A 228,175-nucleotide genomic window follows, 5' to 3' on the forward strand; every position below is an offset into this window, starting at 1 on the left:
GCCGGCATGCAGCTCAGCCGGTTCTGGCTGCTGGCCGCGATTGCGCGCGGCTATACCGTGATCTTCCGCGGCACGCCGCTGATCCTGCAGATGGTGTTCGCCTACGACGCGCTGCCGCATATCGGCATCAAGCTGCCGGCGGTGCTGGCGGCGGGCCTCGCGCTCGCCTGCAACGAGGCGCCGTTCATCGCCGAGATGCTGCGCTCCGGCGTGCTCGGCGTCGATCGCGGCCAGCTCCTGGCCGGCCAGGCACTCGGCATGACGCCATCAGTGCTGATGCGCCGGATCATCGCGCCGCAGGCGATCCGCACGATGATCCCGGCCTTCGGCAACGAGGCGGTGAGCGCGCTGAAGAACTCCTCGCTCGCCTCCGTCATCGCCGTCCAGGAATTGACCTTGCGCTCGACGCAGCTCGCCTCCTCCACCTTCGACTTCTTCTCGATCTTCTTCGCCTCGGGTCTCATCTATCTCCTGCTGACCGGCGCGATCAGCGTCATCCAGCTCGCGCTCGAATGGCTGCTCGATCTCGACCGCACGGCCAAACAACGCAAGCTGGTGGACTACCTGCCATGGCGCCGCGTCGATCCGGCGGCAAAGCTGGACCTTGCGAAGACCGCACCTACCGTCGAGGCCGCGCCGCCGGAGCCCGCCGAACTGAAGGAAACGCCACCGCTCGCCCTGTCGATCGAGGATCGCGCCAGGCGCGCCGCGACCATCGCCCGCAACAACGTCGCGGTCGAGGTCAAGGAGTTGCGCAAGGCCTATGACGGCAACAGAGTGCTGGACGGGCTCGATCTCACGGTGCGCATCGGCGAGGTGATCGCGCTGCTCGGCCCCTCCGGCTCCGGCAAGAGCACCTTGCTCCGCTGCATCAATCATCTGGAGAACTGGGATGCAGGCGAGATTCGCGTCGGCGGCCGCAAGCTTGGCTTCGACGAGCAGGGGCGCAGGCTGACGCCGCGCGCGGTCGCCAATGAGCGCGCCAATGTCGGCGTCGGCATGGTGTTCCAGCAGTTCAACCTGTTTGGGCATCTCACGGCGAAGGAGAACGTCGCAGGTCCCCTGCGCTGGGTGCACGGCCTGGGCCGGTTCGAGGCCGACCGCCGCGCGGCCGAGTTGCTCGACCGCGTCGGCCTGTCGCATCGCGCCGATGCGCTGCCGCGGCATCTCTCCGGCGGCCAGCAGCAGCGCGTGGCGATTGCCCGCGCGCTGGCCCCGAACCCGAGCGTGCTGCTGTTGGACGAGCCGACCTCCGCGCTCGATCCCGAGTTGGTCAACGAGGTGCTGGAGGTGATCCGCCGCCTCGCCGTCGACGACGGTCTGACCATGATCATCTCGACGCATCAGGTCCGCTTCGCCGACGAGGTCGCCGACCGGGTCGCCTTCCTCAATGGCGGCGTCATCCTCGAAGAGGGACCGGCCCATGAGGTGCTGACCAACCCGCGCCACCCGCTGACCGCACGCTTCCTCTCGGTGATGGAGGCAGAGCGGCCGAAGGGTGCGGTCGCATGAGTTCATCCTTCACATCAACATCAACGATCTCGCGTCCGATCTTTCATGAGGCCCTTGCATGAAGCACCATCTGCTGCCGGTATCCCCGAAGACCATCCATTGGGGGTATTTTTCCAAGGTGGTGACACCGGCACTCACTCTGCGCTCCGGCGACCGCGCCACGATCGAGACGCTGACGCATCACGCCAATGACGATTATGAGCGCATGATCAAGGACGATCCGGGCGCCGAGAGCGTGTTCAGATGGACCAGGGAGCACAAGGCGGTGGCGCGGCGCGGCGCAGGTCCGACTGAAGGGCCGTTCATCCGCGGCTCCGGCGAAGGCATTGGCGTGCATCTGCTGACCGGACCGGTCGCGATCGAGGGCGCCGAGCCCGGCGACGTGCTGGAGGTGCGCATCCTCGACATCAAGCCGCGGCCGAGCCGGTGCGGCTGCCATGCCGGCAAGTGCTTCGGCTCCAACGTCGCCGCCAATTGGGGCTTCCACTATCACGACCTGATCGAGGAACCGAAGCCGCGCGAGGTCATCACCATCTTCGAGCTGGACACCTCGGGCGAGCCGTTCGCCAAGGCGGTCTACAACTACGTCTGGACGCCGCAGACCGATCCCGACGGCATCGTGCATCCGACCATCGACTATCCCGGCGTGCCGGTCGACCACAGCACGATCAGGAAGCGCGAGAACATTTTGCCGAACATCAAGGTGCCGGCGCGGCTGCATTTCGGCACCATGGGGCTGGCGCCGTCGGAGGCCGACTACGTCTCCTCGATTCCGCCGAGCTACACCGGCGGCAACATCGACGACTGGCGCATCGGCAAGGGCGCGCGGATGTATTATCCGGTCGCCGTGCCCGGCGCGTATTTCTCGGTCGGCGATCCCCATGCCGCGCAAGGCGATAGCGAGCTCGGCGGCACCGCGATCGAGACCTCGCTGACCGGCGACTTCGAGTTCATCCTCCACAAGAAGAGCGACCTTGGCGGCACCCAGCTCGAAGGCCTCACGCATCCGCTGCTGGAGACCGACCAGGCGTGGTCGGTGTACGGCTTCACCTATCCGAACTATCTCGCCGAGCTCGGCGCCAACGCGCAGACCGAGATCGCCAGCCATTCCAGCCTCGACCGCGCGATGCGCGACGCCTTCCGCAAGCTCCGCCGCTTCTTGATGACGGTGCATCATCTCAGCGAGGACGAGGCGATCTCGCTGATGTCGGTCGGTGCCGACTTTGGCGTCACCCAGGTGGTGGATGCCAATTGGGGCGTCCACGGCACGATCCGGAAGAACGTGTTCCGGTGTGATTGATTCGACGTTGGTCATAAAAGCCGTCGCGCAGTGCGCACCCTCCCCCCTTGCGGGGGAGGGTTGGGGTGGGGGGTGCCCCGGGCGACACTGCCGATGTGGACCCCCACCCCCAACCCCTCCCCGCAAGGGGGAGGGGAGCGCACTCAGCGCGCGGCGACAGCGTTGGCTTCAATGAAACCGGGACGAAAGCACTGGCCAGCGCCGACATGCCGCTACAGAGACGACAGACCATGAAACTCATCTGGCACGGGGGTTGCTTCGAATTCCCGGACCCGGGTCGTGCCATGAGTTTTCGTCCGTTCACCAGTGAATCCTACGCGCGGGACGAGCGTCCTGAGGCGTGGCGTGATGTCCTGAACGCGGTCGGGTTGCAGCCGGCTGCCAAGGCGCCGTTCTATGACGGCCATGCGACCGCCTCGCATCGCAGCGCGCCGGGCATCGCGCTGTCGCGGCTGGCGGCGGGCTCGCAGGTCATCACCGCGGTTCCGCAAACCCATGAGGACCTGCCGATTGCGTTGCTCGCGATCGACGACGGCGCCGTGCTCCGCAGCGGCGACAGCCATCGCATCGTCCCCGCGGGACATCTGATGCTATTGCCGCGCATCGGCGACTGGAACATCGCGTTCCAGCGCGATCTGCGCGCCATCGGGCTATCGGTGACATCAGACGCCCTGCATGGCCGCATCAGCGGCAAGCTGAAATTGGCCGCCCCACAGGTGATCGCGCCAAGCGGCCTTGCCGACGTAATCTGCCGCACCATCGAGGCCACCGCGCGGGCGCTCGAAACGCTCAGCGACGCCGAATGGAGCACGGTCGCGCAGAGCCTGGTCGATCTGCTGCTGACGCTCGCGCATCAGCAGGCGGTGCCAGCAACGGAGGCCGGCAGCAGCGCGACGCAGGCCGCGATCTTGCACCGGATCTGCCAGACCATCGAGCGGCGGCTCGACGATGCCGAGCTGACGCCGGCGCGGGTGGCGCAGGCCGAAGGCATCTCAGAGCGCTATCTGCAAAGACTATTCGAAGGTGCCGGCGACAATTTCAGTCACTACGTGAGGGAACGGCGGCTGCAGAGGGCCTGGACCGACCTGTCCAATCCAGCCGAAGCCAACCATTCGATCTCCGAGATCGCCTATCGCTACGGCTTCGCCGATTCGGCGCATTTCAGCCGCAGCTTCCGCACCCGCTTCGGCCTGTCGCCGCGCGAGTTCCGGCAGCAGAAGGCCGAGCAGGCGATCACGTCGGCGACCCCGCGCGGTCAGCGCGGCTGGCCGCAGGATGCGCTGGCGCAGCAGCGCGTCTGCGAGAGGCCGGCGGCGGCCAGGAGCGATATCGCCCTGCCCGCGCCGGCCAACGACCAGGACGCGCGGCGGCATCACCATCATCTCGCGGTGTCGGCCGAGCGCGTGCATTGGGGCTATTTCAGCCGCTCGCTGCCGCCGCAGATCGAGATCGCATCCGGCGACACGATCACGGTGGAGACGCTGACCCAACATGCCTCCGATGATCCGGAGCTGATGATCTCAGGCGATGCCGCTGCGCTCAGCGTGTTCGGCTGGACCAAGGCGAAGAAGAACGTCGACCGCCGTGGCGCCGGCCCGATGGACGCCAGCGTGTTCGGCCGCGGCGCCGGCGAAGGCTTTGGCGTCCACATCTGCACCGGCCCGGTCGCCATCAAGGACGCGCAGCCCGGCGATGTACTCGAAGTACGGATCCTCGACATCGTGCCGCGGCGAAGCCGCAGCCGCGGGTATGAAGGCCGCGTGTTCGGCTCCAGCGTGGCGGCATGGTGGGGCTATCACTACAATGAGCTGATCGCTCCGCCCGCGCCGCGTGAAGCCGTCACGATCTACGAGATCTTTGCCGACGATTCCGAGCCGCATGCGCGCGCGCTCTATTCCTATCGCTGGGAGCCGCAGACCGATCCGGCCGGCGTGGTGCATGCGACCTACGACTATCCCGGCGTGCCGGTGGCGCCCGGCAGCATCAAGCGTCGCCACGGCGTGCTCGACAACATCCGCATTCCGCTGCGGCCGCATTTCGGCGTGATCGCCGTGGCGCCACGCGAGGCCGACTTCGTCGATTCGATTCCGCCGTCCTATTTCGGCGGCAATCTCGACAATTGGCGGCTCGGCAAGGGCGCGACCGTGTATCTCCCCGTCTCCGTTCCCGGCGCGCTGCTGTCGGTCGGCGATCCCCACGCCACGCAGGGCGACGGCGAGCTCGGCGGCACCGCGATCGAATGCTCGATGACCGGCACCTTCCAGGTCATCCTCCACAAGAAGTCGCAGCTCGCCGGACAACCTTTCGCCGATCTCACCTATCCCCTGATCGAAACCGAGACCGACTGGGTGCTGACCGGCTTCAGCCACCCGAACTATCTCGCCGAGTTCGGCGCGCAGGGCCAGAGCGAGGTCTACGCGACCTCCTCGCTCGACCTCGCGATGAAGGATGCCTTCCGCAAGATGCGCCGCTTCCTGATGCACATCAAAGGCCTGAGCGAGGACGAGGCGGTCGCGCTGATGTCGGCGGCGGTGGATTTCGGCATCACCCAGGTCGTCGACGGCAATTGGGGCGTGCACGCGATCCTCAGCAAGCGGCTGTTCGAGGATGCGGGCTGAGTTCATGCTAAGTCGTAGGGTGGGCAAAGGCGCGCCCGCGAACCTGCGACATCGATCATGATGTACGTCGCGCCGTGCCCACCGCGGCGCATCCGCTGAGGATGGTGGGCACGCGTCGCCTGCGGCGCCGTTTTGCCCACCCTACACATTCACTCGCAGAGGAATCCGACCATGCAGTTCCACATGATCTCCGGCGCGACGAAACCCGTGGCGCCGTTCAGTCACGCGGTCGAGACCGACGGCTTCGTGTTCGTCACCGGTCAGATGCCGGATTCACCGGAGGCACCGGGCGTGCTGCCCGACGGCATCGTGGATCAGACGAAGGCGGTGATGCAGAACTTGAAGTACATCCTCCAAGGTCTCAACCTTGGTCTCGAACATATTGTGATGTCTCGGATTTACCTGACCGAATTCAAGCGCGATTACACGGCAATGAATGAAACTTACCGTTCATTCTTCCCACCGGGCCGGCTGCCGGCCCGCACCTGCGTCGGCGTCACCGGTCTCGCCTATGACGCGCTGATCGAGATCGATCTGGTCTGCCGAAGACCATAGTACCCATTGGTAAACATCTCCTCAACGCAGGCAACCGTCATTCGATCCGGGCTGGGGAGCGTCCCGCTGTTGCCGATTGTGTGCCGAGGCTTGGCGGTGTCAATTCGCCGGACAATCAGGCGGGATCGGGGAGTGCCATGCCGTACCAGTTTTCCAATCGTCAGCAGATCCGCAAGCCGGCGGTGACCAGCAAGGGCGGCATCGTCGCGGCACAGTCACGGCGCGCCGCCGAGGTCGGGGCCGAGGTGCTCGCCGCGGGCGGCGACTGCGTCGACGCCGTGGTGGCGACCGGCTTTGCGCTCGGCGTGCTCGAGCCGTGGATGAGCGGCCTCGGCGGCGGCGGCGCCATGCTGCTGTACCGCGCCAGGGACAACCACATCGAGGTGATCGACTACGGCATGCGCGCCCCCGACAGCCTTGACGTCGCGGACTATCCGCTGGCCAACGACGGCAGCGTCGCAGCCGACATCTTCCCCTGGCCCCGCGTCAAGGACGACCGCAATCTGCACGGCCCCGGCGCGATCGCAGTGCCCGGCGTCGTCGCGGGCATGGAGGCGGCGCATCGCCGCTACGCGCGGCTGCCGTGGCAGGATCTCGTCACACCGAGCGTGAAGCTCGCCGCCGAGGGCCTGCTGGTGGACTGGTGGACCACCGTGATGATCTCGAGCTGCGCCGCAGACCTGCGCCGCTATCCCGGCAGCGCCGCGGCCTATCTGAAGGATGGTTTGCCGCCGAATCCGCAATGGGGCGCCAAGGCGGTGACGCGGCTGCCGCAGGAGCAGTTGAAGGCGACGCTGGCACATCTTGCCAGCGCCGGCGCGCGCGACTTCTACCGGGGCGACATTGCGCGCTCGCTCAGCCGCGACATCCAGGCCGCTAGTGGCGCGCTTTCAGTGGATGACCTCGCCGCGTTCGAGGCACATCACCGCGAGCCGCTACGCATTCCCTATCGCGGCGGCACGGTGTTCGCGACACCGGAGCTGACGGCCGGCCCGACGCTCGCACACGCCTTGCGGCTGATGCAGGCGCGCGTGACGGCCTCGGGCAAGACGCCTGATGCAAGCGCCTTCATCGCCTATGCCGAAGCGATGCAGTCGGCCTATCGCGAACGGCTCAACGACATGGGCGATGCGCCCGGCAAGCGCGCGCTCGGCGCCGAATATCTGGCACCGGCCTGCACCACGCACTACTCGGTGGTGGACCACGACGGCAACATGGCCGCGGTGACGCAGACCCTGCTGTCCGGCTTCGGCTCGAAATTCCAAGCGCCGCAGAGCGGCATCATGATGAACAACGGCATCATGTGGTTCGACCCGACGCCCGGCACGACGAACTCGCTGGCGCCGGGCAAGCGCTGCCTCACCAACTACACGCCGGTGGTGGCGCAGGCCGCCGACGGCCGCCGCCTCGCGCTGGGCGCCTCCGGCGGCCGGCGCATCCTGCCCGCCGTGGCGCAGATGCTCTCCTTCGTAATGGACTTCGGCATGGATCTCGACACGGCGATCCACCAGCCTCGCATCGACGCCAGCGAGGGTGACGTGGTCGGCGCAGATACGCGCCTGCCGGAGGAGGTGATGGACGCGCTCACGGCGAAGTTCGAGACCGCGCCAGCCCCCGTGCAGACCATGCCGATGAAATTCGCCTGCCCCAGCGTCGTGATGCGCGAGGGCGACGTGAACAGCGGCGCGACCGAGATCTTCCATGCGTGGGGAGATGCGGTGGCGGAGAGCTGACGCAACGATCCGTTAGATTCGAGAAATCACCGCGCTGACGGTGCGCTCCCCTCCCCCTTGCGGGGAGGGGAGATGAGATCGTGGCGCTGTCACCGCAGAACTTATGAACGGAGTTCGGGGCAAGCGCTGCTGGAGATCACCCCACCAGCGCCTGCACCAACCCACTCTCCGGATCCGCCAGCTCGTCGATCACGTCGAAATGGTGTCGGTCCGGCGCCTCGACATAGGCAGTGGAGGCCCCGAGCCCGGTCCAGATGTTGGCGAGCAGCTGGGCCTGGCGGCGGAATTCGTTGCGCTCCGCGCCGCCGACCCAGGCGGTGACACGGGCGCCAAGGACCGGCACCAGCAGTGCCGGGCTTTCCTTGGCAGCCACGGCATCGTCGATGTGCAAGGTCTCGTTCATCGCGGTCCGCTGCAGCGGGCGCAGATCGTGCAGGCCGGAGAGCGAAACAACGTTGCTGATCCGCGCCTGCCGCTCCGGCGGCAGCGGCGCGCCGCGGCAAATCATGCGGCTGACGAGATGGCCGCCGGCGGAATGCCCGGTCAGCGCCACCGGCCCCGCGACCTCGTCCATCGCCCGCGCGATCGCCTGCGCCACGTCGGCCGAAATATCGGCGATGCCGACCTCGGGACAGAGCCGGTAGGACGGCATCGCCACGGCATGGCCGCGCGCGATGGAGCCTTGCGCGAGATGCGACCAGAAGCTCTTGTCGAGCCGCATCCAATAGCCGCCATGCACGAACACGACGAGGCCCTTCGGCGTCCCCTCGGGAAGAAACAGGTCGAGGCGCTGACGGTCGTGCGCGCCATAGGCGATGTCGAGCCTGGCGCGGCCTTGCCCCGCCATTTCGGTACGATACGCCTCCGCCGGCGCGACCCACAGCCCGGGCCAGCGCTCGCCGCCGGCGATGTTGGGGCCATTGGCATAGGCGTTGTCCCAGTCCTTGACGGCATAGAGCATGAGGATCTCCTGATCGAATGATGAGCGCGAGGCTCACAGCCCGGTGCGCAGCTTCCAGAGCTCGGGGAACAGCACGATCTCCAGCATCTTGCGCAGATAATTGACGCCGCTGGTGCCGCCGGTGCCGGTCTTGAAGCCGATGATGCGCTCCACCGTGGTGACGTGGTTGAAGCGCCAGCGGCGGAAATAATCCTCGAAATCGACCAGCTTCTCGGCGAGCTCATACAATTCCCAATGCCGCTGCGGATCGCGATAGACGCTGGTCCAGGCGGCCGTCACCTCCGCGCTCTCGCTGCGCGTGCCGCGCCAGTCGGTGCGCTGCCCGTCGGCGCCGATGAAGAAACCGCGCCGCGCCAACAGGCGCAGCGCTTCGTCATACAGACTGGGCCTCGCGAGGATCGCTTCCAGCTCGGCGATCAGCTCCGGGTGATGCGCATGCGGACGCAGCATCGCCAGATTGCGGTTGCCGAGCAGGAATTCGATCGAGCGATACTGGAACGACTGGAAGCCCGAGGATTCGCCGAGCTTGTCGCGGAACAGCGTGTATTCGCTCGGGGTCATCGTGCGCAGCACGTCCCACGCACCGTTGAGCTGCTCGAAGATGCGCGACACCCGCGTCAGCATCTTGAACGCCGGCTGCACGTCGTCTTTGGCGATCGCGGCCATTGCCGCCTTGATCTCGTGGATGGCGAGCTTCATCCATAGCTCGGAGGTCTGGTGCTGGATGATGAACAAGAGCTCGTCATGGGCCGAGGACAGCGGCGCCTGGGCGTCGAGCAGGCGATCCAGCATCAGATAGTCGCCATAGGACATCCGTCCCTTGAAATTCATCCGCGCACCTTCGGTGGCGGGATCGTAGGGACCGTTGCTCACGTCACGAGCTCCTTCTGGCGATATTCGGGTCTGTCCCACAGTTTATTGTCGAGGACCTCCGCGAGGAGGTCGACCGCGCCGCGCACCTCGGCCTCGCCGAGATAGAGCGGCGTGAAGCCGAAGCGCAGGGCATCCGGCGCGCGGAAGTCGCCGATCACGCCGCGCGCGATCAGCGCCCGCATGATCGCATAGCCGTCGGGATGGCGGAACGACACCTGGCTGCCGCGCCGCGACGGATCGCGCGGCGACGCCAAGGTCAGCGACGGACAGCGTTTCTCGACCTCGGCGATGAACAATTCCGACAGCGCGATCGAGGCCGCGCGCACGTCCTGCATCGACACGCCGTCCCAGGCGTCGAGCGCGGCATCGAGCGCGGCGAGCGCAATGATCGGCGGCGTGCCGATGCGCATGCGTTCGATGCCGCCGCCGGGGCGGTAGTCGAGATCGAAGGCGAACGGCGCCTCGTGCCCCATCCAGCCGGACAACGCCGGCGGCGCGATGTCTGCGTAACGCGGCGCGACATAGATGAAGGCCGGCGCACCGGGCCCGCCATTGAGATATTTGTAGGTGCAGCCGACCGCGAAGTCGGCCTCGGCGCCGGCGAGGTCGACCGGCACGGCGCCGGCGGAATGCGCGAGGTCCCACACCGTGAGCGCGCCAGCCGCGTGCGCCTTCTTCGTCAGCGCGGCCATGTCGTGCATGCGGCCGGTGCGGTAATCCACCTCGGTCAGCATCAGCACGGCGACGCTGTCGTCGATCGCCGCCTCCACCTGCTCGGGCTCGACCACCTTCAAGGTGGCGCGGTCGCCGAGCATGCGGACCAGGCCCTGCGCCATATAGAGATCGGACGGGAAATTGCCGCTGTCGGACAGGACGACCCGGCGTCCCGGATTGAGCGACAGCGCCGCGGCGAGCGCCTGATACACCTTGATCGAGAGCGTATCGCCCATCACGACCGTGCTGGGCGCGGCCCCGATCAGCCGCGCGATGCGATCGCCGACCCGGCGCGGCTGCACCATCCATCCGGCGGTGTTCCAGCCGCGGATCAGCTCCTGCCCCCACTCCGCTTCGATCATGCGGCCAACGCGGGCGGGCACGGCCGACGGCAGCGCGCCGAGCGAGTTGCCATCGAGATAGATGACCCCTTCAGGGATCGCGAAGAGCGCTCGAGTCCTGGAAAAATCGGTCATGCTGCCCCTGTGTGGTTCGCCGCCCTGCATGCATGATTCGCGCCGGGTCGGACCAGATCAAGCCGGTCCCATCGCGACCGGCACCGCGCGCGCTGCATGGCTCGCGAAGACGTGAGGATGTCGACACAATCCAGCCGGTCGATCGCCGCCGGTCCGCGACATTGACGCGCCACGGCAGGCTTGTCACGGGCGGCGCGTGGCGCATGATAGATCGATCCGAACCGCCGATGGAGGACACGACATGCGCATTCTGGTGCCGCTCGTCCTGCTGCTGGCGCTGCTGGTCCGCCCCGCCGCCGCGGCCGACGCCAGCGCGGCGCAGAGCGTGATTCGCGCCCAAGAGCAGGCGCTGGCGCGCGACGACGGCGCGACCGCCTATGCCCAGGCCGCGCCGGAGATCCAGGCGCTGTTTCCGAGCGTCGAGATCTTCATGAGCATGGTCAAGAGCGGCTATCCGCCGGTCTATCGCCATCGCAGCTTCGAATTCGGCGCCGCGCAGGTCGAGGACGGCAGCATCGCGCAGCGCGTCCACATCGTCGATGCCGAAGGCGAGGCGTGGGAGGCGCTCTACACGCTGCAGACCCAGCCCGACGGCAGCCTCAAGATCACCGGCTGCTCACTGTTGAAGACGGGCCAGTCGGTCTAGCGCGGTGCGGCTACGTCACGCCGAAGCGCTTCTTGAACTGCTCGACATTGATGAGGCCGCGGCCGTGGCGGCCGTCGCCGATCTTCACCTCGCCATGATAGGCCGCGACCGAGAAGCGGATGACGCGGCGCTCGACCTCGATCACCTCGGCGACGGTGCGAATGGTGGCGCCGACCGGCGACGCCGCGAGATGGCGGACATTGACCTCGGTGCCGACCGTGACCCAGCCCGGCGGCAGCGCCGGGTTGATGGCGTCGCCCGAGGTCATCTCCATCTCCAGGATCATCATCGGCGTCGCATAGACCATGGGCATATGGGGGACGAAATGCCCGACGGTGCGCTCCGGCGGCACCACCAGCAGGCGCTCGGCGCGCATGCCGGGCTTGATGATCTCACGTGCGTCCATGGCTGCTCCGAACTGTGCTGTCGTCCCGGACAAGCGCGCGGCACGCGCGCGCCGATCCGGGATCCATACGTCGTGGCGGTCGTGATGGACAAAAGGCCAATGACCAGCGCGCCTCGAACCGCTCCCTGGGGGTAGGCGTCCCGGCGTTCGCCGGGACGACGGCGGTGATCGTCGAGACAGATGTCATGGCCTCGCTTTCGCCAGGACGACGGCCAACTACTTCTTCTGCTCGGCCAGGCGCTCGACGAAGGTCTTGCCGCCCTTCATCTTGTGCGTCAGCGGCGCCTCGTTGATCTGGATCACCACCGCTTCCGGATCGACGCCGAGATGCGTCACCAGCGCCTGGGTGATGTCGCGCATCATGTTGGCCTTCTGCTCGTCGGTGCGGCCGGCGGCCATGCTCACGGTGATCTCGGGCATTCGCTCTCTCCCTCGTCATGGCCGGGCTTGTCCCGGCCATCCACGTTTCTCCAATCAAACAAGACGTGGATGCCCGGCACAAGGCCGGGCATGACGACCGCAAGGAATGCCTACCCCCAGCTCACGTCATGGCGCGCGAGCACGTCGCGGACGCCGGCTATGAGCTCGTCCTCCTTGCAGGAGAACTGCGCCGGGCGGCTCTCCCGCCATTCCTGGTTGGAGGCGATCGCGGCGGCAGCTTTCGCACCCTCGATCAGATCCTTGATCTGCACCTCGCCGCGCGCCTTCTCGTCACTGCCCTGGATGATGACGCAGGGCGCGTTGCGGCGATCGGCATATTTGAGCTGGTTGCCCATGTTCTTCGGGTTGCCAAGATAGAGCTCGGCGCGGATGCCGTGATTGCGCAGGGTCGACACCATCTTCTGATAGTCCGCGACGCGCTCGCGATCGAACACGGTGACGACCACCGGCCCGAACGCCGGCCGCGTATCGAGCTTGCCGAGCAAGGTCAGCGCCGCCTGCAGACGCGAGACGCCGATCGAAAATCCGGTCGCCGGCACCGGCTCGCCACGGAAGCGCGAGACGAGACCGTCATAACGGCCACCGCCGCCGACCGAGCCGAAGCGCACGGGACGGCCCTTCTCGTCCTTGGTCTCGAGCAGGAGCTCAACTTCGTAAACGGGGCCAGTGTAGTATTCGAGCCCACGGACGACGGAGGGTTCGACGCGGACGCGGCTGTAACCGTAACCGGACGCGCTGCACAGTCTGGCGATCTCGGTCAGCTCGTTGACGCCTTCCACATAGGCCGGCGAGGACATGAACAATTTCCGCTGAGCAACGCTCGCCAAGACCTGGGCGTTGAACTGCAGATCCTGCTCCTCACCTTGGATTTGCGGCTCCGCGACCTTCATCTCGAAGAAGGTCAGCAGGGAGTCGATCTGACTTTCAGTCAGGCCCGCGCCCTTGGTGAAATCACCCTTGCCGACCTCGCCGCCGTCCCAGCGGCCCTCGCCGAGCAGCTTCTTGATCTCTGAAATCGGAAACTTGTCGGCCTTGTCGATTGCCCTAAGCACCGTCAGCCGACGGCCCGCGTGCTCATCACCGCCGATGCCGATCGCCTCCATCACGCCATCGAGCACCTTGCGGTTGTTCACCTTCACGACATACGAGCCGCGCGGAATCCCCAGCGCCTCCATCGCATCCGCCGCCATCATGCACATCTCGGCGTCCGCTGCCGGCGAGCCGGAGCCGACGGTGTCGGCGTCGAACTGCATGAACTGGCGGAAGCGGCCAGGGCCGGGCTTCTCGTTGCGGAAAACGTAGCCGGCGCGATAGCTGCGATATGGCTTCGGCAGCGCGTCGAAATTCTCGGCGACGTAGCGTGCGAGCGGCGCGGTCAGGTCGTATCGCAGCGAGATCCACTGCTCGTCATCGTCCTGGAACGAGAACACGCCCTCGTTCGGACGGTCCTGGTCGGGCAGGAATTTGCCGAGCGCGTCGGTGTATTCGAACGCCGGCGTCTCCACCGGCTCGAAGCCGTAGCGCTCATAGACGGCGCGGATCTTCTCGACCATCTCGCGCGTGGCGGCTATCGCCGCGGGGCCGCGATCCTCGAGCCCGCGCGGCAGCCGCGCCTTCAGCTTCTGGGGTTTCTTCGGTTTGTCGGACATGGGGACCGGAACGTAGGGTGGGCCAAGCGCAGCGGGCCCACCATGGCTGATAAACGCCGAAGTGGTGGGCACGGTCCGCTACGCGGCCCTTTGCCCACCCTACGGGATGGAATGCGTTGCTTGGTTGGTAGCAGCCGGGGCGCGGTGCGGCAACCCGAAGGCCGGGTCAGGCGCTGGCGCATGGCACTGGCTCAGCATTCTCAGTGAGAGCCACGCTTCCGCCACGCATGCGGTGCGCCCCCTCCCCGCGTGCGGGGGAGGGTTAGGGTGGGGGCGCCCCAACGGTGGTCTTTACGGGGCTTCCCCCTCCCCAGCCCTCCCCCGCAAGCGGGGGAGGGAGCAAACCGTCATCGCGGCTAGACTGTTCCCAGAACCTGCAAGCGCTAGGGAGGCATGCCCCTACTTCACGTCCCGAATCCACTGATGCGGATCGGGGCTGCGGCCGTACTGGATGTCGACCAGCTGCTTGCGCAGGCCCATGGCGACCGGGCCGGCCTCGCCGCCGTTGATCAGGACGTCGCCGCTCGCCGAGCACACCTTGCCGATCGGCGAGATCACCGCGGCGGTGCCGCAGGCGAACGCTTCCTTCAGCTTGCCGCTCTTGGCGTCCGTCCGCCACTGGTCGATCGAATACGCCTCCTCGCGCACCTCGCGGCCGGCATCGCGCGCCAGCTTGATGATGGAATCGCGGGTGATGCCGGGGAGGATGGTGCCGAGCGGCGGCGTCGACAGCGAGCCGTCGTCGAACACGAAGAACACGTTCATGCCGCCGAGCTCCTCGACATAGCGGCGCTCGATCGCATCAAGGAACACGACCTGGTCGCAGCCATGCTGGATCGCCTCGGCCTGCGCCTTGAGGCTCGCGGCATAGTTGCCGCCGCATTTGACGCCGCCGGTGCCGCCGACCGCGGCCCGGGTGTAGTTCTCCGAGACCCAGATCGAGACCGGCGCCGGCCCGCCCTTGAAATAGGAGCCGACCGGCGAGGCGATGACCGCGAAGATGTACTCGGCCGACGGCTTCACCCCGAGGAACACCTCGTTGGCGATCATGAACGGGCGCAGATAGAGGCTGCCCTCGCCGCCCGGGATCCAGGCGCGATCGATGCGGACGAGCTGCTCGACCGCCTCGATGAAAACCTCCGGCGGCAGTTGCGCCATCGCCATGCGCTCGGCCGAGTTCCAGAACCGCTTCGCGTTGGCATCGGGGCGGAACAGGTTCACGCCGCCATCGTCGCGCTTGTAGGCCTTCAGGCCCTCGAAGATCTCCTGCGCGTAATGCAGGACGGCCGCGGCCGGATCGAGCGGGAAGTTGGCGCGGGATTCGACCCGTGCGCTGTGCCAGCCCTTGTCCTGGCTGTACTGGACCACGGCCATGTGATCGGTGAACACCCGGCCGAAGCCCGGATTGGCGAGCTTGGCAGCACGCTCCTGGTCGGAGGTCGGGTTCGTCGTCGGCTTGATGTCGAATGTCAAAGTCATGTCCTTGCTTCCCCCGCTTGATCGCCATTCGCGAGTTCTGGCGCCGACCCGTCCGATCGGGCCAGTCGGCTTTTTGAATTTCGGACCTGCCGCGACCGGCTTTTGAGCCGGTCACCGGGCAAGCATGCCACCACAGGACATGCTTTTGCGCCCGGCGGAAGTCCAGTATGGTTTGCCGAAATGCCGCTCGACATCACACGGTTGTTCGATACGTCGCCCAGGGATGCCCGTCGGGGTTGCCTACGGCCCGTTCAGACACGCCTGGAGACCCATCGCCCGCCGATGAAACGATCTAAAATTTCGTAGCGGACGATTGTTTTGTAACATTGAACCGCAGAAACGTCAATATGGCTGACATAAATTTCTCGTCTCCGACGTTGAGCCCCGAGCTGCGCGCGGCTGAGCCCTCCGCGGCCGCCGGCGGCGAGCCGCTGCGCTGGGACATCATCGAGCTCTTGTTCTTCGCCTATCGCGACTTCGTCGGCGACGCCGATCATGAGCTGGAGGCGTTCGGCTTCGGCCGCGCGCATCATCGCGTGATGCATTTCGTCACACGCTATCCGGGCCTGAAGGTCGCCGATCTGCTCGACGTGCTGCGCATCACCAAGCAGTCGCTCGGACGCGTGCTCAAGCAGCTGCTCGACGAAGGCTACATCGTGCAGAAGACCGGCAACAATGATCGCCGGCAGCGCCTTCTTTTCGCCACGCCGAAGGGCGAGGCGCTGGTCGCCAAGCTGGCCGGGCTGCAGACGCGGCGCATCGATCGCGCGCTGGAGCAGATCGGACCGGCCGGCGCCGAGAAGGTCCGGCAGTTCCTGCGCGCGATGATCGATCGCGACGATCCGGACAAGGTGCTGGAAGCCATCTTCAAGACGCCTGTCGCCGCTGCCAAGGAGTGACCGTGACGATCGCCGCCATCGCCCCGCATCATCAGCAGACGCCGGCCGACGACGCGCCGCATCTCCTGCTCGTCGACGACGACCGCCGCATCCGCGACCTGCTGTCGCGCTTCCTGCGCGGCGAAGGCTATCGCGTCACCACCGCGGCGAGCGCGAGCGATGCCCGCGCCAAGCTGACGGGACTGCATTTCGATCTCCTGATCCTCGACGTGATGATGCCCGGCGAAAGCGGCTTCGACCTCGCCCGCTTCATCCGCACGCAATCCTCGGTGCCGATCGTGATGCTGACCGCACGGGCCGAGCCGGAGAGCCGCATCGAGGGCCTGCAGCTCGGCGCCGACGACTACGTCGCAAAACCTTTTGAACCGCGAGAGCTCGCGCTGCGCATCGGCAACATCCTCAAGCGCGCCGCGCCGCCGCCGGCCGAGGAGGTCGTCGAGCAGATCGCGTTCGGGCCGTTCGTCTATCATCTGGCGCGCGGCGAGCTGAAGCAGGGCGAGGAGATCGTCCACCTCACCGACCGCGAGCGCGAGATGCTGCGCATCCTCGCCAATGCCCGCGGCGAGACCGTGCCGCGCGGCGCGCTGACCGGCAACGGCACCGTCAACGAGCGCGCCGTCGACGTCCAGATCAACCGCCTGCGCCGCAAGCTCGAGAGCGATCCGGCCAATCCGCTGTTCCTGCAGGCCGTGCGCGGCATCGGCTACCGGCTGATGACGTCGGGTTGAGATGAGCGGTTGATATGCCGGGCCATTCCGACCACGTTGCCTTGAAAGCATCTGAGCTAGCTTCCTCACCGCAAGACCTGAAACGACCTGGCATCTCCGCGTCATTGCGAGCGAAGCGAAGCAATCCAGAGTCCCGCGACGATTTTGGATTGCTTCGTCGCGGAGCCTGCCCTCGGGCTCGCCGCGGGCGAGGCCCGGGGGCTCCTCGCAATGACGGAAACGGCGCGCGTTAGGATTATCATGAGCACGCTCGACACCGGCCTCACCCTGATCCGCACCGCGTCGCGGCGGGTGTCGCGCGCCAACAGCCTGGTCGGCAACGCGTTCAAGGGCTGGATGCCGACCGGCCTCTATGCCCGCGCGCTCTTGATCATGATCGTGCCGATGGTGATCCTGCAGACGGTGGTCGCGGGCGTGTTCATGGAGCGGCACTGGAACACGGTGACACGACGCCTCTCCGCCGCCGTTGTGCAGGACGTCGCCGCGCTGATCGACATCTACAAGGGCTATCCGCAGGACAAGGACCGCACCATGCTGCGCCGGATCGCGCAGCAGCGGCTCAACCTGGTGGTCGACTTCCTGCCCGCCGGCGACATGCCGCCGCCGGGGCCAAAGCCGTTCTTCAACCTGCTCGACCAGTCGCTGTCGAGCCAGATCGGCCGCCAGATCAGCCGCCCGTTCTGGATCGACACCGTCGGCCGCTCCAATCTGGTCGAGATCCGCATCGCGCTCGATGACGCCGTGATGCGCGTGTTCGCGCAGCGTGGCGCGGCCTACGCGTCGAACACCGATATCTTCCTGTTCTGGATGGTCGGCACCTCCTCGATCCTGCTGATCGTCTCGGTGCTGTTCCTGCGCAACCAGATCAAGCCGATCCTGCGCCTCGCAGATGCCGCCGAGAGTTTCGGCAAGGGCCGCGAGGTGCCGAACTTCCGGCCGCGCGGCGCGCGCGAGGTGCGGCGTGCGGCACACGCCTTCCTGGAGATGAAGGCGCGCATCGAGCGCACCCTGGAGCAGCGCACGGCGATGCTGGCCGGTGTCAGCCACGACCTGCGCACCATCCTGACGCGCTTCAAGCTGGAGCTGGCGCTGCTCGGCGACAGTCCCGAGATCGACGCCATGCGCAAGGACGTCGACGAGATGTCGCACATGCTGGAGGATTATCTGGCGTTCGCACGCGGCGACAATGGCGAGATCGCGCAGCCGACCGACATCTCCAACGCGCTCGAGGAGCTGCGCGGCGACGCCGAGCGCAACGGCCATTCCGCCACGGTCTCGTTCCACGGCCTGCCTGTGGTCACCGTGAAGCCGCAGGCGCTGAAGCGCTGCCTCGGCAATCTCGTCTCCAACGCCGCCCGCCATGCCGATGCGATCGCCATCACCGGCCATCGCGACCACCGCTACCTCACCATCACCGTCGACGATGACGGCCCGGGCATCCCGGCCGACATGCGCGAGGAGGTGTTCAAGCCGTTCCTGCGCCTCGACGACGCGCGCAACCAGGACGAGGGCGGCACGGGCCTGGGCCTCGCCATCGCCCGCGACATCGCGCGGTCCCATGGCGGCGACATCACCCTCGGCGACAGCCCGATGGGCGGGTTGCGGGCGAGCGTGCGGATTCCGGTTTAGCGCGCTGCTTAGCTCACTCCTGCGCGACCACGGCGTCGAGCCACGCGCAGTTCAGTGCCGAAACGCGAGGATCCGGCACGCGAACGCCGCGTGCAGCCGCGGACAGCCGCATATCGCGCAGGCGCTTGCGCTGCTCATCCGGCAGGTACAATCGCTCGTGCCCCCACAATGACGGACCGTCAAAGGTCTCATGCGGCTGCCAGGTCGCGGGATCGATCACCCGGCCGCCCCAGCCATATTCGATGAAGAAGCCGGAGGGCGTGTTGACGTAGAACGAGGTCATGTGGTCGTTGGTGTGACGGCCGAGCGTGTAGGCCACGCGCCCGTCGTCGAGCTGTGCCAGGTCGTAGCCCTGACCGACGTCGTCGAGACTACCTAGTTCCACCATGAAGTGATGCAGTGTGCGGCGACCGGAGCCGACCATCGCGAAGCTGTGGTGGCGGCCGTTGACGTGGAAGAAATAGAGCTTGTACGGCGTCAGTCCGAAGTCGGACACCTTGAAGCCGAGCAGGTCGCGATAGAACCGCAGCAGCGGCTCGACGTCCTCGACGTTGAGGACGACGTGCCCCATGCCGAGCGGCCCGGTGCGAAAGCCGGAGATCGGACGTCCCGGCCTGAAGGGATCCGAGGCGACAGCTGCACCCCAGAACACCTCGATCGTGTTGCCGGCGGGATCCTGAAAGCAGATCAGCTCGGTGACATGACGCTCGTCGACCAGTGCCTGCGAACCGCGGGCCACCTTCACGCCGTTGTCGTCGAGACGGCTCGCGAGGCGCGCGAGCGCCGCGGCGTCGCCGACCTCCCAACCCATGACAGCGAGCCCGCCATCGCCGCTGCCATCGACGATCAGCCGCTGCTTGCGATCATCCATCCGATAGGCCTGCACGCTGGCCGCGCGATCCACGCGCTGCATCCCGAGGAGCTCGGTCGCCATGCGTCCCCACTGCTCCGCTTGGGACGACTTGATGCCGATGTAACCGAGCGCCGTTATTTCCATCTTGTTTTCTCCCGAAAGGTGCGGGCGGAATTTCGTATCAGCTCCGCGCGGTCCTGCAGTAGACTGCCGCCCCTGCATCCGGCTCGCGTTCTCAAGACGGTATCGGCGGACGGAAACGAAGAACAGGGAGGATTTTCCAAGTGTCCAAGCAACGGACGCGATCTCCGCAAGCCCGTCCTGCGGAGGGTGTCCGCGCCTTCAAGCGGGGGCTCGACGTGCTGCGCGCGGTCAATCGGTCCGGGGGCATTCGCGCCGGCGACGTGGCGCGCCAGCTCGATCTGCCGCGGCCCACGGTCTATCGGTTGCTCGAAACACTCGAGGAACTCGGCTATGTCGCGCGCAGCGCCAGCGACGACCGCTTCCGGGTGACGCGCCACGCATTGAGCCTCGGCGACGGCTATGATCCCGGCATCTTCATCTGCCAGGTCGCCGCGCCCTATCTCGCCGAGCTCAGCCGCAGCCTGATCTGGCCGGTCGATCTGTCGACTTATGAGAACGGCGCGATGGTCATCCAGGAGACTACGCATGCGCGCAGCCCGCTCTCGATCGATCGCAGCATGATCGGCAAGCGCCTGCCGATGCTGCAGACCTCGGCCGGCCGGGCCTATCTGGCCGCTTGCCCGCCCGCAGAGCGGGACATCATCATCAACCACCTGCGACGCATCGAGAAGGCGGAGGACGTTTCCTTCCTGGCGCCCGAGCGGCTGCAGCGCATGATGACGGAAACGTCTCAGCGCGGCTATGCGATCCGCAACGAGGGCGAATTCAATCCGAAGACGTCGTCGATCGCGGTGCCGATCGTGCGGGGCGACGTCGTGTTCGGCTGCATTTCGATCATCTGGATCCGCTCCGCCATGACCCTCGAGGAGGCTGTCGCTCAGTACGCGGGTCCATTGCGCGACGCCGCGGCCGCGATCCCCGTCCAGGCCTGAGCGTCCGCTGCGCGGACAGTTTGCGACCGCGCCTTGAAGGTGCGAGGCGGTTGCGGAACAGATGCAGCCATGAGCAACATGGCTGCACATTCCGGAAGCTTCGACGTCGTCATCGTCGGTCGCGGGCCCGTCGGCTCGACGCTCGCCAACCTGCTCGGCCTGTGCGGCATCCGCACCCTGATCCTGGAGCGCGAAGCCAAGGCTTATCATTTGCCGCGCGCGGTGCATTTCGACGACGAATGCATGCGCGTGTTCCAGACCATCGGCCTTGCCGACGCCATCCTGCCCCACCTTACATTGAGTCCCGGCATGCGCTTCGTCGATGCCGAGGGACGGCTGCTGCTCGACTGGCCGCGCACCCGCGAGCCGACCTCGATGGGCTGGAATCTGAGCTACCGATTCCACCAGCCCGATCTCGAAAACGTGCTCAACAAGGGACTCGCGCGCTGGCCTCATGTCGAGCTGCGCACGCGCTGTGACGTCTTCGCGCTCGAGCAGGACCACAACGGTGCGCGCGTTCGCTATGAAGACCTCGGTACCGGCCGGCTCGTCGACATCTCCTGCGCCTATGTCATCGGCTGCGACGGTGCACGTTCGCTGGTGCGCCGCTTCATCGGCTCGGCGCTGGACGATCTCGGCTTTCACGAGCGCTGGCTCGTCTGCGACGTGCTGCTGAGGAAAGAGCGGCCCGATCTCGGCGACATCAGCGTCCAGCACTGCAACCCGCAGCGTCCCGCAACCTATATTCGCGGCACCGGCAACCGGCGCCGGTGGGAGATCACGGTTCGTCCTGCCGAGGACGCGGTCGAGATCACCCAACCGGCGCGCGTGTGGGAGCTGCTCTCGCCCTGGCTCCAGCCCGCAGAGGCCGAGATCGAACGCGCCGCCGTCTACACATTCCACTCCGCGGTCGCCCTGCAATGGCGTGCCGGACGGCTCTTGCTCGCAGGTGATTCCGCGCACCAGACCCCGCCTTTCCTCGGTCAGGGCATGTGTGCCGGCATTCGCGACGCGGCCAACCTCGCATGGAAGCTGGCCCATGTGACTGCCCGGAAGGCAACGCCTGATCTTCTCGACACCTATCAGAGCGAGCGCGCGCCGCATGTGCGCGAATTCATCGAGCTCGCGATCCGGCTGGGTGGGCTCATCAACACCAAGGCGGTCGAGGCGGCGCTTGCGACCGGCACGGCACAGGGCGACGGCCAGCTCAAGCTCGACGTGCAGAAGCCAGTGCTCGGCCCGGGCCTCGCCGGCGGCGATCGAAGCATGACGGGAAAGCTGGCGCCGCAATTCCGCACCCGCGATCTCGGCCGCAGCGACGACCGCGTCGGCTATCGCTTCGCGCTGCTGTGCCGGTCTGGACTCGGTGCCGCGGTGATCGAGCAGCATCATGCCGGCTTGGCGGCGGCTGACGTCGCCATCATTTCCGGCGAGGAGGCTAGCGGCCTCGACGGTTGGCTCGATGAGCACGGCTTCGCCGCCGTGCTGATGCGCCCGGACCGCTACATCCTGGGTGCCGTGCAGAAGAGTGAAGATCTCGCCGCGCTGTTGTCCGGCCTCGCCGTCCTCGCGCCGCGGCCGAGCACCGCCTGATCGTTTCCGTTTTGCTGAGAGGGTTCACGTATGAAGCTGGTTTCCTTTGTGATCGATGGGCGTCCCGGATACGGCGCGGTGAAGGGAGACGGTGTGGTCGACCTCGGCCGGCGCCTGCCGTCGAAGAGCCTGCGCGCGCTGATCGAGGCGGATGCGCTCGGTCACGCCGCCGAACTGCTCGCCCGCGAACAGGCCGACTATCCGCTCGATGCAATCACCTTCGCGCCCGTCATCCCTGATCCCGGCAAGATCATCTGCGTTGGCCTGAACTATCGCGACCACGTCGCCGAGACCGGGCGGACCGTCACCGAGAAACCTGCGCTGTTTGCGCGCTTTCCCACCAGCCAAGTCGGCCATCTGCAGCCGGTCATTCGCCCTGGTGTCTCCGAACATTTCGACTACGAGGGCGAGCTTGCGCTCGTGATCGGGAAAGCCGGCCGGCACATCCGGCGCCAGGACGCGCTCGCGCACATCGCCGGCTATTCCTGCTACAATGAAGGCAGCATCCGCGACTGGCAGCGCCATACATCGCAATTCCTGTCGGGCAAGACCTTCGACCGGTCTGGCGCGTTCGGCCCCTGGCTGGTCACGGCTGATGAAATTCCCGACCCGTCGAAACTGACGCTGCAGACCCGCCTCAATGGCGAGACCGTGCAGCGGACGACCACGGATCTCCTCATCACCGATGTCCCCGATCTGATCGTCTATTGCTCGACGATCATGACCTTGCTGCCGGGGGACGTGATCGTCACCGGCACGCCGGGAGGCGTCGGCTTCAAGCGCACCCCGCCTCTGTTCATGAAGCCCGGCGATACGGTCGAGGTCGACATCTCGGGCATCGGCGTGCTGCGCAATCCCGTGGCTGCCGAACCGGCAGCCTGACGTCTCCGCCTCGCGGAGAACCGCGAGGCGCGCCAATCAAACACGACAAAAAACCAAATCTTCAAGTCCGGGGAGGATCATCATGTCGCGCTGTCTCAGATCCAGCATCGCTGGCCTGCTGCTGCTTGCAGGCTCATCCGCGCAGGCCGAAATCAAGGGGAGCGCCATCCGTATCGGTGTGCTCACCGACATGACCGGCATCTTCGCGACCGCGATGGGGCCCGGCTCCGTGGAAGCGGCCCGGATGGCCGCTGAGGAATTTGGCGGCAAGATCAACGGCAGGCCGATCGAAATCATTCAGGCCGACCATCAGAACAAGCCGGATATCGCGGTCGCGATCGCCCGGCGCTGGTTCGAGCAGGACGGTGTGCAGGCGATCGCCGACGGCGGCAGCTCCGGCGCGGCCCTTGGCGTCCAGGAGCTGGTGCGTAGCAACGGCAAGATCTTCCTCATCTCGGGGGCCGGCGCCAACCAGCTGACCGACGAAGCTTGCGCCCCGACCTCGGTGCAATGGACGCACGACGCCTATTCGACCGCGACCGCAGTCGTCTCGGGCATCATGCAGACCAGCAAGGAGCCATGGTTCTTCATCACCGGTGACTACGCGTTCGGTCATTCGGTCGAGGCGACCGCGCGCGCCCGCATCGCCGAGCTCGGCGGCAAGGTCGCCGGCAGCGTCAAGGCGCAGCTCGGCACGCCGGACTACGGATCCTTCCTGCTGCAGGCCCAGGCCTCCGGCGCCAAGATCCTGGCGCTCAACGTCGCCGGCGACAACGCCACAGCCATCAAGCAGGCCGAGGAGTTCGGGCTTGCGGCCCAGGGCATGAAGATCGTGCCGATGTCGTTCCAGAACGTGGACATTGAAGCCATCGGCCTCAAGGCGACGCAGGGCGATCTCATCGTCACCAGCTTCTTCGAGGATGCCTCTCCCACCGCGCGCCGCTTCTCCGACGCGTTCTACGCGCGCCGGAGGGCGATGCCGTCACAGATACAGGCCGGGGTCTATTCGGCCGTGCGGCACTATCTGCAGGCGGTGAAGGATGCCGACAGCGACGACGGCGCAAGCGTGATGGCGAGGATGAAGGCGACGCCGGTCTCGGACGCCTATGCGGACCACGGCCAGATCCGCGACGACCAGCGCATGGTGCACGACCTGTATCTGGTCCAGGTCAAGACCCCCGCCGAATCGAAGGGCCCCTGGGACTTCGTCAAGCTGGTGACGAGGATCGCCCCCGATCAGGCGTTTCGCCCGCTCGACCGCAGCAAGTGCAGCCTGGTCGGCAAGTGAGCACATGAGCGACCAAGCATGATTCCGGACGATCAGCGCGCCGTCATCATCACCGCCGCGGGCGGCCCGGAGGTCCTGTCGGAGCGACAGGACTGGCCGGTCCCGCGCCTCGGACCAGACGATGTGCTGATCGAGGTCGCAGCCGCCGGCATCAACCGTCATGACTGCAACCAGCGCGCTGCCGGGCCGTCGCGGGAGCCCAATCCCGTGCCGGGGTTGGAAGCCTCGGGGCGCATCGTGGCCTGCGGCACCAACGTTCCCCGGGAACGGCTGGGTAAAGCGGTGATCGCACTGACCGACGGCGGCTCATACGCGCAATACGTCGCCACCGATCAGCATCTTGCCCTGGACTTGCCGAGCGGCCTCGACTGGATCCAAGGCGCCGCCCTGCCCGAGGCGCTGTTCACGACCTGGTTCAATTTCTTCGAGCTGATGCGCATGGCACCCGGCGAGACCGCCTTGATTCATGGCGGAAGCAGCGGCGTCGGCACGATCGCGATCCAGCTCCTGCGCGCGCTGGGTCATCCCGTCATTGCCACCGCCGGCACCGCAGAGAAGCGCGCCGCGGCGCTCAGGCTCGGCTGCAGCGCCGTGTTCGACTATGCCGATCCCGATCTCGCCGAGCAGATCCGCGCGGCGACGGGGATGCGCGGTGTCGACTGCATCCTCGACACCTCCGCAGGCGCTCACATCGCGCAGGACCTTGCGGCGCTCGCAATGGGCGGACGGATCGCCCTGCTCTCAGCCGGACATGGGAACGAGTTGGCGGTGCCGCTGCGCGGCCTGATGGCGCGCCGGGCCAGCATCACCGGCACGTTCCTGCGTTCGACGGCACTGGACCTCAAACGACGCATCGCGGCCGACCTGCGGCAACGCGTCGGGCCCCTTCTCGGGACGGCCATTCGGCCGCACATCGACAGCACCTATCGCTTGTCCGAGGCGGCCGATGCGCACACCCGCATGGAGACGAGCCGACATATCGGGAAGATCGTGCTTTGCGTCCGCGAATGAGCGACGATCCATGTCTCTGCGCTCGTGCCGCCAAACGCAACGGCCGCCCGCCTACTGCTTGGCACCCGGAATGAGGTTCTTCAGCTTGTTCATGTCCTTGATGTTCATCTTCATGCCACCGGGCATGACGATGTCGCCGGGCTTCTGGTCGGGCTTGCAGGCGCCGAGCCACTTCGCCTCGATGGTCATCGCGGTCTCCTTGGCGGCGCCGGCGGCACCGCCCTGGATGCGCGAGGTGGTCTTCACCGTGTAGGCCGAGTTGAAGTCACCGGTGATGTCGGCATGCGAGGTCGTGTTCATGCCGCCGAAGCTGCAGACGGCATCACTGACATAGCCGGTTGCGGTCTTCTGGATGTCCTGCTTGGAGCAGACCTGCTGCGCCATCGGCGAGGCCATGTTGTTCATGTCCCTGTCGGTGGTCTCGTCGGTGCAGTGCTGCATGGTCATTTCCGGCAGCTGGCCGCCGGACCTGACCATCTTCAATTCCCACAGGCCCGCCTTGCGCACCGGCAGGTCCACGGCACGGGCCTCGTGGCTCGCGGTCACGCTGAGGAGACAGCAGGCCAGAAGGCCGATGGCAGTGCGTGTGCAGGTCATGTGTTCCGTTCCGGCTCGTTGCGCGATGTCGGAGCGAATGCCGCCAAAAGATGGCAATTAGGAGAACGTTAGTACAGCGTCCGCAGCGGCCGTTGCGCCGAGCCATAGGGCACCCAGCGGCAGGCGAACGAGACGTAGCCGCCATAGCGCGCATCGACGGCGCGGAACTTCGCGACCTTGCCGTAGGAGGCGCAATGATCGACCGCGAGCTGGCGCGCATCCGTGCTCTGGGCCAGCTGATAGGAGATGATGCCGCCGGTGTCGTTGCCCTTGAAGGGCGGCACCACGTCGGCCAGAGCCGGCGCGGCGGCCAGCAGCATCCCGACGGCCGCGAGGCCTGCAGTCTTCACGAGTCCGGCCTTCAGCGTCCGCATTGCATTCTCCTTGAGCTGGCCTGCCATCCTAAAGGTCCTGTGCGGTCAAGAAAAGAACACCAGCCTCGCGTTAACAGGACTAATCGTGGAGTGTTGCCGCGTTGCACTTGACCTCCTGTGGCCGCCGCGGCACGGTCCACGCTTCCGGATCAGCCTTGCGGACGGCCCATGCGCGACTTCAGCTCACCTTTCAAGATGTTCGGCGCCGCCTGTGGCGCGCTGCTTGCCGCCATCGTCGCCACCGCCCCGGCTCAGGCCGCCAATCCGCTCGAGATGAACTTCTGGCTGTCCGGCCCGAAGTACGAAGGCCGGGTTGCCCCCTGCGAGGCGGCCATTCCGACCATCGTCTCGCGATTCCAGGACAAGGAGAGCACCTTCTGGAATTCCTCGCTGACGATCACCGGCGTCGCCAATGTCCATGAGATCGCCTTCCGGCCCTGGCAGTCCGACAACATTCCGCGCCGCTTCTGCACCGGCAGCGTGATGATCAGCGACGGCAAGGCGCGCACCGTCAACTTCTCGATCATCGAGGATGGCGGCTTCGCCGGCTATGACCAGGGCGTCGAGTTCTGCGTCGTCGGCCTCGATCGCAACTGGGCCTTCAATCCGGCCTGCCGCGCCGCCAAGCCCTGATTCGACTTTGTCGGACCATCGGCCGCTCGCGCGGGCGGCCGGCTGACGAATGGCTGCCTCGGGGCAGCCACTTTTGTTCTTGAAATGTTCCCGCGTACTGGTAGGCTCCTGGCATTGTCCTGGGAGTTCGCCATGTTCGATTGCCTGCGCCGACCTGCCGTTCTGTTGTCCATAACGATCGCCTGCTTTGCCCTCTTGGTGGGTGTGCTCGCGGCTGGCTCCGCCGAGGCGCAGGACCGCCGCCAGAACGCGCCGGGCGCGTTCGACTTCTACGTCCTCTCGCTATCCTGGTCGCCCTCGTTCTGTGCCGAGGCCGACGAGCGCGGCGGCCGCGGCAACCGGTCCCAGCAGTGCGGCGGCCGGCCCTACTCGTTCGTCGTGCACGGGCTGTGGCCGCAATACGAGAACGGCTACCCCGAATATTGCGAGCAGCCGGCGCCGCGCCTGCCGCGCAACATCATGACCTCGATGCTCGACCTGATGCCGGCGCCGGGCCTGATCTACAACGAGTGGGACAAGCACGGCACCTGCGCCGGCCTGTCCGCGAAGGCCTACTTCGAAATCATCCGCAAGGCCCGCGCCGCCATCAAGATCCCGCCGGAATTCCTCGATCTCGCGGAGGCCAAGACGGTGGCGCCGGGGGCGGTCGAGGAGGCCTTCATCAAGGCCAACCCCAAGCTCACGACATCGGGCATTGCCGTCACCTGCAACCGCACCAGGCTGAGCGAGGTCCGGATCTGCCTGTCGAAGGATCTGGAGTTTCGCAACTGCGACGAGATCGACCGCCAGGCCTGCCGGCGCGACGAGGTCAACATGCCGCCGGTCCGCGGCGGCTAGCGACGGCCGAATCGGGCGACCCAGTGCGTCGGCCTGCGGCGCCTCTCGCCGCGGCACTGATCCGATGCTCTCCTGGATCCATCCGACGCATCGACGGGGTACCCTTTTGACGCGGAACGGCGTAACTCGTGCCGCATGAACTACCGACACGCCTTTCACGCCGGCGGCTTTGCCGACGTCATCAAGCACATCGTGCTGACGCGCATCCTGGTCTACCTCCAGGAGAAGCCCGCTGCGTTCCGGGTGATCGACACTCATGCCGGCGCTGGCCTGTACGATCTCACCGGCGACGAGGCCATCCGCAGTGGCGAGTTCCTCACCGGCATCGCTCGCGTGCTGCAGGCGCGCTTCTCCGAGCAGGCCTATGCACTCTTGTCGCCCTATCTCGACATCATCAGATCGTTCAATCCGAAGGCCGAGCTGGTCGCCTATCCCGGCTCGCCGCTGATCGCCCGGGCGCTGCTGCGGCCGCAGGACCGCATGACCCTGTGCGAGCTCGCGCCGATCCCCCGCAAGCAGCTGATCGATCAGTTGCGCCGCGACACCCAGGCCCGCGTCGTCGATCTCGACGGCTGGGTCGCCCTGCCCGCCTTCGTGCCGCCGAACGAGCGCCGGGGCGTGGTGCTGATCGATCCGGCGTTCGAGGCGAAGGATGAGTTCGCGCGGCTCGCGGACCGCTTTGCTGCGGCCTTCGCGAAGTGGACCACCGGTATCTACGTGCTCTGGTATCCCGCCAAGAGCCGGCGCGCGACGGAAGAGCTCACCGATCGCGTCGCGGCGCTCGCGGCCGCGGCCAAGCCGCCGGGCAAGGTGCTGCGGATCGAGTTCAGTGTTGCGCCGCAGATCGAAGGCGAGGCGCTGACCTCGACCGGGCTGCTGATCGTCAACCCGCCCTGGACATTGCATGACGAGTTGAAGCTCATCCTGCAGGAACTGCAGAAGCCGCTCGGCCAGGGCGGCGCGGCGCGCTTCCGGATCGAATTCCCCAAAGCTTGAAACGGCGACTGGTCGAAAAGCCGTAGTCAATCGGCGCGGAACCGTATTATTGTGTCTAATTGTAAGACTGGCTTTACGTTCCGCTTCCGCGAATGGTTGCGGCGGGGTGATCAAGGCCTAACAAGATCCAGACGATCCGGCGCGGCGAGCGCTGGGCGTTAAGGTGGCCAACGCTTTCCGATCAAAGTGATGTCCGGTCGGACGCTGCGCAGAGCGCGCAGTGGAGGAAGCATTGCGGGGGAGGAGTTTCCCGATGGCCATGACTGGGACGGTCAAGTTCTTCAACGGTGAGCGCGGCTACGGCTTCATCAAGCCGGACGACGGTGGACGCGACGTGTTCGTGCACATCACGGCGGTGGAGCGCGCGGGCCTGAAGGATCTGACCGAGGGACAACGGATCAGCTTCGAGGTCGAGCCGGACAAGAAGGGCAAGGGCCCGAAGGCGGTGAACCTGGTCCTGTCGTCTTAGGGCGAGCCCACCAGGCGACGGTTCACGCACCAGCGTGAGACTGCAGCCGCGGGCGCCTCGACGGCATCTCATTCGTTCGTTTGGAAGCTGCCGGCAGCGCCACCGGCTCGCGTGCACAGCATTGCCGGCTCGTACGTGCAGGCCGCGCGCGATACTGCATGCCTCCAGATTGCACGGAGCACTACGACAAAAGGGACTCCGACAAAAAAATCCCGGCCGCGCGAGCGGCCGGGAGGTTGTCGTTGGACGTTTCTTCTTCCTATTCCCTCGTTGCCATCAGAAGTGGAAGTTGATGCCTGCGCGCACAATTCCAAACCGATAGTCGTTCTTTGCCCCCGTGATCACGAAATTGCTGCTGTCGAGATCGACGTAGAGATACTCGATCTTGGCGGTCCAGTTCTGCGCCAGGCCGAACTCGGTGCCGGCACCGAGCGTCCAGCCCACCGTGGTGTGCGATTCCGAAAGGCCGAAGGTCTCGGCTCGCAGGCCGCCAAAGGCGAGGCCGCCGGTGCCGTAGAACAGGATGTTGTTGAAGGCGTAGCCGGCCCGGCCGCGCAATGTGCCGAACCACGGGTTCGAGAACTTCCACGGCGCGAAGGTGTCGTTGGCGCCGGTCAGGTTGATGTCGCCCTCGGCGCCGAACACCCACGGGCCGTTCTGCCAATTGTACCCCGCGGTCAGGCCGCCGGTCAGACCGGACGGCTTGGTCGGGTTGTTGCCGACGGTGCCCCATTCGTAGCCCAGCGTGCCGCCGAGATAGGGGCCGGCCCAGCTATAGGCGTTGAGGGGCTGGTTCACGGTATAGGGCGCGCCGCGCCCATAGCCGAGATCGGCCGCCTGCGCCGAGACCGATCCGAGAGCCGCCGCGCCAAAGCCCGCCGCGGCGGCAGCACCGACCAAGAACCTGTTCATCGCTCACTCCACGCAACTCGCCGTCACCACCCGGAGCATGCGCCGCGCGACTGTGCTGCGCGGGCCGACGTGGTTACGGAACTCTCGCTTCTTTCGTGAGCTTTTATCGAGAGTTTTAGGTTAAGCCGTTGTTAAGCCGGGTTACCCGGCCATTAACGTGCTTAACGAAGCGTTACCGCCCTGCCCTGTGCATGGCGCCATCGCAAGCTGGCGAGGCGGCGCGGCAGCGCTTAATTTGTTGGACATGACCACCCACAGCTCCGCCCCATCCAAGGCGCCGACGCCCCCGAGCCGGCGTGGCGCCTCTGCCGACCTGCCCCCCGAGGCCATCGACACGCCCGACCTCGATCGCGCCGCCCCAGCTGCGGACGAGGACGATGACGGCCGGCTGCCGGAGCTGGCCGAGGAGAGCCTGGAGGCGGTCGGCGAGGGCCCGCTGGCGATCGGCCATGCCGCGATCGAGAACGCGGTGCGGCTGGCGCCGACCTCGCCCGGCGTCTACCGCATGCTCAACGCAGCCCATGACGTGCTCTATGTCGGCAAGGCCAAGAACGTCAAAAAGCGGCTGTCGTCCTACGCCCGCGCCAACGCGCCGCTGCCGGCGCGCATCCTGCGCATGATCGCCGCCACCGTGACTGTCGAGATCGTCTCCACCACCACGGAGACCGAGGCGCTGCTGCTCGAAGCCAACCTGATTAAGCAGCTCAAGCCGCGCTTCAACGTGCAGCTGCGCGACGACAAGTCGTTCCCCTACATTCTGATCACCGGCGACCATTGGGCGCCGCAGATCCTCAAGCACCGCGGCGCGCAGTCGCGACCCGGGCGTTATTTCGGACCGTTCGCCTCGGCCGGCGCCGTCAACCGCACCATCACAGCGCTGCAGCGCGCCTTCCTGATCCGCTCCTGCACCGATTCGTTCTTCGAGAGCCGCACCCGCCCCTGCCTGTTGCATCAGATCCGCCGCTGCGCGGGTCCCTGCACCCAGGAGATCGACTTCCCCGGCTACACCGAGCTCGTGCGCGAGGCGACCGACTTCCTGTCCGGACGCAGTCAGGCCGTGAAGGCGCTCCTGGCGACCGAAATGGAGAAGGCGTCGGGCGAGCTCGAATTCGAGACTGCCGCTGTCTATCGCGACCGTCTCGCGGCGCTGTCGGCGATCTCCTCGCAGCAGGGCATCAACCCGCGCACCGTCGAGGAAGCCGACGTGTTCGCCATCCACCAGGAGGGCGGCTATTCCTGCGTCGAGGTGTTCTTCTTCCGCACCGGCCAGAACTGGGGCAACCGCGCCTACTTCCCGCGCGCGGAGAAGAGCTATCTGCCGGAGGAGGTGCTGTCGGCGTTCATCACGCAGTTCTACGACGACAAGCCGCCGCCGAAGCTGATCCTGCTGTCGCACGAGATCGAGGAAGCCGAGCTGCTCGCCGAGGCGCTGTGCGTCAAGGCCGGCCACAAGGTCGAGGTGTCCTGCCCGAAGCGCGGCGAGAAGAAGGACCTGGTCACCCATGCGCTGACCAATGCGCGCGAGGCGCTGGGCCGCAAGCTCGCCGACACCGCAACGCAAAGCCGGCTGCTGGAGGCGATGACCACAACGCTCGGCCTGCCGCAGGTCCCGAAGCGCATCGAGGTCTACGACAACAGCCACATCCAGGGCACCAACGCGGTCGGCGCGATGATCGTCGCCGGCCCCGACGGCTTCATGAAGAACCAGTACCGCAAGTTCAACATCAAGTCGGAAGGTCTGACGCCCGGCGACGACTACGCGATGATGAAGGAGGTGCTGCAGCGCCGCTTCAAGCGGCTGGTGTCACCGTCGGAGAAGGATGTCGCACGCGCGGCCAAGGAGGACGACGTGCCGCAATGGCCCGACCTCGTCATCATCGACGGCGGCCGCGGCCAGCTCAATGCCGTCCGCGAGATCTTCACCGAGCTTGGCGTCACCAACGTCGCGCTGATGTCGGTCGCCAAGGGCCCCGATCGCGACGCCGGCCGCGAGACGCTGTTCATCCCGGAGCGGGAGGCGATCAAGCTCGAGCCGCGCGATCCCGTGCTGTATTTCATCCAGCGCCTGCGCGACGAGGCGCATCGCTTCGTCATCGGCTCGCACCGCAAGCTGCGCAAGAAGGACATCCGCGAGGCCGGTCTGCAGGAGATCCCCGGCATCGGTCCGTCGCGCAAGCGCGCGCTGCTGCACCATTTCGGCACGCTGAAGGAGATCGAGCGCGCCTCGATCGCCGACCTCGGCAAGGTGCCCGGCGTGAGCGCCGAGAGCGCGCGGAAGATTTTCGAATATTTTCACAGCAACGCGGGTTGAGGCTGCGACCTCCCGATCCGGCGCAAGCCCGGCTCTCTCCGCCCGTTCATTTCGTAGGAGCCCGCAGCGAGCCCGGAATCCATACTCACAGGCGGCGTGGGGACGGGACCCGTTGTGGCGCTCATCCCCGCATCATCCGGACAATCGTGGTTATGGATTCCGGGCTCGCGCTACGCCCGCCCCGGAATGACGGAGCGGCCGGGCCCGCCGCCTCCCGACGGCGCTGCCAGCACGCAGAAAGTATTTTACCCGGATAAAAATATCCGATATAAGCCCGGGTGATAATCAGGAGCCCGTCATGACCCCCGACCAGCGCAAGGTGGCCGTCGCCGCCTACAAGGAACGCAAGAGCCCTGCCGGCATCTTTGCCGTCACCTGCGCCGCCACCGGCGAGCGCTGGATCGGCTGCGCGCCGGATCTCGACAAGATCCAGAACCGGCTGTGGTTCACCCTGCGCCAGGGCGGCCACCGCCGCGGCGGGCTGCAGGCGGCGTGGACCGCCCACGGCCCTGACGCGTTCAGTCTTGAGGTGATCGAGACGTTCGATGAGGAGACGCTGGCCTATGTCCGCGACCGCGTGTTCGCGGAACGCCAGGCGCATTGGTGCGCGGTGCATGGCGCGGAGGCCATCTGAGGCTTCCGCTCAAGCATTCGCCCGGCTGTCACCGCACTGCAATAAGGTCGCGGCCACGCGTCGCGGCCGCCGATCTGGGCACTGGCGCGACCGCGTCCGGTTGCTTAATGAAACGTTGCGGCTCGCGTTGCCTCGCGCGCGAGAGTTCCTATCTCCGCAAGGCTTTGTTGCGATTTGCGTCATATCTGCGTCATCCTGTCCGGGCGGCTCGGCTCGAAGGTTGACGTTCGCACGGCATCAGTATTGGTACACGGGATGAATATTGCGACCACACGCGTGCCCAGCAAGACGTCGACGTCCCTGCCGAACATCCTGACCTATACGCGCATCGCCGCGATACCGGTCGTGGTCGGCTGCATCTACGCGCAGTCGGTCTGGATGTATCCTTTGTGGCTCCGCTGGGTCGCCGTCGCGGTGTTTATTGCGGCTGGGATCACCGACTATCTCGACGGTCATTTCGCGCGGATCTGGAACCAGCAATCGGCATTCGGCCGTATGCTCGACCCGATCGCCGACAAGCTTCTGGTCGCCTCCTGCCTGCTGATGCTGGCCGCCGACAGCACCATCCAGAACTGGTCGCTGTGGGCGGCCATTGTGATCCTGTGCCGCGAGATCCTGGTGTCGGGCCTGCGCGAATATCTCGCCGCACTGCGCGTCTCAGTGCCGGTGACCAAGGTCGCCAAATGGAAGACCACGATGCAATTGGTGGCAATCGGCTTCCTGCTCGCGGGCGAGGCGGGCGATGCCGCGGTCGCCCAGATCTCGACGGCCGTTGGCCCGATCGTGAGCGGGATCGGAATTTGGCTGCTCGGCTTGTCGGCGGTCTTCACCATCTACACCGGCTACGACTATTTCCGCGCCGGCATCCACCACCTCATCGAGGCAGACTAGCGATGAAGGTGAAGTATTTCGCCTGGGTGCGCGAGCGCATCGGCAAGGCCGAGGAGACCATCGAGCCGCCGGCGGATGTCCGCACGGTCAGCGAGCTGATCGCCTGGCTCAGCGCGCAGGGCGAGGACTACGCCTATGCGTTCGAAAAGCCCAAGGTGATCCGCACCGCCATCGACCAGACCCATGTGCAGCCGGATGCGGCCATCGCCGGCGCCCGCGAGATCGCGTTCTTCCCGCCGATGACCGGCGGCTGAGGCCGAGCGCCGGACCGGCAGACCAGGACACGGCATCATGACCGCGATCGTCACCGTCCGCGTGCAGCACGAGGATTTCGACACCGCCGCCGAGATCGCGGCGCTCAGCCATGGCCGCACCGACATCGGCGCCGTCGTCAGCTTCTCCGGCCTGTGCCGCGGCAACGACCATGACACGCCGATCAGCGCGCTGACGCTCGAGCACTATCCTGGGATGGCGGAAGCGGAGATCATGCGCCATGCCGAACAGGCGATGACGCGCTGGCCGCTGCAGGGTCTGACCGTGATTCACCGCTTCGGCCGGATCCGGCCGGGCGAGAACATCGTGCTGGTGGTGACCGCATCGAGCCACCGCCAGGCGGCGTTCGAGGCCGCGGAGTTCCTGATGGATTATCTCAAGACCAACGCGCCATTCTGGAAGCGCGAGGAAACCGAGGACGGCGGCAGCTGGGTCGAGGCCAGGAGCCACGATGACGCCGCCGCAGCGCGCTGGACAAGGTGATGGCGAAGACGGTCAAGACGGCAGCGCCGCGCAAGGCGGCGGCACTGAGGCTGCCGAAGGTCAATGCGGGCGAGCTGGTGAGCCTGCTCGACTACCTGCGCTACGCCGTGAGCTGCTTCCAGAACGCCGATCTGGTGTTCGCGCACGGCACCACCGATCCGGTGTCCGAGGCCGCCTTCCTGATCGGCGAGGCGCTGCATCTGCGCCCCGATCAGTTCGAGACCTTCGTCACGGCCCGGGTCACCGCCGCCGAAGGCAAGACGATCCTCGACCTGATCTCGGCCCGAATCACCACGCGCAAGCCGGCGGCGTATCTGGTCAACAAGGTCTATATGCGCGGCCTGCCGTTCTATGTCGACGAGCGCGTCATCGTGCCGCGCTCGTTCATCGGCGAGCTGCTGGAGACGCATTTCGGTGGCGCCGAGGGCGACGGCACCTCGCTGATCGACGATCCCCTGGCGGTCGACAGCGTGCTCGACCTCTGCACCGGCTCCGGCTGCCTCGCCATCCTCGCGAGCCGCCACTTCCCGAATGCAGTCATCGACGCGGTCGACATCTCCAAGGATGCGCTCGCCGTCGCGGCGAAGAACGTCGCCGCCTACGATCTCTCCGGGCGCGTCTCGCTGCACCGCGGCGACCTGTTCGCCCCCCTCAGCCAGCGCCGCTACGATCTGATCATCACCAACCCGCCCTATGTTGATGCCGAGGGCATGGCCGGCTTGCCGCGGGAATGCCGCGCCGAGCCGGCGCTGGCCTTCGATGGCGGCGCTGATGGCCTCGACATCATCCATCGCATCCTCGGCCAGGCGCGCGACCACCTGACCGCCGAAGGCGGGCTGTTGTGCGAGGTCGGCCGCGACCGTCCGCAGATCGAGGCGGCGTATCCCGACCTGCCGCTGCTCTGGCTCGACACTGAGGACTCCGAGGGCGAGGTGTTCTGGATCACCGCGCGCGATCTCGTCTGAGACGCGGCTGCCTGAGGCACACCCGCGCGGTTGGCGCGAAATGACGCGGCGACTTCCAATATGCGGCACAATCTGCTGCTGCTGTGCAGAATCCGCTCACCAGGGCAGCAGGAACGCCGGACCTTTGACATTTCCGTCTGCGCGCGAAGCTGATAACTTGCAGCCGGCCCGGATCAGCGGCTGACAACGTCGGCGCACCCATTCAGGCCCATCAAGCACGATCCGTTTCGGCAAGCTTTTCTGGCACCGGTTCGCCACCTTTCCGGATCATGCTGCCGCCGTCGCACAACCGTCCGAGAGGTCCCCATGCTGGACAAGAGCCCCCGCCCCGCCGTCACCGTTCCGAATGATCTTGCCGCGCATTGGATGCCGTTCACCGCGAACCGCGCCTTCAAGAAGAACCCGCGCCTGCTCGCCGGTGCCAAGGACATGCACTACATCACCGTCGATGGTCGCAAGATCATCGACGCTGCCGCCGGCATGTGGTGCTGCAATGCCGGCCACGGCCGCAGCCAGATCGCCGAGGCGATCGGCAAGCAGGCCGCGGCGCTCGACTACGCGCCGCCGTTCCAGTTCGGCATTCCCCAGGCCTTCGAGCTGGCGAACCGCATCGCCGACCTCGCGCCCGCCGGCCTCGATCACGTGTTCTTCTGCAACTCCGGCTCGGAGGCGGCCGACACCGCGCTGAAGATGGCGCTGGCCTACCACCAGATCAACGGCCAGGGCAGCCGCACCCGCCTGATCGGCCGCGTCCGCGGCTATCACGGCGTCGGCTTCGGCGGCACCTCGGTCGGCGGCATCGTCAACAACCGCAAGCTGTTCGGCACCTTGCTGACCGGCGTCGACCACATCCCCGCCACCTATGACCGCGAGAAGCAGGCCTTCACCAAGGGCGAGCCGGAATACGGCGCGCACTTCGCCGATGAGCTGGAAAACCTCGTCAACCTGCACGGCGCCAACACCATCGCCGCCGTGATCGTCGAGCCGATGGCCGGCTCGACCGGCGTGATCCCGGCGCCGAAGGGCTATCTCAAGCGGCTGCGCGAGATCACCCAGAAGCACGGCATCCTCTTGATCTTCGACGAGGTCATCACCGGCTTCGGCCGCCTCGGCTACGCCTTCGCCGCCGAGCGCTATGGCGTGACGCCTGACCTTCTCACCTTCGCCAAGGGCGTCACCAATGGCGCGGCACCGATGGGCGGCGTGCTGGTGCGCGACACCATCCACGACGCCTTCATGAGCGGCCCGGAGCACATGGTAGAGTTCACCCACGGCTACACCTACTCGGCGCATCCGATCGCCTGCGCGGCCGGCCTCGCCACGCTCGACATCTATCGCGACGACAAGCTGTTCGAGCACGCCCGCGCGATCGAGCCGAAATTCGCCGACGCGGTGATGTCGCTGAAGGGCCTGCCCAACGTGCTCGACATCCGCACCGTGGGTCTCACCGCGGGCATCGATCTCGCCTCGCTGCCGGACGCGGCCGGCAAGCGCGGCTACTCGGCGATGGAGACCGCCTTCCACGACAACGACCTGATGCTGCGCATCGCCGGCGACACGCTGGCGCTGACCCCGCCGCTGGTCGTCAGCGAGGATCAGGTCGGCGAGATCATCGAGAAGGTCGGCAAGGTCATCAAGGCCGTGGCATAAGCCGCGCGCGGACACATCGTCAGCCAACAAGAATGGCGGCCCCGGTGGCCGCCATTTCCTTATCTGGACTGCTTCCCAGCAGCGGTCATTCCAGGGCAATCGTCAACGCGGCCGCGCGTTGGCGATCGAACCCGGAATCTCGCTTGCCCTGCAAGGATTGCCGCAGAACGGCATGCCTGATTGCCGGGAACCTTCGCAAATCCTCCACGTTCATGTCGCGAGCCGGCGGTTTGCGCGGCGAACGGATTGTCGGAGGTCGCGCATGCTTGCACCGCCAGGAGAGCTGTTGCGCTTGGGACTCGAGCAGAGGCTCAACCGCGTCAAGCGCGCGACCCAGTCCTACATACGTGATCGCGCGCGACAGGCCACCGGCACCGTGACGTCCTACGCCGTCGCGGCCGGGATGCTCGCCACTGCGGGCGTCTTCCTGATCGCCGCCTGCATTGTCGGGCTGACGGCGCTGTTCCGCTGGGTGGAAATGACCTACGGCCTGTTCACCGCGTTCGCGGTGGTCGGCGGCATCTTGGTCGCGCTGTCGGTGATCTGCGCGATCATCGCCGCGGTGAAGCTCCGCAGCCCGTCGCCGCATTATCCTTCACTCTCCAGCCGGCTGCGCGTGGCGATCGCCGCGCCGGTGGCCCAGGAACCCGATGCGGACGAGATCGATCCCGACACCATCCCCTTGGCGCCGTCATCGACGTCGCCGAATCACGCGAGCGGAGTTGCGGGCGCACTCGGACGGGTCAACGTGCCCGTCGGTGTCGCCGTTGCGGCACTGCTGCTCGGCGTGGCCGCCCTGCGCAGGCGTCACCGCAGCAAGTGAGCCTGCCCGGACAGCGACAGGCGCGGTTCGACGGACATCGAAGCACAACCGGCTCAGTTGAGCTGATCCGCGTCGGGATCGCTGCCGCTCCTGGAGCGCCTACATGCGCCGATTAGGCGAAGGGCGTCGCGAGCATGTCTGAAGATGTCTGGAATCCGCACGGCGCGTACTCCGGCGTTCTACGGACCCGCGACACTACGATGACACTCCGCTTGCCGAGCTGAACTTGCGTAAATGACACGCAGACGAGAAATCATCGGCGTCTCCCGGTATTTGAATCCCGCCCACTATCCTCGCGAATCAACAGAAGTGCTAAGGTTGCGTTCGGTTGGGAGCGCCGCGCAGCATGATCCGTATCTCCACGATTTTCATTGCCGTTTGTATGGTTCTGGTCGCGGCCTCGCTCGGCCTGATCCTGTATTCGGTGGCCGGTATCAGTGGCTCGGAATCGGCGATCGTCGCGCTCACCGCACTGACCTTCCTGATTCTCTACAACGCCGTGTCGATGCGACTGCGCGACCGCACCGATGTCGGCAGCCAGATCGCCGATCTGTCACGCGGCACCGCCGACCTCGCGCGCCAGGTCGCCGAGTTCGGCCGGCGGCTGTCGGCGGTCGAGGGACGCATCGTGTCGTCGAGTTCGGTCAGCGCCGATCGCCTGCAGGGTGTGATCGGCGAGATCAATGAGCTCGGCGGACTGATGAAGCAGCTCGCCGTCACCGTGGCCCAGCACGAGGACCTGATCGCGGCCATCCCGCCGGCAACACCACCGGGAGCTGGGGCCAGCACGGTTCGCGACGCCGATCGTCCGCTCCCGGCGACCGCTTCCTCCAGCGGCGCGCTCGAGATGAACGCGCTGCCGTCGAGCGGCTTCGAGCAGAAGGTGGCCGAGACCTCCAAACCGCAGGCCCCGGCGGTCGCTGCCGTGCCAGCAGCCTCCAAGATCACGACGCCAGCTCCGTCGGCGCCGGTTGCCCCCGCCGTGCCGCGCAGCCAGCCGCAGATCCTCGCTGCCGTCAAAGGCGCGATCGAGGACAACCGTCTCGACATCTATCTGCAGCCACTGGTAACGCTGCCGCAGCGCAAGGTGCGCTTCTACGAGGCCGTAACCAGGCTACGCGACGAGCGCGATCAGGTGGTCGCGGCCGAGGACTTCATCGGCATCGCGGAGGCCGCCGGCCTGGTCGGGCGCATCGACCACATGGTCCTGCTTCGCTGCGTCCAGGTGCTTCGCCGCCTGATGGTTCGCAACAAGGACGTCGGCATCTTCTGCAACATCTCCTCGGCCACCCTGAGCAGCCCTGCAAACTTTTCACAATGCCTCGATTTCCTCGAAGCCAATCGCGCTCTGGCGCCGTCCTTCGTGCTCGAATTCAAGCAGTCGACCTTTCGCAGCCTGGGCCCGACCGAGACCGAGCACCTCGCGGCCCTGGCGCAGCGCGGCTACCGCTTCTCGATCGACCACGTCACCGACCTCCGGTTCGAGCCGCGCGAGCTCGCTGATCGCGGTGTCCGCTTCATCAAGGTTCCGGCCGTGCTGCTGCTCGACCCCAAGCAGAGCTCGGCCTCGGACATTCATCCAACCGATCTCTCCGATCTGCTGGGCCGCTTCGGCATCGACCTGATCGCCGAGCGGATCGAAGGCGAGAACAGCGTCGTCGATCTGCTCGACTACGACGTCCGCTTCGGCCAGGGCTTCCTGTTCGCGCCGCCCCGCCCATTGCGACCGGAGGGCGCATCTGCTACCGGCGATGCCGCCGCCGGCCCATCGGGCGGGCAGGACATCAAGATTCAGGACCCCAATGCCGCCGGCACCACCTCTCTCGACGTGTCACACACCAACGCTCCGACGCGCAGCGGCAATGCCGCCCTCGCCCGCCGTGTCGCCGGCACCATCTGAGATCAGCCGCCTGCCATGACCGTTCTCCGCTTCGAAGAGCGGCTGCGCGATCTTGTCGGCCGCAAGCAGGTTTTGCTGAGCGACATCTGGGGCGTGGTCCATAACGGGCTGGAGTCCTTCCCCGACGCCTGCGACGCGCTGCACCACTTTCGCCGCCAGGGCGGTACGGTGATCCTGATCACCAACGCACCGCGGCCGGCCGATTCGGTCCAGCGCCAGTTGCGCAAGCTCGGCGTCGCCGACGAGGTCTACAGCGCCATCGTCTCCTCCGGCGATTTGACCCGCCACTACGTGGCCGATCATCCCGGCGGCAAGGTGTTCTGGCTCGGCCCCGAGCGCGACAATTCCATCCATCGCGGTCTCGACCTGGCGCTGTCGCCTCTCGAGGAAGCCTCCTACATCATCTGCACCGGCCTCTACGACGACGAGACCGAGACCGCCGAGGACTACCGGCCGATGCTGCTGCGCGCCCGCGAGCGCAGGCTGCCGCTGATCTGCGCCAATCCGGACATCGTGGTCGAGCGCGGCGACCGGCTGATCTATTGCGCCGGCGCCATCGCCGAGCTCTACCGCGAGCTCGGCGGCGAGGTGATCTTCTACGGCAAGCCGCATCGACCGATCTACGAGCGCGCCATGATGCTGGCCGAGCAGCACGCCGGCCGGCCGGTGGCGCGCGAGGAGGTGCTCGCGATCGGCGATTCCGTGCGCACCGATCTCGCCGGCGCGCACGGCTTCGGCATCGACTGCCTGTTCGTGACCCGCGGCATCCATTCCGAGGAGTTCGCCGGCGTCGAGCAGCTCGACCCGGCCTCGGTCAAGGAGCTGTTCGGCCACCCGCCCCGCGCGCTGATGCGCGAATTGAAGTGGTGAACAGATCCTGAAACGAAAAACGCCCGGCCGAGTGCCGGGCGTCTGTCCTGTGGGAGTGGATCAGGCGGGCTTCAGGCCGTCGCCATGTCCGGGAACACCGCCTCGATCTTGGTCTTCAGCGTCGCGGCATTGAACGGCTTGACGATATAGTTGTTCACGCCGGCCTTCTTGGCCGCGATCACGTTCTCGGTCTTGGATTCCGCCGTGATCATGATGAACGGCGTGGTCGCCAGGTTCGGATCGGCACGGACCTCGCGGAGCAGGTCGTAGCCGGTCATCGGCTCCATGTTCCAGTCCGAGATCACGAGGCCGTATTTCTTGGCGCGCATCTTGTTCAGCGCCATCGAGCCATCGCTGGCATCGTCGATGTCCTCGAACCCGATCTGCTTGAGAAGATTCCTGATGATACGGATCATGGTGCTGTAATCGTCGACGACGAGCACCGGCATCGTCAAATCAACCGCCATCTTGACTCCCCCAGACGCGAACACAACGCGCAGACTGTTACAAAAACGCTGTTGCGGCACGGGTCGTAACCGACCCCGCCATCCGCTCCGAGCAGTAGCATCAGCCGTTAAACAGCGCGTTAACTGCGCTGCGTCTGCATGTCGCTATTGCTGCGCTGCATGAGCGGAGGAACCCCTTCGGCTTGACTTCGCGGGGCCGGCCGCCCACGGTCGAGGGCAACGCCGCCAGACGGCGGCCCACCGAAATCCGCGAGATATTTCCGTCACATGCCCGATTTCAAGATCATCCGCGATTCCACCCCGCCGTCGGACATCCTCAGGGGCGCGGTGGTGGCGATGGGCAATTTCGACGGCGTCCATCTCGGTCACCGGGCCGTGATCGAGGCGGCGATCGACATGGGCAAGGCCAAGGGGCGGCCGGCGCTGGCGCTGACCTTCGAGCCGCATCCGCGGCGCTTCTTCAGCCCCAATACCCCGCAGTTCCGCCTGACCGACGAGACCGCCAAGCTGCGGCTCCTGGCCGGAACCGGCCTTGCCGGCGCCGTGGTGATGGCCTTCGACAAGGGCCGCGCCCAGACCTCGGCGCAGGATTTCATTCACCATGACCTGATCGGGCGGCTGGGGATCGCCGGAATCGCGGTCGGCTACGACTTTCATTTCGGCAAGGGCCGCGTCGGCTCGCCCAGCCTGCTCGCCAACGAGGCCCCCAAGCTCGGCATCGAGGTCGACATCCAGGCCCATGTCGACATCGACGAGCGGCCGGTGTCCTCGACCGCGATCCGCGAGGCGCTGGCGGAGGGCCAGGTCAGCGAGGCGACCGCGATGCTCGGCGGCCCCTGGTTCGTGAGCTCCGAGGTGATCCACGGCGAGAAGCGCGGCCGCGACCTCGGCTACCCCACCGCCAACATGCGGCTCGACCGTGATTGCGGGCTTCGCCACGGCATCTATGCCGTCCGGGTCGGCCGCGGCCGCGGCGCGAACCGGGTGCTGATCGACGGCGTCGCCAATTTCGGCCGCCGGCCGACCTTCGACAATGGTGCGCCGCTGCTCGAGACCTTCCTGTTCGACTTCCATGGCAGCCTCTATGGCGAGGTCCTGGACGTCGCCTTCATCGGCTTCATCCGCGAGGAGGCCAAATTCGGCTCCATCGAGGCCCTGATCCGGCAGATGGACGCCGACAGCGCCAAGGCCCGCGCCCTGCTGGCGGCCCGTGCCGGCCTCTTCCCCCGGCTCGGCGAGATCGGCTAGCCCGCTCCAGGGACAGTGCGCGCACGATCGCTTTGCGATTTCGCAGGCCCCCTGCTAAGAGGAAGCCCCATGTTGATACGGCGCATCATCGGCATTAGCGGCCCGGCTTCCGCCTGAGCTTTGAGCTCGGCGCAAGACCGGGATGTCTCTGCTCGTTCCGCCGCCCGCGATCGAAATCGCGTCTCAGCGCCTCATCTCTCAGCCAGCCAGATCACGATGTCCGAAAAGCCGCAAAAGTCCGACGCTCCTGACTATTCAAAGACCCTTTACCTGCCGCAGACGGAATTTCCGATGCGCGCCGGCCTGCCGCAGCGCGAGCCGGAGATCCTGAAATACTGGAACGAGATCGACCTCTACGGCAAGCTGCGCGAGACCGCCAAGGGCCGGCCGAAATTCGTGCTGCATGACGGCCCGCCCTATGCCAATGGCAACATCCATATCGGGCATTCGCTGAACAAGATCCTCAAGGACGTCGTGACCAAGAGCCAGCAGATGCTCGGCCACGATTCCAACTATGTCCCCGGCTGGGACTGCCACGGCCTGCCGATCGAGTGGAAGATCGAGGAGGAGAACTACCGCAAGAAGGGCAAGACCAAGCCCGACTTCCGCGACTCCGCCGCCATGGTCGCGTTCCGCAAGGAGTGCCGCGCCTATGCCGATCATTGGCTGAACGTGCAGCGCGAGGAGTTCAAGCGCCTGGGCGTGATCGGCGACTGGGATCATCCCTACGCCACCATGACCTATCCGGCGGAAGCCCAGATCGCGCGCGAGCTGATGAAGTTCGCCGCCAACGGCACCCTGTATCGCGGCTCCAAGCCGGTGATGTGGAGCGTAGTCGAGAAGACCGCGCTGGCCGAGGCCGAGGTCGAGTACGAGGACTATCAGTCCGACACGGTGTGGGTGAAGTTTCCGGTTGAATACATTGCTGTCCACAACAAGGAACGGAATCTGCCCGAATTCCTGCACGGCACCGAAGCGCTGCAGAAATTCGGTCTAGACAATGTATCCATCGTGATTTGGACAACTACTCCTTGGACCTTGCCAGGAAACCGGGCAATTGCGTTCTCGCATAAGGTGTCTTACGGGCTGTACCGCGTTACGGCCGCACCGGACGGCAATTGGGCAAAAGCGGGCGACAAATTGGTTTTGGCGGACAAACTAGCCGCGGAAGTTTTCAAAGCAGCAAAAGTCGAATCCTACGAGCGCGTCGACGACTTTATCCCAACTGCAGAAGTGATCTGTTCACATCCGCTAAAGTCTAAGGGCGGCTACGACTTCCTCGTGCCTCTGCTCCCTGGCGACCACGTCACCGACGACACCGGCACCGGCTTCGTGCACACCGCGCCCGGCCATGGCCGCGAGGATTTTGACGTCTGGATGGCGCATGCGCGCGAGCTCGATAGCCGCGGCATCGCGACCACCATCCCCTACACCGTCGACGAGAACGGTGCGCTGACCGATCACGCGCCCGGCTTCACCGGCAAGCGCGTCATCAACGACAAGGGCGAGAAGGGCGACGCCAACGAGGCCGTCATCAAGGCGCTGACCGACGCAAGCCAGTTGCTCGCGCGCGGCCGCCTGAAGCATCAGTATCCGCACTCCTGGCGCTCCAAGAAGCCGGTGATCTTCCGCAACACGCCGCAATGGTTCATCGCGATGGACAAGGACATTGCGAATGACGGCAAGACAAAATCCGGCGACACGCTGCGCGCCCGCGCGCTCCGCGCCATCTCCGTGACGCAATGGGTGCCGGCCGCCGGCCAGAACCGCATCAACGGCATGATCGCCAACCGCCCGGACTGGGTGATCTCGCGCCAGCGCGCCTGGGGCGTGCCGATCGCGGTGTTCGTGCGCGAGAAAAGCGACGGCTCGGCCGAGATCCTGCAGGACGAGACCGTCAACACCCGCATCAATGATGCCTTCGCCAAGGAAGGCGCCGACGCCTGGTATGCCGACGGCGCGCGCGAGCGCTTCCTCGGGTCACGCGCCAACGAGGACTGGAAGAAGGTCGACGACATCTGCGACGTCTGGTTCGACTCCGGCTCGACCCATGCCTTCGTGCTCGAAGACCCCGTGCACTTCCCCGGCCTCGCCGGCATCAGGCGCAAGGTCGATGGCGGCCGTGACACCGTGATGTACCTGGAAGGCTCGGACCAGCATCGCGGCTGGTTCCACTCGTCGCTGCTGGAGAGCTGCGGCACCCGCGGCCGCGCGCCTTACGACGTGGTGCTGACGCACGGCTTCACGCTCGACGAGAACGGCCGCAAGATGTCGAAGTCGCTCGGCAACACCGTCGAGCCGCAGAAGGTGATCAAGGATTCCGGCGCCGACATCCTGCGCCTGTGGGTCTGCGCCACCGACTACGCCGACGACCAGCGCATCGGCCCGGAGATTCTGAAGAACACCATCGAGACCTACCGCAAGCTGCGCAACAGCATCCGCTGGATGCTCGGCACGCTGCATCATTACAAGCGCAGCGATGCCGTCGCCTTCGCCGACATGCCGGAGCTGGAGCGGCTGATGCTGCATCAGCTGTCGCAGCAGGCCGAGGTCATCAGCCGCGCCTATGCCGCGTTCGACTACAAGACCGTGATCGCGTCGCTTGCGGCGTTCATGAACACCGAGCTGTCGGCGTTCTATTTCGACATCCGCAAGGACACGCTGTATTGCGATCCGCCGTCGTCGGTGGCGCGCAAGGCGGCGCTCACCGCGATCGACCTGATCTGCGACACCGTCCTGAAATGGCTGGCGCCGGTGCTGTCCTTCACCACAGACGAGGCGTGGCGGATGTACCGCCCCGACGCCGAGCCGTCGGTGCATCTGACGCTGTTCCCGGATGCGATGGACCAGTACCGCGACGATCATCTGGCGACGAAGTGGGAGACCATCCGCAACATCCGCCGCGTCGTCACCGGGGCGCTGGAGCTCGCGCGTGCCGCCAAGACCATCGGCTCCTCGCTCGAAGCGTCGCCGATCATCTATGTGGCCGATCGCGCGCTGCTCGGCACCTTGTTCGATACCGACCTCGCCGAGGTCTGCATCACCTCGAACTACGAGGTCCGCGAAGGCGACGCACCGGCCGATGCGTTCCGGCTCGATGCCGTGCCAGGGGTCGCGGTCGTCGTCGAGAAGGCCGTGGGCAAGAAGTGCGCCCGCTCCTGGAAGATCCTGGAGAGCGTCGGCGACGACAAGGAGTACCCCGACGTCTCCCCGCGCGACGCGCAGGCGCTGCGCGAGTGGAAGGCGCGCGGGGTCAGCGTGTGAGGCTCGCTGGTACGACACCCACAACTGTGGTCCCCGCGAACGCGGGGATAACCACCGGCGCCCTTTGTAGACAAAGACAGATGACCCAGAGCCTTTTCCAACAATTGGCCATCCGCGGTATGGGTCCCGGCTTTCGCCGGGACGACAGCGGTGTTTGCCGCGAGTGGCCCGGCATGATCGCCATCACGCAATGACCTCCCGCCTCCGCCTCGGCCTCATCGCCGGTTTCGCCACCCTGGTCATCGACCAGGCCTCCAAGCTGTGGCTGCTGTACGTGTTCGACCTGCCCAACCGCGGCACGGTCAGGATCACCCCGTTCTTCGACCTCTACCTCGCCTGGAACATCGGCATCAGCTTCGGCTGGCTGCAGAGCGAGAGCGCGCTGGCGCAATATGGACTGATGGCGGTGAAGGCCGTCGCGGTGGTCGCCCTCGCCATCTGGATGGCGCGCGCGGAAAGCAAGCTGGCGACGGCCGCGCTCGGCCTGATCATCGGCGGCGCCATCGGCAACGGCATCGACCGGCTGGCCTATGGCGCGGTGGTCGATTTCGCGTTGTTCCACATCCAGATCGGCGGCACGGTTTACAACTGGTACATCTTCAACATGGCCGACGTGGCCATCGTTGCCGGGGTGGCGGGCCTGCTGTATGACTCCTTCTTCGGGGCTCCCGCCGCAAAAGCGCCCTGATCCGGGTCGATACCGGCCGGTGCCGATCCAGGGTCAAGAGCCTGATGATCTTCACGTTTTCGAGATCGGCGCGATGCCTGGACGGCCCCCGTCGAATCGAGGATCGCAATCGGTGGGTTCGCGGCCGGTTCGTCGGAGCACGAGCACTGGACAAGCGAGGACAGGGAAAGCCATGCGCAAGACCGAAGTCAGCGGCCGGATCATGACCCACGCGGCCTTTCGCGCTCTGCGCCTGTCGGCGGCTGCGCTTTGCATCGGCGTCATCATGGCCGCGGGCGTCGCCCGTGCCCAGGAGGACGAGGAAGACGACAAGACCTTCGAAGAGAAGATCGTCGACAACCTGATGCGCGGCCTCGGCGGCACCAACATGGAGACGCCGACCATCAATTATCGCGAGCGCTCGCCGCTCGTCGTGCCGCCCAAGCTCGATCTGCCGCCGCCGGCTGCCGCGACCCAGGCCAATGCCCCGAACTGGCCGAAGGACCCCGACGAGCAGCAGCGCCGTGCCGCGGCCGCCGCGCGCAAGAAGGACAACAAGGATCCGGTCAATGCGGCCCGCCCGCTGACCCCGGCCGAGATGAAGATGGGGCGGACGGCCGCCGCCAAGCCGACCGAGCCGATCCAGCCCGGCGTCAGCAACAACCCGATGATGAGCCCGTCTCAGCTCGGCTTCAAAGGCGGCCTGTTCGGCATGTTCAAGGGCAGCGACAGCGAAACCAAGCCGTTCACCAGCGAGCCGCAGCGCGAGAGCCTGACCCAGCCGCCGCCCGGCTATCAGACGCCGTCGTCGAGCTATGCCTATGGCACCGGCAAGCAGGAGCCGATCGCCGGCAAGCAGATGGACATCATGACCGGCAAGGAACGGTGAGGGCGGCTGCTCGCCGGAGCCCCCCGGACTTGCCGCGTTTGCCGGCATTAGTGAAATTTAATGTCTCGCGGCGGCACCATGCCATCGCCGCTTTGTGACGTCGGGCTCCGTCCGGCGCGATGTAGCATGCTGCGCTCAAACCCGATCGCCCCTCCCCGCGGGCCTTCAGAAGGATCATGATGTCCTCGCACCGGTTCATTCCCGTCGCCGCCGCGCTCGTCTCCATCATTGCGTTCACGGCCGGCGCTTCGGCGCAAACGACGTTCGCCTCCGAGCCCCCTGCCAGCTTCACCCTCCCCAACGGCCTGCAGGTCGTCGTGATCCAGGATCACCGCACCCCCGTGGTGACGCAGATGATCTGGTACAAGGTCGGCTCCGCCGACGAGACGCCCGGTAAATCAGGCCTCGCCCATTTCCTCGAGCATCTGATGTTCAAGGGCACCGAGAAGCATCCGGCCGGCGAGTTCTCCAAGACCGTGCTCAAGATCGGCGGCAACGAGAACGCCTTCACCTCGGTCGACTACACCGGCTACTTCCAGCGCGTGCCGCGCGACCAACTGCCCAAGATGATGGAGTTCGAGGCCGACCGCATGACCGGCCTCGTGCTGAAGGACGAGAACGTGCTGCCCGAGCGCGACGTCGTGCTCGAAGAATACAACATGCGCGTCGCCAACTCTCCGGAAGCCCGGCTCAACGAGCAGGTCATGGCGGCGCTCTACGTCAATCATCCCTATGGCCGCCCGGTGATCGGCTGGAAGCCGGAGATCGAAAAGCTCAGCCGCGAGGATGCGCTGGCATTCTATCGCCGCTTCTACGCGCCCAACAATGCGATCCTCATCATCGCCGGCGACACCGACGCCAAGGAAGTGCGTCCGCTGGTCGAGCAGACCTTCGCCAAGATCCCCGCGCAGGGCGACATTCCCGCGCACCGGCTCCGGCCGCAGGAGCCGCAGCCGGTGGCGCCGCGCACGGTCACGCTGGCCGACCCGCATGTCGAGCAGCCCTCGATGCGCCGCTTCTACCTGGTGCCGTCGGCGACGACGGCCGCGCCCGGTGAATCCGCTGCGCTCGACGTGCTGGCCCAGCTGATGGGCAACGGCAGCAACTCCTATCTCTACCGCGCGCTCGTCATCGACAAGTCGCTCGCGATCAGCGCCAGCGCGTCCTATCAGGGCACCTCGCTGGATCCGAGCCAGTTCTCGGTCGCGGCCGCGCCGAGACCCGGCGTGGAGTTCGCCCAGGTCGAGGCGGTGGTCGACAGCGTGATCGCCGAGCTGGCGCAGAACCCGGTTCGCGCCGAGGATCTCGAACGGGTCAAGACGCAGCTGATCGCGGAGGCGATCTACGCCCAGGACAACCAGGCCACGATGGCACGCTGGTATGGCGGCGGCCTCACCACGGGACTGAGCATCGAGGACATCCGGAGCTGGCCCGATCGCATTCGCGCCGTGACCGCCGAGCAGGTGCGCACAGCGGCGCAGAAGTGGCTCGACAAGAAGCGCTCCGTGACCGGCTATCTGATCAAGGACAATGCGGCCAAGCGCGAGGAGAAGCGGTCGTGATGAACACAATGACCTTCGCGCGCCGCTTCGCCTGCACGCTCGCCGTCGCTGCCGCAGCGCTCGCCGTCACGTCGGCTGCACAGGCCGCAACCAAGATCCAGCGCCTGGTCTCGCCCGGCGGCATCGAGGCCTGGTTCGTGCAGGACGCGACCGTGCCACTGATCGCGATGGAATACGCCTTCCAGGGCGGCGCCTCACAGGATCCGATTGGCAAGCCCGGCGTCGGCAATCTCGTCGCCGACCTGCTCGACGAAGGCTCCGGCGATCTCGACTCCAAGACCTTCCACGAGCGGCTCGACCGCCGCGCCATCGAGCTCAGCTTCCAGGTATCGCGCGATCAATTCCGCGGCTCGCTGCGCATGCTCCGCGACAACAAGGACGAGGCGTTCGAGCTGCTGCGCACCGCGCTGACCTCGCCGCATTTCGACAGCGCCGATGTCGAGCGCATCCGCTCGCAGGTGATCTCCGGCCTGCGCCGCGAGACCACCAACCCGAGCTCGCTGGCAGGCCGCAAGTTCCTCGAGCTCGCCTTCCCCAACCACCCCTACGGCCGTCCGTCCAACGGCACGCTGGACAGCGTGCCGACGATCACCGTCGACGATCTCAAGGACTACACCGGCCGCGTTCTCGCCAAGGACACGCTGAAGGTTGCCGTCGTCGGCGACGTCGATCCGGCGACGCTCGGCAAGCTGCTGGACCAGACCTTCGGCGCGCTGCCGGCGAAAGCGACCCTGACGCCGGTGCCTGACGTCATCGCCACCAAGCCGCCGCAGCGCGTCCTCGTCTCGCTCGACGTGCCGCAGACCGTCATCACCTTCGGCGGACCCGGCATCCGCCGCCACGACCCGAACTTCATGGCGGCCTATGTCGTCAACCACATCCTCGGCGGCGGCGGCCTGTCGTCGCGGCTCTACAAGGAGGTGCGCGAGAAGCGCGGCCTCGCCTACTCGGTCTATGACGCGCTGCTGTGGATGGATCACTCCGCGCTGTTCATCGGCAACACCGCCACCCGCTTCGACCGCGCCGGCGAGACCATCGCCGCGGTCGAGGGCGAGATCCGCCGCATGGCCGAGGAAGGCCCGACCCAGCAGGAGCTCGACGAGGCCAAGTCCTACATCAACGGCTCGCAGATGCTGGCGCTCGACACCTCCTCCAAGCTCGCCCAGGCGATGCTGCAATATCAACTCGACAAGATGCCGATCGACTACATCGAGAAGCGCAGCGAGATCGTCAAGGCCGTGACCCTGGACGACGCCAAGAAGGCGGCGAAGCAGCTCTGGAGCCAGGGCCTGCTGACGGCGGTCGTCGGCCGCACCCCGCAGGCCGCGGCCGAGCCAGTGCAGGCACCGGCGACGGCGCCGGTGACCAAGACGAACTGAGCGGGGCGCGGCGCTCGCGTCGCCCTGTTTTCAGCAATGCACAATGGCGATTAGTGACGTCGTCATGCCCGGGCTTGTCCCGGCCATCCACGTCTTTCCGGACCCTCGATGGACGTGGATGGCCGGGACAAGCCCGGCCATGACGAATGTTCGCGGCTGACGACCGCCGGAGCCACATCATCGGTGTCGTCCCGGCCTCGAGCCGGGACCCATACCCCCAGGGCGATGTTTGAGGCAGCTTGGTCATTGACACCTCCCGCCTCACGTCGGCTGCGGCGTATGGGTCCCGGGTCGGCGCCGTCAGCCACGCTTCGCGTCGCTGACGGCTTGCCCGGGACGACAGCGGAGGACCGCGCGTCGACTTCCGATAACAATAATTATCTTGCTATTTTTCGGAAATCATGTTCTTCTCCGCCATCCCGCCTCACTGCGGAGGGGCGTTGCGCGCGATCGTCACGACACGCGAGGCGGGGATGCGGTGGCCGCGAGAGGTCGCAGCGTCTTCTTGCGAGGACGCGGACGAACGATCGCTTGCGGACGTGAAGTCGCAGGGTCCTGACACCCCGACGCTGGTGTCACGTTCGCGACGGCGCTAACGCGCCGCGTGGATCATGGTGGCCAACAAGCCCGGCGCACCAGGGAGACTGCGTATAAGCGTGAAGACCACCGCGCGGGGAATGCCGGGATGTCTCGGCTGAACCTGTGGTACCTGCCGCCTGCATTTTTTTCGCAGGCGGGCCATGGGTGCGGCCAGCGCCCGGCATTCCCCGCACCCTCTGCACTTTCAAGAGGGACGAACTGATCGCAGACCTCGGGCATGAGATGCCGCGAGAACGCAGCGTCATGGCTGAGCTGATCGACACCTGCTGTTTGAGCCGTGAATCCGCCACCCCCACCGCTGTCGTCCCGGACAAGCGGCGACGCGCGCCAGCGCGGCGCTGCGCCGATCCGGGACCCACACTCCGCGGCCGACGTGATGCGGGAGGTGTCAACGACCAGCCTGCCTCAAACTTCTCCCTGGGGTTATGGATCCCGGCGTTCGCCGGGATGACAGTGGAGGGTTTCGCACCGGCCCCTGGCCAACCCGCGACGCAATGGTGCGAACCCGCGCACACCGGCCCTAAACCCGCTATGGTGCGCGAAAGCCTCGATTCCACCTGGTGCCCCATGCTGCGGATCTCCCGCGACCTTGCCATCGACGAGAACGACATCGAGATCTCGTTCGTCCGCGCCTCCGGACCCGGCGGCCAGAACGTCAACAAGCTGTCGACCTCGGCGCAGCTGCGCTTCGACACGACCCGGATCACGCTGCCCGAGGATGCCGCGGCACGGCTGGCGCGGCTGGCCGGCCAGCGGATGACCAAGAACGGCGTCATCGTGATCCAGGCCGAGCGCTTCCGCACCCAGGAGCGCAACAAGGCCGATGCGATCGACCGCCTGGTGGCGCTGTTGAAGGAGGCGATGATCAGGCCGAAGGTGCGGCGCCCGACCAAGCCGACCTTCGGCTCGAAGCAGCGCCGGCTCGAAGGCAAGAAGATCCGCAGCGACGTCAAAGCGGGACGCGGCGGGCGTCGCTTCGACGATTAGTTGGGCTGCATCACACCCACCGTCATTCCGGGGCAATCGTCGATGCGCCGCCGCGCATCGACGATTGAGCCCGGAATCCCGAGATGGGTGGGAATGAGCGCCAGCCAAACGCGCGATTCCGGGTTCAAGGCCTGCGGCCTTGCCCCGGAATGACGCTGGTGCTGAGGCAGAAGATAAGATCGCACCACGCCCGTCCCCACCACACCGCACGACGCCCCATGACGATGAGTCTGCATTGCTGACGCACCTTGCGCACCGCAAACACCTGCGCATGCTTTGTTCTCACTGAAACAGCCGGCTACTACCACGACGCTCCGACCGCGACCTACGCTCAGAAAAAATTGAGAGCGAGGACCAATGTCGGGACGGCGTGCGGCGCGATATGCGCCTCTTCTGTGCGGGTCATTCGTTGGCGCGGTGCTGAGCACCACGATCGCCTCGGCGCAGATGGCGCTGCCCGCACCCAAGCCGGCCGACGGCGCCACCCTGTTCAAGCAGCAATGCGGCGTCTGCCACACGCTGAGCAGCGGCGAACCGATGCGACAGGGACCGCCGCTATCGAAGATCGTCGGCCGCCGCGCCGGATCGATCGACGGCTTCCGCTATTCGGCCGGCTTCGCCAGGGCCGACTTCAGTTGGGACGAAGCCAAGCTCGACGCCTGGCTGACCAATCCGCAAGAGCTGATCCCCGGCGCCGTGATGGCCTATCGCCAGGCCAAGCCCGAATTGCGCGCCGCGATCATCACCTATTTGAAGGACAATTGAGATGGCAAAGCCCGTTCATTCCATGATCCGCGTGCTCGACGAGGCCAAGGCGCTCGACTTCTACACGCGCGCCTTTGGCTTGGAGATCGCCGACAACCTGCGCTTCGACGGCTTCGCGCTGATCTATCTGCGCCACCCGTCGTCGCCGTTCGAGGTCGAGCTGACCGTCAACTTCGACCGCAAGGAGCCCTACACGCTCGGCGACGGCTACGGCCATCTCGCTGTCGTGGTCGACGATCTCGATGCCGAGCATGCCCGCTTCGAGCGCGAGAACCTGGCACCAGGCCCGTTGCGCGATTTCAAGCACAATGGTGCGACACTCGCGCGCTTCTTCTTCGTCACCGATCCCGACGGCTACAAGATCGAGGTCATCCAGCGCGGCGGCCGCTTCGGATGAGCCGCTGACCACGAAAATACACCAAACAAAAAACCAACGGAGGATACCCATGAGAGAAGTCGATCGCCGCAACAAATACGACCGCCGCGTCTTTCTCAAGGGCGCGGCCTCGACCGTGCCGGCCGCAGCGGTGGCCTCCGCAACCGGCCTCGGCGTCACCGATGCCTGGGCCGAGGACGCCAAGGCGCTGACGCCGGCGACGCTGAAGACGCTGGTGAAGGTCGCACGCGACATCTACCCGCACGACTTCCTCGCCGACCGCTACTACATCACAGCGGTCAAGCCGTGGGACGGCAAGGCCGCGGAAGATACCGCCGTCAAGGCGATGATCAATGACGGCATCGCCCGGCTCGACCAGGACGCGAAGGACCGCCACAAGGTGCCGTATGCGCAGGTGCCGTGGGAGGTCGACCGCGTCGCGCTGCTCCAGGGCATCGAGCAGACCACCTTCTTCAAGACCATCCGCGGCGACCTCGTGGTCTCGCTCTACAATCAGAAGGAGCTCTGGCCGAAGTTCGGCTACGAGGGCTCCTCCGCCGAGCATGGCGGCTACATCAACCGTGGCTTCTCCGACATCGACTGGCTGCCAAAAGCCTGACGCCGGCGAACAACAGAAAACACGGAGGACACCACCATGGCAAAATTCGACCAGAACGATTCGAGCGTCGTCGTCATCATCGGCTCGGGGGCCGGCGGCGGCACCTTGGGCAACGAGCTTGCGCAGAAGGGCATCAAGGTCGTCATTCTCGAAGCCGGCAATCGCTACGAGATTCCCGACTTCATCAACGACGAATGGGAGAGCTTCACCCAGCTCGCCTGGACCGACATGCGCACCACGTCCGGCACCTGGCGGGTGGCAAAGGACTTTGCCAACCTGCCGGCCTGGATCGTGAAGGCGGTCGGCGGCTCCACCGTGCACTGGGCCGGCGCCTCGCTGCGCTTCGACGAGCACGAGTTCAAGGCGCGCACCACCTATGGCGGCGTGCCCGGCACGAGCCTGCTGGACTGGCCAGTGACCTTGGCCGAGATGGAGCCGTGGTACGCCAAGGCCGAGTTCAAGATGGGCGTGACCCGCACCAACGACATTCCCGGCCTGCCCGGCAACAACAATTTCAAGGTGCTCGAGGCCGGCGCCCGGAAGCTCGGCTACAAGACCGTGCACACCGGCAACATGGCGATCAACTCGCAGCCGCGCGACGGCCGCGGCGCCTGCCAGCAGATCGGCTTCTGCTTCCAGGGCTGCAAGTCCGGTGCGAAATGGTCGACCTTGTACACCGAGATCCCGAAGGGCGAGGCCACCGGCAATCTCGAGGTGCGGCCGGGCAGCATGGCGATCAAGATCGAGCATGACGCCTCGGGCAAGGTAACCGGCGTGGTCTATGCCGACAGCCAGGGCAAGATGCAGCTGCAGCAGGCCCGTATCGTCGCCGTCGCCGGCAACTCGATCGAGAGCCCGCGGCTGCTGCTCAACAGCGCCTCGAACATGTTCCCGGACGGCCTTGCCAACTCCTCCGGCCAGGTCGGGCGCAACTACATGCGGCACATGACCGGCAGCGTCTATGCGACGTTCGAGAACCCGGTGCACATGTATCGCGGCACCACGATGGCCGGCATCGTCCGCGACGAGGCGGCATTCAATCCGAAGCGCGGCTTCGTCGGCGGCTACGAGATGGAGACCTTGTCGCTCGGCCTGCCGTTCATGGCGGCGTTCCTCAATCCCGGCGCCTGGGGCCGCAGCTTCACCGCCGCGATGGAGACCTATTCGCGCATGGCCGGCATGTGGCTGGTCGGCGAGGACATGCCGCAGGAGACCAACCGCATCACGCTCGATCCGGCCGCCAAGGACAAGTTCGGCATGCCGGTGGCGTCAGTGCATTTCGACGATCATCCCAACGACGTCGCGATGCGCGCCCACGCCTACAAGCAGGGCTCGGCGATCTACGAGGCGGTCGGCGCCACCGTGACCTATCCGACCACGCCCTACCCCTCGACGCACAATCTCGGCACCAACCGGATGAGCGAGAAGGCCAAGGACGGCGTCGTCAACAAATTCGGCCAGACCCACGACATCAAGAACCTGTTCGTCTCCGACGGCAGCCAGTTCACCACGGGCGCGGCGTGCAATCCCACGCTGACGATCGTCGCGCTGGCGATCCGCCAGGCCGACTACATTGCGGGAGCGATGCAGAAGAAGGAGATCTGAGGGACAAGGTCGTGCGATGGGGCACACTTGGCGCTCCACACTCGGTCAGCGCCTCCCCCGCCTGCGGGGGAGGTCGCATCGCATCAAAGATGCGATGCGGGTGGGGGAACGCTCCGGCGGGACTACTGATGTGGCGCCCCCACCCCGCCCTCCCCCGCAGGCGGGGGAGGGAGACGAGAGAGCCGGCGTGCGGCTACTCCGCCGCGTCCATGATCGCGGCCGCGGGAAAATCCGGCAGCGTGGCGGTCGCCTTGGCCCGGTAGATCAGACAGGAGCACCTCAACAGCGACGCAAAATTCTTCACCTCGCCGTGATGATCGAGCACCTCGGCGTAGAGCGTGGTCACGAACTTGGCGAGGCTCATGCCCTCCTTGGCGGCGATCTCCTCGAGCGTGTCCCAGAACGCCATTTCGAGCCGGATCGAGGTGCTATGGCCGCCGATCCGCAACGAGCGGGTCTGCGATGCATAGTCGCGCTGAGGCTGGTGTGCGAACAGATGGCACATGGGCTTCCTCCGGCTGATCGTTATTTTTGCGAAACGATATACTGGCCCCGCCCGCCTCACAATCCCGTTGGAGAACGCCGCATTCGTCTGCCGCACTGCGTGAAAAACGCTATTCTCCCGGCAACACAAGTGGCGCCGCGACAGCGGCGTCGCATCAACGCTCCGAGCCGCACCATGCCCGTCCGCCAGCTTCCCGAACAGATCGTCAACCGCATCGCCGCCGGCGAGGTGGTCGAGCGGCCGGCGAGCGTGGTCAAGGAGCTGGTCGAGAATGCGATCGATGCCGGCGCGAGCCGCATCGACATCTTCACCGATGGCGGCGGCCGGCGAAAGATCGCGATCACCGACGACGGTGGCGGTATGACTGCGGCCGATCTTGCGCTCGCGGTCGAGCGCCACGCGACCTCGAAGCTCGACGACGAGGACCTGCTGCAGATCCGCACCCTCGGGTTCCGCGGCGAGGCGCTGCCCTCGATCGGCTCGGTGGCACGGCTGTCGATCACGACGCGGCACAAGAGCGAGCCGCATGCCTGGGCGCTCGCGGTCGATTGCGGCGACAAGTCTCCGATCGTGCCGGCCGCGCTCAACCAGGGCACCCGCGTCGAGGTCGCCGATCTGTTCCACGCCACGCCGGCCCGGCTGAAGTTCCTCAAGACCGACCGCACCGAGGCCGAGGCGATCCGCGAGGTGGTGCGGCGGCTGGCGATGGCGCGGCCCGATATTGCGTTTACGCTGGCCGGCGAGGAGCGCGCGCCGGTGACCTGGGCGGCCGCGCTGCCCGGCGCGCCGGGCCAGCTGACGCGGCTTGGCGACATTCTCGGCGCCGACTTCCGTAGCCATGCGATCGCCGTGCGCAGTGAGCGCGATCATGTGATGATCGAAGGCTTCGCCGCGGCGCCGGCGCTGACGCGGGCCAATGCGCTCGGACAGTATCTGTTCGTCAACGGCCGGCCGGTACGCGACAAGCTGATCCTCGGCGCGGTGCGCGCAGCCTATGCCGACTATCTGCCGCGCGACCGCCATCCCGTGGTGGCGCTGTTCGTGACGCTCGACCCGCGCGAGGTTGACGCCAACGTCCATCCGGCCAAGACCGAGGTGCGCTTCCGCAATGCCGGCCTCGTGCGCGCGCTGATCATTCACGCGCTGAAGGAAGGCCTCGCCCGCGAGGGCCGCCGCACCGCAGCCAATGACGGTGGCGCGACCATCGCCGCGTTCCGCCCGGCCTTCGCGCCGCCGCGGCCTGCCAATTGGGATTGGCAACGCTCGCCGTCGGCGCCCGTGATGCCGCACTTCGGCGGCTCGTTCCCATCAGCCGCGCCCTCGCCCGCTGCCACATCATTTGGTCTCGCCGAGTCGACGCAGTCCGCATTCGACGTCGGCACGCCGCGCGCCGATCTGCGGCTGCACGAGCAGCCGGCCGCGCCCGACCTGCTCGACCGCCCGCTCGGCGCCGCGCGTACGCAGATCCACGACACCTACATCGTGGCGCAGACCCGCGACGGCCTTGTCATCGTCGACCAGCACGCCGCGCATGAGCGCATCGTCTATGAGCGATTGAAGGCCTCGCTCGCCGCGCATGGCGTGCAGCGGCAGATCCTGTTGATCCCCGACATCGTGGAGCTCGATGAAGCCATAGTCGAGGCGCTGCTCGCGCGCTCCGATGAGCTCGCCTCATTCGGGCTCGCGATTGAATCCTTCGGCCCCGGCGCAGTCGCCGTGCGCGAGACACCGTCGCTGCTCGGCAAGATCAATGCATCCGCGCTGCTGCGCGATCTCGCCGAGCACATGGAGGAATGGGGCGAGGCGCTGCCGCTCGAGCGCCGCCTGATGCACGTCGCCGCCACCATGGCCTGCCACGGCTCCGTCCGCGCCGGCCGCCGCCTCAAGCCGGAGGAAATGAACGCGCTGCTCCGCGAGATGGAGGACACGCCCAACTCCGGCCAATGCAACCACGGCCGCCCGACCTATGTCGAGCTCAAGCTCGCCGACGTCGAGAAGCTGTTCGGGAGGAGATAGCGGCCACGAATTGGAGCACGACGAGAGCGACAAACTGGCTGTCGTCCCGGGCAAGCCACCGGCAACGCGCAGCGTTGTCCGGCGGCACCGACCCGGGACCCATACGCCGCAGCAGAAGTGATGTGCGAGTACGCCGTCGCGAGCGTCGCGCGTCCCAACCCGATCCCGTGGTTATGAGCCCCTGCGTTCGCAGGGGCGACAGTGAGCAAGGATCACGCGCTGCGCAAAAATACGAACTCGGTGTCGTCATAGGCGCGGCGTTCGAGTTCGCTGAAGCCTTCAGGCACCTTGAACGCGGCCTTGGCTTCCTCGACGACCAGCAGCGCCGATGGCGTCAGCCAGCCGCCGTCGCGCAACGAGGCCAGCGCCTTCTCGGCCAGACCCTTGCCATAGGGCGGGTCGAGGAACACCAGCGAGAACGGCTCGACCGGATGCGCAGGACCGAGATCGGTGGCATCGCGGCGGTAGACCTTGGTGACACCGCCGAGGCCGAGCGCCTCGACATTGTTGCGCAGCAGCGCCCGCGCCTCGGCGCCGTTGTCGACGAACAGCGTGAACGCCGCGCCGCGCGACACAGCCTCGATGCCGAGCGCGCCGGTGCCGGCGAACAGGTCGAGCACCCGCGCGCCCTCGATCGGATCGTCATAGGCGTGGACGAGGATGTTGAACAGCGCCTCGCGCAGCCGATCCTGCGTCGGCCGAATCTCGCGCGACGCAGGCGAAGCGATGTTGCGGCCTCTCAGCCGTCCACCGACGACACGCATCGCAACGCCCTACTCGTCCTGCGGCGTGATATCGCGCTTGCCGTGATAGCCGCGCTTCGGCCGCCGTGGCGGGCCAGAAAAGCGCGCCTCGGCCTCGTGGCGCTCGCGCGCCTCGTCGCTGCCGGTACGCTGGACCAGCACGCGGCGGCCCTTGCGATCGGCGACCACCTCGCGCTTCGGCTTGGGCTTCGGATCCGGCAACGGCTCGCGATTGCCCTTGCCGGCTGGACCGAGATCGGCGCCCGATTGCGCGATGACCTTCTCGCCGAGCTGCTCGCGCAGAACTCGCGTCTTGACCTCCTGCACCTCGCCCTCGGGCAGCTCCAAAAGCTGGAACGGACCGTAGGAGACGCGGATCAGGCGGTTCACCTCGAGGCCGAGATGGGCGAGCACGTTGCGCACCTCGCGGTTCTTGCCCTCGCGGATCGCAACCACGAGCCAGACGTTCGCACCCTGGTCGCGTTCGAGCGTGGCTTCGATCGGTCCGTATTTGACGCCGTCGACCTCGACGCCTGCGGCGAGCTGATCGAGCTGCGCCTGCGTGATCTCGCCATGGGCGCGAACGCGATAGCGCCGCGTCCAGCCGGTGTCCGGCAATTCGAGCACGCGCGCCAGGCCGCCGTCGTTGGTGAGCAGCAGCAGGCCCTCGGTGTTGAAGTCGAGCCGGCCGATCGAGATCAGCCGCGGCAGGCCCTCGGGCAGATTGTCGAATACCGTCGGTCGCCCCTCCGGGTCGCTGTGCGTCGTCATCAGCCCGCGCGGCTTGTGATAGAGGAACAGCCGGGTGCGCTCGCGCTCCGGCAGCGGCGCGCCGTCGACCTGGATGACGTCGTTCTCGGTGACGTCGAGCGCCGGCGAGTTGATGATGCGGCCATTCACCGTCACGCGGCCCTGCGTGACCATCTCCTCGGCGTCGCGCCGCGAGGCCAGCCCTGCGCGCGCCAGCACCTTGGCGATGCGCTCGCCCGCCTTCTTCGGCGCGGCCGGCTCGGCCGCGACGCGGGGGCTGCGCTTGTCCGTCTCCGGCTTGCGCTCGCGATAGGCGCCGCGGCCGCCGAACGCCGGGCGCTTGGCGAAGACCTTGCTGTCGTCCTCGTTGTCGCGGCGCGGCCGCTCGGAGAAGCCTTCGCCGCCGCGGCGCTCGCTGCGCGGATGCTCCTGCCAATCGGTGCGGCCCTCAGGACGGCGACGCGGCTTGTCGAAGCCGCGGTCGTCGCCGCGATCACGCGGACGATCGAATTTCGGCCTGTCGAACTTCGGCTTGTCGAACTTGGGACGATCCTCACGGCTGCGCTCGGTGCGCGGCCGGTCAAAGCTGCGCCCGCCTTCTCGCGACGGACGCGCACTGCGCTCCGGACGATCTCCCTCCGCGCCGCGCTTCTGCCACGGCTTGCTCTCGCCACGGGCCGGACGATCGCCAAATTCCTTGCGCGGACCACGCGGTCCGGCCCCGAACTTGCGTTCGCCACGATCGCCATCAGCACCGCGGGAAAACTTCCTTTCGCCGCCGAACTTGCGCTCCGGCCGATCGCCGCTGCGCGACGGACGGTCGCCAAAGCTGCGCTCCGCCCGCGGCCGGTCGCTGCGATCGCGGGCGCCTTCGCCGCGCGGCGTATAGGGCCGCTTGTCACCGTCACGCTCGCGCGCGGCGTAGGGCTTGCGCTCGCCGAACTTGCGCTCGGACGATCGCCCGGCAGGACGAGCCTCGTCGCGACCAGTGCGCGGCGTATAGGGACGCTTCTCGCCGCCCCGCTCGTCCCGATCGAATTTGGGCCGGTCACCCCGCGGCTTGAAGGCGCGCTTCTCGCCATCGCCGTCCCGCGCCGGGCGAGCGGCATAGGGCCGATCGCCACGCGGCCGCTCATCGCGGTTGAACCGTGGCTTGTCGCCAAAGGATTTGCGCGGCGCATCGCCCTCGTCGCGGCGGCGCGGCGCGCGGCCCTCGTCGAAGGCGCGCTTGCCCCGGCCACCCGCTTCCTTGTCGCCGAAACCGCGCTTGGCGAACTTCTTCTCCGGCCCGCGTGCGGCGCCCGAGCGTCCCTTGCCGCCCTCGGACCGCCCCCGCGGGGCGCCGCCGCGGCGGCCGCGGGAATCGTTGTCTTTGTCGGTGGTGCGGGGCATGAAGGTCTCACTTCGAGGTGCAGGACGAGGAGTGAACCGCGCGCTTCTGAAGCAGCGCATGTCACGCAGGAAATCGGGGTCCGGTTGTGCTGAAGGGCGATCCAGTAGCAGACTTGGGCGGGCGTGACGAGCCATGAACAGCCCTTCTTTCATGGATTTGGCGCTGAAAGCGGCCGAATCGGCCGCACTTTCCGGCGAGGTGCCGATCGGCTGCGTCGTGGTGCGGAACAACGCGGTGATCGCCACCGCCGCCAACCGCACTTTGACCGACCGCGACCCGACCGCGCATGCCGAGATCCTGGCACTGCGGCAGGCGGCCCAGGTCGTCGGCAGCGAGCGGCTGGTCGAGTGCGACCTCTACGTCACGCTCGAGCCGTGCACGATGTGCGCCGGCGCGATCTCCTTCGCGCGCATCCGACGGCTGTATTACGGGGCCGCCGATCCGAAGGGCGGCGCGGTCGAGTCGGGCGTGCGCTTCTTCACTGCGCCGACCTGCCATCACGCGCCGGAGGTCTATTCGGCCGTGGGCGAGCAACAGGCGGCGCGGATGCTCAAGGAGTTCTTCAAGGCGCGGCGATGAGGCTCGGTCAGCCTATGCAGCCGTCTCGTTGCGCAGCGCGCGAAAGCTCATGCGAACAGGGAGGCTGGAGACGCCGCTCATGAAGGGCGACCGCACCCGGCGCACCCGCCCGGCCAGTTCGATCCGCTCGGTCCGGCGCAGCAGCTCCGCAAATAGCGCCCGCATCTGCATCCGCGCCAACTGCAATCCCATGCAGATGTGCGGGCCACGGCCGAAGGCGATGTGCGGGTTCGGACTGCGATCGATCCGGAACGCGCCGGCATCCTCGAACACGGCCTCGTCGCGGTTCGCCGAATGGAAGAACAAGGCCAGCGCATCGCCTTCGCGAATGCGCTGCCCCGCGACCTCGGTGTCGCGGACCGCGGTGCGCATGAAGTGCCGCACCGGCGAGGTCCAGCGCAGCATTTCCTCGATCGCCGGATCGAGCAGCTCCGGCTCGGCCCGCAGCCGCACCATCTGCTCGGGCACTGCAAGCAGCGCCGCCAGGCCGCCGGCCAATGCGAGCGCCGTCGTATCGTGGCCCGCCGTGACCAGCAGGATGAAGTAGGAGATCAGCTCGTAATGCGGCATCGCTGCGCCATGCGGCGCGGCATGCGCAATCAGGCTGGCGAGATCGTCGCGCGGCTGGGCGCGCCGATCGGCCACGACGGCTTCGAAATAATCGCGCAGCGCCAGCATGGCCATCCGCATCGTATCGCCCGGCGACTCGGCCAGACGGCGCTTCGGATCCTCGGCGCCCACGAAGGCCTGGGCCAGCCACGCAAGCCGGGCATCGTCGGCCTCCGGCGTGCCCAGCATGCGGCCGATCACCCGGAAGGTGAAGGGCAGCGCCACGTCAACAGCGAAATCGCATGCGTCCCCGTGCGCAGCAACCCGGTCGACGATCTCGGCTGCCCATTGTGCCAGCCAGGTTTCCATCGCGCGCAAGGCCGGCGGCGCGAAGGCGCCCTGGATGATGCCGCGATAAACGCCATGATCCGGCGGATCCATCTCGGTCAGGCCGCGCACGAGTTGCGGCTTGCCGGTGACACGCTGCAGCACGGCCTCGGCGGTCTCGCTGGCAAGATAAGTGCGCGGGCCCGCGGCAAACTCATTGCTCCGTGTCTCGATCGAAACGATGTCGGCGTAGCGCGTGACAGCCCAGAACGGACGCACGCCGGGGCGTTCGACCCAATGCAGCGGCGCGCGCTGGCGCAGCAGCGCGCAGGCGCGTTCCAGCCGCGTTGGATCAGCGTGACCTCGCGAGGAGATCAGCACGTCCACAGCGCGCTCGATGGCGGCGCTGCGGCGATCTGTCCGCGAGGATAGCGACGGAACAGCCGACATCAGTGCGAGGGCCCCGCTTGCGACGGCGCGGCATGAGGCAAGCGGCGCACCAGGAGCGTGAACTCCTTCATGCCGTAGTTGCCGATGACCTCGACGGCCGCCGCAAACTCCTGCTCGCAGTGGGTGGCCCAAACGTCCGGCGTCGTGCGATACAGGCGCGCCTTGGCAGGATCGCCTTCCTGCTCCTCGTCCGCGGCAGCTCGCATGAAATTGACGGCAAAGCCGCGCCGGCTGGTCGCGAACATGCGCTGCAACATGGCCTTGATGTAGCCTTCCCAGGCGTCGCGCGAATAGCCGACATTGACATTCATGATGCCGGAGGCGACCGAATAGTCGGCGATGCGCGGGCTCTCCGAAGCGACGACGAAGCGCCGCAAGGGGGCGGCGAAGCGGCGCCGCGCCCGGCTGATCATGGCGCGGGACAGGTCGATGCCGAGATAGTCAATCTCACAGGACGCAAATCGCGATTCAAGAAACGGCACCAGCGCGCCATAACCGCAGCCGATGTCATTGAGGCTGAACGGCGCCGACACATCGCACAGCTTCATCAATTGCACGAAGCGCAGGCCCTGCGTCGCCTCGCAGGACCAGTCCACTCCGCGCGGCGTCGCGCCATGACGCGCGACGCATGCGGTGTAGTAGGCGTCGACGTCGGAGGAGATGTCATCGAGCGACAGATGATCGGCCCCGACGACGCTGCCCGCCCTCACGGTCATTTCTTGCGTTTCTCGACCCGCCTTGTGCGGGCGGTCTCAGCCGCCTGCTTGCGTGCTTCACGACCGGGCGTCGTCGGAATCGAGATGATGACGTGCGTGTCGAGAGAAAAAACGATCGGACGACCTTCGGACACAGTTACCCGCGGATCGTCAGCCGCGGAATGACAGACGATCGAGACGGGGAGCGGCTTTTCGGATTCGAGGTCATCCTTGAACGCCTGGATCACTCGATCATGCCCGTTAACATTGGCGAGGTCCGACGGATAAGTCTTGAGAAACTCGAGAAACTTGTACCAGCGCCGCCGCTCGGACCAATCGGCAGGCACGATTCCGAGCAAAGCAAAGGACTGCTGTAGACCATGCTTCAGCGAGAAGACCCCGAACTCCCGTTGTAGCTCAACCATTTCGGGCAAAGCATCAGCATCGAACCGTTTGTTGAGCTGCACGATAATATCAAGGGTCGTACTATCTTTAATCATTACCCCCATCGTAACCCCCAAATCTGAAAAAGCTGGAATTCAACGAATCGACAATGCATGCATCATTGCATTGCTTCAAGATGCAATTGCAGTTTCTGAACTAATGAACGCAGACAGAACGCACCGGAGACATTCATCAAATGTCGTATCTGCTCGAGAAGTCCCGCAGCCTGCTCGTTCCTGCCGGCTCCGGCAAGAGCAAGGCCCAGGATGATCGTCGCGTAACACTCCGCGACTCGATCCGTCTTTCGTTTGGCTACAAGGATCGCCTGTTTGCTGGCCTCGATAGCGGCATCGAAGTCCTCACTCCGGTAAAGCAGATCGGCATTTATGGCAGCCATGCGCGCCTCAAGCTCGAGCCCGGTTCTTGCGGCCCGTGCGGCTTCGATCGCGCCAACCATCTCATTCGTCGCATCGGCGAATCGACCAGTCAAAGCCTGTTCGAGGCTTGCACAGAGCAAGGTGAGCACGCGGATGTAGGGAATGCCGGATGTTTCAGCGAGATCGGAAACTCGCCTTGCGTGCTCGCGCGCAAGACCCTGGTCTCCGACGATCCATGCTAGCTCCACCAGGTTGAAGTGCGGAACGAACTGAAGCACCGGTGCGACCTCGGATGAAGGCTGCTGCACCAGTTCGAGAAGCTCGCTGCGAGCATCCTCGATTTGGCCGAGATGAGCCATTGCGCGCGCCCTGATGCATCTCACCCAATAGCTGACGTCGAAGCCGAGAATCTGGTTCGGGTTCAAACCAAGCGTGACGTGACTGTCGAAGCCGGCTTGGCTTGCCATCGCAGCGATAGCCGTATTGGCCGCCGAGAGCGCCTCGTTCATCCGTCCCGAATGTGTGTATGCCTGCGCCAGCATGGCGTTGACGGTCGCGTAGCGGCCGACATCCCCCTCGCCCGAGGTCAGCTTGATGGCGTTCTGCGCCAGGTCGACGTAGTCATCGGCCGCTCCCGTCGAAGCGAGCACGCGTCCATAAGCGCCGATCAACAACGGCTCATGCGCCTTGTCGGAGGAGCGTGCAAATCTCAACGCTTCCTCAGCAAAAGGCTTGACTTCTTCGGCCGAGATGCCTTCGCGCCAGCCGAAGTTCAGGATCTGGCCGCTGGCCAGCGCTCGCAGGCGGTCGACGCGCTCCGATTGCGGCAGCGCCTGCAGCAGGGAGCGGATCTTCTTCCACAGCCGCAGCGCCTCCGCCGTGTTGGTGCGGCCGATCCAGCGCGCCGCGCGCTGCAGATGCTCGACGGCCTGCATGGTCTGGCCGGCGAATTCGTAATGCGAGGCGATCAGGGCGGCGAACTCGTCCTGCGTGCCCCAATCCAGCGCCTCGATCGCCTTGGCCACGGCCACGTGCACGCCGCTCAGGCGCGAGCGCAGCTGCATGGCATAGGCCACCTCCTGGATCAGCGGATGGCGGAAGGCGAGCACGCCCATGTCGAACGGCGGCAGATCATAGAGAAGATCGGCATGTCTCAGTTGTGCGAGCGCGTCGAACAGGTCCGCCTCGCTGAGCCCGACGACCGGCTTGAGCACGGCGAGCGCGACCGAGCGGCCGATCACAGCCGCTGTTTCCAGGACGCTCTTGGCGGTCTCGCTCAGACGGTCGATGCGGGCCGCTACCACGGCATGCACCGTCGGCGGCAGCGGAATCGGGCCGATCCCGCCCTTCAGCCGATAGGCGCCGCGCTCACCCTCGAAGCCACCGCTTTCAGATACAGCGCTGGCGAGCTCCTCGAGGAAGAACGGATTGCCCTGAGCGCGCTCGACGATATCGCGCGCCAGCACCTCCAGCGAAGGATCGTCACCAAACACCCCGCGCAGCAGCTCGCTTGCCTCCTCGGAGGCCAGCGGAACGATGTGCAGTTCGTGAAATGGGACCTGCTGCATGAAGGAGGCGGCGAAACCCGGCCTGTAGTTCACGACCAGCAGCGTCTTGGTGCCGATCGTGGCCTCCGCGAGCGCCTCGACGAACTCCTCGCTGGCCTCGTCGATCCAATGCAGATCCTCGATCATGATCACCATGGCGCCATCAGCCGGCGCGGCGCGGAACAGCGTCTTGAACACGTTCAGGAGACGGGTCTTGAACACGCCGGGATCGAGCCGGAGCGCCGGACGTGACGGATCGGCGAGGTTCATGAAGTCCAAGAGCAGGACCAGCGCCGTGTCGGGCATGGCAATGGCTTCGAGCCGGTCGACCACGCGCTGGCGCGACACCTCCACCGGCTCCTTCGGCCGGATGCCGAAGAAGTCGCGCAGCAATTCGAGCACCGGCTGGAACGGGGTGGCGCGGCCATGCGCCAGCACGCGCGCCTCGTAGACGCGAATGCCCTGGCGGCGACAGTGCTCGGCGAACTCGAAGCACAGCCGGCTCTTGCCGATGCCGGCCTCACCCACAATGCCGACGACAGCGCCGCGCGCCGCCAGGACGTCGTCGAGCTCGCGTTCGAGCACGGCGAGCTGAGCGTTGCGCCCGATCAGCGGCAACAGGCGCTGGCCGCTACGGAAGACGTCGCTCGCCGGCGCACTGAGGCGGCCGATCAGCTTGTAGATCGACACCGGCGAGGCAATGCCGCGCAGCGTGTGGGTGCCGAGCGGCTCGGCTTCGACGAACTGCCTGGCGCCGGTGTAGGTTTCCTTGCTGATCAGGATGGTCCCGGGCTCGGCCATGTGCTCCAGACGATTGGCCAGATGGACGTTGGCGCCGGCCGCGTCGTAGGTCTGGTACATGCTGTTCTCGACGACCTGGACGATCACCTCGCCGGTGTGCAGTCCGACCCGGACCTGCAAATGCGGGTCGGCGAGGCGCGCGATGGAGTCCTGCATCGCCAGCGCGCCGAGGCAGCCGCGAACCGCATGATCCTCATGCGGCACCGGCGCCCCGAACAGGGCCATGACGCCGTCGCCCTGCGTCTTGTTGACGACGCCGTCGTAGCGGTGAACCGCCTCCTTCATGAGGTTGAGCACCGGGTCGAGCCGCTGCATCGCGAGCTCGGGATCGCCGAGGCTATCGATCAGCTGAGTGGAATCGCGGATGTCGGCGAACAGGATGGTGAGACGCTTGCGTTCTCCGCCCTTGCTGCTCAGCGTCCTCAGGACGCGCTGCGCCGCCTGGTCGGGCGGAGCCGGCCGGCCGGGCAACGGCGCACCGCATTGGCCGCAGAAGCGATTCGACGGGCTGTTGGTCTGGTTGCAAGCCTCACATCTGAGGCCGAGCGGCTCGCCGCACCGGTCGCACGAGGCTCTCCCTGGCTGATTCTGCCTGCCGCACCGCGCGCATTCCATGGCCCCTCCGTTCCACGGCGGAACTGATTCATCCCATCACGGCATGAGTCTATGGAACTGCCACAATTCTCGCGGGAAAAATAGCCTTGTGGGGCCGAAGGCGGCGATCACGATGCTCAGCCCTGAGCGCTTTCCTGCGCCACCGCCTGCCAGGCAATGTCGCGCCGGCAGAAGCCGTCGGTCCATTTGATGCGGTCGACGGCCTGATAGGCCCGCGCCTGAGCCTCGGTGACGCTCTTTCCCGACGCGCAGACGTTGAGGACGCGTCCGCCATTGGCGAGAATGGCGCCGTCCTTCGCCACCGTGCCGGCGTGGAAGATCTCCACGCCCTCGATCCGCGCGGCGTCGTCGAGCCCCTCGATGACACCGCCTTTGGCGTAGTCGCCGGGATAGCCACTCGCGGCCATGACCACGGTGACGGCGGCGTCGGGAAACCAGCGTAGGTCGAAATTCTTCAACTGTCCGTCGCAGGCGGCCAGCATGGCGGGCACGAGATCCGACATCATCCGCAGCATCAGCACCTGACATTCCGGATCGCCGAAGCGCACGTTGTATTCGAACAGCTTCGGCCCCTGGGCGGTCAGCATCAGGCCGGCATAGAGAATGCCCTTGAACGGAGTGCCACGCGCATTCATTCCGGCGATGGTCGGCTGAATGATCTGATTCATGATCCTGTCATGAATCTCCTGCGTGACGAACGGCGTCGGCGAATACGCCCCCATGCCGCCGGTGTTCGGTCCCTGGTCGTGATCGAACACCCGCTTGTGATCCTGGGCGGAGGCCAGCGGAATCGCGGTCTCACCGTCGCACAACGCGAAGAACGACACCTCCCGACCTTCGAGAAACTCCTCGATGACGACCTCGGCGCCCGCGACGCCGAAGCCGCCCTCGAACATCATCTTGATGGCGTCCTCGGCCTCGGCAACCGTCTTGGCCACGACGACCCCCTTGCCGGCCGCGAGCCCGTCTGCCTTGACGACGATCGGAGCGCCGTGCTCGCGGACATAAGCGAGCGCCTCGGGGGCATTGTCGAAGCGGCAGTAGGCGCCGGTCGGGATGTCGTATTCGGCGCAGAGATCCTTGGTGTAGCCCTTGGAGCCCTCGAGCTTGGCGGCGAGCCTGGACGGGCCGAACGCCTTGATGCCGGCAGCCTCGAGATCGTCGACGATGCCGGCGGCGAGCGGCGTCTCGGGGCCGACCACCACCAGATCCACCTTGTTCGCCCGGCAGAAGGCGATTACCGCCACATGATCGGCGACGTCGAGCGCGACACATTCGGCCTCCTTGGCGATCCCGGCATTGCCGGGCGCGCACCACAGCTTGGTGAGCAGCGGCGAGCCGGCAATCTTCCAGGCGAGCGCGTGCTCGCGACCGCCGGAACCAAGGAGCAGAATGTTCATCGTCGATGCCGTCGCAGGGGTGGGCCAATTTGGACGCCCCAATTGCCCGGCCATCGCTACAGAGTCAAATCATGGCTCGGACGGCTTGACGGCGGCGCCGGCGATGATCTCCTGCAGGCTGGCGACGTGGCGGGCGAACGCCGCCCGGCCGGCCGCGGTCGCCGTCACCGTGGTCTGCGGCTTCTTGCCGACGAAGGCCTTGTCCACGGCGGCGTAGCCGGCGCGCGCCAGCGTGTCGATATGGGCGCCGAGATTACCGTCGGTGGCGCCGGTCAGCTTCTTCAGCCGGACGAATTCCAGCCCGGCCCCGGCAGGCAGGGCATTCAGCGCCGCCATGATCTTCAGCCGCAGCGGCTGGTGGATGATCTCGTCGAGCTCCGCCAAACCGTCAGCCCCGCCGCATCCACAAGCCGCCGAGAACCAGGCCTCCGCCATTGACGAACGCCATCCACAACGGGAAAGCCGCGCCGATGAAGAGGTAGCCGACCAGGGTCAACGCGGTGACGCACAGGCCGAACACCGTGAAGGCCGCGCCGAACCATAATCCGGCGAGGCCGTAGAACAGCATGAAATAGACCGGCCAGAATGCGCCCATCTCGCGCGGTCCGAAATGGCCGATCGCTTCGACGAAGAAGCCGAACGCAAAGAACATGACGAAGGCGAGCAGCGCCCGGAGATCGAAGCTGCGGACGCCGGAACGCGCCTTCTCCGTCGCGCCCAACACCACCGATCCGGCCAGACCGAGGACATAGAGCGACAGCCAGGCCTTGTCGGCGTAGTAAGGCGCCAGATAGGTCACGAGATTGCCGGCAAAGACGAGGACGCCCCAGAGGATCATCATCAGGCTCGACAGCCGATAGATCTGCGACTGCCGCACGCGCTTCGTGACATCCTCGATGTCGCTGAGCGCCCGCGCGGCTTCCAGGCTGTCGATCATGCGGCTTGAACCCCTAGCGCGTCGCCACGTCATCGGCGATCGCGCTCACCGCCTGCGGCGCCGACACGATCTCCATGTGATTGACGCCGGCGATCAGCTTCACGTCAACGCCGGGCGCGACGGCGTGCACCGCATCTGCATATTTGTCGGCGAGCATCAGCTCGTCATCGGCGCCGGCGATGAGGGTCACCGGGTGCTTCGCCGCAGCGAGATCGGCCTTGTAGCCACGGGTCGCGAAATTGCGGAACAGCCGGTAGCTGTAGGTCGAGGCCACGAACTTCTCCGAGTTCGGCCTGACAGCAAAGGCCAGCGCGGGCAGCGCCTCGCAGCATCTCAGGCCGACGCGATCGAGCACGCCGAGCGCGAGGATGCGCGGAACGTCGGGACCGGCCCAACCGCCCGAGTTCTCCCGGTTGGTGGGCGCGTCATATCCGAGATAGGGCGACAGCAGCACGGTGCGCGCGAACAGGTCCTGGGTCGGCGCGCTAGCCGCGCGCAGCGCGAAGCCGCCGCCGGCCGAATGGCCGAGCAGCACGATCGGCTGGGACGGCGCGGTCCTCCTGACCTCTGCGACGAGATCGGCCAAATCGTCCTCGAGCTGGCCGAGATAGCCGATGTCGCCGCGGGTGCCTGAGCCGCCATGGCCGCGAATGTCGGGCGCGAACGTGTCGATGCCCCGGGCGGCGAGCCCATCCGCCAGCGCATGCACGGCAACGCTCGAGCCGGAGGAGCCGTGCACGAGGATGGCAACCTTGCCGATCGGCGTCGCCCGCGCCGGATAGTGGCGGTAGGCGAGCTCCGTGCCGTCCCGGGCGCTGAAGCGCTGTAGGGCCGGCATGGTGCTCCGATCGACACGACCGACGGTCTCCGAGATCGATTTCAGCTCGGGCGGGCGCACCAACGGCGTCGCGATCATCCCAACCAGAAGAAGGGCAAGGGCCCCGGCGAGGCCGAAGCCCCAACCGATGAGCCGACGCACGATCTTGATGCTTACCCGCATACCCCTCTCCATTTTCTATAGAGAACTCTGTAATACAGAGTTATCGAAAAGGCAACGGCTTGATTGGCGGCGGACGCGGAAAGCCCCTACCTTGGCAACTGCTCCCCGAACCGAATCAAACAGCGATGCCGCCTGCGGAAGCCTTGCCCAACGCGCCCGAATTCACCGTCACCGAGCTGTCCTCGGCGCTGAAGCGCACGGTCGAGGACCAGTTCGGCCATGTCCGGGTGCGCGGCGAGATCACCGGCTTTCGCGGGCCGCATTCCTCGGGGCATTGCTATTTCGCGCTCAAGGACGAGAGCGCCAAGATCGAGGCGGTGATCTGGAAGGGCGTGCATGGCCGCATGCGCTTCAAGCCCCAGGAAGGGCTCGAGGTGATCGCCACCGGCAAGCTCACCACCTACCCGAATTCGTCGAAGTACCAGATCGTCATCGAGGCGCTGGAGCCGGCCGGGATCGGCGCGCTGATGGCGCTGATGGAGGAGCGCAAGCGGAAGCTCGGCGCCGAAGGACTGTTCGATCCCGCACGCAAGCAACTGCTGCCGTGGCTGCCCGAGGTGATCGGCGTCGTCACCTCGCCGACCGGGGCCGTCATCCGCGACATCCTGCACCGGCTCGAGGACCGCTTTCCTCGCCGCGTGCTGGTCTGGCCCGTGAAGGTGCAGGGCGAAGGATCGGCCGAGCAGGTTGCCGCCGCGATCCGCGGCTTCAACGATTTGCCGCAGGATGGCCCGATCCCGCGGCCCGACGTGCTGATCGTCGCGCGCGGCGGCGGCTCGCTGGAGGACCTGTGGTCGTTCAACGAGGAGATCGTGGTCCGCGCCGCGGCCGAGAGCATGATCCCCCTGATCTCGGCGGTCGGCCACGAGACCGACGTGACCTTGATCGATTTCGCCGCCGACAAACGTGCGCCGACGCCGACAGCAGCCGCGGAAATGGCGGTGCCGGTGCGCAGCGAGCTGATGCAGGAGGTCGCAAGCCTCGCGCGCCGTGTCAGCGTCTGCTGGCAGCGCGGCCAGGAGAGCCGCCGCAACGAGCTGCGCGCCGCCGCGCGCGCTCTGCCCGGCGCCGGCGATCTGCTCGCCATTCCCAGGCAGCGGCTGGATTCGGCGGCCGCCAGCCTGCCGCGCGCGCTCAAGACCAACACGCATGTGCACTTTCGCCAGTTCGCAGCGGCGAGCGCCAAGCTCACTCTGCGCGTGCTGCACGCGCAGATCGCGCAATCGCGCCATCGCCTCATCGCTTCGTCCGAGCGGCTGTCGCTGTCGTCGCGCGGCCAGCTGCACCGGCGGCGCGAGCGATTCGAGGCGCTCGACGCCCGCTTCAAGGCCTCGCGCCAAGCCTATGCGCAGGCCAAGCGCCAGGCCATCGGTCGCGAGCGCGACCGAACCGAACGTCTTGCCGAGCGGGCCCGGCGCGCGTTGCAGACTCAGCTCCAGCGCCTGACGGCCCGCGTGGGACAGAACGAAAAGCTCCTCACCGCGCTGTCCTATCGCAGCGTGCTGGCGCGTGGATTTGCACTGGTGCGCGACGAGGCCGGCCATCCGTTGCACCATGCCGCGAGCATCGGTCCGGGCGCCGCACTCTCGATCGAATTTGCGGACGGCAAGGTCGCGGCCACGGCGGGCGCGGACCGCCCGCTTCCAGCCGCGGCGCCAGCATCGCCAAAAGCCCCGCGTGAGGGCAAGCCTTCGGCGCCGAAGCGCACGCCCGATCCCGCCGATCAGGGCAGCCTGTTCTGATTGGTCCTCAGCGCGCGAGCCAATCGGCCACGAGCTTCTGCGCATCGGCACGCGCCTCGGGATCCGAGCCGACATGGCCGCGCTCGGGCGCCCCGGCGTCCGACCCTGCGACTTGATGCAGCGGCAGGTTCACACGATCGAAATCGTGATAGGCGCCGGGATAGATGACGATGCGGGTCAGCGCGCTGCGGCCGCGCGCGCCATCGATCATCTGTCGGCACGCGGGCGGCGAATAGACGTCGTCCAGGCCGCCGATCAGCACCAATGTCGGGACGCGCGTGCTCCAGCCGAGGCCGGACGAGGCGCGGCAATCCGGATAGAACGCCACCGCGGAGCGGAAATCCGGCGAGACATGCTCGGGCAATTGCGGGCGCACCGCCCACAACAGCGCGCTCGCGCCGCTGGCCCAGCCGACGAGGCTGACCCGGTCGGGCATCGCCCAGGCTTGCTCCGCCAGCCATTTCTGCGCGATCACGATGTCAGCGACACGCTCGCGCCGGCCGCTGATACGACGCTCCTTGACGCGGCATTGCGGCCCCAATCCGCGCGAGCCGTAGCTGTCCGGCAGCAGGACGGCCTTGCCGTCCTTGACCAGTTCCTCGGCCCAGTCGCGATAGCGCGGCAGCACCGGCTCGGAGCGGCCGGAAAGCCCGCCGCAGCCGTGCAGCGCGACGACGACCGGAAATGGGCCGGCCCCCTTCGGCCGGTAGAGCTGGGCGCGCAGCACATAGCTTCCCGAGGGGATCTCGACCGCGACGGGCGCCGGCAATGGCTCAGCCAAGGCTGAAAACGCCGTGGCGCAGAGCATTGAGACGACGATGGCGACGAGGGAGCGCATCAAACCAGCCGGGCGGGACAAGCGGCGGATATTGAAACCTAGCTAGCACGGAGTTTCGAGCAGAAGCATCACAAATCAGTGGGTTTGCGCGGGGGGACAGGGCCCCCCATCTATGCTAGGAAATCATCGAAATTCGGCCTGTCGTGTGCGCGCTGCGCCTGCGTAGGGGGACTTCACGTCAAGGAATTGGAGATCGCGGACGTGCTCAACAAGTTTGGTCCCTCGGGCCAGGGCGAGGCGCAGGTGCAGTATCTGGACGGCGATTTCCGCGTGATCTCGCCGGGAAGCTATGTGCGCTGCGCGGTCACCGATGTGCGGATCCCGCTGGACGAGCTGAAATATTGGAGCGTCGATCTGCAGGAAGCCTACGCCCTGCCGAGCGCCGTGCTGCAGCGGCATTATCCGGGCGCATTGAAAGCCAGCGGCTGACCGTTCCGCTTCGCTGACAGCCGCTGCACAACCAGCGCGCGCAACGCGGCGAGATCGCCGAACTGCAGTGTCACCGGGAATGCCACGACATCGGGCGCGGCCTCGTGGCCGCGGAACCGCACGAGATCTTTTTCCGTGGTCACCAGGGCAAATCCATCACGCCTGGCTTCGTTGGCAAGGGCTACGACGTCGGCCGTCGTGAATGGGTGGTGATCCGGAAAGGCACGCTCGCGCCTGACGTCGAGACCAGCGCCGCGAAGGGTGCGGAAGAATCGGGCGGGATCGCCGATCCCGGCAAACGCCAGCAGCGGCCTGCCCTGCAGCGCCGCGACGATCTGCGCATCGGGCTGCAACGCGGCTGAAAACACCGGCTTGCCGGCCGCCAACACATGTGAGGCGACAGCCTCGCTGGCTCGGCCGCTACCGATCACGACCAACGCGTCGGTGCGCGCCAGCTGCGGTGGCAGCGGCGCGCGCAACGGGCCGGCGGGAAACACCTCGGAATTGCCGAGGCCGCGCGCGCCGTCGATCACGATCAACGCGAGATCCTTGGTGATCGACGGGTTCTGGAAGCCATCGTCCATCAGGATGACGGAGGCGCCCTGCGCCTTGACAAGACCGATGCCGTCGGCGCGGTTGCGCGCCACGACGACCGGCACTCGCGCCGCCATCATCAGCGGCTCGTCACCGACATCGGCAGCCTCATGGACAGCGGGATCGACGACGACGGGCCCGTGCAGCCGGCCGCCATAGCCACGGCTCAGCACCACCGGCTGCTCGCCGAGGTCACGCAGCATATCGGTCAGCGCCAGCACGGTCGGCGTCTTGCCCGCCCCGCCGACATGGAAATTGCCGACGCAGATCACCGGCAGGCCGGCATCGATGCCGGCTTGCGCCATGCGGCGTGCGGCAACGGCGCCGTAGAGTTTCGAGAGCGGGAACAGCAGACGCGATTGCCAGGACGGCGGCCGATGCCAGAAGGCCGGCTCACGCATCGCCGGCTGCCCCCATTTCGAGCCTGACCTGCAATAGATACGGCTCCAGCGCCGACAGCGTCCGCTCCAGCGCGCCACCGAGCTGATCGACCACGCGCGTTCCTGCCGCAACCAGGCTGTTGCCGGCTGCGGGATCAGCGAGCAGCTGCCGGAGTTGGCGGATCAGCGCCTCCTGATCGTGGGCGAGCCTGGCTCCCCCGGCTTTGTCCAGCGACTCATAGACGTCGGTGAAGTTGAACACGTGGGGTCCGTGCACGATGGCCGCGCCGAGCTTGACGGCCTCGATCGGATTCTGGCCGCCATGCTCGACCAGCGACCCGCCCATGAACACGACCGGCGCCAGCCGGTAGAACAGGCCGAGCTCACCCATCGTGTCGGCGACGTAGATGTCGGTGCCTGCGAGCGGCTGTTCCTCGCGCGAACGCAAGGCGCCCTGCAGGCCCGCGCTTGCGACGAGTTCGGCGACGGCCGGGCCACGATGCGGATGGCGCGGCACGATCACGGTGAGCAGCGACGGATAGGTAGCCGACAAGGCCTTGTGGGCCGCGATCAGGATCTCGTCCTCGCCGGGATGCGTGGAGGCGGCGACGACGACCGGACGGCCGCGCGTCATCGCCGTGAGCCGATCGAGCTTCGCCGGATCGGCGGGCGGCGCCGGCACGTCGAGCTTGAGATTGCCGGTGGTGATGACGGTGCGCGCGCCGAGCGCGGAGAACCGGTCGGCGTCCGCCTGCGACTGCGTCAGGAAGAGATCAAAGCGTCCCAGCAAAGCGGAGATGGTGCCGGACATGCGGCGCCAGCGCGGGAACGAGCGCGGCGACATGCGGCCGTTGATCACCACCATCGGCACCCGCCGCGAGGCGCCGGCGAGGATGAGATTCGGCCAGAGGTCCGACTCGATGAACAGCCCGAGCGAGGGACGCCAATGATCGAGAAAGCGCTCCACGAAGCGCGGCGTGTCATAGGGCACGTATTGGTGGATCACGTCGGGCGGGAAGCGCTTGGCCACGATGGCGGCCGACGTCACGGTGCCGGACGTGATGAGGATGCGGATGTTGAGCTCACGCAGCCGCTCGATCAGCGCCGCCGCCGCCAGCACCTCGCCGACGCTGGCACCGTGAATCCAGACCAGCGGACCCAGCGGGCGCGTGTCGTGGCTCAGGCCGCGCCGCTCGTCGGTCCGCTCGGGATCCTCCTTGCCATGCTTGAGCCGCTGTCTGATCAGTGCCGGCGCAAGCGGCACCGCCGCCGAGGACAACCCGCGGTAGACACGCAGGGCCATCGGCAGCGGCCTAGGCACTTGATGCTCCCGACGCGACCGGCGGAGGACAGGCCTCGGGACGGCCGACGATCTCATAGGCGCGGCGCATGCACTCGTTCAGCGTCGCCTCGAGGTCGAGACGCGCCTCTTCCATCATCGCGGCGTCGGCATCGCGCGGCACGTTGATTTCCTTGATTCCCACCAATGCGCCGCGGCCGAATGGCAAATTGATGGTGGTGCTGTCCCAGTTCTTCAGGCGGATGAAGCGGCTCGTGACCATTGCGAACGGCATGATCGGACGTCCTGATTCGCGCGCGAGCATGATGATGCCCAGCCCCGCAATCCGCGCACGCTTCGGCACATCGGCGGTCGATGCCACATTATAGTTGTCTTCGAGCGCCCGCACCATCTCCTTGAACGCCCCCACCCCGCCTTTCCGGTGGAAGGAGGAGCCATGATCGCCGGAGCCGCGGATGGTTCCGATGCCGAGCCGCTCGGCGGCGATCGCGTTGAACTCGCCGTCGCGATGGCGGGAGATCAGCACCTTGGCGCGATAGCTCGGCTTGTTCTTGATGAAGGGTGTCAGCAGATGCTGGCCGTGCCAGAACGCGAAGATCGCCGGCATCTGCGGCTCGACGATGTCGTAGACCTCGGGCGGCTCATAGGTGAAGCGATTGGTCAGCCACACAAGGCGCAGGTACTCGGCCGCGAGGAACCCGACGGCGCGCTGGAACCAGCCGCTACGCAGCGTATTGCGGATCAGGTGTTTCAAGTCGCGAGCTTTGCGTCTTACTTCGCATCCTGACCGGGATCGAGAAGCCGGTGCAGGTGAACGATGAAATAGCGCATGTGGGCGTTGTCGACCGTCATCTGCGCCTTGGCGCGCCAGGCGGCGTGGGCCGCCGCGTAGTTCGGATAGACGCCAACGATATCGACCTTGTCGAGATCCTTAAATTCGTTCTTGTCGAGATTGATGAGCTCGCCGCCGATCACGAGGTGAAGGAGCTGCTGCGAGGCGCTATCTGTCATCGGTATTGTTTCCTAGTCAACGCCTTGCAGGCGACGTGGAGGGTGCGATCCAGGGGCGTTCAGTCCGGCGGTAACCTGCGATACTGCGCGACGATGTCGGCATGTCGGTCGCGGCCCGCTGCCACCAGCATCCCGTGCACCACCTCCGGACGATTATAGAGGATCGCCTCGCCGGACAACGCGGTCATTTTACCCCCCGCTTCCTGCACGATCAAATGAGCCGCCGCAAGATCCCAATCGCGGCTTTGCCCGCCTGCAAAAGCGGCATCGAGCCCGCCATGCGCGACACGGCACAGGCGCAGCGCCAATGATCCGATTCGCGGATGGAGTTCAATCCGCGCAGAACTCGGAGCCAACCGCTCAACCAACGGTTTTGGACCGGCCACCCGCGCGAAGTCGAGCACGCGTCCGGTCGAGGCCTGAACCCGCTCGTCGTTCAACGTGGTGCCGCTGCCGCGGGCGGCAAAGAAGAACTCCTCGCTGACCGGGACATGCACCGCGGCGAGTATCGGCGCACCGTGCTCGACCAGCGCGACGCTCACGCACCAGTCGTTGCGGCCGCCGAGATAGGACCGCGTGCCATCGATCGGATCGACGATCCAGACCCGCGACCGACCGAGTCTCGCCCGATCATCCGCGCTCTCTTCGGACAGCCAACCGTAATCCGGCGTTGCCGATCGCAGCCTGAGCTCAAGCAGCGCATTGACCGCCATGTCGGCTTCGGAGACGGGCGACGACGCGCCCTTGGTCCATTTGCGCAACTCCGTTCCGAACATCGAACGTGCGAGCCCGCCGGCTTCGCGCACCGCCTCCTTCAGGAGCCTGGCGTCTGTCGCGAGGCTGGTCTCGTCCGGTTTCTCGATCTCACCGTCCGCCAAGCGTCAATCCTTCGATGCGCACCGTCGGCGCATTGACGCCATAGCGGAATTCCAGATCGCTGGCAGGCGTCATCGACTTGAAGATCTCGAACAGATGCCCGGCGATCGTCACCTCGCTCACGGCATAGCCGATCTCGCCATTCTCGATCCAGAAGCCGGACGCGCCACGGCTGTAGTCACCGGTGACGCCGTTGACGCCCGAGCCGATCAGGTCCGTAACGTAGAAGCCCTGCTTGATGTCCGAGATCAGCTCCTTGGCTGTCACGACGCCGGCTTCGAGATGCAGATTGAACGGACCGGGCGAAGGCGACGACGACACGCCGCGATGGGCGTGGCCGGTCGTCACCATGCCGAGCTCGCGCGCGGTGCCCGAATCCAGCAGCCACGTCGTCAGCACGCCATCGTCGACCAGCGCGGTCTGCTTCACCTTCACGCCCTCGGCGTCGAACGGCTGCGACCGCAGCCCGCGCTTGCGCAGCGGATCATCGATGATGCGGATACCCTTGGCGAACAGTTGCGCGCCGAGCTTGTCCTTGAGGAAGCTGGTCTTGCGCGCGATCGAGGCGCCATTGATGGCGCCGACCAGATGTCCGACCAGCGAGCCTGACACGCGGGGATCGAACACGACCGGCACCTGGCACGTGGCAACCTTGCGCGGATTGGCGCGCGCCACCGCGCGTTCGCCAGCGCTGCGCCCGACGGCCGCGGGCGCCAGCAGGTCGGCGCCGTGCGGAGCCGCCGTGTAGTCGTAGTCGCGCTCCATCCCGGTGCCTTCGCCGGAAATGGCGGTCGTCGAGATGCTTTGGCTCGAGCGCAGATAGGCGCCGTGAAAACCGTCGCTCGTCACCAGCACCATGCCGCCGATGCCGGTCGAGGCCGACGCACCACCGGACTTCGTCACGCCCTTCACGCCGAGCGCGGCAGCCTCCGCCTCCTGGGCACGGCGCTCCAGCTCTGCGGTCGAGGGAATCTGCGGATCGAGCAGGTCGAGTTCGGGAATGTCGCGCGCCAGCAGCGCCGGATCGGCGAGGCCGACATATTGGTCGTCAGGCGCCACCCGCGCCATCGCCACGGCCCGCTCGGCCAGCCGCGCCACGCCGTCCCCGCTGACGTCGTTGGTCGACACCACGGCCTGGCGCTTGCCGACGAGAACGCGCAGGCCGACATCGTCGCCTTCCGAGCGCTCGGATTCCTCGACGCGCCCGTCACGGACCTCGACGCCTTGCGAGATGCCGCGCACCGCGATGGCGTCGGCGGCATCGGCACCGGCCTTCCTCGCGGCTTCCACCAGCCGCTCGGCGAGCGTTCGCAGGGCGGACTGGTCGAGCAGATCTGATTGGGCTGATGTCGACGATGAGGCTGGGGAAGAGGTCACGAACACGATCCGATCGATGTCAGGTGGGCGGCGAAGACGGCTCAATCCAAAGGAAATGTGGCCTGTTCACGCCGACTTCAAGCAGGACGGCAGACGGCACATCGGATTGTCGGCAAATCGGCAAGGTCTCGTCAATCATGCGGGGCAAGCGCTTGTCAATCATGACGGTAGGAGGATCACGCGTGAGATCTGATTAACCAGGCTTGTTAAGCCGATACGGGCGATCCGCGTGGCAAGGTCACACGCATCGACCGGGAGCATAATCCCGGCGGGGAGACCAAGCCGTGAGGCGTCAAACAGCAACAGGCGGAAGCCATTCCGCTGGGTCGGGCCGCGCCCTGCGGCTCGACCCTCTTTCCCTGCCCGTCTCGTACAGCGCGCACGATACCCGTGCCGATGGCGGAATCCGGCAGATCGAATTGCACCGGGAGCGCGTGGTCCTGCGTCGTGCCGTCAGCGGCATGCGCATGGCCCTGAACCTCCGCGTCAGCGATTTCCTCGGCATCGGCGTGCGCGAGATCGACGACACACAGGTGATGCTGGTGCTCGTCCACCGCGACCCTTCCCTGACCATCCCGCTCTGCGTCAGCGACGACCAGAACGAGATCGTTGCTGCGTGGGCGATGTGGAGCGAGACCTTCGCGCTGCCCCAGTTGCAGGACACGCGCCGGGAGGCCACGCCGCGCCGCCGCCGCCGCAACGCGATCCGCTCGCGCCGCCCGCGCTTCCTGATGCGACGCCGTGTCGGCTACCAGCTCAATCCAGCCTCGATCCATCGCGGCGAGCGCGAGATCGTCGCGCGCAACTGATCAGGTTGCGCGCAGCACGGCATCGACCAACAGCCCTGCGAACAGCAGCAGTCCGGCATCGCGGTTCGACTTGAACACCCGCAGGCACAGCGCCGGATCGGCGATATCCAGACGCCGGATCTGCCAGCCGAGATGGGCGGCAAAGCACGCCAGCCCGAGCCACGCCGCGACATGCACGTGGGCGGTCGCGAACGTGGCCCCAATCAGGATGACGGCCAGACTGTAGAAGATGACCAGCGCCAGATGCGTGCGGTCGGCAAACAGGCGCGCGGTCGACTTGATGCCGATCAGCGCGTCATCCTCGGCATCCTGATGCGCGTAGATCGTGTCATAGGCGATCACCCACGAGATCGACCCGGCGTAGAGCAGCAGCGCGGTGGCATCGATGCGGCCGAACGCGACCGCAAATCCCATCAGCGCGCCCCACGAGAAGGCGAGACCCAGCACGACCTGCGGCCACCAGGTGACACGCTTCATGAACGGATAGATCGCGACGATCAGCAACGAGGCGATGCCGGTGGCGATCGCGAACCGGTTGAACTGCAGCAGCACCACCAGGCCGATCAGGGCCTGCGCCACCAGGAAGGCGAGCGCCTGCTTGACGCCGACCTGACCGGCGGGAATCGGTCGCGAACGGGTGCGCTCCACCTTGGCGTCGAGATCGCGGTCGGTGATGTCGTTCCAGGTGCAACCGGCGCCACGCATGACGAACGCGCCGACGAAATAGAGCCCGATCCACGCCGGCAACATGGATAGGTTCCCGGCGATCCCAGCAGCCAGAGCGGCCGACCACCAGCACGGCATCAGCAGCAGCCACGATCCGATCGGGCGATCGAAGCGGGCGAGACGCAGGTAGGGCCGGCTCCAGACCGGCGCCAGCGTATCGACCCAATTGCCGGTCGCGTCAGCAACGCGGACGGCCGTGTCGCTCATCGGGTGAGAACATTGCCGGTCATGGTGTCGAAGGCGGATCCGCCCTTCTTGGTCGTGTTGGCCTCAGGCAACGCGGCCGACGAGCCCAGGACGTCGCTCAGGCTCGGAGCGGAGGGCCTTCCGGCCCCCGACTGCATCTGCGCCGCCACGGCACAGACCTTCTTTTCCAGCGCGTCGGTGTTCTTGTGACCGGCCTTCAGCTGATCGGCGATCTGCTGAGGAATGCCGCAGCTCGCCGAATGCGCCTCGACATATTTGATCATCTTCACTTCGGCCTTGCCGAAATTTGCGATCAGCTTGCAGGCCTCGTCAGGCGAGGCCTTGCGGTCGCTCGCGGCCTTGATCAGCTTGCCGCGACGCTCGGCTTCCTCGCGCAGCGGAATGAACTCCTTCATGCAGCTCTCCGGCGGGCCACCCTGCGGCGCGGCTCCCATCGGGGCCGGCTGGAAGCCACCACCGCCGCCGAACGCCGAGGCGCCTGGACTGGGGAACGGACTTGCCGGGGCTGCGGCTCGGGTCGGCGCCGCGCCGTTGATGGGCGGAAACGGCGAGCTGCTGGTCTGGGCCTGGCCAGGCATCGGCGCGGGAAACGAGCTCTGCGCGAAGAGCTGCCCTGTGGAGAGCACCAGGGCGGCAATGGCGAGCGGCATGAAAGACTGGCGGACGATCAAGGCTGGTTCTCCGGTAAGACCAAGAATCCTCAACACTTCCGGATGAAAGCACGATCCGATCCGGGGCTTTTACGATTCTCGCCCGTCCAGCACAACCGCGGAGTTGATCACAGCCGCGGCGGAGGGACGCAGCCGGGTTCCAACCGGCGCGGAGGCCCAAAACGAGGCCCTTCCCGAACGTCGGGGCCCAAAAATCCGTTCACTCCGCGCCCTCGCCCACCTGGTCAGGCCGGAGTCGCCAGTTCGGCGGCCGGCGGGACGGTTCACGTCGCCGTGCAGACCTTGCGCATCACGGCCAGGGTGTTTTCGTGATTCGCCTTCAGCTGATCGGTGATCTTGGGCGGGATGCCGCAGAGCGAGGCATGGGCGACCGCGTAGTCGATCATCTTGGTCTGGGCGAGCTCGTAGTCGTGCACCAGCTGGCAAGCCTCGCCGGGCGCGAAACGCCGCTCGGTCGCCGCCTTGAGCAGCTTGGCCCGGCGGGCGGTCTCGTCCCGCAGCGGGGTGAACTCCTTCAGGCAGGTTTCGGGCGGGCGAAAGCCGGCCGCTGCGGCACCACCCGGCACCGCGGGAGCCGCTTGCTGGGGCGGAGCAGCGATCGCCTTGTCGTCGGCCCGGGACGGCCCGGCGACCGTCACCACGATGACCGCGGCAAGCGCCCAAGTCGAATATCTCAAGATCAAGGCCGTTCTCCGCTTCAAGGCTCACGGAATCGTCGGATGTCCGTCCCCAAGGGACGACCGGCGGGATCGAACCGGTAAAATCTGTCGACAGCACGGCCGAAAGGCGCCATCGCCAATATCCAATACAACACCGTGTGACGGCTCGACCGGCTTTGCGGCCGGCGCGCGGTCTGGTTAAGCAACATCCATCATCGGCACCGCTTCGCTCCATGCCCGCATACGACTTCACCGCCCCGCGCCTGTTCGTCGACGCGCCCCTGCAGGAGGGAGGCACGGTCGCGCTCGACCGCAATCAGGGCAACTATCTCGGCAACGTCCTGCGTCTCGGCACCGGCGATCACGTCCTGGTCTTCAACGGCCGCGACGGCGAATGGCGGGCCGTGATCGAGGGCCGCAAGCGGCCAGATGGCCTGACGATCCAGCAGCAGAGCCGGCCCCAGGATCACCTGCCGGACATCGCCTACGTCTTCGCACCGCTCAAGCACGCGAGGCTGGACTACATGGTGCAGAAGGCGGTCGAGATGGGCGCCTCGTGCCTGCAGCCGGTCATCACCCGTCACACCCAGGTGTCGCGCGTGAATGGCGAGCGCATGCGCGCCAACGTGGTCGAGGCCACCGAACAATGCGGCATCCTCAGTCTCGCCGAGGTGAAGGACCCGGTGCCGTTGGAGCGCTTCCTCGCGCAGCGGCAACCTGAGCGGCTGCTGGTGTTCTGCGACGAGGCCGCCGAACTGGCCGATCCGCTGCAGGCGCTGCGCGGCGGCAAGGACCCGGCCGGCATCGACCTGCTGATCGGACCGGAGGGCGGTTTTGCCGACGACGAGCGGGCGCTGCTGCTCCGCCAGCCGCATGTGATCAGGCTCGCGCTGGGCCCGCGCATCCTGCGCGCGGATACGGCCGGCGTTGCCGCCCTCGCCGTGATCCAGGCAACGCTCGGGGACTGGACCGGCCCCCGCGGTTAAGGCATCCGGCCAATTGTGGCTCGCCGCGGCCATTCGCAGTCGAAACCGTCAAACGGCCATGCTAAGGGGCAGCCGCGGCCTCCAGAGGCGCTCACTCCACTTTGGAACTCGATCGACATGACCGGACCCGCTCCAACCGGACCCGCCGCGTGGGCGGACATGCTGCTGCAATCCTTCGCCCAGGCCGGCTATGAGCGGGCCGAACCGGCGATCCTGCAGCCGGCCGAGCCATTTCTCGATCTCTCGGGGGAGGACATCCGCAAGAGCCTCTATCTGACCGGCGACGCCGCCGGCGAAGAGCTCTGCCTGCGCCCCGACCTGACCATTCCCGTCGCCCGTGACTACCTCGCCTCGGCCCGCGCCGGGCATCCGGCTGGCTTCAGCTATCTCGGTCCAGTATTTCGTTACCGCGAGGGCCGCCCGAGCGAGTTCCTGCAGGCCGGCATCGAATCGTTCGGCCGTCAGGATCGGCCCGCCGCGGATGCCGAGATGCTGGCGCTGGCGATCGAGGCGACCGCCACCGCCGGCCTTGCCGCGGTGGATATCCGCACCGGCGACGTCGCGCTGTTCACGGCCTTGATCGACGCCCTCGATCTCTATCCGGTATGGCGACGGCGGCTGATCAAGGACTTCAACCGCAAGCGCACCCTGGCGCAGGACCTCGAGCGGCTGGCGATCGCCTCGGTGGCCCCGCGCAACGAGTATGAAGGGGTGCTCGCCGCCCTGGCCGGCTCCGACCGCAAGGCGGCGCTCGCCCTGGTCACCGACCTGATGTCGATTGCCGGCGCAACCGCGGTCGGCGGCCGCACGGTGGCGGAGATCGCCGACCGATTCCTCGAGCAGTCCACCCTCAAGAGCGGCGCGCTGCCGCGTGACGCGCTGGACCGTATCAAGCGCTTCCTCGCAATCAGCGGGAGCCCGACCGAGGCTGTCCAGCAGCTTCGCGCGCTCGCCGCCGACGCCAAGCTCGACATTTCAGCGGCGATCGACACGTTCGAGGCCCGCGCCGGCTTCATGGCCCAGCGCGGCATCGACATCACCAAGGTGCGCTTCGCCACGTCGTTCGGCCGCGGCCTCGACTACTACACCGGTTTCGAGTTCGAACTGCATCATCCGGGCAATGGCGACGAGCCACTGGTCGCCGGCGGCCGTTATGACGGCCTGCTGAGCCAGCTTGGCGCCGCCGAGTCGATTCCGGCCGTCGGCTTCTCGATCTGGATCGAGCGCCTGGCCCAGAGCAGCGCCGTCGGCAAGTCCCCGCGCGGGAGAGCATCATGAGCGGCCCCCTCGTCCTCGCCGTTCCCTCCAAGGGGCGTCTGCAGGAGAATGCCGAGGCCTTCTTCGGCCGCGCCGGGCTGAACCTGTCCAAGCCCGGCGGCGCGCGCGACTATCGTGGCACCATCGCAGGTCTCGACAATGTCGAGATCGCCTATCTCTCTGCGAGTGAGATCGCCTCGCAACTGGCGCGCGGCACCGTGCATCTCGGCGTTACCGGCGAGGATCTTGTGCGCGAGAGCATCACCGATGCCGACAAGCGCGTGCTGCTGATCGATACGCTCGGCTTCGGCGGCGCCAACGTCGTCGTCGCCGTGCCGCAGGCCTGGATCGACGTCCGCACCATGGCCGATCTCGATGACGTCACCACCGGTTTTCGCGCCCAGCACAATCGCCGCATGCGCGTCGCCACCAAGTACATCAACCTGACGCGCGGCTTCTTCGCCGCCCATGGCATCGTCGATTACCGCATCGTCGAGAGCGCCGGCGCCACCGAGGGCGCGCCGGCGGTGGGCACCGCCGAGCTGATCGTCGACATCACCAGCACCGGCTCGACGCTCGCCGCCAACGGGCTGAAGGTGCTGGACGACGGCGTGATCCTGCGCAGCCAGGCCAATCTGGTCGCCTCCCGCGACGCCGACTGGTCGGAGGGTCCGCGCGAGAGCGCCCGGATCATTCTCGACCACATCCATGCCCGCGCCCGCGCCAGCAAATACCGCGAGGTCCGCACCCGCTTCAAAGGGTGCGACGCAGCAATGCTGACCGAGGCGCACAACCGCTTCGGCGTCGTGGCGCCGTTCGGCGGCCCGACCTCGTCCGGCATGCTCACCCTGCACTGCCCGCCGGCGCAGATCTACGCGCTCGGCAGCTTTCTGCGCGCGCATGGCGCCGAGACCGTCTCGGTCGCCTCGCTCGACTATGTGCTCGACCGCGAAAATCCGCTGTTTGCTCGCCTCGAGGCCTTCCTGCGATCATAAATCGCCGTTCATCGTAGCGACAGGCGAGCGCAGCTACCATATGTTGGTAGCAGAACGAGGACGCTGAGCAATGCTGGGAACTGACGTGTCGGATCTGACCACGACTGCGGCCGACGCCGCGTCGCAGGGATTGTCGATCGTTATCCCCGTCTACAACGAGGGCGCGGGACTGACGGCGCTGCACGAGCGGCTGAATAATCTCGCCCGTACGCTGCGCCAGCGCTTCGGCCTCGCCTGCGAGTTGGTCTATGTCGACGACGGCAGCCGCGACAACACGCTTGCGATTGCGCGCACCTTGCAGGCCGATGCGCTCGACATCCAGGTCGTCTCGCTGTCGCGCAATTTCGGCAAGGAGGCCGCGCTGATGGCCGGCCTCGATCATGCCCGGCGCGGCGCCGTGCTGTTCATGGACGGCGATGGCCAGCATCCGCCGGCCCTGGTCGAGCAGCTCGTCACGCACTGGATCAAGGACGGCTATGACGTCGTCTATACCGCCAAGGCGCATCGCGACAACGAGCCGTTCCTGCGCCGCGTCGCCGTGCACGGCTTCTACGCGCTCATCAACTGGGGCGCGCGGCAGAAGATCCCGGAGGATGCCGGCGACTTCCGGCTGCTGTCGCCGCGCGCGGTGGCGGCGCTGCGGCAATTGCCCGAGCGCAACCGCTTCTTCAAAGGACTCGCGAGCTGGATCGGCTTCCGCCAGATCCGCGTCGACTACGAGCCTGCCGCGCGTGCCCATGGCGTGACGGCCTTCAACCTGACCAGCCTGCTCGGCCTGTCGATCGAAGGCCTGACCTCGTTCTCGGTCGCCCCGCTGCGGTTCGCCAGTCTGCTCGGAATCCTGCTCGCCTCGGCGGCCTTTCTGTTCGGCCTCTCGATCCTGTGGGAGACTTTAGCTACCGGCAAGTCGGTGCCCGGCTATCCCTCGCTGATGGTCGGCCTGATGACGATCGGCGGCGTGCAGCTGATCATGATCGGCATCATGGGCGAGTATATCGGCAAGATCCTGTCCGAGCTAAAAGCGCGTCCGATCTACTTCGTCGCCGAGCACAGCGAGAAGCGTGCAGCGCTCGATGCGCGCAGCGACGGCGCCGAGAGGAACGCCGCCGAATGAGCGCGACGCCGCACCGGCGCATCTGGCTCTGCGCCGATGACTATGGCATCAGCCCCGGGGTTAACAGCGCCATCCGAGACCTGATCGCGCGCGGTCGGTTGAACGCAACCTCGGTGATGACCGTGGGCGCCGCGATCGGGCGCGACGAGGTGACGGAGCTGACCAAGGTCGCGTCCGACAGCCCGCGTTGCGCCATCGGCCTGCACGTCACGCTGACCGCGCCGTTCCGGCCCCTGACGATGCATTTCCGTCCCTCGGAAGGCGGCATGTTCCTGCCCTTCCCGAAGCTGCTGCGCGCCGGACTGACCCGCCGGCTCGATCCCGAGATGATCCGTGCCGAGGTCCTGGTTCAGCTTGCAGCGTTCGGCGATTTGTTCGGTCGCGCCCCCGATTTCGTCGACGGCCACCAGCATGCCCAGCTCTATCCGCAGGTGCGCGAGGGCTTTCTCGCCGCCGTCAAGGAAACTGCGCCCACGGCCTGGGTGCGCCAGGGCGGCCGCAATCTGCCCCTGATGCAGCGGCTGACGGCGCCGAAGGCGCTGCTGCTGGACGTGCTCAGCGCGCAATTCCGCCGTCAGGCCAGGCGGGCCGAGATCGCCTTCAATCCCGGCTTCGCGGGCGCCTACGACTTCACCAAGGCCTCCGACTTCGGAGCTTTGATGGATGGCTTCCTCGACGAGTTGCCCGAGCATGGACTGGTGATGTGCCACCCCGGTTTCGTCGATGACGTCCTCATCGAGCTCGATCCGCTGACGGTGCAGCGCGAGCATGAGCACGCCTATCTTGCCGGCGAGCATTTTCCGGGCCTGTTGGAGCGCCGCAAGGTGACGCTCGGCTGATGGATGTTTCGCGTGCCCCGGCGAACAAAACCCGGCGCGGCGGCGTTCGAAGTGGGAGGGAGGTAGGCATGCCGTCCGCCTTCGGCTTCCGAAACGCCTCGCAAGTGCAAAGACGCTTTGTCGCATACGGAAATTTAATCCGCGCCCCGGCTGGCCGGGCCACAAAGTCCCCCTAAATCTTGGCCGCGCTTGGCCGGAACAAGGCAAGCGGCAGGAGAACGACATGACACCGCAAGAACGCCAACTCATCGACGATCTGTTCGACCGGCTTGCCACGTTGGAGAGTGCACCGCGTGATCCGGAGGCTGCCGCCGCCATCGCCCAGGCGCTGCAGCGGGCTCCCAATGCCGTCTATGCGCTGGTGCAGACGGTGCTGGTGCAGGACGAGGCCCTGAAGCGCGCCAACGCCCGCATCGAGGAGCTGCAGCACGCCCAGGCCCCGCAGGGCCAGTCCGGCGGCTTCCTCGATTCGATGCGCGACAGCATCTTCGGCTCGGGCAGCCGCGGTTCGGTCCCCAACGTGCCGCCGCCGTCGCAGAGCCGCCCGGTCTGGAACAGCGGCCAGGCGATACCCCCGGGCTACCAGGGCCAGCCCGGCTATCCCGGCCAGCCCAGTTCCTATGACCAGGGCGGCTTCGGCCAGCCGCGCGGCGGCATGTTCGGCGGTGGAGGCGGCTCGTTCCTCGGCACGGCGGCGGCCGCAGCGGCCGGCATGGTCGGCGGCTCGCTGCTGCTCGGCGGCATCCGCTCGATGATGGGCGGCGGGTCGCATCAGGCGTTCGGTGACACCACGATCATCGAGGAGCGGGGCGGCGGTGCCAGCCCGTGGAGCGGCGACCAGTCCGGCGGCTCGCTGGCGCGTGACGCCGGTCTCGACGACATCGGCCGCCCGGGCGGCGACGGCGGCCGGGCCGGCCTGTTCGACCAGGCGAGCCATGACGACAGCGGCAATGACAGCGACGCGGCCGACTTCGATGCCGATGACGGCTATGGCGACGACGACGGTGGCAGCGACTACGCGTGAAGCTCCCGGGTCGCAGCCAACTCAAGAATGCAAAGGCCGCCCCCACGGGCGGCCTTTTTCTGTTGCTGATGTCGCGCAGCGGCCGTCGTCAGAGCACGATGACCCTGGCACCGACGTTCACGCGGCCATAGAGGTCGATGACGTCCTCGTTGCGCATCCGGATACATCCTGACGAGACGTTGGTGCCGATCGTCCATGGCTCGTTCGAACCGTGGATCCGATACAGCGACGAGCCGAGATACATCGCGCGTGCGCCGAGCGGGTTCTGCGGTCCGCCCTCCATGTGTCGCGGCAGGTCGGGCCGGCGCGCGAGCATCTCCGGCGGCGGCGTCCAGTCCGGCCATTCGCGCTTGGCCGAGATCGTCTTCACGCCCGACCAGGTGAAGCCGGGGCGACCGACGCCGATGCCATAGCGGAGCGCCCTGCCCTCGCCCTGGACCAGATAGAGGAACTTGTTCGGCGTATCGATGACGATCGTGCCCGGCCGTTCTTTGCCGTCATAGTCAACGATCTGTTTCTCGTATTTCGGATCGAGCGGCCGCTGCGTCTGCTCATAGGCCTCCTCATCCGGCACTCCCTGCTGCGGGACCATGCCCGGCGCCAGCCGCTGCGGCTCGTAGTAGGACGGCTGCTGCTGGTACATCGGCTGTCCCGGCGGAGGCGCGCCGCGGCCGCCTTGCGGATCCCCGAACAGGAATTCGATGAAGCCGCCACCCATGCGCGAGCGTTCGACATAGGCGGTGCGCACCGGCGCGGACTGCTGCGGCGGGCCGCTATAGATCACGGTCGGCTGCTGAAATCCCTGGGCTGCGGCGCGGCCCAGACCTGCATGGAAAACGCATGCGCCGGCCAGCAGCGCTGCGGATACTGATTTGAACATCGACGTACTCTGTACTGTTTCGTCTGAAGACTGTTCATCGCGCGAGGCAAATGCGCCGCCGCGTATCGTCAATAAAGAGCAAAACCCGATCGCTTTGGTAAACGCGGGAGGCGCCGGGATTCACCATCGCCGCATACGTCGGCGGTTTTGATCGCTAGCGTTTATTTTGCGTGAAGGCCGGCGGAGCATGGTTAATCGTTGACGCACGATGCACGTCAGCGTTGCTCAGCGGCGGTTCCTGGCGTGAACGCGATGTTAAATAGCCTTTGCGTAGAACTGATCCGAGCAAAAGGTCAGGGATACTATCATGGCTGTTCGCAAGCGTTTCCGTATCGAAGAAGCAATCGTCGGCCATATGCCGGAGCCTGAATTCGTGGGTGGCGAGATCGGCCCCAACCACAAGGAAATCATGGACGAGCTCCGCGCGATCCGCTCCCAGATGGCCAATGCGATCCGCAGCGGCGGCAGCAACACGGCGAACGCCGCCATCGAAGAGTCCGCCGCACGCGAGGTCGCCGAAGCGCGCGCGCTGCTCGAGACCTATCGTGCCCAGATCGAGCAGTGCGAAAAGCTCAAGGTCGAGCTCGACCTGATCCACGACGCGATCAACCGCACCAAGGGCGAGATCGCGACCCTCCATGCCAAGAGCTTCAACGGCGAGGAGATGGCCAAGGTCAACGGCGAGCTCGGCGCGGTCGTCGGCGGCACCGAGCAGGCGACGCAGCAGATCCTCGAAGCCGCGGAGGCGATCGACCAGGCCGCCAGCGCGCTGTCCAAGGTGGACTCGGCCGACCAGCAGAAGATCCTGAGCGAAGAGATCCAGGAGCGCGTGGTCTCGATCTTCGAGGCCTGCAACTTCCAGGACCTGACCGGCCAGCGCATCAACAAGGTCATGACCACGATGAAGTTCATCGAGCACCACATCGTGGTGATGATGGACATCTGGGGTGGCGTCGACGCCATCAAGGCGCACACGCCGCCGATCGTCGACCACCGCGAGGGCGACGCCAGGCTGCTGAACGGCCCGAAGGCGGAAGGCGACGTCGGCCACGCCTCGCAGGACGACATCGACGCAATGTTCAACTGACCTCATCCTGCCTGACCGGCGGCCACGCCGGCCAGGGATGGCACCGAGCAGCACCAAGCAAAACGCCGGCGCTTTCACCGGCGTTTTTTTCGTTTGGCTTTTGGGTGTGGCCGGGGCTTGTCGCGAGGGCTTCGCCCGGATCTCAGGCGCGCGGTCCGCAGCGGACGTAGACCATCGTCTGGTAACGGGTCGCCGCATCCTTGTCGACGAAGCGGGTGATCAGCACACGACCGTCAAAGGAGACGACCTCGCGGTCCTGCTCGCCGCCGGGCGGTCCGGCCGGGCCGATGTAGTTCTTGCCGCTGGCCGACCCCTTCAGGCGCAGTTCCTGGGGAGTCGCCTGGTCGGCCAGATGCATCACGACACCGCCGGACGTGCCCGCCCCGATGACATAGGGCTGTTTGCACTGCGCCAACGCCATCTTCTCGGTGCGCGGACGGTCGTTGGGGTTGTTGTAAGCGGCGAGGCCCCATTTGCCGACGAGATCCTCGGGGCGGATCGTCGCCGGAACCTCGGGCTCGACCGGCGCCTCGGTCTGCATGGGGGGCGACGGCGACAGGCTGAAGCCCGTGCACGCTCCCAGAAGCATCGTGAGCGCCGACGCGATCGCGAGATTGGCAACCGGCCGCGCGCACCGTGAACTCGTCATGGCATCCCCTTAGGAACAAGATCGTGGCTGCCCCGTCCGGCAACCAAACCCAAAACGCTCGTCAGAGCAATGACGTCGGATGACGACGCCGCTCCACTAACATGTCTGGCCCGGGACAACATCCCCTAACAGCCTCAAGAACGGCTTAACTGCCGGCCGTTGCTTGACAGGAACAGCCGCAAGCCATATTTCCCCGAGCGGTCTTTAGCACTCGGAGGGCGCGATTGCTAAGGCTGCGAGCCAGTTGGCGCCAAGTGGGCGTCAAATGTGGCCGCATTCAGATTTCCTCCGACAGCAACAACTTATCCAAGCACCCCAAAAGGGATCCGTCATGGCCAAATCGAAGTTTCGTCCCCTGCACGACCGCGTCGTGGTTAAGCGCATCGACGCCGAAGAGAAGACCAAGGGCGGCATCATCATTCCCGACAGCGCCAAGGAAAAGCCCTCGCAGGGCGAAGTCGTCGCCGTCGGCCCGGGCGGCCGTGATGAGAGCGGCAAGCTGATCCCGATCGACGTCAAGGTCGGCGACCGCGTGCTGTTCGGCAAGTGGTCCGGAACCGAGGTCAAGCTGGACGGCGAGGAGCTCCTGATCATGAAGGAGTCCGACATCATGGGCGTCGTCGCCTGATCCCGACCTGCCGGGGGCGGCGATCAGCCGCCCCGGGCGAAAATGCTCTGCAACCTCGTTCCGGCGACAGACGGGCGATCACGCCCCTCGCCGTCGAGGTCTACTCCAGGAGAATTTTGAAATGGCAGCCAAGGACGTCAAATTCGCCGGCGACGCACGCGACCGCATGCTGCGCGGCGTCGACATTCTCGCCAACGCCGTCAAGGTGACGCTCGGCCCGAAGGGCCGCAACGTCGTCATCGAGAAGAGCTTCGGCGCTCCGCGCATCACCAAGGACGGCGTCACCGTCGCCAAGGAGATCGAGCTGGAGGACAAGTTCGAGAACATGGGCGCGCAGATGCTGCGCGAGGTCGCCTCCAAGACCAACGACACCGCCGGTGACGGCACCACCACCGCGACCGTGCTGGCCCAGGCCATCGTGCGCGAGGGCGCCAAGGCGGTTGCCGCCGGCATGAACCCGATGGATCTCAAGCGCGGCATCGACATCGCGGTGGCCGCCGTGATCAAGGACATCGAGAAGCGCGCCAAGCCTGTCGCCTCGTCCTCCGAGGTCGCCCAGGTCGGCACCATCTCCGCCAATGGCGACGCCGCGATCGGCAAGATGATCGCCCAGGCGATGCAGAAGGTCGGCAACGAGGGCGTCATCACGGTCGAGGAGAACAAGTCGCTCGATACCGAGGTCGACATCGTCGAAGGCATGAAGTTCGACCGCGGCTATCTCTCGCCCTACTTCGTCACCAACGCCGAGAAAATGACGGCCGAGCTCGACGACGTCTACGTGCTCTTGCACGAGAAGAAGCTGTCCGGCCTGCAGGCCATGCTGCCGGTGCTCGAAGCCGTGGTGCAGTCGGGCCGTCCGCTGCTGATCATCGCCGAGGACGTCGAGGGCGAGGCGCTGGCGACGCTGGTCGTCAACCGCCTGCGCGGCGGCCTCAAGGTTGCCGCCGTCAAGGCGCCGGGCTTCGGTGATCGCCGCAAGGCGATGCTCGAGGACATCGCGATCCTGACCGGCGGTCAGCTGATCTCGGAAGACCTCGGCATGAAGCTCGAGAACGTCACGGTGAAGATGCTCGGCCGCGCCAAGAAGGTCGTGATCGACAAGGAGAACACCACGATCGTCAACGGCGCCGGCAAGAAGGCCGACATCGAGGCGCGCGTCGGCCAGATCAAGGCGCAGATCGAGGAGACCACCTCGGACTACGACCGCGAGAAGCTGCAGGAGCGGCTGGCCAAGCTCGCCGGCGGCGTCGCGGTGATCCGCGTCGGCGGTGCGACCGAGATCGAGGTCAAGGAGAAGAAGGACCGCGTCGAGGACGCCCTCAACGCGACCCGCGCCGCGGTGCAGGAAGGCATCGTCCCCGGCGGCGGCGTGGCGCTGCTGCGCGCCAAGAAGGCGGTCGGCCGCATCACCAACGCCAATTCGGACGTCCAGGCCGGCATCAACATCGTGCTGAAGGCGCTCGAGGCTCCGATCCGCCAGATCTCCGAGAACGCCGGCGTCGAGGGCTCGATCGTGGTCGGCAAGATCCTGGACGAGAAGTCCGAGACCTTCGGATTCGACGCCCAGACCGAGGACTATGTCGACATGGTCGCCAAGGGCATCATCGACCCGGCCAAGGTGGTCCGCACCGCGCTGCAGGACGCCTCGTCGGTCGCCGGCCTCCTGGTCACCACCGAGGCGATGGTCGCCGAGCTGCCGAAGGACGCAGCTCCGGCGATGCCGGCCGGCGGCGGCATGGGTGGCATGGGCGGCATGGGCTTCTGAGCCCCCCTTGCATCACCGAGACGTTCAGGAAGGCCGCCTCCGGGCGGCCTTCTTTTTGGCCGAGTGTCCGCGCCCGGGGGTGCAGCGATCGCAAATCGGCGCTACAGCTTAAGGCCGATTCTGCCCCCACAAGGATTTTCAGATGCGCGCGATTTTGCTTGCGCTGGCCGTGATTGCAGCGGCCGCGCCGGAACTCGGTTGGGCCCAGAGCAAGAGCGGGACCAAGGCCCCCGCCAACGAGACTCGGTATTTCACCGCGATCGACGGCCTGATGGACGGCAATGCCGACGTGATCCTGAAGGAGACGCGCCAGGGCAAGACCGTCACCGCCGCCACGCTCGACGTCTGCTATCCCGTCGCAAAGAATTCGGATCGCAAGGACCGCTTCGTGGTCAGCCTCACCGTCAATGGCCAGACCTTGACCGGTGCGACCCAGAGCAACGGCGCCAAGGAGCCGGTCACGGTGAAGCTGAATCGCAAGCCGACCGGCGACACGTTCGAGTTCCGCGGACAGATCGCGATCGGCAAGACCGTCACCGAGGTGGCGTCGACCGACAATTCCGACGTCAGCGAGAAAGAGTTCCAGGAGAGCCAGTCGAGCGACGACGGCATCAGCGCCCAGCCGAAGGACTTCACCGACGTCTCGCCCGAGGCGGTCTCGGTCCGGCTCAAGCTCGACGCGGTGACCGACTTCCTCAAGAGCCTGAAGGGCGAGAACGTCGAAGTTTCGCTGTCGAGCCTCATCGTGAGCTGCGACGCACTGCGCGCGGGCGAGCAGACCATCAGCATGACCGTCGACCCCGAACGAGCCGGCGCACTGATCGCGAAGGCGCGGACCATGAACGGCGTCGTCACCGCCGGCTGGACCGCCGGCACGGTCGAGATGGACCGCACCATCCGCTTTGCGGCGGCCGACTGGCGCGACGGTGACAAGATCAACAAGGACAAGCTGGCGGGCGCCATCTCCGACGTGCTGGCCAAGACCTACAATGCCAGGCCGACGAGTGCGGCGTGGAATCCGGTCAGCGGCAAGCTGAAGCTGACGTTGAAGCGGCCGAGCCAGCTGATGCCGGCGCTCGAGCTGACCGACGTCATCGAGGTCACCGGCCTCGTCTCGGCGGACAAGCCGGGCGGCGCGGACGCGCTGATGCTGTGGATCAGCAGCCCGACGACGACCACCGTCGACGAGACCTCTGCCGCCAAGCTGATCCTGTCGGACGAATCGTCAGGCGACGAGGAAAGCGATACCCGCGACGACGGCGGTGCCATCGACGAGCTGGCGAAGGCCTTCAAGGCCAAGCGCTGGGATGCGGACAACTCTGTCTGGAAGTAAGGCGACGGCAGGCGCCGCGATCTCAGATGCCACCCTCCCCTGGAGGGGGAGGGTCGATCGCACGCGAAGCGGGCGAGCGGGATGGGGTGACGCCGCGGGCACCGGTGCACGTGGAGAGATCACCCCACCCCGCCTCCCATTCGCTGCGCTCATGAGAGGCGACCCTCCCCCTCCAGGGGAGGGTGACAGCGGGGCTGACCTCAAAGCTGCGTGCTGCGGAATCGCGAACGTGCATGAAGCAGGACCAGGTGCCGGACCATGACAGCGAGGTCCACATGCCGATATATCGATGTGACCAAGACTAGGACTTTCGATACGCCCGTCTCGGCTCAATTGGTGTTGAGCCGGAAGCGCAGCGTCTTCGGTCCGATGAAGATGATCAGGTCGCCCTGACGCTTCCAGTTCGTCGTCGCGCTCAGCGCCGCGATCAGCTCGTCATCGGCTTGCGCGCGTGCCGCCGGGCAGTTGCGGTCCTCGATCTTGCTGGCGATGAACACGATGGTGTTGCCGGCGACCGAGAACTGCCCCTTGCCGCCCTTGCACCAGAGCTCCAGCACGGTCTCGCCGTTGTCGCCGATGTCGAGATCCGGCACGCGCTTCGAGCCGGGCATTGGTAACGCATCGAGCGTCATCTCCATTCCGAAGGGAAACTCCTCCGCCGACGCGCCGGCAAGCGGCAGGCCCGACATCGACAACGCCATCATCGCCACGGCGCAGCCACGCTTCAACACTTGCATCGTTCCTCTTCAGACCAATCACACGCAGGGTTGCGCCTTCCAGGCGACGACCGTGATCCCCGCCGCCACGGCTCCCGCACAAATGTGTTCCAAACATAGCAAACCCCGCGCCGTAGCTGCGGCGCGGGGCTTTTGTCGCTGCCGGTGTTGCTACTTCAGCACCATCGCCGTGAACGGATAGACATAGGCCTGCAAGGTGACGAACAGGCCGACCAGACAGGCCAGCACGATCGAATGCAGGAAGACGTAGCGCAGGATCGAGCTCTCGTGGCCGTACCAGTTGGTGGCGGTCGAGGCGACCACGATCGACTGCGCATCGATCATCTTGCCCATGACACCACCGGATGAGTTGGCAGCCGCCATCAGGACCGGCGACAGGCCGAGCTGCTCGGAGGTGATCTTCTGCAGGTTTCCGAACAGCACGTTCGAGGCCGTATCCGATCCCGTCAGCGCCACGCCCAACCAGCCGAGCAAGGTGCCGAAGAACGGATAGAGCACGCCGGTCGCAGCGAAGGCGAGGCCGAGCGTTGCGTCGACGCCGGACAGCCGGGTCAGCGTGCCGATCGCCAGCATCGCCGAGATCGTGATCAGCGAGATCGCGCACAGACGGATGGTGCGGCCATATTCCGCGATCAGCTTGCCCGGTCCGACACCCATCAGGAAGCCGGAGATGATCGCGGCGATCAGCATGCCGGTGCCGGTGAAGGTCAGGTAGGTGAACGAGAACACCGCGCCTTCCGGCGTCGGCTTCGCAGCCACCGGCGGCATCTTGTTGATCAGCTTGTCGAGCTCGGGCACCGGATAGTTCCAGGTGAAGATCGAGTTCGCCCAGGCCTTGAAGGCGCCGTTGCCCCAGATCAGCATGATCACGCAGACGATGATCCAGGGCAGCAGCGCGCCCCAGAGCTCGGCTTGCGTCAGCGGCGTGCGGTCCAGCGGCTTCGCCGCCGTCATCGTGGCGGCCGATTCGTCACGCCCGCGCAACGCCGGCGACAGCCACAGCTGCCTCGGCTGCCAGACCTTCAGGAACAGGATCAGCGCGCCCATCGAGATCAGCGAGGCGCCGATGTCGACGATCCACGGATTGATGTAGTTCGAGATCAGGAATTGCGGCACCGCGAACGAGACGGCGGTGACCAGGATCGCCGGCCAGACGTCCTTCATGCCCTTCCAGCCCGCGAACGCCCAGATCACCCAGAACGGCACGATCAGCGAGAACACCGGCAGCTGCCGGCCGACCATCGCGCCGAGGATGTAGGGATCGAGACCGGTGACCGAGGCGAGGCCCTGGATCGGCGTGCCCAGCGCCCCATAGGCGACCGGGGCGGTGTTGGCGATCAGCGACAGGCCGGACGCCGCGAGCGGCGAGAAGCCGAGGCCGATCAGCACGGCACCGGTGATCGCCACCGGCGTGCCGAAGCCCGACGCGCCCTCGAAGAACGCGCCGAAGGAGAAGGCGACCAGCAGCAGCTGCAGCCGCCGGTCTTCCGTGACGCCGCCGATGGCGCGCTTGAGCAACTCGAAGCGGCCGGTCGAGACCGTGACCTGGTAGAGGAAGATGACGTTCAGGACGATCCAGCCGATCGGAAAGAAGCCGGTGATGACGCCCAGAAACGTCGCGCGCAGCGACATGTTGGCCGGCATCGTGAACACGAAGATCGTGATCAGGTTGGTCAGGATCACGGCGATGATCGCCGCGATGTGTGCCTTCACCTTGCCGCTGGCGATCAGCACCAGCAGCGTCACCACTGGGACGGCGGCGGCCAGCGTCGACAGCGCCGGGCTCCCCATCGGGTCGTAGATTTGATTCCACATCGTGACTTCTCCCCCCACGTTCTTGTTGTTGGACCCGGTCCGGCGGGACGGATCAGGTCTCCTCGCCCAGGCCCCCAAGCCTGGCAAAGGTCGGAAAAGGAGATCACAAAACCGGCAACGCCCAACTCTGCTCAAATTCTCGCGAAATCTGGCGGCGGTCGCAGTCCCTCTCCCCTACCCCATGCTACGGTTTGTCACACGCGACCGACAAGCCGGCGGTCACCCGCCACATTACGACTTTAGTCTATACAGGCGGCAATCACTGCGATTTTCTCGTTTTTCGTCAGCCCGTTAAGACCTTTTCTCAGGAGCAGCCCCTCTGTGAACAATCTGCGCTCGACCGTCGCCACCGTCTGGCGGATCGCCATTCCCTACTTCCGCTCCGAGGACAAGGTCGCCGGCCGCGTGTTGCTCGCCGCCGTCATTGCGATCGAACTGTCGCTCGTTGCGATCCAGGTGCTGGTGAACCAGTGGCAGAACAGGTTCTTCAACGCGCTGCAGCAGTATGATTGGAACAGCTTCATCTGGGAAATCGGCGTGTTCGCCGTGCTGGCGACCATCTTCATCATCCTGGCCGTGTACCAGCTCTATCTCAATCAATGGCTGCAGATCCGCTGGCGGCGGTGGATGACCGACGTCTACCTGCGCCGCTGGCTGGACAACGCCACGCACTATCGCATGCAGCTCAAGGGCGACATCGCCGACAACCCGGACCAGCGCATTGCCGACGACGTGCAGCTGTTCGTCGACAAGACGCTGAACATCACCATCGGGCTGCTCAGCTCGATCGTCTCGCTCGCCTCGTTCATGGTGGTGCTCTGGGGGCTGTCGACCGATGCCCCGCTGCAACTGTTCGGCACCGACATCGCGATCCCCGGCTACCTGGTCTGGATCGCGCTGATCTATGCGGTCTTCGGCACCATACTGACGCATTGGATCGGTTCGCCGCTCGTCAATCTCAACTTCGAGCAACAGCGCTACGAGGCCGACTTCCGCTTCAACCTGGTGCGGGTGCGCGAGAGCTCCGAGCAGATCGCGCTGCTGCGCGGGGAAGGCGCCGAGCAGGGTCAGCTCGGAACCCGCTTCGGCCGGGTCGTCCAGAACTGGTACCAGATCATGAGCCGGACCAAGCGGCTGACGGCCTTCACGGCGGGCTATTCACAGGCGGCCGTGATCTTTCCCTATGTGCTCGTTGCGCCTGCCTACTTCGCCAAGTCGATCCAGATGGGCGGCATCATGCAGACGGCGTCCGCCTTCTCGACGGTGCAGGGCGCGCTGTCGTTCTTCGTGACGACTTACCGGACGCTTGCCGACTGGCGCTCGACCGTCGCCCGCCTCGACGGCTTCGACATGTCCATCGAGAGCGCGCACAAGCTCTCGGGCGAGCCGCAGACGATCGATGTCGTCGACCATGCCGGCGACAGCATCGATCTCGCCCAGCTGCTGCTGAAGCTGCCCAATGGCCTGCCGCTGGTCGCGGCCGACGGGTTCAGCATCGGCAACAACGAGCGCACGCTGCTGACCGGCCCCTCCGGCGCCGGCAAGTCGACGCTGTTCCGCGCCATCGCCGGGGTCTGGCCGTTCGGCAGCGGCGCGATCAGCGTGCCCGCGCATGCCAAGCTGATGATGCTGCCGCAGCGGCCCTATTTCCCGATCGGCGCGCTCAAGGCGGCGATCGTCTATCCCGCGGCCGCCGACGCTTTCAGCGTCGAGCAAGTCAGGGAGGCGCTGGTGGCCGTCGGTCTGCCACAACTTGCGGACCGCCTGGACGAGGATTCGCACTGGAACCGGATGCTGTCGCTCGGCGAGCAGCAGCGGCTCGGAATTGCCCGCGCGCTGCTGCATGCGCCCCAATATCTCTTCCTCGATGAGGCCACGGCCTCGCTGGACGAGCCGAGCGAAGCGAGGCTGTATCGGGTCATCGCCGAACGCCTGCCGCAGACCACCGTCGTCTCGATCGGCCACCGCTCGACCCTGCACGAGTTCCATGATCGGAAGGTCGAGCTGATTCGGGATGGCGACCGATTCGCGCTGCGGCAGACTGAGAAGGCTGCCGACGCGACCGCGGGTGGAGGCAATTGAAACGAGCGCTGCGGACCTCATGGATGAAGACGCGCTGCAAAGCGGCGCGTCTCCAACAGCAAGGGGTCTGAGAGATCCGTCCCGAACGCAGCCCATTGTCCCGAGGGCGCCGCCAAGGATCTCATCGCGCCCCTGCGCCCATGATGAGAAGTCCAATTGCCCGGGCGGCGTCCGAGCCATGGCGATCCAAAAGATGGCGATCCAGAAGGACGGCAAGACGCCCGAGCGACCACGGCGAGCTGCCGTCACCAAAGCAGAAGGGCGGCAGATTGCTCTGCCGCCCTCGTCAGGAATTTCGATCCGCCTTGGGACGATTACTTCAGGTTGGTCATCGCCGTCAGGTCGACCGAGAGCTTGGCGATGCCGGTGGCGCCGCACCACTTCGAGCCCAGGCCACCCGGGTTGATCGCGGTGACGTTGGTGGTGCCGCTGGCGGTGAAGTCGCCAGTGAAGGCGTTGCAATTGCCCTTCGACAGGTTGGTGTCGGAGTAGCGCAGATCCAGCGTGAACACCTTGTAGGTGAAGCCGACGCCAACGTTCCAGGTGTTGTAGTCGGCGTAGTGGATGCCGTTCGGGAAGGCCGCGGTGCCGTAGAAGCTGTCGGTGGTACCGAACCACTGGCGACCGAACTCACCCGAGACGTACATGCCGACGCCGCTCGATCCAAACAGGGTGCTCGGAGCGGTATACTTGCCGGTGACCGAGGCGTAGTTGCCCCAGGCGCCGGAGTTCAGGAAGCTCGGGGTATAGAATTCGGTGACGCCGAACGACCAGTTGTCGTTCACCGTATAGGTGCCCTTGCCGTAGACCTCGAAGAAGCTGACGTCCTTCTTCATGGTGTTGAAGTTCGTCAAGGTGTTGGCCTGGCACTCGGCGCTCAGCGCGCGGCCGGCGAAGTCCGTCGTGGCGCCGCCGCCGTAATAGCAGGTGCCGCCTGGATACAGGTAGCCCCAGACGCCGATGTCGAAGGCGAAGGCGCCGAAGGTCGGGCGGATACCGCCGTAGATGTCGATCTCGGCCGCAGCCCGGTTCGGGAAGGAGATGCTCTCGCCAGCGACGCCAACGTAGAACTGCAGGTCCTTGTTGACGTTGAAGCGCGGCTCGAAATAGGCGGCGACCGACGGCTTGTGGTTCGACTGGGTGATGCCGCGGAAGACGTAGTCGTTCATGATCGCCGCGCCGAACGCGATATCCCATGGTTCAAACGCCACCGGAGGCGGAGCCTTATAGGCCTTGACCGCCATGTCCGCCGCCGAAGCCGATCCCGAAACCATTGCCAGCGCCGTTGCCAGCAAAGCCCACTTTTTCATGACGATCCCCATCACCCTATTTCGAAAAAGCCTGCCCCACATTGGCCCCCCAGGGCGCAAACAAGACCGGCTGCGTCATCCAGACGCAATTTGTGCCAGGGTCTCGCCGCAGGTGAAGCAAAAAAGCGCGGCATCTGCCGCCTTTTTGGGCGTTTTGACAATTCCACGGCAGGTAGTCAGCGCGTGTTGCATTTGAACAACAAATCTCCGTGTCCTAGAGCAGCCCAGGACGCACATTCGGGTGTGCCGGCACGCTGGACTCGTCGTGCCGCAAGCGAAATGCCGCAGCGCATCGGGATCGGATTCGCCCGGCCGTAGATCTGCGGGGGCGACGCTGGCGACGAGCAGATCGACAAAACGGCCAGCCAAAACGGAGGCAACAGACGGAGGCAACAACAAACGAGAAGGCCGCAGCGTTGCCGCCGCGGCCTCCCGATGTGAATTCATGCGGTGGTGAAAACGATCCGATCCGGAAAGATCAGCTTCCGGAGGCGGTCCCCTCTCCGTCCTCGTGCGCCTCAGGTGCCACGCTCGGCATCGCCCAACTGGTTTCGGCAGCCGATTCGGTTGCGCTCACTTCGGGGGTCTCGACCAGGGGAGCCATCTTGGGGGCCCGCTTCTTGGCGGCCTTCTTCTTCGGCGCAGCGGGAACCTTTGCGGCCGACGTCTTGGCCTTCTTGGCGGGAGCCTTCTTCGCAGCAGCCTTCTTGGCAGGCGCCTTGGCCGCCTTCTTCGCCGCGGCCTTCACGGTCTTCTTCGCCTTCTTGGCCGGCGCCTTTGCAGCCTTCTTGGAAGCCTTTTTCGCGGACTTCTTGGCAGCCTTCTTGGCGGACTTCTTCGTCGCCTTCTTGGCTGTCTTGGCCTGCGCCATCAGCTTCTTCTTCTCTTTCTTGTCCTTCTTCGCCTTCTTGTCCTTCGCCATCAGAAACCCTCCAGTTGCCGCCGATCGATCAACTCATCCGGCGGGACGGGCCGGCAGTCAGCACGCGCCCGTCCGTCAAATCATTCCTGGTCGCGGACCGCCCGTCGCCCAGTCGAGAAGCTCAACGGTGTGCACGACGGGAACGGTGGTGCCGCTGGCAATCTGCATCATGCAGCCGATATTGCCTGCCGCGATCACATTCGGCTTGACGGTCGCGATGTTGGCGACCTTGCGATCGCGCAGCTTCATCGCGATGTCAGGCTGGAGAATGTTGTAGGTCCCCGCCGAACCGCAACACAAATGACTCTCCGGTATATCTTTCACCACGAATCCGCACTTGGAAAGCAATTCTTTCGGAATGCTCGTGATTTTCTGCCCATGTTGCAGCGAGCAGGCGGAGTGATAGGCCACGACGAGGTCGTCGTGCCGAGATGCGGAGACCAGATCGAGACCTGCGAGATACTCGCTGATGTCCTTCGCCATGGCCGACACGGCGGCAGCGGGCGCTGCATATTGCGGGTCCTCGCGCAGCATGTGTCCGTAGTCCTTGATGACGGTGCCGCAGCCCGAGGTCGTCACCAGGATGGCGTCGAGACCGCCACGCTTTGCCTCGGCAGCCCACACCCCGACATTGGCGCGGGCGCGCGCCAGCGCGTCGGCGTCCTGCCCCATGTGATGGGTCAGCGCACCGCAGCATTGCTCGTCCCTGACCAGCACCACCTCGACGCCGTGCCGCGTCAGGACGCTGATCGCAGCCTGGTTGATGCGCGGCGCCAGCGCCGCCTGCGCGCAGCCCTGCAGCAGCGCCACGCGGCCGCGCCGCGCGCCCTGCGCGGCAAACACGCTGCCGCCCGCGGGCCCCGGCGGCGGCAGCGCCGCGGCGGGCGCCAGGTCGAGCATCGCCCTGACGCGCCGCAGCAGGCTCGGCACAGGTCCCTGCGTCGCGGAGGACGCCGGCAGCAGCGCCTTGAACGGCCGGCCGAGCCGCGCCAAGGTCATCGCGAGGCGAAACTCGCGCGGCCGCGGCAGCACATAGGCGAGCACGGCGCGCAGCAGCCGGTCCGTCAGCGGGCGCTGGTAGCGCTGCTCGATTCGCCCCCGCGCCTGATCGACGAGGTGCATGTAGTGGACGCCGGACGGGCAGGTCGTCATGCAGGACAGGCACGACAGGCAGCGGTCGATGTGCTTGACCACGTCGGCGGTCGGAGCCTGATCCTTCTCCAGCATCTGCTTGATCAGGTAGATCCGGCCGCGCGGGCTGTCGAGCTCGTCGCCGAGCAGCACGTAGGTCGGACAGGTCGCGGTGCAGAAGCCGCAATGGACGCAGGCGCGCAGGATCTTGTCGGCGACCGCGATGTCGGGATCGGCGAGCTGCGCCAAAGTGAACTCGGTCTTCATGGCGCAACGCTCCGCCTGATACGGCCGCGGTTGAGAATGGTCTTGGGATCGAAGGAGACGCGAACCCGCTCCTCCAGCGCGGCGACACCCGGCGGCTGCGGCTGGAAGACGTCGACCGCCAGACGCATCTCGTCCCACGCGCGGAGCAGGGTGGCGTGGCCGCTAACGGCCTCGGCCTGCTTGCGCACCAGCCCCGCGGACGCATCGGGCTGCGGCGGCAGCGCGGCCCAGATCAGCCCGCCGCCCCAGTCATAGATCACCTCGCCACCGGTCTGGCGCGTCAGCGCCTGCCCGATGACGCCGCCGGATACGGGCGGACAGACGATCCGCCAGACCGGCCAGGCGCCGAGCGGGCCATTGGCCGCGAACGGCAGCACGTCGCGCACGGCGCTCCAGACATCGGCGGAGGCGTCGTCCGCGATGATCTCGGCCGGACCGAAGGTCGCGAGCTGCTTGGCGAGCGACGCCGCCCGATGCGCCGCGGACGCCGTGATGCCCTCGAGCCTGAGCACCGTGACCGCCTCGCGCGGCGAGCCGATCGGGCCCAGCCCATCGACCTCCGGCCGCAGCGTGGAGGCCGGCAGATGCGCAGCCCCCGACACGTCGAACGGCGATCCCAGCGCCGCCGTCATGGCGCGGTTGGCCTTGAGGTCGTCGAGCCCGCGCAGCACCAGGGTGCGCTCCGACTCCGGCCGCGGCATCACCTTCAGCGTCGCCTCGGTCATGACAGCGAGCGTGCCCCAGGAGCCCGCCAGCAGCTTGCAGAGATCGTAGCCGGTGACGTTCTTGACGACCTTGCCGCCGGTCTTGAAGCTCTCGCCGAAGCCGGAGACCGCGTGGGCGCCGAGCAGATGGTCGCGCGCCCCGCCGGCGCGGATGCGCCGCGGACCGGCCAGGCCCGCCGCGATCATGCCGCCGAGCGTGCCGCGGCCGGCCGTGCCGAGCAGCGGTCCCGTATCCATCGGCTCGAACGCGAATTGCTGGCTCTTCGAATCGATCAGCGACAGCAGGTCGGCGAGCGGCGCCCCGGCCTGCGCCGTGATGATCAGCTCGTTCGGCTCGTAGCCGACGACCGCGTTCAGCGCCGACAGGTCGAGCACGGCGTTGGTTGCGGTGAGCTGGCCGATCCGGCGCTTCGACCCGTGCCCGATGACATCCAGCGGCTGCTCGCTCGCGATCGCGGCGCGAACCACCTCCTCCACGTCGGCTGCGTTGCGTACTTTGAGGGCGTCCACCGCTGCTCGCCTTGCTTGTTGATGATGACAGGCGGTCCAGCGCAACACGCACGGCCACCGACGTTGGGGCCTTTCTAAAGCGTTGCGGGCCGGACACAAGGGCGGGCAAGACGGAACGTTCCCGAGCGATCTGCATGGCCCCGCCGTCGTGCTCTGCGGCATCGAGGCCTCGCTGCCCTGCAGGACTATCGCATATGACGCCGTCAGAGTCCGGCCGAGCTGTTTCAACGTCGTCATGGCCGGGCTTGTCCCGGCCATCCACGTCGTCGAATCCGGAGAAGGATAGACGTCGATGCCGGGCCTTCGCCCCGCGAGGCGCCAGGCCCCGCAGGCGGAACAAGCCCAGGCATCGCGTACTCCCCAGCCCGTAGGGCGGGTTAGCGAAGCGTAACCCGCCGACCTTCCGAGACACATGGCGGATGACGCCTTCGGCTAATCCGCCCTACGCCCTCATGTGCACATCCATCCTTCGTCCGCCATCGAAGGATCAGGTGCAGGAACTGCGGTATCGTTGCCCTTGCAGCACTTCAACGAAAGGAACGATCACGATGACCGGATATGCAGTCGAGACGAAAACCGTGAACGAGGCCGTCAGCGGCGGCGGCCTGCTGGTGGTGGCGCAATGGGAGGCGAGGGCCGGCGAAGCCGACCGCGTCGCCGAGATCCTGTCGCGCTTCCTGCCTGACGCGCAGCGCGAGCCCGGCGCAAAACTGTTCCTGATCTCCCGCGCCAATGACAACCCGGCGCAGTTCCTGTTCTACGAGCTGTTCCGCGACGAAGCCGCCTTCAAGGCCCACCAGGAGAGCGACCACTTCAAGACCTATATCGCCGGCCAGGCCCTGCCCCTGCTGGCCCGGCGGGAGCGGATGCAGTACGGGCTGATCGAGACACCGCTGTCTTGAAATCGGCCCTCATGGATGGGGTGAGCTTTCGCCATCCCCAATGCTGTCATGCTCCGCCCTCGGGCCTCGCCTTCGGCGAACCCGAGGGCAGGCTCCAGCAATCGGCGCGATAGCTATATGCGCCGGCCGCATACACGGGGGAGATATTGCGGGACGTCGCCAGGAAGCATGCTGAGAATCGAGGCACCCTCGCCGACGAACACAACCAACGCGCTCGGCGCTCTCATACTTTACACCTGAGATGAGAATATCACACCGGCTTGTAAAAGGTTTCATTCAGCGAAAGCCGCCATGCCCGTCACGCTTTGCGATCGCAATGCGGCTCAGAATCGCATTCTCTTTCAGAGAATAGAGCAATGCCGCATGCTGCGTCCGGAGTCCAAGGAGGGACCTAATTTCGACGGTTAGAGCGAGCTTCTCACCGTCTGGCGAGAGTAGAGCAGCTTCGATCTGGCACTTCTTGGAATTCACGGCGGACGCTACCGTCGGAAGAATGGCGTCCCAACGATCATGAGCGTCTATTGCGCAGCGTCTGCCGGCAAGAAGCTCCTCCACCGGCTGTAACCGACGCGTTTCGTCCGACAAATGCTGGAAGTGCACGGAAAGGCCGAGCAATGCGCAGGTTTTCAGATCATCCAGATGCGTCAGCACCCCGCTCCATTGGCAACGCCTAGCTTCGATGGGAGCGCAGAATCGTCCGTGAGCGGATCGGACGCCTTCGTCTTCCAGCAGCTCCGCGTTTGATAGGCTGCTTCTTACCAGATACTCGCGCAGGACACGCTTACCGCTGACGGACGAAGTGCCAAGCTCGCGTGGCAGCACGTGCTTGCCGGTAACGGCACAGGGCTGCAGCACGTCGGGCGCTACGATCCGGCCGGTTTTGGCACATCGTGCGGCCTCGCTCGGAAGTAACGCGCGTTTAGTTTCCTGGCATCGGACGAACTCCTGAGCATGTCCGCGTTTGCCGGAAACGACAGACGTGACCTCCTGGTCAAGCCGATAGGACCTTCCGGAGACATCGCTCTTTCTGATCTGGTCCGCGAGGACATCGGAATTTGAAAACTCGCAATGTCCAAAATGGATAGGCTCTCCTTTCTTTCCTGTGATGGCGCAGGTCCTGAGCAGGGTCCTGTCGACGACTGCGTTTGTGATGTCTGACATGCCGGCTTCATCGATCAGCAATGATCTTCCAGAGAGCGAACAGCGCAGGAGATACTCTGGCAAAGCGTAGCGGCCGCTTACCTCCGAGCGGGAAAGCCTATGTCTAAGCGCGCGGGTTCCCGACAAAGCGCATTTGACGAGACAATCTGCCGGCACCTCAACGCGCGTAAGGGCACAGACTTCGAGCCGAGGCGCCGAGTCGATCTCGCCAGTCGACGGCACAATACCGAGTTCACTTTCGTACGTTGCCTCATCCAGCCGATAGCGGACCTTGACGTTTGCCCTTCGGCTAACGTCCCCATATAGGGCGACGAGCGTAGAATCGATCTGGGGTGTAAAGTCGTCTTCTAGCTTTTTCCGCCGACGGGCGTCTTTACCGGCGGCTTCGAGCTCTCTCTCCCGCCGTTCCAAATAAAAACGATTAAACTCGACAATGTTTGGATCACGACGAGCTTCTTCAAGGATGCGCGTGGCATTGAGCCCGATCGCCTCTGGGCGCTGGAGCAAATCGGGAACCGCATCCAAGGCTGCGGCTGGCTGCACATGATCAGACGGTGCGCAGGCAATATCGACGAGACGTTCATAGCTGTCATGGGCCGTCGTAGCGCGCACAAGTGCGGTAGCTCGCCCATCAAAGCAGCGTTGAACCCCCTGGATTGTTATCTCGGCACTAGTCCCACCAAAGCTTGCGACCCATTCCCGTGCGCACTGCTCAATCCGCTGTCGAGGTTGTTCGTCGCAATCGCGTATCTGATGAAGACCCGAAGCGGTCACGCGATCGACCAGACGCAAAAAGGCCGGGCTTCCGGGACGATAGAGGGGAGCCTTCGCGTAATCAGGGCGGACATCGTCCCGCAGCCGCGCATATTCCGGAATGCCTTTGATCGAAATGCGCAAGACACCCGGCGCTATGTCAACAATGGTACCACCAAGGCTTGCAAACGCCGCTCGCACGAAAGGCTCGAATGCCATGGAAGGCTCGGCCTTCTCCAACGTGGGAGACTGCGGGCCTACATACCCGTAACCGTCCTGCGACCCCAGCATATTCTCGATGTTCTCCTTTTCCTCCTCGAGGGTCTTTTTCGCTGCATCGATGCTTTGGGCAATTCTCTCGGCCGCCGCCTTGGCGTCGCGGCCCGCCAGCGCCGCGACCACGAGTTCGCGTATCTTTTCATCGAAGCCCGTTCCCTCCTCACCGTCCCCGACACCTGAGGCCTCAAGCAAGGATTCGATGTCGCCAATGGCATCGGTCGCCATTTGCAGCTTGGTCATCAAGCGGCCTACAATGTATTCCTCGAACGTGCCAGCAAGCATCACATTGTAGATCACGACATTCTTGTGCTCAGAGCCCAGACGTTGGACACGACCGACCCGTTGCTCGACAATCATCGGATTCCAAGGCAGATCGAAATTGATCAGGACGTTGGCGACCTGAAGATTGATGCCCTCCGAGCCGGCTTCAGTTGAAACAATGGCTCTGATTTCCGGCGGGTTGGCGCGAAAACGTGCGATCGTGTCCTGATTTCGTTGGCCAGACGAGCCGTTGATGATACCGACCTTGAGTCCGAGTTCTTCGAGGAAGGCCTGGATGGTGGTCTGGGTTTCACGACGACCAGTAAAGACGACCATGCGCCAGCCGGTCGGATTCTCCTGTTTGAGCATCGAGACGAGTTGAGAGAGTCCTTGAAGCTTCGCACTGGCGCGCATGGGCGTAACGATGGCTTTCACCGTCTCGGCCAACGCCATCGGGACGGTCCCGTTGCGAGCCATCGTTTGGAGCTGGACCATGAGCGCGTGCGGGCTGCTTGTTAGGGCCTGCAGGATGCTGATCTGCGCCAACCGATTCAACTTTTGGATCGGACCCGCGATCGCATCAATGAGGGCAAGCTCCTCCCGCGTGGGAGTAACTCTGTGAAGCTGTATCTTGCGTTCAGGAAATTCTAGATTGGCATCGCCGCGCCGAACACGCGACATATAGCCGTAAACGATCTTCCGAAACTCGTCGCGTGTCTCGGATTTCAGGACGCGCGCACTTTCGCGCTTGTCTTCAATAAAGCGCCGGGCAAACATACCATCGCTGCCGAAGGGGTTTTCATGGCCGCGCGCGACTGTCAGGAGATCGACGAGGGAATAGAGGTCCCAAAGTCGATTTTGGATCGGCGTTGCGGTAAGCATAAGCACGTAGCGAAAACGACGCTGCTGCAAGGCACGATGAAACACCTTCGCAACTTGCGGCCTCGGATCAACGCCGTAGAGATTGCGAAGCTTATGAGCTTCATCCAGCACTAGCATATCGAAGCGATCATCGGGGATCCTGTCCAGATGAACGCGGGCCGAGTGATAGGTGGTGATGACAGCGCCCACTTCCTCCGGTTCGGCGGAAACGAGTTTGGAGCCGGTAACAACCTCGCTCGGGATATCGAACTTCGTACCAAGTTCGTCCTGCCATTGAGGACCGAGCAGCTTGGGCGCGACGACTAGGATCTTTGCTATGCGATTTCGAGCGATGAGTTCGCTGGCGATGAGACCCGCCGAAATCGTTTTACCTAGGCCGACATCGTCGGCCAACAGAGTGACTGGCAAGCGCCGGCAGAACGTGATGAGATTTTCAACCTGATGGTAGAATGGCTCTAGCCTATCCTTCCAACGGAACTCGGATTTGAAATCGTCGCGACTTTCGATCACGATGGGATCGGCTAAGCCCCACTCTAGCGCAGCGCGATAGACTGCATAGTCCTCCGAAGACTTTGCCCGTCTCAGTATTCTGGTCTGAAGCTCCTGCGCCGACGCCATGGCACACGTTCCCCCTTTGCGACCAGAGTGACGTCAGGTTCGGGGAGGCTGCAAGTCTTCTGTTGCCATGGCATCCCAAAGACTTGTAACTGGTCGCGCTCGCCGGCACGGTGAAGTGAGCCGACGTGCTCCACGGTTCTGATACGCGCACTCATTCCCGATGCGCCAACCGCCGGATGCCGCTATGTTAGTGGTCATGCATATAGGGGAAGATTGCGCGTGCTCCGCTTCCGAGGGGGCTTTCCCCAAGGCGTCGGGCAAATCACCTCAGCGTTTTGCGCGGTTCTCAGCGCATGATGCGGCCGGCCGAAGCCAAATCGCCGCGCGCGGAAAATATTCATTTCGCGAGAGATTTCAACGCCGAACGGCCAGTCTGTCCCAGACGCCGAAACTTTTCTATTTCGCTTTAACAGAAATCGTGTATGACTCCCCCATCCCGCCTCACCGAGAGGGGCGTACGCGCGGTCGTCACGATATGCGAGGTGGGGATGCGGTGGCCGTGTCGGGTCGCAGCGTGATCTGATCATGCCGACGAACGACATCGACGCGGACGTGAAATCGTGTGGTCCTGGTCTCCCGGTGCTGAGACCAAGCCCTGCGCTGCTCGGTCACGGGCATGCGGGCGACGGGGGCAAGAACGCCGATCCCCGGGGAGATCACGTATAAGCGTTAAGACCGCCGCGCGGGGAATGCCGGTTGTTCGGCTGAACCTGTGGTACCTGCCGCCTGCATTTTTTTAGCAGGCGGGCCATGGGTGAGGCCTTCACCCGGCATTCCCTGCGCCCTCTCGTTTGTTTTGGAGGGCGGACGATCGCACGATCCGGGCGTCATGCGCCGCGGGGATGCGAAGTCATGTCCGATATTGTCTGGGATATGGACCTCACGCCGTCGGCATGGCTGGACGGGCCTCATGGTTCGAGACGGCGCTGCGCGCCTCCTCACCATGAGGGTTCAGCTCCGAGAGCGGCGCGGCACATGGACCGTCAGCAGCGTGGTCATGGAGAGAGCGAGAGTGCTGGATCGATCTACACGGTACGTGTTCTGGGCACGACTTCCGCTCCTCACCCTGAGGAGCCCGCCGCAGGCGGGCGTCTCGAAGGGCGAGGCCCGTACGGTGGCCTCATGGTTGGAGACGGCGCTATCGCGCCTCCTCACCATGAGGGTCTCCAGCATTTGCGGGACGTGAGATCGAGCAGACACCAAACGATGCCGCCCTGCCCTCCCGAGCCCGCCTCAGAATCTCGGCAGATCCGGAAACGCCAGCTTGCCGCCATGGACGTGCATCCGCCCGAGCTCGGCGCAGCGATGCAGGGTCGGAAACACCTTGCCGGGGTTGAGCAGGCCCTGGCTGTCGAAGGCGCACTTCACCCGCTGCTGCTGGTTGAGGTCGATCTCGGTGAACATCTCCGGCATCAAATCGCGCTTCTCGATTCCCACCCCGTGCTCGCCGGTCAGGACGCCGCCGAGCTCGACGCAGCAGCGCAGGATGTCGGCGCCGAACGCCTCCGCCCGCTCCATCTCGCCCGGCTTGTTGGCGTCGTACAGGATCAGCGGATGAAGGTTGCCGTCGCCGGCATGGAACACGTTGGCGCAGCCGAGCTGGTATTTTTCCGACAGCTCGCGGATGCGCGCGAGCGCCTTCGGCAGCGCGCCGCGCGGGATGGTGCCGTCCATGCAGAGATAGTCCGGCGAGATGCGCCCGACGGCGGGGAATGCCGCCTTGCGGCCGGCCCAGAACAGGTTGCGCTCGGCCTCGGAGGTCGAGATCCGGCAGGTGGTCGAGCCGCAGGCGTTGGCAATCGTTTCGACGCGGCCGATCAGTTCGTCGACCTCGACGCCGGGGCCGTCGAGCTCGATGATCAAGAGCGCCTCGACGTCGAGCGGGTAGCCGGCATGAACGAAGGCTTCGGCGGCGTGGATGGCGGGCTTGTCCATCATCTCCATGCCGCCGGGAATGATGCCGGCGCCGATGATGCGGGCGACGCATTCGCCGGCGGCCTCGACCTCGGCGAACCCGACCATCAGCGCGCGCGCCGTCTCCGGCTTCTGCAGGATGCGCACCGTCACCTCGGTGACCACGCCGAGCAGGCCCTCGGAGCCGGTGATCAGCCCCATCAGGTCGTAGCCGGCGTTCTCGGCGCATTTGCCGCCGATGCGCAGCACCTCGCCGGTCATCAGCACGATCTCGCAGCCGAGCACGTTGTTGGTGGTCATGCCGTATTTCAGGCAGTGCACGCCGCCGGAATTCTCCGCGACATTGCCGCCGATCGAGCAGGCGATCTGCGAGGACGGATCGGGTGCGTAGTAGAAGCCGGCATGCGCAACCGCCTGGCTGATGGCGAGATTGGTCACGCCGGGTTCGGTGACGACGACGCGGTTGTCGAAGTCGATATCGCGAATGCGCTTGAACTTGCCGAGCCCGAGCAGCACGCCATCGGCCAGCGGCAAGGCGCCGCCGGACAACGACGTCCCCGAGCCCCGCGGAACCACCTTGATGCCCTGCTCGTGGCAGTATTTCAGGACCTTCGACACCTGCGCAGTGGTCTCCGGCAGCACCACAACCATCGGCGGCTGGCGGTAGGCCATCAACCCATCGGACTCGTAAGGGAGCATCTCGGCGGCGCTGTCGATGACGCCTTCGCCCGGCACGATTGCGCGCAGTGCAGCAACGATCTCGTCGCGGCGCGCCAGCACCGCCCGATCAGCTTCCGGCATCATGATCGCCATCGCGTTCCTCCGGCCCTCGATTTGCCCTGGCATATCAATCACAACGGAAACGGTTTGGATAGGCAGCGGATCAGCATCGGAGTTTGCGGCAGAGCAACAAACTCCGCCATTATGCTGATTTGCCTCAGCGCTTCCCCGCTTGTGCGTCGCCTGAGGCCATGCCACAACCTGCGCGCAAACTCGTCTCGTAACCCACAGAGCCTGATCCATGAAGAAAATGACTTTGAGCGCGCTCGTCATCCTCGCCTCGTCGTCGCTGGCGTCTGCCGCGCTGGCGCAGGATGCGGCCGCCGGCAAGACGTCCTTCAACAAGTGCCTGCCCTGCCACGCGATCGGCGAAGGCGCGAAGAACAAGGTCGGTCCGGAACTCAACGGCCTCGATGGACGCAAGTCGGGCAGCGCGCCGGACTACAATTATTCGGAAGCCAACAAGAACTCGGGCATCACCTGGAACGAGGCGGTCTTCAAGGAATACATCAAGGACCCGAAGGCCAAGATCCCCGGCACCAAGATGACCTTCGCGGGCATCAAGAACGAGACCGAGATCAACAATCTCTGGGCCTATGTCGCGTCGTTCGACAAGGACGGCAAGCAGAAGCAGTAAGCGGCCGGCCGCGGCCCTCCGCTCGAGACCTGGAGGCCCCGGCAGACGCCGGGGCCTTTCCATCATCAGGGCGCCGCTTCGACGGCCGTGAGCGCGCTGACCATCCGATCGACCTCGCCCACCACAAGCTCCGGCACCGCATTCTGGACCATGTGCCCGAGGTCGGGCACGACGATCAGGCGCGCCTGGGGCAAGACCCGCGCGAGCGGCCGGGAATGGATCTCGGTATAGACCGTCCTGTCGGCATCGCCGGCCAGGATCGTGACCGGCACCTTGATCTCGCCATAGCGCGGCGCCTGCTCGATCACCGCCTGCTTCAGGGTGACGAGGTCGCGCGCATTGGCCAGGAACTCGCGCGGCCGCAGCAACAGCGGCGTCGCGGTCTGGTCGACGAAATCGTCCGGCATCTCCTGCGGCGCGAACACCCCGCGGGCACCAGGCGCCATCAGCGCCAGGCCGAGCGGCAGCGTGATCGTATGCGCCAGCAAGGGCCCGACCACCGGCGTCGTGACGGCCGCATTGTACTGCCCGACCCCGCCCCGCCAGGGATAGGCGACCGGCGCCAGCATGACGAGGCCCGCGACCCGGTCAGGGAAGTCGAGTGCCATGCGCAGGCCGAGCGCACCGCTCCAGGAATGGACCACGAGGATCACCGGGCCGATGCCGAGCCGGGCCAGCGCCTCGTCCAGCATGCGGGCCTGAACCGCGGGCGTCGAATCCTCGGCGCGATCGCGCGGGCTCCAGCCGTGGCCGGGACGGTCGACCAGGAGCACCCGATGACGCCGGGCGAGCAGGTCGCCGAGCGGCCTGCGCATCGCCTCGAGGTTCGAGCTGGCGCCGTGGACAAGCAGAAGCGGCGGCCGCTCCCCGTCACGCGGCCCGATATCCACAAGATTGATGGTCGCTCCATCGACCTCGACGGCCTCTCCCTGGGCTGGATAGCGTCTTTCCATCAGCACGACGCCAGCCTGGGTCAGCAGCGCCAGCAGCCCCAGGGCCCCCACTACGAGTATTGAAATCATTGATGATTTTCTGCCTGTCACCTGGACAGATACGGGATGGATCGCAGCAGGTTGCGGCTGCGGCCTCCGTCTCCCCCCGTTTGTCTTGCGAATCCTGTCATGATGGCGTCGTCGGCCATTTTATAACCATGGTCAGGACATTTCCTCGCAATCAGCCGATGGCCGTGAATTACTTGCGGTCGGGTCATTGCGCAGTCGAAGCACGATGACCGGCCCTGTGTTTAGTTTGGTGTTTTGGGAGGGGGTTACCGATGAGCTTTCGTTCAAGCGAGGCAGCCATCGACGAGATCGTCGCGAGCTGCAACGGCGACCTTCGCGGCGCGCTGAAGGCGCTGCTGCTGGTCAACGAGCATCTCGAGGCCGAGATCGCACAACTCTATGCCGCGGCCGCCCAGTACGGCCTGCCGGACCGCCGCAGCACCGCGTTCCACTGAGCCGCCAGCCCGCTCGCGGGCGAGCCGATCAGTCCTCCTGCGTCATGTCCTTGTTCGGGCACGCGTTGATCGTGGATCTCGCGAGCTTGGCGTCATCCTTCGATTTGAAGGGGCCGGACGCGAACCAGATGTCGCCCATGATCGTGACGACCGGATTGCTGGTCACGATCTCGCAGCGATTGGTGGCGCGGTTGCCGACCACCCAGAACAGATCCGGATCCTCGGCCCAGGCGGCCGACATCGTCGTCATCACCAGCGCTGCCGTCAGCACCGCCCGCCGCATCGCGTCTCTCCTGCCGAGATCCATCGTTGAGATGGCAGCTAGGTTCGCGCGGCCGGTCCGACAAGGACGGCCGCCCAGACGTGGTTAATCGGCCGTTACGGCTAGATGTCGCGCCCCTCGACCTTCTCGGTGAGGGTTTTCACCAGCTCCGGCACCTTGTCGAGATGCGGATTGACCTCGAGCGCCTTGCGGAACGCGTCCAGCGCCCGCTTCTCCTCGCCGAGATCCTGCATGATCATGCCGAGACCTGCGAGCGCGCCGAAGTGCCGCGGCTCACGCAGCAGGACCTGCTGGATGTCGGCAAGCGAGCGGCCGTAATCGTTCTGGAGGTAATAGATGGTCGCACGACGGTTCCAGGCCTCGACATAATCGGGCCGGAGCTTGATCACCGAATCGAGCAATTTGAGCGCAACTTCGTTCTGCTTCGCGTCCATCGCGGCTTTGGACCGCGACATCAGCAGGGCGACGGTATCGCTGGGGGTCTGCAGCCAGATCGCCCAAATCCGCGCCTCGACATGCTTGGCGCTGATCTCGTCGGGCGCCGCCTTCAGGGCACCGAACAGGAAATCGAGGCCCTTGGTCTTGTCGGCGCCGATCTTCGGCAGCTTGGCCGGAGCCTCGGGCGGCTTTGGCTTGACGCCGGCCCGCGGCTCCCCCTGCGCAAAGGCAAGATGCGGTACCGAAATGACGACAACGGCGAGAAGAATCGCCCGCAAGGATCGCTTGGCCATGCCCCAAGTCTAAACGCAGTCGGCACGTCCTGCAAAGCAGCACGCACCTCAAAGACCTGTGAGGAGGCCCCTCTTCTCGAGGGGAGATCTACGGGATCAGCCCTGGCGCGCCTTGAAGCGGCGCTGGACCTTGTTGATCACATAGACGCGGCCCTTGCGGCGGACCAGACGGTTGGCGCGATGGCGGCCACGCAGCGACTTCAGCGAGTTACGGACCTTCATGGGACATCCTGATACGTTGAAAGGCCGTGTTGGACAGGCCGGAAGTGGCAAATACAAAGGGAGTTCCGCAAGCGACCAAGTCGCCCGGATTGGCCGGTTTCTAACCACCAGCCCGCCGGATGTCAATCATGGCGGGCCCCGGCTTCAACAGAACCGGCCGGCGACGCGCCCTCGATCCAACTTGGCGATTGCCAAATTTGTTATATCATATAATCAATTTTCCAAAGCCAAGAACCAACCGCCGGGAACGCCCATGCCCAAGCTCGCTCTGCCCAAGATCGACGATGTCGTCGCCATCGACATCCATACCCATGCCGAGGAGCCCTGCGGCATGCATGCGGATGACGGCTACGACGATTTCCAGGCCCAGATGGCCGACTACTTCAAGTCGCCGCACAAGCATCCGCCGACGGTGCCGGAGACGGCCGCCTATTATCGCTCCAAGAACATCGCCGCGGTGATCTTCCCGGTCGACGCCGAGCGCGAGACCGGCTTTCGGCGCTACAACAACTACGAGATGCTCGAGGTCGCTTCCGACCATCTCGACGTCCTCATCCCCTTCGTCAGCATCGATCCGCACAAGGGCAAGCTCGGCGTGCGCGAGGCGCGCAAGCTGATCGAGGAGTATGGCGTCCGCGGCTTCAAGTTCCACCCGACGATGCAGGGCTTCTACGCCAATGACCGGCTGGCCTATCCGCTGTATGAGGCGATCAACGACGGCGGCGCGATCGCACTGTTTCACACCGGCCAGACCGGCGTCGGCTCGGGCATGCCGGGCGGCATGGGGATGCGGCTGAAATACTCCAACCCGATGTACATGGACGACGTCGCGGCCGACTTCCCCGACCTCAAGATCATCCTCGCCCATCCCTCCTTCCCCTGGCAGGAGGAGGCGCTGTCGGTGGCGACCCACAAGCCGAACGTCTACATCGACCTCTCGGGCTGGTCGCCAAAGTACTTCCCGCCGATCCTGGTGCGCTACATCAACTCGATCCTGCAGGACAAGATGCTGTTCGGCTCGGACTGGCCGGTCATCACGCCGGACCGCTGGCTCGCCGATTTCGCCAAGCTCGACATCCGCGACGAGATCCGGCCGAAGGTGTTGAAGGCCAACGCCCGCAAGCTGCTCGGGATCTGACGTCGTCGGTCCTGCCCTTGCCGCCCCGCGCAAGTCACGGGCATCATGCTATCATCCGCAGGCGCGGTGGCCATCAGCCTTAGCGCCTGTCTGCTTTCGATCAGGTGATCGCCGTGCCCTTCAAAGCCGTGGTCTTCGATGCCTATGGCACGCTGTACGACATCCAGTCGGTAGCGGCCGTGACCGAGGAGGCCTTTCCCGGCCATGGCGACATCATCACGCAGATCTGGCGCATCAAGCAGCTCGAATACACCTGGCTGCGCTCGCTGATGCAGCGTTACGAGGACTTCACCGCCGTCACCCGCGACTCGCTGATCTACACGCTGCGCGTTCTCGGGCTGCAGGCCGATGCGGCGACGCTGGACCGCATCATCGCCAAATATCTCGATCTCGATCCTTACCCCGATGCGAGGGCTGCGCTCGCCGCGATGAAGGATCATCGGCTCGCGATCCTCTCCAACGGCAGCCCTGCGATGCTCGACAGCCTGGTCAAGGCCAGCGGCTTCGATGCTCCGCTCGATGCGGTCATCAGCGTGGATGCCCGGAAGATCTTCAAGCCGAGTCCCCAGGCGTACGCGCTGATCGAGGAGACGCTCGGGTTTGCACCCGACGAGGTGCTGTTCGTATCCTCCAACCCCTGGGACGTCTGCGGCGCCAAGGCGTTCGGATTGAACGTCGCCTGGATCGAGCGCGTCACCCCGGACGCCATGGTGGCTGCCTGCAGCCAGACCGACCTCGTCGCGCCGCTCACCCTGTTCAAGGCGCTGCGCACCCAGATGGACGAGTTGGGTTTGGCGCCGGACTATCGTATTGCTGCGCTATCCGAACTGCCCGAGATCGTCGCCAAACATGAGCCTTGATTCCGTCCGCGCCTTCTTCACCGAAAAAGCCCCCGACATCGACGTCCTCGTCTCCAGCCAGAGTTCCGCCACCGTGGCGCTCGCGGCGGAAGCCTATGGTGTCGAGCCGGCCCGCATCGCCAAGACGCTGTCGCTGCGCGTCGGCGAGCGCGTCATCCTGATCGTCGCCGCGGGCCACGCAAGGATGGACAACAAGAAGGTCAAGGCGCAGTTCGGCGGCAAGCCGAAGATGCTCGGCCTCGACGAGGTCGCCGACATCACCGGTCACGAGGTCGGCGGCGTCTGTCCGTTCGGGCTGAAATCGCCGCTGCCGGTCTATTGCGACGTCTCGCTGAAGGCCTTCGACATCGTCGTGCCAGCGGCAGGCTCGACCCATAGCGCCGTCAAGATCACGCCAGACCGCATGGCCGAGCTGACATCAGCCGAATGGGTCGACGTTTGCGAGGTCGCGACTTAGTCGTCGCACCGGAATGATACCAGGCGCGGCAGCTTCATCGCGTCGTGCGCTCATTTGGCGACTGACGAAAGCTCGCTCTGTTGCGAGCGAGCGGTGCCCGACTTCAAAAATAGCGCCCCCATGAGCGCCATGAACCATGCAACGAACGGATGCCAGAGCGGCACCGCCAGCAGTCCGAACCATCCGAAAGCGATTTCCGGCACTCAAGCGTTGCGCTCATAGCTCCGGGACGCGGGCATGAGTCCACCATTTGCGTCGTTGAAGGTGCAGGGTCCACGCCGGGCGGTCTCGACGCCGTCTTGTGTGTAGGTGATCAACGCACGTGCACGCACGGAGCAGATCAGCACATCTCCCGCGTCACTGACACCGATATCGAAGGCGCCGCCTTGCGAACCGACGTAAAAACCTCGCTCGAAGCCCTGGGGACCATAGCGCTGCACTCTCCCCAACGGCTCGCTCGCAACAAACACGCGTCCATTTGGAGCTGCAACCCGGGCCGAGCCAAGCGCGTTTGGAAGCTCGATCGCATTCAGCCAATCGTCCGGAAACACCCCCAATCCGAGCGGTAGCAAAAACCCAATGATTCCGAGAGCGACGGCGCACCTTGCAACGGCGCTCGGCAGCTGCTTCCACATGGAAACCACTCCCCCGAACGTCACTTGCGCTTCCCTTTCGCCAGCTCCTTGACCAGGAACTCCGCCAGCACCTCGACCCGGGCGGGGCGCGGGCCGCCGGGCGGCATCACCAGATGCATCGCCCCTTCGGGCTGGCTCCAGCCCTTCAGGATCACCTCGACCTCGCCCGAGGCGATCGCGTCGGCAACGATGAAGTCCGGCAGGTCGGCGATGCCGAGGCCGGCGATGACCGCCGGCAGCACCGCCTCGCCATTGTTGACGCGCAGCTGTCCGGCTGGCCGCACGCTAGCCTGCTCGCCGGCTGCATTGGTGTAGTGCCAGACGCCGGCGGTGGAGAGATAGGCGTAGCCGAAGCATTTGTGCTCGGCGAGATGCATCGGATGCGTCGGCCGTCCGTGCCGCTTCAGATAGGACGGCGCCGCCACCGTGTAGCGCGGCATCGCACACAGCCGCCGCGCGACAAGCGATGAGTCCGGCAGCCGCGCGATACGCAGCGCAAGATCGAAACCCTCGCCGATGAGATCGACGGTGGCGTCGCTCATGTGCAGGTCGATCGAGACCTCAGGATACTGCTCAAGGAAAGCCGGCAGCAGCGGCGCGATCTTCTTGACGCCGAAGGTCATCGGCACGGCGAAGCGCACCAGGCCGCGGGGCGTCAGCGACTGCGCCAGCGCCTCGGTCTCCGCCGCCTCGCCATCGGCGAGCAGCTGCGCCGCGCGCTCGGACAGGCGCTGTCCGGCGTCCGTCAGTGCCAGACGGCGCGAGGTGCGGTTGAACAGCCGCGTTCCCAGACGCTCCTCGAGCCGACTCACCGCCTTCGACACTGACGCCTTGGAGAGGCTCAGCTCCTGCGCCGCGCCGGCGAAGGAGCGCAGCTCGACGACCTTGGCGAAGATCGCCATCGCCTCGAAATCCGGAAGTCGCGCCATTGGCGGCAATCTCACTTTTGGAAACAATGGGTTTCAATAGTTTCTATTTCTATACTCGGATCGTCAGCCTATTCCAGTGCCCAACGGCACGGCGGCTCGCGGCCGACGTGCAACAACGGAGCAAACCCATGATCGAATTGAAGCCCTTTGCGGCGCTGGGCGGCGCCGACCACGGCTGGCTGAAGGCCAAGCACCATTTCTCGTTCGCGAACTATTACGACCCCAGCAACATGGGCCACGGCGCCCTGCGGGTCTGGAACGACGACGAGATCGCGCCGAACACCGGCTTCCCTGCACATCCGCACCGGAACATGGAGATCATCACCTATGTCCGCGAAGGCGCGATCACGCATCAGGACAGCCTCGGCAACAAGGGCCGCACTGAGGCCGGCGACGTCCAGGTGATGAGCGCGGGCAGCGGCATCCGCCACTCCGAGTACAATCTGGAGCCGACCACGACGCGGATCTTCCAGATCTGGATCGAGCCTGCCACCGATGGCGGCCAGCCGACCTGGGGCGCCAAGCCGTTCCCGAAGTCCGACCGCTCCGGCAAGCTGGTCACACTGGCGAGCGGCTTCGCAGATGACGGCGACGCGTTGCCGATCCGCGCCAAGGCGCGCGTACTCGGCACCACGCTGAAGGCAGGCGAGACCGCCGAGTACAGCGCCGACAAGGCCCGGCACATCTATCTGGTGCCCGCGGCCGGCAGCGTCGAAGTGAACGGCGTCCGAGTCAACGCCCGCGACGGCGCCGCCATCCGCGACGAGGCCACGCTGAAGATCACCGCGCTCGAAGATTCCGAGCTGGTGCTCGTCGACGCCGCCTAACCGTCTCACGCGATCCCGGCCGGGCATCCGGCCGGGACGCTCTTCCCGATCATCCTCGCCCCACGGAGACTGCCATGACCAAGGTTCTCGTTCTCTACTACTCCGCCTACGGCCACATCGAAGCGATGGCCAACGCGGTGGCCGAAGGCGCCCGCGAGGCCGGCGCCACCGTGGACGTCAAGCGCGTGCCCGAGCTGGTGCCGGCCGACGTTGCCAAGGCCTCCTACTACAAGCTCGACCAGACTGCCCCGATCGCCAAGGTCGAGGAGCTCGCCGATTACGACGCGATCATCGTCGGCACCGGCACCCGCTTCGGCCGCATGGCCTCGCAGATGGCCAACTTCCTCGATCAGGCCGGCGGCCTGTGGGCCAAGGGCGCGCTCCACGGCAAGGTCGGTGGCGCCTTCACCTCGACCGCGACCCAGCACGGCGGCCAGGAAACCACCCTGTTCTCGATCATCACCAACCTGCTGCACTTCGGCATGACCATCGTCGGCCTCAACTACGGCTTCGCCGGCCAGATGAAGCTCGACGAGGTCACCGGCGGCTCGCCCTATGGCGCCACCACCATCACCGGCGGTGACGGCAGCCGGCAGCCGAGCGCGAACGAGCTGGCGGGGGCGCGCTATCAGGGCCGCGTCATCGCCGAGACCGCAAAGAAGCTGCATGGCTGATGCGACTGGGGCGGCACTTCCGCAAACGAAGTGCCGCCCCATTTCACAAGAGTTGGAAAGTAGGAGAGGAGTCCGCAATGCCCGCCATGCTCGAACTGGTGACGCTGGCCCGGTTGGCCCGCCATCCCCTGCAGATGATGGCGCGCCGCTGGTACTGCAAGAGCCTCTACCGCGCCAGCCGCGGCCAGCGCCGCTGCCCGGAATGCACGGCCGCTACAGCGGCTTGATCTGCACCTTCCTGAACTTCACGACGCCCGAGCCGTATTGCAGGGCGATCGGTCCCGCCGCGTGCTTGCTGTCGTCGACATCGGCGGTCTTCTCGCCGTTGAGGATCACGGTCAGCCGCGTGCCCTTGGCGGTGATCTCGTAGGTATTCCAATTGCCGCCGGCCTTCGGCATCGGATCGACCTTGGACACGTCGACGATCGCGCCGGTGCCGTATTTCGGATCGGGCCGCTTGTCGAAGATGTTGACCTCGTAGCAGATGTTGGAGTCGATCTTCGCCGACTGGTCGCAGCGGATGAAGATGCCGCTGTTGGCGGCGTCATCGACCCAGAACTCGGCCTTGATCTGGAAGTCCTTGTAGCTCGCCTTGGTCACCAGATACGATGGATCCTTGCCGTCGAGCTTGTCGGCCGACAGCGCGCCGTCCTTCATCTCCCAATTGGCCTTGCCGACCTCGGTGAAGTCGGCCTTGGTCGTGGAGTCGACCAGAGTCACCCAGCCGTCATCGGCCAATGCCGCTCCCGTCATGCCTGCGCCCGCAATCAATAGTCCGGCCGCGAGCCCACTCAAGCGATACCGCATCGAAACTCCTCCCTGATTTCTGTTTCGTTCGTCGCCACGATAGCAAAGCGCCGGACAATGCAAACGGGTTTCGATGCTGCACCTGCTCTATCGTCTCCTCCAACTACACCGCCGTGGCGCGCGCAAAATCGACATAGATCTCGCGCAGCCGCGCCGCCACCGGTCCCGGCTCGCCGTCGCCGACGGGCTTGCCGTCGATCGTGACCACCGGCTGCACGAACGAGCTCGCGCTGGTGATGAAGGCTTCCTTCGCCGCGAGCGCCTCTTCCACCGTGAATGGCCGCTCCTCGACCTTGAGCTGGCGCTCCTCGGCGAGCTTCACCACGGCCTTGCGGGTGCAGCCCGGCAGGATCGCGTTCGAGTTCGGCCGCGTCACGATGACGTCGTCCTTGGTCAGGATGAAGGCCGAGGACGAGCCGCCCTCGGTGACATGACCGTCCTCGACCATCCACGCCTCGCCGGCCCCGGCCGCGGCGGCCGCCTGCTTCGCGAGCACCTGCGCGAGCAGCGCCACGCTCTTGATGTCGCGGCGCGCCCAGCGGATGTCGGGCACGGTGATGACGCCAATTCCCGTCTTCGCCGAGGGCGCATTGATGATGTCCTTGGCGGTGACGAACATCACCAAGGTCGGCTTGACGTCGCCCTTGGGAAACGGGAAGTCGCGGCCCTTGTCGGCGCCGCGCGTCACCTGCAGATAGACCATACCCTGGTCGAGCCGGTTGCGTGCGACCAGCTCCTTCTGCAGCTCCTCGATCCGCGCCAGGCTCTCCGGCAGCGCCAGCCCGATCTCGCCGACCGAGCGCTCCAGGCGGGCAAGATGCGGGGCACTGTCGACCAGCTTGCCATCGAGCACCGCCGCCACTTCGTAGATGCCGTCGGCAAACAGGAAGCCGCGATCGAGGACCGAGACCTTGGCCTCGGACAGGGGCACGAAGGCGCCGTTGACGTAAGCGATCGGGTCCAAGGACGTGTCTCCATTCTCATCTGCGCACGCAAAGCATCTGCGTACACCAATTGTTACTCTCGCCGTCATTCCGGGTTCGCCCTACGGGCGCCCCGGAATGACGGACGCAACTAATGCGACAGGATCTTCGACAAGAACTGCTGCGCCCGCTCGCTGCGCGGCTGGCCGAAGAAATCCTCTTTCTTGGCGTCCTCGACGATCTCGCCGCGGTCCATGAAGATGACGCGGTGGGCGACCTTCCTGGCGAAGCCCATCTCGTGGGTCACGACCATCATGGTCATGCCCTCGCGGGCGAGATCGACCATGACGTCGAGCACCTCGCTGATCATCTCCGGATCGAGCGCCGAGGTCGGCTCGTCGAACAGCATCGCGATCGGGTCCATGGCGAGCGCACGTGCGATCGCCACGCGCTGCTGCTGGCCGCCGGAGAGCTGCGCCGGAAACTTCTGCGCCTGCTCCTTGAGACCGACGCGATCCAGGAGCTTCATGCCCTTCGCGGTCGCTTCCTCATGGCCACGACCCAGCACCTTCTGCTGGGCGAGGCAGAGATTGTCGATGATCTTGAGATGCGGAAACAGCTCGAAGTGCTGGAACACCATGCCGACCCGCGAGCGCAGCTTCGGCAGGTTGGTCTTGGAATCATTGACCTTGAGGCCGTCGATCGTGATCACGCCGTCCTGGAACGGCTCCAGCGCGTTGACGCATTTGATCAGGGTCGACTTGCCGGAGCCGGAGGGGCCGCAGACCACCACCACCTCGCCCTTGGCGACCGAGGTCGTGCAGTCCTTCAGCACCTGGAAGCTCGGGCTGTACCATTTGTTGACGTGGCTGATTTCGATCATGGGAGCCGACTATCTGATGATGGAGATGCGCGACTGCAGGCGGCGGACGCCGTAGGACGCGACACAGGAGATGGTGAAGTAGACCAGGGCCGCGAACAGATACATCTCGACCAGACGGCCGTCGCGCTGGGCGACTTTCGAAGCAGCGCCGAGGAAGTCCGGAATCGAGAGCACGTAGACCAGCGACGTGTCCTGGAACAGCACGATGGTCTGCGTCAGCAGCACCGGCAGCATGTTGCGGAACGCCTGCGGCAGCACGACGTAGCGCATGGTCTGCGCATAGGTCAGGCCGAGCGCCGAGGCCGCGGCCGGCTGGCCGCGCGAGATCGACTGGATGCCGGCGCGCATGATCTCGGAGAAATAGGCCGCCTCGAACAGGATGAAGGTGATCAGGGAGGACGCGAACGCGCCGACCTTGATCGGCCGCGACGAGCCGGTGATCCACTGCCCGATATAGGGCACCAGGAAGTAGAACCAGAAGATCACCAGAACCAGCGGCAGCGAGCGCATGAAGTCGACATAGAGCCCGGCGATAAAGCCCATCACCCGATAGCCGGACAGCCGCATCAGCGCGATCAGGGTGCCGAACACAAGACCGCCCGTCGCCGACAGCGCCGTCAAGGTCAGCGTGAAGGTCATGCCGTCGATGAAAAGATAGCTCAGCGAGCGGCGGATGACGTCGAAATCGAAATTGGCCAGCATCTCATTTGCCCGTGATGTAGCCAGGGACCGCCACTGCGCGCTCTAGGAGCCGCATGCCGATCACGACGATGACGTTGATGACGAGATACATCAAGGTGGCGGCGCTGAAGGCCTCGAACACCTGGAACGAGAATTCCTGCATGGCGCGCGCAGCGCCCGTCAGCTCGATCAGACCGATCGTGATTGCGACGGCGCTGTTCTTGACCGTGTTGAGAAATTCGGACGTCAGCGGCGGCAGGATGATGCGGAAAGCCATCGGCAGCAGCACGTAGCGGTAGGCCTGCAAGGTGGTGAGGCCGAGCGCGGTCGCCGCCAGCTTCTGGCCGCGCGGCAGCGAGCCGATGCCGGCCGCCAATTGCACGGCGACACGCGCCGACATGAACAGGCCGATGCCGACGGCCGCCGTATAGAATGGCGCATTGGGCATCTGCTTCAGCCACAGGCCGATCGTGGGCGGCAACAGCTCCGGCAGCACGAAGAACCACAGGAACAGCTGCACCAAAAGCGGCATGTTGCGGAAGAACTCGACATAGGCGAAGGCGATCCAGGTCGCCAGCTTGGACGGCAAGCTGCGCAGGATGCCGACGATCGTGCCGCAGATCAGCGCGATCACCCAGGCCGACAGCGAGGTCACGATGGTGACCTTCAGCCCCGCCAGCAGCATGTCGAAATAGGTGCCGGCCCCGGTCGGGTTCGGCTCCAGGAAGATGTGCCAGTTCCAGGTGTAGTTCACGGGGACATCCTGAGAGGGAATTAGCTCGCAAGTCGCATTACACAGTCTTTGCCAAAAACTCGCTGCGCTCCCTCCCCCCTTGCGGGGGAGGGTCGGGGTGGGGGGTCCACACGGGCAATCTTTCCTGAGACCCCCACCCCCGACCCCTCCCCGCAAGGGGGAGGGGGGCGCATCGAATTCGGCGCGAGAGCTGCGACCTCACCTTACGGCTTGTACGAGTCCGGATCCGGCGAATCCGACGGCTTGGCGAACTCGGCCTTCAGCTCGGCCGACAGCGGGGTGTTGAGGTTCAGACCCTTCGGCGGGATCTTCTGCATGAACCATTTGTCATACAGCTTGGCGCCCTCGCCGCTGGTGTAGATCTTGGCGGTCGCCGCATCGACCACTTTCTTGAACTGCGGATCGTCCTTGCGCAGCATGATGCCGTAGGGCTCCGGCTTCGAGAACGCGTCCTTGGAAACGACATAGGCGGCCGGATCCTTGGAACCGGCGACGAGGCTCGCCAGAAGAATGTCGTCCATCACGAAGGCGACGGCGCGATCGGTCTCCACCATCAGGAAGGCCTCGGCATGATCCTTGGCCGGGATGATGTTGATGCCGAGATTGCGCGCGGCATTGGCCTCGGTCAGCTGCTTGATGTTGGTGGTGCCGGCGGTCGACACGACCGATTTACCCTTCAGATCGTCGATCGCGTTGATCTTGCTCGCCTTCTTCGAGACGTAGCGGCTCGCCGTCAGAAAGTGGGTGTTGGTGAAGGAGATCTGCTTCTGGCGCTCGGCATTGTTGGTGGTCGAGCCGCATTCCAGATCGATGGTGCCATTGGCGAGCAGCGGGATGCGGGTCGACGACGTCACCGGGTTGAGCTTCACATCGAGCTTGTCGAGCTTGAGCTCCTTCTTCACGGCATCGACGATGCCCATGCAGATGTCGATGGCAAAGCCGATCGGCTTCTGATTGTCGTCGAGATAGGAGAACGGGATCGAGGAGTCGCGGACGCCGAGCGTAATGGTGCCGGTCTCCTTGATGTTCTTCAGGGTCCCCGTCAGGTCCTCGGCCTGCACCTGGCCGGCGCAGAGCGCGGCGGCGACGGCAAGACCGAATAGGCGAAGCTGCTTCATAACTGATCTCCTCAATCCGGCTGATTGCCGGATGCTTGCATAAACCACAGCGAACTCAAAATGGCCCCCGCCCCCCGGACGATCTCCGGCCGGACGAGCGCGGGCACCATAGACCGCCCCGCGGCGGGACGTCCTCGGACGATCGCGACAAATTGCCTGTCCTGCGTCCCCTTCGACAAGACGTTCGGGCTGAAACGGCAGCGCCGAACATCGGGATGGTAAACTGCGAGGGGCTCGCGAGCCCCGCGACCAGACGAAAGTCTCACTCGGGCGGTTCCCGCACGCGGCAATGCAACCGCACAGCACACGGACCTCGTGGTTCGAGACGCGCCGCGCGCGGCAAGCCCGCCGTCCATCTTCCTGACCGGCGCGGCGTTCCTCACCATGAACGTCACCACGGACTTCGCCAAGGCACTAGTCCTCGCCCGGAGGAGCCCGCCGAAGGCGGCCGTCTCGAAGGGCGGCCGCAGGCGCTGAACACGACCGGGGCGTCGCTCACCCCGCCTCAGGCAGCGAGAGGTGAGCACCGATAACGCCAAGAGATGTGTGCTCATGCCCCCCTTCTCGCCTCACAACGGCTTCTGCAGCTCGCCGAGATCCCAGAACAGCCCGGCCATCAGGCCGAGCGCCTCCTCCGTGACATCCAGCAGAATGTGCTCATCCGGCGCGTGCTGCGAGCAGCCCGGATAGGAATGCGGCACCCACATGGTCGGCATCTTCAGCACGTCGGCAAACACGTCATTGGGCAGCGAGCCGCCGAAGTTCGGCAGCACGGCGGGCGCTTTGCCGGTGCTCATCTTGATGGAATCCGCGGCCCATTTGATCCAGGGGCTGTCGATGTCGGCGCGCGAGGCCATGAAGCTCTGCGCCATGCTGACCTCGATCATCGGGAAGCCATGCGCGGCGAGATGGTTCTTCACGTCGGCCACGATGCTGTCGACCTTGGTGCCGACGACGAAACGCAGCTGCAGCACGGCGCGGGCGCGGCCGGGGATCGCATTCGCCGGCTTGTCGATATTGCCGGAGGAGATCGCAAGCACCTCGAGCGTATTCCAGGCATAGAGCCGCTCCGCCGGCGTCAGCCCCTCCTCGCCCCAATGGTCCGACAGCGCCGGCTCGTCGGCGGTCGGCTCCACCTTCACGTCGGCGAGGATGGCGCGGATCGCATTGGTGAGACGCGGCGGCTTCAGCGACTCCAGCTTGATGCGGCCATGGCCGTCGACCAGCGTGGCGATCGCGTTCGCCAGAATGGTCGCCGGATTGGCGAGCACGCCGCCCCAATTGCCGGAGTGATTGCCGCCCTCGCGCAGGTTGACGTCGAGATGCAACCGGATGCCGCCGCGGCAGCCGAGAAAGATGGTGGGGCGCGCGGTCGACAGCCGCGGGCCGTCCGAGCCGATGAAGACGTCGGCCTTCAAGGCGTCGCGATGCAGATCGGCCACCTTGGCGAGATCGGGCGAGCCGATCTCCTCGCCCATCTCGATGATGAACTTGGCATTGAAGCCGAGCTTGCCGCCACGCGCCTCGCGCACCGCGCGCAGCGCCGCCATGTTGACGCTGTGCTGGCCCTTGTTGTCGGCGGTGCCGCGGCCATAGAGACGATTGCCCGCCGGCGTCACCGCCCAGGGATCGCGGCCGTCGCGCCATTCGCCAGCCATGCCGTCGACGGTGTCGCCGTGGCCATAGCTGAGCACCGTCGGGGCACTGTCGCTCTCGTGGTAGGTCGCGATCAGGAACGGCGACTTGCCGCTCGGCGAGGGCACGATCTCGGAGGAAAAGCCGAGGGCGGCAAAGGACGGCGTCAGCTCTTTGGTCAGATACGCCGCGAGCTCGTCCTTGCGCTCGGGATTGAGGCTCTCGGTGCGATAGGCGACCCGGCGGCCGAGCTCGGCCAAGAAGTCACCGCTCGTCAGCGTCTGACGGGCACGGGCAATTGCATCAATCCTGGTCATGGCGCTTTTCCAGTCACAACGAAGGCGGCGTCATATCGGGATCGCGCGGCGAGCGGAAGGGGCTGGGTTTGAATTCAATGCTGATATCAAGCAAGTCTCGGATTTCGGAACCGCGTAGCCTGCCATCAAACTCGGTGGTTGGATCGCGTTGCGGCTTGCTCGGTACTCCTCGCCCGCCCGTGTAACGCCAGCCCCGTCCTCGTCCCGGACGAACGTGGTCAACTGACAATCCAGAGGCGCAGTCTCTCAATTCACCGCGTGACTGACCATCACCTCGATCAGCTTGGTGCCCGGGCGGCGGAACGCGTCCGACAAGCTCGGATTCAGCTCGCGCGGATCACTGATGCGCATCGCCTCGCAGCCGAGCGACTGTGCCAGCCCTGCAAAATCCACCGGCGGGTCGGCAAAATCCATGCCGATGTAGTTGTCGTCGCCGTGAAACGACAGCAGCCGCTGCTTGATGATGCGATAGCCGCCATTGTTGACGATGACCACCGACAGCGGCAGCTTGTGATGCGCTGCGGTCCACAGCGCCTGGATCGAATACATCGCGCTGCCGTCGCCGGAGTAGCAGACCACGGGGCGATCGGGCTTGGCGAGGCTGACGCCGATCGAGGCCGGCAGGCCCCAGCCGATGCCCCCCGAGGCGAGCGCGTGATAGTTATAGCGGTCGCGATAGGGCCACAGCGCCGTCATGTAGCGCGCCGAGGTCAGGCCCTCGTCGACCAGGATGCCGTGCTCCGGCATCGCCTCGGCGACCTGCAGCGCCAGATAGTCCGGGTCGATCGGCGTCCGCTCGCGGGCCGCCTCGATCTGCGCCGCCAGCGTCCGGCGCCGTGCGCTCCAGTTCTTCGAGGACAATTCGGCCACGCGCTCCTGAGCACGCGCCTGCAGGGCCGCGCCGCCGAGCTCGTGTAAGAGCGGCGTGAGCTGAAGCAGCGTCTCGCGAACGTCAGCCTTGAGCGCGATCTCGGCACCGAAATTCTTTCCCAGCTCCCAATCGACGAGGCCGATCTGCACGATCGGCAAGCCCTCGGGCAGCGGCTCGATCTCGCTATGCACGGACATCCGCAAGGGATCGGCGCCGAGCACGATGAGAAGATCGTGTGGCGCGAGCAGGTCGCGGACCTGCTTCTGCGCGCGCGACAATGAGCCGATGTAGCAGGGATGCTCGGACAGGAAATGCGCGCCATAGGGCGCGGACTGCTGATGCACGGGAGCGCCGATCGCCGACGCGAACTCGGCCGCCTGCCGCAGCGCATCGCTCTTGACGACCTCGTCGCCGGTGATGATCACCGGCCGCTGCGCCCTGAGAATGCGCTGCGCCAGCCCCTGCAACGCGTCCGCGGCCGGCAACACGCGCGCATCGACCCGGGTGGAACGGCCGAGCTCGATGCCGCCTTCGGCATTGAGGATATCGCCGGGCAGCGAGATGAAGACGGGACCGGTCGGCGGTGTGGTCGCCACCTTGGCGGCACGCCTGATGATGCGCGGCAGGTCCTCCAGCCTCGTCACCTCGACCGCCCATTTCACCAGCGGCTCGGCCATCCGCACCAGCGGGCCGTAGAGCAATGGCTCCATCAGGCCGTGGCCCTGCTCCTGCTGGCCGGCGGTGAGGATCATCGGCGTGCCGGTGAACTGCGCATTGTAGAGCGCGCCCATGGCGTTGCCGAGACCCGGCGCGACGTGGACGTTGCAGGCGACGAGGCGTCCCGAGGCGCGACTGAAGCCGTCGGCGATCGCCACCACCAGGCTCTCCTGCATCGCCATGACGTAGGTGAGATCGGGATGATCCTTCAGCGCATGCATGATCGGCAATTCGGTGGTACCGGGATTGCCGAACAGATGCGTGATGCCCTCGTCCTTGAGCAGCGCCAGGAAGGCCGAGCGTCCGGTGGTGCGGTTCTTCATGGTGGCGTTTTCCTCTGGGTCGTGGCCTTGTTCGTTCTCGGCAAGCTCTCACTCCGTCATTGCGAGCGAAGCAAAGCAATCCAGCGTCTGTCATAGAGGCAGTCTGGATTGCTTCGGAGCTGACGCTCCTCGCAATGACGGCGGAGGGGCCGTTGGTCCGGCTTCTCATCGATGGCTCCGGCTAAGATCATGTCACGACCTTGCCAATCAGTACGGCTCCTTGAGTGCGCTCATTGTGACGATGCCAAGCTGCCCGCGGATCAGAACATCCCTTCGCGCGAGCCGCGCTTCTTGCGCTGCGCGCGCTGCCAGACCACGCCGGGAAAACCCTTCAGCGGCACCAGGGGCGCGCCGGTGTAGGCCCAATCCGGCGCCTCCTCGATGGCAACGTGATAGAGCGGCTCGCGACCGGTTCGTGCTGCAAATAGCGCGCGCGGGATGTTCACCATGTGCGGCGAGCGGGCGCGCTCGTAGAACACAGGCGAGCCGCAGCTGCTGCAGAAGCTGCGCGTGGCTTTCGCGGCGTCGTCCTCGTAGCGGGTGATCGCATCCGCACCCGAGGTGATGCGAAGGCGCTTGCGCCAGCTTCCGACATAGGTGGCGTAGGCCGCGCCATGGGCGCGGCGGCTGGGCGATGAATGATCATGCCAGGCCCAGCGCGCCGGGACGTCGATCTCGAAGGCGACGCGGCCGCACAGGCATTGGCCGGAGGCGATGCCGGCGGGAGCGGATCTGGGCATGACAAGCATCCATCCACGGCGTCATTCCGGGGCAAGGCCACCGGCCTTGAACCCGGAATGACAATGAAAACGCGACTGCTCGGCTCTCGTGACGCAGTCGAGCTAAGCGGGCGCCATCTCGTCATAGGCCGGATAGTCGGTATAGCCCCTGGCGTCGCCGCCATAAAAGGTGGGACGGTGATACGGCGTCAGCGGCCAGCCGTGCCGCAGCCGGCGCGGCAGGTCCGGGTTGGAGATGAAGGTGCGGCCGAAGGCGATGGCGTCGGCGTGGCCGGCCTGGATCGCGGCGTCCGCCGGCTCGCCGGTGAAGCCGCCGGCGCCGATCAGCACGCCCTTCCACACCGGCCGGAACAGAGCGATGGCCGACGGCACGTTCTGCCAGTTGACGTCGGCGCGGCCGGCGCCGGAGGAGCGCGGCTCGATCAGATGCAGATAGGCGATGCCGAGCTTGTTGAGAGCCTCGATCGCGTAGGTATAGAGCGGCATCGGCTCGGCCTCGCCGGAGCCGTTGGCGATGCCATAGGGCGACAGCCGCACGCCGACCTTGTCGGCGCCGCAGGCGTCGATCACCGCCTGCGTGACCTCGAGCAGGAAGCGGCAGCGGTTCGCGATTCCGCCGCCATAGCGGTCGGTGCGCTGGTTGCTGCGGGTCTGCAGGAACTGCTCGATGAGATAGCCGTTCGCGCCATGCACCTCGACGCCGTCGAAGCCCGCCGCGATCGCGTTGCGCGCAGCCTGGCCATAGGCCGCGACGAGCGCGGGGATCTCGTCGGTCTCCAGCGCGCGCGGCGTCTCGTAGGCCGCCGGCCTGCCGTCCGCCGTCATCGCCTTGAGATCGTCGCCGATCGCGATCGCCGACGGCGCCACCGGTAGCGCGCCGCCCGGCTGGAACGAGGAATGCGAGACGCGGCCGACGTGCCAGAGCTGTAGGAAAATGACTCCGCCCTTGGCATGCACCGCGTCGACGACCTGCTTCCAGCCAGCGACCTGCGCCGCGCTGTAGATGCCCGGCACGTTCGGGCTGCCGGTGCCGGTCGGCAGCACCGGCGAGGCCTCGGCGATGATCAGGCCGCCCGGCGTCGCGCGCTGCGCATAATACTCGACGTTGAGCGGCCGCGGCGCGAGCGTCTCCCTTGCGGCGCGCATGCGGGTCAACGGCGCCATCACGACGCGATGCTTGAGGCGATAAGGACCGATCGTGAGCGGTGAAAACAGCGCAGGCAGCATTTCGTCCCCAGATGTCGTTGCGATTGTCGATTGGGATCATCTTGTTCGCAAAACATGATGGTGGCAATGTCCGCCCCACGTCAGTACGAGCAGACCCTCCATGCCGAAAGCGAACGCCCTGCCCTCGCTCAGCCTGCGCATCGATCTCGATGACGGCAGCCGGATCGGGCCGGGCAAGATCGCGCTGCTGGAGAACATCGCGCGACACGGCTCGATCTCTGCGGCCGGGCGCGCGATGGACATGTCCTACAAGCGGGCCTGGGACCTCGTCGACGAGATCAACCGGGTGTGCCGGCAGCCCGCGGTCGCGCGGCAGACCGGCGGCCGCAATGGCGGTGGCGCAGCGCTGACGGCGTTCGGCGCGCAGTTGGTCGAACGTTACCGGCGCATCGAGCGCGATGCGGCTGACGCCGTGAAGAAGGATCTCGCCGCGCTGCGCAGCGACATCGAGAAGCCGAGGAAGGCGCGCGGGGCCAAGGCCGCGTCGTAAGCCGGTTCCAGACGACGCGATGCATCTGCGACCGGACTGGTGCCCTCGCGTTGCAGCCGCAAAAAACCCCTCTTGCCGTCAGCCGGATGATCTTGCGGCCGCGCCAGGACGTCATACACCAGCATCTCATCGTCATGCCGGAGAACCTGCCGTGTCTCACCCCGCCTTGTCCGCCGACCACACCGCCGTCGTCACCGGAGGCGCCTCCGGCATCGGGCTCGCCGCCGCCATGCGCTTCGCAGAGCGCGGCATGAACGTCTGCATCGCCGATGTCGACGAGGCCCGGCTGCGCGACGCCGCCGCCAGGCTCGCGGCCGCGGCCAAGCGTGGCGAGGCTGCGGTCATGACCGCCACGGTCGATGTGAGCAACCGGGACAGCGTGGTCGCGCTCGAAACGGCGGTGCGCGCACGCTTCGGCGCGATCGACGTGCTGATGAACAATGCCGGCATCCAGCCGGGCAGCAAGATGCTCACTGAGGCCAATTGGCAACGCATCCTCGGGGTCAATCTGTGGGGCATCATCCATGGCGCGCAGGTGTTCGCCCCCGGCATGATCGCGCAAGGCAGGCCGGCGCTGATCATCAATACCGGCTCCAAGCAGGGCATCACCACGCCGCCCGGCGATCCCGCCTACAACGTCTCGAAGGCCGGCGTGAAGGCGTTCACCGAGGCGCTGCAGCACGAGCTGTGCAACACGCCCGGCTGCCAGGTGACGGCGCATCTGTTCATTCCGGGCTTCGTGTTCACGCCGCTGACGGCGAATGGCCGCATCGAGAAGCCGGCCGCCGCCTGGACGCCGGAGCAGACGGTCGACTTCATGCTGGAGCGGGTTACGGCCGGCGACTTCTACGTGCTGTGCCCCGACAACGACGTGCCGCGCGCGCTCGACGAGCGGCGTATCCTGTGGGCAGCCTCCGACATCGTCGAGAACCGGCCGCCGCTGTCGCGCTGGCATGCCGACTACGCCGACGCATTCGCGGCGTTCGCAAAGATATCGCCATGATCCGGCCACATCGGAGCGGCGGCAGCGTAGCTGCTCCCGGTCTCAGCACAAGCTCCCAGACGCGTCGGATCGTCGCAAGGCGGTCCGCGTGCGTTCGGGACGTCTACCCATCGACCGAATCGCTACGGTCGAACGCTCTTGCAACTTACTGATTTGCCGCGGGCGCGACGTCGCCGCTGGTCGCCGGCTCTTGAAGCGCCCCTCAACCGTCAAGCGGTGAGATGTCGCAGCTCTGCGGGAGCGCCATCCGTACGCCGCACGACAATCTGACGCAGACGCATTCCACAATCCCTGCGCGAAGCAGCCACGAAGCAGGCAGCAGATAGCCCTCATCATCCGCACCCGCGTCAGCCGCGCCCGTTGCTTCGGCTCATCCGCAGTGGTGCGCAGCTTTGAGGAGTACGTTGGACATGTCGCGCCATCACCGTCACCATCACGACAGTCACCACGGTCACCATCATCACAACGACCACCACCACCATCATCATCACAATCATCACTGCCAGCCGGCGCCTGCGCCAATGCCTCCGACGCCGCCCACGCCGACACCGCCCACGCCGCCGACGCCCGCGCTCGGCTTTGCCGATCTCGGCGTCGTCTTCAACGACGCGACGCGCTTTCTCGAAGGCGGACTGTGGCGCAACGTGGTCGAGGAAGGCGGCCAGGGGCTTGGCAGCGTCTACAACTACACTGGCGATCTCACCGTGATTCAGGATGGTCTGAAGGCGATGGTTGCCGCCGGCCAGTTCACCGGGCAGACGCTCACCAACATCAACAAGATCCTCGCTGACATCACGGTCGCGCAGGATGCCGCGATGGCTTCGGTGACCGGCGGCGGCGCGTTCGGCAGCATCGCCGCCGCGGAGACCGCGCTGCGCAACGCGCATCTCGACATCCTCAACGTCGTCAACAACGATCCGAACCTTGCGGGCAAGGCGACCAATGCCGACGGCGCCACCGGCTTCCTGCAGGCGCCGGCGCTGCTGCCCGAAGGCGTGACGGCCGCAACCGCCGCCAAGGGCACGCTGGCCGAGCTCGGCCTGATCTTCAACGATGCCGCCAACCGGCTGATCGGCGGCGTGAACGAAAGCAACGTCGATGTCATCCAGGACGATGTCGACGCGCTGATCGCCGGCCTCAATGCGCTGGTCGCCGCCAATCCGCTGCAGTTCGGCGGCCTGACCGGCGTGCACGCGCTCGCCATCATCGACCAGCTCGCGCTCGTCAACACCCACATCAACGGTGCGGCCGGCAATGTCGACATCGGCCGCGCGCTGAACGACGACTTCCTCGACATCATCGACATCGTCGCCGGCGACACCAATCTCGCCAACATGGCGCAGCAGAACGGCCTGACCGGCTGGAGCGGCTTCGGCGACTTCCTCAACCCGACGCCGGCCTATCAGGACAACCAGGCACAGACCGATTTCTGGGCCATGTTCATCGCCCAGTCGAACGCGCTCGGCAAGGCGGCGATATCAGCCGTCAATTCCGGCGACGCCGCCGCGATGGCCAAGGTCACCGCCGACCTGATAACCTTCAAGAAGGACGTCACCGATTTCGACGCGGCGCAGGGCGGCATCTTCCAGGCCCGCTTCGACAACGAGCTGCTCGGCGACCAGAGCACGCTCGGCGCCGAGATCGCCAAGATCCTCGAGGGCTTCCAGGCCGGCAACAAGGCGCTGGTCGCCGCGGCCGCCGACCAGATGCACCAGAACGCAGCCGATGTCGGCGGCAACAACATCCCGGTCAATGGCGGCGCCTACAATGTCGACGGCACCACGATCGGCCAGGTGCTGGCGACCACCGGCGGCGGCAACAGTGCCGACGCCGCCGCGCTGCTGGCCGCGGTCACCAGCGCGCCGGCCTCGAACGTGATCATGCTTCCCAGCGCCGCGCCAGCAGCACACGCCGGCGCCGCTCCGGCAACCCTGGTCATGGACGGTCCGATGATGGAGGGGCCGATGATGGAGATGTCACAGCATCAGCATCATCACATGTGGGCGTGATCACTTGTCGCTCGGGCGCCTGCACCAGCAGGCGCCTGACGAGCGCGAGCGCGGTTTCCGTGGCCGGATCGGCCGAGATCACGGAGACCGCGAGCACGATGAGATCGACCGGCTGGTGCGACAGCACGATCACATGCGTCGCATGCCGCGCATCCATCAGCGCCACCATGCGCTCGACGGCGGGGTCGGTGACCGCCCGCCGCCACGGCGCATCGGCCCGGCGCAGCACACGGCTTGACGCGAGAAAGTCGCGCAGCAGCGGCGGATCATAGGCGGTCAGCTCATCCTCGCGACAGCGGCGTGCGCTTTCGAAGACCGGCTGGCGCGTGAGCTCGGCGATCAGATCGTCGCGCGTCGCCGCGATCGAGGCCCCGATCGAGTCGAGCACGCCCGGCTCGCGGGCTTGCAGCATCGCGCGCAAGGCATCGCCGATCAGCCCGATCGTGAGCACGCCGGCCACCGCGACCGCGCAGAAACGCATCAATTGCGCCGCATCGACGTCCGGCGACAGCGCGGCCGCGGCGGCGCCGAGCAGGGCGGCGCCGAGGATTCGCAACAATGTCAGCAGCCCGCCCTGACGCTGCGTCTCCGCGCTGGCGCCGGCGATCAGGATCGCGGTCACCGCCAGCAGCGCGCCCAATGCGCCGAGCCGCACCGGCATGCTCGGCGCCAGCACGCGGAAATCGGTGATGATGAAGGGAATGACCATGACGGCGCCGAACGCGACGCGATCGATGACGCGGTTCTCCCAGGCCAGCAGGCTCGCGCGGTCGCGGCGAAGCAGCAGCCAGGCGCAGGTCGCAAAGCCTGCGAGCTGAAAGGCTGACAGCACGACCGTGTGGTGGCTTTCGAACTCGGCCGGACCGAGCGCGCCGGCGAGCGCGAGCACCACGCCGCCGGCCAGCGCGATCGCCTTGAGCGCGCGATGCGCGTGTCGCCGCAGCAGACCTTCCGTCACCACTAGCGCGCCGAGCGGGATCAGCGCCGCCGGAATCAGCGAGATGCGGTCGAGAAAAGCATTGTCCGTCCACCAGGCGATGCCACGCAACAGGAACAGCGAGGCGACGGTCCCGAGCAGAACGACGAGCCGCGCCGTCAGCGGTCCCCTCGGGTCGCGCCGGTGCAGCATGGCGGCGGCCACCGCGAGGCCGATTGCGCCGCAGAGGTTGACGACGGAGTCCGCAACGATGCCGGCCGTCATGGCGCGGCTTCGCCGGGCTGCAGGCGCGGACGGAGCGTGCCGAACGTCCTGGTGTCGTCGAGCCAATGCACCAGCGGCAGGATCATCCGCTGCAGCGCCAGCACGGCCGAGGTCGCCAGCAGCGCCGGCAGCGAGCCGGAGGGGATCTCGCGCAGCAGATAGCGCCGGGCGGCGGCGAGATCGATTCGGCCGAGCTGCAGCAGATCGTCGCCCCTGGTGTAGTCCAGCTCGCGCGCGCAGAAGCCGTTGTAGATGGCGTCGCGATGCTTGGGCGCATCGTCATACGTCTTCTTCAGCGCATCGGAGCCGCCGGTATAGGCGTTGGTGATGACGAAGCGCGCCTCGTCGAACCCGGCCTCGCCGCCGACGCCGAACACCGCGCGATGCGCCCGCATGATGCCGCGCGCGAGCTGAAGATGCGCAAAGCTCTGTCGGGCCTGCGGCAGCGGCGACGGATAGACGTCGGAGAAGGTCTCGCAGACCATGCCGGCCACCGCCGGCACCTGCGTGACGTTGGAGATCCATTTCGGCCGCAGGCCGTCGCGGATGAACAGCAGCAGCGTCGTGAGGCCGTAGAGCACGCCGGACAGGCCTTTGCCGCGCGCTTCCGGGTCGACCATCACCAATCCGAGATGGATCACCTGCTGGGTGTCGCCGTCGCGCTCGACCTGCATCACCGCGAGCGCATTGAAGGCGATCGGCCGGCCGCCCGCCTCCTCCGACACCACGGTGATGATGGCGCGCGCGAGCGGCTCGCGCGCTCCGGAGAAGATGCCGTAGGTGAGCTCGCCGGCGGGCAGCGTCTTGCCGGCGACGGTGCGGAGATCGGCCACGAGCGCCGCCAGCGCCGCATCGTCCAGGGTCGTGCCCGGGCTCTCGACGATGCGCGTGCGAAACTCCGCATGGGTGCGCAGCGACAGGTCCATCGCCTCCTGCCCCAGCGCCGTCAGCCAGAAGCCGACATTGTCGTGGATACGCCTGGCCGTTGCGACGACGTTCATTGTCCTCATCCACCTGCCCGATCAGAAACGTCTCGCCGAAGCCGTGCCTAAAGTTCACGACATACGCTCCGCGCCGTTAATTCATGATCATGACGCAGGACGGAGCGTCAGTGACGGTAAACGCAGGTTGAACGACCGGAAGCGGTGGACGCCATCGCATCCACCGCTTCCCGGCACGCGCGGAGTGTCCCCCTCACCGGATTGCATCTTCGATGCAATCCGGCCTCTACCCGCATCCGCCTTCGCTCGTCGAGCTAAGGTGGACAAGAGCGGGGAGAGGCGAGGAAACCGCTGCTCACGCCGCCTTCGACACCTCCATCAGCAGGCGCTCGGCGCGGGCGTCCTCGATGCGGTTGACGAGCTTGCCGCTCTCGTGGCGGTCACGCAGGGTCTTGGTCAGGGTGACGCAAGTCTGCACCAGCATGACGATGCCCATCGTCAGATAGCCCTTCATCCAGAGATCGATCGGCATGAAGAACACGCCGAGAGCGACGAGGAAAGCGGAGGCGGCGAACGAGGCGTAGGAGAAGGTGATGAAGGCGCTGCTGTGGGGCTGGGTGTTCTGGTTCATGGTCGGCTCCTATGATGACAATCAGGTTGGTTGATGCGTTTCGATCGGTGGTGACGAAATTCAGTTGGCCGGTGCAGTGCGGCCGGCTTTCAGCCGCGCCAGCACGTCGTCGGCGGTGGTCTTGATGCGCGGGCCAAAGCCCTGCTCGGCGAGCTTCTCGGCGGTGGTGATCGGCCCCGTCGCGGCATCGAGCTCCATCAGCGCCTCGTCGGCGGCCTGCGCTTCCATCTGCCGCTCGCGCAGCCGCTTCAGGGTCGCCTCGGCCTCTGGCAGCGTGCATTCGTAGGGACGCGCCGCCTCGATGCCGCCGCGGCGCAGATTGCGCACGGCCTCGGAGGCGCGCGCAATCCGCCGGCCGCGATCGAGCTCGGCAATGCGCGCCTCGGCGTTGGCGACATGCTTCTTCAGCCTGGTGATCTCGGTCGCGAACAGCGCCCGCGCCGTCCTGGCCGCGTCACGCTCGGCCTCGAGGCCGGCGATCGCCTGCGCCGCCTCGCGGGCCAGATCCTCGCGGCCGCCGTCGAGCGCTGCGGTGGCGCGCACCTCGAGATCGGTGATCCGCGCCAGGGTCGCCTCGAGCCGCTTGCCCTCCTGCTGGTCCTGCGCGATGGCCAGCGCGAGCGCGCGCTTGCTGCGATCGACGGCGGCAGCGGCGTCACGCAGCTGCTGATCCAGGATCACCAGTGCGGTCCGGTCCTGCAGCTCCTCCTCCGCGACGGCCACGGTGCCCCGAAACAGCGTCAGAACAGTCTTGAACATTGTGAACTCCCTGTTATGAGCATTGCTCATAGAGTTTCTTCTAACGCAATCATGAGCGCCGCTCAAGAAATATTTTGAGCATCGCTCAATATTTTGGTTAACAATGTCCAAGACACTGGAAAGACGTGCAAAACAGCGCGAAGCCCTGATCGAGGCCGCCGAGCGGATGATCCGCACGCGGGGTCTCGCCGGTCTGAAGACGCGCGATCTCGCCCAGGAGATCGGCGTCGCCAATGGCGCGGTCTACAATCTCGTCGCCGATGTCGACGAGCTCGTGCTGATGGTTGGATCACGCACCCTGGCGCGGCTCGACGCGGAATTGTCGGCGGCCGAAAGCGCCGGGCCGCCGGGCCCCGAGGCTGCGCTGGTGCGCATCGCGACCGCCTATTGCGACTTCGCAGCCCACAATCTCGAGCTCTGGCGCGCGCTGTTCGAGCATCGCATGGCGCCTGAGAAGCCGCTGCCCGACTGGGCCATCGCCGACCAGATGCACCTGTTCCGTCACATCCACCAGCCGCTGGCGGCGTTGTTTCCGCAGCGCTCGTTCGACGACATCAGCGTCACCGCGCGCAGCCTGTTCTCGGCGGTCCACGGCATGGTCGCGCTCGGCTTGGAGCAGAAGCTGATCGCCGTTCCGCTCGCCGCCCTGCGCCAGCAGATCGCGACCATGGTGCAGGCGATGGTGACGGGACTGGTGGCGGAGGAGACGACCGGCCGGTGACGCGCAGCTTGGCGTCGCGCGCAGCGTCATCGGACGCCTGAACGCCAACGATCAAACACGACTGCTTCACGGCATTTCTCTCCTGCCTGCTGTGATAGCTAGTTGCTGCCCCGGCGGCGCGGCTCCCGCCTTGTTCAGCCGGAATTGACGGCGAGAACAAACAACCGCCCCATTGCTTCGCAGTATCATGCCGACGTTCGGACTTGTTCCAGACAACATGTCTGGAACCCCGATCCATCAGCACTCGATGACGAGTGTTGGTCTGTGTGACATGTGCAGATCTCGGCGCATGGCCACGCTCATCCGGCCGGCAGAACCTGCAGCGTATGACGGCCGCGCGATCAAGAAAAAACTCCAACGAGTCCATGACGCGCGAGCCAAGGGGAAAATCGTGAGACATCTGCGTGCGCCCAATGACGACCGCGATCCGCCATTCCCGTCCGGCTACGACGACGGCCGGCGTCCGCTGTATGAACAACCGTGGCGCGACGAGCACGATCGGCCTACCCCTGCTGAATTCGCGTCCCGTTACGGCGTGCAGGAGGTTCCTCCGCCGCCACGGGAACGGCGTCTCCTCGGCGCGTTGAGCATGATGGGGCTCGTGGCTGTTGCCGCGGGCGTGGCCGGCTTTGCAGCGACGAGACTTCCGACGCGGTGGACCGCTGCGCTCTCCGCCAAGAGCAGCGCGACGGTGACAACGACGGCAACAGTCCCGTCGCCGCCGGTCCAAGCCGCGCAGACCGTTGCGCCAGTCCAGGATACTCTCCGGACCGGAGCGCTCGCGAGCGCCGTCCCCGTCGTCGCGCCGGATCAGAGCCTGCCGCTGAGGGAGGAGGACCGCGTGCCGAAGTTCGATACGCGGATGGCCAATGCCGCGTCGGCGCAGCCGACCAGCGCGCGGCCCCCGGTCCAGGGCGTGACGGATACCGAAATCAGCTTCGGAATGGCGGCGCCGTTCTCGGGTCCGGCCAGGGAGATGGGCCATCAGCTCAAGCTCGGCATCGACCTCGCCTTCGCGCAGGCCAACGAGGAAGGCGGCGTGCATGGCCGGCAGCTCAAGCTCTACACGGCCGATGATGCCTATGAGCCGACGCGGACGCTGAACGCGATGAAGGAGCTCTACGAGCAGCACAGGGTGTTCGGCTTCGTCGAGAACTACGGCAGTCCGACGGCCCTGATCTCGGTGCCGTACGCGCTCGAGCATCATGCGCTCTATTTCGGCGCCTTCACCGGCGCTCCTTCGCTCCGCCACGATCCGCCGGATCGCTACGTCTTCAACTACCGTGCCGGCTACGCCGAGGAAGCCCATGCGCTCGTGAACTATCTCGTCAAGAGCCGCAAGCTGCGTCCGCAGGAGATCGGAGTTCTCACCCAGCAGGATGCCTACGGCGACGCGGGGTGGGAGGGTGTCAGCAAGGCGATGCACGGGCTGCGCGGCGGCGTGGGCGACGCCTTCCGCATGAGCTACAGCCGCAACACCGTCAATGTCGACGAGGCCATCGCGCAACTGCGCCGGCAGAAGCATGCGATCAAGGCGGTGGTGCTGGTCGCCACCTTTCGCGCCGCGGCCAAGTTCATCGAGAAGACCCGCGACCTGTATCCGGACATGATCTACGCGACGATTTCGGGTGTCGGCAGCACCGGCCTCGCCAGTGAGCTGATGGTGCTCGGCCCGCGCTATGCGGACGGCGTCATCTGCACCCAGGTCACGCCGGCGGTCGACGGCTACGCGTCCGTTACCCTGAACTACAAGAAGGCGCTCGACAGATATTTCCCGGGAGAGCCGGCGGACTACTCGTCCCTGGAAGCCTATCTCACCGCCAACATCCTGATCGAAGGACTGCGTCGCGCCGGTCCCGCTGTCGACACCGAGTCGCTGGTCGATGTCCTCGAATCGATGCAGAATTACGAGCTGGGCGTTGGATCAAGGGTGAGCTTCGGCCCGTCCGACCACCAGGCGCTGCACAAGGTCTGGGGCACGCAGCTCGACAAGACCGGCCAGTATCACGCAATAGATCTCGAATAGGCTGAATGGCCTGGGCTCGCCGCTCCGTGCAGCGTGCGTGAGCGGGTTGCTTTCATCGGCGGTTTCGGCCATATCGATCGCATGATCAAGACTGAGACCTTGCACGCGAACACGTGGTGGCGCTCCATCTAGGAGCGGCACGGCCTCGTCATTCATTCGCCCGTCGCCGCCGTTCATCGGCCTGCGACGCGGTTCTTGTCATCAACAGCATCGAAGAGCTCGATCGAGCGGCGGTTCTCACTTCTGGAGAACCACGATGCCTCTCTCAATGCCAGAACGTCCCGTCATCCTGACCGGCGACAGGACCACCGGCCCCCTGCACCTCGGCCACTATGTCGGCTCGCTGCAGAACCGCGTCGCGCTGCAATCGACGCATCGGCAATTCCTTCTGCTGGCCGATGCCCAGGCGCTGACGGACAACGCCCACGATCCGGGCAAGGTGAGCCGGAACATCCTGGAGATCGCGACCGACTATCTCGCCGTCGGCATCGACCCGGAGATGACGACCATCTGCCTGCAATCGCACCTGCCGGCGCTGGCCGATCTCACGCTGCTCTACATGAACTTCGTCACGGTGGCGCGGCTCGAGCGCAACCCGACCATCAAGGACGAGATCCAGGCACGCGGCTTCGGCCGCGATATACCGGCCGGCTTCCTGTGCTATCCCGTCGCGCAGGCCGCGGACATCACCGCCTTCAGGGCGACCATCGTGCCGGTCGGCGAGGACCAGGCGCCGCTGATCGAGCAGACCAACGAGATCGTCCGCCGCATCAACCGCCAAGCGGGCACGGAGGTGCTCCCCGAGGCACGCGCGCTGATCCCGAGCGTCGGACGCCTGCCTGGCGTGGACGGCAAGGCCAAGATGAGCAAATCACAGGGCAACACGATTCCACTCTCCGCCACCGCGGACCAGATTCGCGATGCCGTCCGCCGCATGTTCACCGATCCCGGCCACGTCAGGGCCGCCGATCCGGGGCGTGTCGAAGGCAATGTCGTTTTTACCTATCTCGACGCGTTCGACGACGATCACGCGGCGGTCGCGGACCTGAAGGCGCGCTACGTCCGCGGCGGCCTCGGAGACAGCGTCGTGAAGCAGCGACTTGATGACGTGCTGCAGGCCGTGGTCGCGCCGATCCGCGACCGGCGGGCAGCCTTTGCGCGTGATCCCGACCATGTTCTCGAGATCGTCAGGTACGGCACCGAACTGGCGCGCACCGTCACCGATGCGACCTTGCGCGACGTACGCGAGGCGCTGGGTCTGTTTGCGCTGCATTAGCGGTGCGATGCTAATGCCTGATAACATGAATTAACTAATTCTCGCTCCGCTGCGTTACTGGAACACGAAACGGCTGCGCGTGTCCCGTCGAAATAGGCGCTGCGCTGTCAAGCGGCCGCGAAAGGCGCTATGCTGCGTTCGCGCCTGCCCAACTGTTATGCCGAGATCCGGTTTCGAAGTATTCAGCACTCGCGTTTCACCCGGAGAACACATGGCGAAGCGACCCATCGTAAAGCCGCCGACGGCCGCAAAGCCGCAGCCCAAGAAGCAGGCTTTCGATCCGGCGGTGTTCCTGAAGACCGAAGGCCCAGGCCGGACGATCGGGAAATACCGAAAGGACCAGCAGATCTTTTCCCAGGGCGGCCTCGCCGATGTGCTGTTCTATATCATCACGGGCACGGTCAAGATCGTCGTCCATTCCGAGCAGGGCAAGGAGGCGGTCATCGCGCTGCTCGGTCAGGACGATTTTTTCGGCGAGGGGTGCCTGGCCGGCCAATCTCATCGGCTGTCGGCAGCGTCGGCCATCACGGACAGCGAAATCCTGCGGATCACCAAATCGGCCGCGATCAGCACCCTGCGTGAGCAGCCGGCGTTCTCCGAGGTGTTCGTTTCGCACATCCTCGCCCGCACGATCCGCGTCGAGGCCGATCTCATCGATCAGTTGTTCAATTCGAGCGAGAAGCGCCTTGCGCGGGCGCTACTGCTGCTGGCCAATTTCGGCAATGACGGCAAGCCGCAGCGGGTCATCGCGAAGGTCAGCCAGGAGATGCTGGCCGACATGATCGGCACCACCCGCTCGCGGGTCAGTCACTTCATGAACAAGTTCCGCAAGCTGGGCTTCATCGACTACAACGGCCATCTCGTGATCCACAACTCCCTGCTGAACGTGGTTCTGCACGATCAGCCGCATATCGCAGGCGTGAAGTCGGTTGAAGGCAAGGCTCCCCTCAAGAGCCTATGACCGTGCATCTCGAGTGACCGTGCATCTCGAGATCGAGCTGGCCCTGGCCCTGCTCGATCCGCGCCACCATCAAATCAATGCTGGCTGCGCACCGCCGTCGTGGGCGGCTGGAGAAATGCACCGAACCGCTGCTTGACGATGGCGTAGCATTCGCACGAGGCTTTCTCGAGTCCGGGCCGGTCGAGCACCTGAATGGTGCCGCGACGATAGCTGATCAGGCCGGCCGCCTGCATGGATTGCGCGGCAAGCGTCACCGACTTGCGATTGGCGCCGAGGATCTGCGACAGGAATTCATGCGTGTACGGAAGCACCGCCCCTTCGGCCCGGTCGTGCATCATCAGCAGCCATCGGCAGATGCGCTCGACGGGATCCATCTGTCACACGCCCCACGACTCGCTGTCGGTGGGCCACACCACCGAGCGGAAAGAATTGCCGCCGAATGGGCGGAGCTGGCCGACGCGCCAGCGGCCGGCCGCCTGGCTCGCATAGGGCGGTCTCCGGTGATGAGGGTGCCGCCCCGCCCACTGAAAGGCTGGCATGAGCACGCCTCTCGCCACGGCATCAGTGCCCGCTCTCCGTGGAAGGTCCTCTGGATGAGCGCGCGGGGGGCACAGCGAGCGTCAGGTGCTACTGCCCGCGCCGGGGAGCCATTCTCCTCGATTCGGCTCCCGACGAATTGCGCTGCGGCAAACTGGACCCATGTTCGCTTTTGCTCAGACTCCGACCGGGAACAGCAACACAATAGTCTCATAATATCAAATTGTAAGGAAGAGAGCAGCGGGGAATTTGTAGTCGGAGTGCGTCCTGTTTTGGAGAATTCGCGTGTTGAGACATCAGAGCCAAGATACCGCTTTTCCGATCTTTCTCGAGCGGGCAGGCGTCCGGAATGACATACGCAGCTACAGGCTCATCCAACAATCTGTGCTCGCCGAATTCAGTCGTGCTGCATTGCAGACCCGCGATATCAACAGCGTTCTTCAGCGCGCCACCGCGCTCTGCGCCAAGGGCCTCAATGCACCGTTCACGATGGCGATGGAATTCGTGGCGGATGGCAAGAGACTGCTGGTCCGCGCGGGTTACGGATGGCCGAGCCCGGTCGAGCAATCATCGTTCGTCGTGGACAGCGCCTCGTCTGCTGGCCGCGCCTTCCAGACAGGTCAAGCCATCATCACCAGTCGCGGCCCCCCTGATGGTCGCTTCGAGACACCGGGACTTCTTCCAGTAGACCGCGGCATCAAGACGTCGATCAGCGTCCGGATCGATCGCGGCGGACAAGGCGGCGGCTATTTCGGCGTGCTCCAGGTCGACAGTCCGGCCCCCCGCCGCTTCGACGAGGCAGACGCTGCCTTCCTCACTGAATTCGCCGACATCGTCGGGATTGCAATCGAGCGCCTGCATGAGGAGACGCGGCTCCGCGAAGCCTTGGACCATCAAGCCATGCTGACGCGCGAAATGGGCCACCGCGTCAAGAACAGCCTCGCATCCGTCGTGGCCATGCTCCGCGTCCAGTCGTTCGGGTCGCATTCGGCTGAAGCCAAGCGCGCCCTCGAAGACGCAGGATCGCGCGTGGCGGCCATTGCCCAGGTTCATGATCATCTCTCGCGGGCCTCGCAGATCGGCTTGATCGACGTCGACGTCTTCCTCAATGACTTCTGCAGCCGGCTGCAACGCGTCGCGGGAACGAATGTGCTGCGCTGCGACTCCGACCCGATACGGCTTTCGGCCGATCATGCCGTTCCTCTCGGCCTGCTGATCAATGAGCTGGTCAGCAACGCCGTGAAACATGCCTACCCCGGCCGGGACGGGACGATCGACATCTCCGCCCGTGACATCGACGGCTGGCTGCACCTCAGCGTGTCCGATCATGGTGTCGGTCTGCCGGCCGGTTTCGACATCGATCAACCGCGCGCGAGCCTGGGGTTCCGGATGATCAAGGGGATGGTCGAGCAGCTCCGCGGCCGCCTCTCCGTCAGCGCCAACCAGTCGACCGGCACGCGTGTCCTGGTCGAACTGCCGATGATCCCCCGCAATGAAGGGATTGCACCCGCGGCAGCACTCGTCACCGCAGAGCGACCGGTGCTGGAGAAGACCCGGTGATCCCTTGGGCGATCATCATTCGCCAGCACGGCCGATGACGTGATCCTCGATGCGCCGCTGACAAGGCCGGCCGCTTTCTCGAACGGCAGCTCTTTGTCAATGCTCCTCGTCCACGTGCCGCTGGTGGCGACGAGCGCGCTACACGCTTCATGGTGAGACCACACCGCACATCCGAACATGCGCGAGCCCGGCGGCATTTACCGGGCGGAAACCGTTGCTGGCGTTCAATGCGAGCATGGCACAGTTGCGCATGGAAGTTCGCGATTCGACCGGCACCATCCTGCCGGGCTATGGCGACGCATTCTTCGACCTCAGGCTCCCCGGCGATCACCGCCGCGTGGCGCGGACCCTGCTCCAGATCATTCGCGGCGACGATGTCCGCTCACCGGTGCACAGCGTCCACTTCTTCCGGGGCGCTTCCGAGATCGGCTGCTGGTCGGTCGACGACGAGCGCGCGGAGATGAGCTTCGTGGACCAGTTCGCGCACACGCCGCCCGCCGCGGCGTAACAGCTTCCCCGACGAGCTCAAGGCACGCGGCATCGGCCTCACGCGATCCGCGGGTGCGCGGTCTGGTGTCAGGTCCAGGCCGAGCGGATGATCGTGCCGTCATAGTCGGTGCCGAAAATCGCGAAGTCCGGCACATGGCCGAGGATCGCCGTCAGCGCCCGCGGGATCAGGTGCGTCTCGGGATCGCGCAGCTCACCGATCAGGCCTGACGCGTCGGCACCGCCGGCGTTGAAGTGCGGCGATGGCCGGTGGACAGATTGTCGTAGCAGACCGGCGCGTAGCCGGCCTCGGCGACAGCCTTGCAGCAATGAGCCCCGATGTAGCCGGCGCCGCCGGCAACCAGGATCGCTCCCTTGTGATCCATGCATGAAGGCCTTCTGATCAGCAAACGGCTGGATCGAGTCGCGGAATGCGAAATGTGACCCAGCGAGCCGACCGCTGCAACCGGGCAGCGCGCGCCGGCTGGCGTCACCGACAACCGCTTGGCGGAAGGCCGCTCCGCGCTCTTAACGCTCTCGCACCCGGCCGGTCGTCCGATTGCGGTCAGGTGACGCCGAATAGCGGGCGTCCCGCGACTACAGCACGACATCTAGCCGTGAACAGACCTCGTACCGGGCCGCGCCGCTGATTCGGACGCGGTTCGTTCAAGCCACGTTCTGAACGTTAACGTGAGCGCGCACGACGTCGCATTCTGGGACATCATGCGCAGGCTCGCCGTGGCAGCGAGTCCAGCGCTGATGTCGTTGGCGCGATCCCGGCGCGGCGAGGTCGGCGCGGCTCCAGGTGTAGGCCGTGCCTGCGCGCCCGCCCGGCACGCCGATCCGTTCGGCGCGCAGATGTCCATGCCCCCAGGTGCATGGCTCACAATCCAGAGTCCAGGTGGCACGCGGCGCAGAATGGGGTACGAGTCGTCGGACTGATCAGCGTCGGCCGATGCGGGAGACGTCCCTTGAGTGAAACACCGAGCAACGTCGACGCGGCGGCGCGCGCTGCAGCGACGCCACCGCCCTCGTCCGCCGCGGCGCCCGGGCTCTCGGCGCGTCTCGGCATTCCGCTGCTTGCGGTGATCGCAGCGCTCGCCTTCGTGGCGCTCGCGACCACGCGCTGGAACGCCTGGACCGGCAACGCAACGACCCAGTCGACCAACGACGCCTATGTGCGCGCCGACCTGACGCAGCTCTCGAGCCGCGTGGCCGGCGAGGTGACGAAGGTCGCGGTCAGCGATTTCCAGCAGGTCAAGGCCGGCGACCTGCTGGTCCAGATCGATCCGGCCGACTACGAGGCACAGGTGTCGCAGGCCGAGGCCAATGTCGAGGCGGCACAGGCGGCGCTCGACAACCTCAGCAATCAGGTCGAGCTGCAATACGCAACCATCGCGCAGGCCGAAGCGCAGCAGGTCTCGGCCGGCGCGGCCGAGGTGCAGGCCAGGCAGGAGGAAGAGCGCCAGCAGTCGCTGTCTCAGAGCGAGGCAGGTACCAAGCAGCGGCTGGAACAGGCAACGGCCGCCTATGCCAAGGCACAGGCGGACGTGCGCGCGAGCCGCGCGGTGATCGCCGCGCAGCGCCACCAGCTCGAGGTGCTCACCGGCACCAAGAAGCAGCGCGGCGCCGATCTCGCCGGCGCCAAGGCCGCGCTGGCCGCGGCGCGGCTCAAGCTCGGCTACACCAGGATCACCGCGCCGTTCGACGGCGTCGTCGGGCAGCGCCAGGTGCAGGTCGGCGACTACGTCAATATCGGCAGCAGCCTGATCGCGGTGGTGCCGCTGCCGCATGTATTCGTCATCGCCAACTACAAGGAAACGCAGCTCACCCATGTCGCGCCCGGCCAGCCGGTCGAGGTCACCGTGGACTCGTTCCCCGGCGAGAGCCTGCACGGCCGCGTCGAGCGGATCGCGCCGGCCTCCGGCTCGCAATTCGCGCTGCTGCCGCCCGACAATGCCACCGGCAACTTCACCAAGGTCGTGCAGCGCATTCCGGTCCGCATCGCCCTCGACGGCGACCAGCCGCTGCTCGCGCGGCTGCTGCCGGGCATGTCGGTCGTGACCCACATCCGCACCGCCGGCCAGGCCGATGGCACCAAGTGAGACCGAGCGCGGACCGCTGTCGCGCGGCGGCCAGGCGGCGCATCCGCTGTTTGCCGTCGGCGCCGTCCTGCTCGGCTCGTTCCTGGCGAATTTCGACAGCCGGCTGACCTCGGTCGGCCTGCCCGATCTGCGCGGCGCGTTCTCGCTCGGTTTTGACGAGGGCGCCTGGCTGTCCACCGCGGCGATCGGCTCGCAGATCGTGATCGCGCCGGCCGTGGCGTGGCTCGCGACGGTGTTCGGTCTGCGCCGTGTGCTGGGTATTCCCAGCCTGATCTATGCGGTGCTGTCCCTGATCATTCCGTTCGTGCGCGACTATCCGATCTTGATCGCGCTCGCGATCCTGCACGGCATGCTGCTCGGCACCTTCGTGCCGGCCACCTTGATGATCATCTTCCGCAACCTGCCGATCCGCTGGTGGCTACCGGCCATCTCGATCTATGCGATCCGGGTCGGCTTCGCGCTGGATACCTCGACCTCGCTGGTCGGCTTCTATGTCGAGCATCTCGGCTGGCAGTGGCTGTACTGGCAGGGCGTCGTGCTGGCGCCGCTGATGGCGCTGATGGTCTATCTCGGCACCCCGGCCGAGCCCGTCAACCGCGCGCTGCTCGAGAACGCCGACTGGGGCGGGATGCTGTTGCTCGGCAGCGCCGTGGCGATGATCTATGCCGGTCTCGACCAGGGCAACCGACTCGACTGGCTGCAATCGGGCACGGTCATGGCGCTGCTGTGCGGCGGCGCCGCGCTGTTCGTCCTGTTCCTCGTCAACGAGGCGCTCGCCCCGCAGCCATGGGCGCATTTCAACGTGCTGTTCTCGCGCAACATCGGGCTGTCGCTGGTCGTGATCCTGCTCTACACGCTGACCAGCCTCTCGAATGCGTCGCTGGTGCCGAACTTCCTCGTCACCATCACGCAGTTGCGGCCGGAGCAGAGCGGCTCGCTGCTGTTGTTCTACGGCGCGCTGCCGATGGTCGTGCTGGTGCCGCTGTCGATCGTCCTGCTTCGCCATCTCGATCCTCGCATCGTCGTCGTGCTCGGTCTCAGTGCCTTCGCGGCGGCCAATCTGCTCGGCACCCAGATCACCCATGCCTGGGCGCGCGAGGATTTCATCGTCATCGTCGTGCTGCAGTCGATCGGACAGGCCCTGACCTTGCTTCCGATCATCATCCTCGCGCTGTCGAATTCCGATCCGGCCCGCGCGACGTCCTTTGCGGCCTATATCCAGGTGATGCGGCTCGGCGGCGCCGAAATCGGCGTCGCCCTGATGGGAACGTGGCTGCGGGTGCGCGAGCAGGTGCATTCGGCCTATCTCGGCCTCAATATCCAGAGCAGCGATCTCGACGTCGCGCGCGCGCTGCAACGGCTGACCGGCTATTTCGCCGCGCATGGCGGCGGCCAGGCCAAGGCCCGCGCCGTCGGGACCTTGGCGGCGCAGGTGCAGCGCGAGGCCAACGTGCTCGCTTATCTCGACGCGTTCTGGCTGTGCTTCTGGCTCGCGATCGCCTCGCTGGTGCTGGTTGCGCTGATCACCCGCGCGCCGCCCGGTCCGTTCTCGCCGGCCCCCATTGGGTTGAGAACGGCGTGGACGCGACGATTCGGATCGTCGCCGGCGTGAGAGCGACGACATTCTCCGACGCGGCACGGCTGCAACGTCACAACACACGCGCCTCGCGGCGGCGCCGAGGTTGCTTAACTTTCTGACGCCGGCACAGCAGCACGGCGCGTGCGCCGGAGCTGCATCTTGCATCTCAATTCAGCGTGGCACGAGATGTAGCCGTGAACAGACCTCGTACCGTGACTCGCCGCCGATTCGGACGCGGTTCGTTCCAGCCGCGTTCCGAACCTTAACAGCGGCACGGTGAGCGTCGCATTCTGGGACATCATGCGCGCGATGGTTGCGGCAGCTCATCGAGCGGCCATTTCGGACGCTTGATCTTCCTGTAGGGCAACGTCGTCACGTCGCGCGCGACCACGCCGGGCGCATCGACCATGATGATGTCGGCCGCGATCGGCGCAAATGCCGCGCGGAAATGCTGGGCGGATTTCACCACGACGAGCTTGCGCGTGGCAGGATCGCAGCCGAGCTGCGTGAAGAAGTCGGTGCCGAACGCCTGGCAGCGGAACGTCGTGATCACGACCTCGACGCCATTGCTTCCGATCAACGCGCAATCGCCGAGCTTGGCGGGCGTGCCGGCAAGGCCCGTCATCACCATGTTCTCCTTCAGCGCCTTGATCTCCCAGGTCGCATCGACCGGATCACCCGACAGCGGACCGATCTTGCCGCCGATCCGCAGCGGCAGCTTGGCGCCAACGCCGGCATCGAAGGCGATGCGCACCGCGATCGGATCCCAGAGTGGACCGAGGCAGGCATTGCCGATGTTGCGGTCGAGCAGCCGGCGCAGGATGAACGTGGAATCGCCGGGCGCACCGCCGCCGGGATTGTCGCTGGCATCGCCGAGCACGATGGTGCCGTCTGTCGCCAAGGCCTGGTCAAGCGCGGCATCGACGGCGGGCATGCGCTCGGTCACCGCCTCGCGCATGCCGATCAGTTCGTCCGCAAGTCGGCGTGCCAGCGCCTTCGCCCTGACACCATCCGGATCGACGGCGGCATCGCTATAGACCAGCACCTTGGTGCCCATGTCAGGCGTGTCGCCCCAGCCGAAGCCGTGCACGATCGAGACCGAGACGATGCCGTCCTTGCCTTCGAGCGCGGTGATGCGGTCGACGAAGCTGCGCACCGGCTCGCGCGTGGTGTGCAGGGTGACGATCATGTCGGTGTCGACCAGGGCCTTCTGCAGCTTCAGCCGCTTCTCGGCGATCTCGGTGCAATGCTTCACCAGATCCTGCGCGCGCTCGAGGATGTCGGTGTGCGGATATTCCTTCCAGCAGATCAGCAGATCGGCGCTTCTGACCATCAGCTCGCTCATGTGAACGTGGGGGTCGAGCGTCGCACCGATGACCACATCGGGCCCGACGATCTCGCGGATGCGCGCGAGCAGCTCACCCTCGCAATCATCGTAGCCGTCGGCGATCATCGCGCCGTGCAGGCCGATCAACGCCATGTCGACCGGCAGCGCGGCTTTGAGGTCGGCAAGAATCTGGTCACGCAGGGTCTCGAACGCGGCGCGGGTGACCAGCCCGTTGGGCACGGCCGCAGCCACCAGCCCTTCGATCAGCGTCCAGCCCTTGGACGGCCCGACCTGGCGCGCAGCCCATAGCGGCCCGCCATGCATCTGCATCTTGTCCGGATGCTGGCCGGCCGGGAAGTAGGCGCGCTCATGGAAGGTCGCGAGCCCCGTGGGCATCGGCGCGAAGGTGTTGGTCTCGGTGGCAAGGGCGGCGGAGAAGACACGCATGGAGGGGAGGCTCTTGGTTCGCGCGAGGGACGAGGATGCGGCGCAGGGGACCGCATCGCGTCCATCAGCACAAGCCGGCAGGAATGAAGAGCGCCCCGTCGCCCAGCGCATGAGCGGCGTCAGACCGCGCTCTCAACCGCGACCGACTGATCCTCGATCGCCTTGATCGCGACCAGCGCGACCTGCGTCAGCGCCTCGCGGTCGGCGCCTGACGACGCCATCACGCTCATGCCGGTGATGACGGCCGAGACATAGCGGGCGAGCGCCGCAGGGTCGGCGGTGGCAGCCAGATCGCCTTCGCCCTTTGCGCGATCGAAACGCTGCCGGAGCTGTTCCTCGGTCTGCGCACGGCGGGCCGCGAGCTCGAACGGCACATTGGCCGAGCCGGAGCCGCAGGCGAGACCGCCCTGCACCAGCAGGCAGCCGGGCGGATTGGAGGGATCGGTCTGTTTCTCGGCGACGCCCATCAGCATCCGCGCGGTGACCTCGCGGGCGGTCGGCGCACTCAGCACCTCGTCCATCCAGGCCTCCCGTCGCGCCGTGTAGCGGTCGAGCGCGGCCCTGAGCAGGGCCTCCTTGCTGCCGAACGCGGCGTAGAGGCTGGGCGGGTTGATGCCCATGGCGTCGGTGAGCTGGGCGATGGTGGCGCCCTCATAGCCATGGCGCCAGAACACCTCCATCGCCTGGTCCAGCGCGGTGTCGCGATCGAAAGTCCGGGGCCGTCCGATGCCCATGTGCAAAACTCCTGTTCCGTCTCCGCCCCGTCCGATTCTTATCTAGTTGTTATTGAACGCGATTTCTTTGATCTGGCGCAGTCGCCGAAAGTCGGGCTACTATTTTCGTAGTATCCGTTACATAAGTCTCTTGCGAACCGGTTGCCAGCGCCACATTTGTAGCGAGCACTACAAAACTGGAGCGCGCCAATGCCTTCGCCCGAAATTCGTTCCTCCGGCCGCCTGAAGCGGTGGCTGAGCACCGTCGCCGCCGCTGGCCTGCTGATTGCCGCCGGATCCTATGCCGGCTCCCATTATTTCAACTTCAGTTCCGCGCCGAATGCAGCCCGCGCTGCGGCCCCCGAACAGGCCGTCGCCGTTACGGTTGCCGTGGTCGAGCCGCGAAAGGCGAGCCTGTGGGACGAGTTCTCCGGCCGGCTCGAAGCTGTCGAGCGGGTCGAGATCCGGCCGCGGGTGGCCGGTGCCATTCTCGGCACCAATTTCACCGAGGGCTCGCTGGTCAAGGCTGGCGACGTCCTCTTCAAGATCGACCCGGCGCCCTACGCAGCCGAGGTCGACCGGGCGCAGGCGCAGCTGGAAGCGGCGCGCGCCCGCGCCGCTTTCGCTGCCAACGAACTGGAGCGCGGCGCGCAGCTGGTCGGCAATTCGATCGTGACCAAGCGCGATTACGACCAGCGCGACAACGGCAATCGCGAGGCGATCGCCAACGTCAAGGCCGCCGAGGCGACCTTGCAGACGGCCAAACTCAACCTCGACTACACACAGGTGCGGGCGCCAGTCGACGGCCGGGTCGGCCGGATCGAGGTCACCGTCGGCAACCTCGTCGCCGCCGGCTCGGCCTCGCCGGTGCTGACTTCGCTGGTGTCCGTCAATCCGATCTATGCGAGCTTCGATGCCACCGAAGAGCTGGTGTTGCGCGCATTGTCGGCGATCGCCGATGGCTCGGGCAAGCGCGGCAATCTCGACCGCATCCCGGTCGAGATGACGACCTCGGGCGGCATCGCGGCATCCGGCCACATCCAGTTGATCGACAATCAAGTCAACGGGCAGAGCGGCACGATCCGCGTCCGCGCCGTGTTCAAGAACGAGGACGGCCGGCTGATCCCCGGCCAGTTCGCGCGCGTGCGCATGGGCCAGCCGCAGCAGCAATCGCTGGTGCTGCTCGACGAGCGCGCCATCGGCACCGACCAGGACAAAAAATTCGTGATGGTGGTCGGTGACGACGAGCGCGCTGTCTATCGCCCGGTCAGCCTCGGCGGCAGCGTCGACGGCCTGCGCATCATCTCCGCCGGTCTCAAGCCCGGCGAGCGCGTCGTCGTCAACGGCCTGCAGCGGGTGCGGCCGGGTGCGTTGTTGAAGACGCAGGTGGCCGCGATGGGCGCACGCGATGGGGCGGCGTCAGACAACAAGCAACTGGCGCAGCGCTGATCGTCATTGAGGCCCGGCTATCCGCGACCACCACAACTGTCGTCCCCGCGAAAGCGGGGACCCATAACCACCGGCCCTGCTTGTCGACCAAGGAAGATGACCCGCAGTCTTTTTCACCAATTGGCCGTCCGCGGTATGGGTCCCGGCGTTCGCCGGGACGACACCGGATGTGAGGCGGCAGCGAGCCAAACAGGCCAAGCGAAATCCACACTACACGCTGACATCTCCCGACCACGGGGCCTCCCATGAACCTCTCCAAATTCTTCATCGACCGGCCGATCTTCGCAGGCGTGCTGTCGACGCTGATCTTCCTCGGCGGCTTGATCGCGCTGTTCTCCATGCCGATCTCTGAATACCCCGACGTCGTGCCGCCCTCCGTCGTGGTGCGCGCGACCTATCCCGGCGCCAATCCGAAGGTGATCGCCGAGACGGTGGCGACGCCGATCGAGGAGCAGATCAACGGCGTCGAGAACATGCTCTATATGAGCAGCCAGGCGACCACCGACGGCGCGATGACGCTCACGGTCACCTTCAAGCTCGGCACCGATCCGGACAAGGCCACGCAGCTGGTGCAGAACCGCGTGCAGCAGGCCGAGCCGCGGCTGCCCAACGTCGTGCGCCAGCTCGGCGTCATCACCAAGAAGAGTTCGCCCGACCTCACCATGGTCGTGCATCTGATCTCGCCGAACGGCCGCTACGATACGACGTACCTGCGCAACTACGCGGTGCTCAACGTCAAGGACCGGCTGGCGCGCATCGACGGCGTCGGCGACGTGCAGCTGTTCGGCGCCGGCGACTATTCGATGCGGGTCTGGGTCGATCCGCAGAAGGCGGCCGAGCACGGCCTGTCGGCGTCCGACATCGTCAAGGCGATCCAGGCGCAGAACGTCGAAGCCGCGGCCGGCGTGGTCGGCGCATCGCCCAGCGTCAAGGGGCTCGACCTGCAGCTCTCGGTCAATGCCGAGGGCCGGCTGTCGAACGAGGACCAGTTCGCCGACATCGTGGTGAAGACCGGCGCCCATGGCGAGATCACGCGGCTGCGCGACGTCGCGCGCATCGAGCTCGGCGCCTCGGAATATGGACTGCGCTCGCTGCTCGACAACAAGCAGGCGGTGGCGATCCCGATCTTCCAGGCGCCCGGCTCCAACGCGCTGCAGATCTCCGACAACGTCCGCGCCACCATGGCCGAGATCAAGAAGACGATGCCGGAGGGCGTCGAGTATCACATCGTCTACGATCCGACCCAGTTCGTGCGATCCTCGATCGAGGCCGTCGTGCACACGCTGTTCGAGGCCATCGTGCTGGTCGTGATCGTAGTCATCCTGTTCCTGCAGACCTGGCGCGCCTCGATCATCCCGCTGCTGGCGGTGCCCGTCTCGATCGTCGGCACCTTCGCGGTGATGCACCTGTTCGGCTTCTCGATCAACGCGCTCAGCCTGTTCGGCCTGGTGCTCGCCATCGGCATCGTCGTCGACGACGCCATCGTCGTGGTCGAGAACGTCGAGCGCAACATCGAGAGCGGCCTGTCGCCACGCGACGCCACCTACCAGGCGATGCGCGAGGTGTCCGGACCGATCATCGCGATCGCGCTGGTGCTGGTCGCCGTGTTCGTGCCACTCGCCTTCATCTCCGGCCTGACGGGACAGTTCTACAAGCAGTTCGCGCTGACGATCGCGATTTCGACCGTGATCTCCGCCGTCAACTCGCTGACCCTGTCGCCGGCGCTGTCGGCGCTGCTGCTCAAGGGCCACCACGAGCCGAAGGACCGCCTCACCCGCATCCTCGACAAGAGCCTCGGCTGGTTCTTCCGCGGCTTCAACCGTGCCTTCGTCCGCGCCTCCGACAATTACAGCGGCAGCGTGTCGAAGGTGATCACCGGCAAGGCCGCGGTGATGATCCTCTACGTCCTCCTGGTCGGCGCCACCGCCGTGCTGTTCAAGCAGGTGCCGGGCGGCTTCGTGCCCGGCCAGGACAAGCAGTATCTGGTCGGCTTCGCCCGACTGCCCGATGGCGCCACGCTCGACCGCTCCGAGGAGGTCATCCGCAAGATGAGCGACATCGCGCTGACCCAGCCCGGTGTCGAGAGCTCGGTCGCCTTCCCCGGCCTGTCGATCTCCGGCTTCACCAACTCCTCCAATGCCGGCATCGTGTTCTCGACCTTGAAGCCGTTCGACGAGCGCAAGGATCCGTCGCTGTCCGGCGGCGCGCTGGCGATGGAGCTCAACAAGAAATATGCGGGCATTCAAGACGCCTTCATCGCAATGTTCCCGCCGCCGCCGGTCAACGGCCTCGGCACGATCGGCGGCTTCAAGCTGCAGATCGAGGACCGCGCCGGGCTCGGCTATGAGGCGCTCAACGACGTCACCAAGGCGTTCATGGCGGGCCTGCAGAAGTCGCCGGAGATCGCCGGCGTGTTCTCGAGCTTCCAGGTCAACGTGCCGCAACTGTTCGCCGACATCGACCGCACCAAGGCGCTGCAGCTCGGCGTGCCCGTGACCGAGGTGTTCAACACCCTGCAGATCTACCTCGGCTCGTACTACGTGAACGACTTCAACAAGTTCGGCCGCACCTATTCGGTGCGCGTGCAGGCCGACGCGCCGTTCCGCGCCCGTGCCGACGATATCCGCCAGCTCAAGGTGCGCTCCGCCTCCGGCGACATGGTGCCGCTGTCGGCGCTGCTCAACGTGCGACAGAGCGCAGGTCCCGAACGCGCCATCCGCTACAACGGCTTCCTGTCGTCGGACATCAACGCGGCAGCGGCACCCGGCTTCTCCTCGGGCCAGGCGCAGGCGGCGGCGGAGCGGGTCGCGGCCGAGGTGCTGCCGCCGGGCTTCGCCTTCGAATGGACCGACCTGACCTATCAGGAGTTCATCGCCGGCAATTCGGGCCTGTGGGTGTTTCCGCTCGCGATCCTGCTGGTGTTCCTGGTGCTGGCCGCGCTGTACGAGAGCCTCACCTTGCCGCTCGCGATCCTGATGATCGTGCCGATGGCGCTGCTGGCGGCGATGTTCGGTGTCTACCTCTCGAAGGGCGACAACAACATCTTCACCCAGATCGGCCTGATCGTGCTCGTCGGCCTCTCCGCCAAGAACGCGATCCTGATCGTCGAATTCGCCCGCGAGCTCGAATTCGCCGGGCGCACGCCGCTGCGCGCCGCGATCGAGGCCAGCCGGCTCCGGTTGCGCCCCATCCTGATGACGTCGATGGCCTTCATCATGGGCGTGCTGCCGCTGGTGCTATCGACCGGTGCAGGCTCGGAGATGCGGCGGGCGATGGGGGTCGCGGTGTTCTCCGGCATGATCGGCGTCACCGTGTTCGGCCTGTTCCTGACGCCCGTGTTCTACGTGCTGCTGCGAACGCTGACCGGCATGAAGCCGCTGACCCAGCACGGCGGCCACGGCACGGTGGCAGCGCAGCCTGCGGAGTAAACGGCATGTGAACAAGCGTGATGTCGGACGCGGAGAAACGCAATCGTCTCTTGTTTCGTAGAGGCAAGTGACAGTCGGCGTCCTCATCACGCTTCCCCGATGATCCGGGGCACGATCAATTCTCAGCGACTGTGAACTGGATCACAGACCAGCGCAGCGGAATGGAGGACGCCAACTCCAGCACGTTGCGCCGACCCGGCGGCCTGTCCCGCACCAGGCCGCCGGGTCATTCGACCGAAGGAGTTGCAACATGGATTTTTTGAATCATCTCGTCGCCGCCAGGCTGAAGAAGACGGCAAAGGGTTTTGAACGCATCGGCACACACGGTGCAGCGCGGCGGCTGCCGGCTCCGACCCGTGCACGGGCGACGAGCAGACCGGCGCTCGGCCTCGTCGTCGACAATTCGGCGGAGAGCGAACCGGTACCGGCGCTTGCCTGCCCGGACGATCAAGGCTGCAGCGCCGGATTGTAGGGCCGCAAGCCCCCAACGCGTCCCCGAGGTTGAACCCGGCCGGACCAGGCCAGGCGCCGGCAGCGGACGATCTCAACACGCCCCGCCGCAGCGCGGCCGACGCCGCCCCTAGCGCCAAAATGGCATCATCTCACGATCAAAACTCGCGCTTGCCACGGCTGGGAACAGCCGATAGCTTTTTTGAACCTTTCAAAGCGCGACGGATCATCGAGCATGTTTTCACGGCGGACCAGCCCCACGGGTGTGAAGGTGTCGAACGGAACGGGTCGGGCGACGCCACGCGCGGCCCTCACCGTCTCGAAGACGGTGCTGGTGGCTGCGGCAGCCGTGCTGAGCCTCGCCGCGGCGGCGCAGGCGCGCGATCTCACGGTGGTGTCGTGGGGCGGCAACTATCAGGACGCGCAGCGCAAGATCTACTTCCAGCCGTTCGCCGCCAAGCTCGGCGCCACCGTGCTCGACGAGAGCTGGGACGGCGGCTACGGCGTGCTGCAGGCCAAGGTGAAGGCCGGGGTGCCGAACTGGGATGCGGTGCAGGTCGAGGCCGAGGAGCTCGAGCTCGGCTGCAGCGACGGCATCTATGAGAAGATCGACTGGAGCAAGATCGGCGACAAGAAAGGCTTCATCCCGGCCGGCGTGAGCGATTGCGGCGTCGGCGCCATCGTCTGGTCGACGGGCATGTCCTATGACGGCGACAAGATCAAGGACGCGCCGAAGACGTGGGCGGACTTCTGGGACACGGCGAAGTTTCCCGGCAAGCGCGGCCTGCGCAAGGGCGCCAAATACACGCTCGAATTCGCGCTGATGGCCGACGGCGTGCCGGCGGCCGACGTCTACAAGATGCTGAAGACCAAGGAGGGCGTCGACCGCGCCTTCAAGAAGCTCGACGCGCTGAAGGCCGACATCGTGTGGTGGGAGGCCGGTGCGCAGCCGTTGCAGCTGTTGTCGTCCGGCCAGGTCGCGATGACCTCGGTCTATAACGGCCGCATCAGCGCCATCAACCGCACGGAGGGCAAGCATTTCGGTTTCGTGTTTCCGGGCAGCATCTACGCGGTCGACAGCTGGGTGGTGCTGAAGGGCTCGCCGAACAAGGATGCCGCGATGAACTTCATCGCGTTTGCGAGCCAGGCCGAGAACCAGGCCAAGCTGCCCGAATACATCGCCTACGGCCTGCCGAACATCGCCGCCGCCAAGCTGGTGCCGGAAAAATTCGCCGCCGAGTTGCCGACGACCCCCGATAATCTCAAGCAGGCGATCGCGCTCGACGTCGGCTTCTGGACCGACAATTCGGAAGAGCTGTCGAAGCGCTTCAACGCCTGGCTGGCGCGCTGAGGCTCGCCGCATCAGCAAACCGGGCGCGCGATGATCGTCGTCGCGACGCGCGCCTGCCCTCCTCGTGCATGAGTCCCGGCGAGGTCCGCGCCGAAAGCCTCCGTCATGGATACCCCCTTCATCTCGTTCCGGCAGGTGGTCAAGCGCTTCGCTGCGCTGACCGTGGTCGACGATCTCGATCTCGATATCGCGCGCGGTGAGTTCGTCGCCCTGCTCGGGCCCTCCGGCTCCGGCAAGACCACGCTCTTGATGATGCTCGCCGGCTTCGAGCAGCCGACCAGCGGCACGATCGAGGTCGGCGGCGCCAGGGTCGACGGGCTGCCGCCGCACAAGCGCAACATGGGTGTGGTGTTCCAGAACTACGCGCTGTTCCCGCATATGAGCGTGCGCGACAACATCGCCTTTCCGCTCAAGATGCGCGGCACGTCCAAGCCCGAGATCGCGCAGCGCGTCGCCCGCGTGCTCGACACGGTCAAGCTGTCGACCATGGCCGAGCGCAAGCCGGCGCAGCTGTCCGGCGGCCAGCAGCAGCGCGTCGCGCTTGCCCGCGCCCTGGTGTTCGAGCCGCAGGTGGTGCTGATGGACGAGCCGCTCGGCGCGCTCGACAAGAAGCTGCGCGAGCAGATGCAGCTCGACATCCGCGACCTGCACCGCCGGCTCGGCCTCACCATCGTGTTCGTCACCCACGATCAGGACGAGGCGCTGACGATGTCCGACCGCATCGCCGTGTTCAACCACGGCAGGATCGAGCAGATCGGCCGGCCGCGCGAGATCTACGAGCTGCCGCGCACGCCGTTCGTGGCGGAGTTCATCGGCGAAACCAACCTGCTGACCTGCCAGGTCGATGAGCACGCCGGCGAAGCCGTGCGGTTGACCACGGACTCCGGGCTGTCCTTGTCGGCGCATTCTGGCGTCGTACGCGGCGACGGCGGCAAGGTGCAGGTTTCGATCCGCCCGGAGGCGATCCGGATCAACGATCATGCTGCGGCGACGGCGAACCGTCTCACCGCCCGCATCCTCGATGCCGTCTATTTCGGCGACCACGTGCGGCTCGTGGCGTCAGTCGGCGAGCAGCGGCTGATCATCAAGGGCGACCGCATGAGCGAGGCGGCGGAGGTCGGCCGCGACGTGGCGCTGTCATTCGCGGCGTCGGATGTCTGGGTGGTGGGATCATGCGACCAGACCTCGCCCAGCGCCTGAAGGCGGCCCTGCTGCTCGCACCGCTTCTGGCGTTCATGCTGTCGTTCTTCGTCGTGCCGCTGGTGACGATGATGAAGTCGGCGGTATCGGATCCGGTCGCGACCGAGTCCCTGCCCCGCACCCACAAGGCGCTGGCGCGCTGGGACCGCATAAGCGTGCCTCCTGCAACCGCACAGGCCGCGTTCGTCGACGACATCCGCAAGCTGGCCAATGACGAGCAGTTCGGCGATCTCGTTCGCCGCCTGAACAGCGCGCAGTCCGGCTTCCGCAGCCTGCTCGGCAAGACCCGCCGCGCGCTCGACAGCTCCGGCGCGGTCGACCTCGCCGCGATCGACTCGCGCTGGAGCGAGACCTCCTATTGGACGACCATCGCCGAGGCCGTGGCCTCGCCCTGGACCGACAAGAACCTGCTCGCCGCCGTCGACCTCGAGCGCAACGCCGCCGGCAATATCGCTGCGATGCCGGAGGGCGCCTCGGCCAACCGCCTGATCATGATCCGGACCTTCGTGACCTCGGCGCTGGTGACGCTGGCCTGCATCCTCATCGGCCTGCCGTTCGCGATGGTGGCCGCCTCGGTCGAGGGCTGGCGCCGGCAGATCCTGCTCGGCGCGGTGCTGCTGCCGCTGTGGACCTCGCTCCTGGTGCGCACCGCGGCCTGGTATGTCGTGCTGCAGGACAACGGCCTGATCAATGCCACGCTCAGGGGATTGGGCCTTACTTCAGCGCCGGTGCCGCTGATGTTCAACCGGCTCGGCGTCGTCATCGCGATGACGCATGTGCTGCTGCCGTTCATGGTGCTGCCGATCTTCAGCGTGCTGATCGCGATTCCGCGCAACCTGATGCCGGCGGCGGCCTCGCTCGGCGCGCATCCGCTGCGCGCCTTCGTCCACGTGCTGCTGCCGCTTTCGATGCGCGGCGTCGTCTCCGGCGCGCTGCTCGTGTTCATGGCCGCGCTGGGCTACTACATCACGCCCGCTTTGATCGGCGGCGCCAACGACCAGATGATCAGCTCGGTGATCGCCTACTACGCCACGGGGGCGGCGAACTGGGGCATGGCCGGCGCGCTCGGTCTCGTCCTGCTGGCGATGACGATCCTGCTCTATGCCGTCTACATCCGGCTGACCTCGGCCGAGGAGCAGCGCGCATGAAATGGCTGCCGCTCATCAAGCTGCTGTTCGCGATCGCCGTCGTCGTGTTCCTGCTCGGGCCGTTGATCGCGGTGCTGCCGTTGTCGCTCACCGACAGCGTATTCCTGAACTATCCCATTCCCGGCTATTCGACGCGCTGGTTTCGCGAGCTGGTCACCGCCGAATCCTGGCGGCTGTCCATCGTCAACAGCCTGCTGATCGGCTCGGGGACCACAGCCCTTGCAACGTTGCTCGGCACACTCGCCGCGCTCGGCCTGCGCGGCAGGCGCGCCTCGCTGCTGATCTCGACCTTGCGCACCGTGTTCCTGCTGCCGATGGTCGTGCCGGCGGTCGTGCTCGGCGTCGGCATGCAGCTGATGTTTTCGCGCTACGGGCTCACCAACACCTATCTCGGCGTCATCATCGCGCACACCGTCGTCGCCGTTCCGTTCGTGCTGGTCAACGTCTCCTCAGCCTTGCAGGGCGTCGATATCCAGCTCGAGCGGGCCGCCGCGAGCCTCGGCGCCTCGCCCGCCATGGTGCTGCGCTCGGTGACCTTTCCCATCGCGCTGCCCGGCATCATCTCCGGCGCATTGTTCGCTTTCGCGACGTCGCTGGACGAGGTGGTGCTGACGCTGTTCGTCGCCGGCCCCAATCAGCGCACCCTGGCGCGGCAGATGTTCGCCACCATCCGCGAGAACATCAGCCCGGCGATCGTCTCGGCGGCGGCCGTGTTCATCGTCGGCACGATCGCGCTGTCGCTGGCGATGCTCGCGATCCGGCGGCGGATGTCGTGACGAGCGAGCTGCCGTGCGCATCCGCCAGTTGAGTGACCCGTCATGCCCGGGCTTGACCTGGGCATCCACGTCCTTTCCTCCACGCATGAAGACGCGGATGGCTGGGACGATCCCGGCCATGACGTCGTGGAGAGAGCCGGGCTACAACCCTGATCGTCAAGTCAGATCGCCCTACCCCGCCTTCACGTACTTCCGCCAATTGTGCGCTTCCTTGAACCCGAGCACCTCGCGCGCCTTGCGGTTCGACAGCGGCGCTTCGCGCTCGCCGAGCTCACGGGTGATCGGGACGTTGGGACAGTAGCGGCGCAGCAGCTCGCGCGTCGGGATATCAGCCGTCACCGTGTCGTTGACGGCGTTGAAGACCTGGAAGCCGAGCCCGTCCTTCTGGAGCGCCAGATGCACGATCTCGCCGAGGTCGCGGGCGTCGATATAGGACCACGCATTGCGCTTGCGCGACGGGGGATCGGCGAGAAAGCCGGGAAACCTGTCGTATTCATGCGGCTCGATGACGTTGCCGATGCGCAAGCAATAGATGTCGATGCCGTAGCGCATCGCAAACGCCCGCGCCGTCTTTTCGTTCACGACCTTGGACAGCCCGTAGGAATCCATCGGGTCGGTGTCGTAGTCCTCCTCGAGCGGAAAGCTCCTGAAGTCCTTGTCGCCCTCCGCGAAGCATACGCCATAGGTGGTCTCGCTGGAGGCGATGATGATCTTGCGCACGCCGAGCTTCGCCGCGGCCTCGATGACGTTGTAGGTGCTGATCGTGTTCACGCGAAAGGTCTCATTGTCGGGCTCGATGAGCACCCGCGGGATCGCGGCGAAATGCACCACCGCATCCGGCGCCCGTGGCGGCCGGCCGGCGTTGAAGCCGCCGAAGCCATGATGCGTGGTCAGCGCGTTGAAGGCCTGGCCGCTGTCTGTCAGATCGGCGATCAGGGTGTTGATCCCGGGGTGATCGAACGGCTTGAGGTCGACGTTGAGGAGCTCGTAGCCCTCGTCCTGCAGATGCGGCAGCACATGCCTGCCCGCCTTGCCTGTTCCCCCGGTGAACACCACGCGTTTGGCTGTCATTGTTCTGTCCTCGTGAATGCGTCGGTTCTAGCAGCTTCCACCCCGCCCGCTCCATAGGAACTTCCAACCGGCCGCGGCCCGCTGTCCCTCGACGTCGAACCGTGTTGCCGCGCCGCATGGGCTGACGAACGCGCCGGCCGGCAGGCGATCCATTTCAAGCTGTTCCTTGATGAAACATTCCACGCACGATTCCAACAATCCGAATTCGGCCAATGTCCCGACGGGCCAAACCCAAGCAACTCATTCGCGTCTGATCCATCACGGCGCTGGCGACAGCGGCCGCTGAGAATCTTTCTCACCATCAGCAGCCAAGTTCCCGCACTCGTGATCGGTAACTAATTGCCGTTACGTAGATGCACTGGGCGGCTGGTCCGTCCCGGAAAGGAGCTGTCATGCGATTGTCGTCTCGCGTCGTCGCGCCGTCATTCGTTGCAGTATTGGCGACGATCCTGCTCTGCGGCCCGTCCGTCTCGCAACCCGCAAAAGGCTCCGCCTCCACTGCTCCTGTTTCGAAATATCAAGGTAGTACTTGAGCAGCGTGATACCCGAACGCTCGATCATTGCCTCGAATGCCGGCACGGTCTCGAGGAATTCCTCGGTTTCCTCCTTGGTGCAGAAGCCCATGACGCGCTCAACTCCAGCCCGGTTATACCAACTGCGATTGAACAGCACGATCTCTCCTGCCGCGAGCAAGTGCGAAACGTGACGCTGGAAGTACCATGAACACTGTTCCCGATTGCTTGGCGGCCCCAGCGCTACGACGCGGGTATCACGCGGGCCTAGATGTTCGACGATCGACTTGATCGTGCCATCCTTGCCGGCGGCGTCGCGACCTTCGATGATGACGAGGATGCGCCGACCGCGCTCAATCACGCAGCGCTGCAGCTTCACGAGCTCTCCGATGAGACGAGATCAGATTTGTCCAATCAATGCACGCTGACGTTGCGCTAAATCAATTCATACAGGCCTTCTCGGATCATTGTCGTTTTTGAGACACCGGATGCGGGTAGCTGCGCTCCCCGAAAATGAACTTGGAGATGCTCCTATGAACAAGTCGTCCAAAACCGTGCTGGCTGCACTCATCATCGCCACCACACCACTTCTCGTTGCCCCCGTCATTGCCGCTCCGGTAACCTCCCCGCTGATGCTGCGCAGCGCCGTGGCGCCATCGGTCGAGACCGTGCGATATCGCCATGGCTGGCACGGCGGCGCGGGTGTCGGAATTGGTGCAGGCATCGCTGGCGCGCTGATCGGCGGAGCGATCATTGGGGCAACGCAACCCTACGGATACTACGGCTACGGTCCCGGGCCGGTCTACGTCGCTCCGGCTCCCTATGTGGGCGACGCCGTCAACTATTGTGCGCAACGCTTCAGGTCTTATGACCCGTATTCCGGCACGTATCTTGGCTACGACGGCTTACGACATCCGTGCCCGTGAGAGTAACCGGAGTCTCCGCCTGTCTGTCGTGATTCAAACCTGTCATCTATTCAGATCAACCGCTCGAAATAGAACAAATCCGCTATAGCTGGACGCCTCATTGGCGGGCTCCGTTCATCCTTGTCCACTCATGAAAGTGAGTGGACATTATTGGACTCCCTGCTCCCCTTCAGAGGCTGCTCCAGTCTCGTCGAGCGCTGTTCTTCTGAAACAAGGGCCTCCTCGTCCGGCGTGACGGAGGTCGACTACTGACGCTATCGTGGCCGCTACTACCGCGCTTCCGGAGTCCGCAATCGGTTCTGGGATTCCCGGCGCCGAAGCTGGAGCCGCTACCTACCGACCCGGCCATTTCGCGCCGGGCTACTACGCACCAGGCCAATACGGTTGTCCCTACCGCTATCGTCGCCGCCACGTGCCATGCTGAGGGCACGATTAATCCAAGATATACAGAAGAGACGCGGTAGCGCTCATCTGCGCCTGGGAACGTCACGGCTAAACATGCGCCGCGCAGCGGTGCCCAAGCTTGTTGCTGTGATTATGTCAACTCCGTTGACGCGTTCACCTTTATCGTCATGCCGGCCTTTCCGCCTCGAAATTACCCCCGCGGTTTTGCGCTACATCAAGGTCGCCATGACCGCGAGGAGCAGGCTGTTTTTCTCTTTCTTCAACCTGCGGAGAAACCAGATGAGCCTTCCGAGATTGTGGACTACCAGCCAGGAGCCTGCATTCGACCCATTCAGGGCCATGCGGCGTGAAATGGAGAACGCGCTTCGCGTTTTCGATCAGGGTTTGCCTTCTCCCAGCATTGGTGCCGGGGCGCCAGCAGTCAGTGTGGCGGAGACCAAGGATGCTTTCGAAGTGACCGCCGAACTTCCCGGCGTGGACGACAAAGATATCAAGGTCAGCCTGGACGGCAACCAGCTGGTTATCTCCGGCGAGAAGAAGGCGGAGAGCACGAAGGACGAAAAGGACTGGCACGTCGAGGAGCGCAGCTACGGCTCATTCTATCGATCGATGTCTCTCCCATTCGAGCCGGAAGAGGGAGCCGTCGAAGCTCACTTCGACAAAGGCGTGCTGCATCTCGCCATCAAGAAGCCGGCCAAGGCGGTGAAAACCACCAAGACGATCGATATCAAGACAGGTGCTCCACCGAGCGCAAGCCCCGCACCGAACAAGGCCGCCGCACCTGGCAAGTCCGCTTAGTTCTGCTCGGCAGAAAGCCGGAGACCAGACCGAGGTAAGCCGGTCGCGGTCTCCGGATTTTGTCCTTCGCCTTCTCCGGTGCCGCGATGAGACTTCGTAGCTTGATCGGCTTCTTGGTCTCAGCGAGCCTCCGTCACGCTTCTGCGATAGAATGAGAGCTCCGATGAAGAAGTCAGTTCGCTCAATTGAGGAGTCTGAGCAGAAGGTGCCACGTGCCGACCGGCCGCCGTCGGAAGGATTTGTGGTCATTGTCGACGGGCACTTCAAGTCGGCGTTTGAGACGGCCGAAGCGGCCGAAGCATCAGGTCGTAAACTGAAGTCGACCTATCCGATGCTCAAAATCGAAATCTATGACGCCGCTACAAGGGTCAGAACCTTGTTGACCCAAGACACATAGCTATCGCATCGTCCTCGTCGGGAGCGGACAATGGCCTTCCTAAAAAGGGAACTGTATCGCCAGGTGAAAGGCCCCGATATCACACGCGAGGATCGCTGTTTCCTTGTCTTCGATACAGACACCAAGAACTTGTATGTCGAGCGAGAGGTGGCGCGTTTGGAGACTGGCATTGGGGGCACGATCGAATACCAAACGGCGACAATGGATATTTCGGACTATCTGACGCAGGGCGGTCAAACAGCTGGTCACCGCGAACTTTGGCGTTTGCTGAGAGCGCTCTTCAACGAGGACCGCGACGGTGCCGGCCCCTCGCGCGAGGTCTAACTTCGCCGCACCTTTTCACCGCCATCATCTGATGAACTCCGCACCCCAAGCCGACTGATCCGGCGCCTCGCGCACGACGACCTGCGGCGACGTCATGTTGGGCTTTGCTTCTCTTTTACAATTTGCGCCAACGGTCTGCGCACTCGCTCATCGTGAAATGTCATTCCGAAAAGGGCCAGAACGACCTGGCCGGGCGGAAGTTCCTCGTCGCCCTTTGCCTGTCGAATGAACATTTCCATCTCGCCATTTTCACGAACAACGATAGCCGCGTCGTTGGCCTTGGCCGGCACCGGGCCGTATACCTTGATCCCAATCAACAATTCGGCCTAGCCGTAGCCTATGGTGGCAATGACCATCATTCCAGGCCCGGAGCCAAAGCGAGATGAACACGCAGCTCGGCACTGGTGCTGCGGCCGAAAGCAGGGAAGCTCTACCCTATGTGCCGCGTCCATCGACTGGACGCCCGGTCAGCGAGCCGGCCGTACAGTCACGATTTGCGACGGGGCGCTGGGTTCTCGTTGGGATCGCGGCACTGCTTCTTGCTGCGTCCCTGGGCATCTGGTGGTCGTTCAGCGGCGACGCTTCAGTTCGATATGAGACAGCATCTGTTGCGATCGGCGACATCGCGCGCGACATCAACGCCACAGGGTCGGTCAATCCGGAATTGACGATCATTGTCGGGACCTATGTCTCCGGCGTGATCCAGGAATTGAGTTGCGATTACAACACGCAGGTCAAACGCGGACAAAGCTGCGCCAAGATTGATCCCCGCCCCTATCAGAGCATCGTCGATCAGGCGAAAGCCAGTCTCGCCATCGCGAAAGCGCAACTGGAGAAGGACAAGGCATCGCTCACCTATGCCAAGGCCAACCTGGAACGCCTCGCCACGCTCGTCAGGACAAGCGCCGTGTCGGAGGACGCCTACGACAATGCGAAAAACGTGTACGATCAGGCTCTGGCGCAAATTGCGTTTGACGGGGCCACCATCCAGCAGCGCGAAGCCGTGCTCGCCGCGGCACAGGTCAATCTCGACTATACCAACATCATCTCGCCGGTCGATGGCACGGTCGTTTCGCGCGCCGTCACCATGGGACAAACTGTGGCGGCGAGTTTCCAGACTCCCACCTTGTTTCTGATCGCGACCGACCTCACCAGGATGCAGGTGGACGCCAATGTCAGCGAGAGCGACATCGGCGGCATCAAGAATGGCGACAAGGCGACGTTCACGGTCGACGCATATCCGAAACGTCTGTTCGAGGGAACGGTGACCCAGGTCCGCCAGTCCCCGCAAACCGTGCAGAACGTCATCACTTACGATGTCGTCGTGAGCGTCAACAACCCTGATCTGGCGCTCAAGCCGGGCCTGACGGCGGCGACAAGGATCATCGTCGATCGGCGCAGCGGCGTGCTCCGAGTTCCGAACCGGGCGTTGCGTTATGTCCCGACCGGGACCGCCCTTGGCGACACGAAACAAGCGCGCGTTTGGGTGCTGCGGGACGGATCGCCGGTGCCGGTTCAGGTCATGGTCGGGCTCGACGACGACGAGTTTACGGAGATCGTGCAGGGCGACCTGAAGATCGACGACCGGGTGATCGTCGCGGAGCAACGGAATTCAGCGAAAGCACGTTCCAGCGTGCCGCGGCCCCGCCTCTGATCGCATCGGCTACAACGATTGAAGGCACATGGCGGAGCCGGTTATCAGGATTGAGGGAGTGTCGCGGACATATCATGTCGGCGACATCGACGTTCGCGCGCTTTCGGACGTCAGCCTGATCGTCGAACATGGCGAGTTCATCGCCATCATGGGCGCGTCCGGATCGGGCAAGTCGACGCTGATGTCGATCCTCGGTTGCCTCGATCGGCCTACCGCCGGTCATTACTGGTTCGACGGCATCGACGTCGCGCAGCTTGCAGAGCCGGATCTCGCCGGCCTTCGCAGCGAGCGGCTTGGGTTCGTATTCCAGAGCTTCAATCTATTGCCGCGCACCAGCGCCATCGACAACGTCGCCTTGCCGCTTCTGTACGCGATGTCCGGCCAGAGCCATGCGAGCGCGCGCTTCGAGCGGGCTCGCGCGGTTCTGGACAAGCTCGGGCTGCGCGACCGGGAACGCAACACGCCGGGCCAGTTGTCGGGCGGGCAGCAGCAGCGGGTGGCAATCGCGCGGGCCCTGATCAATCAGCCGAGCCTGCTGTTGGCGGATGAGCCGACCGGCAATCTCGATACCCGCAACTCCAACGAGATCATGCAGACGCTCAGCTCGCTCAATCGCGAACAGGGCGTCACCATCATCGTGGTGACCCACGAGCCGGATGTCGCGGCCTTTGCCGATCGCGTGCTGACCATGCGCGACGGCCAGATCATCACGGATGTGAAGAAGACAAAGCCCGCCAAGGCGCCGCAGCCGGCGAGCGGGACGGCGGACAAATTGGTCCAGCCAAGGGAACGGTCGGCCTACGTCGCAATGTCGGTCGCATCATGGCCCTTTGCCTGGATGGTGATGACGGCGGCCGCCGAGGCGATCTGGCGCAACAAGATGCGTTCAGCGCTGACAATGCTTGGAGTCTTCATCGGCGTCGCCGCATTGATTGTCATGGTGTCCGTCGGCCAGGGAGCGAACGAGGCGGTCCGAAAGGAGATCGCAAGGCTCGGGACCAACCTCGTGGTCATCCTGCCGGGCGCCGCCACAAGCGGGGGCGCTCGGGGGGGCTCCGGAAGCGCTTCGACGCTGACCGTTGCCGACGTCCGGGCGATCCGGCAGGAGGCACCCGCCGCCGGGGCGGTGAGCTACCTCATCCGCCAGCCGGGGCTGATCCGCTTTGCGAACCAGAACTGGACCACCGGCATTCAGGGCGTAAGCGCCAATTATCCTCCGATGACGAACTGGCAGATCGCCGCAGGGCGGGCGATCACTCCGGAGGACGAGCGAAGCTCGGCGCTGGTCGCGGTCCTCGGCGAGACCGTGCGCCGGCAACTCTTCGGCACCTCTCAGAATCCGATCGGGGCGACGGTGCAGGCCAAGGGTGTGTCGTTGCGGGTGGTCGGAATTCTTGAAACCAAGGGACAGACATCTTTTGGGCAGGACCAGGACGATCTGATCATGGTTCCGTTCACCACCGCCGAGCGCAAGATTATCGGCGTTGCCGCCCCAAGCCAGCAGCAAACGGCGATCAACTGGATTTATCCGACGCCGCCGAATCCGTATGGGCTTCAACCGCGCATGACCGGGTATGTGAATCAGATTTACGTGCAGGCGGTGGATCAGGCCGGCATCCAGGCGGCGATCGATCAGGCTACTGAAATCCTGGCGCGGCGTCACCGCATCCGCCCAGGCACCATCAACGATTTTTCCGTGCGCAACCTCAGTCAGATTGCGCAGACCGCGGAGGGAAGCAGCCGCATCATGGCGCTCCTCTTGGCCGCGGTGGCGTCCATCTCGCTTGTGGTCGGCGGCATCGGCATCATGAACATCCTGCTCGTCTCGGTGACGGAGCGAACGCGGGAGATCGGACTACGGATGGCGATTGGCGCGCGGAGATTGCACGTCCTGCTACAATTTCTTGCCGAGGCGATCTTCATCAGCGTCAGCGGCGGCATCGTGGGAATTGTCATCGGCGCGGCGTTGTCCGTCGCCATCTCCATCCTCACAGGCTGGCCGGCGCCGATATCCCTGGCCGCGATTGCCGGCGGGTTCCTGTTCTCGGCAGCCGTTGGCATATTCTTCGGCTACTACCCCGCGCGAAAGGCCGCTCGGCTCGATCCCATCGAAGCGCTGCGCTACGAGTAAGCAATACGTTGACCAGACGGCCCGACGTTGACGGGTTCGGGAAACTTGCGCATCCTAACTCCTTCACGAAATTTCGAAAGACTTCGCTCGTATGGACTGAACGAACCAGGCCAGGACGCAGAAGCCTAATCGACGGAAGCCGCCGCCCCATCAGCAACGCCGTCGAGTTTCGCCAGGCGCTTCGGTCGCGGGCCCGAACTCGCTGTATTCCGGACCGCCTCGGTCAGCATCTCACGGAGCTCAGCCTTCGTCTTATGCGGTTGCCGCGTGCTCGATTTCTGCCATTTTGCCATCCAGCTAATATGGGGATGCCCGCGCAAAATGCCACTTTTTGGTTCCAGGCATGGGTCTTCGGCGGCGACGAGAGGCGGGACGCCCAGGAGCTCATACGCACGATCGACGATGTGTCCAAAGATATCGTCTGCGAACATGACGCGGGCCGAGCAATTGTCCACGAGTGGACATGTTAGCTCGATTCATGTCCACCCGACGGGGCAACTTGAAATGACCTGCCGCGCGGACAACTCGGTCTGATGACCTGTCAATCGGCATCCAAAATTGCCCCCTGATCGGCGTCCAATTTTGACCGCCTCCGGCCGCGTGTTCTGGCGATAGCGCTCGCGGGGTCGGAGCTGGCCGGGGTTGCGGAGACGCCGCGAGCGCGGGGTGGGACGTGATCGTCGTCGCGGCTCTTGAAGCGCCAGCTGGCTCGCTGCTCCGTGGCGAGATGGCGCGGCCCTGCTCGCCATGCGGCTCACGCCGATGTCGAGCCTCGCCGACCAGGTGTACTGGCACGCCGAGAAGAACAACGAGCTACCGACCCGCGAGCTGATGTGGGCCTGCCGGGGTCGATGGTCGCGGCGGTCCACATGGCCAGGATGACCGAGGAGTCGCGCTGGCGCCGCCTGTTCGAGGTGCAGGCGGCACGGCTGTTGTCCGAGCTGGAGGACACCCCGCGCCCGCTCTGGACCCATGATCTGTATGGCGCCAAGGACCGCTTTCTCGGACCCGTGCATGGCCTTGCCGGCAACGTCATCCCGCTGTTGCTCGGATGGGATTGGCTGACGCCGGCTCAGCAGGCTGATGTCGCGTTCGTGCCGAAGGCGCTCGACGCGCTGCTCCTGGACGGCGGACGCTTCACCTGGGCCGCCGGGCCGCTGACCAAGGGCTCGAACCTCCGCCATGGCACCGGCGGTCCGGCTCGACCGCACGCGCCTGTTCGCCTGGGATTGCATCGCGGGCGACGCGCGGTTTCCCACCATCGATGTGGTCTGACGTCAGCGGTCTGCTGAGACGGCTTCCAGTCATCCGCACGCAGGGCAAAGCGCCGATGTCGGCCTGGGTGACTCGACGGGGAGCGATGGACGACGACAAGCGATATTTACGCCGAGGATGGACGGTGCTCGCGAAACGCAGTCGCGAGGGTTCTAAGCGCTTCGCGGGATTTGGCGTCCGAGAGTGTCGAGAGAAGAATGATTTCGGACGAGGGAAGCGAGGGCAGTCCGAACCGCCGGCTAACCTCGACCGTGCCGGCCGGCGCGAGCCGGCACGAGAAGACGGCGGTGGCCAAGCCGGCCGAAACCGCGTCGGACACGACGGAGGAACCGCCGCCGAGGAAAACCTCCGTCCAGGCTATTCCCGCAGCGTCGAGCGCGCGGGTGGCGATGTCACGGACTCCGCAGGACGGCGACAACGCGGCCAAACGCAGCGGCTCGCCTGCTCGATGCACGAAGTCGGGAGATGCAAACCAGCCGAAGTGTTCCGGCGCAAGCACCTCGCCGTCACGCCGGTCGTCCTCCCTGCGGATAATCGCCGCATCGATTTCGCCACGGTCGAAAGCGTCCAGCAGGTTGCGCGAATTGTCGAGCCGCACTTCGATGGTGAGCGCCGGGTCGTGTGCGTTCAACCGCGCAAGGAGTGTCGGAATCTCCGATCCCGCCACATGGCTGGCAATGCCGAGCGCAAACCGGCGACGAGTCGAGGATAGCCCCGCGACGGCGCGGTCATGGGCGGCAAGGAAGTCGCGCGCCGATTCAAGGAACACCGCGCCCTGCGCCGACAGCCGGACCAACCGCGGCGTCCGTTCGATCAATTTCTGGCCGAGCCGGTCTTCAAGCCGTTTCAGCTTTACGCTGATCGCGCCCTGGGTGGTGCCAAGCACCTCCGCCGCCCGCGTGAAGCTCTGCTGATCGGCGATCGTCACGAAGGCCTGGACGGCATCCACGTCCAGTATGGTCATCCCATCTATCCAAATTTGCTGTCTTTGAAATATCCAACCATCCAGTTCTGGAATGGTCAAGTCCCGACTATGTTGCGTCCCACCGCAACACGCGAACCGAGTTGCGCCGCCTCTCATCACCGCTGGACTCCACCATTGCCGACCACAACGTCGGAAGGCCGAATCATGACCCCTGCACTGACACGCCGAAGTACAATCGCCTTGGCCGCCGCCTGCCTCTCGTCCCTCATGTTCGGCCTGGAGATTTCCAGCATCCCCGCAATCCTGCCGACGCTGGAGCAGGTGCTGCGCGCCGATTTCAAGCAACTCCAATGGATCATGAACGCCTATACGATCGCGGTGACGACCGTTCTGATGGCGACCGGGACGCTGGCCGACCGCTATGGGCGCAAGCGCATCTTCATGGTCTCTATCGCCGCGTTCGGCGTGACGTCGCTTGTCTGCGGCGTGACCGAGAACGTCTCGGTGCTGATCGGCGCCCGATTTCTCCAGGGCCTCAGCGGCGGCGCGATGCTGATCTGTCAGATCGCCATCCTTTCTCATCAATTCCAGGAAGGACGGCAGCGCGCCATCGCCTTCGGCTGGTGGGGGATCATCTTCGGCATTGGTCTTGGCTTCGGTCCGATCATCGGCGGCGCGATCGTCGCGGTCTCGAGCTGGGAGTGGGTGTTCTTCGTCCATGTCGCGTTTGCGATCCTGACACTGATGCTCACCCTCAGCGGCGTTCAGGAATCGAAGGACTCTGAGGCCGGCAGTCTCGACGTTGCGGGCATCATCACACTGTCGTTGTCGGTCTTCTGTCTCGCTTTCTTCATCACACAGGGACCGGATCTCGGCTTCACCAGCCCGACCGCCCTGGGAGTCATTGGCGTTGCGATCGCGAGCTTCATCGCTTTCATCATCGCCGAAAAGTTCAGCCCGCGACCGATGTTCGACTTCTCGGTATTCCGCATCCGCGCTTTTTCCGGCGCAATCATCGGCTCGGCCGCGATGAACTTCAGCTTCTGGCCCTTCATGATCTATTTGCCGATCTGGTTTCAGGCGGGCCTCGGCTACGACAGTGTCTCTGCTGGTCTCGCATTGCTTGCCTACACCCTTCCGACGCTCGTCGTGCCGCCGCTGGCGGAGCGGCTTTCGCTACGCTATCAGCCCGGTTTCGTCATTCCCGTTGGCCTGTTCATGATCGGTCTGGGCTTCATTCTGATGAAATTTGGTAGCGCCGCCGCGCAGGCAAGCTGGCTGACGATGCTGCCCGGGTCGCTGTTCGCCGGGATCGGCCTCGGCCTGACCAACACCCCTGTTACCAATACGACAACGGGTGCGGTTTCGAGCGATCGTGCCGGTATGGCGTCCGGCATCGACATGAGCGCCCGGATGATCTCACTGGCGATCAATATCGCGGTGATGGGTTTCATCTTGATCAGCGGCGTGCTGGCACACCTCAAAAATGCGCTGCCGGATTCATTGGACGCCGCGCATCTGCGCTTCTTCGCCGAGAGGATCGCCGCAGGAAGTCTGGTTTCCGTTCCAGAGCTGTCGGAGTCGCTCGTCCATCAGGCGCTTGTCCAAGGCTTTGGATGGGTGATGCTTTACGGTGGGGTTGGCGTTTGGGGGCTCGCTCTCGTCAGCCTGCTTGCTTTTCGACCTCAGGACCATCGATCGATGAAGTCGCCGATGGTTTGAAGGCAGCGCGGTGAATGGTCCGTTCGGCCGTCGGCCAGTCTCTTCGAACTCACGACCCGCCGGCGAAAGATCGAGTGGCCCGGCCCGCCGGGCAAATCGCTGCCGCGCAAGCAGCCCGCACGAGGCGCGATGTGCCGGCTCATCCCCGCGGGCTCGAGGTCGATTGCGGCCCCAACCGCATGCGCCGAAAAACTCGTTTCGCGCGCCGGTTCAAACACATCACCCTCGCCGGCCATTCGAGCAAGAAGATTTCTGTTTCTTTTTTCCAGAAATCATGCTTTCCTCTCGTCCGTCCCGTCTCACAAGAGGGGCGCTTCGCGGTCGTCACGAACGTCGAGGCGGGATGCGGTGGGCGTGTCGATGTTGCAGCGTGGCTGAGCCGCGCCGACGAACGACGTTGATGCGCACGGTCAAGTCGCGTGGTCCTGGCATCCCGATGCTGATGTCCAGCGCAACGTGCGCAAGCACGTTGTGCGATACGGTGGCCAGAAAGCACGGCGCACCGGGGAGATCGCGAAGCAGCCGTCAAAACCATCGCGCGGGGAATGCCGGGTGTTCTCGGCTGAACCTGTGGTGACTGCCGCCTGCTTTTTTTCTGCAGGCGGGCCATGGGTGCGGCCAGCGCCCGGCATTCCCCGCGCCCTCTTCTCGAAGAGGGCGATCGATCAGCAAGCCTCGGACGCGACAGCGCGCCGCGAGACAGCGAAGCCATGTCCTTTGATCATGTCGACAACGTCAAGTTCGCCAAATCGGCCAGCACCGGACCGTCCATCGGCATGCCGCTCTGCAGGCCTCGCGTTCGGCGCAGGTGCGCCTCCGTGCACCGGAAAATCGCACGTGCCGACAATGTCAGCGCCTGGATCTCGGTGCCTGGTTCTTCGAAGGTCGGGGAATGGACCGAGGTTGGGTCACCGGCCGGATCGGCCGATGGTGGGCACGACAGGGATCGAACCTGTGACCCCTACCATGTCAAGGTAGTGCTCTCCCGCTGAGCTACGTGCCCTAGTCCAGAAGTCCGTTCGGGTGGGCGTCCCTATATCGGCTCCCACGCAGGCAGGCAAGGACGCAAAATGCCGAAATTGGGAATAATCCGCCAGTTCCGGACGTCCGTCCCCGGCGGCTCAGGCCGCCAGCATCTTGTTGACCTCGCTGACGAGCTCGCGGAGGTGCACCGGCTTGGACAGCACCTTGGCGTTCTTGGGCGCCTCCGAATCGGAGTTCAGCGCGACCGCGGCGAAGCCGGTGATGAACATGATCTTGATGTCCGGATCGAGCTCGGAGGCGCGGCGCGCCAGCTCGATGCCGTCCATCTCCGGCATCACGATGTCGGTGAGCAGCATCTCGAACGGCTCCTCGCGCAGCCGCTGGTAGGCCGACATGCCATTGTCGTGGGGCGAGACCTGGAACCCGGCATTTTCCAATGCCTTGACCAAGAAGCGGCGCATGTCGTTGTCGTCTTCGGCGAGCAGGATTTTGTGCATGGCGAGGGGTTGTCTGGTCCGGGTGAGAGGCGGAGCGTTGCCGCCACTAAGCCTGACGGGCGGTAAATTTCGGGTGAAAGATTGCGCCTTTTGATCCGACATCGGCAAGGCAATTTGAGGGCTGAAGGTGCGGTCTTCGACCGAAACAGCACGCCAGCTCAGAGTTGTTCCAAACGGCGGGTGAACTTTTTCATTGCTTTTCGCTTGGCAGAACGGCTCGGATTATCGAAGATGTGCGTTGGCAAGAGCAGTGCCTGCGTTGTCCAGCGCGAATCGGCCGGAGGATACCGGCGCATCAACGGACGTGACATCGACGCACGTGACCAAGGGGACGGCGCCCAGAGATGACGGACTTTGATGGCGAATTGCCGCCGTTCGAGATCATGGAGCCGACCGAATGGCGCGCGCCCATCATCTTCAATTCCCCTCACTCCGGATCGGCCTACCCCGACGATTTCCTCCAGGCCTCGCGCATCGATCTGCCGTCGCTCAGGCGCTCCGAAGATTCGTTCATGGACGAATTGATCGGCGACCTCCTGTCGCGCGGGTTTCCGGTGGTCCGGGTGCATTTCCCGCGCTGCTATGTCGACGTCAATCGCGAGCCCTATGAGCTCGATCCGCGGATGTTCACCGGGCGGCTGCCGAGCTTTGCCAACACCCGCTCGATGCGGGTGGCCGGCGGCCTCGGCACGATCCCGCGCGTGGTCGGCGACGGCCAGGAGATCTATCGCGACCGGCTGAGCGTCGACGAGGCGCTGCACCGCATCGAGACGCTGTACAAGCCGTATCACCGCGCGCTGCGCCGGCTGATCAACCGCGTGCACCAGCAGTTCGGCACGGTCGTCCTGGTCGACTGTCATTCGATGCCGTCGGTCGGCGTCTCGCGCGACGAGCCGCGCCGGCCCGACATGGTGATTGGCGACCGCTACGGCACGAGCTGCGCGTCGCTGCTGCCGGACCTGGTCGAGGACGTGCTCGGCCGGCTCGGCTATTCCGTCGGCCGCAACAAGCCCTATGCCGGCGGCTTCATCACCGAGCATTACGGCAATCCGGCCACGGGCTTGCATGCGATCCAGATCGAGCTCAATCGCGCGGTCTACATGGACGAGCGCCGCAGGGAGCGCGGACCGCGTTTCGCGCAGGTCGCTTCCGATCTCGCCGTGCTCGCCGAGGTGCTGGCGACGGTGCCGCTCGGCGACCTCGGGCCGTTCCAGGCGGCGGCGGAATAGAGCGGCTGCGCTTTCGGTACGAGGGATTTCGGCGGGTGGCGTCGGCACAAAAAAAGGGCCGCTTGAATGACAAGCGGCCCAAGTCTAGGGAGGAAACGCCCAAGGAGGGCAGCGATAACGCGAAGCGCTACCGCACCGCAACAATATGCAATCGCGCTGCACAAAGCGCAAGGGTTTTTCCGCCCTTCTCCATGCAAAAAAACATAGGCCGGGTTGCGTTCAGCGCGACCCAGCCCTCTCCTTTTCATCATAGATGTCAATGGCTTGATTGGAGATTCCAAACGACCCGAGAGGGACCGCGGGTTTCACTTTCACTTTCACATGAGAGGCCAGCGACGGATCAATCGCGCCCGGCCAGCGGGCCGGACACCAAACGGTATCCAAGATGCCACGCCAGCGTTCCATATCCGGATGCACGCCGGACCGCTTTGAGCTAGGCATAGCCGCTCATTGCCACCCGATTCCCTCACCCAAGGACGCGTTGTGACGGTCATCGATTTCTCCGCCTTCATCGGTCGTCTGGCGACCGCGTCGGGCGAAACCATCCTGCCGTTCTTCCGGACCTCGCTGCTGGTCGACAACAAGAGCAGCCGGCACGATTTCGATCCGGTGACGGAGGCCGACCGCGCCGCCGAGGCGGTGATGCGCCGCCTGATCAAGGCGAACTTTCCTCAGCACGGCATCGTCGGCGAGGAGTTCGGCAATGAGCGCGAGGACGCCGATTACGTCTGGGTGCTCGATCCGATCGACGGCACGAAGTCCTTCATTGCCGGTTTCCCGACCTGGGGCACGCTGATCGCGCTGCTGCACAGGGGCACGCCGGTGTTCGGCATGATGCACCAGCCTTTCATCGGCGAGCGCTTCGCCGGCGACAACGGCTCCGCCAACTACAAGAACGGCGGCGGCGAGCGCCGGCTCTCGGTCCGGCGCTGCGAGCGTCTCGCGGACGCGGTGTGCTATACGACGAGCCCATTGTTGATGAACGAGGCCGATCGCGCCACCTTTGGCCGGGTCGAGGCCGAGACCCGGCTGTCGCGCTATGGCGGCGACTGCTACTCCTATTGCATGCTGGCCGCCGGCCATCTCGATCTCGTCATCGAGACCGAACTCAAGCCCTATGACATCGCCGCCCTGATCCCGATCATCAACGGCGCCGGCGGCATCGTCACCGATTGGGAAGGCGGCCCGGCGCAGAACGGCGGCCGGATCGTCGCCGCCGGCGACAAGCGCGTCCATGAAGCGGCGCTGAAGCGGCTGGCAGCGGGCTGAGCCCGCCTCCACCGGCCTGGCTCCGCTTCGAGCTGAACGGAGACGTCCGGCCTGTCGTCGGACGCCTCATGCAGCGGCCCGGCGCAAATGCTCGACGAGCAGCTTCGCGGGACGCGGCAGCGCCTTGAAGCTGCGGGCGCAGATCACGAGCCGGCGATCGGCCCAGGCATCGCGCAGCGCGACGAGGCTGATCGGCATCGACCGCGCGCAACGCCGCGCCGCCGCTTCCGGCACGACGGCAATGCCGATCCCGGCCGCCACCATCTGGCAGATCGCGTCGAAATCGCGCAGCCTGGCCCGCACGTGCTGGCGGATGCCGAGCCGCGCGGCGTGCCGGCCGATATGGACGTTGAGCGCCGTCCCCTGCGTGAGGCCGATGAAATCCTCCCCCGCGGTCTCGCTGAAGTCGATCTGCCGGCGGGCTGCGAACGGGCTGCGCCGCCCGGCGACCAGGATCAGCCGGTCCTCGCCGAAGGCGAAGCGCTCGATCGTCTCGGGCAACGCATGCTCCGCCGCAAAGCCGAGATCCGCTCTGCCGGACGCGATCGCCTCGGCGATCTCGGTGCTTTCGCGCTCCTCGACGTCGACGTTGATGTCGGGATGCTCGCGCAGGAAGGCGGCCAGCGCCTTGGGCAGATGCTCGGCGAGGCCGACCGTGTTGGCGAGCAGCTGCACATTGGCGCGGCGGCCGGACGCGAAGCCCGAAAGCTCGCCTTGCATGGCCTCGACATTGGCCATGATGATGCGGGCGTGGTCGAGCAGGCTCTCGCCCGCCGCGGTCAGATCCACGCCACGCCGGCCGCGCTTGAACAGCTCGACGCCGAACGCGTCCTCCAGACCCTTGATCCGCGCGCTCGCCGAGGCCAGCGCCAGATGCGCCCGGTCGGCGCCGCCGGTGATGCTGCGGGCCTCGGCCACGGCAATGAAAAGCCTGAGATCGACCAGATCGAAACGCATGGTCATCCTGCCTCAGTCCTGGACGAAGGCTTGCTCCGTAACCTCCACATTGTGCCGCCAGCGCGGTCTGGTCAATGTGACGACCATGATCGACCCCATCCTCATCTTCATCGCCCTGGCGCTCACCTTGGCCGGCTTCGTTAAGGGCGCGCTCGGCCTCGGCCTGCCGACCATCTCGGTCGGGCTGCTCGCGGTCGCCATGCCGCCCGGCCGGGCGCTCGCCATCGTCATCGTGCCGGCAGTGATCACCAACATCTGGCAGACCTTCGCCGGCCCTTATCTGCGCGATATCGCCAGGCGCCTCTGGCCGCTGATGCTGGGCACCGCGATCGGCATCTGCCTCAACGCCGGCGCGCTCAGCCATGCCTCGACGCGCTGGGGCAACGTCGCGCTCGGCGTGCTGCTGATGCTCTATGCCCTGCTCGGCCTCACCAAGTTCGCCTTCAAGGTCGCGCCCCCGCACGAGAAATGGGTCGGCGGCATCGTCGGTCTCGTCACTGGGCTGATCTCGGCCGCCACCGGCGTGCAGGTCGTGCCCTCGGTGCCGTACATGCAGGCGATCGGGCTCGAGAAGGACGAGCTGGTCCAGGCGCTCGGCGTGTTCTTCACGGTCGCCACCATCACGTTGGCGTTCAACCTGACGAGCTCCGGCCTGCTCAGCACGGCCACCGCCCTGCCCGGCGCGGTCGCCATGGCCTGCGCCTTTGTCGGCATGTTCGCGGGCCAGGCAGCGCGATCCCGACTGCCGGCCGAGGCGTTCCGCCGTGTGTTCCTGATCGCCATGATCCTGCTCGGCCTGTATCTCGCCGGCACGGCGGTCGTCGAGTTGCTCTGGTAGGTCAGCGCGCCTCGAGCATCGCGATCCGGACGCCGAGATAGATCAGCAGCCCGCCGATCGCGCGGTTGAGCCAGAGCAGCGCGGCGGACGAGCCGCGCACGCGGCGCGCAGCCCGGGCCGCGACGACGGCGACGCCGAGGCACCAGATCGTGCTGTTGACGATGAAGATCGTGCCGAGCAGCAGGAAGGCGAGCGCCTTGTGCGGCGCATCGGCTGCGACGAATTGCGGCAGGAAGGCGAGAAAGAACATCGCAACCTTCGGATTGAGAATGTTGGTGAGCGCGCCCTGCCAGAACACCTGGCGGAGCGTCACCGCCGGCATCGACGTCGCATCACTGGCCCTGGCGGTGTCCGGCCGTCGCGCCAGAAGCTGCGTGATGCCGAGATAGACCAGATAGGCCGCACCGGCCCATTTCACCGCCGCGAAGGCCGCGGCGGAGGCCGTGAGCAGCGCCGACAGCCCGATCGCGCTTCCGAACACATGAACGAGGCACCCCGTGCTGATGCCGAAAGCGGCAGCGGCCCCGCCGCGCCAGCCGATCTGCGCGCTGCGGCCAACGATGTAGGCGGTGTCGGGACCCGGCGTGACGTTGAGCAGCAGCCCGGAGACGAGAAACAAAGGCAGATCGTGAATGCCGAGCATGATTGAACATTTCCTAACGATACCGGTCTAATCATCTACCTGACCTCGGCATTGCTGTCTCGCACCGCAGAGGCCGGCGCGGGGCCGCATAGCAAAGGTGCCGCGATAGGGTCCGGAAAAGCGTTGGATTCGGCCGCCTCGGTCGTGGTATGCGCGAGGCGGGAGCACGATGTGATGGAAAGACGCCTCGCTGCCATCCTTTGCGCCGACGTCGCCGGCTATTCACGCATGATGGGAATCGACGAGGACGGCACGCACGCCGCCTTCAAGGCTCATCGCGGCGCCATCCACCCGATCATTCTCAATCACGCCGGCCGCATCGTCAAACACACCGGCGATGGCTTTTTGCTGGAATTCGCCAACGCCGCCAGCGCCATCCAGTTCGGGGTCGAGATGCAGTCCCTGATGGCGGAGCGCAACGCCGATCTGCCGGCCGACCGCAACATGCGCTTCCGGCTCGGAATTCATAAGGGTGAGTTCACGATCGACGACGGCGAGGCCTTCGGCGACGGCATCAATGTCGCCGTCAATCTCGAATCGATCGCCGTCCCGGGCGGTGTTGCTGTCTCGGCCAAGGCTTATGAGGAGGCCGGCCCGCAACTCCCCATCGAGCTGACCAGCGCCGGAAGCTTCCAGTTCAAGAACCTGCAGGAGCCGGTGCAGGCGTGGACATGGGAGCCCGGCAGCGAGGCGGCGATCCGGGCCGGGACGAGCGTCACCGGCCTGCCGCCGCAATATCGCACGGCGATCGTCGGCGTGCTGCCATTCGTCAACCTCTCCGACGGCGCCGACGAGTATCTCGCCGACGGGCTCGCGGACGACCTGATCCATGCGCTGTCGCTGCAATCGTTCTTCCGTGTCCTGAGCCGCACCTCGACGTTTCGCTTCAGGGACCGCGGCCTCAATCCCCGCCTGGTCGCACGCGAGATCGATGCGACCTACCTGATTCAGGGAACGGTGCGGCGCTCTGGTCACAAGCTCCGCGTGACGGCGGAGCTGATCGCGCCCGAGACCGGCGCTCAATTGTGGACCGGTCGCTATGACGGCGACGTCGGTGATCTGTTCGCGATGCAGGACGAGATCACCACCAGCCTGTGCGCGGCGCTGATGCCGGAGATCTATCGTGTCGAAGCCTCGATTCCGGTCCGTGCGCCGGCGACCGACCCGACCGCCTGGGACCGCTTCCTGCGCGGTCTGTCGCACTACTACCGACCGACCAAGGCCGACTACGAGATCTCCATCTCGCTGTTTCGGCAAGCCATTGCGCTCGATCCCACGCTCGGCCTCGCGCACGCTTATCTCGCGACCATTCTGATGCAGGGCATCAATTTCGGCTGGATCAAGGGCTCGCGCGAGCTCTGGGACGAGGCGAAGAACCTGGCGCTGGACAGCGTGCGGCTCGACGCGCGCTCCTCCTTCGCCTATGCGATCCTGGCCTTCGTGCAGGCCATGCAGGGCGCCCATGAGGACGGCATGAAGGCGGCGCGCAAGGCGACCGAGCTCAATGCCTACGACATGGGCGCGCGCGGCGTGCTCGGGCTCTGCCACATGGTCAACGGCGAGCACCAGCAGGCCATCGATCTGTTCTCGATCGCGGCCCAGCGCGGCAACAGCGATCCGCGCTATCAATGGCCGGCGCTGAACGCCTACAGCCACTACCTGCTCGGCCGTTATGAGGCCGCGTTGTCGTGGGCCCGCGAGGAGCTGTTTCTCTACCCGAACCATCTGCAGGCGCTGACGATCCGCGCGGCAACCCTGGCGCAACTTGGTGCGACGGACCAGGCGAGCGACGCCGTCGACGCGCTGCGCGCGCAATATCCCTGGCTCACGCTGGATCGCCACATCAAGAACATCCGGTGGAAACGCCGGGACGACATCGACCACTACCGCGACGGACTGATCAGGGCCGGGCTGACGTGAGCCAATCGGGCCGCATGTCGCCGGCCCGCCACATGGCCTACACATTGCTTCCGCAAATTGATTGGATTCGACTGCTGTTGCCGTGGTATCGCCCTGAGTAGGAGCAAAGACGGAATGGAGAGACGGCTGGCCGCGATTGTCTGTGCCGATGTGGTCGGTTACTCGCGGATGATGGGCGCCGACGAGGCGGGAACCCATGCCGCGTTCAAGGCGCATCGCGGCGCCATCCACCCGATCATCCTCAATCACGGCGGCCGCATCGTGAAGTACACAGGGGACGGATTTCTCCTGGAATTTCCGAGCGTCGTCGGCGCCATCGCGGCCTCGGTCGAGGTGCAGAAGCTGATGGCCGAGCGCAATGCTCATTTGCCGGCCGACCGGGTGATGCAGTTTCGCCTCGGCCTCAACATGGGCGACGTCATCTTCGACGAGGACGAGGTATTCGGCGACGGCGTCAACACTGCTGTGCGACTTGAAGCCGCAGCACCGCCCGGCGGAATTGCCGTCTCCCACAAGGCCTACCAGGAAGCCAGCAAGCACCTCACGGTCACCTTCGTCGACCGCGGGCCGTTCCGCTTCAAGAACATCGAAGACACCATCAACGTCTGGACCTGGGATCCGTCCTCGCCGGAGAAGACCCGCGAGCAGCGGTCCGCCACGACCCTGCCGGCGCAATACCGGACCGCCATCGTCGGCGTGCTGCCGTTCGCAAATCTCAGCGGCGAGACCGACGAATATTTCTCGGACGGCCTGGCGGAAGACCTCATCCACGCGCTGTCGCTGCAGTCCTTCTTCCGCGTGCTCAGCCGCAACTCCACCTTCGCCTTCAAGCATGCCGGCATGAGCGCCCGCCTGATCGCGCGCGAGATCGATGCGACCTATCTGATCCAGGGCTCGGTGCGGCGCTCCGGCGACAAGATCAGGGTGACCGCCGAGCTGGTCGCGCCGGAGAACGGCGAGCAGCTGTGGGCCGGCCGCTACGACCGCGACATCGGCGACCTGTTCGCCGTGCAGGACGACATTACCGCCAATCTGTGCACCGCGCTGATCCCCGAGATCTACCGTGCCGAGGCGGCGGTGCCGGTGCGGTCCAAGACCACCGACCTCACGGCGTGGGACCGCTTCCTGCGCGGGCTGTCGCACTACTACCAGCCGACCAAGGCCGACTACGAGAGTTCGATCGCGCTGTTCCGCGAGGCGATCAGGATCGACCCCGGTCTCGCCATCGCCCACACCTATCTCGGCACCATCCTGCTGCAGGGCATTCATTTCGGCTGGATCAGGAATTCGCGGGAGCTGTGGGACGAGGCAATGGCGCTCGCCGAGGCCGGCGTCCGGCTCGATTCCCGCTCGTCCTTCTCCTATTCGCTGCTGGCCTATGTCCACGCCATGCAGGGTCGGGTGGAAGCCGGGATGGAAGCGGCACGCAAGTCGCTGCAGCTCAATCCCTACGACATGGGTGCGCGCGGCGTGCTCGGCGTCTGCCATCTCGTCGCCGGCGAGCACCGCCAGGCGATCGAGCTGTTCTCGGTCGCGGCCCAGCGCGGCAACAGCGATCCGCGCTATCAATGGTCGGTGCTGAGCGCGTTCAGCCACTACATGCTCGGCCAGTACGACGCCTCGCTGTCCTGGGCGCGGGAGTCGCACTACCAGAACCCGAACCATCTGCAGTGCCTCGCCATCCGCGCCGCCGCGCTGGCGCAGCTCGGACGCTCGGTCGAAGCCGGCGAGGCCGTCGCGGCGCTTTTGAGCCAGCATCCGTGGATGACGATCGAGCGCCTCCTGAGCAACATCCGCTGGCGCAATCCGGCCGACATCGCGCATTATCGCGACGGCCTCACCAGGGCCGGCGTGCCGCTGACCAAGCTCACCCTGGTGGACACCAAGGCGAAATTCGCGGGCGAGTAGCGCGATCGCGACTTGAGGTTGACACTTGGGCGGGTTACGCCAATCATTGACGATTGCATTGTAACGTTCAGATGGCGGGGCTCCGCCCGTTCCTCGGCGCAATTCGGCGCCGCCCTCGTTTGTTGGCGTGATTTCGTTTTCATCACTCAGGTGCTTTCCAAGGATGTTCTTCGATGCAAGAAGACAGCGCCCGCGTCCGTGACGCCCTGCCCGGACAGCTTCCGGTCTCGTCCGATAACCCGTGTCCCTTCCTGCGCGCGCTCGTCGCCGGCGGTTTCGTCGACGGCCACAGCGTCCCCCTGAAGACCATCGGCGACCGGGTCGAGGCGGCGAGCGGCGAGACCGGCTTCAAGAAACGGCTTGTCGGCATCGAGACCTTCGGCGTCGCCCTGATCGCGAACGGCCTGTCGCCGCTGCGGCTCCTGAAGAGCCTGTGGTCCGGCGCCGATCTCGACCAGTTGCGCAACGGTCCGCTCGACAAGCATGGCGGCGGATCGCGTATCCTCGACGCCGAGGCCAAGGTCCATCCCGAGGAGATCGACCGGTTCGCGAGCTTCGGCAGCGACTATCCCGATCCCAATGGGGGCACCGAGCGCGGCCTCAACGAGGCGCAGATCCAGACCTTCATGAAGGCCAATCTGACGCGCGACGGCGATCGGGCGCGCTGGTACTTCCCCATTCTGATGCAGGGCGAATGGCCAGTGCTGCTGAACATCCTCGGCAAGGGCGAGGGCGACGGCCGCTATCTGTCCGTTGCCGAGGTCCGCACGCTGTTCGTCGACCGCCGCCTGCCGCAGCGTATAGCCGCACGGCTGACAGCCAAGCCCAAGCCCGCGAACATCGTCTGGCGCATCGGCAAGGCACTCGTCGGCACGGCAGTGCTGGCCGGCGCCGCCGTGTTGCTCGCCTGGGTGGCCGCGCCCGACGCCGTCAGCGACAAGCTCGGCAAGGTTCTGCCGAAGAAGGCCGCGGCGTTCATTCCGCCCGCTTTGCCCGAGACCGAGCCGACCAGGGCGGCCTATTGGCTCGATCAGGGCTGGACCACGCAGGACCGGCACTGGTTTCACCACGTGACGCAGGGCACCGCGACCTTTCCGATTCCCTACGCCTGGTTCATGGCGATGGAGCAGCCTTATCTGACGCCGTTCGGCTCGCCCGGCCTGATCTCCGACAGCGCCTATCTCGAACGTTTCGGCTTCATCCCGAGCCCGAAGAGCGTCGACGGCGACCCCAGCGCGCTCCGGCCGTTCGGCTACGCCGCCACGGCTGCCAAGACCGAGCCGGCAGCGCCGCTGCCGTCCGGCCTGAAGCCGACCCCGGCCGGCAACGAAGGCGGCCTGCCGGTCGGCTTTGCCCGGCTCACTGGCGCGACCGATCCCGCCACCGGCGCCGCGCAGTCCGACAAGATCGGCCTGACCTGCGCGGCCTGTCACGCCGGCAGCATCCACTACAAGGGCGTCAGCGTGCGCTTCGACGGCGGCCCCGGGATGGCCGACCTGCGCAAGCTGGAAGAAGCCATGGGCTTTGCGATGATCTTCACGCAATACGTGCCCGGCCGCTTCTCCCGCTTTGCCGATCGCGTGCTCGGGCCGAACGCCTCCGACGCCGATCGCGAGACCCTGAAGAAGGGCCTGAAGGCCGCGACCGATTTCGCGCTCAACATGCAGGCCAACAACTACAAGACCACGATCGAGGCCAAGGGCCAGACCGAAACGGAGGAAGGCTTCGGCCGGCTCGATGCCCTCAACCGCATCGGCAACCAGGTGTTCTATCTCGACATGGCATCGAGCGGGCTGCCGAACATGCTCGGCAACCAGGAGGCCATCGACGCGCCGGTGTCCTATCCGCCGATCTGGACCGTGCCGTGGTTCTCCTGGGCGCAATATGACGGCTCGATCGCACAGCCCCTGATCCGCAATGCCGGCGAGGCGCTCGGCGTCTCCGCACAGATCAACTTCTCGCCGGAGACCGCGAGCGACAGGCTGTGGCGGTCGTCGATGGCGATCGACAACCTGCTCTACATCGAGAACATGCTGCGTGGTCCCGATCCGTTCGCGACGACGACGCCCGCGTTCGGCGGGCTGACCTCGCCGAAATGGCCGGAGAAGCTGTTCGCCGGCGACGACGCCTGGAAGATCGATCCGGCACGCGTTGAACGCGGCCGGAAGCTCTATGCCGCTGTTTGCGTCGAGTGCCATCTCGGGCCGGTCGCCGACCCCGTGTTCGACAAGACCTATCCGGACAAGAGCTTCTGGAAGATCAAGCCCGCCGAGGATTGGGAGAGCAAAGGCTGGAATGCCAAGGGTCCGATCCTCGACCTCGTGCAGAAGCCGGTCGACGCGATGCAGACCGACTCCGGACAGGCGAGCATTCTCGCCAACCGCAAGGTCAAGGTGGCAGGATTCCTCGAGGTCGATCCGGCCAAGGATCTGAAGGGCTGCAACCTGCCGCAGGGCTCGACCACGGAGATGCCCTATGCGCTGGCGCTGATGGCCGTCGTGCAGAAGGCCAGCGACAAGTGGATGGAGGACCGCAATCTCGGTGAGGCCGAGCGCGCCGCGCTGTGGGGCGACCGCAAGAACTGTCCCAACCCGGCCGGCAAGTCCTATCGCGCCCGCCCGCTCAACGGCGTCTGGTCGACTGCGCCCTATCTGCACAACGGCTCAGTACCGTCGCTGTACTGGCTGCTGACGCCGGCCGCCGAGCGGCCGACCTCGTTCTGCCAGGGCGCACGCGACTATGACCCGAAGCCGGTCGGCTTCGCCGTGCCGAAGGGCGGCGAGAGCGCGTGCAAGGTCGGTCAGACGCTGTTCATGGCCAAGGATTCCAGCGGCAAGCCGATCAAGGGCAACAGCACGCTCGGCCATTCCTTCGAAGGTCCGACGAAGCCCAACAAGGACTATCCGAACGGCATCATTGGCGGTGCGTTCTCGGAGGATGAGCGCTGGGACCTCATCGAATATCTGAAGACGCTGTGAGGATGCGCACCTTCGTCACGACGAAGCCACGGGCCTCGCGGGACTGATCTCTTGCGGCGAGAGCGGTTCCTCCCCTCCCGGTTGCGGGCAGGGGTTGGGACGGAGGTCCATGAGCTCCGGTCCCTACAACTCATTGAGCGCGACAGCGACGTCCGTGCGCCGACCCGGGACCCATACATACTCCCGGGCGGCGACGGGGCGCAGGCTGGCGCCATAGCGTGCCTTACGCGGGCAGAGGTGGGTGGAGCGAGCTACGTTCTTCTGCCCGATCAGAACATCGCGGGCGGGCTGACATTCACTCCGTGCTGGACCAGCACGAGAGAAGCGACCACGCCCGTCAACGAGAACATGGTCACCAGACCGAATCCGGAATTGAGCGCATGGGGACCAACCAGCTTCCGCGCAATCATCATAATCATCAATGCCTCCTCCTGAATGTCGTTAGTGGACGTCACTAGAGGGACGGTGCGTTACCGGGGCGTTTCCAAACTTGGAGAGATCGGCGCGTGGTGAATGCATCCTTGAATGCACAGCAAGCCCGGCATGAAGCCCGCTTAACACTGATGGCCGATCTGTATCTGCATCAAGGTGAGGAAAGCGCCGGCGCTCGAAAAAGTTGAATCTTCGTAGCCGCTCGCGCTGAACGGATCACAATGTCGACGACAAGGATGGACCGCTACGCGCGTGGGGCACGATGGTTGTGTCGCCAGAGCGATCTCGTGTACGCGCGGCGAGAGAACGAGAATCCGGTGTTTCCCAGCGAAAGTATATCGACACCTCGAATGACGTGGCCGTAGCCGCCAGGCCATATCCCGTCATCCGGTTGATGACGTCCGGCTCGGGACATATCGCGTCGAAGACGTTCGCGGTCGGCGCCCTGACTCGATCCTATCTCGCCTCATTCATCGCCGTCGCTGCGAGCAGCGCCGCCTCGATCGTGTCCCGGGTCTTGTCGAGATGCGCCGTCATGAGCGTCACCGCGCGCTCGGTGTCGCGCGCCAGCACCGCCTCCATCAGTTCGCGATGCTCGCGCGCGGCATCGCGGTTACCACGATCGGTCTTGCGGGCGAGATCGAGATAGCGCTCGTTATGCGCAAACAGGAGATCACGCACCCGCATCATCCAGGCGCTGCCGCAGGCCTGGGCCAACGCGGCATGGAAATCGGCATGCGCCAGCATCCAGGCCGGCGAGAAGCTGCCGTCATGGGCCGCGATCGGCGTCGCGGCCAGACGGTGATGCGCGGCAACGACCGCGGCTTCCCAGGCGAGATCACCGTTGGCGATGGCGTGGCGCAGGCACTTGGTCTCGATCTCGATGCGCATGTCGGTCAGGTCGCGCAGATCGGCCACCGAGACCGGCGCGACGCGGAAGCCGCGCTGCGGCGTCGCCGTCACCAGCCCTTCCGCCGTGAGCCGCGCCAACGCTTCGCGGATCGCCCCGGTGCTGACCGAGAAGGCTGATCCGAGCTCGCTGATCTTCAGCTTCTCCTCCGGACGATAGAGGCCGGCGAGCAGGCTGGCACGCAACTGCTCGTAGACGGTCTGGGTGGCGCTGCCGGACATCGATTCACTCTCGCGGGACAACAATTCACACTAGCAGAGCCTAAAAGTACATTTTCATCAAAAAATATATTTTAATTGCACAGCCTCCGCCATCCCCCTATGCTCAACGCCAAAACGCCGCCAGCAGCGCGGCCCATCAGGGAGGTATCCATGCGAAACGCCATCGCAGCGGCAGGATTGTTCGTCGTCGCGTCCGTCCTCGCCGTACCCGCTCGGGCGGAGGATCAGCCGGGCATTACCCCCAGCGAGATCCGCATTGGACAGACCATGCCCTATAGCGGGCCGGTGTCTGCCTTCGGCATCCTCGGCAAAGGCGAGGTCGCCTATTTCAAGATGGTCAACGACCGCGGCGGCATCAACGGCCGGAAGGTCAACCTGATCTCACTGGACGACAGCTACGTGCCGCCCAAGACCGTGGAGCAGACGCGACGGCTGGTCGAGAGCGACGAGGTGTCGTTCATCTTCTCGACCATGGGCACCGCGCACAACACCGCGATCGCCAGGTACCTACAGGGCAAGAAGGTGCCGCAGCTGTTCGTCGCCTCGGGCGCCTCGAAGTTCGGCGACCCCGCGCAATTTCCGCAGGCCGTGATGGGCGTGATGGCGCCGTTCCGCAACGAGGCGCGGATGTATGCGCGCTACGCGCTGCAGCAGAAGCCGGATGCGACGTTTGCGATCCTCGCGCAGAACGACGATTTCGGCCGCGACTATCTCGCCGGGCTGAAAGACGTGCTCGGCGAGCGCTTCGACACGGCCGTGACCGTCGCGAGCTACGAGGCGACCGAGCCGACCATCGACTCGCAGATCGTGAAATTGAAATCCAGCGGCGCCGACGCGCTGATCATTGCCGCGACGCCGAAATTCGCCGCACAGGCGATCCGCAAGACCTTCGAGATCAACTGGCGGCCGATGACCTTCCTGACCAACGTGTCGGTGTGGATGTCCTCGGTGATGGAGCCGGCGGGCCTCGAGGCCGGCAAAGGCATCATCTCGACCGCCTATGTGAAGGATCCGCTGGATCCGGCCTGGGTCGACGATCCCGGCGTCAAGGGCTGGCGCGACTACATGGCGAACTACGTGCCCGACGGCGACATCCGCGATTCCAACTACGTCAACGGCTACAACAACGGCATGGTGCTGGAGCACGTGCTGAAGGCGGCCGGCAACGATCTGTCGCGCGAGAACATTTTGCGGCAGGCGCTGTCGATCAAGGATCTCGAGCTGCCGATGCTGCTGCCGGGCATCAAGGTCAGCACCAGCGACAGCGACCATCTGCCGGTCGAGCAGGTGCAGTTCATGCGCTTCACCGGCAAGCAGTGGGAGCGGTTCGGCGAGGTGCTGTCGACCAAGTAGCGGCGGCTGCCTGTTGGACTTTCGGCGGCGAAGGCGTAGACCTCTGCCGTCGTCCACAGGAGAGCCGCGGCGCCGATGTCCGAGACTGAACCGCTCACGCTGAAATTCCGCTGTCCGAAAGAGCTCGAACGCCTCATTCCGCAGCCGGTGCCGGCGCCGATGGGCGTTCCCGACTGGGTGAAGACGATGCCGGCCACCGCGTTCAGCGCGCTCAACCAGGCCGAGGAGCAGACCGTCAAGCGTTGCCCGCCCTTCATCGACGCGATGACGACGGGCTTCCTCATTCCGCTGATCTGCGACCTCAAGGTCGAGGATAGCGGGATCAGTTGGGACAACGAGCTGCCGCCGGGCGGCGCGATCGATTTTCCGCGCTCGCCGATCAGCTTCCACGACGTCGCGCAGGTCACGGGCTCGCCGCTGTTCGAGACCGACCGCTTCCTGCTCAAGTTTCACAATCTCTGGACGATCGAGGCGCCGGAGGGCTGGGCATTGCTGTTCACGCATCCCGTCAACCGCTTCGACCTGCCCTTCACCACCGTGACCGGACTGGTCGACAGCGACCGCTTTCACGACTCGTTCGTGCACTTCCCGGCGGACTGGCATGACACGGCGTTTCGCGGCGTGATCCCGAGGGGTACGCCGGTCGCGCAATGCATTCCGGTGAAGCGGCAGACGTGGGCGATGCAGACCTCGGCCTTCACCGAAGAGGAAATCGCCGAGATCCACGAGGTGCGCGATGCGCTGAAACGCGAGACCGGCGTCTATCGCAAGCGGTTCAGGGCTTAGCTGTCGCAGCGCCGTCGATCTGCAGGAATCTGGCGGCATCGCTCGGACGGAAGAAGAAGCGGCCGTGCGAGGTGACCGCGAGCGTGTAGGCCGCGCGCGTCAGCAGATGCGGCCGGCCGCGTACCACCGTGCGCAGCGCCGCCTGAGCGCCATCGCGATCCCCCATCTCGGCGAGGCACATCGCGAGATTGGCGCGGGTCTGGGTGTCGTCGGGCCGCAGGCCTAGCGCATGGCGGTAGGTACCGGCGGCCTCGGCATAGTCGCCGTCGAGGAACTGCACCCAGGCGAGCTCGATCAGGATGTCGGGCCGCCCCGGCGCCGCCTCGCGCGCTGCCAGCAGGTGCGTGCGGGCACGGACGCGGTCATTGGCCTGGAGACGGAGGCGTCCGAGATCGAGCTGGAGGTCGACGCTGTCGGGTGACAGCGTCAGCGCCTCCTCGATCACGGCGATGGCTTCACCGAGCTGTCCCGACTTTGCAAGCCGCCCCGCCAGCTCCTGGAACGCCGGCAGAAAAGGCGGCCGCCGCGCCGCGGTCTTGCGCAGCTGCGCGATGCCATCGGCGGCGCGCCTGGATTCGCACAAGGCGGCGCCGAGCAGCGTCTCGAGCTCCGGATCGTTGCCGCGAAGCGCCGCCTTCTCCAGCGGCGCAATCGCCTCGCTCGCGCGCTGCTGGCCGAGCAGCGCATGGGCGTGGACGAGCAGCGCGGCGCGATCAGTCCTGGCTGTGCGCAGGATCGAGGCGGCGATCTGCTCGGCGCGCGCGAACTGCCGCGCGCGCAACGCGTGGATCGCCTCCTGCAACGCCTGCGCCTGCTGATTTTTCCGCCGTTCACTCACGTCTGCAGCCAAGCTCCGAGGAAGAGGTCGAGTCTAGCTAGCTCGCCGGCCCCAGGAGTGTCCAGCAGCACGCTCACCCGAACAGCGGCGTGCCCGGCACGAAGGCGTCGAACGCAGCCCAGAACTGCGAGCGGTAGCGGTCCTGCTCCTGCAGGATCTCGTGCTTGGCCCCGGCGATGACGAGATGCGAGCCGGCGCGCAGATGATAGGCGAACTCCTCGATCGCGGCGGTCGACACCACGGTGTCGCTGGACGCCGCCAGCATCAGGATCGGCTGCCGGATCTGGGAGGGATAGGTCATGCCGCGGAAGGTCATCATCGCCGAGAAGGCGGAATCGGCCCAGGCCACCGTCGGCGAGGCGATGCCGAGCGTCGGATCCTCCTCGAGGATGGCGGCGTTGCGGGCATAGCGGACGGGATCAGAGGTCAGCGGATTGTTGACGAACGGCGCCAGCCCGCTGATCTCGTCGTTGCCGCCCGGCACGTAGCGGCCGCCCTGCCCGGCGATGCGCATGGCCCGCAGCAGCAGCCGAGCCGGCAGCGCGGTGCGGCTGTCCGGCAGGTCGATCATCGGCGCCGACAGTACGACGCGATCGAACCAGCGCTTGCCGGCATGCGCGAGCCGCAGCAGCACGGTGCCGCCCATCGAATGCGCCAGCGCGAAATAAGGCGGCGGACAATCCGGCAGCACGACCTGGGTGACGAAGGTCTCGACGTCGAGTTCGTAGTCGGAGAACGAGCGCACATAGCCCTTGCGGGAATCGCGCAGGCGCCGCGACGAATGGCCCTGGCCGCGCCAGTCGATGATCGCGACCGCAAAGCCGCGGTCGCGCAGGTCGCGCACCGTCTCGAAATACTTCTCGATCATCTCGCTGCGGCCGGTGAACACGCACACCGTGCCCTTGCGCCCGGCCGGCGGGGCCCAGCGCGCAAAGCGCAGCTCGGCGCCATCGGGAGTCTTGATGGTGCCGGCGGTGGCGTTTTCGGGGACGGGATTGGCGGGAATCGAGACGAGCGTCATGAGGCGCCCATCGAATAGGTGAAAGGCAGTGGGAATCAAGGGGTGGAACGGCAAAAAGAGCAGGTCTCGGACGCCCTTGAACGTCGAAACGTCCGACCCATATCGAGACCGTGCAGGCCGCGTCAGGCTGCACGACAGCCCGGCCCGATGGCGGGCGGGTTAGCCAACAGTCGCTCAATGGAGGACTTTGACCATGCGTACCTACGACCTCACCCCCTTCTATCGTTCCACCGTCGGTTTCGACCGTCTGTTCTCGCTGCTCGACCAGGCCACCGCCGATCCCACTCCCGGCTATCCGCCCTACAATATCGAGCGCACCGGTGAGAACGCCTACCGCATCACCGTCGCCGTCTCCGGCTTTGGCAAGGATGAGCTCTCCCTCGTCGCGAAGGAAAACACGCTGACGATCAAGGGCGAGAAGGCCGCCAACGAGAACGGCAAGAAGAGCGAGTTGCTGTATCGCGGCATCGCCGCCCGCGCCTTCGAGCGCTCGTTCCAGCTCGCCGACCACGTGGTGGTGAAGAACGCCAGCCTCGAGAACGGCCTGCTCCACGTCGACCTCGTGCGCGAGATCCCCGAGGCCAAGAAGCCGCGGTCGATTCCGATCTCGACGAACGCGCAAGCTGAGCAGCCGGCGATCGAGGGTTCGGCCGAGAAGGCCGCCGCGTAACCGGCACACATACTCAGGAATGCAAACGCCCCGGGCAGCCGGGGCGTTTTTTTGTGTGGTGCTGCAGTGCAATCAAACGACCGTGACTGACGGTAACGGTCTGCGCCCGCCCGCGAAGACCCCAGTGATCACCTCGCCAACCCGAGCCACTGGAGCCGTCAACATGAACGTCGTTCGTATCCTCACCCTCATCGCCGCCCTGTCGGCTTTTGCCGGCCCCGCTCTGGCGCAGCCGGCGCCGCCGCCCAAGGTCCACAACGTCGTGCTGGTGCATGGCGCCTGGGCCGACGGCTCGAGCTGGGCCAAGGTCATCCCCTATCTGCAGGCCGCTGGCCTCAAGGTCACCGCCGTGCAGAATCCGCTGACGTCGCTGGCGGACTCCGCGGCTGCCACCCGCCGCGCGCTGGCCGAGCAGGATGGACCGGCCGTGCTGGTCGGCCATTCCTGGGGCGGCACGGTCGTGAGCGAGGTCGGCACCGACCCGAAGGTCAGCGCGCTGGTCTATGTCGCGGCGCGTGCGCCCGACGCGGGCGAGGATTTCGTCAAGCTCGCCGGTCAATATCCGACACCGCCGGCCCGCGCCGGCATCGTCGACCATGACGGCGACACCAAGCTCAACGAGGACGCCTTCCTGAAGTATTTCGCCAACGGCGTCGATGCGACGACGGCCAAGGAGCTCTATGCGGTGCAATGGCCGACCGCGGCGACGATCTTCGGCAACCGCACCACCCAGGCGGCATGGCACGACAAGCCGTCCTTCTATGCGGTGTCGAAGCAGGACAAGACGATCGATCCGGATTTCGAGCGCTTCCTGGCCAGCCGCATGAAGGCGACCACGATCGAGCTCGACGCCGGTCACCTGTCGCTGGTCTCACATCCGAAGGAGATCGCTGATCTGATCCTGAAGGCCGCCGGTCAGTACGAGTAGTCCGATTGATGGTGCGGGACTCGTCCCAGCGGCAACAAGCAACGCTGTCATGCCCGCGAAGGCGGGCATTCAGCACGCCGCGGCAGTCACGAGCAACCGAGATGCTGGTGGTGACTGGATCGCCCGGTCACGCCGGGCGATGACAGTTGTGGTGGTGGTGGCTGGCGGCCGGGCAGACCGCTCAATCGTCTCTAATCCAGCCCCTGCACCGGAGGCATCTTTGCCGTCGGCTGGATCTGCGGTGTCGGCTTGGCCGCGGCCGCCGGCGCTACGGAGCCGGTGGTCTGAGGCGGCGCGGCTGCCGACTGCACCGGCTTGGCATCAGACGGCTTCGCCTCGGATGACTTCGCCTCGGATGACTTGGCCTCGGACGGCTTGGCCTCGCCCGTCTTCGCCTCGTCGGCCTTGGCTTCGACCGGCGCAGGCTTGACGTCGGCGGGTTTGGCTTCGGCCGGCTTGATGTCCGCAGGCCTGGGCGGAAGGGCTTTGGGAGCCTCCGTCGGCTTCGGGTTGAGCGCCGCGGTCTGCGGCGACGGCGCTGCCGGTCGGGCTGCTGGCGTCGGCACCTTCGGCTGAACCGGCACCGCGGTAGCAACGCGCGGCGCAGCCGGCATCGGCGGCACCAGGCGCGGATCGGCCCGGATCACGCTCGGCGGCGGCAGGCGGTCGAGGCCGCCGCGCGGGCTCGGCTCATAGCGCATCCGCTCGTACTCTTCGCCCCATTGGAACGCCGGCACGAAGCGGATGATGCGGCCGGAGCGGGCATCGACCACGAGCTTGCCGTCCTCGCCCTCGCGATCGAGCACCGCCACGACATAGACATTGCCGCGCTGACGCGGCACGCCGAGCGGCGAGAAGCCGTTGTCGCGCAAAATCGCATAGACCTCATGCACCGGCAGGAACGCCGGCGCATAGCCATAATCCTGCTGGTAGCCGTCCTGACGGTAGACCGGCGCCGGCGGCACATAGCGCTCGTCGCGGTAGCCGTAGTCAGAGCCCGGCCGGTAGCCGTAACGCGGCGGCGGTGCGGGCACGACGGCCGGCGGCGGCAGATCCGGATAGGGCGCATCGAAATCGGAGACCGCCGTGTAGGGCGCACGGACGCCCGATGGCGGCAACGGCTCGGCCTGCGCGGCAAACGGCGCGATCAACGCGGCTGAGACGACTCCAACTAGCAACTTCATGGCTCAAAGCTCCTGCATGCCCCCGCACGTGAAGCTGTTCGCTTCTTCTCAAGTGCCGCGGAAGTTCTGCCGTGATTCCGGCGGTCCTGGGTCGGCGAGGGGGCGGGATCGGGGCGTCAGGTTTCAAAATCGAGCGCAGCGCGTGATCGCCCGGCCCGGTCGGGTCGTTCGGTCAGCGGCTGAAACGGAAGATTTGCCGGGGAATGCGCGCGTTGCGGCGCCCGGACCTCAGGACTCCGCGGTGCTTGTGTGATAGGTTAAAGTTTGGCATCTTGCGGTTTAGGACAGAAATGCTGTCTAAAATTTCGTTGCAAAGGTGACCGAGACTTTGCAATGATGTTACGGCGCCTGAGGGCGCTGCGACATGAACGGGCCGCGGTCGTCCAGCGGGGACATGGTCCCCCGGCGGCTGGCCTGAACTCTGCAAATGCGGCTCGCTGACAAGGACGAGCGTTGGCTTCGGAGAGGGGCCGCGCAGCGCCCGGGGTGCGCCGGACGGACTGTACCGGACTGTGGTGAAGGCCCTGACCAATAATTTATGGGGACGGATATGAGCGGATCGAAGGTCGAGCACGGAAAGTTGGGCGGCGCGGTGCTGGCTGTGGATTCGCGTGAAAAACCGGCCGAGATCACCCGCGAGCTGCATACGTGGCGCCCGGAAGCCGAAGGTCTGTATGACCCGAGCCAGGAGAAGGATTCCTGCGGCGTCGGCTTCATCGCCAACATCAAGGGCCAGAAGTCGCATCAGATCGTCGCCGACGCGCTGAGCATCCTCTGCAACCTCGAGCACCGTGGCGCCGTCGGCGCCGACCCGCGCTTCGGCGACGGTGCCGGCATCCTGGTGCAGATCCCGCATGCCTTCTTCTCGCGCAAGGCAAAGGAGCTCGGCTTCACCTTGCCCGCCCCCGGCGAATACGCCATCGGCGCGCTGTTCATGCCGCGCGACGAGGCGTGGCGGAACGTCATCAAGAGCATCATCGCCGACCAGATCGAGGACGAAGGCCTGGTGCTGCTCGGCTGGCGCGACGTGCCGACCGACAACTCCTCGCTGGGCGTGACGGTCAAGCCGACCGAGCCGCGCAGCATGCAGGTGTTCATCGGCCGCAACGGCGCCGCCAAGACCGAGGACGAGTTCGAGCGCAAGCTCTACATCCTCAGGAAGTCGATCTCGCAGGCGATCTATCAGCGCCGCGACCGCGGCATGTCGGGCTATTACCCGTGCTCGATGTCGTGCCGGACCGTGATCTACAAGGGCATGTTCCTGGCCGACCAGCTCGGCAAGTACTACGCCGACCTGCACGAGCCGGACTTCGAGAGCGCGCTGGCGCTGGTGCACCAGCGCTTCTCGACCAACACCTTCCCGACCTGGTCGCTGGCGCATCCGTATCGGATGATCGCGCACAATGGCGAGATCAACACCCTGCGCGGCAACGTCAACTGGATGGCGGCGCGGCAGGCCTCGGTGTCATCGGAGCTGTTCGGCAAGGACATCAGCCGGCTCTGGCCGATCTCGTATGAAGGCCAGTCCGATACCGCCTGCTTCGACAACGCGCTCGAATTCTTGGTGCAGGGCGGCTACTCGCTGCCGCACGCGGTCATGATGATGATCCCCGAGGCGTGGGCCGGCAATCCCTTGATGAGCGAGGAGCGCCGGTCGTTCTACGAATATCACGCCGCGCTGATGGAGCCGTGGGACGGCCCCGCCGCGATCGCCTTCACCGACGGCCGCCAGATCGGCGCCACGCTCGACCGCAACGGCCTGCGGCCGGCGCGCTATCTCGTCACCAAGGACGACCGCATCGTGATGGCGTCCGAAATGGGCGTGCTCAAGATCCCAGAGGACCAGATCGTCACCAAGTGGCGGCTGCAGCCGGGCAAGATGCTGCTGGTCGACCTCGAGCAGGGCCGCCTGATCCCGGACGATGAGATCAAAGCGCAGCTCGCCGCCAGCCATCCCTACCAGGAATGGCTCACGCGCACGCAGATCCAGGTCGAGAAGCTGCCGGATGCGCCGACCACGGGCGCGCGCACCAACCTGCCGCTCTTGGACCGGCAGCAGGCATTCGGCTACAGCCAGGAAGACATCGCGATCCTGATGACGCCGATGGCGGCGACCGGCGAGGAGGCCACGGGCTCGATGGGCAACGACACGCCGATCTCGGCGCTGTCGGACAAGCCGAAGCTGCTGTTCACCTACTTCAAGCAGAACTTCGCCCAGGTCACCAATCCGCCGATCGACCCGATCCGCGAGGAGCTGGTGATGAGCCTGGTGTCGATCATCGGTCCGCGGCCCAACCTGTTCGACCTCGAAGGCGTCGCCTCGACCAAGCGGCTCGAGGTGCATCAGCCGATCCTGACCGATGCGGACCTCGAGAAGATCCGCTCGATCTCGGAGGTCTCCGACAGCCACTTCGTCTCGCGCACGCTCGACACCACCTTCGATGCGAGCCTGGGCGCCGCCGGCTTCGAGCAGATGCTCGACGATCTCTGCGGCCGCGCCGAAGCCGCGGTGCGCGAGGGCGTCAACATCATCATCCTGTCCGACCGCATGGTCTCGGCCGACCGGATTCCGATCCCGTCGCTGCTCGCCTGCGCCGCCGTGCATCATCACCTGATCCGCACCGGCCTGCGCACGTCGGTGGGTCTCGTGGTGGAGTCGGGCGAGCCGCGCGAGGTGCATCACTTCGCCTGTCTGGCCGGCTACGGCGCCGAGGCGATCAATCCTTATCTCGCCTTCGAGACCATCATCGCGCTCAAGGACAAGCTGCCGGGCGCGCTGAGCGACTACGAGGTCGTCAAGCGCTACATCAAGTCGATCGGCAAGGGCCTGCTCAAGGTCATGTCGAAGATGGGCATCTCGACCTACCAGTCCTATTGCGGCGCGCAGATCTTCGACGCGGTCGGACTGAAGGCCGAGTTCGTGCAGAAGTTCTTCTACGGCACCCACACCCGCATCGAAGGCGTCGGCCTGCCGGAGATCGCCGAGGAGACCACGCGCCGTCATCGCGACGCGTTCGGTGACGCGCTGGTCTACAAGACCGCGCTCGACGTCGGCGGCGAATATGCCTTCCGCACCCGCGGCGAGGACCACGCCTGGACCGCGGAGTCGGTCGCGACGCTGCAGCATGCGGTGCGCGGCAATTCGAGGGAGCGCTACCAGGCGTTCGCCAGGCTGCTCAACGAGCAGTCCGAACGGCTGCTGACCCTACGCGGCCTGTTCCGGATCAAGTCGGCCGAGGACGACAGGCGCAAGCCGGTCCCGCTCGACGAGGTCGAGCCGGCGAAGGAGATCGTCAAGCGCTTCGCCACCGGCGCGATGTCGTTCGGCTCGATCTCGCGCGAGGCCCACACCACGCTCGCGATCGCCATGAACCGGATCGGCGGCAAGTCGAACACCGGCGAAGGCGGTGAAGAAGCCGACCGCTTCAAGCCGCTGCCCAACGGCGATTCCATGCGCTCGGCGATCAAGCAGGTCGCCTCGGGCCGGTTCGGCGTGACGACGGAATATCTCGTCAACTCCGACATGATGCAGATCAAGATGGCGCAGGGTGCCAAGCCCGGCGAAGGCGGCCAGTTGCCCGGGCACAAGGTCGACGCCACCATCGCCAAGGTGCGTCACTCGACGCCGGGTGTCGGCCTGATCTCGCCGCCGCCGCATCACGACATCTACTCGATCGAGGATCTCGCGCAGCTGATCTACGACCTGAAGAACGTCAATCCCGACGGTCAGGTCTCGGTCAAGCTGGTGTCTGAAGTGGGCGTGGGCACGGTTGCCGCCGGCGTCGCCAAGGCGCGCGCCGACCATGTCACGATCGCGGGCTTCGAGGGCGGCACCGGTGCCTCTCCCCTCACCTCGATCAAGCATGCCGGCTCGCCGTGGGAGATCGGCCTTGCCGAAACCCACCAGACGCTGGTGCGCGAGCGGCTGCGCAGCCGCATCGTGGTCCAGGTCGACGGCGGCTTCCGCACCGGGCGGGACGTCGTCATCGGCGCCCTGTTAGGGGCCGACGAGTTCGGCTTCGCCACCGCGCCGCTGATCGCGGCCGGCTGCATCATGATGCGCAAGTGCCACCTCAACACCTGCCCGGTCGGCGTCGCGACCCAGGACCCGGTGCTGCGCAAGCGCTTCACCGGTCAGCCCGAGCATGTCATCAACTTCTTCTTCTTCGTCGCCGAGGAAGTCCGCGAGATCATGGCCGCGCTCGGCTACCGCTCGTTCAACGAGATGGTCGGCCAGACCCAGATGCTCGACCAGTCCCGCCTGGTGGCGCATTGGAAGGCCAAGGGCCTCGACTTCTCCAAGCTGTTCGTCAAGCAGAAGGAGGCGCCGGGCCAGAAGATCCATCACGCCGAGGCGCAGGACCATCACCTTGAGGCCGTGCTCGACCGCAAGCTGATCGAGCAGGCCAAGCCCGCGCTCGACCGCGGCGCGCCGGTCAAGATCGAGGCCGAGATCAACAACACCGACCGTTCGGCGGGCGCGATGCTCTCGGGCGCGGTGGCGAAGATCTACGGCCATGCCGGCCTGCCGCAGGACACCATCCATGTCAGCCTGAAGGGCACCGCCGGCCAGGCCTTCGGCGCCTGGCTCGCCCAAGGCGTCACCTTCGAGCTCGAAGGCGAAGGCAACGACTACGTCGGCAAGGGCCTGTCGGGCGGCCGCATCATCGTCAAGCCGCCGCGCAACTCGGGCATCGTGCCGGAGGAGTCGATCATCGTCGGCAACACCGTGATGTACGGCGCGATCTCCGGCGAGTGCTTCTTCCGCGGCATCGCCGGCGAGCGCTTCGCGGTTCGCAACTCCGGCGCGGTCGCCGTGGTCGAGGGCGCGGGTGATCATTGCTGCGAATACATGACCGGCGGCATCGTCGTCGTGCTCGGCAAGACCGGGCGCAACTTCGCGGCCGGCATGTCGGGCGGCGTCGCCTACGTGCTCGACGAGGCCGGCGACTTCGACAAGCACTGCAACATGGCGATGGTCGAGCTGGAGCCGGTGCTGTCGGAGGAGATGATCGCCGAGGACACCTATCACCAGATGGGCGACCTTGAGGCGCATGGCCGGGTCGACGTGTTCAAGAACCTGCTGGCCTCCGACGTGGAGCGGCTGCACGTCCTGATCTCGCGCCATGCCAAGGCGACGGGCTCCAAGCGCGCCGCCGACATTCTGGCGAACTGGAAGGACTACGCGCCGAAGTTCCGCAAGGTCATGCCGGTGGAATATCGCCGTGCCCTGAAGGAGCTCGCGGCCAACGCCGACGCCGAGCCGAAGATCGCGATCGGGGCTTGATGTCGCTCCTCATGGTGAGGAGGCGCGTAGCGCCGTCTCGAACCATGAGGCCGAGGTCGAGGCCTCACCCTTCGAGACGCGGCGAAGGCGCCGCTCCTCAGGGTGAGGGGAAGCACAGAGGAAATTCCTCACGGTGAGGAGGTGCGAAAGCAACCGTCTCGAACCATGAGGCCCGAGCAGTCAGGGACGTCGTAGGTCATGGGCAAGGTCACAGGTTTTCTCGAAATCGAGCGGCACGATCGCAAGTATGCGCCGGTCGCCGAGCGGCTGAAGCATTTCCAGGAATTCGTGGTGCCGCTCTCCGAGAAGGAGCTGCGCGACCAGGCGGCGCGCTGCATGAATTGCGGCATCCCCTATTGCCACGGCACCGGCTCGGCCGCGCCGGGCACCACGGGCTGTCCGGTCAACAACCAGATCCCGGACTGGAATGACCTGATCTACAACGGCAATTGGGAAGAGGCCGCGCGCAACCTGCACTCGACCAACAACTTCCCGGAGTTCACGGGCCGGATCTGCCCGGCTCCGTGCGAGGCGTCGTGCACGCTGAACATCGACGACAATCCGGTGACCATCAAGACGATCGAATGCGCCATCGTCGACAAGGCCTTCGAGCAGGGCTGGATCAAGCCCGAGCCGGCCGCCGTGAAGACCGGCAAGAAGGTCGCGATCGTCGGCGCCGGTCCCGCTGGTCTCGCCTGTGCGCAGCAGCTCGCCCGCGCCGGTCACGACGTCCACGTCTATGAGAAGAACGCCAAGGCCGGCGGCCTGCTGCGCTACGGCATTCCCGACTTCAAGATGGAGAAGGGCATCATCGATCGCCGCATCGGACAGATGGAAGGCGAAGGCGTCACCTTCCACTATGGCGTCAATGTCGGTGGCAAGGATGGCCTCGATGCCAAGACGCTCTTGAAGGACTATGACGCCGTCGCGCTGACCGGCGGCGCAGAAGCTCCGCGCGACCTGCCGATCCCCGGCCGCGACCTCGCCGGCATCCACTACGCGATGGACTTCCTGCCGCAGCAGAACCGCCGCGTCGGCAACGAGAAGGTCGAAGGCGACGACATCCTCGCCGCCGGCAAGCATGTCGTCGTGATCGGCGGCGGCGACACCGGCAGCGACTGCATCGGCACCTCGCTGCGCCAGGGCGCCAAGTCCGTCACCCAGCTCGAGATCATGCCGGCGCCGCCGGAGCGCGAGGACAAGGCGCTGACCTGGCCGAACTGGCCGCTGAAGATGCGGACCTCGTCGAGCCAGGCGGAAGGCGCCGTGCGCGAATTCGCGGTGCTGACTCAGAAGTTCGAGGGCGAGAACGGCGCCGTCAAGAAGCTGCATTGCGTGCGCGTCGATGCGCAGTTCAAGCCGATCCCGGGCACCGAGTTCGTGCTCGATGCGGAGCTTGTCCTGCTCGCGATGGGCTTCGTCCATCCGGTGCACGAGGGCCTGCTCAAGAGCCTCGGCGTCGACCTCGACCCGCGCGGCAACGTCAAGGCCAACCTGACCGACTACCAGACCTCGCTGCCGAAGGTCTTCTCCGCCGGCGACATGCGCCGCGGCCAGTCGCTGGTGGTGTGGGCGATCCGCGAGGGCCGCCTGTGTGCGCAGGCGGTCGACAAGTTCCTGATGGGCAAGACCGAGCTGCCGCGCTAGCGGCGGCCGATCAAGCGCGTTAGTTGGATGCGACCCGCTTAGTTGGACTCATCTGCCGCTGCACCGTCGGTGCGCTCCCCTCCCCCTTGCGGGGAGGGGTCGGAGGTGGGGGTCTCCAGACGCTGAATTTCGTTGCGTTCGCCAGCGCGTCAAATGCGCTTGATGCGGTTGCAGCTCTCGCCGGACGCTCTTCCTCCACCCCCTCCCGTCATTGCGAGGAGCGAAGCGACGAAGCAGTCCAGGACCGAGGAAATGACTCTGGATTTCTTGGCTCGCAATAACGCGGTGGCACCCGCCCGCGGACCTATCGCTCAGCTTTCATATAGAGCGCGACTCGCGGACCCCCGCCCCCTCCCCGCAAGGGGGAGGGGAGTTCACCGCCTTCGGTGTGAGTAGCAGACTCCAACTCGCTAACAGAAAAAGGGGTGGGGGCTTCGTCGACATGAGTCGCCGCTCGGCCTGAAGTGGCAGGTCAGGCCGTGGCCGCATGATCGATCGGATGAGCGTCGAAGCGTCAGGGTCGACGTTTCAACCGTGAAGCCCCCACCCGTCCTGGCCGTCAGGCCAGCTCGGATGAGCCGCGTCGCGCGGCTCTGATGTCAGGAAGGGTGAGGCCGCGTGCGGCGGTGACAGTCCTGCTCCGACGTCCGCGGCAGGATTAATCGCGTCGCGTGCATCACGATGTCAGTCATGCTGGGCGATCCCCCTTGTTCGACGGCCGGACGCCGCGAGCCCCCTTGGGTTCCCGCAACCTAAGGGTGCGACTCTTAAGATAAGCCCAATGCGGACGCCGGCATTCCCTTCAAATGCCGCGCAACACGCGGAAAAGTTTCGTATCGACTGTTGCCAGCTCGATCGATTGCGAAGCACGTTCGAGAATCGAACATCATCCACGACACGGTCGTCCGGAGATCAGCTCGACGTCCGCGCCCAGATGTCTTCGATTGGCACGGGAGGCGTCACACGGAAGATGTCGTCGATGAGCCGGCCGAGCTCGTCGGCGCTCTCGATGATCCGCTCCTCGATCACGTCTCCGTCGCGCGCCTGCCGCTGATAGCGGCGGCTGACCAGCTTGTGACGCACGCCGGGCTCGACACGCTCCATCATCAGCGTATGCGTGGCCGGCACGTTCGGGCTGGTCGACGTATACCAGCTGCCGAGCACATAATCGGCATGGATCTGCGGCACGAGGTCGAACGCATACATCATGCGCCAGCCCGTCGGCTGCTTCGCGCTGACCGTATAGAGCCCGTCCCACGTGCCGATGCGAAACGTTCCCATCGGCGTCTGCTGCTCGGAGCCAACTTCGAGACGAATGGGCGCATCCATCATGCAGATGCCGAAGCCGACATCGACGAGATGCGGATAGCCGTCGACCTTGACCATCAGCATCATGTGCTGGCGCGGCCCGAGCGGATCGGTCGGCGCCGAGCGCCAGCGCACGCGCCCCGTCAGGCCGCTGACCTCAAAGCCGACCGCTTCCAGCACCGCCTGGAACAGCACGTTCTGCTCGAAGCAGTAGCCGCCGCGGCGGCTGAGCACGAGCTTCTGTTGCACCGACGGCAGGTCGACACGGACGGGACGGCCCATCAGCGGATCGAGCGCCTCGAACGGCAGCGCGTCGACATGCGCGGCCTGCAGCGCTGCGAGCGTCGACAGGTCGGGCGCGAGCGGCTCGCGATGGTCGATGCGGGCGAGATAGGAATCCAGTTGAAGCTCACCGGCCATCGTCATGCCTTCCGTCAGCTCTCGATGCGCTTCCAGATCACCTCGACGGGCACCGGAAGCGTGACGCCGAACACCTCCTCGATGACGCTGCGCAGCGCATCGGGCGTTTCGATGATCCGTTCGCTCCGCACCACGCCATCACGCGCCTCGATGACCAGGCGGCGATTGACCAGCTTGTAGCGCGCCTCACGCGTCAACCGCTCCAGGATCAGCATCGAGGTGAACGGCGTCAACGGGCTGGTCGAGGTGAACCAGTTGCCGAGCACGTAGTCGGCATGGATCTGCGGCACCAGATCAAACACATACATCGTGCGCCAGCCGGCGGGCTGCTTCGCCGCGAGCCAATAGAGCCCATCGGAGAGCGTCAGGCGGAACGTGCCCATCGCAGTCGGCTGCTCGACGTCGGGCACCATCTGCAACGGCGTATCGAGCAGGCAGGAGCCGAAACCGACATCGGCGAGATGAGGCCCCTCCGGCAGGTCCACCTTCAGCATCATGTGCGTGCGCGGCGTCAGCGGCGCGGCCGCATCGAGGCGCCAGCGCACCCGCGCCGAGAGCGGCGTCACCGCAAAGCCGATCGCCTCCAGCGCCGCCTTCAGCAGCGCATTCTGCTCGAAACAATAGCCGCCGCGGCGGCCGTCGACGATCTTGGCCTGGACCGAGGCGAGATCGATGTTCACGGGACGGCCGAGCAGCGGATCCAGGCCCTCGAACGCGATCGCATCGACATGCGCCGCCTGCAATCCGGCAAGCGTTTCGAGCGTCGGCGCCAGCGGCCCGCGATAGCCGATGCGCACGAGATATCTATCCAGATCGAATGCGCCCGGCATCGGCTCTGCTCCCTGTCTCGGGCGAGCCCATAGCACGACGCCGCCGTGCCCGGCCAGACCGGGACCGTGCACGTGCCCAAGCTCGGCTCATCCCGTCTGCCGGCTCCAGCGCTCGGCAAAACGATGCAGCGGCAGGAAGGTCTCCAACAGCTCGCGCCCCAATGGCGTCAGCTCGTAGCCGCTGTCGCCCAGCACGATGAAGCCCGCCTCGCGCAGCTCGTCCAGCCGCGCCTGCAACACGGTCGGCGAGGCCTCGTCACAGGCCGCGCGCAGCGCCCGGGAGGTCAGGGCGTCGTCGCGCAGCTCCCAGACGATGCGCAGGCACCAGCGCCGGCCCAACAGATCGAGCAGCGCCATGACCGGCCGGCCCGAGCGCGAGCCGCGCACCCGGCGCGGTTGAACGTCTTTCGGCACGAAAACTCTCCAACAGCTTGCCAAGCGCTACGGAAAGCGTAGCATACTGCTACAGTAAATGTAGCACCGCCCAGGAGGAACCGCCATGCCCCGGATCGCCCCGCTGCAGCCGCCCTACCCGGCCGACATCCAGGCGCAATTCGACCAGATCATGCGCGGGGCGCCGCCCTTGATGCTGTTCCGGGTGATGGCCGGCCATGCGCGCGCCTGGACCAAATTTCGCGGCGGCAGCCTGCTCGACCGCGGCCCGCTGTCCCTGCGTCAGCGCGAAATCGTCATCGATCGGACCTGCGCGCTGAATGCGTGCGAGTACGAATGGGGGGTGCACGTCCGCATCTTCGGCTCAGACGCCGGCCTGACGGCGCAGCAGATCGACGCCACCGTGAATGCACCGGCCGACGCGGCGTGCTGGTCGGCCCCCGAACAAGCCCTGATCGCTGCGGTCGATGCCTTGCACCAGCGGTCGACCTTGAGCGAGGACGAATTCACCCGCCTCCGCCTGCATCACGATGAGGATCAGGTGCTGGAAATCATCCTGCTGTGCGGCTTCTATCGCACCGTGTCGTATGTCGCGAACGCACTGCAGCTGCCACTGGAGGCCGATGCGGCACGATTCAACGCAGGCTGACCGGTCTTCCCAAGCGCGCCGGAGCCCGGCGCCCGCAAACGACGCTTCGAGCTAGGCCACCCCTGCCCGCAACAGATCATGCATGTGCAGGATGCCGACCGGCTTGGCGCCGTCGGTGACGATCAGCGTGGTGATCTTGGCGGAGTTCAGGATCTCCAGCGCCTCGGAGGCCAGCGCCTCGCGGCGGACGGTGCGCGGGTTCGCGGTCATGATCTCCTCGACCGATGCGGACAACAGATCGGCACGCATCTTCCGCCGGAGGTCGCCGTCGGTGATGATGCCGGCGACGTGGCCGCGAGCATCGACGATGACGACGCAGCCGAGTCCCTTGGCCGACATCTCGGCCAGCGCATCCGGCATGCCCGTGCCCAGCGGCTTCAGCGGCACCGCGTCGCCCGAGCGCATCAGGTCCGAGATGTGCTTGAGCATGGCGCCGAGCTTGCCGCCCGGATGGAAATTGGCGAATTCGAGCGCGGTGAAGCCGCGGCCTTCCAACAGCGCGATCGCGAGCGCATCGCCGATCGCCGCCTGCATCAGCGTCGAGGTGGTCGGCGCCAGATTGTGCGGACAGGCCTCGCGCGCCTTCGGCAGCTCCAGCACGATGCGCGCCGCCTGCCCCAGCGAGGATTGCGCATTGGAGGTAATCGCGATCAGCGGGATGGCGAAGCGCTTGGTGTAGTTGACCAGCGTCTTCATCTCCGGCTGCTCGCCGGACCACGACAGCGCGATGACGACGTCGTCGGAGGTGATCATGCCGAGATCGCCATGGCCGGCCTCGGCGGAATGGACGAAGAAGGCGGGCGTTCCAGTCGAGGCGAGGGTCGCGGCCATCTTGCGGGCGACGTGGCCTGACTTGCCGAGACCGGTGAGGATCGCCCGTCCCTTGGCCTGGCGGATCAGCTCGACGGCTGCGGCGAAGGCCGGCCCCAGAGGACCGCGCAGTGCAGCGGAGATCGCGGCAATGCCATTGCTGCCGGCGTCGAGCGTGCGCAGCGCCGACTGGATATCTGCGTTTGCGGGAGCGGCTTCGGGCAACGGCTTCGATCTCGGCATGCGGACTTCCAAGGCTGAACAGTCAGGCGCCGCTCTTTAGCATGGGTATGGCAGCAAGGCGCCATCAACAGCCCATTAACCATATTTGTTTTTACTCCCTTAACGAGGCGGTTTGCCGGCGGCGCGGGTGTCCCGACGACGCAATTGATTTTGTTGGAGTATTTTTCATCGTGGGATGGAGGCCTGACAGCGGCCGCGCAGGACGCGCGATAAGGCGCGCGATGTGGCGCGGCGCCTCCGCCGCATGCCTGCTGCTCGGCGCGCTCGGCCCCGATGCGGCCCACTCCCAGACCATCGACGCGTTCCGGCCGGTGCGCGACGGCTTCCTCGCCCCGCAGGACTCCCCGCTGCGGCGGACCGTGGTCAGCGGCCTGACCGATGCCGTACCGACGCCAGGGCTGCCCGCGACGCCTGCGCCGACCAGCTCCACCGCACGACGAAATCTGGTTCCCCTGCCCGGTGTGCCCGCGGCGAGCGGCGCTGCCGAATTCGGCTATGATTCGCTGAACCGCAATCGGAAGAAGCCGAAATACTATCCCGCCCAGGCGCGGCCCAAGCCGCCGCCGGGCCCCGGCACGCGACCTTCCGGCGAGCTGACCGGGCAGTTGCGTCCGACCTTGCCGCCGTCGGCCACAGCCAACAGGCAGCCGGTCCCGGCCGCCATGGCGGGCACCGTGCCCGGCCAGCCGCCGCGCAAGCGTCTCAAGATCGACGACGACCCGTTCGGCGCAGTCGGCGATTACGCCGGCCCGTTCCTGATCAAGGGCGCGGTGGAGCTCTCGGCCGGGTATGACAGCAACCCGGCCCGCCTCGCCAGGCCGCGCGGCATGCCGGCTTGGATGATCGCGCCGGAATTTTTGGCGGTGTCGAACTGGGAGCGTCACGCCCTCGTCGCCGACCTGCGGGGCTCCTTCACCGGCTATGGCAGCACCCTGCCGGCTATCATGGATGGCGGCATCAATTCGGCGCCGACCACGCTCGACCGCCCCGACTTCACCGGCCATGTCGACGGCCGCCTCGACGTCAGCCGCGACACCTCGGTCGGCGCCCAGCTGCGGCTGCGTGCCGCGACCGACAATCCCGGCAGTCCCAGCGTGCAGGCCGGATTGGCGCGCTATCCGGTCTACACCACGCTCGGCACCACCATCGGCATCGACCAGCGCTTCAACCGGCTGCAGATTTCGGCGGGCGCCACCGCCGACCGCACCAGCTATCAGCAGAGCAAGCTGACCGACGGCACGATGACGTCGAACGACGACCGCAACTACAACCAGTTCGGCGGCATCGGCCGGGTGTCCTACGAGGTCATGCCCGGCCTGAAGCCGTTCGCCGAAATCCAGGGCGACAGCCGCGTGCACGACCAGCGGGTCGACCGTTCGGGCTATCAGCGCGACTCCTCGGGCGGCTACGCCAAGGCCGGCACCTCGTTCGAGTTCACCCGGCTTGTGACCGGCGAGGTCTCGATGGGCTATGCCACGCGCAGCTATGTCGACCCGCGGCTGAACCGGTTGCAGGGCTTCCTCACCACGGCCTCGCTGGTGTGGTCGGCGACGCCGCTGACCACCGCGCGCTTTCTCTCCGACACGCAGCTCGCAGAGACCACGGTGGCCGGCGCCTCCGGCGTGCTGGTGCGCACCTACACAGTTCAGGTCGACCACGACTTCCGGCGTTGGCTGACCGGCATCGGCAAGTTCAGCTTCGGCACGCTCGACTATCAGGGCTACGGCCGCAGCGACCGCACCTATTCGGCGGAGGGCAACCTCGTCTACAAGATCTCGCGGAACGTCTGGGTCAAGGGCACGCTGCGCTACGACAAGCTCGACTCCAACATCACGGGTGCTGGGTCGTCCGGCACGGTGGTGATGCTGGGCGTAAGGCTGCAGAATTGAGCAGGAATCGTAGGGTGGGCAAAGGCGCGCAGGCTCCGCTCTCTCCGCATATTCCCTATGAGTTGGCGCGACGTGCCCACCGTCTCGCGCGCGATGCAGATGGTAGGCACGGCACGACACGGCTATCGCCGCGTCGTTCCTTTGCCCACCCTACGGCACCTACGCCGCGGCCACCGTGAGCTGGGCGCCGTCGGCCTGCACGATGCGGACGCGGCTGCCGGCCGGCGTATCCGGGCCGGCGACGCGCCACACCGTGTCGTCGATGCGGACGGTGCCATTGCCGCCGACGATCGGCTTCTCCAAGGTGAACTCGCGGCCGACCAGGGCCGCCGAGCGGCGGTTGAGGAACGGATTGTCCCGCGACGGCGCCGCACTCGCCCGCGCGAAGCGCCGCCACAGCGGCACGGCGGCAATCGAAAACAGCGCGAACAGCAGGATCTGCAGTTGCCATCCCGGCGCGAACGCAAACGACAGCAGCCCGACCAGCAGGGCGGCGAGGCCGAGCCAGAACAGGAAGATGCCCGGCGCGAGCAGCTCCAGCGCCATCAGGATGATGCCGAAGATCAGCCAGTTCCAGGTGCCGAGCGTCACGAACATGTCGCTCATCAGTGTCCTCCCCTGCGTCAAGCCTGCGGCGGCGTCGGCGGTTTCGGCGCCGTCCCCGCTGACGGCACCGAGCCGCCGCGGCGCGCGGCTGCCACGGCCGAAGCCGCGCTCTCGCCGAACGTCGCCTTGGCGATCTCACCGATGCCGGCGAGCGAGGCCAGCATGCCCGTTGCCTCCAGCGGCAGCATGATCACCTTCTGGTTCGGCGAGTCGGCGAGCTGGCCGAACGCCTTGATGTATTTGTCGGCGATGAAGTAGTTGAGCGCGGCGACGTCGCCCTTGGAGATCGCGTCCGACACCATCTGCGTCGCCTTGGCCTCGGCCTCCGCGGCGCGCTCGCGCGCCTGGGCATCGAGGAAGGCCGACTCGCGGCGGCCCTCGGCCTGCAGGATCTGGCTCTGCTTGGCGCCCTCCGCGCGCAGGATCTCCGACTGCCGCTGGCCCTCGGCCTGCAGGATGTCGGCGCGCTTGACGCGCTCGGCCTTCATCTGCCGGCCCATCGCCTCGACCAGGTCGGCCGGCGGCACGATGTCCTTGATCTCGATGCGGTTGACCTTGAGGCCCCACGGCGACACCGCGGCGTCGACGACGCGCAGCAGCCGCTCGTTGATCTCGTCGCGATGCGACAGCACCTGGTCGAGATCCATCGCGCCCATCACCGAGCGGATGTTGGTCATGGTCAGCGTGACGATCGCCTGGTTGAGGTTCGACACCTCGTAGCTCGCCTTGGCGGCGTCGAACACCTGGTAGAAGGCGACGCCGTCGACCGTCACGGTGGCGTTGTCCTTGGTGATGACCTCCTGCTCGGGGATGTCGATCACCTGCTCCATCATGTTGATCTTGCGCCCGATGCGATCGAAGAAGGGCACGATGATGTTGAGGCCCGGCGACAAGGTGCGGGTGTATTTGCCGAACCGCTCGACGGTCCAGTCGAACCCCTGTGGCACGGTCTTCACGCCGGAATACAGCGTGAAGATGACCAGCAGCACCAGCGCTATGGCGAAAATGTCGAAACCGCTCATGGATCCTCCAAGGGAGGAGACGATCGTCCCCTCACCAGCCTCTGCAGCCATCACAATCTAGGGATTACTGCATGATTTTGTCGGGGATCCGCTAGGGGCGGTTCAGGAAAGTATTTTCGAGGCGCGGACGGTTGTCCGACTTGCGCCGGCGGGCGGCTCAACCTAGCGGGCCGGCAATACCGCCGACGGCTCAGAGCCAGCCTTTTACAACCAGCCCTGCAGCTCGCGCAGCACGAGCTGCCGCAGCACCTCCATGCCGGGCGCGCTGTCGTTCAGGCACGGCACGGCGGAGAATTCCTCGCCGCCATTGTGCTTGAAGATCTCGCAATTCTCGCCGGAGATCTCCTCCAGCGTCTCCAGGCAGTCGGCGGAGAAGCCCGGCATCACCACGGCGATGCGCTTGACTCCGTCCTTGGCGAGCTTCTCGATGGTCTTGTCGGTATAAGGCTGCAGCCACTCCGAGAAGCCGAAGCGCGACTGGAAGGTCAGCAGCAGCTTGGTGTCGTCCATGCCGAGCCGGCTGCGCAGCAGCTCGGTGGTGGCGACGCACTGCTCGCGATAGGGATCGCCCTTGTCGACATATTCCTTGGGCATGCCGTGGAACGAGGCCACGATCAGCTCGGGCTTGTACGCCAGCGTCTTCAGATGATCCTCGATCGAGACCGCCAGCGCCTCGATGTAGAAGTCGTCGTTGTAATAAGGCGGCGTCACCCGCAGCGTCGGCTGCGCGCGCAGCTCAGTCAGCACGCGGAACGCCTCGTCGCACACGGTCGCCGAGGTCGCGGCTGAATATTGCGGATAGAGCGGCACCACCAGGATGCGGTCGCAGCCCTTGGCCATGAGACCATCGACGCCAGCCTTGATCGACGGATTGCCGTAGCGCATTGCCCAGTCGACGATGACGTGGCTGCGATCGGCGATGCTGGCGGCGAGCTTCTCGCTCTGCGCGCGCGTGATCGTCTTCAGCGGCGATTCGTTCTTCTCGGTGTTCCAGATCGATTGGTAGTCTTTCGCCTTCTTGCGCGGCCGGACATTGAGGATGATCCCGTTGAGGATGATCTTCCACAACAGGCCCTGGTCCTCGATGACGCGGCGGTCGGACAGGAACTCCTTCAGATACACCCGCACGCCGGCGGCGTCCGCCGTATCCGGCGTCCCGAGATTGACCAGCAGCACGCCGACACGTGACGTGCTCGCGGCCGGCAACGGCCTGACGTCGACAGGCCTGGCATTGTCCAGAGAGATGGCGGCGGTCATGATGCCCGTGACTGCTGAAGGGCGTGGCTTGGCGGCTTGTTTCGACATTGTCAAGATAAGGGCCATTTCACCGATGTCATCGGGCTGGAGGAGCCATGACGATTGCCGAATTGTGCATTTTCGCCAGCGTGATGCTCTACCTCTTAACGATCCTGCCGGCGAAATGGATCAGCGTCGACGGTGCCGGGCGCTACGACAACGCCCGGCCGCGAGATCCCGCCTTCTATGCCGGCGGCATCCGCGAGCGGGCGCTGGGCGCCCATCAGAACGGCATCGAGGCGTTCCCGTTCTTTGCCGCGGCGGTGCTGCTGGCCGAGTTCCGCGGCGCGCCGCAGAACCTGATCAACGAGCTGTCGGTGCTGTTCGTGATCGTGCGCACCGCCTATGTGCTGACTTACGTCGGCAACCGGCCGTCGCTGCGCTCGATCCTGTGGACGATCGGGTTTCTGATCACCGTCGCGATCTTCTTCCTGCCCCTGCTGCGCCAATACCTGCCGGTTTGAGTGGGCCAGTTTCCGGACGTGAGACGCGTCACATCTCCGTGTCCGCCGGGATGCTAACCACAACGGCCATGGGGGCTCCGTCTGTACGCCTTTCGTTTCTCCTTTGATCCGGTCCGCTGCGGCCAGTTGATTGGATTTGACGGCGAAATTCCCTATAGGGCGGAGTGAATTCGACTGCCGCAGCGGCACTGTGAGGCCGCCAGAGGGATCGTGATGACTTTGACCAGCTCGGCCCCCGCGCGCGCGCCGCGCGACCCGGGAAATTACCAGACCGCCCTGCAATCGACGGTGCGGGCGGCAGCGGACTGGCTGATCGCCAACCAGAAGCCCGACGGTCATTGGGTCGGCCGCGCCGAATCCAACGCCTGCATGGAGGCGCAATGGTGCCTGGCGCTGTGGTTCATGGGGCTCGAGGAGCATCCGCTGCGCAAGCGCCTGGGCCAGTCGCTGCTCGACAGCCAGCGCCCGGACGGCGCCTGGCAGGTCTATTTCGGCGCCCCCAATGGTGACATCAACGCGACCGTCGAGGCCTATGCCGCGCTGCGCTCGCTCGGCTTCCGCGACGACGAGCCGCCGGTGCGCCGCGCCCGCGAATGGATCGAGGCCAAGGGGGGCTTGCGCAACATTCGCGTGTTCACGCGCTATTGGCTGGCGCTGATCGGCGAATGGCCGTGGGAGAAGACCCCCAACATCCCGCCCGAGGTGATCTGGTTTCCGCTCTGGTTTCCGTTCTCGATCTACAACTTCGCGCAATGGGCGCGCGCCACCCTGATGCCGATCGCGGTGCTGTCGGCGCGGCGGCCGAGCCGGCCGCTGCCGCCCGAGAACCGGCTGGACGCGCTGTTTCCGCATGGGCGCAGCGCGTTCGACTACGAGCTGCCGGTGAAGGCCAATGCCGGCGGCTGGGACAAGTTCTTCCGCGGCGCCGACAAGGTGCTGCATGCCCTGCAGAACCTCGGCAACAAGCTCAATCTCGGCCTGTTCCGGCCCGCGGCCACCAGCCGCGTACTCGAATGGATGATCCGCCACCAGGATTTCGACGGCGCCTGGGGCGGCATCCAGCCGCCCTGGATCTACGGCCTGATGGCGCTCTACGCCGAGGGCTATCCGCTCAATCACCCCGTTCTCGCCAAGGGCCTCGATGCCCTGAACGATCCCGGCTGGCGAGTCGATGCCGGCGACGCCACCTACATCCAGGCCACCAACAGCCCGGTGTGGGACACGATCCTGACCCTGCTCGCCTTCGACGATGCCGGCGTGCTCGGCGATTACCCCGAGGCCGTCGACAAGGCGGTCGACTGGGTGCTCGACCGCCAGGTCCGCATGCCCGGCGACTGGTCGATGAAGCTGCCGCACGTCAAGCCGGGCGGCTGGGCGTTCGAATACGCCAACAACTATTATCCCGACACGGACGACACCGCCGTGGCGCTGATCGCGTTGGCGCCGCTGCGCCGTGATCCGAAGTGGCAGGCCAAGGGCATCGACGAGGCGATTCAGCTCGGCGTCGACTGGCTGATCGGCATGCAGAGCGAGGGGGGCGGCTGGGGCGCGTTCGACAAGGACAACAACCAGAAGATCCTGACCAAGATTCCGTTCTGCGACTATGGCGAGGCGCTCGATCCGCCGTCGGTCGACGTCACCGCCCACATCGTCGAGGCGTTCGGCAAGCTTGGCATCTCGCGCAATCATCCGGCCATGGTGCGCGCGCTCGACTACATCCGACGGGAGCAGGAGCCGAGCGGCCCGTGGTTCGGCCGCTGGGGCGTCAACTACGTCTACGGCACCGGCGCGGTGCTGCCGGCGCTGGCCGCGATCGGCGAGGACATGACGCAACCCTATATCGGCCGCGCTTGCGACTGGCTCGTCGCGCATCAGCAGGCCGATGGCGGCTGGGGCGAGAGTTGCGCCTCCTACATGGACATCAGCGCGGTCGGCCGCGGCACCACCACGGCGTCACAGACGGCGTGGGCGCTGATGGCCCTGCTCGCCGTCAACCGCCCTGAGGACAAGGAGGCGATCGAGCGCGGCTGCATGTGGCTGGTCGAGCGCCAGTCGGCCGGCACCTGGGACGAGCCGGAATTCACCGGCACCGGCTTCCCCGGCTACGGCGTCGGCCAGACCATCAAGCTGACCGATCCCACTTTGCAGGAGCGGCTGATGCAGGGCCCTGAGCTGTCCCGCGCCTTCATGCTCCGCTACGGCATGTACCGCCACTACTTCCCGCTGATGGCGCTGGGCCGCGCGCTGCGGCCACAGGGGCATGGCCACATTGCAGCTACGCCTTCGCCGCCGTCCCGGCCTCGTTGACGATGGAGCCTGGCATGAGCGTTACGAACGATCGTGCCAGCCCGGCGCGTCGAAGTGCTGAAGCCAATTCTCTGGGAGATTCATCGTAACCTTCGTCGGTCAGACGAAACGTACCCCAGTGATGACCAACCGCTTGCCGCGCGCCGCACAGCCGGAACGCTTCGACCGCCTCGGCCGGGTTCATGTGTTGGTCTTTCATGAACCAGCGCGGCGCGTGGGCGCCGACGGGCAGCAATGCCAACCGCAACTGCGGATGCGCCCGGGCCACCTCTCTGAAGGTGCTTCCGTCACCGAAGCCCGTGTCGCCTGCGAAGTAGATACCCCCACCCGGCGCCTCAATCATACAGAGACGACGCTCGCGCGATGTTCGCCCCGATGGGCGGACGAACTGGCGAGCTTGGCCTCAGGCTGCCGCATCGCGGCCAACCCTTCGTCCATGGCGATCCGGGGCGCATAGCCCAGCTCGGTCTGAGCCTTGCGGGTGCTGATAGTGAACGGCTTGCCGATAAGGCGTAACATCTGGCGCGTGATCGGCGGCTCGCCCTTGAGGCGCAGGACACGCCACGCTGCACCCATGAGGCCGGCCATGGTCCAGGCTATTCCGAAACGAACGGACTTGTCCGCAGCGATTATCCCGCGAGTGGCAAGCAGAGACGAGATGAAGCTTTTCAAGGTGCTCTGCTCGGCATCGGCGATGAAATACGCTTCACCCCCCCGGCCCCGATCTGCGGCGAGAATCAGCGCGTCGCACAGATTATCGACATGGCAGCTCGACATGGCCTGCGTGCCTCCAGCGACCCACTGCCACCGGCCTGCGTTCACGGTCTCTACCATGTGATCGAGAGTTGGCATTTTGCCTCCCCAGATAAATGGCGGCCGCAGCGCGATGGTCTCCAGGCCGGGACGCATGCCGTTAGCTGCCAGCAACACGCGCTCGCCTTCGGCCTTCGAAGATCCGTAGGGCGAGAAGGCACGGACCTGCAGCGGCAGGCTCTCGTCGACATTCAACATCGGTTCGGGATCGCCCATGACCACGGCCGCAGCGCTCACCGCAACCAGGCGGCGCACGCTGGCCGTCGCTGCGGCCGCGTTCACGACGGCGCGCGTGCCCTCGACGTTGATCCGGTCGAAAATCTCCTGGTTGCCCCAAAGCTTGAAGTGCGCGGCGACATGAAACACGACCTCGCATCCTGTCATCGCCTTTCGCAACGCTTGTTCGTCGTTGAGTTCGCCGCGTACGGGCGTTGCTCCGAGTGTCTTGACTTGCGCCTCGCTCTCCGCGCTTCGGGCCAGCGCCCGCACCTGCCACCCCCCCACGAGGAGATGCGTAATCAGGCGGCCGCCAACAAAGCCGGAGCCACCAGTCACGAGAGCGACGCGGTGCTGGTCGGATGGCGTGGCGGGAGCAGTCATGGCGAACCTCCTTGAGCTGGATGACCCAACCTTGTGGCCGCCTCGTTCAAAAGTCAACGAACATATTTCATAATCTGTTCGTTTGCATGCGCCGGAGAGTTCTAGTATCCTCTCTGAACGATGAAATCGAAGACATCCATGCCCGCAACCCCTTCTCCTACCGAGGAAACTTCGTTTCGGGCGCAGATCCTCGACACCGCGCGCGCCCAAGTGCGCCGCCATGGTGAGGCCAAGACCAACGTCGTCGACATCGCCCGCGCTCTCGGCACTTCGCACACGACGATCTATCGCCACTTCCGCTCCAAGGCTGACATTTTCGATGCCCTGGTTGTCGAGGCGATGCGTGATGAGGAGGAGATGGCAAGCCGCTTTGTCGAGGCGGAAGGACCTTTCGCGGAGCGTCTGGAGGGCATGGTGCTCGCGCTGCATGCCCGCAAGCGGGAGCGGTTCACTGCGGATGCCGAGGTTTACGGCCTATACCGCCGAATTGTGGAAGAGCGGCCGGAGATCATCGCCGCTTACTCACGAGCAATGACTGCTCTTATCGCCCGCATTCTGGCTGATGCAAAGAAGCGCGGCGAGATTCGAGTTGATGATATCGAGGCTGCCGCGGGCGTTGTGCGCGACGCAATCACCGTGTTCGTCCATCCCGCTCATGTGGCAGCCGCCGTCGCGGCCAATCTGCCAAGCGAAAAAATGGCCCGCAACGTCGTGCGCACGCTTTGCGCCGGCTTCCGCGCCGGAGCCGAATTGACCTGAAGCAGACCTTCGCGCGGGGCGTGTGTCAAACAGGCGCTGGCTTCTATGGCCTTTGACAATGCCGAGGTGGGCCTCATCTGCCCTGGGGACTACCTCCAATCGCCTATCAAACCCCGCGGCGGAAGGTATGGGTCCCGAGTCGGCGCCACGACCGCGCTATCGCGCGCTCGTGGCTTGCCCGGGACGACACAATTGTTGCTGCGCGATCGCGGCCAACCTTCACCGCTGTCATGCCTCGCGCAAGCGGGGCATCCAGCACGCAGTGACCAACGCGAGGCCAGGAACGGAGCCCGCGCCGCTCAGAAGCAGGTCGTGCGTTCCGCCGCGATGTAGCCCAGCAACAAGCCCGCGCCGAAGAGCAGCACCAGACCGGCGGCGCCGAATTCCAGGCCGCGCATGATCAGGGCGCCGCCGCCCTCGCGGCCGGCGCTGAGCCGGCGGGCGACGTCCTTGGCGGCGACGGCGAGCACCGCGATGGTCGCGACGGTCACCGCCGTGCCCATGCCCATCACGAAGGTCGCGGCGACGCCGGCCCAGAACATGCCCTGGGCCAAGGCGAACACCAGAACAAGGATCGCGCCCGAGCACGGGCGGATGCCGGCGGCGAAGATCGCCTGAAAGCCGCGCTGCCAGCCGCCGGGACCGGCGAGCTCGCTCGGCGCGGGCCCGTGGGAATGGCCGCAACCGCAATCATCGCCGTGAACGTGATCGTGGTGGACGTGATCGTGAGCGGCGTGACCATGCGCCGCCGCAGCATGGGCGTGCGCATGATCGTGGTGATGATGATCGTGGCCGTGGTGGTCGTGACCATGGTGATCATGGTCATGATGATGCGCACGATGCTGATGATCATGCGCGTCGCCCTGAGCGGGCGGGACCGCGGCGGCCGCTGGCGCTCCGGCCAGCGCCAGTGCCGGCGCCGCCGGCTGCCAGGTGCGCAGGAACGCCGCGCCCTTGACCCAGACCAGGCGCGCGCCGAGCAGCGCGATCAGGCCGTAGCTCGCGATCTCCACCACCTTTTCGGCGCTGCACATCGTGGCCGCGGTGGCATTGAGCACCACCGCACCGATGCCGACGATGACGACCGCGACCAGCGCCTGCATCAGGCCCGAGGCGAACGACAGCACGATGCCGCGCTTGGCCGTCTCCTGGTTGGCGACGAGATAGGACGCGATGACCGCCTTGCCGTGACCGGGGCCCGCAGCATGAAAGATGCCGTAGGCAAACGAGATCGCCAGCAGCCACCACACCGCCGAGCCGTCTTCCTTGGCCGAGCGGATCGCCCCCGACATCTGGCGGTAGAACTCCGACTGCTTGGCGAGCAGCCAGCCGACGATGCCGCCGACCTGTGGCTCGGCCGGTGCGCCGAACGGCGGCTTGGCGAGCAGCGCATGCGAGGCGGCGTCGGCGGCGACGAGTGCTGCGAGGATCGCAACGCAGGTCAGGAGCGGTCGAGCGGAGCTGGGGCGAGGCGTCATGGACATTCCACTGAGATCTTGTTGGCGAAGTTCATTCCGAAATTGGCGTTCGCCCCGCCGCTCAGGAATGTCTGTTCGTTCATGGTCTGCGCGACGGATCCGCCGTCGCTCGGTCTCACCAGGCCGAACTTGCAGCCCGAGGGAGCGCTGACCAGCGTGACGGGATCCTTCTCCGCCATCTGGAAATCGATGAAATAGCTGGGATCGTAGACCTCGACCTGGAGCTGCTTCGTCTTCACCGGCGCCTTCAGCGGCAGGGTGAAGTGCAGGGTCAGCTTGGTGTCCTTGTATTCGAGGTAATAGTCGACGGGGTCCTCGAGCTTCTGCTTGCGCCCGTCGGCCTTGAGGAAGGTGAAGTAGGCATATTCCTTCAGCGACTCGGCGTTGGTCTGCGCCAGCGGCGCCAGCTCCTCGCGGGTGTAGACGCCCTTCTGCTTGGTCTCGAGGCCCTGCAGCGCGTAGGTCGCGAACATGTCGTCGAAGGTCCAGGCGTGGCGCACGCCGGTCACCGAGCCATCGGCCGCATAGAGCAGCTCGCTGCTCGCGGTGACCCAGACATGCGGGTGGGCGCTCGCCGCGCTCGCGCCGAATACGAGCGTCAGCGCAGCGAAGACGAACCGGACCAGTGCCATCCTCTTCACCTCAAGCCGCCTTGGCAACGTCGAGCAGACCGCGCCGGCGCAGCAGCGCGTCGGGCTCGGGCTCGCGGCCGCGGAAGGCGATGTAGGCCGCTTCCGGATCGAGCGAGCCGCCCGAGGCGTAGACATTGTCGTGGAGCCGCTTGGCGACCGCCGGATCGAAGATGTTGCCGGCTTCCTCGAAGGCGCCGAAGGCATCCGCATCCATCACCTCCGACCACATGTAGCTGTAATAGCCCGCCGCATAATGGTCTCCCGAGAAGATATGGCCGAATTGAGTCGGCCGGTGGCGCAGCGCGATTTCGGGCGGCATGCCGATCTTCTCCATCTCGGCCCGCTCGAACGCACGCACGTCCTTCGACGCCGCCGCCGGCTGGGTGTGGAATTCGAGATCGATCAGCGCCGAGGACACGAACTCGACGGTGGCAAAGCCCTGGTTGAAGCGGCGCGCGGCCAGGAAGCGCTCGAGCAGGTCCTGCGGCAGCGGCTCGCCCGTCTGGTAGTGGCGCGCGAAGGTCTGCAGCACCTCGGGACGCTCCTGCCAGTGCTCGTAGAGCTGCGACGGCAGCTCGACGAAATCGGTGAAAACCGCAGTGCCAGATAGCGAGGGATAGGTCACGTTGGACAGGATGCCGTGCAGGCCGTGGCCGAACTCGTGGAACAAGGTGCGAGCGTCGTCCGGCGACAGCAGCGACGGCTGGCCGTCGGCGCCTTTCGCAAAATTGCAGACGTTGATGATCAAGGGCGCGGTGTCGCCGTCGAGCTTCTGCTGGTCGCGCAGCGAGGTCATCCAGGCGCCGGAGCGCTTCGACGAGCGGGCAAAGTAGTCGCCATAGAACAGCGCCTTGTGGCGGCCTCCCGCGTCCTTGATCTCCCAGACCCGGACGTCCGGATGCCAGACCGGGATGTCCTTGCGCTCGGCGAAGGTGATGCCGAACAGCCGCGTGGCGCAGTCGAAGGCGGCTGCGATCATGTTGTCGAGCGAAAGATACGGCTTGATCGCCGCGTCGTCGAAGTTGGCCTTCGCCTGGCGCAGCTTCTCGGCGTAATAGCGCCAGTCCCAGGCCGCGAGCTTGAAGTTGCCGCCCTCCGCCGTGATCATCTCCTGCAGTTGATCGCGGTCGGCCAGCGCCTTGGCGCGCGCCGGCTTCCAGACGCGCTCCAGCAGCCCGCGCACGGCCTCCGGCGTCTTCGCCATGGAATCCTCGAGGCGATAGGCGGCGAAGTTCGGAAAGCCCATGATCTTGGCGGCCTGCTCGCGCAAGGACAGGATCTCGCCGATGACGGCGTTGTTGTCGTTGGCGTTGCCATTGTCGCCGCGCGCGGTGAAGGCCTTGAACACCTTCTCGCGCAGGTCGCGGCGGGCAGAGCTCTGCAGGAACGGCTCGACCGAGGAGCGCGACAGGGTCACGATCGTCTTGCCGGGCATGCCGCGCTCTTCCGCCGCAGCCTTGGCAGCAGCCACGAAGCTCTCGGACAGTCCGGCGCGGTCGTCCTCGCCGAGCTCGAGGTACCAGTCCTGCTCGTCGCCGAGCACGTGGTGGCTGAAGGTGGTGCCGAGCTGGGCGAGCTTCTCGTTGATCTCGGCCATCCGTACCTTGTCATCGTCCGAGAGGCCGGCGCCGGCACGGCGGAAGCGGGTGTAGGTGCGCTCCAGGAGCCGCTGCTCCTCACCAGTGAGCTTGAGGTCCTTGCGGTTGTCGTAGAGCAGCGCGATGCGGCCAAACAGCACGGCATTCATCATGATCGGGTTCCAGTGCCGCGCCATCCGCAGCGACACGTCCTTGTCGATCTCCAGAATCGCCGGGTTCGAATGCGCCGACACCAGATCGTAGAAGACAGCCGCGACCTTCGACAGCAGCTTTCCCGAGCGCTCCAGCGCCGTGATGGTGTTGGCGAAGTCCGGCTCGGCCGGGTCATGGGTAATGGCGGTGATTTCGGCGGCGTGGTCGGCGAAGGCGCGCTCGAAGGCCGGCAGGAAGTGCTCGGGCCTGATCGCGTCGAACGGCGGTGTCTGGTGCGGGGTCTCCCAGGCCACGAGCAGCGGATTGGTCTGGGCGTCGATCACAGCGGTGGTGTCTGACATCGGCTGGGGTCCGTCCTCTCCCGGAAGTTCGATGCGCCCCTCATACCACGGAGCCGGCCCTTTTTGGGTCATTTCCCCTTGAAGGGCCGGGCCTTTTCGGAGAGATTGCGGCCCGCAACAGGACCCTGGACCATGAACGCAGAGACCACCTCCAAAGCCGGCCGCCAGATCGCCTGGCCGACCGTGATCACCGTCATCTCGGCGGCGATCCTGATCGGTGCCGAAGTGTTCGGTGCGGCCTTCGCCGGCGGCTGGGCGCTCGCGATTCTGTTCGGGCTCGGCGATGGCGGCGCGCACATCGTTCAGGCCGTGCTGTTCGCGATCGGCGTGTTCGTGATGATCGGCTTCATCCGTGGCGCGCAGCGCATCGAGCCGTTCACCAGGCGCGCGTGAGTCACGCGAAAACACTGTCCTGCAAGGGTGAACGCGTTACGAAACTTTAAGCTCGCTTAACGTTCGTTCAGACATCTGCGCAGCATGTGTGTCGCGTAAGCACAGATTAGGGAAATCTTTCCCGGCGCCCAAAAATTCCTTGCGAACGAAATTCAAAACGCTTATTTCCGCTTCTGCCCAATTTCGCACGTGCCTGTGGTCGTGTGTCAGTCGGTAGGTATCCGGACAAGAGGCCGGACAGCCGCCAAGGGATGAGGAACCGAGGGGCCCTCGGATCGTTGCGATCAAGATCACCATGATCGAGATCGTCATGCTCCAGAGCCCAGCATCTCTCTCAAGAGATGCCGCTGAAGGTCACCCCATCTCTTGCAACCGTGACTGGCAGCCGGAGGCGAACCGGCGCACCCCGCTCTCAACGGGGGACGCGACTTAAAGCAACGACGGATCGGGCTTTTTTGGTCTCTACCGGCAGTCCAAAGCCGGCGCGGGCTACTGAAAAGGCTTGTCCTTCATTGCCAGGTGTGCGGGCGGGAAATTCCCAACCAATCCACGGCAGCACAATTCGGCTACGGGTTCGAGGTTTTGTCGCCTTTCCATCGGGCGGCAACGCCAAGGCACCCGTGTCGGGATCATTTTGAACGGGTCTCGTCGCTGGGACCGTTTGGAGGGTGCTATGACCGAACGTATCCGGGAATTCCTGCGCAACCGCCGCGAGGAAGGTCTGGACCACGAGCCCTGTCTCGTCGTCGACCTCGAGATCGTGCGCGACAACTACATGAGCTTCGCTAGGGCGCTGCCGGACAGCCGCGTGTTCTACGCGGTCAAGGCCAATCCGGCGCCGGAAGTGCTGTCGCTGCTCGCCTCGCTGGGCTCGTCGTTCGACACGGCGACGGTCGCCGAGATCGAGATGGCGCTGGCCGCCGGTGCGACGCCGGACCGCATCTCCTATGGCAACACGATCAAGAAGGAGCGGGACATCGCGCGCGCCTATGCGCTCGGCATCCGCCTGTTCGCGGTCGACTGCGCCGCCGAGGTCGAGAAGATCGCGCGCGCCGCGCCGGGCGCCAAGGTGTTCTGCCGCATCCTGTACGATTGCGCCGGCGCCGAGTGGCCGCTGTCGCGCAAGTTCGGCTGTGATCCGGAGATGGCGGTCGACGTGCTGGACCTGGCCAAGCGGCTCGGCCTGGAGCCGTGCGGCATCTCGTTCCATGTCGGCTCGCAGCAGCGCAAGGTGAAGGCGTGGGACCGCGCGCTGGCGATGGCCTCGACGGTGTTCCGCGACTGCGCCGAGCGCGGCATCAACCTGACCATGGTGAACATGGGCGGGGGCTTCCCGACCAAGTACCTGAAGGACGTGCCGCCGGTCGTGCAGTACGGCCGCTCGATCTTCCGTGCGCTGCGCAAGCATTTCGGCAACCAGATCCCGGAGACGATCATCGAGCCGGGCCGCGGCATGGTCGGCAATGCCGGGATCATCGAGTCAGAAGTGGTGCTGATCTCGAAGAAGAGCGACGAGGACGAGCTGCGCTGGGTCTATCTCGACATCGGCAAGTTCGGCGGTCTCGCCGAGACGATGGACGAGTCGATCCGCTACGCCATCCGCACCCCGCATGAGGGCGCGGAGATGACCCCGTGCGTGCTCGCCGGCCCGACCTGCGATTCGGCCGACGTGATGTACGAGAAGCTGCCGTATCCGCTGCCGGTGACGCTCTCGATCGGCGACAAGGTGCTGATCGAGGGGACCGGAGCCTATACGTCGACCTACGCGTCGGTGGCCTTCAACGGCATCCCCCCGCTGAAGACCTATCACATCTGACCTGGCTTGCTTCGCCACCCGCTTGCGGGTGAGACGACGCGAAGCTTCGGGTGGGGCTGCCCCCACCCCGACCCTCCCCCGCAAGCGGGGGAGGGAGCGATAGACCGTCACCTTCAACCTGACATCACGTGTTTGCGCGCGGGCGGTGGCTCGCGGCGCAGGCCGGGGACTGACGTGCCATGACCGCTTTTCGCTCCGTTACCACTGCGCCCCATCGGACTGCCGCTTCGTTCGCGATCCGCAGCGAACGAGCCTCCGACGTCGCGGCGCGCGAGACGCTGCTCGATGCCTGCTTTGGCGAGAATCGCCATGAGCGCACCTGCCAGCGCCTGCGCGACGGACGCGCGCCCGCCGCGGGCCTCGCCTTGTCGGCAGTGCGCGGCGGCGCCCTGGTGGGAACGCTGCGGTTGTGGCACGTCAGCGCCGGCGGACGCGACGCGCTGATGCTGGGACCGCTGGCGGTCGCGCGTGAGGCGCGCAGCCTCGGCGTCGGCGCTGCGCTGATGAACGCCGCGCTGATGATCGCGGCGTCGCGCGGCCATGGCGCCGTGATCCTGCTCGGCGACGCGCCCTATTACGCCCGCTTCGGCTTCTCGGTCGCGCAGACCGCTGAGCTGGAGCTGCCCGGCCCGTTCGCGCACGAGCGCCTGCTCGGGCTCGAGCTGGTCGAGGGTGCGCTCGATGGCGCCGCAGGCCCGATCCGCGCCACCGGCGCCCGGGAGCGGAAGGCTCGCCGCAGCCGCAAGGAGCGGCTGGTATCTTGCGCGGCGTAAATGCCCGCGACGGGCACGCACCGCGGCGGCGGACATTGCTGCCGACGCTCCTGCTGATCCTGCTCGGGATCATGATCGTCCGCGACATCGTGGTGCGGCGCTGGAGCAGCACGCCGCCCGCCGGACCTGACGTCACCCGCCTGCGTTAGGCATGCGGGCAGGCCGCGTCCTGCCCGCCCCGCCAGGGGTTGCGCAGGTGCAGCAAAAGCTCTTTAACCCCCGAAAATCCCACCACGAGGTCCGCCATGTCCCGCCGTCTGATCTCTACCGGATCACCGTTCGAGAAGAGCTTCGGCTACAGCCGCGCCGTCGTCGACGGCGACTTCGCCTTCGTCGCCGGCACCACCGGCTACGACTACACCACCATGACGATGCCGGCCGATGTCACGAGCCAGTCACGCAACTGCTTCAAGACCATCGCCGCCGCCCTGCAGGAGGGCGGCTTCGAGATGGCCGATATCGTCCGCGCGACCTACTACCTCACCGACGTCAACGACGCCGATGCCCATTTCGCGGTCTGCGGCGACGTGCTCGGCGACATCCGTCCGGCAGCCACGATGGTGGTCGTCGCAGGCCTGCTCAAGCCCGAGATGAAGGTCGAGATCGAGGTCACGGCCAAGCGGCGCAGCACCTAAAAGCGGCGCAGCGTCTGAAGGCGGCGCGCCGCCTGAATCCATCCATCCCACGCACCTTTCGCGGAGAACCATTCATGAGCTCGCAGATCCACGCGAAGATCACCGGCCCCATCGTGATGATCGGCTTCGGCTCGATCGGCAAGGGCACCCTGCCTTTGATCGAACGCCATTTCGACTACGACAAGAGCCGCTTCGTCATCATCGATCCGCATGACGACGGCGCGCTCGCAAAGAAGCACGGCGTCCGCTTCATCCAGCAGGGCGTGACCCGCGACAACTACAGCGATCTGCTGGTGCCGCTGCTCACCGAAGGCGGCGGCCAGGGCTTCTGCGTCAACCTGTCGGTCGACACCTCCTCGGTCGACCTCATGACGATGTGCCGGGAGATCGGTGCGCTCTACATCGACACCGTCGTCGAGCCGTGGGCCGGCTTCTATTTCGACAAGCAGATGGGCGTCGAGCAGCGCTCCAACTACGCGCTGCGCGAGACGCTGCTGGCCGCCCGCCGCAAGAGCCCGGGCGGCACCACCGCCGTCTCCACCTGCGGCGCCAATCCCGGCATGGTCTCCTGGTTCGTCAAGCAGGCGCTGCTCGACATCGCCAAGGACACCAAGACCGAGATCGTCGAGCCGAAGAGCCGCGAGGGCTGGGCGCAGCTGATGCACAAGCTCGGCGTCAAGGGCGTCCACATCGCCGAGCGCGACACGCAGCGCTCCAGGAATCCGAAGCCGATGGACGTGTTCGTCAACACCTGGTCCGTCGAGGGCTTCGTCTCCGAGGGCATGCAGCCGGCCGAGCTCGGCTGGGGCACGCATGAGACATGGATGCCGGAGAACGGCCGCGGCCACACCGAGGGCTGCGGCGCTGCGATCTATCTGCTGCAGCCGGGCGCCAACACCCGCGTCCGCTCGTGGTGCCCGACGCCGGGCGCGCAATACGGCTTCCTGGTGACCCACAACGAGTCGATCTCGATCGCCGACTACTACACCGTGCGCGACGGTGACAAGGTCGTCTATCGCCCGACCTGCCACTACGCCTATCACCCGGCGAATGACGCCGTGCTGTCGCTGCACGAGATCTTCGGCGCCACCGGCAAGATGCAGGGGAAGTGGCACATCCTCGACGAGAACGAGATCGTCGACGGCATCGACGAGCTCGGCGTGCTGCTCTACGGCCACGGCAAGAACGCCTATTGGTACGGCTCGCAGCTCTCGATCGAGGAGACCCGCCGCATCGCGCCGTACCAGAACGCGACCGGCATGCAGGTCTCGTCCGCCGTGCTCGCCGGCATGGTGTGGGCGCTGGAAAACCCGACCGCCGGCATCGTCGAGGCCGACGAGATGGACTTCCGCCGCTGCCTCGAAATCCAGTCGCCCTATCTCGGCCCGGTGAAGGGCTACTACACCGACTGGACGCCGCTGAACGATCGCCCGGGCCTGTTCCCGGAGGACATCGACACGTCCGATCCGTGGCAGTTCCGGAACATCCTGGTGCGGTAAACCTCCACTGTCGTCCCGGGCAAGCCACGACGGCAACGCCGTCGTGGCGCCGACCCGGGACCCATGCTCCCCGGCGGGTATGAGACGGAAGATGGAGCTAACAGCCTGCCTCGAACGACGTCCTGGGGTTATGGGTCCCGGCGTTCGCCGGGACGACAGCGGAATTTGCGGCCGCGTTTGGGCCTCTCCAGCTACTTCCGCTCCATCGGCGGCGCGATCTTCTCGGCCGGGGCCGGCGGCAGCGCCGGCTTGGCGCCTTCCTTTTGAGCTTCCACGTCAGGGCGCGCGGGCTCTGGCGCCGGCGTCGTCGGGCGCGTGCCGCCGGGCTTGGACTCGGCCGGGGTCGCTGACGGTTCAGGCGAGGCCGAGGGCGTCGCCTGGGCAACCTGGTCGAGGTGATTGGCCTTGATCTCGGTCAGCGAGATCAGGGCAATGAGGGCGCCGAGGCCGAGCAGGCCGGCTGCAAGCAGCCGGTCTCTGCGCAACGTCCGTTTGCTGTTGATCGCGGCCATGGCTGTCATCCGCACCAAGGTTGAGATGCGGAACAACGATCGGCAGGCGGGCCGGTTCCGGGCCGCAGCTGCGCCCCCATGTCCGGGGATCAGATGGCCCGGTGGATCAGAGCCGCAGCAGGCCCGCCTCGCCGCTTTCGTCCGAGAATGCGAGCCACGTTCCCGCAGCATTCCAGCCCAGCGCCACGATCGGCGGCGTCTCGTTCCGCCGCACCAGGATCTCGGCGCCGTCCTGCATCCGCACCATCAGCACGGTGCCGTCCTCGTAGCCGCAGGCCAGGATGTCCTGCTTGGGATGGCAGGCGACCGCAGTGACCTTGGCCTTCATCGGCGCCAGCATCGCCGGCTCCTTGCCCATCGGACCATCCTTGCCGACGAACGGCCACAGGATGACCATGTCGGCCCCCGATGTCGCCAGGAAACGGCCGCCGCTGCCCCAGGACATCGATTTCACCCGCGACGGATAGCCGGTCATCCGCATGTGCCTGCTATCAGCGAGCCGCCAGCCGTGCAGCGCCGGCTCGTGCATCGCGGTGACCAGGAACTTGTTGTCGGGACTGAAGGTGACCGCGTGATGCGAGCCGGCCCAGCCTAAAAATTCCGGCTCGCCCGCCATGTTGGGAAACCACAAGGTGGCGCCGTTGTAGTGCGCGATCGCGAGCCGCAGGCCCTTCGGCGCAAACGCAAGTCCGCCCGCGGTCGACGGCACCTCGAGCGACTTCTCCTCGCCCTTGGGCTGACGCACGAACGCGGTCTTGCCCACCGACCAGGCGATCGCACCATCCGGATGAAGCGCGACGTTGTCGATCCAGCGCCGCTTCGGATCGGTCACGAGCACGCTGACGCTGCCCGCCTTGTCGAGCGAGGAAACCTTGCCGTCATCGCCGCCGATCACGATCCGCGATCCGTCCGACACTGCCGACAGGATGCCGCCGCCGGTGACGTCGACCTTGCTGATCTCACCCTCGCCGTCGACGATTGCGACGCTCTCCTCGGTGCCGACGAAGGCGGCACGATCGCCGAGATAGTGCACGGCCGTGACGGCCATGCCGAGCGAGACCGGCTTCACCTTGTCGGTGACAGACACGATAGATGCGGCCTCGCCGCCCTGGTCGAACGACGTCATCAGGTCACGATGCAGCGTTCGAAGCCTTCG

208 protein-coding genes, 1 tRNA gene and 1 pseudogene (2 of these 210 cut by a window edge) are annotated in these 228,175 nt (G+C 65.8%); 115 read left to right on the forward strand and 95 right to left on the reverse strand.

From position 1 onward, the window contains the following. The 5 genes from QX126_RS01830 to QX126_RS01850 all read left to right on the forward strand — a co-directional run. A protein-coding gene (locus QX126_RS01830; protein WP_315778974.1) for an amino acid ABC transporter permease/ATP-binding protein crosses the window boundary here: on the forward strand, positions 1-1,512 show its 3' portion. Its footprint begins 114 nt before the window's first position; the window shows 1,512 of its 1,626 coding nt (coding positions 115-1,626); its start codon lies beyond the left edge, outside the window; its stop codon occupies positions 1,510-1,512. A gap of 58 nt (positions 1,513-1,570) precedes the next feature. After that, positions 1,571-2,812 carry an acetamidase/formamidase family protein gene (locus QX126_RS01835; RefSeq protein ID WP_315778975.1) on the forward strand — a complete coding sequence of 414 codons (1,242 nt, stop codon included), beginning with the start codon at positions 1,571-1,573 and terminating at the stop codon, positions 2,810-2,812. A 284-nt stretch (positions 2,813-3,096) separates the two neighbouring features. Next, the gene (locus QX126_RS01840; protein ID WP_315778976.1) at positions 3,097-5,430 is read left to right on the forward strand and encodes an acetamidase/formamidase family protein; all 2,334 of its coding nucleotides are present in this window, start codon (positions 3,097-3,099) and stop codon (positions 5,428-5,430) included. 171 nt (positions 5,431-5,601) lie between these two features. Then, positions 5,602-5,985 carry a RidA family protein gene (locus tag QX126_RS01845; protein ID WP_315778978.1) on the forward strand — a complete coding sequence of 128 codons (384 nt, stop codon included), beginning with the start codon at positions 5,602-5,604 and terminating at the stop codon, positions 5,983-5,985. A 137-nt stretch (positions 5,986-6,122) separates the two neighbouring features. After that, positions 6,123-7,718, forward strand: a complete 1,596-nt coding sequence (locus QX126_RS01850) for a gamma-glutamyltransferase (protein ID WP_315778980.1) — start codon at positions 6,123-6,125, stop codon at positions 7,716-7,718. A 136-nt stretch (positions 7,719-7,854) separates the two neighbouring features. Here QX126_RS01850 and QX126_RS01855 read toward each other — a convergent pair whose 3' ends face one another. From QX126_RS01855 to kynU, 3 genes are read right to left on the reverse strand one after another with little or no spacing between them, the layout of a single operon-like run. After that, positions 7,855-8,679 carry an alpha/beta hydrolase gene (locus QX126_RS01855; protein ID WP_315778982.1) on the reverse strand — a complete coding sequence of 275 codons (825 nt, stop codon included), beginning with the start codon at positions 8,677-8,679 and terminating at the stop codon, positions 7,855-7,857. A 33-nt stretch (positions 8,680-8,712) separates the two neighbouring features. After that, positions 8,713-9,552: a tryptophan 2,3-dioxygenase gene (gene kynA, locus QX126_RS01860; protein WP_315778984.1), complete on the reverse strand. Its 840-nt coding sequence runs from the start codon at positions 9,550-9,552 to the stop codon at positions 8,713-8,715. Beyond that, positions 9,549-10,742 carry a kynureninase gene (kynU, locus tag QX126_RS01865; RefSeq protein WP_315778985.1) on the reverse strand — a complete coding sequence of 398 codons (1,194 nt, stop codon included), beginning with the start codon at positions 10,740-10,742 and terminating at the stop codon, positions 9,549-9,551. Before kynU ends, kynA begins: the two co-directional genes overlap by 4 nt. A 241-nt stretch (positions 10,743-10,983) precedes the next feature. Here kynU and QX126_RS01870 point away from each other — a divergent pair, with 241 nt between their 5' ends. Then, complete coding sequence (locus QX126_RS01870; protein WP_315778987.1) at positions 10,984-11,388, forward strand: DUF4864 domain-containing protein; 405 nt, start codon at positions 10,984-10,986, stop codon at positions 11,386-11,388. 10 nt (positions 11,389-11,398) lie between these two features. On the opposite strand, the gene QX126_RS01875 is transcribed toward QX126_RS01870, so the two are convergent. From QX126_RS01875 to QX126_RS01890, 4 genes are all read right to left on the reverse strand, one after another. Then, positions 11,399-11,794: a thioesterase family protein gene (locus QX126_RS01875; protein ID WP_315778988.1), complete on the reverse strand. Its 396-nt coding sequence runs from the start codon at positions 11,792-11,794 to the stop codon at positions 11,399-11,401. Positions 11,795-12,010: 216 nt separating this feature from the next. Further along, on the reverse strand, positions 12,011-12,214 hold the full coding sequence (locus QX126_RS01880; RefSeq protein ID WP_315778990.1) for a tautomerase family protein: 204 nt from the start codon (positions 12,212-12,214) through the stop codon (positions 12,011-12,013). A gap of 110 nt (positions 12,215-12,324) precedes the next feature. Then, positions 12,325-13,884 (reverse strand): histidine--tRNA ligase, encoded by a 1,560-nt coding sequence (gene hisS, locus QX126_RS01885; RefSeq protein WP_315778992.1) that lies wholly within the window; start codon positions 13,882-13,884, stop codon positions 12,325-12,327. 399 nt (positions 13,885-14,283) lie between these two features. Continuing rightward, positions 14,284-15,363: a branched-chain amino acid aminotransferase gene (locus QX126_RS01890; RefSeq protein ID WP_315778993.1), complete on the reverse strand. Its 1,080-nt coding sequence runs from the start codon at positions 15,361-15,363 to the stop codon at positions 14,284-14,286. A gap of 347 nt (positions 15,364-15,710) precedes the next feature. Between QX126_RS01890 and QX126_RS01895 the strand changes: the two genes are divergently transcribed. The 3 genes from QX126_RS01895 (at position 15,711) to QX126_RS01905 (ending at position 18,619) form a co-directional block, all read left to right on the forward strand. Then, on the forward strand, positions 15,711-16,262 hold the full coding sequence (locus QX126_RS01895; protein ID WP_315778001.1) for a MarR family winged helix-turn-helix transcriptional regulator: 552 nt from the start codon (positions 15,711-15,713) through the stop codon (positions 16,260-16,262). Beyond that, a complete protein-coding gene (locus QX126_RS01900; RefSeq protein ID WP_315736618.1) occupies positions 16,259-16,990 on the forward strand; it encodes a response regulator transcription factor in 732 nt (243 codons plus the stop codon). Before QX126_RS01895 ends, QX126_RS01900 begins: the two co-directional genes overlap by 4 nt. A gap of 240 nt (positions 16,991-17,230) precedes the next feature. After that, positions 17,231-18,619 (forward strand): ATP-binding protein, encoded by a 1,389-nt coding sequence (locus QX126_RS01905; protein WP_315754775.1) that lies wholly within the window; start codon positions 17,231-17,233, stop codon positions 18,617-18,619. Positions 18,620-18,632: 13 nt separating this feature from the next. Here the strand turns inward: QX126_RS01905 and QX126_RS01910 are convergent, their stop codons facing one another. Beyond that, positions 18,633-19,616 (reverse strand): VOC family protein, encoded by a 984-nt coding sequence (locus tag QX126_RS01910; RefSeq protein ID WP_315778994.1) that lies wholly within the window; start codon positions 19,614-19,616, stop codon positions 18,633-18,635. Positions 19,617-19,756: 140 nt separating this feature from the next. Between QX126_RS01910 and QX126_RS01915 the strand changes: the two genes are divergently transcribed. The 5 genes from QX126_RS01915 to QX126_RS01935 all read left to right on the forward strand — a co-directional run bounded on the left by QX126_RS01915 (position 19,757) and on the right by QX126_RS01935 (position 25,322). Next, positions 19,757-20,548: a DNA-binding transcriptional regulator gene (locus tag QX126_RS01915; protein ID WP_315778996.1), complete on the forward strand. Its 792-nt coding sequence runs from the start codon at positions 19,757-19,759 to the stop codon at positions 20,546-20,548. 69 nt (positions 20,549-20,617) lie between these two features. Beyond that, positions 20,618-22,141 (forward strand): bifunctional 3-(3-hydroxy-phenyl)propionate/3-hydroxycinnamic acid hydroxylase, encoded by a 1,524-nt coding sequence (locus QX126_RS01920; protein ID WP_315778998.1) that lies wholly within the window; start codon positions 20,618-20,620, stop codon positions 22,139-22,141. Positions 22,142-22,171: 30 nt separating this feature from the next. Then, positions 22,172-23,023 carry a fumarylacetoacetate hydrolase family protein gene (locus tag QX126_RS01925; protein WP_315779000.1) on the forward strand — a complete coding sequence of 284 codons (852 nt, stop codon included), beginning with the start codon at positions 22,172-22,174 and terminating at the stop codon, positions 23,021-23,023. A gap of 82 nt (positions 23,024-23,105) precedes the next feature. Continuing rightward, positions 23,106-24,311, forward strand: a complete 1,206-nt coding sequence (locus QX126_RS01930) for an ABC transporter substrate-binding protein (protein ID WP_315779002.1) — start codon at positions 23,106-23,108, stop codon at positions 24,309-24,311. A gap of 18 nt (positions 24,312-24,329) precedes the next feature. Next, entirely contained in the window at positions 24,330-25,322 is a 993-nt protein-coding gene (locus QX126_RS01935; protein WP_315779004.1) for an NAD(P)H-quinone oxidoreductase, read from the forward strand. A gap of 51 nt (positions 25,323-25,373) precedes the next feature. On the opposite strand, the gene QX126_RS01940 is transcribed toward QX126_RS01935, so the two are convergent. Both QX126_RS01940 and QX126_RS01945 read right to left on the reverse strand, forming a co-directional pair. Further along, on the reverse strand, positions 25,374-25,919 hold the full coding sequence (locus QX126_RS01940; protein WP_315736610.1) for a DUF3617 domain-containing protein: 546 nt from the start codon (positions 25,917-25,919) through the stop codon (positions 25,374-25,376). 68 nt (positions 25,920-25,987) lie between these two features. Then, positions 25,988-26,293 (reverse strand): hypothetical protein, encoded by a 306-nt coding sequence (locus QX126_RS01945; protein ID WP_315779374.1) that lies wholly within the window; start codon positions 26,291-26,293, stop codon positions 25,988-25,990. Between the two features lie 168 nt (positions 26,294-26,461). Between QX126_RS01945 and QX126_RS01950 the strand changes: the two genes are divergently transcribed. From QX126_RS01950 to QX126_RS01965, 4 genes are all read left to right on the forward strand, one after another. Continuing rightward, positions 26,462-26,926: a hypothetical protein gene (locus tag QX126_RS01950; RefSeq protein ID WP_315713599.1), complete on the forward strand. Its 465-nt coding sequence runs from the start codon at positions 26,462-26,464 to the stop codon at positions 26,924-26,926. A 132-nt stretch (positions 26,927-27,058) separates the two neighbouring features. Next, positions 27,059-27,763, forward strand: a complete 705-nt coding sequence (locus QX126_RS01955; protein WP_315779006.1) for a ribonuclease T2 — start codon at positions 27,059-27,061, stop codon at positions 27,761-27,763. Between the two features lie 135 nt (positions 27,764-27,898). Beyond that, complete coding sequence (locus tag QX126_RS01960) at positions 27,899-28,759, forward strand: 23S rRNA (adenine(2030)-N(6))-methyltransferase RlmJ (RefSeq protein WP_315779008.1); 861 nt, start codon at positions 27,899-27,901, stop codon at positions 28,757-28,759. 253 nt (positions 28,760-29,012) lie between these two features. Further along, entirely contained in the window at positions 29,013-29,228 is a 216-nt protein-coding gene (locus tag QX126_RS01965) for a cold-shock protein (protein ID WP_006612991.1), read from the forward strand. Positions 29,229-29,504: 276 nt separating this feature from the next. On the opposite strand, the gene QX126_RS01970 is transcribed toward QX126_RS01965, so the two are convergent. Next, the gene (locus QX126_RS01970) at positions 29,505-30,140 is read right to left on the reverse strand and encodes a porin family protein (RefSeq protein ID WP_315779010.1); all 636 of its coding nucleotides are present in this window, start codon (positions 30,138-30,140) and stop codon (positions 29,505-29,507) included. Between the two features lie 244 nt (positions 30,141-30,384). Between QX126_RS01970 and uvrC the strand changes: the two genes are divergently transcribed. The 10 genes from uvrC (at position 30,385) to QX126_RS02020 (ending at position 40,940) form a co-directional block, all read left to right on the forward strand. Beyond that, positions 30,385-32,451: an excinuclease ABC subunit UvrC gene (gene uvrC, locus QX126_RS01975; RefSeq protein WP_315779012.1), complete on the forward strand. Its 2,067-nt coding sequence runs from the start codon at positions 30,385-30,387 to the stop codon at positions 32,449-32,451. Positions 32,452-32,749: 298 nt separating this feature from the next. Beyond that, a complete protein-coding gene (locus QX126_RS01980; RefSeq protein WP_315736604.1) occupies positions 32,750-33,085 on the forward strand; it encodes a GIY-YIG nuclease family protein in 336 nt (111 codons plus the stop codon). Positions 33,086-33,340: 255 nt separating this feature from the next. Then, positions 33,341-33,976 carry a CDP-diacylglycerol--glycerol-3-phosphate 3-phosphatidyltransferase gene (gene pgsA, locus QX126_RS01985; RefSeq protein ID WP_315777991.1) on the forward strand — a complete coding sequence of 212 codons (636 nt, stop codon included), beginning with the start codon at positions 33,341-33,343 and terminating at the stop codon, positions 33,974-33,976. Between the two features lie 2 nt (positions 33,977-33,978). Then, on the forward strand, positions 33,979-34,230 hold the full coding sequence (moaD, locus tag QX126_RS01990; protein ID WP_315736602.1) for a molybdopterin converting factor subunit 1: 252 nt from the start codon (positions 33,979-33,981) through the stop codon (positions 34,228-34,230). Between the two features lie 37 nt (positions 34,231-34,267). Further along, positions 34,268-34,732, forward strand: a complete 465-nt coding sequence (locus QX126_RS01995) for a molybdenum cofactor biosynthesis protein MoaE (protein ID WP_315754747.1) — start codon at positions 34,268-34,270, stop codon at positions 34,730-34,732. Next, positions 34,732-35,697, forward strand: a complete 966-nt coding sequence (gene prmB, locus QX126_RS02000) for a 50S ribosomal protein L3 N(5)-glutamine methyltransferase (RefSeq protein WP_315736600.1) — start codon at positions 34,732-34,734, stop codon at positions 35,695-35,697. Before QX126_RS01995 ends, prmB begins: the two co-directional genes overlap by 1 nt. Before the next feature lie 306 nt (positions 35,698-36,003). Then, positions 36,004-37,347, forward strand: a complete 1,344-nt coding sequence (locus QX126_RS02005) for an aspartate aminotransferase family protein (RefSeq protein WP_315779014.1) — start codon at positions 36,004-36,006, stop codon at positions 37,345-37,347. A 262-nt stretch (positions 37,348-37,609) separates the two neighbouring features. Further along, entirely contained in the window at positions 37,610-38,170 is a 561-nt protein-coding gene (locus QX126_RS02010; RefSeq protein WP_315779016.1) for a phage holin family protein, read from the forward strand. Positions 38,171-38,516: 346 nt separating this feature from the next. Then, entirely contained in the window at positions 38,517-40,070 is a 1,554-nt protein-coding gene (locus QX126_RS02015) for an EAL domain-containing protein (RefSeq protein ID WP_315779018.1), read from the forward strand. A gap of 15 nt (positions 40,071-40,085) precedes the next feature. Next, positions 40,086-40,940: a TIGR01459 family HAD-type hydrolase gene (locus tag QX126_RS02020; RefSeq protein ID WP_315736596.1), complete on the forward strand. Its 855-nt coding sequence runs from the start codon at positions 40,086-40,088 to the stop codon at positions 40,938-40,940. A 71-nt stretch (positions 40,941-41,011) separates the two neighbouring features. Here QX126_RS02020 and QX126_RS02025 read toward each other — a convergent pair whose 3' ends face one another. Then, positions 41,012-41,407: a response regulator gene (locus QX126_RS02025; protein ID WP_315736595.1), complete on the reverse strand. Its 396-nt coding sequence runs from the start codon at positions 41,405-41,407 to the stop codon at positions 41,012-41,014. Positions 41,408-41,674: 267 nt separating this feature from the next. Here QX126_RS02025 and QX126_RS02030 point away from each other — a divergent pair, with 267 nt between their 5' ends. The 11 genes from QX126_RS02030 to QX126_RS02080 all read left to right on the forward strand — a co-directional run bounded on the left by QX126_RS02030 (position 41,675) and on the right by QX126_RS02080 (position 55,368). Then, the gene (locus tag QX126_RS02030) at positions 41,675-42,655 is read left to right on the forward strand and encodes a bifunctional riboflavin kinase/FAD synthetase (RefSeq protein ID WP_315779020.1); all 981 of its coding nucleotides are present in this window, start codon (positions 41,675-41,677) and stop codon (positions 42,653-42,655) included. Positions 42,656-42,871: 216 nt separating this feature from the next. Then, positions 42,872-45,919 (forward strand): isoleucine--tRNA ligase, encoded by a 3,048-nt coding sequence (gene ileS, locus QX126_RS02035; protein ID WP_315779022.1) that lies wholly within the window; start codon positions 42,872-42,874, stop codon positions 45,917-45,919. Positions 45,920-46,109: 190 nt separating this feature from the next. Then, the gene (gene lspA / locus QX126_RS02040; protein ID WP_315779024.1) at positions 46,110-46,607 is read left to right on the forward strand and encodes a signal peptidase II; all 498 of its coding nucleotides are present in this window, start codon (positions 46,110-46,112) and stop codon (positions 46,605-46,607) included. A 202-nt stretch (positions 46,608-46,809) separates the two neighbouring features. Next, complete coding sequence (locus tag QX126_RS02045; protein WP_315779376.1) at positions 46,810-47,475, forward strand: hypothetical protein; 666 nt, start codon at positions 46,810-46,812, stop codon at positions 47,473-47,475. A gap of 176 nt (positions 47,476-47,651) precedes the next feature. Then, positions 47,652-49,037, forward strand: a complete 1,386-nt coding sequence (locus tag QX126_RS02050; protein WP_315779026.1) for a pitrilysin family protein — start codon at positions 47,652-47,654, stop codon at positions 49,035-49,037. Further along, positions 49,037-50,416 (forward strand): pitrilysin family protein, encoded by a 1,380-nt coding sequence (locus tag QX126_RS02055; RefSeq protein WP_315779028.1) that lies wholly within the window; start codon positions 49,037-49,039, stop codon positions 50,414-50,416. Before QX126_RS02050 ends, QX126_RS02055 begins: the two co-directional genes overlap by 1 nt. Positions 50,417-51,583: 1,167 nt before the next feature. After that, positions 51,584-52,003, forward strand: a complete 420-nt coding sequence (gene arfB / locus QX126_RS02060) for an alternative ribosome rescue aminoacyl-tRNA hydrolase ArfB (protein ID WP_315736589.1) — start codon at positions 51,584-51,586, stop codon at positions 52,001-52,003. A gap of 447 nt (positions 52,004-52,450) precedes the next feature. Next, a complete protein-coding gene (locus tag QX126_RS02065; RefSeq protein ID WP_315779378.1) occupies positions 52,451-52,768 on the forward strand; it encodes a c-type cytochrome in 318 nt (105 codons plus the stop codon). 1 nt (position 52,769) lies between these two features. Further along, positions 52,770-53,165 (forward strand): VOC family protein, encoded by a 396-nt coding sequence (locus QX126_RS02070; RefSeq protein WP_315754721.1) that lies wholly within the window; start codon positions 52,770-52,772, stop codon positions 53,163-53,165. Between the two features lie 49 nt (positions 53,166-53,214). Continuing rightward, positions 53,215-53,763: a gluconate 2-dehydrogenase subunit 3 family protein gene (locus QX126_RS02075; RefSeq protein ID WP_315779030.1), complete on the forward strand. Its 549-nt coding sequence runs from the start codon at positions 53,215-53,217 to the stop codon at positions 53,761-53,763. Between the two features lie 36 nt (positions 53,764-53,799). Next, a complete protein-coding gene (locus QX126_RS02080) occupies positions 53,800-55,368 on the forward strand; it encodes a GMC family oxidoreductase (protein WP_315779032.1) in 1,569 nt (522 codons plus the stop codon). A gap of 193 nt (positions 55,369-55,561) precedes the next feature. On the opposite strand, the gene QX126_RS02085 is transcribed toward QX126_RS02080, so the two are convergent. Beyond that, entirely contained in the window at positions 55,562-55,873 is a 312-nt protein-coding gene (locus QX126_RS02085) for a ribbon-helix-helix domain-containing protein (protein WP_315779033.1), read from the reverse strand. Positions 55,874-56,047: 174 nt separating this feature from the next. On the opposite strand from QX126_RS02085, the gene mutL reads away from it, so the two are divergent. Then, positions 56,048-57,889: a DNA mismatch repair endonuclease MutL gene (gene mutL / locus QX126_RS02090; protein WP_315779035.1), complete on the forward strand. Its 1,842-nt coding sequence runs from the start codon at positions 56,048-56,050 to the stop codon at positions 57,887-57,889. 212 nt (positions 57,890-58,101) lie between these two features. Here mutL and rsmD read toward each other — a convergent pair whose 3' ends face one another. Further along, entirely contained in the window at positions 58,102-58,653 is a 552-nt protein-coding gene (gene rsmD / locus QX126_RS02095; protein WP_315779037.1) for a 16S rRNA (guanine(966)-N(2))-methyltransferase RsmD, read from the reverse strand. A 9-nt stretch (positions 58,654-58,662) separates the two neighbouring features. Next, complete coding sequence (locus tag QX126_RS02100) at positions 58,663-60,774, reverse strand: pseudouridine synthase (protein WP_315779039.1); 2,112 nt, start codon at positions 60,772-60,774, stop codon at positions 58,663-58,665. Positions 60,775-60,907: 133 nt separating this feature from the next. Here QX126_RS02100 and QX126_RS02105 point away from each other — a divergent pair, with 133 nt between their 5' ends. Next, positions 60,908-61,354, forward strand: a complete 447-nt coding sequence (locus QX126_RS02105) for a nucleoside deaminase (RefSeq protein WP_315779040.1) — start codon at positions 60,908-60,910, stop codon at positions 61,352-61,354. Positions 61,355-61,366: 12 nt separating this feature from the next. On the opposite strand, the gene QX126_RS02110 is transcribed toward QX126_RS02105, so the two are convergent. The 8 genes from QX126_RS02110 to QX126_RS02145 all read right to left on the reverse strand — a co-directional run bounded on the left by QX126_RS02110 (position 61,367) and on the right by QX126_RS02145 (position 70,496). Beyond that, positions 61,367-62,680: a cytochrome P450 gene (locus QX126_RS02110; protein ID WP_315779042.1), complete on the reverse strand. Its 1,314-nt coding sequence runs from the start codon at positions 62,678-62,680 to the stop codon at positions 61,367-61,369. After that, on the reverse strand, positions 62,680-63,396 hold the full coding sequence (locus tag QX126_RS02115) for a class I SAM-dependent methyltransferase (protein ID WP_315779044.1): 717 nt from the start codon (positions 63,394-63,396) through the stop codon (positions 62,680-62,682). The genes QX126_RS02110 and QX126_RS02115 overlap by 1 nt, the downstream gene beginning before the upstream one ends. Continuing rightward, on the reverse strand, positions 63,393-63,875 hold the full coding sequence (locus tag QX126_RS02120) for a hypothetical protein (RefSeq protein WP_315779046.1): 483 nt from the start codon (positions 63,873-63,875) through the stop codon (positions 63,393-63,395). The genes QX126_RS02115 and QX126_RS02120 overlap by 4 nt, the downstream gene beginning before the upstream one ends. A 62-nt stretch (positions 63,876-63,937) precedes the next feature. After that, complete coding sequence (locus tag QX126_RS02125; protein WP_315771261.1) at positions 63,938-67,159, reverse strand: AAA family ATPase; 3,222 nt, start codon at positions 67,157-67,159, stop codon at positions 63,938-63,940. Between the two features lie 116 nt (positions 67,160-67,275). Beyond that, entirely contained in the window at positions 67,276-68,559 is a 1,284-nt protein-coding gene (gene purD / locus QX126_RS02130; RefSeq protein WP_315771259.1) for a phosphoribosylamine--glycine ligase, read from the reverse strand. A gap of 69 nt (positions 68,560-68,628) precedes the next feature. Beyond that, positions 68,629-68,943, reverse strand: a complete 315-nt coding sequence (locus QX126_RS02135; protein ID WP_315771257.1) for a transcriptional regulator — start codon at positions 68,941-68,943, stop codon at positions 68,629-68,631. Positions 68,944-68,947: 4 nt separating this feature from the next. Further along, on the reverse strand, positions 68,948-69,496 hold the full coding sequence (locus QX126_RS02140) for a hypothetical protein (protein WP_315779049.1): 549 nt from the start codon (positions 69,494-69,496) through the stop codon (positions 68,948-68,950). Positions 69,497-69,509: 13 nt separating this feature from the next. Further along, the gene (locus QX126_RS02145) at positions 69,510-70,496 is read right to left on the reverse strand and encodes an alpha/beta hydrolase (protein WP_315779050.1); all 987 of its coding nucleotides are present in this window, start codon (positions 70,494-70,496) and stop codon (positions 69,510-69,512) included. A 125-nt stretch (positions 70,497-70,621) separates the two neighbouring features. On the opposite strand from QX126_RS02145, the gene xseA reads away from it, so the two are divergent. Next, a complete protein-coding gene (xseA, locus tag QX126_RS02150) occupies positions 70,622-72,238 on the forward strand; it encodes an exodeoxyribonuclease VII large subunit (protein ID WP_315779052.1) in 1,617 nt (538 codons plus the stop codon). Positions 72,239-72,245: 7 nt separating this feature from the next. Here xseA and QX126_RS02155 read toward each other — a convergent pair whose 3' ends face one another. After that, positions 72,246-73,076 (reverse strand): dienelactone hydrolase family protein, encoded by an 831-nt coding sequence (locus QX126_RS02155; RefSeq protein WP_315736571.1) that lies wholly within the window; start codon positions 73,074-73,076, stop codon positions 72,246-72,248. A 201-nt stretch (positions 73,077-73,277) separates the two neighbouring features. Here QX126_RS02155 and QX126_RS02160 point away from each other — a divergent pair, with 201 nt between their 5' ends. Beyond that, positions 73,278-73,505: a DUF2093 domain-containing protein gene (locus QX126_RS02160; protein WP_315736570.1), complete on the forward strand. Its 228-nt coding sequence runs from the start codon at positions 73,278-73,280 to the stop codon at positions 73,503-73,505. Here the strand turns inward: QX126_RS02160 and lpxK are convergent. From lpxK to QX126_RS02190, 6 genes are read right to left on the reverse strand one after another with little or no spacing between them, the layout of a single operon-like run. Continuing rightward, a complete protein-coding gene (gene lpxK, locus QX126_RS02165; protein WP_315779054.1) occupies positions 73,475-74,500 on the reverse strand; it encodes a tetraacyldisaccharide 4'-kinase in 1,026 nt (341 codons plus the stop codon). The genes QX126_RS02160 and lpxK overlap by 31 nt on opposite strands. Beyond that, on the reverse strand, positions 74,493-75,800 hold the full coding sequence (locus QX126_RS02170) for a 3-deoxy-D-manno-octulosonic acid transferase (protein ID WP_315777963.1): 1,308 nt from the start codon (positions 75,798-75,800) through the stop codon (positions 74,493-74,495). Before QX126_RS02170 ends, lpxK begins: the two co-directional genes overlap by 8 nt. Continuing rightward, positions 75,793-76,533: a lysophospholipid acyltransferase family protein gene (locus QX126_RS02175; RefSeq protein ID WP_315716682.1), complete on the reverse strand. Its 741-nt coding sequence runs from the start codon at positions 76,531-76,533 to the stop codon at positions 75,793-75,795. The genes QX126_RS02170 and QX126_RS02175 overlap by 8 nt, the downstream gene beginning before the upstream one ends. A 17-nt stretch (positions 76,534-76,550) precedes the next feature. Continuing rightward, positions 76,551-76,790, reverse strand: a complete 240-nt coding sequence (locus QX126_RS02180; protein WP_009031572.1) for a DUF4170 domain-containing protein — start codon at positions 76,788-76,790, stop codon at positions 76,551-76,553. A gap of 59 nt (positions 76,791-76,849) precedes the next feature. After that, on the reverse strand, positions 76,850-77,596 hold the full coding sequence (locus QX126_RS02185; protein ID WP_315779380.1) for a 3'(2'),5'-bisphosphate nucleotidase CysQ: 747 nt from the start codon (positions 77,594-77,596) through the stop codon (positions 76,850-76,852). Between the two features lie 58 nt (positions 77,597-77,654). Then, positions 77,655-79,043 carry a TldD/PmbA family protein gene (locus tag QX126_RS02190; RefSeq protein WP_409998678.1) on the reverse strand — a complete coding sequence of 463 codons (1,389 nt, stop codon included), beginning with the start codon at positions 79,041-79,043 and terminating at the stop codon, positions 77,655-77,657. A 284-nt stretch (positions 79,044-79,327) separates the two neighbouring features. Here QX126_RS02190 and QX126_RS02195 point away from each other — a divergent pair, with 284 nt between their 5' ends. Further along, positions 79,328-79,852, forward strand: coding sequence for a DUF6101 family protein (locus tag QX126_RS02195; protein ID WP_315754682.1), 525 nt, complete (start codon positions 79,328-79,330; stop codon positions 79,850-79,852). Here the strand turns inward: QX126_RS02195 and ubiA are convergent, their stop codons facing one another. The 3 genes from ubiA to QX126_RS02210 all read right to left on the reverse strand — a co-directional run bounded on the left by ubiA (position 79,853) and on the right by QX126_RS02210 (position 82,139). Next, entirely contained in the window at positions 79,853-80,785 is a 933-nt protein-coding gene (gene ubiA, locus QX126_RS02200; RefSeq protein WP_315779056.1) for a 4-hydroxybenzoate octaprenyltransferase, read from the reverse strand. After that, positions 80,782-81,435, reverse strand: coding sequence for a hypothetical protein (locus QX126_RS02205; protein WP_315779383.1), 654 nt, complete (start codon positions 81,433-81,435; stop codon positions 80,782-80,784). The genes ubiA and QX126_RS02205 overlap by 4 nt, the downstream gene beginning before the upstream one ends. A gap of 284 nt (positions 81,436-81,719) precedes the next feature. Next, positions 81,720-82,139 carry a hypothetical protein gene (locus QX126_RS02210; RefSeq protein ID WP_315779058.1) on the reverse strand — a complete coding sequence of 140 codons (420 nt, stop codon included), beginning with the start codon at positions 82,137-82,139 and terminating at the stop codon, positions 81,720-81,722. 209 nt (positions 82,140-82,348) lie between these two features. On the opposite strand from QX126_RS02210, the gene QX126_RS02215 reads away from it, so the two are divergent. The 6 genes from QX126_RS02215 to QX126_RS02240 all read left to right on the forward strand — a co-directional run bounded on the left by QX126_RS02215 (position 82,349) and on the right by QX126_RS02240 (position 88,330). Then, on the forward strand, positions 82,349-83,101 hold the full coding sequence (locus tag QX126_RS02215; RefSeq protein ID WP_315779060.1) for a 16S rRNA (uracil(1498)-N(3))-methyltransferase: 753 nt from the start codon (positions 82,349-82,351) through the stop codon (positions 83,099-83,101). Between the two features lie 117 nt (positions 83,102-83,218). After that, positions 83,219-84,379, forward strand: a complete 1,161-nt coding sequence (locus tag QX126_RS02220) for an ATP phosphoribosyltransferase regulatory subunit (RefSeq protein ID WP_315777957.1) — start codon at positions 83,219-83,221, stop codon at positions 84,377-84,379. Further along, the gene (gene hisG, locus QX126_RS02225) at positions 84,376-85,353 is read left to right on the forward strand and encodes an ATP phosphoribosyltransferase (protein WP_315779061.1); all 978 of its coding nucleotides are present in this window, start codon (positions 84,376-84,378) and stop codon (positions 85,351-85,353) included. Before QX126_RS02220 ends, hisG begins: the two co-directional genes overlap by 4 nt. A gap of 70 nt (positions 85,354-85,423) precedes the next feature. Next, complete coding sequence (locus tag QX126_RS02230) at positions 85,424-86,467, forward strand: glycosyltransferase family 2 protein (protein WP_315736560.1); 1,044 nt, start codon at positions 85,424-85,426, stop codon at positions 86,465-86,467. Continuing rightward, complete coding sequence (locus QX126_RS02235) at positions 86,464-87,306, forward strand: ChbG/HpnK family deacetylase (RefSeq protein ID WP_315779063.1); 843 nt, start codon at positions 86,464-86,466, stop codon at positions 87,304-87,306. The genes QX126_RS02230 and QX126_RS02235 overlap by 4 nt, the downstream gene beginning before the upstream one ends. Before the next feature lie 223 nt (positions 87,307-87,529). Beyond that, a complete protein-coding gene (locus tag QX126_RS02240; RefSeq protein ID WP_315779065.1) occupies positions 87,530-88,330 on the forward strand; it encodes a DUF2076 domain-containing protein in 801 nt (266 codons plus the stop codon). An 88-nt stretch (positions 88,331-88,418) separates the two neighbouring features. Here the strand turns inward: QX126_RS02240 and QX126_RS02245 are convergent, their stop codons facing one another. Next, a complete protein-coding gene (locus tag QX126_RS02245; protein WP_315777954.1) occupies positions 88,419-89,210 on the reverse strand; it encodes a L,D-transpeptidase in 792 nt (263 codons plus the stop codon). A gap of 307 nt (positions 89,211-89,517) precedes the next feature. Here QX126_RS02245 and QX126_RS02250 point away from each other — a divergent pair, with 307 nt between their 5' ends. Beyond that, positions 89,518-90,297 (forward strand): protein phosphatase CheZ, encoded by a 780-nt coding sequence (locus tag QX126_RS02250; RefSeq protein WP_315716668.1) that lies wholly within the window; start codon positions 89,518-89,520, stop codon positions 90,295-90,297. Between the two features lie 142 nt (positions 90,298-90,439). Here the strand turns inward: QX126_RS02250 and QX126_RS02255 are convergent, their stop codons facing one another. Next, entirely contained in the window at positions 90,440-90,946 is a 507-nt protein-coding gene (locus QX126_RS02255) for a hypothetical protein (protein ID WP_315736555.1), read from the reverse strand. Positions 90,947-91,277: 331 nt separating this feature from the next. Between QX126_RS02255 and groES the strand changes: the two genes are divergently transcribed. The 3 genes from groES to QX126_RS02270 all read left to right on the forward strand — a co-directional run bounded on the left by groES (position 91,278) and on the right by QX126_RS02270 (position 94,672). Beyond that, positions 91,278-91,574, forward strand: a complete 297-nt coding sequence (gene groES, locus QX126_RS02260) for a co-chaperone GroES (protein ID WP_008961387.1) — start codon at positions 91,278-91,280, stop codon at positions 91,572-91,574. A gap of 121 nt (positions 91,575-91,695) precedes the next feature. Beyond that, positions 91,696-93,339, forward strand: coding sequence for a chaperonin GroEL (gene groL / locus QX126_RS02265; protein ID WP_315777953.1), 1,644 nt, complete (start codon positions 91,696-91,698; stop codon positions 93,337-93,339). A 142-nt stretch (positions 93,340-93,481) separates the two neighbouring features. Next, positions 93,482-94,672, forward strand: a complete 1,191-nt coding sequence (locus tag QX126_RS02270; protein ID WP_315779067.1) for a hypothetical protein — start codon at positions 93,482-93,484, stop codon at positions 94,670-94,672. Between the two features lie 329 nt (positions 94,673-95,001). Here the strand turns inward: QX126_RS02270 and QX126_RS02275 are convergent, their stop codons facing one another. Beyond that, on the reverse strand, positions 95,002-95,409 hold the full coding sequence (locus QX126_RS02275; RefSeq protein WP_315779069.1) for an META domain-containing protein: 408 nt from the start codon (positions 95,407-95,409) through the stop codon (positions 95,002-95,004). Positions 95,410-95,559: 150 nt separating this feature from the next. Next, on the reverse strand, positions 95,560-97,224 hold the full coding sequence (locus QX126_RS02280) for an L-lactate permease (protein ID WP_315736551.1): 1,665 nt from the start codon (positions 97,222-97,224) through the stop codon (positions 95,560-95,562). A gap of 321 nt (positions 97,225-97,545) precedes the next feature. Here QX126_RS02280 and QX126_RS02285 point away from each other — a divergent pair, with 321 nt between their 5' ends. Next, on the forward strand, positions 97,546-99,306 hold the full coding sequence (locus QX126_RS02285; protein ID WP_315736550.1) for an ABC transporter ATP-binding protein/permease: 1,761 nt from the start codon (positions 97,546-97,548) through the stop codon (positions 99,304-99,306). Between the two features lie 314 nt (positions 99,307-99,620). Here the strand turns inward: QX126_RS02285 and QX126_RS02290 are convergent, their stop codons facing one another. Further along, positions 99,621-100,616 carry a TorF family putative porin gene (locus QX126_RS02290; RefSeq protein WP_315736549.1) on the reverse strand — a complete coding sequence of 332 codons (996 nt, stop codon included), beginning with the start codon at positions 100,614-100,616 and terminating at the stop codon, positions 99,621-99,623. Here QX126_RS02290 and QX126_RS02295 point away from each other — a divergent pair. Beyond that, positions 100,540-100,812, forward strand: coding sequence for a hypothetical protein (locus tag QX126_RS02295; protein WP_315779399.1), 273 nt, complete (start codon positions 100,540-100,542; stop codon positions 100,810-100,812). The two genes, QX126_RS02290 and QX126_RS02295, sit on opposite strands and share 77 nt — an antisense overlap. Before the next feature lie 282 nt (positions 100,813-101,094). On the opposite strand, the gene QX126_RS02300 is transcribed toward QX126_RS02295, so the two are convergent. The 3 genes from QX126_RS02300 to QX126_RS02310 form a co-directional block, all read right to left on the reverse strand. After that, a complete protein-coding gene (locus tag QX126_RS02300; protein ID WP_315779071.1) occupies positions 101,095-101,538 on the reverse strand; it encodes a hypothetical protein in 444 nt (147 codons plus the stop codon). Positions 101,539-101,613: 75 nt separating this feature from the next. Next, the gene (gene glcF / locus QX126_RS02305) at positions 101,614-102,936 is read right to left on the reverse strand and encodes a glycolate oxidase subunit GlcF (RefSeq protein WP_315779073.1); all 1,323 of its coding nucleotides are present in this window, start codon (positions 102,934-102,936) and stop codon (positions 101,614-101,616) included. Next, positions 102,933-104,171 (reverse strand): FAD-binding protein, encoded by a 1,239-nt coding sequence (locus QX126_RS02310; RefSeq protein ID WP_315779074.1) that lies wholly within the window; start codon positions 104,169-104,171, stop codon positions 102,933-102,935. The genes glcF and QX126_RS02310 overlap by 4 nt, the downstream gene beginning before the upstream one ends. A 548-nt stretch (positions 104,172-104,719) precedes the next feature. On the opposite strand from QX126_RS02310, the gene QX126_RS02315 reads away from it, so the two are divergent. Beyond that, positions 104,720-105,073, forward strand: a complete 354-nt coding sequence (locus QX126_RS02315) for an antibiotic biosynthesis monooxygenase family protein (RefSeq protein WP_315779076.1) — start codon at positions 104,720-104,722, stop codon at positions 105,071-105,073. Positions 105,074-105,349: 276 nt separating this feature from the next. On the opposite strand, the gene QX126_RS02320 is transcribed toward QX126_RS02315, so the two are convergent. Together QX126_RS02320 and QX126_RS02325 are read right to left on the reverse strand one after the other, a co-directional pair. After that, entirely contained in the window at positions 105,350-109,027 is a 3,678-nt protein-coding gene (locus QX126_RS02320) for a DEAD/DEAH box helicase (RefSeq protein WP_315779078.1), read from the reverse strand. 1,233 nt (positions 109,028-110,260) lie between these two features. Then, positions 110,261-111,754, reverse strand: coding sequence for an FAD-linked oxidase C-terminal domain-containing protein (locus QX126_RS02325; RefSeq protein ID WP_315779081.1), 1,494 nt, complete (start codon positions 111,752-111,754; stop codon positions 110,261-110,263). 208 nt (positions 111,755-111,962) lie between these two features. Here QX126_RS02325 and cycA point away from each other — a divergent pair, with 208 nt between their 5' ends. Next, positions 111,963-112,358 (forward strand): cytochrome c-550 CycA, encoded by a 396-nt coding sequence (gene cycA / locus QX126_RS02330; protein ID WP_315736540.1) that lies wholly within the window; start codon positions 111,963-111,965, stop codon positions 112,356-112,358. A 65-nt stretch (positions 112,359-112,423) separates the two neighbouring features. Here cycA and QX126_RS02335 read toward each other — a convergent pair whose 3' ends face one another. Further along, positions 112,424-113,380, reverse strand: coding sequence for an alpha/beta hydrolase (locus tag QX126_RS02335; RefSeq protein WP_315736539.1), 957 nt, complete (start codon positions 113,378-113,380; stop codon positions 112,424-112,426). Positions 113,381-113,631: 251 nt separating this feature from the next. Between QX126_RS02335 and QX126_RS02340 the strand changes: the two genes are divergently transcribed. Then, positions 113,632-113,814, forward strand: coding sequence for a hypothetical protein (locus QX126_RS02340; protein WP_231319498.1), 183 nt, complete (start codon positions 113,632-113,634; stop codon positions 113,812-113,814). Positions 113,815-113,842: 28 nt separating this feature from the next. Here the strand turns inward: QX126_RS02340 and QX126_RS02345 are convergent, their stop codons facing one another. The 3 genes from QX126_RS02345 to ykgO all read right to left on the reverse strand — a co-directional run bounded on the left by QX126_RS02345 (position 113,843) and on the right by ykgO (position 115,050). Continuing rightward, complete coding sequence (locus QX126_RS02345) at positions 113,843-114,097, reverse strand: hypothetical protein (protein ID WP_315736538.1); 255 nt, start codon at positions 114,095-114,097, stop codon at positions 113,843-113,845. A gap of 101 nt (positions 114,098-114,198) precedes the next feature. Then, entirely contained in the window at positions 114,199-114,828 is a 630-nt protein-coding gene (locus QX126_RS02350; RefSeq protein ID WP_315736537.1) for a tetratricopeptide repeat protein, read from the reverse strand. Positions 114,829-114,924: 96 nt separating this feature from the next. Next, positions 114,925-115,050: a type B 50S ribosomal protein L36 gene (gene ykgO / locus QX126_RS02355; protein WP_006611362.1), complete on the reverse strand. Its 126-nt coding sequence runs from the start codon at positions 115,048-115,050 to the stop codon at positions 114,925-114,927. Between the two features lie 253 nt (positions 115,051-115,303). On the opposite strand from ykgO, the gene QX126_RS02360 reads away from it, so the two are divergent. The 3 genes from QX126_RS02360 (at position 115,304) to QX126_RS02370 (ending at position 117,505) form a co-directional block, all read left to right on the forward strand. Continuing rightward, positions 115,304-116,188 carry an amidohydrolase family protein gene (locus QX126_RS02360; protein ID WP_315736536.1) on the forward strand — a complete coding sequence of 295 codons (885 nt, stop codon included), beginning with the start codon at positions 115,304-115,306 and terminating at the stop codon, positions 116,186-116,188. Between the two features lie 113 nt (positions 116,189-116,301). Then, complete coding sequence (locus QX126_RS02365) at positions 116,302-117,048, forward strand: haloacid dehalogenase type II (protein ID WP_315779083.1); 747 nt, start codon at positions 116,302-116,304, stop codon at positions 117,046-117,048. Next, positions 117,038-117,505, forward strand: a complete 468-nt coding sequence (locus QX126_RS02370; protein ID WP_315736534.1) for a YbaK/EbsC family protein — start codon at positions 117,038-117,040, stop codon at positions 117,503-117,505. Before QX126_RS02365 ends, QX126_RS02370 begins: the two co-directional genes overlap by 11 nt. A 203-nt stretch (positions 117,506-117,708) precedes the next feature. Here QX126_RS02370 and QX126_RS02375 read toward each other — a convergent pair whose 3' ends face one another. Together QX126_RS02375 and QX126_RS02380 are read right to left on the reverse strand one after the other, a co-directional pair. Further along, a complete protein-coding gene (locus tag QX126_RS02375) occupies positions 117,709-118,140 on the reverse strand; it encodes a hypothetical protein (protein WP_315779085.1) in 432 nt (143 codons plus the stop codon). 20 nt (positions 118,141-118,160) lie between these two features. Further along, positions 118,161-119,069 (reverse strand): LysR family transcriptional regulator, encoded by a 909-nt coding sequence (locus tag QX126_RS02380; protein ID WP_315779087.1) that lies wholly within the window; start codon positions 119,067-119,069, stop codon positions 118,161-118,163. Positions 119,070-119,197: 128 nt separating this feature from the next. Here QX126_RS02380 and QX126_RS02385 point away from each other — a divergent pair, with 128 nt between their 5' ends. The 3 genes from QX126_RS02385 (at position 119,198) to QX126_RS02395 (ending at position 120,797) form a co-directional block, all read left to right on the forward strand. After that, complete coding sequence (locus QX126_RS02385; protein WP_315754620.1) at positions 119,198-119,896, forward strand: pirin family protein; 699 nt, start codon at positions 119,198-119,200, stop codon at positions 119,894-119,896. 74 nt (positions 119,897-119,970) lie between these two features. Next, positions 119,971-120,570: an NAD(P)H:quinone oxidoreductase gene (wrbA, locus tag QX126_RS02390; protein WP_315779088.1), complete on the forward strand. Its 600-nt coding sequence runs from the start codon at positions 119,971-119,973 to the stop codon at positions 120,568-120,570. Between the two features lie 77 nt (positions 120,571-120,647). Further along, positions 120,648-120,797, forward strand: a complete 150-nt coding sequence (locus QX126_RS02395) for a hypothetical protein (RefSeq protein ID WP_315736529.1) — start codon at positions 120,648-120,650, stop codon at positions 120,795-120,797. On the opposite strand, the gene QX126_RS02400 is transcribed toward QX126_RS02395, so the two are convergent. The 6 genes from QX126_RS02400 to QX126_RS02425 all read right to left on the reverse strand — a co-directional run bounded on the left by QX126_RS02400 (position 120,784) and on the right by QX126_RS02425 (position 125,736). After that, positions 120,784-121,377 carry a DUF1080 domain-containing protein gene (locus QX126_RS02400; protein WP_315779089.1) on the reverse strand — a complete coding sequence of 198 codons (594 nt, stop codon included), beginning with the start codon at positions 121,375-121,377 and terminating at the stop codon, positions 120,784-120,786. The genes QX126_RS02395 and QX126_RS02400 overlap by 14 nt on opposite strands. Before the next feature lie 103 nt (positions 121,378-121,480). Next, positions 121,481-122,341 (reverse strand): D-amino-acid transaminase, encoded by an 861-nt coding sequence (locus QX126_RS02405; RefSeq protein WP_315779090.1) that lies wholly within the window; start codon positions 122,339-122,341, stop codon positions 121,481-121,483. Between the two features lie 110 nt (positions 122,342-122,451). Next, on the reverse strand, positions 122,452-123,183 hold the full coding sequence (locus QX126_RS02410) for an amino acid ABC transporter ATP-binding protein (protein WP_315736526.1): 732 nt from the start codon (positions 123,181-123,183) through the stop codon (positions 122,452-122,454). Between the two features lie 9 nt (positions 123,184-123,192). Then, the gene (locus QX126_RS02415) at positions 123,193-123,885 is read right to left on the reverse strand and encodes an amino acid ABC transporter permease (protein WP_315736525.1); all 693 of its coding nucleotides are present in this window, start codon (positions 123,883-123,885) and stop codon (positions 123,193-123,195) included. Between the two features lies 1 nt (position 123,886). After that, the gene (locus QX126_RS02420) at positions 123,887-124,618 is read right to left on the reverse strand and encodes an amino acid ABC transporter permease (RefSeq protein WP_315736524.1); all 732 of its coding nucleotides are present in this window, start codon (positions 124,616-124,618) and stop codon (positions 123,887-123,889) included. 203 nt (positions 124,619-124,821) lie between these two features. After that, positions 124,822-125,736 (reverse strand): amino acid ABC transporter substrate-binding protein, encoded by a 915-nt coding sequence (locus QX126_RS02425; protein WP_315736523.1) that lies wholly within the window; start codon positions 125,734-125,736, stop codon positions 124,822-124,824. 315 nt (positions 125,737-126,051) lie between these two features. Here QX126_RS02425 and QX126_RS02430 point away from each other — a divergent pair, with 315 nt between their 5' ends. Beyond that, positions 126,052-126,213, forward strand: coding sequence for a hypothetical protein (locus QX126_RS02430; protein ID WP_315779092.1), 162 nt, complete (start codon positions 126,052-126,054; stop codon positions 126,211-126,213). Positions 126,214-126,305: 92 nt separating this feature from the next. Here the strand turns inward: QX126_RS02430 and QX126_RS02435 are convergent, their stop codons facing one another. The 4 genes from QX126_RS02435 to QX126_RS02450 form a co-directional block, all read right to left on the reverse strand. After that, positions 126,306-127,688, reverse strand: a complete 1,383-nt coding sequence (locus QX126_RS02435) for a M20 family metallopeptidase (protein WP_315779094.1) — start codon at positions 127,686-127,688, stop codon at positions 126,306-126,308. A 246-nt stretch (positions 127,689-127,934) separates the two neighbouring features. Next, positions 127,935-129,599 carry a thiamine pyrophosphate-binding protein gene (locus tag QX126_RS02440; RefSeq protein WP_315779097.1) on the reverse strand — a complete coding sequence of 555 codons (1,665 nt, stop codon included), beginning with the start codon at positions 129,597-129,599 and terminating at the stop codon, positions 127,935-127,937. A gap of 260 nt (positions 129,600-129,859) precedes the next feature. Next, entirely contained in the window at positions 129,860-130,339 is a 480-nt protein-coding gene (locus QX126_RS02445; protein ID WP_315736520.1) for a GFA family protein, read from the reverse strand. A gap of 102 nt (positions 130,340-130,441) precedes the next feature. Next, entirely contained in the window at positions 130,442-131,566 is a 1,125-nt protein-coding gene (locus QX126_RS02450; protein WP_315779099.1) for an alkene reductase, read from the reverse strand. Positions 131,567-131,666: 100 nt separating this feature from the next. On the opposite strand from QX126_RS02450, the gene QX126_RS02455 reads away from it, so the two are divergent. The 3 genes from QX126_RS02455 (at position 131,667) to QX126_RS02465 (ending at position 135,068) form a co-directional block, all read left to right on the forward strand. Continuing rightward, positions 131,667-132,056, forward strand: a complete 390-nt coding sequence (locus QX126_RS02455) for a winged helix-turn-helix domain-containing protein (protein ID WP_315779101.1) — start codon at positions 131,667-131,669, stop codon at positions 132,054-132,056. Between the two features lie 151 nt (positions 132,057-132,207). Continuing rightward, positions 132,208-133,059: an SDR family NAD(P)-dependent oxidoreductase gene (locus tag QX126_RS02460; RefSeq protein WP_315779102.1), complete on the forward strand. Its 852-nt coding sequence runs from the start codon at positions 132,208-132,210 to the stop codon at positions 133,057-133,059. A gap of 410 nt (positions 133,060-133,469) precedes the next feature. Then, complete coding sequence (locus QX126_RS02465) at positions 133,470-135,068, forward strand: hypothetical protein (RefSeq protein ID WP_315779104.1); 1,599 nt, start codon at positions 133,470-133,472, stop codon at positions 135,066-135,068. On the opposite strand, the gene QX126_RS02470 is transcribed toward QX126_RS02465, so the two are convergent. The 4 genes from QX126_RS02470 to QX126_RS02485 form a co-directional block, all read right to left on the reverse strand. After that, complete coding sequence (locus QX126_RS02470; RefSeq protein ID WP_315779106.1) at positions 134,995-136,269, reverse strand: hypothetical protein; 1,275 nt, start codon at positions 136,267-136,269, stop codon at positions 134,995-134,997. The genes QX126_RS02465 and QX126_RS02470 overlap by 74 nt on opposite strands. Then, positions 136,266-137,270 (reverse strand): hypothetical protein, encoded by a 1,005-nt coding sequence (locus tag QX126_RS02475; protein ID WP_315779107.1) that lies wholly within the window; start codon positions 137,268-137,270, stop codon positions 136,266-136,268. The genes QX126_RS02470 and QX126_RS02475 overlap by 4 nt, the downstream gene beginning before the upstream one ends. 295 nt (positions 137,271-137,565) lie before the next feature. Next, on the reverse strand, positions 137,566-137,841 hold the full coding sequence (locus QX126_RS02480; RefSeq protein WP_315716622.1) for a YiaA/YiaB family inner membrane protein: 276 nt from the start codon (positions 137,839-137,841) through the stop codon (positions 137,566-137,568). A 60-nt stretch (positions 137,842-137,901) separates the two neighbouring features. After that, on the reverse strand, positions 137,902-138,600 hold the full coding sequence (locus tag QX126_RS02485) for a PspA/IM30 family protein (RefSeq protein WP_315779109.1): 699 nt from the start codon (positions 138,598-138,600) through the stop codon (positions 137,902-137,904). Between the two features lie 103 nt (positions 138,601-138,703). Here QX126_RS02485 and QX126_RS02490 point away from each other — a divergent pair, with 103 nt between their 5' ends. The 4 genes from QX126_RS02490 (at position 138,704) to QX126_RS02505 (ending at position 143,584) form a co-directional block, all read left to right on the forward strand. Further along, the gene (locus QX126_RS02490) at positions 138,704-139,321 is read left to right on the forward strand and encodes a TetR/AcrR family transcriptional regulator (RefSeq protein WP_315779111.1); all 618 of its coding nucleotides are present in this window, start codon (positions 138,704-138,706) and stop codon (positions 139,319-139,321) included. A 391-nt stretch (positions 139,322-139,712) separates the two neighbouring features. Beyond that, a complete protein-coding gene (locus QX126_RS02495) occupies positions 139,713-141,347 on the forward strand; it encodes an ABC transporter substrate-binding protein (RefSeq protein ID WP_315779113.1) in 1,635 nt (544 codons plus the stop codon). A gap of 268 nt (positions 141,348-141,615) precedes the next feature. After that, positions 141,616-142,623 (forward strand): tryptophan--tRNA ligase, encoded by a 1,008-nt coding sequence (trpS, locus tag QX126_RS02500; protein WP_315779115.1) that lies wholly within the window; start codon positions 141,616-141,618, stop codon positions 142,621-142,623. Between the two features lie 211 nt (positions 142,624-142,834). Then, on the forward strand, positions 142,835-143,584 hold the full coding sequence (locus QX126_RS02505) for a Crp/Fnr family transcriptional regulator (protein ID WP_315736510.1): 750 nt from the start codon (positions 142,835-142,837) through the stop codon (positions 143,582-143,584). A gap of 74 nt (positions 143,585-143,658) precedes the next feature. Here QX126_RS02505 and QX126_RS02510 read toward each other — a convergent pair whose 3' ends face one another. Further along, positions 143,659-143,958, reverse strand: a complete 300-nt coding sequence (locus tag QX126_RS02510; RefSeq protein WP_409998138.1) for a Crp/Fnr family transcriptional regulator — start codon at positions 143,956-143,958, stop codon at positions 143,659-143,661. Between the two features lie 448 nt (positions 143,959-144,406). Here QX126_RS02510 and QX126_RS02515 point away from each other — a divergent pair, with 448 nt between their 5' ends. Both QX126_RS02515 and QX126_RS02520 read left to right on the forward strand, forming a co-directional pair. After that, complete coding sequence (locus tag QX126_RS02515) at positions 144,407-145,681, forward strand: sensor histidine kinase (RefSeq protein ID WP_315779116.1); 1,275 nt, start codon at positions 144,407-144,409, stop codon at positions 145,679-145,681. 250 nt (positions 145,682-145,931) lie between these two features. Beyond that, complete coding sequence (locus QX126_RS02520; RefSeq protein WP_315779118.1) at positions 145,932-146,189, forward strand: hypothetical protein; 258 nt, start codon at positions 145,932-145,934, stop codon at positions 146,187-146,189. Between the two features lie 83 nt (positions 146,190-146,272). Here the strand turns inward: QX126_RS02520 and QX126_RS02525 are convergent. Then, positions 146,273-146,553: pseudogene (locus QX126_RS02525) on the reverse strand (NAD-dependent epimerase/dehydratase family protein); the annotation flags it as partial. A 585-nt stretch (positions 146,554-147,138) separates the two neighbouring features. Between QX126_RS02525 and QX126_RS02530 the strand changes: the two are divergent. Both QX126_RS02530 and QX126_RS02535 read left to right on the forward strand, forming a co-directional pair. Beyond that, positions 147,139-148,272, forward strand: a complete 1,134-nt coding sequence (locus QX126_RS02530) for an HlyD family secretion protein (RefSeq protein WP_315736506.1) — start codon at positions 147,139-147,141, stop codon at positions 148,270-148,272. After that, positions 148,259-149,884: an MFS transporter gene (locus QX126_RS02535; RefSeq protein WP_315779120.1), complete on the forward strand. Its 1,626-nt coding sequence runs from the start codon at positions 148,259-148,261 to the stop codon at positions 149,882-149,884. Before QX126_RS02530 ends, QX126_RS02535 begins: the two co-directional genes overlap by 14 nt. A 265-nt stretch (positions 149,885-150,149) precedes the next feature. On the opposite strand, the gene QX126_RS02540 is transcribed toward QX126_RS02535, so the two are convergent. Continuing rightward, positions 150,150-151,625 (reverse strand): M81 family metallopeptidase, encoded by a 1,476-nt coding sequence (locus QX126_RS02540; protein WP_315779121.1) that lies wholly within the window; start codon positions 151,623-151,625, stop codon positions 150,150-150,152. A gap of 119 nt (positions 151,626-151,744) precedes the next feature. Further along, positions 151,745-152,359 carry a TetR/AcrR family transcriptional regulator gene (locus tag QX126_RS02545; protein WP_315779122.1) on the reverse strand — a complete coding sequence of 205 codons (615 nt, stop codon included), beginning with the start codon at positions 152,357-152,359 and terminating at the stop codon, positions 151,745-151,747. Positions 152,360-152,548: 189 nt separating this feature from the next. Between QX126_RS02545 and QX126_RS02550 the strand changes: the two genes are divergently transcribed. The 7 genes from QX126_RS02550 (at position 152,549) to QX126_RS02580 (ending at position 162,140) form a co-directional block, all read left to right on the forward strand. Continuing rightward, entirely contained in the window at positions 152,549-153,787 is a 1,239-nt protein-coding gene (locus tag QX126_RS02550; RefSeq protein ID WP_315779123.1) for an efflux RND transporter periplasmic adaptor subunit, read from the forward strand. A gap of 245 nt (positions 153,788-154,032) precedes the next feature. Continuing rightward, complete coding sequence (locus QX126_RS02555) at positions 154,033-157,215, forward strand: multidrug efflux RND transporter permease subunit (protein WP_315736501.1); 3,183 nt, start codon at positions 154,033-154,035, stop codon at positions 157,213-157,215. A gap of 250 nt (positions 157,216-157,465) precedes the next feature. Continuing rightward, on the forward strand, positions 157,466-157,687 hold the full coding sequence (locus QX126_RS02560) for a hypothetical protein (RefSeq protein WP_315779124.1): 222 nt from the start codon (positions 157,466-157,468) through the stop codon (positions 157,685-157,687). A gap of 213 nt (positions 157,688-157,900) precedes the next feature. After that, a complete protein-coding gene (locus QX126_RS02565; RefSeq protein ID WP_315736499.1) occupies positions 157,901-159,016 on the forward strand; it encodes an ABC transporter substrate-binding protein in 1,116 nt (371 codons plus the stop codon). 105 nt (positions 159,017-159,121) lie between these two features. Beyond that, positions 159,122-160,216 (forward strand): ABC transporter ATP-binding protein, encoded by a 1,095-nt coding sequence (locus tag QX126_RS02570; protein WP_315779125.1) that lies wholly within the window; start codon positions 159,122-159,124, stop codon positions 160,214-160,216. 35 nt (positions 160,217-160,251) lie between these two features. Further along, entirely contained in the window at positions 160,252-161,364 is a 1,113-nt protein-coding gene (locus tag QX126_RS02575; protein WP_315737055.1) for an ABC transporter permease, read from the forward strand. After that, a complete protein-coding gene (locus QX126_RS02580; protein WP_315736497.1) occupies positions 161,361-162,140 on the forward strand; it encodes an ABC transporter permease in 780 nt (259 codons plus the stop codon). Before QX126_RS02575 ends, QX126_RS02580 begins: the two co-directional genes overlap by 4 nt. 171 nt (positions 162,141-162,311) lie before the next feature. Here QX126_RS02580 and QX126_RS02585 read toward each other — a convergent pair whose 3' ends face one another. Both QX126_RS02585 and QX126_RS02590 read right to left on the reverse strand, forming a co-directional pair. Beyond that, entirely contained in the window at positions 162,312-163,211 is a 900-nt protein-coding gene (locus QX126_RS02585; protein ID WP_315779127.1) for an NAD(P)-dependent oxidoreductase, read from the reverse strand. A 390-nt stretch (positions 163,212-163,601) separates the two neighbouring features. Further along, the gene (locus tag QX126_RS02590) at positions 163,602-164,114 is read right to left on the reverse strand and encodes a hypothetical protein (RefSeq protein WP_409999068.1); all 513 of its coding nucleotides are present in this window, start codon (positions 164,112-164,114) and stop codon (positions 163,602-163,604) included. Positions 164,115-164,256: 142 nt separating this feature from the next. On the opposite strand from QX126_RS02590, the gene QX126_RS02595 reads away from it, so the two are divergent. The 4 genes from QX126_RS02595 (at position 164,257) to QX126_RS02610 (ending at position 166,573) form a co-directional block, all read left to right on the forward strand. Further along, positions 164,257-164,649 carry a BA14K family protein gene (locus tag QX126_RS02595; RefSeq protein ID WP_315771219.1) on the forward strand — a complete coding sequence of 131 codons (393 nt, stop codon included), beginning with the start codon at positions 164,257-164,259 and terminating at the stop codon, positions 164,647-164,649. Positions 164,650-165,147: 498 nt separating this feature from the next. Continuing rightward, positions 165,148-165,852: an Hsp20/alpha crystallin family protein gene (locus QX126_RS02600; protein ID WP_315779129.1), complete on the forward strand. Its 705-nt coding sequence runs from the start codon at positions 165,148-165,150 to the stop codon at positions 165,850-165,852. A gap of 163 nt (positions 165,853-166,015) precedes the next feature. Further along, the gene (locus tag QX126_RS02605) at positions 166,016-166,249 is read left to right on the forward strand and encodes a hypothetical protein (protein WP_315736493.1); all 234 of its coding nucleotides are present in this window, start codon (positions 166,016-166,018) and stop codon (positions 166,247-166,249) included. Positions 166,250-166,279: 30 nt separating this feature from the next. Beyond that, the gene (locus QX126_RS02610) at positions 166,280-166,573 is read left to right on the forward strand and encodes a hypothetical protein (protein WP_315736492.1); all 294 of its coding nucleotides are present in this window, start codon (positions 166,280-166,282) and stop codon (positions 166,571-166,573) included. A 92-nt stretch (positions 166,574-166,665) separates the two neighbouring features. Here the strand turns inward: QX126_RS02610 and QX126_RS02615 are convergent, their stop codons facing one another. Then, positions 166,666-166,890 carry a hypothetical protein gene (locus QX126_RS02615; RefSeq protein ID WP_315779131.1) on the reverse strand — a complete coding sequence of 75 codons (225 nt, stop codon included), beginning with the start codon at positions 166,888-166,890 and terminating at the stop codon, positions 166,666-166,668. A gap of 65 nt (positions 166,891-166,955) precedes the next feature. On the opposite strand from QX126_RS02615, the gene QX126_RS02620 reads away from it, so the two are divergent. From QX126_RS02620 to QX126_RS02635, 3 genes are all read left to right on the forward strand, one after another. Continuing rightward, positions 166,956-168,227 (forward strand): efflux RND transporter periplasmic adaptor subunit, encoded by a 1,272-nt coding sequence (locus QX126_RS02620; RefSeq protein WP_315779133.1) that lies wholly within the window; start codon positions 166,956-166,958, stop codon positions 168,225-168,227. A 28-nt stretch (positions 168,228-168,255) separates the two neighbouring features. After that, complete coding sequence (locus tag QX126_RS02625; RefSeq protein WP_315779135.1) at positions 168,256-170,358, forward strand: ABC transporter permease; 2,103 nt, start codon at positions 168,256-168,258, stop codon at positions 170,356-170,358. 869 nt (positions 170,359-171,227) lie between these two features. Next, positions 171,228-171,650, forward strand: coding sequence for a hypothetical protein (locus QX126_RS02635; RefSeq protein WP_315779137.1), 423 nt, complete (start codon positions 171,228-171,230; stop codon positions 171,648-171,650). A gap of 89 nt (positions 171,651-171,739) precedes the next feature. On the opposite strand, the gene QX126_RS02640 is transcribed toward QX126_RS02635, so the two are convergent. After that, positions 171,740-172,597 carry a LysR family transcriptional regulator gene (locus tag QX126_RS02640; RefSeq protein ID WP_315736488.1) on the reverse strand — a complete coding sequence of 286 codons (858 nt, stop codon included), beginning with the start codon at positions 172,595-172,597 and terminating at the stop codon, positions 171,740-171,742. Positions 172,598-172,762: 165 nt separating this feature from the next. Here QX126_RS02640 and QX126_RS02645 point away from each other — a divergent pair, with 165 nt between their 5' ends. Together QX126_RS02645 and QX126_RS02650 are read left to right on the forward strand one after the other, a co-directional pair. Continuing rightward, entirely contained in the window at positions 172,763-174,280 is a 1,518-nt protein-coding gene (locus tag QX126_RS02645; RefSeq protein ID WP_315779139.1) for an MFS transporter, read from the forward strand. 14 nt (positions 174,281-174,294) lie between these two features. Further along, a complete protein-coding gene (locus tag QX126_RS02650; RefSeq protein WP_315779141.1) occupies positions 174,295-174,681 on the forward strand; it encodes a hypothetical protein in 387 nt (128 codons plus the stop codon). A gap of 527 nt (positions 174,682-175,208) precedes the next feature. Here the strand turns inward: QX126_RS02650 and QX126_RS02655 are convergent. Then, positions 175,209-175,283, reverse strand: a tRNA-Val gene (locus tag QX126_RS02655). Positions 175,284-175,401: 118 nt separating this feature from the next. Next, a complete protein-coding gene (gene cpdR, locus QX126_RS02660) occupies positions 175,402-175,761 on the reverse strand; it encodes a cell cycle two-component system response regulator CpdR (RefSeq protein ID WP_006610087.1) in 360 nt (119 codons plus the stop codon). 344 nt (positions 175,762-176,105) lie between these two features. Between cpdR and QX126_RS02665 the strand changes: the two genes are divergently transcribed. Together QX126_RS02665 and hisN are read left to right on the forward strand one after the other, a co-directional pair. Further along, positions 176,106-176,990, forward strand: coding sequence for an N-formylglutamate amidohydrolase (locus tag QX126_RS02665; RefSeq protein WP_315736485.1), 885 nt, complete (start codon positions 176,106-176,108; stop codon positions 176,988-176,990). Between the two features lie 483 nt (positions 176,991-177,473). Continuing rightward, complete coding sequence (gene hisN, locus QX126_RS02670; protein WP_315779143.1) at positions 177,474-178,259, forward strand: histidinol-phosphatase; 786 nt, start codon at positions 177,474-177,476, stop codon at positions 178,257-178,259. A gap of 66 nt (positions 178,260-178,325) precedes the next feature. On the opposite strand, the gene QX126_RS02675 is transcribed toward hisN, so the two are convergent. Then, positions 178,326-179,216: a LysR substrate-binding domain-containing protein gene (locus tag QX126_RS02675; RefSeq protein ID WP_315737053.1), complete on the reverse strand. Its 891-nt coding sequence runs from the start codon at positions 179,214-179,216 to the stop codon at positions 178,326-178,328. Positions 179,217-179,301: 85 nt separating this feature from the next. On the opposite strand from QX126_RS02675, the gene QX126_RS02680 reads away from it, so the two are divergent. Continuing rightward, entirely contained in the window at positions 179,302-180,054 is a 753-nt protein-coding gene (locus QX126_RS02680; protein ID WP_315736483.1) for a sulfite exporter TauE/SafE family protein, read from the forward strand. 1 nt (position 180,055) lies between these two features. Here the strand turns inward: QX126_RS02680 and QX126_RS02685 are convergent, their stop codons facing one another. Continuing rightward, on the reverse strand, positions 180,056-180,697 hold the full coding sequence (locus QX126_RS02685) for a LysE family translocator (protein WP_315779145.1): 642 nt from the start codon (positions 180,695-180,697) through the stop codon (positions 180,056-180,058). Between the two features lie 174 nt (positions 180,698-180,871). Between QX126_RS02685 and QX126_RS02690 the strand changes: the two genes are divergently transcribed. The 3 genes from QX126_RS02690 (at position 180,872) to QX126_RS02700 (ending at position 187,503) form a co-directional block, all read left to right on the forward strand. After that, entirely contained in the window at positions 180,872-182,617 is a 1,746-nt protein-coding gene (locus QX126_RS02690; protein ID WP_315777898.1) for an adenylate/guanylate cyclase domain-containing protein, read from the forward strand. A 114-nt stretch (positions 182,618-182,731) separates the two neighbouring features. Continuing rightward, positions 182,732-184,525: an adenylate/guanylate cyclase domain-containing protein gene (locus QX126_RS02695; protein WP_315779146.1), complete on the forward strand. Its 1,794-nt coding sequence runs from the start codon at positions 182,732-182,734 to the stop codon at positions 184,523-184,525. Between the two features lie 173 nt (positions 184,526-184,698). Then, positions 184,699-187,503, forward strand: coding sequence for a di-heme-cytochrome C peroxidase (locus QX126_RS02700; RefSeq protein ID WP_315779147.1), 2,805 nt, complete (start codon positions 184,699-184,701; stop codon positions 187,501-187,503). Between the two features lie 269 nt (positions 187,504-187,772). Here QX126_RS02700 and QX126_RS02705 read toward each other — a convergent pair whose 3' ends face one another. Both QX126_RS02705 and QX126_RS02710 read right to left on the reverse strand, forming a co-directional pair. Further along, positions 187,773-187,922, reverse strand: a complete 150-nt coding sequence (locus QX126_RS02705; protein ID WP_315759439.1) for a hypothetical protein — start codon at positions 187,920-187,922, stop codon at positions 187,773-187,775. A gap of 469 nt (positions 187,923-188,391) precedes the next feature. Then, the gene (locus QX126_RS02710) at positions 188,392-189,066 is read right to left on the reverse strand and encodes a GntR family transcriptional regulator (protein ID WP_315779149.1); all 675 of its coding nucleotides are present in this window, start codon (positions 189,064-189,066) and stop codon (positions 188,392-188,394) included. A 150-nt stretch (positions 189,067-189,216) separates the two neighbouring features. Between QX126_RS02710 and QX126_RS02715 the strand changes: the two genes are divergently transcribed. Together QX126_RS02715 and QX126_RS02720 are read left to right on the forward strand one after the other, a co-directional pair. Then, entirely contained in the window at positions 189,217-190,419 is a 1,203-nt protein-coding gene (locus QX126_RS02715; protein WP_315779150.1) for an ABC transporter substrate-binding protein, read from the forward strand. Positions 190,420-190,494: 75 nt separating this feature from the next. After that, positions 190,495-191,205: a hypothetical protein gene (locus QX126_RS02720; RefSeq protein ID WP_315779152.1), complete on the forward strand. Its 711-nt coding sequence runs from the start codon at positions 190,495-190,497 to the stop codon at positions 191,203-191,205. Here the strand turns inward: QX126_RS02720 and QX126_RS02725 are convergent. Both QX126_RS02725 and QX126_RS02730 read right to left on the reverse strand, forming a co-directional pair. Further along, a complete protein-coding gene (locus tag QX126_RS02725; RefSeq protein WP_315779154.1) occupies positions 191,195-192,043 on the reverse strand; it encodes a tetratricopeptide repeat protein in 849 nt (282 codons plus the stop codon). The two genes, QX126_RS02720 and QX126_RS02725, sit on opposite strands and share 11 nt — an antisense overlap. Positions 192,044-192,116: 73 nt before the next feature. Beyond that, complete coding sequence (locus tag QX126_RS02730; RefSeq protein WP_315736473.1) at positions 192,117-193,064, reverse strand: alpha/beta hydrolase; 948 nt, start codon at positions 193,062-193,064, stop codon at positions 192,117-192,119. Positions 193,065-193,257: 193 nt separating this feature from the next. Here QX126_RS02730 and QX126_RS02735 point away from each other — a divergent pair, with 193 nt between their 5' ends. After that, positions 193,258-193,734: an Hsp20 family protein gene (locus QX126_RS02735; protein WP_315779156.1), complete on the forward strand. Its 477-nt coding sequence runs from the start codon at positions 193,258-193,260 to the stop codon at positions 193,732-193,734. A gap of 163 nt (positions 193,735-193,897) precedes the next feature. Continuing rightward, positions 193,898-194,662 carry an alpha/beta hydrolase gene (locus QX126_RS02740; RefSeq protein ID WP_315779158.1) on the forward strand — a complete coding sequence of 255 codons (765 nt, stop codon included), beginning with the start codon at positions 193,898-193,900 and terminating at the stop codon, positions 194,660-194,662. A gap of 191 nt (positions 194,663-194,853) precedes the next feature. Here the strand turns inward: QX126_RS02740 and QX126_RS02745 are convergent, their stop codons facing one another. After that, a complete protein-coding gene (locus tag QX126_RS02745; RefSeq protein ID WP_315779161.1) occupies positions 194,854-195,846 on the reverse strand; it encodes a hypothetical protein in 993 nt (330 codons plus the stop codon). A 550-nt stretch (positions 195,847-196,396) separates the two neighbouring features. Here QX126_RS02745 and gltB point away from each other — a divergent pair. Then, a complete protein-coding gene (gltB, locus tag QX126_RS02750; protein ID WP_315779163.1) occupies positions 196,397-201,133 on the forward strand; it encodes a glutamate synthase large subunit in 4,737 nt (1,578 codons plus the stop codon). 198 nt (positions 201,134-201,331) lie between these two features. Then, entirely contained in the window at positions 201,332-202,780 is a 1,449-nt protein-coding gene (locus QX126_RS02755) for a glutamate synthase subunit beta (RefSeq protein WP_315777888.1), read from the forward strand. A gap of 912 nt (positions 202,781-203,692) precedes the next feature. Here the strand turns inward: QX126_RS02755 and QX126_RS02760 are convergent. From QX126_RS02760 to QX126_RS02770, 3 genes are all read right to left on the reverse strand, one after another. Beyond that, positions 203,693-204,508, reverse strand: a complete 816-nt coding sequence (locus QX126_RS02760) for an arylamine N-acetyltransferase family protein (protein ID WP_315779165.1) — start codon at positions 204,506-204,508, stop codon at positions 203,693-203,695. 14 nt (positions 204,509-204,522) lie between these two features. Beyond that, positions 204,523-205,338, reverse strand: a complete 816-nt coding sequence (locus tag QX126_RS02765) for an arylamine N-acetyltransferase (protein WP_315779167.1) — start codon at positions 205,336-205,338, stop codon at positions 204,523-204,525. Between the two features lie 87 nt (positions 205,339-205,425). After that, positions 205,426-205,695 carry a winged helix-turn-helix transcriptional regulator gene (locus QX126_RS02770; protein ID WP_315716709.1) on the reverse strand — a complete coding sequence of 90 codons (270 nt, stop codon included), beginning with the start codon at positions 205,693-205,695 and terminating at the stop codon, positions 205,426-205,428. A gap of 142 nt (positions 205,696-205,837) precedes the next feature. On the opposite strand from QX126_RS02770, the gene QX126_RS02775 reads away from it, so the two are divergent. Then, positions 205,838-206,380, forward strand: a complete 543-nt coding sequence (locus QX126_RS02775; protein ID WP_315736465.1) for a carboxymuconolactone decarboxylase family protein — start codon at positions 205,838-205,840, stop codon at positions 206,378-206,380. 51 nt (positions 206,381-206,431) lie between these two features. On the opposite strand, the gene QX126_RS02780 is transcribed toward QX126_RS02775, so the two are convergent. Next, complete coding sequence (locus QX126_RS02780) at positions 206,432-207,433, reverse strand: KpsF/GutQ family sugar-phosphate isomerase (RefSeq protein ID WP_315736464.1); 1,002 nt, start codon at positions 207,431-207,433, stop codon at positions 206,432-206,434. Between the two features lie 170 nt (positions 207,434-207,603). Between QX126_RS02780 and QX126_RS02785 the strand changes: the two genes are divergently transcribed. Continuing rightward, entirely contained in the window at positions 207,604-209,322 is a 1,719-nt protein-coding gene (locus QX126_RS02785; RefSeq protein ID WP_409999064.1) for an outer membrane beta-barrel protein, read from the forward strand. Positions 209,323-209,481: 159 nt separating this feature from the next. Here QX126_RS02785 and QX126_RS02790 read toward each other — a convergent pair whose 3' ends face one another. The 3 genes from QX126_RS02790 to hemH form a co-directional block, all read right to left on the reverse strand. Continuing rightward, positions 209,482-209,928, reverse strand: a complete 447-nt coding sequence (locus tag QX126_RS02790) for an NfeD family protein (RefSeq protein ID WP_315779171.1) — start codon at positions 209,926-209,928, stop codon at positions 209,482-209,484. A gap of 17 nt (positions 209,929-209,945) precedes the next feature. Next, on the reverse strand, positions 209,946-210,950 hold the full coding sequence (locus QX126_RS02795) for an SPFH domain-containing protein (RefSeq protein WP_315716547.1): 1,005 nt from the start codon (positions 210,948-210,950) through the stop codon (positions 209,946-209,948). Between the two features lie 204 nt (positions 210,951-211,154). Continuing rightward, complete coding sequence (gene hemH, locus QX126_RS02800; RefSeq protein ID WP_315772396.1) at positions 211,155-212,207, reverse strand: ferrochelatase; 1,053 nt, start codon at positions 212,205-212,207, stop codon at positions 211,155-211,157. A gap of 95 nt (positions 212,208-212,302) precedes the next feature. Here hemH and QX126_RS02805 point away from each other — a divergent pair, with 95 nt between their 5' ends. Both QX126_RS02805 and shc read left to right on the forward strand, forming a co-directional pair. Then, the gene (locus QX126_RS02805; protein ID WP_315772395.1) at positions 212,303-212,710 is read left to right on the forward strand and encodes an MAPEG family protein; all 408 of its coding nucleotides are present in this window, start codon (positions 212,303-212,305) and stop codon (positions 212,708-212,710) included. 213 nt (positions 212,711-212,923) lie between these two features. Beyond that, on the forward strand, positions 212,924-215,017 hold the full coding sequence (gene shc, locus QX126_RS02810; RefSeq protein WP_315779173.1) for a squalene--hopene cyclase: 2,094 nt from the start codon (positions 212,924-212,926) through the stop codon (positions 215,015-215,017). Here shc and QX126_RS02815 read toward each other — a convergent pair. Next, positions 214,986-215,360 (reverse strand): MBL fold metallo-hydrolase, encoded by a 375-nt coding sequence (locus tag QX126_RS02815; protein WP_315779175.1) that lies wholly within the window; start codon positions 215,358-215,360, stop codon positions 214,986-214,988. The two genes, shc and QX126_RS02815, sit on opposite strands and share 32 nt — an antisense overlap. Then, on the reverse strand, positions 215,357-216,430 hold the full coding sequence (locus QX126_RS02820) for an NAD-dependent epimerase/dehydratase family protein (protein WP_315779176.1): 1,074 nt from the start codon (positions 216,428-216,430) through the stop codon (positions 215,357-215,359). The genes QX126_RS02815 and QX126_RS02820 overlap by 4 nt, the downstream gene beginning before the upstream one ends. Before the next feature lie 138 nt (positions 216,431-216,568). Here QX126_RS02820 and QX126_RS02825 point away from each other — a divergent pair, with 138 nt between their 5' ends. Next, positions 216,569-217,189: a TetR/AcrR family transcriptional regulator gene (locus QX126_RS02825; RefSeq protein ID WP_315779177.1), complete on the forward strand. Its 621-nt coding sequence runs from the start codon at positions 216,569-216,571 to the stop codon at positions 217,187-217,189. A gap of 299 nt (positions 217,190-217,488) precedes the next feature. Here the strand turns inward: QX126_RS02825 and QX126_RS02830 are convergent, their stop codons facing one another. From QX126_RS02830 to QX126_RS02840, 3 genes are read right to left on the reverse strand one after another with little or no spacing between them, the layout of a single operon-like run. After that, complete coding sequence (locus tag QX126_RS02830; RefSeq protein ID WP_315779179.1) at positions 217,489-218,667, reverse strand: nickel/cobalt transporter; 1,179 nt, start codon at positions 218,665-218,667, stop codon at positions 217,489-217,491. Then, on the reverse strand, positions 218,664-219,299 hold the full coding sequence (locus tag QX126_RS02835) for a DUF1007 family protein (RefSeq protein ID WP_315779180.1): 636 nt from the start codon (positions 219,297-219,299) through the stop codon (positions 218,664-218,666). Before QX126_RS02835 ends, QX126_RS02830 begins: the two co-directional genes overlap by 4 nt. Before the next feature lie 10 nt (positions 219,300-219,309). Then, complete coding sequence (locus tag QX126_RS02840; RefSeq protein ID WP_315779182.1) at positions 219,310-221,391, reverse strand: M3 family metallopeptidase; 2,082 nt, start codon at positions 221,389-221,391, stop codon at positions 219,310-219,312. A gap of 132 nt (positions 221,392-221,523) precedes the next feature. On the opposite strand from QX126_RS02840, the gene QX126_RS02845 reads away from it, so the two are divergent. The 5 genes from QX126_RS02845 to QX126_RS02865 all read left to right on the forward strand — a co-directional run bounded on the left by QX126_RS02845 (position 221,524) and on the right by QX126_RS02865 (position 226,507). Beyond that, entirely contained in the window at positions 221,524-221,784 is a 261-nt protein-coding gene (locus QX126_RS02845) for a hypothetical protein (protein ID WP_315716541.1), read from the forward strand. Between the two features lie 673 nt (positions 221,785-222,457). Next, positions 222,458-223,600, forward strand: coding sequence for a type III PLP-dependent enzyme (locus tag QX126_RS02850; RefSeq protein ID WP_315779184.1), 1,143 nt, complete (start codon positions 222,458-222,460; stop codon positions 223,598-223,600). A 179-nt stretch (positions 223,601-223,779) separates the two neighbouring features. After that, complete coding sequence (locus QX126_RS02855) at positions 223,780-224,373, forward strand: N-acetyltransferase (RefSeq protein WP_315779186.1); 594 nt, start codon at positions 223,780-223,782, stop codon at positions 224,371-224,373. A gap of 245 nt (positions 224,374-224,618) precedes the next feature. After that, the gene (locus QX126_RS02860) at positions 224,619-225,008 is read left to right on the forward strand and encodes a RidA family protein (RefSeq protein ID WP_315772379.1); all 390 of its coding nucleotides are present in this window, start codon (positions 224,619-224,621) and stop codon (positions 225,006-225,008) included. 74 nt (positions 225,009-225,082) lie between these two features. Beyond that, the gene (locus QX126_RS02865) at positions 225,083-226,507 is read left to right on the forward strand and encodes a homospermidine synthase (protein WP_315779188.1); all 1,425 of its coding nucleotides are present in this window, start codon (positions 225,083-225,085) and stop codon (positions 226,505-226,507) included. Positions 226,508-226,698: 191 nt separating this feature from the next. On the opposite strand, the gene QX126_RS02870 is transcribed toward QX126_RS02865, so the two are convergent. The 3 genes from QX126_RS02870 to QX126_RS02880 all read right to left on the reverse strand — a co-directional run. Then, positions 226,699-227,019: a hypothetical protein gene (locus tag QX126_RS02870; RefSeq protein ID WP_315779189.1), complete on the reverse strand. Its 321-nt coding sequence runs from the start codon at positions 227,017-227,019 to the stop codon at positions 226,699-226,701. 106 nt (positions 227,020-227,125) lie between these two features. Further along, positions 227,126-228,145 carry a WD40 repeat domain-containing protein gene (locus tag QX126_RS02875; protein WP_315779191.1) on the reverse strand — a complete coding sequence of 340 codons (1,020 nt, stop codon included), beginning with the start codon at positions 228,143-228,145 and terminating at the stop codon, positions 227,126-227,128. After that, positions 228,145-228,175, reverse strand: partial view of a CobW family GTP-binding protein gene (locus tag QX126_RS02880; protein WP_409999065.1) — the final stretch only. It continues 1,007 nt past the right edge of the window; the window shows 31 of its 1,038 coding nt (coding positions 1,008-1,038); its start codon lies beyond the right edge, outside the window — the gene reads right to left on this strand; the stop codon is at positions 228,145-228,147. Before QX126_RS02880 ends, QX126_RS02875 begins: the two co-directional genes overlap by 1 nt.

Origin of the sequence: Bradyrhizobium sp. SZCCHNPS1003 (assembly GCF_032381555.1) — a bacterium.
GTDB lineage: Bacteria > Pseudomonadota > Alphaproteobacteria > Rhizobiales > Xanthobacteraceae > Bradyrhizobium.

What these genes read in the sequence shown, in the direction of transcription:
- QX126_RS02215 (WP_315779060.1), top strand. Translation starts at nt 82,349, where the DNA reads ATGCCCGCATACGACTTCACCGCCCCGCGCCTGTTCGTCGACGCGCCC.
- QX126_RS01845 (WP_315778978.1), top strand. Translation starts at nt 5,602, where the DNA reads ATGCAGTTCCACATGATCTCCGGCGCGACGAAACCCGTGGCGCCGTTC.
- hemH (WP_315772396.1), bottom strand. Translation starts at nt 212,207, where the DNA reads ATGACCGCCGCCATCTCTCTGGACAATGCCAGGCCTGTCGACGTCAGG.
- QX126_RS01970 (WP_315779010.1), bottom strand. Translation starts at nt 30,140, where the DNA reads ATGAACAGGTTCTTGGTCGGTGCTGCCGCCGCGGCGGGCTTTGGCGCG.
- QX126_RS02445 (WP_315736520.1), bottom strand. Translation starts at nt 130,339, where the DNA reads ATGCCCAGATCCGCTCCCGCCGGCATCGCCTCCGGCCAATGCCTGTGC.
- uvrC (WP_315779012.1), top strand. Translation starts at nt 30,385, where the DNA reads ATGACCACCCACAGCTCCGCCCCATCCAAGGCGCCGACGCCCCCGAGC.
- QX126_RS02795 (WP_315716547.1), bottom strand. Translation starts at nt 210,950, where the DNA reads ATGAGCGGTTTCGACATTTTCGCCATAGCGCTGGTGCTGCTGGTCATC.
- QX126_RS02085 (WP_315779033.1), bottom strand. Translation starts at nt 55,873, where the DNA reads ATGTGCCATCTGTTCGCACACCAGCCTCAGCGCGACTATGCATCGCAG.
- QX126_RS02395 (WP_315736529.1), top strand. Translation starts at nt 120,648, where the DNA reads ATGCCCGCCATGCTCGAACTGGTGACGCTGGCCCGGTTGGCCCGCCAT.
- QX126_RS02610 (WP_315736492.1), top strand. Translation starts at nt 166,280, where the DNA reads ATGGCCTTCCTAAAAAGGGAACTGTATCGCCAGGTGAAAGGCCCCGAT.
- groES (WP_008961387.1), top strand. Translation starts at nt 91,278, where the DNA reads ATGGCCAAATCGAAGTTTCGTCCCCTGCACGACCGCGTCGTGGTTAAG.
- QX126_RS02625 (WP_315779135.1), top strand. Translation starts at nt 168,256, where the DNA reads ATGGCGGAGCCGGTTATCAGGATTGAGGGAGTGTCGCGGACATATCAT.
- QX126_RS01875 (WP_315778988.1), bottom strand. Translation starts at nt 11,794, where the DNA reads ATGGACGCACGTGAGATCATCAAGCCCGGCATGCGCGCCGAGCGCCTG.
- QX126_RS02535 (WP_315779120.1), top strand. Translation starts at nt 148,259, where the DNA reads ATGGCACCAAGTGAGACCGAGCGCGGACCGCTGTCGCGCGGCGGCCAG.
- QX126_RS02050 (WP_315779026.1), top strand. Translation starts at nt 47,652, where the DNA reads ATGATGTCCTCGCACCGGTTCATTCCCGTCGCCGCCGCGCTCGTCTCC.
- QX126_RS02350 (WP_315736537.1), bottom strand. Translation starts at nt 114,828, where the DNA reads ATGGCCAAGCGATCCTTGCGGGCGATTCTTCTCGCCGTTGTCGTCATT.
- QX126_RS02740 (WP_315779158.1), top strand. Translation starts at nt 193,898, where the DNA reads ATGAACGTCGTTCGTATCCTCACCCTCATCGCCGCCCTGTCGGCTTTT.
- QX126_RS02400 (WP_315779089.1), bottom strand. Translation starts at nt 121,377, where the DNA reads ATGCGGTATCGCTTGAGTGGGCTCGCGGCCGGACTATTGATTGCGGGC.
- QX126_RS02745 (WP_315779161.1), bottom strand. Translation starts at nt 195,846, where the DNA reads ATGAAGTTGCTAGTTGGAGTCGTCTCAGCCGCGTTGATCGCGCCGTTT.
- QX126_RS02110 (WP_315779042.1), bottom strand. Translation starts at nt 62,680, where the DNA reads ATGTCGGCTGTTCCGTCGCTATCCTCGCGGACAGATCGCCGCAGCGCC.
- hisG (WP_315779061.1), top strand. Translation starts at nt 84,376, where the DNA reads ATGAGCGGCCCCCTCGTCCTCGCCGTTCCCTCCAAGGGGCGTCTGCAG.
- QX126_RS02180 (WP_009031572.1), bottom strand. Translation starts at nt 76,790, where the DNA reads ATGACAGATAGCGCCTCGCAGCAGCTCCTTCACCTCGTGATCGGCGGC.
- groL (WP_315777953.1), top strand. Translation starts at nt 91,696, where the DNA reads ATGGCAGCCAAGGACGTCAAATTCGCCGGCGACGCACGCGACCGCATG.
- cpdR (WP_006610087.1), bottom strand. Translation starts at nt 175,761, where the DNA reads ATGCACAAAATCCTGCTCGCCGAAGACGACAACGACATGCGCCGCTTC.
- shc (WP_315779173.1), top strand. Translation starts at nt 212,924, where the DNA reads ATGACTTTGACCAGCTCGGCCCCCGCGCGCGCGCCGCGCGACCCGGGA.
- QX126_RS02005 (WP_315779014.1), top strand. Translation starts at nt 36,004, where the DNA reads ATGCTGGACAAGAGCCCCCGCCCCGCCGTCACCGTTCCGAATGATCTT.
- QX126_RS01935 (WP_315779004.1), top strand. Translation starts at nt 24,330, where the DNA reads ATGATTCCGGACGATCAGCGCGCCGTCATCATCACCGCCGCGGGCGGC.
- glcF (WP_315779073.1), bottom strand. Translation starts at nt 102,936, where the DNA reads ATGAAGACCGAGTTCACTTTGGCGCAGCTCGCCGATCCCGACATCGCG.
- gltB (WP_315779163.1), top strand. Translation starts at nt 196,397, where the DNA reads ATGAGCGGATCGAAGGTCGAGCACGGAAAGTTGGGCGGCGCGGTGCTG.
- QX126_RS02865 (WP_315779188.1), top strand. Translation starts at nt 225,083, where the DNA reads ATGAGCTCGCAGATCCACGCGAAGATCACCGGCCCCATCGTGATGATC.
- trpS (WP_315779115.1), top strand. Translation starts at nt 141,616, where the DNA reads ATGCCAGAACGTCCCGTCATCCTGACCGGCGACAGGACCACCGGCCCC.
- arfB (WP_315736589.1), top strand. Translation starts at nt 51,584, where the DNA reads ATGCTGCGGATCTCCCGCGACCTTGCCATCGACGAGAACGACATCGAG.
- QX126_RS02480 (WP_315716622.1), bottom strand. Translation starts at nt 137,841, where the DNA reads ATGAACCAGAACACCCAGCCCCACAGCAGCGCCTTCATCACCTTCTCC.
- QX126_RS02320 (WP_315779078.1), bottom strand. Translation starts at nt 109,027, where the DNA reads ATGGCGTCGGCGCAGGAGCTTCAGACCAGAATACTGAGACGGGCAAAG.
- QX126_RS02030 (WP_315779020.1), top strand. Translation starts at nt 41,675, where the DNA reads ATGCCCGATTTCAAGATCATCCGCGATTCCACCCCGCCGTCGGACATC.
- QX126_RS02270 (WP_315779067.1), top strand. Translation starts at nt 93,482, where the DNA reads ATGCGCGCGATTTTGCTTGCGCTGGCCGTGATTGCAGCGGCCGCGCCG.
- QX126_RS02505 (WP_315736510.1), top strand. Translation starts at nt 142,835, where the DNA reads ATGGCGAAGCGACCCATCGTAAAGCCGCCGACGGCCGCAAAGCCGCAG.
- QX126_RS02635 (WP_315779137.1), top strand. Translation starts at nt 171,228, where the DNA reads ATGGCCAGGATGACCGAGGAGTCGCGCTGGCGCCGCCTGTTCGAGGTG.
- QX126_RS02585 (WP_315779127.1), bottom strand. Translation starts at nt 163,211, where the DNA reads ATGACAGCCAAACGCGTGGTGTTCACCGGGGGAACAGGCAAGGCGGGC.
- QX126_RS02650 (WP_315779141.1), top strand. Translation starts at nt 174,295, where the DNA reads ATGGTCCGTTCGGCCGTCGGCCAGTCTCTTCGAACTCACGACCCGCCG.
- QX126_RS02550 (WP_315779123.1), top strand. Translation starts at nt 152,549, where the DNA reads ATGCCTTCGCCCGAAATTCGTTCCTCCGGCCGCCTGAAGCGGTGGCTG.
- QX126_RS02315 (WP_315779076.1), top strand. Translation starts at nt 104,720, where the DNA reads ATGACCGGATATGCAGTCGAGACGAAAACCGTGAACGAGGCCGTCAGC.
- ubiA (WP_315779056.1), bottom strand. Translation starts at nt 80,785, where the DNA reads ATGAGCGACACGGCCGTCCGCGTTGCTGACGCGACCGGCAATTGGGTC.
- QX126_RS01955 (WP_315779006.1), top strand. Translation starts at nt 27,059, where the DNA reads ATGTTCGATTGCCTGCGCCGACCTGCCGTTCTGTTGTCCATAACGATC.
- QX126_RS02765 (WP_315779167.1), bottom strand. Translation starts at nt 205,338, where the DNA reads ATGCCGGGCGCATTCGATCTGGATAGATATCTCGTGCGCATCGGCTAT.
- QX126_RS02560 (WP_315779124.1), top strand. Translation starts at nt 157,466, where the DNA reads ATGGATTTTTTGAATCATCTCGTCGCCGCCAGGCTGAAGAAGACGGCA.
- QX126_RS02855 (WP_315779186.1), top strand. Translation starts at nt 223,780, where the DNA reads ATGACCGCTTTTCGCTCCGTTACCACTGCGCCCCATCGGACTGCCGCT.
- QX126_RS02840 (WP_315779182.1), bottom strand. Translation starts at nt 221,391, where the DNA reads ATGTCAGACACCACCGCTGTGATCGACGCCCAGACCAATCCGCTGCTC.
- QX126_RS02410 (WP_315736526.1), bottom strand. Translation starts at nt 123,183, where the DNA reads ATGATCGAAATCAGCCACGTCAACAAATGGTACAGCCCGAGCTTCCAG.
- QX126_RS02235 (WP_315779063.1), top strand. Translation starts at nt 86,464, where the DNA reads ATGAGCGCGACGCCGCACCGGCGCATCTGGCTCTGCGCCGATGACTAT.
- QX126_RS02730 (WP_315736473.1), bottom strand. Translation starts at nt 193,064, where the DNA reads ATGACGCTCGTCTCGATTCCCGCCAATCCCGTCCCCGAAAACGCCACC.
- QX126_RS02140 (WP_315779049.1), bottom strand. Translation starts at nt 69,496, where the DNA reads ATGATCGACAGCCTGGAAGCCGCGCGGGCGCTCAGCGACATCGAGGAT.
- QX126_RS02105 (WP_315779040.1), top strand. Translation starts at nt 60,908, where the DNA reads ATGAACAGCCCTTCTTTCATGGATTTGGCGCTGAAAGCGGCCGAATCG.
- QX126_RS01840 (WP_315778976.1), top strand. Translation starts at nt 3,097, where the DNA reads ATGAGTTTTCGTCCGTTCACCAGTGAATCCTACGCGCGGGACGAGCGT.
- QX126_RS02680 (WP_315736483.1), top strand. Translation starts at nt 179,302, where the DNA reads ATGATCGACCCCATCCTCATCTTCATCGCCCTGGCGCTCACCTTGGCC.
- kynU (WP_315778985.1), bottom strand. Translation starts at nt 10,742, where the DNA reads ATGACCGATTTTTCCAGGACTCGAGCGCTCTTCGCGATCCCTGAAGGG.
- QX126_RS02380 (WP_315779087.1), bottom strand. Translation starts at nt 119,069, where the DNA reads ATGGCGCGACTTCCGGATTTCGAGGCGATGGCGATCTTCGCCAAGGTC.
- QX126_RS02475 (WP_315779107.1), bottom strand. Translation starts at nt 137,270, where the DNA reads ATGAACGTCGTCGCAACGGCCAGGCGTATCCACGACAATGTCGGCTTC.
- QX126_RS02760 (WP_315779165.1), bottom strand. Translation starts at nt 204,508, where the DNA reads ATGGCCGGTGAGCTTCAACTGGATTCCTATCTCGCCCGCATCGACCAT.
- QX126_RS02025 (WP_315736595.1), bottom strand. Translation starts at nt 41,407, where the DNA reads ATGGCGGTTGATTTGACGATGCCGGTGCTCGTCGTCGACGATTACAGC.
- QX126_RS02345 (WP_315736538.1), bottom strand. Translation starts at nt 114,097, where the DNA reads ATGCGGCGGGCGGTGCTGACGGCAGCGCTGGTGATGACGACGATGTCG.
- QX126_RS02720 (WP_315779152.1), top strand. Translation starts at nt 190,495, where the DNA reads ATGTCCGAGACTGAACCGCTCACGCTGAAATTCCGCTGTCCGAAAGAG.
- QX126_RS02820 (WP_315779176.1), bottom strand. Translation starts at nt 216,430, where the DNA reads ATGACTGCTCCCGCCACGCCATCCGACCAGCACCGCGTCGCTCTCGTG.
- QX126_RS02685 (WP_315779145.1), bottom strand. Translation starts at nt 180,697, where the DNA reads ATGCTCGGCATTCACGATCTGCCTTTGTTTCTCGTCTCCGGGCTGCTG.
- QX126_RS01910 (WP_315778994.1), bottom strand. Translation starts at nt 19,616, where the DNA reads ATGGAAATAACGGCGCTCGGTTACATCGGCATCAAGTCGTCCCAAGCG.
- QX126_RS02450 (WP_315779099.1), bottom strand. Translation starts at nt 131,566, where the DNA reads ATGCTGCCTGCGCTGTTTTCACCGCTCACGATCGGTCCTTATCGCCTC.
- QX126_RS01905 (WP_315754775.1), top strand. Translation starts at nt 17,231, where the DNA reads ATGAGCACGCTCGACACCGGCCTCACCCTGATCCGCACCGCGTCGCGG.
- hisS (WP_315778992.1), bottom strand. Translation starts at nt 13,884, where the DNA reads ATGTCCGACAAACCGAAGAAACCCCAGAAGCTGAAGGCGCGGCTGCCG.
- QX126_RS02425 (WP_315736523.1), bottom strand. Translation starts at nt 125,736, where the DNA reads ATGAAGCAGCTTCGCCTATTCGGTCTTGCCGTCGCCGCCGCGCTCTGC.
- QX126_RS02490 (WP_315779111.1), top strand. Translation starts at nt 138,704, where the DNA reads ATGTCCAAGACACTGGAAAGACGTGCAAAACAGCGCGAAGCCCTGATC.
- QX126_RS01945 (WP_315779374.1), bottom strand. Translation starts at nt 26,293, where the DNA reads ATGCGGACGCTGAAGGCCGGACTCGTGAAGACTGCAGGCCTCGCGGCC.
- QX126_RS02230 (WP_315736560.1), top strand. Translation starts at nt 85,424, where the DNA reads ATGCTGGGAACTGACGTGTCGGATCTGACCACGACTGCGGCCGACGCC.
- QX126_RS01920 (WP_315778998.1), top strand. Translation starts at nt 20,618, where the DNA reads ATGAGCAACATGGCTGCACATTCCGGAAGCTTCGACGTCGTCATCGTC.
- QX126_RS02690 (WP_315777898.1), top strand. Translation starts at nt 180,872, where the DNA reads ATGGAAAGACGCCTCGCTGCCATCCTTTGCGCCGACGTCGCCGGCTAT.
- QX126_RS02565 (WP_315736499.1), top strand. Translation starts at nt 157,901, where the DNA reads ATGTTTTCACGGCGGACCAGCCCCACGGGTGTGAAGGTGTCGAACGGA.
- QX126_RS02045 (WP_315779376.1), top strand. Translation starts at nt 46,810, where the DNA reads ATGACCCACGCGGCCTTTCGCGCTCTGCGCCTGTCGGCGGCTGCGCTT.
- QX126_RS02120 (WP_315779046.1), bottom strand. Translation starts at nt 63,875, where the DNA reads ATGATTAAAGATAGTACGACCCTTGATATTATCGTGCAGCTCAACAAA.
- QX126_RS02290 (WP_315736549.1), bottom strand. Translation starts at nt 100,616, where the DNA reads ATGAAAAAGTGGGCTTTGCTGGCAACGGCGCTGGCAATGGTTTCGGGA.
- QX126_RS02220 (WP_315777957.1), top strand. Translation starts at nt 83,219, where the DNA reads ATGACCGGACCCGCTCCAACCGGACCCGCCGCGTGGGCGGACATGCTG.
- QX126_RS02080 (WP_315779032.1), top strand. Translation starts at nt 53,800, where the DNA reads ATGGCAAAATTCGACCAGAACGATTCGAGCGTCGTCGTCATCATCGGC.
- QX126_RS02695 (WP_315779146.1), top strand. Translation starts at nt 182,732, where the DNA reads ATGGAGAGACGGCTGGCCGCGATTGTCTGTGCCGATGTGGTCGGTTAC.
- QX126_RS01960 (WP_315779008.1), top strand. Translation starts at nt 27,899, where the DNA reads ATGAACTACCGACACGCCTTTCACGCCGGCGGCTTTGCCGACGTCATC.
- QX126_RS02070 (WP_315754721.1), top strand. Translation starts at nt 52,770, where the DNA reads ATGGCAAAGCCCGTTCATTCCATGATCCGCGTGCTCGACGAGGCCAAG.
- QX126_RS02145 (WP_315779050.1), bottom strand. Translation starts at nt 70,496, where the DNA reads ATGCGGGTAAGCATCAAGATCGTGCGTCGGCTCATCGGTTGGGGCTTC.
- QX126_RS02455 (WP_315779101.1), top strand. Translation starts at nt 131,667, where the DNA reads ATGCCGAAAGCGAACGCCCTGCCCTCGCTCAGCCTGCGCATCGATCTC.
- QX126_RS02575 (WP_315737055.1), top strand. Translation starts at nt 160,252, where the DNA reads ATGCTGTCGTTCTTCGTCGTGCCGCTGGTGACGATGATGAAGTCGGCG.
- QX126_RS02705 (WP_315759439.1), bottom strand. Translation starts at nt 187,922, where the DNA reads ATGATTATGATGATTGCGCGGAAGCTGGTTGGTCCCCATGCGCTCAAT.
- QX126_RS02065 (WP_315779378.1), top strand. Translation starts at nt 52,451, where the DNA reads ATGGCGCTGCCCGCACCCAAGCCGGCCGACGGCGCCACCCTGTTCAAG.
- QX126_RS02360 (WP_315736536.1), top strand. Translation starts at nt 115,304, where the DNA reads ATGCCCAAGCTCGCTCTGCCCAAGATCGACGATGTCGTCGCCATCGAC.
- QX126_RS02805 (WP_315772395.1), top strand. Translation starts at nt 212,303, where the DNA reads ATGACGATTGCCGAATTGTGCATTTTCGCCAGCGTGATGCTCTACCTC.
- QX126_RS02875 (WP_315779191.1), bottom strand. Translation starts at nt 228,145, where the DNA reads ATGACGTCGTTCGACCAGGGCGGCGAGGCCGCATCTATCGTGTCTGTC.
- QX126_RS02645 (WP_315779139.1), top strand. Translation starts at nt 172,763, where the DNA reads ATGACCCCTGCACTGACACGCCGAAGTACAATCGCCTTGGCCGCCGCC.
- QX126_RS01890 (WP_315778993.1), bottom strand. Translation starts at nt 15,363, where the DNA reads ATGACTTTGACATTCGACATCAAGCCGACGACGAACCCGACCTCCGAC.
- QX126_RS02545 (WP_315779122.1), bottom strand. Translation starts at nt 152,359, where the DNA reads ATGGGCATCGGACGGCCCCGGACTTTCGATCGCGACACCGCGCTGGAC.
- QX126_RS02835 (WP_315779180.1), bottom strand. Translation starts at nt 219,299, where the DNA reads ATGGCACTGGTCCGGTTCGTCTTCGCTGCGCTGACGCTCGTATTCGGC.
- QX126_RS01950 (WP_315713599.1), top strand. Translation starts at nt 26,462, where the DNA reads ATGCGCGACTTCAGCTCACCTTTCAAGATGTTCGGCGCCGCCTGTGGC.
- QX126_RS02325 (WP_315779081.1), bottom strand. Translation starts at nt 111,754, where the DNA reads ATGGCGATCATGATGCCGGAAGCTGATCGGGCGGTGCTGGCGCGCCGC.
- QX126_RS02440 (WP_315779097.1), bottom strand. Translation starts at nt 129,599, where the DNA reads ATGAAGAACCGCACCACCGGACGCTCGGCCTTCCTGGCGCTGCTCAAG.
- QX126_RS02665 (WP_315736485.1), top strand. Translation starts at nt 176,106, where the DNA reads ATGACGGACTTTGATGGCGAATTGCCGCCGTTCGAGATCATGGAGCCG.
- QX126_RS02775 (WP_315736465.1), top strand. Translation starts at nt 205,838, where the DNA reads ATGCCCCGGATCGCCCCGCTGCAGCCGCCCTACCCGGCCGACATCCAG.
- QX126_RS02485 (WP_315779109.1), bottom strand. Translation starts at nt 138,600, where the DNA reads ATGTTCAAGACTGTTCTGACGCTGTTTCGGGGCACCGTGGCCGTCGCG.
- xseA (WP_315779052.1), top strand. Translation starts at nt 70,622, where the DNA reads ATGCCGCCTGCGGAAGCCTTGCCCAACGCGCCCGAATTCACCGTCACC.
- QX126_RS01925 (WP_315779000.1), top strand. Translation starts at nt 22,172, where the DNA reads ATGAAGCTGGTTTCCTTTGTGATCGATGGGCGTCCCGGATACGGCGCG.
- QX126_RS02280 (WP_315736551.1), bottom strand. Translation starts at nt 97,224, where the DNA reads ATGTGGAATCAAATCTACGACCCGATGGGGAGCCCGGCGCTGTCGACG.
- QX126_RS02715 (WP_315779150.1), top strand. Translation starts at nt 189,217, where the DNA reads ATGCGAAACGCCATCGCAGCGGCAGGATTGTTCGTCGTCGCGTCCGTC.
- QX126_RS02340 (WP_231319498.1), top strand. Translation starts at nt 113,632, where the DNA reads ATGAGCTTTCGTTCAAGCGAGGCAGCCATCGACGAGATCGTCGCGAGC.
- QX126_RS02710 (WP_315779149.1), bottom strand. Translation starts at nt 189,066, where the DNA reads ATGTCCGGCAGCGCCACCCAGACCGTCTACGAGCAGTTGCGTGCCAGC.
- QX126_RS02595 (WP_315771219.1), top strand. Translation starts at nt 164,257, where the DNA reads ATGAACAAGTCGTCCAAAACCGTGCTGGCTGCACTCATCATCGCCACC.
- QX126_RS02415 (WP_315736525.1), bottom strand. Translation starts at nt 123,885, where the DNA reads ATGCTGGCCAATTTCGATTTCGACGTCATCCGCCGCTCGCTGAGCTAT.
- QX126_RS02580 (WP_315736497.1), top strand. Translation starts at nt 161,361, where the DNA reads ATGAAATGGCTGCCGCTCATCAAGCTGCTGTTCGCGATCGCCGTCGTC.
- QX126_RS01850 (WP_315778980.1), top strand. Translation starts at nt 6,123, where the DNA reads ATGCCGTACCAGTTTTCCAATCGTCAGCAGATCCGCAAGCCGGCGGTG.
- QX126_RS02540 (WP_315779121.1), bottom strand. Translation starts at nt 151,625, where the DNA reads ATGCGTGTCTTCTCCGCCGCCCTTGCCACCGAGACCAACACCTTCGCG.
- QX126_RS02375 (WP_315779085.1), bottom strand. Translation starts at nt 118,140, where the DNA reads ATGTGGAAGCAGCTGCCGAGCGCCGTTGCAAGGTGCGCCGTCGCTCTC.
- QX126_RS02770 (WP_315716709.1), bottom strand. Translation starts at nt 205,695, where the DNA reads ATGGCGCTGCTCGATCTGTTGGGCCGGCGCTGGTGCCTGCGCATCGTC.
- lpxK (WP_315779054.1), bottom strand. Translation starts at nt 74,500, where the DNA reads ATGCGTGAGCCGGCCTTCTGGCATCGGCCGCCGTCCTGGCAATCGCGT.
- QX126_RS02755 (WP_315777888.1), top strand. Translation starts at nt 201,332, where the DNA reads ATGGGCAAGGTCACAGGTTTTCTCGAAATCGAGCGGCACGATCGCAAG.
- QX126_RS02850 (WP_315779184.1), top strand. Translation starts at nt 222,458, where the DNA reads ATGACCGAACGTATCCGGGAATTCCTGCGCAACCGCCGCGAGGAAGGT.
- cycA (WP_315736540.1), top strand. Translation starts at nt 111,963, where the DNA reads ATGAAGAAAATGACTTTGAGCGCGCTCGTCATCCTCGCCTCGTCGTCG.
- QX126_RS02205 (WP_315779383.1), bottom strand. Translation starts at nt 81,435, where the DNA reads ATGCCGCTCGCCATTGCCGCCCTGGTGCTCTCCACAGGGCAGCTCTTC.
- QX126_RS02605 (WP_315736493.1), top strand. Translation starts at nt 166,016, where the DNA reads ATGAAGAAGTCAGTTCGCTCAATTGAGGAGTCTGAGCAGAAGGTGCCA.
- QX126_RS02845 (WP_315716541.1), top strand. Translation starts at nt 221,524, where the DNA reads ATGAACGCAGAGACCACCTCCAAAGCCGGCCGCCAGATCGCCTGGCCG.
- lspA (WP_315779024.1), top strand. Translation starts at nt 46,110, where the DNA reads ATGACCTCCCGCCTCCGCCTCGGCCTCATCGCCGGTTTCGCCACCCTG.
- QX126_RS02570 (WP_315779125.1), top strand. Translation starts at nt 159,122, where the DNA reads ATGGATACCCCCTTCATCTCGTTCCGGCAGGTGGTCAAGCGCTTCGCT.
- QX126_RS02815 (WP_315779175.1), bottom strand. Translation starts at nt 215,360, where the DNA reads ATGATTGAGGCGCCGGGTGGGGGTATCTACTTCGCAGGCGACACGGGC.
- QX126_RS02370 (WP_315736534.1), top strand. Translation starts at nt 117,038, where the DNA reads ATGAGCCTTGATTCCGTCCGCGCCTTCTTCACCGAAAAAGCCCCCGAC.
- moaD (WP_315736602.1), top strand. Translation starts at nt 33,979, where the DNA reads ATGAAGGTGAAGTATTTCGCCTGGGTGCGCGAGCGCATCGGCAAGGCC.
- pgsA (WP_315777991.1), top strand. Translation starts at nt 33,341, where the DNA reads ATGAATATTGCGACCACACGCGTGCCCAGCAAGACGTCGACGTCCCTG.
- QX126_RS02510 (WP_409998138.1), bottom strand. Translation starts at nt 143,958, where the DNA reads ATGGATCCCGTCGAGCGCATCTGCCGATGGCTGCTGATGATGCACGAC.
- QX126_RS02010 (WP_315779016.1), top strand. Translation starts at nt 37,610, where the DNA reads ATGCTTGCACCGCCAGGAGAGCTGTTGCGCTTGGGACTCGAGCAGAGG.
- QX126_RS02155 (WP_315736571.1), bottom strand. Translation starts at nt 73,076, where the DNA reads ATGCGCTCCCTCGTCGCCATCGTCGTCTCAATGCTCTGCGCCACGGCG.
- prmB (WP_315736600.1), top strand. Translation starts at nt 34,732, where the DNA reads ATGGCGAAGACGGTCAAGACGGCAGCGCCGCGCAAGGCGGCGGCACTG.
- QX126_RS02335 (WP_315736539.1), bottom strand. Translation starts at nt 113,380, where the DNA reads ATGATTTCAATACTCGTAGTGGGGGCCCTGGGGCTGCTGGCGCTGCTG.
- QX126_RS01930 (WP_315779002.1), top strand. Translation starts at nt 23,106, where the DNA reads ATGTCGCGCTGTCTCAGATCCAGCATCGCTGGCCTGCTGCTGCTTGCA.
- QX126_RS02870 (WP_315779189.1), bottom strand. Translation starts at nt 227,019, where the DNA reads ATGGCCGCGATCAACAGCAAACGGACGTTGCGCAGAGACCGGCTGCTT.
- QX126_RS02240 (WP_315779065.1), top strand. Translation starts at nt 87,530, where the DNA reads ATGACACCGCAAGAACGCCAACTCATCGACGATCTGTTCGACCGGCTT.
- ileS (WP_315779022.1), top strand. Translation starts at nt 42,872, where the DNA reads ATGTCCGAAAAGCCGCAAAAGTCCGACGCTCCTGACTATTCAAAGACC.
- QX126_RS02300 (WP_315779071.1), bottom strand. Translation starts at nt 101,538, where the DNA reads ATGGCGAAGGACAAGAAGGCGAAGAAGGACAAGAAAGAGAAGAAGAAG.
- QX126_RS02245 (WP_315777954.1), bottom strand. Translation starts at nt 89,210, where the DNA reads ATGTTCAAATCAGTATCCGCAGCGCTGCTGGCCGGCGCATGCGTTTTC.
- QX126_RS02075 (WP_315779030.1), top strand. Translation starts at nt 53,215, where the DNA reads ATGAGAGAAGTCGATCGCCGCAACAAATACGACCGCCGCGTCTTTCTC.
- QX126_RS02015 (WP_315779018.1), top strand. Translation starts at nt 38,517, where the DNA reads ATGATCCGTATCTCCACGATTTTCATTGCCGTTTGTATGGTTCTGGTC.
- QX126_RS02470 (WP_315779106.1), bottom strand. Translation starts at nt 136,269, where the DNA reads ATGACGGCCGGCATCGTTGCGGACTCCGTCGTCAACCTCTGCGGCGCA.
- rsmD (WP_315779037.1), bottom strand. Translation starts at nt 58,653, where the DNA reads ATGCGTGTCGTCGGTGGACGGCTGAGAGGCCGCAACATCGCTTCGCCT.
- QX126_RS02255 (WP_315736555.1), bottom strand. Translation starts at nt 90,946, where the DNA reads ATGACGAGTTCACGGTGCGCGCGGCCGGTTGCCAATCTCGCGATCGCG.
- QX126_RS02100 (WP_315779039.1), bottom strand. Translation starts at nt 60,774, where the DNA reads ATGCCCCGCACCACCGACAAAGACAACGATTCCCGCGGCCGCCGCGGC.
- QX126_RS02700 (WP_315779147.1), top strand. Translation starts at nt 184,699, where the DNA reads ATGCAAGAAGACAGCGCCCGCGTCCGTGACGCCCTGCCCGGACAGCTT.
- QX126_RS01855 (WP_315778982.1), bottom strand. Translation starts at nt 8,679, where the DNA reads ATGCTCTATGCCGTCAAGGACTGGGACAACGCCTATGCCAATGGCCCC.
- QX126_RS01965 (WP_006612991.1), top strand. Translation starts at nt 29,013, where the DNA reads ATGGCCATGACTGGGACGGTCAAGTTCTTCAACGGTGAGCGCGGCTAC.
- QX126_RS02385 (WP_315754620.1), top strand. Translation starts at nt 119,198, where the DNA reads ATGATCGAATTGAAGCCCTTTGCGGCGCTGGGCGGCGCCGACCACGGC.
- QX126_RS02825 (WP_315779177.1), top strand. Translation starts at nt 216,569, where the DNA reads ATGCCCGCAACCCCTTCTCCTACCGAGGAAACTTCGTTTCGGGCGCAG.
- QX126_RS02675 (WP_315737053.1), bottom strand. Translation starts at nt 179,216, where the DNA reads ATGCGTTTCGATCTGGTCGATCTCAGGCTTTTCATTGCCGTGGCCGAG.
- wrbA (WP_315779088.1), top strand. Translation starts at nt 119,971, where the DNA reads ATGACCAAGGTTCTCGTTCTCTACTACTCCGCCTACGGCCACATCGAA.
- QX126_RS01980 (WP_315736604.1), top strand. Translation starts at nt 32,750, where the DNA reads ATGACCCCCGACCAGCGCAAGGTGGCCGTCGCCGCCTACAAGGAACGC.
- QX126_RS01835 (WP_315778975.1), top strand. Translation starts at nt 1,571, where the DNA reads ATGAAGCACCATCTGCTGCCGGTATCCCCGAAGACCATCCATTGGGGG.
- QX126_RS02640 (WP_315736488.1), bottom strand. Translation starts at nt 172,597, where the DNA reads ATGACCATACTGGACGTGGATGCCGTCCAGGCCTTCGTGACGATCGCC.
- QX126_RS02465 (WP_315779104.1), top strand. Translation starts at nt 133,470, where the DNA reads ATGTCGCGCCATCACCGTCACCATCACGACAGTCACCACGGTCACCAT.
- QX126_RS01870 (WP_315778987.1), top strand. Translation starts at nt 10,984, where the DNA reads ATGCGCATTCTGGTGCCGCTCGTCCTGCTGCTGGCGCTGCTGGTCCGC.
- mutL (WP_315779035.1), top strand. Translation starts at nt 56,048, where the DNA reads ATGCCCGTCCGCCAGCTTCCCGAACAGATCGTCAACCGCATCGCCGCC.
- QX126_RS02860 (WP_315772379.1), top strand. Translation starts at nt 224,619, where the DNA reads ATGTCCCGCCGTCTGATCTCTACCGGATCACCGTTCGAGAAGAGCTTC.
- QX126_RS02250 (WP_315716668.1), top strand. Translation starts at nt 89,518, where the DNA reads ATGGCTGTTCGCAAGCGTTTCCGTATCGAAGAAGCAATCGTCGGCCAT.
- QX126_RS02555 (WP_315736501.1), top strand. Translation starts at nt 154,033, where the DNA reads ATGAACCTCTCCAAATTCTTCATCGACCGGCCGATCTTCGCAGGCGTG.
- QX126_RS02790 (WP_315779171.1), bottom strand. Translation starts at nt 209,928, where the DNA reads ATGAGCGACATGTTCGTGACGCTCGGCACCTGGAACTGGCTGATCTTC.
- QX126_RS02115 (WP_315779044.1), bottom strand. Translation starts at nt 63,396, where the DNA reads ATGACCGTGAGGGCGGGCAGCGTCGTCGGGGCCGATCATCTGTCGCTC.
- QX126_RS02600 (WP_315779129.1), top strand. Translation starts at nt 165,148, where the DNA reads ATGCGCCGCGCAGCGGTGCCCAAGCTTGTTGCTGTGATTATGTCAACT.
- QX126_RS02780 (WP_315736464.1), bottom strand. Translation starts at nt 207,433, where the DNA reads ATGCCGAGATCGAAGCCGTTGCCCGAAGCCGCTCCCGCAAACGCAGAT.
- QX126_RS02055 (WP_315779028.1), top strand. Translation starts at nt 49,037, where the DNA reads ATGAACACAATGACCTTCGCGCGCCGCTTCGCCTGCACGCTCGCCGTC.
- QX126_RS02125 (WP_315771261.1), bottom strand. Translation starts at nt 67,159, where the DNA reads ATGGAATGCGCGCGGTGCGGCAGGCAGAATCAGCCAGGGAGAGCCTCG.
- QX126_RS02435 (WP_315779094.1), bottom strand. Translation starts at nt 127,688, where the DNA reads ATGACCAGGATTGATGCAATTGCCCGTGCCCGTCAGACGCTGACGAGC.
- QX126_RS02020 (WP_315736596.1), top strand. Translation starts at nt 40,086, where the DNA reads ATGACCGTTCTCCGCTTCGAAGAGCGGCTGCGCGATCTTGTCGGCCGC.
- ykgO (WP_006611362.1), bottom strand. Translation starts at nt 115,050, where the DNA reads ATGAAGGTCCGTAACTCGCTGAAGTCGCTGCGTGGCCGCCATCGCGCC.
- QX126_RS01895 (WP_315778001.1), top strand. Translation starts at nt 15,711, where the DNA reads ATGGCTGACATAAATTTCTCGTCTCCGACGTTGAGCCCCGAGCTGCGC.
- purD (WP_315771259.1), bottom strand. Translation starts at nt 68,559, where the DNA reads ATGAACATTCTGCTCCTTGGTTCCGGCGGTCGCGAGCACGCGCTCGCC.
- QX126_RS02520 (WP_315779118.1), top strand. Translation starts at nt 145,932, where the DNA reads ATGGAAGTTCGCGATTCGACCGGCACCATCCTGCCGGGCTATGGCGAC.
- QX126_RS02620 (WP_315779133.1), top strand. Translation starts at nt 166,956, where the DNA reads ATGAACACGCAGCTCGGCACTGGTGCTGCGGCCGAAAGCAGGGAAGCT.
- QX126_RS02275 (WP_315779069.1), bottom strand. Translation starts at nt 95,409, where the DNA reads ATGCAAGTGTTGAAGCGTGGCTGCGCCGTGGCGATGATGGCGTTGTCG.
- QX126_RS01995 (WP_315754747.1), top strand. Translation starts at nt 34,268, where the DNA reads ATGACCGCGATCGTCACCGTCCGCGTGCAGCACGAGGATTTCGACACC.
- QX126_RS02830 (WP_315779179.1), bottom strand. Translation starts at nt 218,667, where the DNA reads ATGACGCCTCGCCCCAGCTCCGCTCGACCGCTCCTGACCTGCGTTGCG.
- QX126_RS01880 (WP_315778990.1), bottom strand. Translation starts at nt 12,214, where the DNA reads ATGCCCGAGATCACCGTGAGCATGGCCGCCGGCCGCACCGACGAGCAG.
- QX126_RS02735 (WP_315779156.1), top strand. Translation starts at nt 193,258, where the DNA reads ATGCGTACCTACGACCTCACCCCCTTCTATCGTTCCACCGTCGGTTTC.
- QX126_RS01940 (WP_315736610.1), bottom strand. Translation starts at nt 25,919, where the DNA reads ATGACCTGCACACGCACTGCCATCGGCCTTCTGGCCTGCTGTCTCCTC.